This window comes from Paenibacillus sp. J22P277 (assembly GCF_059383675.1).
Map to the genome: position 1 here is coordinate 634,038 of NZ_JBXENS010000005.1, position 204,331 is coordinate 838,368.

Here is a 204,331-nt window from a genome sequence, read left to right on the forward strand (position 1 = left end):
CAGGAGTGGCGCGCCCACTACTGGCTCTACAATGAATCGGTCTTCCAGCGCCTGTGCATGCAGACCGTGGAGGCCAAGGTTTCTTTTCGCCGTCTCGAAGGGCTGTTCATGCGCGTGCTGTCGCAATTGGAGAACGTGATCGCGCTGGATTCCGAGCTCCGCTCGGATGCGCACGATGTCCGGTCGGCGGTGGAATGGATCCGCGATTACCGAAAACGCGTGTACGCGCAGGTGGCGGCAACCTCCGATTTCACGAATACGACGACCAGCATCCTGAAGGCGGCGCTGTTCATTCGCGAGCAGGCCGCGAACACGCTCCATGCCGAGGACGTCGCCGATCACGTGCACATGAGCCGCAGTTATTTCAGCCAATGCTTCAAGAAGCTGTCGGGGTCGACGTTCAACGATTACTTGCGGCAAGAGCGGATGAGCGCCGCCGAGCGGCTGTTGTGCGAGACCAACCAATCGATCGCGTGGGTCGCCCAAGCGGTAGGCTACAACGATTCCAAGTACTTCTCGCAGTTGTTCCACGAACAAACGCGTCTATTGCCATCGGAATACCGCGCGCAATACCATAGGGGGACGAATGACTACAATTTATCGCACAAATAACTACCTCGGCCCGTTATCCGCCGCAAAACGCGTTACATCCGTCTTACTTTTTTTTCCTTGGATCGCATGTACAATGAGGAGGCAAGCAAAAAGGGGAGGGATTAGATGAAAAGGAATATGGCTACGCTGCTTTCCGTTGCTTTACTCGGTCTCAGTCTGACGGCATGTTCATCCAATGATTCGCCGAATAATGTGAAAGCGTCTTCAAACTCGGGCGGCAACTCCGAAACCCCGGCACTGACGGGCGATGACCTGGCGTTCTCGAAATTTCCGAAGCCGGTCGACGTTCACATCGGCATGGTGGTGGACCCGACGGACAAAACGCTGCCCGAAGGCGACAGCGTGGGAAACAACCCGTACACGCGTTACCTCAAGGACAAGTACAACATCAACGTCATCGTCGATTGGACGGCAGCAACCGGCAACGACTTCAAGCAGAAGGTCAGCTTGACGATCGCTTCGGGCAAACTGCCTGACGGCATGGTCGTCGACGACCGTTCCTTCATGACCAAAGCGGCCAGCTCGGGGCTGCTGTACGACATCACGGATATATTCCAGCAGTATCAATCCCAGCAGGTGAAGGACATCATGGCGAGCACCGACGGCCGCGCATTGGAGAACGCCAGCTACAAAGGTAAAATGGTAGCGCTTCCGAACATTACGGTGGATACCGACGGCGTTCACGTTCTCTGGATTCGCAAGGACTGGCTCGACAAGCTGTCGCTGCCGGTGCCGAAGACGGTGTCCGACATCGAGAAAACGGCGAAAGCGTTCATCGATAACAAGCTCGGCGGGGACAACACGATCGGCATCGCCGGTCCTTCCAAAAACTCGTCGCCGTATTCGACCTTCCTCGTGTCCTCCAACAATATGGGCGGCTTCGATCCGATCTTCGGCGCGAATGACGCATACCCGGGCTACTGGCTCGACAACGGGGACGGCACGGTATCGTACGGCACGACGTCGGACAATACGAAGAAAACGTTGGCTTTGCTGGCCGACTGGTATCAGAAAGGCCTGATCGATCCGGAGGTCGGCACGCGCGACAACGTAGGCGATCCGATCAACGCCAACCAAACGGGGATCTTCTTCGGTCCATGGTGGAACGGCGGTTACGGCAACGGGGATTCGTTCAAAAACGATCCGACGGCGAACTGGCAGGCTTATCCGGTCTACTCCGACGATAACAAATGGAACGCGCACATGAAGACGACGGGCAGCACCTACACCGTGATCAGCAAGAACGCCAAGCCGGATGTCGTCAAAGCGATCATGATCATGAACAACGCGCTCGTACGCGACGAATCGACGTTCGATTTGTCGGTGAGCGTAGGCTGGTACCCGCTTCGCAACGTCATGGCGGCGGCCAACGAGACGGAGTACGAGTACGCCGAATTGATGAAGGTATTGAAAGGCGAGACTCAACCCGAGGATTACAATAAACCGAACAGCTTGTACAAGCTGATGTACGCGGACGCGAAAAAAGTGAAAGACGTCATCAAGCCGCCGTACGACGATTTGGGCGTCAGCAACTTCAGCACGGCTAACTTCGGCGACTTCCAGCGCTTGTATTCCATCATGATCGGCGATCGCCCGTTCACGACGGTTCCGATCGACAAGAAGGTCTACAGCGTCACCTACAATCAGACCCCGACCATGGAAACGAAATGGGCGAACCTGAAGAAAATGGAAGATGAAACCGTCATGAAAATCATCCTCGGCCAAGCGTCCATCGACTCCTTCGACCAATTCGTGAAGGACTGGAAATCGCAAGGCGGCGACGAGATCACGAAAGAAGTCGCAGAGCTCTTGAAGAAATAATCGCGCAAGAGCTTGCGGAAGGCACTGGCGGCATCGGTGCTCTTCGCAGGCTCTTGCTATCCTGCCAAGGAGAGGGAGGTTAGCCGGAATGCGAAAATTGGGCCATCAGAAACACTATTACTTGATGCTGATGCCGGGCATGATCTGGCTTGTGATGTTCAGCATCGTACCGATGTTCGGGATCCTGATGGCATTTCAGAATTATAATCCGGGATCGGGGCTGTTCAAATCCGAGTGGGTCGGGCTGGACAACTTCAAGTATATGTTCCAGCTGAACGACAGCAAAACGGTTATCGTCAATACGTTTATCATCGCGATCGGCAAAATCGTGTTCAATTTGTTCGTGCCGCTCGTATTCGCCATTCTGCTCAACGAGCTCCGTAACTTGCGTTACAAGAAGCTGGTGCAAACCGTCGTTTACCTGCCGCATTTTCTGTCCTGGGTCATCATGTCCACGATCGTAATCGGGATCTTCGGCTATTATGGCGTCGTAAATACGGTAATCGGCATGTTCGGTCATGATCCGAAGCTGTTCATGGCGGACGCGGGCATCTTCAGGCAGCTGATCATCGGCACCGACGTTTGGAAGGAATTCGGCTATAACGCAATCATTTTTCTCGCGGCCCTGACGGGCATCAATCTCAATCTGTACGAAGCAGCGGCGATCGACGGCGCCAATCGCTGGCAGCTGATCCGGCACGTTACGCTGCCCGCACTGACGACGACGGTCGTGTTGCTCGGCGTCTTGAGTCTGGGCAACGTGCTGAACGCCGGATTCGATCAAGTATATAACCTGTACAACCCGCTCGTGTATTCGACAGGCGATATCTTGGATACCTGGGTGTACCGGCTGGGCTTGCAAAATCTTCAGTTCTCGCTGGCGACGGCTGCCGGATTGTTCAAGTCGGTCATTAGCTTCGTGCTGATTTTCATATCCTATCGGCTCGCCTACCGCTACGCCGATTACACGGTATTCTAAAGGAGGGCCTTGCATTGGTCAGAAATACGACGTTAGGCTCGCGGACATTCGAGATCGCCAATATCATCGTCCTAGGCCTCCTGGTTGTCAGCTGCATCTATCCGTTATGGTACACGTTCTGCGTATCGATCTCCGACAAGGCCGCCGCCAACTCAGGCTTGGTGACGATATATCCTATCGGCTTCTCGCTGACGCCGTATAAGGAGATCATCAACGATGGGCGATTCTTCAACGCGTTCTGGATTTCCATCCAGCGTACCGTGCTCGGCACGTCGTTCTCGCTTCTGATGACGGTATTGATGGCTTACCCGCTGGCCAGGCCGAAGAAGGATTTCAAAACGCGGAACACGTTCATGTGGATCCTGGTCTTCTGCATGCTGTTCAACGGCGGACTCATCCCGTGGTACCTCACGATACAAAACTATCACCTGATCAATACGATCTGGGCGTTGGTGCTTGGCGGAGGCGTACCGGTATTCGACGTGATCCTGATCATGAACTTCTTCCGCAATCTGCCGAAGGAGCTGAACGAGGCGGCCGTCGTCGACGGGGCCGGTCCTTGGTCGATCTTGTTCCGGGTGTATATCCCGTGCTCCATCCCCGTGCTGGCCGCGGTGGCGTTGTTTCTCAGCGTGTATCATTGGAACGAGTTCTTCAACGGCTTGGTGCTGATGAATACCGCCGATAAATACCCGCTCCAAACCTATATCCAGCAGCTGGTCGTCAATATCCCGGTCGGCACCAGCCTGACCCCCGAGCAGTACAAGAAGCTCTCGGAGCTGTCGAACCGGACGCTGAATTCGGCCAAGGTATTTATTGCGATGGTGCCGATGCTGGTGGTCTATCCGTTCCTGCAGCGTTACTTCGTCTCCGGTATCATGCTTGGCGCCGTGAAGGAGTAACGCGGACAGGCGGGAGACAGCGTGACTGCGACATCATTATCCGTGAGAGCCTGATGAGAATCAGGCTTTTTTTGTTGGGGGCGTTCGACCCCGGCCCGGCGAATCGGGTATAATGGAATTCAATCCCCGAGGCAGAAAGGATAGACCGTTACGTTGATGAAGGTTGAATATGGACAGCGCGAGATCGCCTTTCACGTAGCCTACGGACCCTGGAGCAAGCTTTCGATTCAGGTCGAGCCAACGGGCTTCGTTACCGTGAAAGCGCCGAACGGCGCAAGCGAACAATCCATCCTGCGCGCGGTGGAGAAGCAGGGCGCTTGGCTTGCGGGACGGCTCAACGCGATCGAGAAGGGCCGCGCGGACGCGCAGCTGAGGGAATATCAGGATCAGGGGAAATTCCTTCACTTGGGCCGCTATTGCTTGCTGCACGAGTTGATCGGCACCGAGGGTCTGAACGAGGACGAGCTCAGGCTGAAGCTGAAAAAGTTTTATTTCGCCAGCTGCAAGCAGGTCGTTCTTGAACGGATCGAGAAATATCAGCAGATGTTGAAGGTGAAGCCCAAATCGATCGATATCGTCGAATCCCGCACGAAATGGGGCAGCTGCAGCTCGAATAAGGCGCTGACCTTCAATTACCTGTTGGCCATGGCTCCGGTCGAGGTGATCGATTATGTCATCATTCATGAATTGTGTCATCTGACGCATATGAACCATGACCGGTCATTCTGGAGACGCGTCGGAAGCGTCATGCCGGACTACAAGGAGAAAGAAGCGTATTTGGACCGATACGGCCACGCGATGACGATGTAATCGCCGAGCGGACGGCCGCGGTTGCTTGTTGATCATCCCGTTCGTAACCATTGAATAGCAGGAGGGCGATGAAGTGGCTCCGAAGCATATCGTTTCCGCGGCAACCATTGTTGTCAATGACCGTAACGAACTCTTATTGATAAAAGGACCAAAACGAGGTTGGGAGATGCCGGGCGGGCAGGTCGAAGAGGGGGAGTCTTTGAAGGATGCCGCGATTCGAGAGACGAAGGAAGAGAGCGGCATCGACATCGAAGTGACCAAGTTTTGCGGCATTTTTCAAAATGTAGGCAGCAGCATTTGCAACACGTTATTTCTGGGCCGACCGGTCGGAGGAGAATTAACGACGACGCCGGAATCGTTGGAAGTCGGATTTTTCCCGATCGACGCTGCGCTGGAGATGGTCACTTGGGGAAATTTCAAAGATCGCATCGCGCTTTGCTTGAATGAATCGGCTCATCCGTTTTACGTTGAATTTTCGATTCCATTGAAGGATTGCTAGCGTTCCGGCGTTCCGGAGGAGAATGCTATGTTTCGCCCAGGGACCGGCCCTTCGGTACGCTTATCGTTTATTTTCGGCAGAATAAGAGTTATAATAGATGATCTTGTTGATAATTAGTTTTGACGAATCGAGGAGAGTACGCGATGGAAAAAGCAACATTCGCCGGCGGCTGCTTTTGGTGCATGGTGAGCCCTTTCGAAGAACAACCGGGCATACATGGGATTATCTCCGGTTATATGGGCGGAACAATTGCCGCCCCCACTTATGAACAAGTGAAGACCGGAACAACCGGTCATATGGAAGTGGTCCAGATCACGTTCGACCCGGCTGTGTTTCCTTACGAGAAATTGCTTGAACTCTACTGGCCGCAGATTGATCCTACCGATGACGAAGGACAGTATATCGACCGCGGCAGCCAATATCGCACTGCTATTTTTTATCACAACGAAGAGCAGCTTCGCCTTGCTCTACGGTCCAAAGAAGCGCTTGAGAAGAGCGGACGGTTCGACAAACCGATCGTAACGGAAATAAAGCCCGCGGTCGATTTCTTCCCGGCGGAGGAATATCACCAGAATTTTCACCGCAAGAACCCCGAAGCGTATAAAGAAGAACGGATTACGTCCGGACGCGACGCTTTCGGCGCGCGATATTGGAAGTAACAACCGTTAATCAAACCTTGATTGGCATCGTGCCGATCAAGGTTTTTTCTTTTTAGGGATACGGTATAAAGGGCAGAAATTCAGGGAATTATTTATTATTATCAACTACCTTGACAGTCAAGGTAATATATCGTATTATTCGGTTATGGGGGTAATGAAATGAGCGAGAACAAAATCACATCGGACCTGCTGCGCGGACATACGGATACGATGATTTTACGGCTCTTGTCCGAAGCGGACCGCTACGGATACGAGATCGTCAAGCTGATCGCGGAGCGATCGGGCGGCGAGTACGAGTTAAAGGAAGCCACGATGTACTCCAGCGTCAGGCGGCTTGAGACGGACGGCGATATCGAGTGGTATTGGGGCGACGAATCGCAGGGCGGACGGCGCAAGTATTTCCGGATCACCGAGAAGGGCAAGGATACATATGCCCGCAACAAGAGCAATTGGGCGTACGCACAGCGCGTGTTGGATAATTTATTATAAGGGGATGCGTTGAGAGATGAATCCGAAATTGACGAACTATTTGAACGGTGTCTTCACGCCTTACGACGGCGTGAAAAGCGTCACCGAATTGAAAGCCGACTTGCTCTCCGATCTGCAGGAGCGTTACCGTGAATTGAAAGCCGAGGGCAAGGACGACGAGACCGCGTTTACGATGACCATCGCGAGCATCGGCGACATCGAACAAACGATCATGGAGGTCGCCAATCTCTCCCGTTCGCTGGAGCGCCAGGTGCTGACCAACTTCAGCGCGAGCAACCTGACGCAGAGCGACTTTGCGGGCGTGACCGCGCATAAAGGACAATTCAATGCCAGCGCGCTGCACGGCTCGGATTTCTCGGGAGCGGACTTGACCGGAAGCTCGTTCAAGAGCAGCGACATGCGCGAAGCGAACTTCGACGGCGCCAATCTGACCGACTGCATCCTGTCGGCCGTCGACCTCGCCAATGCGAGCTTCAATCAATCGCTGCTTGTCCGCACGAACTTCAGCATAACGGGACTGGACGGCGCGACATTCAAAGGCGTCAAACTGACCGACGTTACGTATAATAAGATGGACCTCAGAAAAACGATCTTCGAAGAATGTTTCTTTACCGGCGTGAACTTCGAAAGCTCCGACCTGAGCGGGCAGCGTTTCGACGGGCAGTTCTTTAATGGCGTTAAATTCGACAAATCGGCGTTGAGCGAAGCTTCGTTCAGGGGCGCAACGCTCAAAAACGTATCGTTCATTCCGTTCTTTTCCTTGACGAATAAATATTACCGCACCATCAAGACGATCGCGTTCGACGGCGCCGCGATGGATAAGCTGACCTATGCCGCGCTCAAAGGCATCGGAGCCAATTTGTCGAACGTTACGATTATCTAAGAGCTTTGTGATCGGCGCGCATCGGACGCGATCATGTAGAAGAGACGATCACGAAAATACCAAAACAGAGGCGGAGCGTTCCGCCTCTGTTTTTTATTAGGGATGCGATATCCGTTTCGCCCTCCGGCCGCCGGCCAAAGGATTTTGGGTCTTGCACGGTTGTTCTTGACAAAATAAACGGAACTACTCTATATTTTACTTATGAACCGATTGGTCCATAAATAAAAAATAGGAGTTGTTTAACATGACAACTGTATCAAAGCCGCTATTCGGCAAAACTGCAATCGTAACGGGCGGAGCCCGCAGTATCGGCGCGGCAATCGTAAAACGGCTGGCAAACGAAGGCGCATCCGTTGCTTTCACATATGTGAGTTCGCAAACCCAAGCGGAGGAACTGGTAAACGAAATCGAAGCCTCCGGCGGCCGTGCGCTGGCGTTACGCGCCGACAGCGCGGATGCGGAAGCAGTGAAAAGGGCCGTGGCGGAGACTGTCAACGTATTTGGCGGCGTAGATATATTGGTGAATAATGCGGGCATCGCGAATCTCAAGCCGTATGATGAATTTACGATCGAAGAATTCGATCGGATGATCGCGGTAAATTTCAGAGCCGTATTCGCGGCGATTCAAGCAGCCGGCCCGCAAATGAAAGAAGGGGGCCGCATCATCAACATTGGAAGCAACGCCGCCGATAACAACCCCTTTGCGGGAGCCAGTTTATATGTCTCGACTAAAGCTGCCGTGGCAGGATTGACACGGGCGCTTGCCCGGGACTTGGCTCCTAAAGGCATCACGATCAATAACGTACAGCCAGGTCCGACCGATACGGACATGAATCCGGCGGACGGACCGTACGCGCCTATCGTGAGCGGATCGATCGCCCTTGGCCGCTACGGTAAAGCTTCCGAAATCGCGAGCATGGTCGCGTATCTGGCTTCGCCGGAGGCAAGTTTCATTACCGGGGCATCCATTAACGTTGACGGCGGGGTAAATATTTAACGACCGCTGCAACATCGGGCTAACATAAACTTGACTTCATCTCGTGCGCGGGTAGTATAAAGACCATACACTACTCTTGAGCGAAGGGGATTTTGATATGGCACTTGGACGTCCTCGCGCCTTTGACATCGAGCTTGCACTCCATAGTGCCTTGGAACTATTCTGGCGCAAAGGATACGAAGGGACTTCGTTGTCCGATTTGACCGAAGCGATGAAGATTAACAAATCGAGCTTCTACGCGACGTTCGAAAGCAAGGAGCGCTTGTTTTTCAAGGTGCTTGATTTCTATTTCGATGGTCCCTCCCGGGAAACAGGGGCTGCCTTGACGCAACCGACAGCCAGAAAAGTCATCGAAAAATACCTCGGGGCCGTTGCGGATCTGACGACGAATCCGATAAACCCGCCGGGATGCCTAACGATTCGAGGCGCGATCGCATGCGCAGAGGAATCGGAGCCGGTCAGACAAGAGTTGACCGCCAGGCGCATCAACGCCGAGCAAGCCCTGAAGCTTCGCCTGGAACAAGCCAGAAGCAGCGGAGAATTGCCTGAGCGCGTCGATCTGGCCAAGCTCACGCGATTCATCATGACCGTGGCGGCGGGGATGTCGATACAAGCCGCAAACGGGGCGAGCCGCGATGAATTGGAAGCCGTCATTACGACCACGATGCAGGTGTTGGAAATAAATTATCGGTAGTCGGGCATCGTACCACGGCCTGAACCGCGATCATACCGATGCCTATGCCGATCAAGAATCGGCTGGGTATCGGTTTATTTTTTTTTGAGCATTATGGCGGTTGACAGGGTATGCATGCCGTACGTTAACATGAATGTGCATGGCTCGCAGGAAACAAGCATGGTTACTCGGATCGCTGGAGAGAGAATCGTCGGCGCAACAATCGGAAAAGGAGAATGGGAGAATATGAAGTGTCTCATCTTTGATTTGGACGGAACGCTGGGGAATACGTTGCCGCTTTGCATCGCAGCATTCAAGAAAGCCATTGAACCGTTGGCAGGCCGCTCGCTCGGCGATGCGGAAATCATCGCGACATTCGGTCCCTCGGAAGAGGGAACGGTGCAGGCGTTGATTCCGGAACACTATGAACAAGGAATCGCGGATTACCTCCGTCATTACCTCGAGATGCATGCCATGTGCGAAACGCCGTTCGAAGGAATGACGGAATTGTTGGCTTTCGCCCGTAGCAAGGGCGTGCCGATGGCGCTGGTGACCGGAAAAGGGGAACGAAGCACGGTCATTACGTTAGCCCGCTTCGGGATCGAATCCTATTTTCGGGTCATCGAAACCGGCTCGCCGCAAGGACCGAGAAAAGTGCAGGGAATCAAGGAAGTGATCAAGCAATTGGAAGTGGCGCCTCGGGATTGCGTGTACATCGGCGATGCGCCAAGCGACATTCAAGCAGCCAGGGAAGCCGGAGTGGCCATCGTTGCCGCCGCATGGGCCGAAACCGCCGATCCGGCATTGCTGAAGTCGCTTCAACCCGATCGCTTATTTACTTCCGTAGCCGATTTTGGAACTTATCTGAGAGAAGCAATCGTATAATGAAACTTAGACGGCAGCCGGATGGGTTGCCGTTTTTACAATCGCTGAATATGCGTATCCTTGAAATCGGTGGCATACTTCAGCCCGTAGCCCATCATCCGGTCCATCCCGATATGAGCGGTCCATATCAAGCCGATCATCATGAGAAAGTCAGCCTTGAAGATAAACCCCGCCAGCAGCACCACCAAAGGCACGGAAAGCGTATGGGCGAAATTGTAAAGGTAAGCGCCGACCTTGACGCTTACGGCATATCCGATCATGAACGCGTCCGGAAGCAGCAGGAGCAGCAGGAAAGCAACCCATCCGAAGCCGCTGGAAAAATACAAATAAGTACCAAGCGACAGAACGACCAAACCTTCGAGTCTAATCAGCTTTTTGTTCATCGTTTTATTCTCCTTTTTCCCGGTCTGCGGTTCGAATTCCAGCCAGCATCCAGCCGATTCCGCGCGACACCTGTTCATATGAGAGGGGTTGATCGGACAGCAGGGCAGGGGCCTGCAGCGTTAATCCGTCGAATACGGCCTGTATTAGCGCCGCGAGCATTTCCTTCCCGCTCGTGTCCAGCTGAAGCCCCAGTCGGTCGACGACAATCATGATGCCCGCCTTCATTTCCTTGTAAATGGCCAGCAGCTCCGCCGCGAGCTTCTCGTTGTTCACGCTTTCCGTCCAGAGGCTGATCAGCAGCGTGAACCACTCCGGATTTTCCTTGCGGAATTCGACCACGTGGAGCAAGACCTGACGAAGGATTTCATCGGGCGAGACCTGAAGGTCCAGCCTGGCAAAAGCCGCCTTCATCCCCCGGTTGATCATCCATTCCCGGACCACTTCGACCAGCAGCGTTTCCTTCGTGCCGAAATGATAGCCGATCAGCCCTTGCGCGACGCCGGCTCTGGCGGCGATTTCTTTCATGGTCGCTTTGGGGTAGCCGACTTGGCCGAATAGGTTAAAGGCTGCAAGCATGATGGCGCTCTTCCGTTCGTCTTGGTTAACCGATTGCTCTTTATCCATGTTATGCACTCCTTTGACTGTTTGGTTGAACAGTCAGTTGTTTATAGGACTATAATAATACTGTTTGGTCGAACAGTCAAGAGATATTGTTATTGATATTTCGCCAAGCAACTCACGACCTACTTGGCCGTGTTAGATGTATCATCGTCCCCGACCGCTACAGATTCCGGTCTAATAAAAGCCCCACTTGTCCCGCCACAATATGAAGGGGGTCCGATAATTTCCGTGTAAACCACGATTCGACGATCCCCACGATGGCGGTACCAAAAAAATGCAAAATGACATCCTCGCTCAAACCATCGTTTACTCCCGTCGTTACGTCAACGTAATGCTTTAATCGTTCGACCACGTAGTCAAAGAAGCGGACACGAAAGGACGTGGCTTCTTTACTTTGCAGCATCGCCGAAAAAAAGGCTTCATTTCGCTTAAAATAGTCGAACCAAACGAGGCTGCCTTCGGCGAAGCTCAGCTCGGATGCGGATTCGCAAATGCCCCTTAATTCGTCCATATGTTCCTTGACGAGTTGATCCAGGAGATCGTATTTATCCTGATAATGAAGGTAAACCGTTCTTCGACCCACATTCGCCCTGTCGGAAAGATCTTGAATGGTGATCCGATCGAAATTTTTCGTAGACATCAATTCGATAAGCGCGGCTTTTATGGCATCTTGCGATTTGAGTATCCTTCGGTCGACCTTGGTCATATTATCCTCCAACCTTCTCAATAACTCGCGCAATGTCGCGCGATTTGAGCATTAATGCATGAAGCGTCATCAGTCGGCCATTGAAGAATCGGTAGTTTTCTCTATAATAATACACAGATGTGCAACAATACATCAACATGCATATTGCGGCGCGAACTGCCGAGAAGAAAGGGAAGATGCCGGATGAATCTGGGACTTCAGGGAAAAACTGCAATCGTTACGGGAGCCAGCGCGGGGATTGGACTTGCTTGCGCAAAGGCCTTATATGAAGAAGGCGTCTCGCTGGTTATGGTGGGACGGGATCAGGAGCGCTTGGATCGGGCGGCAGCTACGATTCGAGCAGAGGGCTCCGGAGGAGAATCGGCACGAATCACGCTCGTATCGGGCGACATGCATAAGCCGGAAACCGCGCGGCATGCGGTCGACGCGGCGATCGAGCACCACGGCCGTATCGATATTTTGATCAATAACGCGGGGAACGCGCAATTCGGTCCGTTTTTCGAGTTACCCGAAGAAGCGTTTTTGGAGACGTGGCAGGTAAAGCTTCTCGGTTACATGAGGATGGTGAAGGAAGCGGCGCCTCATATGATCAAGCAACGAGACGGCCGCATCGTGAACATCGTCGGCATTGCCGGACGAACGCCATCCCCCGGTTACCTCCCCGGCAGTACCTCGAATGCGGCTTTGTTGAATTTTACGAAAGGCATTTCCGGCGAGTTGGCGGCATCGAATGTCAGAATCAACGCGATTTCGCCCGGAGCCACGGGAACCGAACGGGCCGTAAGGTTCGCCCGGCGGCAAGCGGACGAGAAAGGGATCGACGTTCATGCCCAAACGTCGAGCATGAGCGCGGACATCCCGCTCGGACGTATGGTGGATCCGGCTGAAATTGCTGCCATGGCACTGCTGCTCGTATCGGACCGCGTACCTTCGATCACGGGCACGGAGATCGTCATCGACGGCGGTCAAACGCCCGGCGTTTAATGGAAAAGCTCGAAAATGCCGTCGACGGGTGAATCCTGCGATAAGAATAACGAAGCAAAAAAGTCGCCTTGTTGCGGCTTTTTTCTTGTAGCGGAATGTTTGCGGGCATAGGTTCGATATCGATTGCGGTCAAAGCGGTTGCGGAGTTCTTGCAGATCGAATGAATTGGCATTCAAGAACGCAAACTAGACAGAAGTATTAAAAGTTTCGAATGAGGCGAAAATCCTATGACATTCATGTATATTGCATCCGCGGTCGCCTGCTTATTCGTCGCATGCATGCCGAAGCGGTTGAACCGTCTGGAAATTTACGTGACCTGGATAGCGGTGGCGTTCGTTACGCGCCTTTGCGATCAATTCCTTGACCTGTACTTGAATCTGTACGATCAAGGCGGCCCCGGCATTCAATGGCAGGTCGTGGTCATCCAATGCCTCTACCCGAGCGCGATCGGGGTCATCATCCTGAACTTCATGCCGCAACGAAGGGGGGCGTTCGCCGTCTATTGTCTGGTCTGGACCGCGTTCGCCATGGTCTTCGAATGGGTTACCATACATGAGCATTACTTGGCGCTTAGGGAGTGGTCCCGCTACTATTCGCTTCCCGTCTATTTCTTCGGGATCCTGTTCCTCCGGTGGAATCTGCGCTTCATCCGGAATCGGCGAGGGGCTGTATAAGTCGATGCGATTGACGGTTCCATGTTCCGCTTAAGTAATGACCGCAAGGATCAGAATCAATAGCGAAAAGCTATGATGATGATAGAAAAAGGGCCATTGATCGATGAGGCACTAATTCGTTATAGTTGCCTTGTACGATTCGACATTCCACTCACTCATTGAGGAGCTACGAAATTCAATGCATGGAGGGTGAATCGTCACAATGAAGACCAAACCTGCGGCAAGCAAAATGATCGCCATCGGGCTGTGCGCCTCAATCGGCTTCAAGGCAGCCGGAATCAGCCAAGCTCCGAAAGCGAATGCCCTTTCGTCGACGACCGCTGCCAAGCTGATCGACTATGGCGACAACTACCCTCGGCACGCCTTATAAACTCGGTGCGAGCAAGTCGACGACAAGATACTTTGACTGCTCGTCATTCACGAGACACGAATTCGATACATTCGGCTATACGCTGCCGCGCGCCGTCTGGGCTCATAATCACGGGGAATAGGCTCAAGCGAGTTCGGGATTGTCAATCGTTTGGAAGGAGACTGCGGCTCATAATGTGAAGTTTTTCACATAAGGGCTTTTCGTGCGTGGGTTAGACTCCCCAAAACGGGGGGAGACGAGGTTTGAGAGGAGCATTGAAATGGTAGAGACTACCCATCGAAAGGAAGCGGAACCGGGGACAGAAGACGCGGCGGACGTGCTGGAGCAGCTGTTGAAGCCGGACGTGCAAGAGGCATTGACCGCCATGGCGGCGAACCTGCCAAAACTCGCGGAGATGACGGCCATGCTCACGAAAACCTATGACTTGGCGAAGAAAGCGTCAGGCGACCGCGTGCTGGTTCAAGATACGCTTGGCGGCCTCATGGAAGTCGTAAAGCCGTTGGAGGAAAAGGCCAAGCATTACGCGTCGGCCGCTATCGAAGCCCGCCAACTTGCGGAACAGGAGCGGACCTCGATGGGATTGTTCGGCATGCTGCGGCTGCTCAAGCATCCGGAGCTTCAACGGATGCTTCGCTTCGGTCGGGCGTATCTGGCTATTCTAGGGGAAAGACGAAAATAAAAATCAGGGGATGGGAACATGAGCAAGCAGATCTTAATTCTAGGCGCCGGTTACGGCGGTCTTCTCGGCGCGCTATCCGCTCGCGAGCACTTTACGGAGGAGGAAGCCGCGATTACGGTCATCAACCGCTACGAATCGCACCAAATCGTGACCGAGCTTCATCGACTGGCAGTAGGCAACATCGCCGAGAAAGCGGTTTGTCTGCCGCTGGAAACGTTGTTCAAAGGGAAAAACATCAATCTGCAAATCGGTACCGTATCCGCGATCGATCCGGAAGCCCGCAAAGTCGTTCTGGACGACGGAACGTCCTACGTTTACGACGCGCTCGTGCTTGCGCTCGGCAACGAAACGAACTTTCACGACATCCCGGGACTGCGGGAAAATAGCTATGCGCTGAAATCCGCCGCGGACGCGAAGCGGATATTCGCGCATGTCCACGAAAAAATCGCCGCCTATTCGAAATCGAAAAACAAAGCCGACGCGACCTTCGTCATCGGCGGAGGCGGCTTGACGGGCGTCGAACTTATCGGCGAATTGGCGGACGAGCTCCCGGATATCTGCCGCAGGCACGGAGTAGACTTCGCGGATGTGTCCTTGTACCTCGTCGAATCGAAACCGTCCATTCTCTCGACCTTCTCCGCGGACCTGATCGGACGCGCGGTCGCGAGTCTCGAAGCCCGCGGCGTTCAATTCCTGACGGGACGCAGGATCACGGAAGCGAACGGTTCGACGGTCAGTCTGAACGACGGCCGGACGATCCAATCGGGCACCGTCCTCTGGGCGGGCGGCGTGCAGGGCAACGCGCTTGTAGCGAGCTGCGGCATCGAAGTCGATCACGGCTTCGCAACGATCAACGAGTTCCTGCAATCCGTCTCGCATCCGGACATCTTCGTCGCCGGCGACAGCGCCGTCGTCATCGGACCGGATGGCCGTCCGTACCCGCCGACCGCGCAGTTGGCTTGGCAAATGGGCGAGCTCGTCGGAGCCAATCTGTTCGCTTACTTCAAAGGCGCCAGAATGATGGCGTTCGAGCCTGTCAACTCCGGGTCGCTCGCGAGCCTTGGCCGCAAGGACGGCGTCGGCTGGATCGGCGAAAGCGGACTGAAATTGAAGGGCATGCCGGCGTCCTTGATGAAAAAAGCCAGCGACGTGCGCTATTTGGCGCATATCGACGGCTTGTTTTCGCTGGCTTATTAAGACGCACTCATATTAAGCGGACGACTTTTCTGCTTGCGCACCAAGGAGACGACGCGATAACAGCAGGGCATAAGCCAGAAAAGCGATTGCGATAAAGCCGTACAACAGGATATACCCGCCCAAATGGAACAATAGACTGCCCACGATCGGGCTGCAAGCCATTCCCATATAGCGGAAGAAGTTATAAGCCCCGACGGCGGTCGCGCGATTTGTCGTGAATGCGCCCGTCAGCAGCGTCGTCTGCACGGGGAGCGAGAGCCCGAGGAATAGTCCGAAGCAGATAATGCCGGCCAACAGCCAAGCCAACGAGATCGAGTAGAAGACGAGGAAAAACAACACCGACGCGACGTTTAGAAATGTCGTCAGCACGATGACCTTTTTCCCGTCCATCCGTGCTTGAATTCTGCCGCCCAAGAAGCTGCCGATCACGATGCAAAGAGACATCGGCAGGAATGCCAATCCCTTTTGCTCGGCGGACAAGCCGTAACGATCGCTCAAGATGTCCGGCAGAAACACCAGGAAATTATAAAAGACGTAATACTGGATAAACCCGAGAAAAATGACCGACGAACCCGTGCGGTTCCGCAAGATAGCCGCGAAATCCCGCAGTTGAAAACGGGCAGGCTTACTGTCGTCGGGCTTTGTTTCCCGCAGGAAAGCGTAGTTGCAGCTCAGCACGAGCAGACCTGTAGCCGCAAGCGCGAGGAACACGGAATGAAAATTAAACCATCCGCTCAGAAAACCCCCGATTACCGGTCCCAGTACGGGGCCGAGCGATACCATCATCTGGAATGTTCCCATCGCCTGGCCGCGTTCTTTTCCTTCGAACAAGTCGCTGATCACCGTGACGGCCACTACGGATCCGGCGGCGATGCCGATCGCCTGCAGCGCCCGGAAGACGAGCAGCAGCTCGATATTGGCAGATAAGAAACAACCAAGAGACGCGATCACATACAGCGTAATTCCGAACAGGATGACTTTACGCCGTCCTTTCGAATCGGTAAGGGGGCCGTAGACGATCTGCATGATGGCCAGAAAAAAGGTGAACACGGAAATCGTCAGATTGACGACGAACGAAGTGGTGCGAAATTGACTGGCCACCTCGGGCAACACCGGCGTGTAGATGGTTTGCGTGAACGGACCGAGAAATGCGGCGAACGCCACGATATAAACGATGAATTTACGGTTCATGATGGCGAGATCCTCTCTATGAAATGACATTCACATGGATGACATGCAGTATTGTCATCGTACTCGAATTCGATTATTTATTCCAACGCATTTCATGTTATAATCTCATTGATTTGAGGGAATGAATGCCTGTCGGCAGTACGATTAGTTCAACGAAGAAGGAGCAGCAGAATGAGAACCGAGGATCAGATCAAAGCCAAATTATTTCAACTCCAAACCGTGCAGAAACAATTCGACACGGAGGAAATCAGAATTCAAATCGAAATTCTGGAATGGGTGTTAAACCAACCTGCCGGAAAATACCATGAATGAATAAAGGGCTGTGGGGAGCCGAACCGCAGCGAACGGCCGCCTTGACAGCATGTTTAAGCAATCCTTATAATGATGTTAGTTAGCGCTAACGCACATGTAGAGGAGAGTGCTGAAAATGAATCTGCAAGGTAAAGTGGCTATCGTAACCGGAGGCGCACGCGGTATCGGGAGCGCGACATCGCAATTATTGGCACGCCGCGGAGCAAAGGTCGTCGTGAATTACGTAAACAATCAGGATGCGGCCCAAGCAACGGTCAATGCGATCCGAGCAGACGGCGGCGAGGCCATCCCCGTGCGGGCGGATATTCGGGACGCGAACCAGGTTGCGGAGCTTATCCGGCAAGCGAAAGAAGCTTTCGGCGGACGTATCGATATCGTCGTGAATAACGCGAATATTCCTTTTGTAACAAAGCCGTTCGTTGAAACGACATGGGATGAGTTTGCCCAAAAATTAAACGATGAATTGCAGGCGGCGTTCGCCATGACGCAGGCCGTTATTCCCTTCATGATCGAACAACGATACGGGCGCATCATATACGTTTCCTCCGGCGCCGGCAAGCACATCGCCCCTAACATGATTGCTCATGGTACTGCGAAGGGCGGCCTTGATACGTTCGCGAACTATATCGCAAGTGAATTCGGTCCCTTCGGGATCACTTCCAACGTAGTCGCTCCGGGAGTGGTGGAAACCGATGCGACCGCATTTATGCCCGAAGAAATGAAGCAATCGATAAGCAATTTTACGCCGCTTCGCCGCATGGCTCGACCCGAGGACATAGCAGGGGTCATTTCGTTCTTGGCAAGCGACGACAGTCAATTCACGACAGGCACGTACACGCCGGTAAACGGTGGAAGTTACATGGAATAGGAGCGGCGGGTCGTTTTTCAAGAACGGGGGCATTTGATATGGATGATAAAGAGACAGGTACTTCGGATCGGATTCTTGATGCCGCGCTCCGATTAATGCAGGCGAAGGGATTCAAATCCGTCACGATCAAGGATATCGCCGTCGCTTCGGAAGTAAGCGAGATGACGGTATTTCGCCATTATAAGACCAAGAAAGGGGTGCTCGAAGCTGCCGTTCAAAAGTATTCGTACACCCCTAGTTTGAAAATAATCGTTGAACAAAACGTCGTATACGAGTTGAAACAAGATCTTCAGCTTATTGCCAAGTCGTATCTGGACTTGATGGAGATTAATCGGGGGATCTTCTTGATCGCCGTTCAAGAACGAACGACGATGCCCGAATTAATCGGCCTGATCGCCGGCAATACGAAGCAATTGCAAGGCTTGTTAACCGAATACTTCTTGACCATGCAGGAACGCGGCAAAATGGCGGTTACGGATGCTTCCAAGCAAGCCATGGTGTTTTTGACGATGTATTACGGTTATTTTTCCTCCCATGCCTTATGGAATACGCAATTTATCGGCGATACGCAAGAGGAATTCATCGCAACCAGCGTGAGTACGTTTTGCGAGGGTTTAGCTACGTAATCGTAACGGAGGGATATCGATGCACAAAACGGGCTTATCGGAGACGCGTCTTCGTCGGTTAAGCCATATCTTGCAGGGTTATGTGGATCGCGGAGAGATCGCCGGGGCGGTTGCCGCCGTTCATCGCAAAGGCGAGGAAGCCTATGCCGACGCGATCGGCTGGCAGGACAAAGAGGCGCGCATTCCCGCGCGACGGGATACGATCTTCCGCATCATGTCGATGACAAAGCCGATCACGGCCGCGGCCGCATTGCTGCTGGTCGAAGAAGGAAAGATTCGTCTCTTCGATCCCGTGGATGCCTGGCTCCCGGAGCTTGCCGACCGGGTTGTGCTGCGCGATCCGAACGGAAGGCTGGACGATGTCTTGCCGGCGTCCCGCCCGATTACGCTTCACGACTTGCTTACCTCGCGCATCGGCATCGGCTGGGAGGATCACCCGCTGCAGTCCGAGGTGATGAAGCTGCTTCCCGCACCATTGGCCAAGCCGCTGGGAGAACAGCATGCGGAGGAGCATCTCGATCCCGATTCCTGGATGAAACGCCTCGCCGAACTGCCTCTCCTGTATCAGCCGGGCACGCGCTTCCTATACCACCTTGCGCACGAAATTCTTGGCGTCTTGATTGCCCGGGTATCGGGTCAGACGCTGGATGCCTATTACCGCGAACGAATCTTCGAACCCCTCGGGATGATGGACACAAGCTTCAAGATGCCGCCGGAAAAACGAGACCGGCTGTCGGTCGCATACGCGCCGAAGGCGGGGGGAGGCCATCTCGTGCTGGACCGTCCGGAATCGACGGCTTGGGCGGAAGCGCCGATCTTCCCATCCGGGGGAGCAGGCCTTCTCTCCACGGCGGATGATTACCAGCGTTTCGGACGGATGCTGCTTGGCTTCGGGGAGCTGGACGGGGTGCGCATTCTGTCGCGCAAATCCGTGGAAGCGATGATCACCGACCATCTCGCGCCCGAACAGCGTACGCAGCCGTTCTTCGACGAGACCGATTACGACGGATCGATGATGTGGACGAACAAAGGTTACGGCTACGGCGTCTCGGTCAGGACCAAGCAGATCGGCATCGGTCCCAGCGCGGGCTCGTTTTTCTGGCCGGGGGCTCTGGGAACGACTTGGATCGCAGATCCGCGCGAGGAGCTGATGGCGACGCTGATGATCCAGCTCAGAGGGGCGCAGCTTCCCAAGAGCAGCCGAATCGCTTATGATTTCTGGACCATGATCTATCAGGCCATCATCGACTGAAGCGCATGTAATTCGTCATAAATGCAAAGCAATAGCCGTTTCCCGTGCTTCATCGGGGGACGGTTATTTCGTTTTTCCTGCTGTCCAGTGACGGTTGCGATCGGGACTTCCGAAACGACAGGACACTCGAATGGTGACACTTGTCATGCCGTTTCCATGATAACTGCTACTAATCCGCAGACAAGCAATGCGTTATCCTATGCGCATATCTCATGGATTACGGGCAAGAGCGGATTAATCCATTGGCAAAGTAATAAAATCGAAATAGTACATTGACAGACACAGTAATATATCGTATTATGCATGTGTAGGGTTAATCGATTGAGCGAGAACGCACGCTAGACAATTTCTAATAAGGAGAGTTGATGGCATGAACGAGAAATTAGCGAACTATCTGAATGGGGTATTTGCGCCATACGACGGGGTAAAGAGCGCCGCTGAATTAAAGGCGGACCTGTTCTCCGATTTGCAGGAGCGGTACAAGGAACTGAAGGCCGAAGGCAAGGACGACGATACGGCTTTCGAGGCGACGATCGACAGCATCGGCGACATCGAGCAGACCGTGCAGGAGGTCGCGCGCCTTGCCCGTTCGCTGGAGCGGCAGGTGCTGACAAACCTCAGCGCGAGCAACCTGGTCAAGAGCGATTTTGCGGGCGTCATCGCCCATAAAGGAAAATTCACGGCGAGCGCGCTGCGGGGATCCGACTTTTCGCGGGCTGACTTGACAGGCAGCACGTTTGCGAGCAGCGATGTCCGCGAAGTCAATTTCGACCATGCGAATCTGACTGATTGCACCTTGGCTGCGACCGACCTCTCGGAATCGAGCTTCAACCATTCCGTGCTCGTGCGTACCGACTTCAGCAAGTCGGGGATGGCCGGCGTAAAATTCAATGGCGTGAAACTCGCCGATGTCAAGTTGAGCATGACCGATCTTAGACAAACGAGCTTTGAAAACTGCCTGTTCGACGGCGTCGACTTCGACTCTTCCGATCTGCGAGGCCTTCGATTAGACGGGCTAACATTTAATGGCGTTAAGTTCAACAAAGCAGCCTTGAACGATGTTTCATTCAAAGGCGCGACGCTCAACAATGTCTCGTTCCAGGCCGGATTCGCGTTGACCAATAAGTATTACCGGGCTATCAAAACCATCAACTTCGACGGCGCGATGATCGATAAACTGACTTTTGCCGTCCTTAAAGGAATTGGTGCCGATTTGTCGAAGGTTACGGTAATCTAATGGACGTATCTCGATTCCGATGACTCCGAACCGGAGGTGATGCTTCCTTTAATCGCCGCTATGCAGTTGCTTCGACGGATTGAACGCGCTTTCCAGCATGGATAACAAAAGAGAATTTGTTACTATAATAGGCTGATAATAAAGAAAAGCGAGGGATACTTCATGCAAAAGACGATGGAACAAAGCAACGGCGGCTTCTCCGAAACAGGGCTTCGCAGCATGCGCGACATGCTGGAACGACATGTCGAGTCCGGGAAGATTCCTGGACTCGTCGCTCTGGTCAGCCGGGGCGATGAGACACACGTCGAAGCGATCGGCACGATGCGCCATGACGGCGGCGAGCCGATGCGCCGGGACACGATCTTCCGGATGGCCTCGACGTCCAAGCCGGTCGCGATCGCGGCGGCGATGATCCTGCTCGACGAGTGCAAGCTGCGTCTGGATGATCTGGTCGAGACGTGGCTGCCGGAACTCGCCGATCGGCAGGTGCTCAAGCGAATCGACGGACCGCTGGACGACACCGTGCCGGCGCGGCGGCCCATCACCGTACGGGATCTGTTGACATCCACGTTCGGGCTCGGCATGGATATGACATCGCTGGGCACGCCGATCATGGGCGCGGTCTTCGAGCGGGGCCTCACGCCCGATCTGCCGGAGCCGATGCCCGAGCCGGATGAGTGGATGCGCCGCCTCGGCACGCTTCCGCTGATGTACCAGCCCGGAGAGCGCTGGCAGTATCACATCAGCAACGATCTTCTCGGCGTGCTCGTCGCCAGGGTCACGGGCCAGTCGTTCGAGACGTTCCTGCGCGACCGCATCTTCGGGCCCCTGGGCATGAAGGACACCGGGTTCCATGTGACCGCCGACAAGCTCGACCGGTTGCCGCCGCTCTATGCCCCCAACCCGCAGAACGGAGAATTCATCGTGTGGGACGAGGCCGCGGGGGGACGCCACAGCCAACCTCCGGCGTTCCAGGGCGGCGGCGGCGGACTGGTCTCCACGGTCGATGACTACCTGGCCTATTTCCGGATGCTGCTGAATCATGGGATGCACGGGAACGAACGGATCTTGTCCCGGCCCGCCGTCGAGCTGATGACCACCAACCGCCTCACGCCCGAGCAGCAAGCCGCCCGGCACGCCATGGCCGTCAACAACGTCCATGTATCATTCGGCCAAGGGCAGCACGGCGGCTGGGGCATGGGGATGGCGGTGCGCATCTATCGCGGCGACTACGCGCCGATCGGCCAATTCGGTTGGGATGGCGGAAGCGGCACCTCGACCTACGCCGACCCGAAGAATCAGCTCACCGGAATCCTGCTCACACAGGTCGGAATGTCCACCCCGGATTCGGCGCGGCTTATCCACGATTTCTGGACCACGGTCTACCAGGCAATCGAGGACTGACAACGGGTTTGCGCAGGGAAAAAACTTCTCCATTGACTTGAAAAAGGAAACGGCATAATAATGACTATCATCTTGATCCTGCAGAAGAAATACTAGCGGCCATGCGCAGAAATCGGCGCATGGCTTTATTATGATAAGCGTCATACGGCAACCGATCTGCCGGGCAGTTGAATGCCGCGCCGGTTGCCTGAGTCGCATGGACGAGGAGCGTTGGATCGCGATGAATATGGCTGAGCTGAAACGATTTATCATTTCAATCGAGATCAAAGCATTGGAGAAAACATTGGTTGACGGCGAAGGCGAGAGTCCGTTCGCTACATTGGTACGAGAAAGGATCGGTATCCTCCAACGAGAAGCAGCCCGGATACGGCAGTTTGACGATGAGATGCCGCCGGAGTCCCGATCCATTTTGTCTGAACTCGTGATAAGGAGCGCAGTCGCAGACGACTTCGACAGGTTGTGCGACATCAAACGCCTAGCCTCGCTGTCCAACAAAGGCGACCTCGAGCTCATTGCCGCCCATCCCGAGTGGCTCGTGTGGGATGACGCGTTGCTGCCGTTCGCGCAGGTAGCGGATGTGAAAGGGAGAGTCGTCGGCTTTGCAACGGCGCTCCCGGTTGATGACTTTCTCGAACTCGAGGATTTATTCACCGATCCTGACTGGATGCGTCAAGGCGTTGCCAGTGCGTTAATCGCCGACATCGCGCGCAGAGGTTTGCGTATCGAGGTATCCGCTAATCACCATGCGAAGGCGTTTTACGAATCGGCAGGGTTCGTAGTCGTCGGCGTCTTAAGCGATGCGGGCGGAGAGCAGCTGCGGATGCACCTTGATGGCACGCGCAATCAATCTTGACGGGAAGCAGGCTCGTCCCCCTAGAAGAATAATTTCCTCTCGACCGGGAAACGTTTACCGAAGAGGACTTAGAGCGAAAGCAATGAACATGGCAAAAGGAATTTTTCCTAGATAGCTCGAATATCTAATGCAGCCGGATCGCTAAAAACATGATAGATAGGAGCTAGCTACGATGATAAAAGGGTTCGGGGGCATATTTTGGAGAACGAAGAATCTGGAAGCGACAAAAAAATGGTACGGTGACGTCCTGCAGATCGAAATCGCAAATTGGAACGGGACGATAATAAAACCCGAATCAGGAAATGAGACGATCTTTTCTTTCTTTACCGAGGATGACGGTTATTTTCCAACCGAACAGCAGGTGATGTTGAATTTCCAAGTCCATAATTTGGACGAGACGATGAAGCATCTTGAACATATCGGCGTGCCGCTTGCCAAGAAGAAAGAAAGCAGCGAATACGGAAGCTTCGTATGGATCGAAGATCCTGAAGGTCGGCTTATCGAGCTTTGGGAGAAATATTGAATCGTCATGCAATCGCATGATGAAAAGAACAGCCTGTCGATGGATGAATAATCCGTTTCGACAGGCTGTTTATTTATTCCGATCACAGGATAAGGGTGTTCGTCGTTATATATTCGGGTGGAGAGCGACCGCGATTCCAATGACGCGAATGCAAGACATGCGTTAGCTGCAAGGCAATTGGGCCACATGGTCAACCATACTTAAGGTCACGGAGGAACGCGACATGATTAGAGAGTTAACGGAAGAAAAGGAATGGCTCGAAGGATACCCGGTCATGAACGAATTACGAACCCATCTGAGCCAGCGTACGTATCTCGATTTTCTTCGTAAAATGAGGGAAGAAGGCTACAAAATGTTTGCGTTATACGATAATAACCAAATTGTTGCTGTAACCGGTCTAAGCATACTCACGAATTTTTACTTCGGGAAGCATGTTTTCATTTATGATCTCGTCACCAAATCCACGGCGCGATCGAAGGGACACGGCAACGAACTGCTTGCGCATATCCATCATTACGCCAGGGAAAATAGCTGCGGAATCATAGCCTTGGGCTCGGGCTTACCAAATATCGATGCCCACAGGTTCTATGAAACGAAGATGGGTTATGAAAAGGCGGCCTACACGCTTATCAAGGTGCTTTAACTAGAAGCACCAAACGGCTGTCTTCATTCGCTGCCGCTCTTACAGCGCTTCGCCGAAGTAGATCGTATGTCCCTGGTCGTCCTCGATCACGAACTCCCTCGTGCTCCACGGCGTCTCTTGCACGTCCGCGGTCAAATGGACTCCGCGCGCCTTCAGCACCTCCGCCAAGGCAGCGGCATCTTCCGTTTGCAGGTATAGATGGAAATGCTCGTTTAGCCGGGCATAGGCGATCGAGGGATCCGGATGGCAATCGTACTTGAGGTGGAAGACCTGGTTGCCCGCGCGAATGCCGGCATAGAACTCTTCATAGCGGAACGCGAGCTCCAATCCTAGCTGCTCGGTGTAGAAGCGGATGGAGCTTTCCAGATTCATCGTTCGCAGTTGCGGTATAATGCCGTGAATGCCCATTTTACTCCTCCTGCTAAATGGAATTTGAATGTAGAGAATAACAAATCATGCCAATTATACCATCCAATCGGCGTCGGCATCATCAGAATGGAAGAACAGTCGCCAATCCTTTTTATTGCGAGCATCGACGACTTGCGGCAGCACGCGATAAAGCATGAATAGTCTGGCCAGCGGTCGGTGCCGCGGGCCAGACTTTTTTTGGAAACATTTGCAAATGTCCATTGACATAGTCATTGAATGAATAGTAATATTATAACTATGAAGAACAAAACCAATAAACCCCAACGATCGCCGCTTGCGTTAGCCGTTCTCGCCCATCTGGCCGAGGAACCCATGCACCCTTACAGAATGCAGCAGTTGATCAAAGAACGAGGAAAGGACGAGGTCATTAACGTCCGTCAGCGAACCAGTATTTATCAGACTATCGAGCGCTTGCTGAGAGAGGGACTCATTGCCGTTCAAAGTACCTCAAGCGAAGGCGGGCGCCCCGACCGTACCGTTTACGAATTGACCGAGGAAGGAAGCGAAGTATCGAAGGATTGGCTGAGGGAGATGCTTTCGGTCCGCTCTCAGGAGTACCCGGATTTTCCCGCGGCCGTCTCTTTTCTCACCCTGCTGACGCCGGATGACGTTCAGCGCCAATTCGAGCGAAGGGAAGCAGCTCTGCAGGAAGCCATCCAGCGCACGGATGCGCAGCTGCTCCAATACAAGGAGACCGTTCCCCGATTGTTCATGCTGGAGGTTGAGCATAGCCGAGCCGTATTGCGTGCCGAACTGGATTGGCTGCGCGCCGTCATCGAGGATTTCCGCACCGGCGAACTCTTCTGGACTGAGGAATGGATGCGCCAAATCGCGGAGCGTCTCGGCAGTCCGCAATAGCATCGCAGGGATTGCATACGAATCAATGCGCTTCAAATGAAAAGCTACTTTCGAGGAGGAGTTTTGAATGATGAAGGCAACCGCTTTTCAATCCGGCGCTTCGACGGTGGAGCCGCTCCGTACAGTCGGCTCCGTAATATCCAGGGACGGCACATCGATCGGCTATCGGCGATTTGGCCAAGGGCCGGGCATGCTCGTGGTACATGGCGCTAATCTATCTTCGCAAAACTTCATGCAGCTCGCGGAGCGGCTGGCCGATGCGTTCACGGTCTACGTGCCTGACCGCCGCGGCCGCGGTCTGAGCGGACCGTTCGGCGATGATCACGGCATCCGTAAGGAAGTCGAAGACGTGGAGGCACTCCTGAATCATACTGGCGCCCGCCATGTCTTCGGGATCAGCTCGGGCGGGCTCATTGCGATCGAAGCAGCGCTTGCCCTGCCCGCTATTCACAAGCTCGCGCTCTACGAACCCGCACTGTTAATGAACGCCGAGCGGACGGAATGGCTGGCTCGTTACGACCGGGAGATCGCCCAAGGCAAGACGGCCGCCGCCCTCGTCACGTGCTTGAAAGGATTGCAGCTGGGCGGACCGGTGCTGAACGCCATCCCGCGGTGGCTGCTCGAGTCCATGACGAACAAGATGATGGAAACCGAGAACAAGAAGGCGAAGCAAGGCGACGTAACGATGAGCATGCTGGCTCCGACGTTGCATTACGACGGACGGTTGCTCGTCGAGATGACCGGTAAGCTGGAGCGCTATAAGACTTTGCGCGCCGAAGCGTTGTTACTGGGCGGCAGCAAGGGCTTGCCCTACTTGAAGCCTGCGCTCGACGCATTGGAGAAAGCGCTGCCGCAGGCCAAACGAATGGAACTGCCCGGACTCGATCACGGCGGAGCATGCGATGTCAGCTCGACCAATCGAGGCGGCAAGCCGGAATTGGTGGCGCAGGAACTGCGGCGTTTTTTTGCCTAGACGCATAGGTGGATGATAGTGCCGCATCGTTCGTTCATATCCATTTTGTAAGCCAATTTTAAAGAAACTGAAATCCAATCTTTAACTCGTCTTAAGGCAACCTGGCTATACTTGAACTTAACCCCCTTTTGTATATATGCCTTAGACCCGCAGCCCGTTGCTGCGGGTCTCTTTTTATGCAGCGGACTGATAGCGGTTTTCATAAATATTTAAGAATTTCAGCCGCTTTATTTTCATTTGTTTTCTTTAACCTAGCGAAAGAGAGCTCGAGGAGGAAACAAAACATGCGAAAGTGGCTTATCTTGTTTGCGGCGCTGCTGGTAATGGGATTATTGTACAATCGGTTCAAGGCGCCGGCGAATACCGCGCTTCCGATGGAAGCTACCCTGATCGGGGACCCGTCTACAACGTCAACGTCGGAGCGCCCCCCGCCGAACGACGAACTCGCGATCCGCGTCGATCGCGATCGGGTGCACGAGGGAAACTTGCTTCTCGTGAACGAGAAAATTGCCGTACCGCCCAATGATGCGGACGCCGAAGCGGTTAATTTGTATACGCATAAGGAATTGCTGAACGGCTTTGGTTTGCTGAACAGCAAGATAAAACTGTCGCCCGATTTGACGAATAAATTCGCGGCGATGATCGCGGATGCCGCCAAAGACGGAGTCGACCATTTTATCATCAACAGCGGTTACCGGGATGACAAGGAGCAACAAACGCTATACGACCAACTGGGGCCGGAGATCGCCGCGCTTCCGGGATACAGCGAGCATAACTTGGGGCTGGCGCTGGATATCGGTTCGACGTTGACGCAGATGAAGGATGCCCCGGAGGGGGCATGGCTGAAAGAGAACGCCTGGAAGTACGGCTTCATCGCCCGGTATCCGGAGGACAAGACGGACGTTACCGGCGTCATCGACGAACCGTGGCACTTCCGTTACGTCGGGCTTCCGCACAGCGCCATCATGCAAGAAAACCATTGGGCGTTCGAGGAATACTTGGATGCCTTGAAAACGCGCAAATCGATCACGGCGGTCGTCTTGAACAACACGTACGTCGTCTATTATTTCCCGGTAGCTTCGAGCTTGACGCTGCGCGTGCCCACGCTTGGCAGTTACGAAGTATCGGGCAACAATACGGACGGCGTGATCGTGACCGTACTGCAATCCTGAACGAGACCCGGTAAATCACGCGCAATTCATAAGATTCCCGTTACCCGAATAACGCCCCTGTTCGCTAAATCAGCGGAGGGGGTTATTTTTTTACCGTACTTTTACCGATTGTTTGGTATATTTAATTATTATTCCGAATGTAGCGGCGGTGAGGGTAACCATGAACATTTTGCTGGCGGAAGACGATAAGAAGCTCGGCAAGCTCGTGAAATACATGCTGGAAAAGAAAGGCGGCTACCACGTCGATTGGGTGGAGAACGGCGAGGACGCGCTCGATTATGCCCGCGGTTCGGCATATGACGTGCTCATCCTGGATTGGATGATGCCGCTCATGGACGGGGTAGACGTCTGCAAACGCCTGCGGGGCGATCGTTACGGACAAGCCATCGTCCTCTTGACGGCGAAGGATTCGCTGCAGGATAAAATTTTCGGCCTCGATGCGGGAGCCGACGACTATCTGACGAAGCCGTTCGAGATGGACGAGCTGCTCGCTCGTCTTCGCGTGCTGGCACGGCGGAATTTCGCCCCGAGGCAGTCGGATACGGTGACATTCGGGGCATTCACGCTCAATCGCGCCTCGCGCCAGCTATCGCGGGACGGCGCGGAAATTCCGCTTAGCCCGAGGGAGTATCAGCTGCTCGATTTCTTCCTGCAGAACGCAGGCAACGTGCTGACGAGAGAGGCGATTCTCGATCGCATCTGGGGGCTGGGCAGCGACGTCTCCTACAAAAACGTCGACGTTACCGTGAAGATGCTCCGGGACAAGCTGGACGATTCCGTGGGAGAACCGGTCATTTACAGCATCAGGGGGGTAGGCTACCGGTTTGAAATGGACGCTTAAAAAAGGGAAGAAGCGCGACTTGTTCCAATACACGCAGCGAAAGCTGACGGTCACCTACACCTGGCTCATCATCCTGCTTCTGGCGTTATTCGCGATCATCGTATCGCTCTTCTTCCTCTTCATGGCGTACCAGGAACAGAGCAATTCGCTTCGTTCGACCATGAATGCGACCGAGGACGGCCGCGTCGTCGTACCGGACCTGGAGAACGGCCGCGGCGACGCGTTGTACTTCTTCTACGTGCTGGATAATCGCGGTCAAGTGCTTGCGCAGAGCGATGCCATCCCGCAGTCGAGCGACCGCAATAAGGCGGCGATCGAGAAGTGGCAGCCGGACGGCGATTCGTTCCGCTTGCGTTGGCAGCCCGAGCAGCAGCAGCGTTACGGCGATCTGATGATCCGAACGGATGACCGGCTGCTCTTCGTCGGCGCGCATCCGATATTGACGACGAACGGGCCGGCTACGGTCTATGCGGCGAAGGACGTTACCTTTTACTGGGATATTCTCCGCAATCTGCTCATCGTGTTCATCGTGATTCTGATCGTTTTCATTCTTGCGGCCGTCAAGCTCAGCTCCTCGATGTCCAAGAAAGCGATGATTCCGATTCAGCTGACGTTCAAGCAGCAGCAGCAATTTCTGGCGGATGCCTCTCACGAGCTGAGGACGCCGCTCAGCATCATGAACACGTCCCTCGACGTGATCGAGCTGGAGAACGGGGATACGATGACGCCGTATGCGAAGGAAGTCGCGACGGATATGAAAGAAGAGATCGGCCGGATGAGCCGCATGGTGCAGGATCTGCTGATGCTGGCCCGGTCCGACGCAGGCTCGGTCGAGTTCGAGATGGGCGTATTCGACATGGTGCCGAAGCTCCGCCAGTGGGTGCTTGCCTTCGAAGGGGTTGCGCAGAAGAAGGCGATCGCGCTGCGGACGATGCTGCCTGCGACGCTGATCGTGAAGGGCGATCCCGAGCGGCTGAAGCAGCTGGTCTATATTCTGCTGGATAATGCGATCAAGTACACGCCCCAGGCAGGCAGGATCGATGTCGGACTTGACCCGAACCCGAGGCAATGGCGAATCATCGTCCGGGACAGCGGCATCGGGATTGCCGAAGCGGATCAGCCGCGCATCTTCGAGCGGTTTTACCGGGTCGAGAAGCATCGCTCCCGCGATGAAGGCAGCGCCGGACTTGGACTCGCGATCGCGAAGCAGATCGTGATCGCCCACCGGGGCTCGGTCGTTCTCGAGAGTGCGCCCGGAAAAGGAAGCACGTTTTCGGTCGAGTTCCCCGTCTAGCTTACGTAGATGGCGCATCCCTTTCTCTGCGGAAGACAAAGAGGAAGGGAATTTTTTTTGCCTTTACCGTACTTTTACCAAGGATCCATATAGTTGGTCGTGTAGAGACAAGAATAAGGTGAAGAAGGGATGATTCAAGCGTGGGACGCATTAGACCATGGGTGAAAAAAACGCTGCTCGTATCCGTCGTCATCGTAGCTGTCGGAGCCGGATTCAGCGTGATGGCCGGCGAGCGCGGGCGTGACGTGTCAAAAGTGGTGAAGGTTAGTCAGGCGTTTCACGGCAGCCCTGCGGGCGGCGTGAAGATCGAGGTGAGAAACGGCGGAAATGCAGGCGTGCCAGCGCCGAGCATGGAACTCCGCGACGGAGACGGGCCGATGCGCAAGCAATTCGGCGGAGAAACAACCTTGCCGGCACCGCCTCTTGCGCCGATGATCCGCGAAGGCGGCATTCGCTTCGAGCGGGGGCATGAGCATGGCATCGGCGCGGGCGTGGCGATTGGCGGGGCGATTCTGATCGCCGGACTATTGCTGTTCTGGATGGGCAAGCGAGGCAGAAGGTCGAGCGGCGCGGACGGGGCGAATGCGCTTGCCGGCATTCCGACGGCATCGGATTTCCTGGACCAATGGGAAATGCAGCAAAATCAAACGAAGGAGTCGAAGTAAGATGGGTATCTTCAGACGCGTCAAGGATGTATTTCTGGCCGAAACGAACGGGCTGATCGATAAGTGCGAGAAGCCGCTCCATATGGTGAATCAATACATGCGGGAATTCAGCATCGAGCTGGAGAAAGGGCAGCATGCCCTGGCGCGCCAGCTGTTTATCGAGAAGCGGCAAGCGGCGCTGATCGCGAATGCCGAGGCGGCAGTCGAGAAGCGTGAACGCCAAGCGAGGCTTGCGGTGGACCAGGGCGAGGATGGGATCGCGAAGCTGGCGCTGCAGGAGAAGCTGCTGCAGGAGAAGAAGCTGGCCGTCTACCGCGAGCAGTACGCCGCGATCCAGGAACAGACGAAGGTGCTTGAGGAGCGCATCGCCCAGCTGCAGGTGCAATCGGAGGAGTACAATCACCGCCGGCTGCTGCTCGAATCCCGGGTGAACGTGGCCAGCTCCCTGAAGGAGCTGAACCAGCGCGTCGTCTCGTTTCAGACGGACGGCATGGTCAGAGGCTTCGCCCGCGCGGAGGAGAGAGTGCTGATGATCGAGGCGGAGCTGGAGGCGATGCACCGTTTCAACTCTCCGGCTATGCGGTCCGCGCCGCAGTACCTCGATCCGATGCTGACGGCCGAGATCGAAACGTCGCTGGCGGAATTAAAGCAGCAGCCGGCAGCGGAAGCGTGAAACGAATGCAGGCGGGATAAGCCTGAGCAAGCGTATAAGATGCCATAGCATGAATTAAACCGGCAGATTCTGCCGGTTTTGTTATGTCCGCTATCGGCGAGACCATGCGAATCTCTTGCCGATACGCGTTGCGAAGAAGTCCTATGATGCTCGTAAGGCCGGTGATCCCCGAAGCCTGAGTGTTACCGGCTTTTTCTTAAGCGCACCGCCAAACGCGGCTGTCCAATCACTTTCAGCGAAACCGCATAGTTACCGGCACGACGTCCTCGACCGATTTCCCCGTCACGGCCGATGCCCTTCAGCCCGCGTTCGCCGGCGAGACGGACGGATTCGTGACCGTGATGAACGCGACCGGGACGGGACTCGTCTTCTCCACCTATCTCGGAGGGGAGGAATTGATAACGATGCAGGCACCGGGATCGTCGCGGATGCGCTCGGGAACCTATTCTTGACGGGCGTCACCGAGTCTCCCGAATTTCCCGTGACAGCTGGGGCGTTTCAAACGATGTTCGGAGGAGCAGCCGATGCATTCATCGCGAAGATCCAATTCGTCGGCTTATTCACCACCGGCGTCCTGCTGAATCGGGATGCGGCCGGACCGATCGCTTCCGTCGTTCAAGTGCTTATCAGCAACGACAGCATCGGCGGTTTTGCCGCGATCGAGATCGTCGCTTTCCATGTCAGCGGACCCGCCCGGATTCCGTTCGCGCATGAATTGCTGTCCGTCGCGCCGAACGCCGTGATGACCCGAAGCTATGGCGCGGCGTCGTTCGAAGCCTTTGAAATCCAGTACGTCGTCCGAGGATCGGCGTCGCAAGACGTATTGGTATCGGTTTTCCCGGCAGACGCGCACGGAAACGCAATATCCGCTTTGCGGGTGGTGCAAGCCGAAGCCACGCCGATTTTCAGAATCACGCCGATCATATAGCGAGGGAAGGAAGTGACGAGCATGCCTACATTGAGCAGCGGACCGATTATTAATAGCGGGGTTAATCCCGCGACGAATTTGAAACTATTGATCAGCAACGCGGATTTGGTTGCCGCGGCGACGATCGAGCTGGAGCTGTTCCTAATCACCCTCAGTTCGACCGGAAGCCCCAAAATCGCTACCGTTCATCAATTGTTTTCCTTGCCTCCTCAAACTGCCGCTACAAGGGAAGTCAGCGTTGCCGGGTTCCCCGCCTTTGAAGCGCAGCTTAACGTCATAGGCCCGAACGTCATCGCCGATGCGTTCGCCACGGACGCGGGCGGCAACCTGATCGCCGCGCAGCGCGTGCTTCAGTCGGAACTGTCGCCGATTGCCGCGATCACGCCCGTACCGTAACATCAAGCACCGCGTTCGAATAAATGCCGTCATCGTCATCAGGCTTTCATCTCATCAAGTTGCCGGAATCCGAGCGATAACCGACCTGAATCAGGTTAGTTGTCGCCTTCGATTCTCGGCCGGGTGGAATTGATGGCCTGATTTTGCGTTTAGGATGGAACCCTTTACTCCCCCCGCAAACGCTTGATATCGCTGATCGGAGGCAGGCCGAACAGGCGGGCGTACTCGCGGCTGAACTGCGTGGGGCTTTCGTAGCCGACTTGAAAGGCGACGTCCGCGGCGTTCCCGGATTCGGACAGTAACATGCGGCGTGCTGCCTGCAGCTGGAGCTGCTTCTGGTATTGGAGCGGGCTCATGGCAGTGATTTTTTTGAAATGCCGATGCAAGGTGGAGGGCGCCATGTTGGCGATCGAGGCGAGCTCTTCGATAGGCAAGGGAACGGTGTAATGCTGCTTTATCCGCTGCACCACGGCGGCTATTCGGTTAGCGCTGCTGCCGGTCATAGCGATCTGTTTAAGCCCGTTCCCCTGTCCTCCGCTTAGGACGCGATATAAAATTTCCCGAATGATCAGCGGGGAGAGCACCGGCACATCCTCCGGTTCATCAACGAGCCGCACCAGCCGGATAACGGCATCCAAGAGGGATGCGTTGGGCTTGCCTACGAACAAAGCTCGCCGAGAATCTCCCAGGTCATCGACTTGCATGGCAGAATCATTCAGCACATCCAGGATATCTTTGGGGTCGAATTTGAGCTGCACGCATAAATAGGGCGCATCCGGCGTCGCCTCCACGACTCGGGCGGATACAGGCAACGCTAAAGACACGACCAAATAGCTGGAGGGCGCGTACGTATAGCACTCTTCCCCCAGTACGACCGCCTTGGTGCCTTGGGCGACGATGCAGATGGCCGGCTCATGGATCGAAAACGACGGCGATGTCGCAATCGAGTTGCGGATCATGGATAGCGCCGGAATTACGGTCGGGTGCACCCCGTCCCCGTCCGCGTGATAATCGATCAGCTGCGCCAACTCTGCCTGATAGGCGACCAGAGAACCTTCGCGAGCAGGCGAATTCGGCATGACATTCCCTCCGTATTTTTTACGGTCATTATACCGCTATCGGGAGGCGGAACAAAGCCGAGGGAGAGGATTAGGCAATGATTTGCGATCATTCGGCTACCTTCCGGCTTATCAACCGACGCATAATCAAGTCGAGGGGAAGGTGAAAACTCGAACCCGGCGATTCCAAACTATCTATTATAGGAGGCAAACCAATGAAATACAGAACTCTCGGGGCAACCGGCATGACGGTCAGCGAGCTCGCGCTTGGTACGATGATGTTCGGCGCCATGGGCAACGGCAACCATGATGAATCGGTCCGGATTATCCACGCGGCGATGGATGCGGGTATCAACTTTATCGATACGGCCGACGTCTACTCGGCGGGCGAGTCCGAGGAGATTGTCGGCAAGGCGCTTAAGGGAAAGCGCGATCAGGTGGTGTTGGGAACCAAATTCGGCTTGCCGATGGGGAACGATGCCAACCGGCGAGGAGGGACGAGGCGTTGGATCATCCGCGCGGTCGAGGATAGCTTACGGCGGCTCGGCACCGACTACATCGATCTCTACCAGATGCATCGTCCGGACCCGAATACGGAGATCGGCGAGACGCTGTCGGCGCTCTCCGATCTCATTCGTTCGGGGAAGGTGCGCGCGATCGGTTCTTCCACTTTTCCGGCAGAGCAGATCGTCGAGGCCCAGTGGGTCGCGGAAAAGCACGGACATCACCGCTTCCTCACGGAGCAGCCGAGGTACTCCATCCTCAATCGAATGAACGAATCGGCCGTGCTCCCTTCGGCGCAGCGCCATCGAATGGGTGTCCTGTCCTACGGCCCGCTAAGCAGCGGCTGGTTGTCCGGACGGGCGGACCCGACGACGGGCAACCGCGCATCGCTGCAATCGCGCGCATTCGACCTCGCGGTACCGGATAATCAGTTGAAAATGGAAGCTGTTCAGCAGCTCGCTCAACTTGCCGCAGAGTCGGACATGCCGTTGGCACGCCTGGCGATCGCGTTTGTGCTGTCGCATCCGGCCATTACATCCGTCCTGATCGGTCCGCGTAAGCCGGAGCAGCTCGAGCATCTATTGGCTGGGGCAGACGCGGTACTGAACGAGGATATCCTTGATCGAATCGACGAGATCGTTCCTCCCGGCACGGATCTCAACGCAGCGGACAACACCTTCTTGACGAATCCGGCTCTGGAAGATATGCGTCTGCGCCGCAGATAACGAGGCGTGATTCCTTTCATCCGGAATCAATGAAGATGTACCGGTGGCAGGAGCCGGGAAAATGAATGCGATTTCCGTAAAACGTTAAATAACGGCCCGGTACCGCTTCGGTACCGGGTCGTTTTTATGATAAGAAGCCAGCGCGATCGTTAATCGCTCATGATGCTGACGCTGCCCCTCGAGCTTGCCGGATTCCATGAGCGAGACGGAAGCGGGGCGGTTCCGGGGGATGTTCAAGAACGGCTTATTCGAGCTGATGGGGAGCGACGCTTCGTTCGAGTTCGGTTTGAAGCTGATTCTGCTCGGGATTGAACAAGTGATCATGGAGCGGGAGAAGCAGTTGCATCGGGGATGCAGATCCTGAATTGAATGGATGCCGGATAATTGGAAAAAATAACAAGTAATTACTCATATAGAGACGAGGGGCAAAGCTTTGGATAACTTTAGGAACGAATATCGTAATCGATATTATCAAGCCAATCTTACTCCCTTCGGTACGATCCAGCTTCACCAGCGAAATCCCCATATCGTGGCATTATGGTCGGTTGCGTTTCCCGGGTTCGGCCATTTTTTGGTCCACAAATTCATCACGGGCTTCGCTTTGTTTTTTTGGGAATTTTATATCAACCAAGTCACGCATCTGAATACGGCCATGATGTATTCGTTCAACGGCGATATCGCCAAAGCAAAGGAGATTTTGGACGAAAGGTACATTTACCTCTATATTCCGGTTTATTTATTCGCCATCTGGGACAGCTACCGCACCGCAGTCGATGAAAATATGATTCATTTGTTGGCGAAAAGAGAAAATGCCAAATACACGACATTCTCGATAAACCCGTTCGGATTTAACTTCATCAGCAAGAAGGAGCCATGGATCGCATTCGCTTGGTCGATGGCCTTCCCGAGTCTCGGACAACTCTACATTCATCGGATCGTCGGCGCCTTTCTGCTTCTGATCGTGACCATCGTCGTAATCCTTAATTCGGACCTGGTTGAAGGCGTGCACTATTTTTTGCTGGGGGATTTCGCGAGAGCAAGAGAAATCGTAGACGAACAATGGTCCCTTTATTTCCCGTCGATTTATTTCTACGGCATATACGATGCTTACTCCAATACGGTGGAATTAGGAAAACTGTTTAGTTGGGAACAAGCGGATTTTTTGAAAAAGCATCATCAACCGGAAAATTTCGTCCTGCACAAAGGAGATAAAATATAATGGGCGTTCAGATATTCTCTACCTTTCAGCATTCGCATTATCTCGAGCTTGCGATCAGCGAGCTGAAAGAAAATAAGATCGAGGATATCTACGCGGTTCCACTCGATAATCGAAAAGTCGATAGCAGGCTGATTGATACGATGCACGGCGTGGACGGGACTTCCTTGGTCGACACGGCGCTCATAATGGCTATGATGTGCGGAACGATCGGGGTGGCGAGAGGGTTTGTCCTGGACTGGGGACCGGTGTTTTGGGGTTTGATCGGCTCGGCCGGCGGGTTTGCCGCCGGTTTTGCATTCGATGTCGTCAAGACGTCCTTAAGACGAAAGAAGATCAAAACCGGCAAGACCAGACTTGGTGAAATCATAATCATCGTACAGTGTAAGAGTGAGCAGTCCGAGTTGGTAGAGCAGACCTTATGGCGCAACATGGCACTTGGGGTTGCCGTTACGCGCATGCAAGGACTTGAACGAAACCAGGAGGTCTGAGCCGACAAGAACTTATGCATACGAGTTTCGATATCGGATGGTGGCGACACCTATAGAAACCTTCAGGCCCGCATAAAATGCGTCTTTTTTGATGTGATCGGGTTCTTATCGGCGCGCAATGGCCGGCATGATCGCGTTGTTGGCGGGCAAAATTGACTACAAAAACCTTCGCATGCTATATTGTGAATATACGATATACACAATTTATTGAGGAGGCATGTCATGCTGGCCTTAGACATTCGAAACTTAAACAAGAATTATCCCCATTTTCAATTAAAGGACGTAACGTTTAGGCTCGAGCAAGGCTATATCATGGGCTTTATCGGCGCCAACGGCGCGGGGAAAACCACCACCATCAAATCGATCATGAACATGATTCGTACCGATGGCGGGGAGGTCCGAATTCTGGGCAAGAACATGGCCGAACAAGAAATCGAGCTTAAACAAGAGATCGGATGCGCATTTGGCGGCATCGATTTCTACACGCGCAGCAAGATCAAAACGTTGACCGACGTGATCAAGAGGTTCTATAAGCATTGGGACGATGTCGCCTATACCGGCTACCTGAAACGATTCAAATTGGATGAGAATAAAAACGTCTCCGAACTGTCGACGGGGATGAAAGTCAAGTACGGCTTGGCCATTGCCTTGTCCCATGGCGCGAAGCTTCTCATCCTCGACGAACCGACGAGCGGGCTCGATCCGGTAGCCAGAGACGATTTGCTGGATCTTTTTCAGGAGCTTGTCGCAGGCGGCGAGATCAGCATTCTTTTCTCGACCCATATTACCTCCGACTTGGAGAAGTGCGCGGATTTCATTACCTTTATCGCGGACGGACGAATCGTTCAGAGCGCCGAGAAAGAAGAATTCAAAGCGTCCTATCGCTTGCTGAACGGCGACGAAAGCCGACTCGGCCAGTTGATCGAACGGATGATAGCCTACAAAGTGAACTCGTTCGGCTTTACGGGATTGATCCGCTCCGAAGATTTCGTTCCCTCTCCCGGCATTAAAGCGACCACCCCGAGTCTTGAGGAAATCATGATCTACATCGCGAAGAAGGAGGATGCGCATGTATAACTTGGTGATCAAAGATTTGAAATTGGCCATTCAGCCGATCTTTTTCCTCATGCCCGTATTGTTGGGCTTGTTGATGCTCATTCCCGGCTGGGCCTATTTTATTGTCCCGATGTATTTTTTCTGGATATCGGTCCCGGCCATTTTCGGCAATTTCAAAGCGCAAAACGACCTGATGTTTACGACGATGATGCCCGTAACCAAGCAGGATATCGTGAAAGCGAGGGTATTCGTTATTGTCGTCCTGGAGATCCTGCACGTCGGATTCGCGGCGATCTTCGGCCTGCTCAATGATTTCCTGTACGCGAACCTGGACATCGCCTACTATTTCTTCGCGCCGACCATGGGTTTCTGGGGTCTCTGCATGGCCATGCTGGCGCTCTTCAACGTCATCTTTATCCCCATGTACTACAAGACGGCGTACAAATACGGCTGGGCGCTGGCCATATCCACTGCGGCTGCCTTGCTTTTTGCCGCAATCGTGCAATGGCTGGGCATCCAAATCTCATCCTTGTCCGACATCTTCAACGTAACAATCGCGGATCATTGGGCGATTCACGCTTCCATCCTGATCGCGGGAATCGTGATCTTTGCGGCATTCACCTTGATTGCCGGCCGGATTGCGGTGAAACGATTGCTCAGCGTGGAGCTGCTATGAACGTATCGATCTCGAACTCATCGGAGAAACCGATCTACCAGCAGCTGTTCGAACAGATTAGCGCACAAATTCTGAGGGGCGAGCTTCCGAGCGGCTATGTCTTGCCGCCCATTCGGCAGGCTGCCCAAGAGCTTCGCGTGAGCGTCATTACCGTCAAGAAAGCCTGGGAAGAACTCGAGCGTTGCGGGCTGATCAACACCGTCACCGGCAAGGGATGCTTCGTCGCCGAATTTTCATCCGGGAAGATGCTGCAAATGCGCGATGAAATGATCTTAAAGCAAATGGAAAGCGACACGTCCTATTACAAGACCTTCGGCCTTGCCTTGGACGAGGTGATCGCGCTGTTGAAGAAGATTTATTAACCGGGTGGCGAAGCCATGCAATCATCCGGCGAATATTCGCGCCAGAGAAAGGGGATTCTGGAGATAGAGCAAGGATCATTCAATTGGCGGATCATTATTATAGAAAACCCCTCATTGATCTATGATTGCCGAACGCCTAGTATGAGGTTGAGCACAAAATAGGAGGCGATAAACGATGTCGACGTCAATCGCGGATATCAAGATTCCCGACAGCAAGCTGGCCGTCGAAGCGGCGGAACTGTTGCGGGAACATGGCGACGATCTGCTGTGGAACCATTCGAACCGGGTATTTCTTTTCGCGTCGATCCGAGGCAAGCTGCGGCAAACGAAGCATGATCCGGAATTGCTCTATATCAGTTCGCTTTTCCACGATCTAGGCCTGACTCCTGCATTCAGCAGTCCGGACAAGCGCTTCGAAGTCGACGGGGCGAATGCCGCGCGCGATTTCCTGCGAAGCCGCGGCGTGCCGGAAGAATCAATCAGGTTGGTGTGGGATGCCGTGGCCCTGCATACGACGATCGGAATCGTCGAGTATAAAGAAAGCGAAGCGGCGTTGATGAACTTTGGCGTCAGCTACGACGTCGTAGGGAAAAACTTCGACCTCATCCCGGATGAAACCCGCCGGCAAATCGTCGATGCGTTCCCGCGCAACCAATTCAAGCAAAATATCCTGCATGCCTTCTTGGAAGGCTTCAAGCATAAGCCGGAAACGACCTACGGCACGATTAACGCCGATATCTGCGAGGTGTTTCTGCCGGGCTATAAACGTCCTAATTTTTGTCATCATGTGCTTCATTCCAGATGGGAAGAGTAATCGCGCGCGGGTTCAATGCGTTAGGCGCCACGTTTTGAAAAATTTCAAGCATTTCCGCTCCTGCCGGTAATCTCCCGAACCCGAAGCTCGAAGAAGCCATGTCGAAGTACAATGAGGAACTGGTTAAAGCAGGCGTACGGATTATGGCTAAAGGGCTTCATCCCAGCTCGAAAGGGATCCGGCTCTCGTTTCCGAATCCGGGGGGAAAGCCGGTGGTTACGGACGGCCCGTTCACCGAATCGAAAGAATTGATTGCCGGGTTCATTCTGATTGACGTGAATTCGAGGGAAGAAGCGATCGGGTGGGCCATGCGGATGCCGGACCCGCAAGGACATGGGGAGGGCCAGATTGAATTGCGTCAAGTCTTCGAATGAAATGCGCCAAGAGCATAATCATCACTTGAGCCGCGTAAATACGCGGCTTTTTTGCGTGATAATAGTGTCATTAATGTCGACGATCCACCTAAACTTCCTCTGGCGGCATGCGGATATTTCTTCTTTCGATATGCGCTTATACCTTGCTTCGGTACAGGCTGGTGCATAAATTATATGAATTCATCGAATAAAGGATGTGTTAAATTGCCAGCGATACTGCTTGATTATAAAGTCAGCCAACCTAGCAATGGAGCGCCCGGCGGCGTTCTGCCCGGAGACATTCCTTTGCCGTTTGATCTCTCCCCCATGAATGAGGTGCTATTAGCGGATATCGGCTTATTTCTAAGCAGCGGCGCTCCGAATCGCGTAGAGTTGAGCATTACCGTCGGCCTTGGCCATCCGCAAGACGACGTATTGACGATGGCGATCGCATTTTTACGGGATGGCGGCGTGATCTGGACCGGAGTGCATGATTTGGGACCCGTGAACACGTTGGAATCGCCGGAATTACACCTGATCACCACCGTAGGCGCCGATTTCGACGTTCCGGAAGGGTTCCATGTGTATCAATGCGTGCTATCGAAAGTCACATCGGGCATTATTCGCGTCGATGGGCCTGTCACGTTTAGCGGTGCGGCTTATGCGATGACGTAACAAAAGATAGCAATAGGAACCAGGAAAGCCCAACGATATGACAGTATCGTTGGGCTTTCCGTTCGAACGCGCAAAGAACTCCGGATACCGATACCGCCGATCCGGGTGGGAAGGCCAGTTCACCGGTCAGACGATCGCAAAATCGGTCCCGTAGCATGCAAGCCCCAGCTTCTGCGCCACTCGCCGGGAGGTGAGGTTGTCCCAGAAGGTGCTGTATAAAGGGATCCGATCTGCGTGTCGAACCGCCTCCGCCCAACCGGTGACGACGGCAGCGGCATGACCTTGTCCGCGAAACGGCGGCAGCGTCTCGAGCCCCGCTTCATGGGCGCGCGAGGTGATGCGGACGCTGCGGCAGACCGATACGGCACGTCCGTCGGAGACCGCCGCGATGCAGGGCTGCGCATCGTCCACTTCCGAAATCAGCCAATCGAATCCGCCTGCCAGCAGTTCCGCATTTTGCCTTGTGACGAGCACCGAACGCGACTCGGACGAGGATTCGGCTGCGGTCTTGGCGGGAACCAGATAAGCGGGGCCCATCGTGTAGACCTCCGCGTCCAGCAAGTTCATATACGATTCGAGATGGCGGGGGACTGACCGCGAATCTCCGCGGCCGTCCTCTTCGGCGCATAGGGCCTCGAGCCTTCGGACGAGATCGTCCGGCACGTCGTGCCTGAACCTGCAGACCGACGTTCCTTGGATCGTCCGCCCGAGGAACATCCGGGGCGCCGGACCGCCGCCCGGTTCGTTCACCGTCAGCAATCTCCCCCTGCGATCATGGGTATAGAGCGCCTCGGCCTGCAGTTCCATCAGCCCATGGGCTCCGATATCGCGGGATGAATATGTATTCACAAGCAGGTCACGCTCCTTCGCCTTGGGCTGATTTTGACATTCGCCGGATATTCGCAGCAATTCGTCTCGCTGCGGTCCGTACTTACGATTTCACTATATCATCATCCCCAATGACCGTTTCGGTAAAGTTTGCTTATAGCGGTATGTTGGGGGAGTAGAATCGATCTACTCTTCAACGACAAGGTAAACGTTGACGCGGTTCAGGCTGTCGTGGACAAAGAGCACTATTCCATTCTCATTTCAATCGGCCTCCCACAGGCAGGCGGGCATGGAGTCGAGGCTGCCGATCGCAGAAGAGATGGAACGCATCGTAATTTGATTCGTTTATATAGGGAACGGGATTGCTAGACGGCCTAGTTGACGATGTTGTATACGAACCGTTTCGTTTCCGACGGCTGGGCATGACTTCAACGCAGAACGAAAGGGGAGAATAAACGATGTCGGGTCCGTCGCCTTTGATGGATGCAATCGGAATAGCGGGATTTTTCGTAATCGTAATCGCTTTATTGGGGCTTAGCTGGTTTTTTGTGTTTCGCAAAGAAAAATAAAGCCTGCCTCGTGCAGATCCGACTCCATTGAACCAAGGTTCGGAATCTCGCGCATACCGTAAAAGCCGCTTACCGGCATCGAACCGGCAGGCGGCTTTTGTATTGTGCCTACCATGTCCCCATATCTACTGCCTGCTTTCAATAGAGCCATTCGGATTATTTTTTCGCTGTAATTATGTTTTTATTTAGGAAAATCGACTTAATATCTTCCTTAAAATTATAGATATTAAAATCGATAATACGATTATTCATAAATATATTGATAACTTGTTCGATATTTCATGATTTGTATTAAATGGTTCCGGAACCTACAATAGCCTTACCATAAGCGGTTTTGCAGAATGAACTGCTTATGCGAAAAGGCATCGTGCGAAGATGCAACGCATTCATATCATTATTTAGGAGGTTTTCAAATGTTATCCGTCATTAAATCCGCATTCAACAACAACTATGTCTCGGCTGAAGATCAAGGAGCCAGTCCGCTGATTGCCAATCGGACGGCGGCAAAGGGATGGGAAACCTTTAATGTGATTAACAACTCGGATGGAACGATCTCTTTCCAATCGTCTGCCAATAACAAATACGTTACGGCCGATTTGAATGGAAATACGAAACTGATCGCAAGAGCGACGACGATACAAGCATGGGAGAAATTCAAACGCGTCGATCGCGGCAACGGCAAGGTCGCCTTGCAAGCCGTGGCCAACAATCAATACGTATGCGCGGACATGAACCTGGAAGGCGTGCTGTATGCGAATCGACCGACTGCTTCGGGCTGGGAAGAATTCGTGATCGCCGCTCAGCCGAATCAGAATCCGGAAGCTCCCGCCCAGCAGCCTTCCGGCGGATTCGTCGTAACCGAGCAGCAGTTCAACCAAATCTTCCCGGGTCGCAACCATTTCTATACCTATGCCGGATTAGTCGCCGCTACGAGCGCGTACCCCGCATTCGCCAAGACGGGCGGCAGTACGATCGAACGCCAAGAAGCCGCAGCATTCCTGGCCAACATCCATCACGAGACAGGCGGACTGTATCACATCGTCGAGGCGAACAAGGCCAACTATAACCATTATTTCGACTATAACAGCAAATATAAAGTCGTTCCCGGCAAGCAATATTACGGTCGCGGTCCGCTGCAGATCAGCTGGAACTACAATTACGGCGCCGCCGGCGAGGCGCTCGGCCTGCCGCTGCTTTCGAATCCGGATTTGGTCGCGCAGGATCCTTCCGTTGCGATGAAAACGGCGCTGTGGTTCTGGAACACGCAAACGGGTGCCGGTAAGATGACGTGCCACAATGCGATAATTCAATCCAAAGGATTCGGCGAAACCATCCGCACCATCAACGGCGCCTTGGAGTGCAACCGCGGCGGCGGCGGCGCAGTGCCCAACCGGGTCGAGCAATACAAGAAAATTTGCGCCATTCTCGGCGTTGCTCCGGGCGACCATCTTTCTTGCTAGACTTGTCGCATAGCTGATTCAGCTCCACGGATACGATTAAATGCTGCCGAACAGGCAAGAGAAAGAGGGACGACAATGGCACAAGCATGGCGCAGCTCTTTATATCCGGACAATTGGACGCCGGGGTATGCGGATACGCATGGCAACTTTCTCCACGACTTTTCTTACGCGGGTTATTGGAGAGGCGAAAAGCCGCTTCCGACCGCGCCGCCCGGATCCGTCTATAACATCGTGACGCAATACGGAGCAGACGCCAGCGGACAAGCGGATTCGACGGCGGCCATCCAGAATGCGATCAATGCGGCCGGAGCCGCAGGCGGCGGTGTCGTTTACTTGCCCGCAGGGACATACCGCGTTCACCCGCAAGGCTCGAGTTCCAGCGCGCTGTGGATCAAGCATAGCAATGTCGTCCTGCGGGGATCCGGAAAAACCGCAACGTTCCTATACAACGATACGCCGAACATGCGGGAGAAATCGGTCATTCGCGTAGCGCCGGACCATTCAGCCGATTGGCATAAGCCGACGAACGCGCCGACGTCCATCCGAAGCGACGTCAACCCTTTGGCCACCGTGATTCCCGTCAGCAGCGTCGGCGAGTACGCGGCGAATGATTTTATCGTCCTGCATGCCGACGCCACGGATGCCTTTTTGGCCGAACACGGGATGTCGGGCAAGTGGAACGCGGCTACCGTAAAAGGACCGACCTTTTATCGAAAAATTACGGCAATCGACAAGGCGGCCAATACGCTGACGGTCGATATTCCGATCCGCTATGCGCTCAAGACGAGAGACAAGGCAAGGATCTATAAAGTGGGCGAAACGCTGTCGGAGATCGGGATCGAGCAATTGTCCGTCGGCATGAAGCAGCATACGGGCTCTACCTGGGGAGATCTGGACTACAAGAAGGCTGGAACCGCGGCCTATGACGTGCATGCCGCGAAAGCGATCGGATTCTCAAACGTCAAAAACAGCTGGATCGATCAGGTGGACAGCTTCAAGCCTTCGTCCAACGCGAGCGACTTGCATCTGCTATCGCATGGGATCGTCTTGTATCAGTCTCGAACGGTGACGGTTCAGAACACGCATATGCAAAAACCGCAATATAGGGGAGAGGGCGGGAACGGGTATCTCTACCTGATGCAAGGCCAGGATAATTTGGTGCAGCATGCCGCGGCTACCCTGGGAAGGCATAGCTTTACGTTCCAATACATGTGGACCAGCGGCAATGTCATCTATGACAGTACGTCGAACAAACCGCGCCTGGCCACGGATTTTCATATGTATCTGAGCATGGCGAATCTACTGGACTATATGACCATGAACGGCGATTATATCGAAGCGGTCTACCGGCCTTACGGAACCGTGGAGCATGGCTGGACCACGTCGCAGTCGGTCATCTGGAATACGAACGGGGTCGCGTATGCACCCGGGCAGTCGGCGATCGTGAAATCCAGGCAATTCGGCCGCGGCTACGTGATCGGTACGCGCGGCGCGGCCGCCGGGGTAGAGTACACGGTGCCGTCCAGCGAGCGTTCGGCGCCGCAGGACTTTGTCGAAGGCGTCGGAACAGGAGGGGACCTGACTCCGCGGTCGTTGTACGCGGATCAGAAGCTGAAGCGCAGCGGCGAAGCGCCGGCCGTTCTCTACGCGCCGATTCCCGGAAGGATTGAAGCCGAACAATACAGCGCGATGAGCGGCGTGCAGACGGAGATTACGAAGGATGCCGGCGGCGGGCTGAATGTCGGCTGGATCGAAGCCGGCGATTGGATGGACTACGCCGTGAACGTAACCGCTGCAGGGACGTATAAGGTCGAACTAAGCGTGGCGAGTCAAGTCGACACCGGATCTATCCAGCTGAAAGTAGGCGATACCGTGTTAAGCACGATTGCCGTGCCGAATACCGGCGGCTGGCAAGCATGGAAGACGGCGAGCGGCGAAGCGAAGCTAAGCGCGGGCCAGCAGACGCTGCGCGTCTACGCGGCAGGGCCGGGATTTAACTTGAATTGGCTGCAATTTACGAATCCGTTGCCCGCTAATCAACAACCGGCAACCGGGCAGCCGGCAGCCCAGCCGCCCGTGAATGCAATCAAGAATCCCGGATTCGAAACGGGGAATCTGGAAGGTTGGACGGAGTGGCATAACGGCGCTGAATCGGCGTCCAAAGCGGATACCGACAAACCGCGCACCGGCACTTACAAGTTGACGCATTGGCTGGCCGGCGCTTATCAACAGCTTACGTCCCAATCGCTGGCCGTGTCGAACGGCGTGTATGCCGTCAGCGTATGGGCCAGATCGGGCGGCGGTCAAAAAGCGCTTCATCTGTTCGCGAAAAACTACGGCGCGGCGGAGGTGCAAGCGGTGATCGGAAGCAATCCCGTCGCCGACTATACGAAATTCACCATCGATAACGTCCGCGTAACGAACGGCCGAATCGAGATCGGCGTCTGGAGCGACGCGAAAGCGGGCAACTGGGCGGCATTCGATGATTTCGAGCTGTTGAAGAAATAAGTCGCAAAGCAGTAATATAGAGCCGCGTGCCGGCTCTTTTTTTATTTCACGGCAGTAGGCGAGATTACAAGAATAGATGAAAGCTATGAGGATGATAGAAAAAGAGACATTGATCCTTATGCCGCCATTCGATACACTTACCTTGTCGATTCGACATCCTGCTCACTCATTGAGGATCACAACAGATCATTGCTCCAGTCCCCCGACAAAGGGAATACGGCAAACGATGGTACGAAATTCAATGCATGGAGGGTGATTACCATGACAGTCAAACAAACCGCAATTAAAACTTCCGTCGTCGCGCTATGCGCTTCGGCAGGCTTAACGGGGTTTGGCTTCGGTGTTCCCGCGAAAGTGAATGCGCTTTCGCATGAAACCGCTGCCAAAATAATCGACTACAGCGATCATTATCTGGGAACGCCCTATAAATTCGGGGCGAGTACGTCGACTACGCGTTACTTCGATTGCTCGTCATTTACGAAGCACGTATTTCAAAAATTCGGCTATAACTTGCCGCGAAGCGCGGCCCAACAAGCCAAATTAGGGCATTTTGTATCGAAATCGAAATTGAAGACGGGCGATCTCGTCTTCTTCAAAGTTCCGAGCCGGGGCAACTTCATCGGTCATGTCGGCATCTATGCCGGCAAAGGCAAAATGTTGAACACCTTCGGGTCCGGCGGCGTCAAGCTGGCAGACATGGACAAGACCTATTGGACGGAGAATTACGTTACCGCGCGCCGTTTAGATTAGCCCGAGGAGAGTTAGGCGAATCAAATCGGCTCGGGAAAATGCGGGCAGCCAATTCAATCGGCTCGTTATGGCTGCACGCATTTAGATTGCCTGACGAAGGGTACCGTTATCCCTCGATAAAGATGATCGGCAAGCCCGTCGGCGTTACGGACGGCTTGTTGTATCGTTAATCCGATCAATCCGAACGGAGTCATCTCCGTATTAGGATCGCCTTCACCGTATCGCAACGGGGAAGGCGATTCTTTTTTATCTAAATGTTCATTGAACATAGCGCGAGTAAATTCGATTACGCATCCGGCTGCACGGTCTTTAACGCCGTCCGCGAAAATTTGCTGCGAATCACGTAAAGGACAAACAGCAGCGGGATATACGCATACATGAAATAAAATCCGATCTCGACCGCCTGTACACCTAACCCGTGAATCTTGATGCGATCGTCGAGCGGAAGAGCGGCCAAGAAGATTGCGAGCAGAATCACGAGCAGCGACCAGGTCGGTTTAAGATTCGTCGTTCGTTTGATGATTCGCGTGCAGCTCCAAATCGAAAGACAGAGCACGGGGATAATGATCACCAGCCACATGCAGATAAAAATAAACTCGATCCGTTCAATAAAGGATAACTCGATGACTTTCAGCATCACAAAGGTCGGCCAGAAAGTATGCTGCAAAAGCCCCTCGCTAAAATACATGAAGGTGATGAACATGAGGGCGGCATATTTGAACGTGACGAATAATAATCCGAAATGGGCCCATTTCGCATTGTTCTCCGGGGCCTTGATAAACGGAAAATAAAGCAGGATGCTTTCGAATCCCATAAAGAAGATGCCCGAATATTTGGAAGACGCGAGCAGCTCCCGTACCGGATGATAAAAGATCGGCATTAGATTGTTCACATGTCCGTATTTGAGGTTGAAGTACAAAAAGAAGGGCAGCAGACTGGAGAACAGGAAGCCGAAAAAACAATAGCCGACGATTACCCGGAATCCGCCCGAAACGGCGTAATACAGGATACAAACGAGCAGGAAGGCCAGCACCCACGTTCGAAAGTGAGGGAACATCCAAATTTGGATAATCTCGATATAGCCGCGAAAGACCGTTAACGCGAGCAAAAAAAAGTACCCCACCAACGCCAGGGAAACGATGCGGCCCACGGATTTGCCGAAAAGGAAGCCATGCAGGTCGATGACATCCTTGGCCGGATTGCCAAGCATCTTGAAGATCATCCATAGGATGACATGAAGGCTTAATCCCGTTAGCAGAACCACGATCCAAGTATCGTAGCCGGATAGATCCAGCATGAAATGTTGAAAACTTAAGGCACCTGCCCCGATTACAGACGCATGGATGAGGAAAAACACGAAAAAGCCGGAGACCCTGTAGCTTTCCTTGACCATGTTCTGCACTAATGCCCCACTCCCAACAATTGGATCTTCACTTCCGTCCGCATCTCGAATTTGAGCTTTGGATATTGGCGAGCGTAGAAGGCTTGCTCGTTCCAGCCCCGGCGGTGAGCGCGATAAAGATTGCCGATCCCGATCGGATCGACTTCATTTTTTTGGAAATCTTCCAGGATGGCTTTCATGTCGGCCGCCAAGCGGCGTTCGATTTGTTCCTTGACTTGTCGCATATCGCGGTCGATTAAGATAACGTTCAAGTTTGCCGGATAATCGCCAAGGTCGATATCAAGCTTCAAGGAAATAATGGCCGATTCGTTTTGCACGGTCACTTTGTGGGCCGAATGAATAATTCTAAAGGAAATCAATTTGTTCTGTTCGTTTTTGAAGCTGTATCTGCTGGAGCGAACCTCGACATCCTTTTCTTTCAGGAGCTTGATGAACAGCGCTTGCTCATTATTCAGCATCAGCTTTAATCGGTCGCCATGAAATACGCCTACGCCGTCCACGCGCAAAGCGCCTTTGCCGTCTTTGGTCAAAACGGGCAAGAAAACATCTTGCCCCGCCCCGAAATATTGGTCTAGAAATAGATGGCCGTTAGTGATCGGCGTATTCTCATACTTCATATTTTGTTCGATCAAGCGGGATAAATAGGCCGGCGGATATTTTAACGACTCGGCTAAAATATCGCTCGCTTGATCGGGCGTGAGCACGATCTTAGCGCGGTTGCTGATCAGGGGGTCCCGAACAATGCCGGTGGCTACCGGCGATATTCCTCGCCTTGCCAATTTTTCGTTAATGACCAACGTTTTTAATTGACCGCTTGCAATGGGATGGTCCGTTTGCGAAGCGAAAGGCGTGTACACCTCGCCATACGATTTCACGTCGCCCTCGAGCAATAACATTCTCGCTTTCTTCTCGTAGGCCAGATAAGTCGCGGTCACCTTGATTGCATCTCCGTGCGGGTCGTTGCCGATGCTTTGGATAAGTTTAATCCGATCGACGATCTGTTGTTCCGCGCATCCGGATAATAAGAAGCAGCAGAAGAGAAGCGGGAGAGATCTATTCATGGACGCGATTTCCCTTGCTTGAATTTTATTATTCGTGATTGTAGTCATCGCTGCGATCTTTCGGCTTTGAAACCTTGTAGCGCTCAAGCTTGAGCGGGCGCAGATATCGCTGTCGGTTATACGTCATGCTGAATGGAGAGCGAATAAAGCTGTCCGCATAATCGCGGATCCGGAACGGGAACAGCGGTAGGAGGTAAGGCGCACCCAATGATTTTAACCGCAGCAAATGCCCGATCAGTATCAGAAACCCGATCGTAATGCCTAACCCGCCCCAGGCTGCCGCCAATGCAATGAACGGAAACCGCAAAAAACGAATCGTGTTCGCCATTTTGAAAATGGGGGTGGCAAAGGAAGACAGGGCGGATAACGAGACAACGATGATCAAGATGCTGCTGGTGAGACCGGCTTGCACGGCTGCCGTCCCGAGGACGACGCCTCCCACGATCCCGAGCGTTTGTCCGACCTTGGTCGGCAGCCTGGCCCCGGCTTCGCGCAGCATATCGACCGTAATCTCCAGCAGCAGCACTTCAATGAGCGGCGGAAAAGGCACGTTCGCCCTGGATTCGATAATCGGGCCCAGCAGCTCCTGCGGGATGACGGAATAATGAAAGGTTAACACGGCAACATAGAAGGGAGAGGCCAGAATCGAGAAAGCGACGCCCAAAAACCGGATAGCCCGGAAGAAAGAAGCCAGCACCCAGGGCAGATAATAATCTTCGGGCGAAGCGAAAAAATCAAACACGGTGCTAGGGCCGGAAATAACATACGGCGACCCGCTGCTCAAGACGGCCACTTGGCCGCTAAGAAGACAATATTTTGCCCGATCCACGCGTTCGGTCGATATAAATAAAGGGAAAGGCGAATTGGCATTATCCGTGATGACTTGATCGATAAGGGAACTATCGAACACCACGTCGAAATCGGCGTCTACGATTCGTTGCCGGAGGGTATCGACATAGTGGGGATTGCAAATCCCTTCTACATATACAATGACGACGCGCGTTTGCGAAAGCGAGCCTTTGATGTACTCCTCGAATCGCAAATGCTCGGAAACCAGCTCTTTTCGCAGTAAATTCAAGTTCGTATCGAGATCCTCGACGAAGCCGGCTTTCGGGCCGATGACGCTGTATTCGTTGTCCGCTTCGTTGTTGCTTCGGTACCCGCGCTTGGGATCCGCGACATCGATTAACAGTCCTTCATGAAAATCGGGTTCCAGCTGAACGAGAACGAACCCTCGAATCAATCGTTGCACGATGTCGTCGATATTTGAAGATACCTTACTATTTTCCAGCGGTATCAACCGTTTTAAAGCAAGCAAATCGTCGAGCTTCGCGTGCGAAATTTGAATCCGGTGCAAGATTTCATGATCGAGCAGCTTCTGGTCCACGATGTTTTTGCAATAGGTAAAATGAATTCGTTTCTCGCCGATCGCATGCACCGATTGCTCGAGATCGTTCGATTTGATGGCATCCTTCAAAACCGCGTAGATATTTTCGGGCATGAGCTACGCACCTCTCCGTGCTATCTTCGCCATATTATGAGCCTGCGAGTGGAATATTATACCGTTCCGGTCAGCGGCCTTCGATCGATGCGTATTCGCGGCCGTGCGCGATTCATCGAATGAATAGCAGGGAAAATCGGGGATCCGGCGCACCGTGATTCTGCGGCGCGGTGACGCAAGATCTCCGAAGGCGCGGATCTATTCAATTTTCGTTTCCAGGGACTTCCAAAAGTGATATCATAATAGTATCAAAATTATATCGAGGTGCATTGGACATGAAAGATATTCGCGCATGGCACGTGAACGGCTTCTTCGCCTTGCTCGTATGCCTGGCTTCCTTGGCGGGCGGCATCGCCCTGCTGATTGTCGGAGGCAATCGGGCGGAGCCTTCCGGCTGGCTGATCACGCTCGGCATCCTGCTCATTCTGCTGTTCTTCGTGGCCATCACGTCGATGACGATCGTTCAGCCGAACCAGGCGAAGGTCATTACGTTCTTCGGCCGCTACATCGGTACGGTCGCCAAGGCCGGACTTTGGATGGTACTCCCCTTCACTGCCAAGAAGAAGGTATCGCTGAAGGTGCGCAACTTCAACAGCAAGACGCTGAAGGTCAACGACCTGGAGGGCAATCCGATCGAGATCGGAGCGGTCGTCGTCTTCAAGGTGACGGATTCGGCGAAGGCGGTGTTCGACGTCGACAATTACGAGCGGTTCGTGGAAATCACGAGCGAAACGTCGATCCGCCATACCGCGGCGAAATACTCGTATGACACGTTTACCGACGAACCGGGTTTGTCCCTCAGGGGAAATGCCGACGAGGTGGCCGCCGAGCTGTCGGCCGAGCTGCAGAAACGGCTGTTGGTCGCCGGGGTGGAAGTGGTCGAGACGCGCTTGACCCATCTCGCGTATGCGCCCGAGATCGCCAGCGCCATGCTGCAGCGTCAACAGGCGATCGCCATCATCGCCGCGCGGGGGAAAATCGTCGAAGGCGCCGTCTACATGGTCGACGCCGCGCTGCGCCAACTCATCGATAACGGGATCGAACTCGATGCGGAGCGGCGCGCCGCCATGATCAACAATCTGATGGTCGCGGTCGTATCCGACCGGGCGGTAACCCCGGTCATCAATACGGGCACGCTGTACGGCTAAGGATGGCTCGCAAATGCCATCCAAGGACAAAAAGGCTTTCCCGCTGCGACTTGATCCCGACGTGCACCGGGCTTTAGAGAAATGGGCCGCGGACGAATTCCGAAGCGTCAACGCCCATATCGAGTTTTTGCTTCGCGAGGCGCTCCGCAAGGCCGGCCGGTTGAAGACGGATAGGCCGCCCGCAGCCGGCGAAGCGGAAGAACGCGAACAGCCTTGACGGTTAACGACCGGTCAAGGCTTTTTCGTTTATCGGGATTCGCGTTTGCCTAGTCGGATGTACCGGCATGCCAATTCTTAAGCATCTCTTGCGCCTTTTGCGGATCGTCCATGAGCAGCATCCGATGCTCCAGCATCTTGTTCAAGGTGTCAATCCCATCATGTCCGCCAGTCCCTGAATTTTCATCGTCGTTTCTCCTTTGGACCGCTTGCCCTAGAGTTCACTTCATAGTTTATGCTTAAGAAGTTCAAGCAGTCAACTCGAGAAGGAGGATGTCAATATGCATGTTTTTGTTACTGGCGCAACAGGGTACATCGGTTCCGCGGTCGTCCGGGAACTGATCGGCGCGGGACATACCGTGACGGGTCTTTGCCGTTCCGAAGAGAAAGCCGCGGGATTATTGGCGGCGGGAGCCGCAGCGGCGTACGGCACGCTGGAAGATCTCGATACGCTGCGAAGCGCCGCCGCGGCCGCGGACGGCGTGGTTCATCTGGCGTTCACCAACGATTTTTCCGATTTTGAAGGTGCGCTGGCGCTGGATCTGCGAGCCGTTGAAGCCATGGGAACGGCACTCGAAGGCTCCGGGAAACCGTTCATTACCACGGCTCATGCAAATGGACATGCCGTGGACCGCGCTGTGCTCGCAATGGCAGCGCGGGGGACTCGGTCATCCATCGTCTCGCTCGCGCCGTCCGTGCACGGCGAAGGCGATAAGGGCTTCGTGCCGATGATGATCGACATCGCCCGGGCGAAGGGCTTCGCCGCCTACATCGGCGACGGGACGAACCGCTGGCCGGCAATTCACCGCCTGGATGCGGCTGTTCTGTACCGTCTGGCGCTCGAATCCGCCCCGGCGGGTTCACGGCTGCTTGGCGCCGGCGATGAAGGCGTTCCGCTCCGCGAGATCGCCGCGGTTATCGGGCGGCAATTGAACGTGCCGGCGCTCGGCATCATCCTTGAAGAAGCTGCCGCCCATTTCGGCTTTCTTGGTCCCATCGCGGCATTGGACATTACAAGCATGTACGATACCGCGCAAGCGAGTCAGGCGACACGGGAGCTTCTGGGCTGGAAAGCGATGCAGCCCGGACTGCTCGCCGATCTCGAAGAAGGACATTATTTTGCGATAAATTAGAAGCAGCAAGAGAGGTCCTCGTTGTTGAGCAGGAGAAAACTAGCGATATCGATCGCGCATCGAATCAAAACAACCATTATGAAACGCCAGTTGAGCCCTTCCGGTTCAGCCGGCGTTTTTTTTGTAATCTATCAGAAGCAATGTATTTCGGCACAACCGTATCGCGAAGCGACTGTCCGATCGTTCGAAACCGCATTCAAATCTATCGAAAATGTATAAATCTATCAAAATCGGTCCAAACAGATTGCGATAGTTACGACTATATATGAATGGTTATTGCAATAGAATGCGCCGGTTGGCCAGACCTATAATGAATGCAGGCATAGAGAAACAGCAGAACGATGAAAGGAAGATGCCCATTCGACAAGGAACGCAACCTTCTTTCGAAGCCAAGGTTCAGAAGGAGTTTATACGTGCGCACGCAAGGAATGCAGAAGAATGGAGGCCATATGTGATGTTGAAATTGAAACGTTATGCGTTGATGGTTTTATCGTTGGTATTAATGACCGGCCTGGCCGATTTTTCCTTTTTGCCGCAAGCAAACGCGTCGGAACAGCCGTTAAAGGAACGCGCGCCGATTCCTTACGTCGCCCAGACGTCGCAAGCCTATGCGGTGGATTCGGAATGGGTGCAGATCGAGCTGATCGACCAGAAGTATAACAATGCCACCGTTGCGAATACGGCGAATTATACGATAACGAGCAGCGATGACCCGGATTATGCCGGGGGCGTCCAGCCGATCCTCGTCAACTATCGCAGCTTGCCGGAGTCGGCGCCGTACAATCCCAGCCTCAGCCAAGACATCGGCAACATTCAGAATACGTATAACCTGTTTCTGAAGATGCCCTCCGGCGCCAAACTCAAGGCGAATAAAACCTATACCGTGACGCTTAGCGGCTCCGTCGCCGCTGCGGGTCCTTTTACGTTCGCGTTCGATCTCGCCAAACCCAATCTTGTCATCCATTCGAACCAGGTCGGTTATCTCTCGGAAGGCTCCAAAGTCGCTTATTTGTCGCTGTGGACCGGGCAGGGAACCGTAGACTTCAGCGGAATTCCGAAATTCTACGTCCAGGATACGACGGGTCGAACCGTGTATACCGGGAACATCGTGCTATCCACGGATAACGACAGATGGTCGCAAAGCGATATCTACGCGCTCGACTTTTCTTCGTTTGCCGCGGAAGGCACGTATTCGATCTATGTTCCGACGGTGGGACGCTCCTATCCGTTCAAAATCGACAGCTCGCTCTACAAGGATGAAATCGCCTATACCACGATCAGGGGCATGACCATGCTGCGCGACGGGGACCATGGATTGGACGACCCGAACGTTACGCATTGGAACCGTCCCGAAGCCCATATGGACGATGCGATCGATCAAGCCCTGTTCAAATCCAACGGAGGCGATCTGGACGCTTCGCGCGTGGATTTGACCGGCGGCCACATGGATGCGGGGGACAGAGGCAAGTATCCTTATAACTCTGCCTGGACGTCCGCCATTTTGCTATCCGCCGCAACGTATTATCCCGATCAAATCAAAGCTTTGGGGGAGACGCTCAACCTGCCGGAATCCGGCAACGGCAAACCGGACTTCCTCGACGAATTGGTGTACGAGCTTGATTGGCTGTACAAGGCGGTCATGAATACGTCCACGGACGGCACGCTGCCGAACTATCTGAGACCGGGTGACCCGAACGCCGCTTCGGGGGGCTACGAGCAAGGTCAGCCGCCAGCCGGGGCTGCCAACCGGGTGTTCTATAACGTCACGGCGGGGCCGAACAAGGCGGAGACGCTGCTGGCATCGGGCGCCTTGGCCATGGCTTACAACACGCCGATCATGCAGGAGTATTATCCCGGGAAAGCGGCGGAATATTTGACTGCGGCGAAAAAGGCGTATAACGGATTCAAAGCCCATTACGAGGATCCGGCATACTTGCATGAAGCAACGGCTTACGACAAAACGTTGGACGGATTTCCGCATACGTGGTCGGATGAGATGCTGTTTGCGGCCAGCGGCTTGCTGCAGGCAACGGGCGATTCCGCGGAATATATGCCTTGGATGACCAGCGAGCTTCCGACCAATATGAACGATTATACCTCGATCATGCATTGGAATTGGGAAACGGACAGCCCGATGGTGCCGACGTTCGTTTCGATCAACCGCAACGATTATTTATCCGCTGCGCTCAAGGACTGGGCACACAACGGAATCGTCGCCTACGCCGATGTCGAGATGAATCATGAGCATCCGTTCGGCGGCAATATGCAGGACGAAGGCTTCCCCAATGCGATCGGCTGGCGGTTCGCTTCTTCCAACTTGTTCCCCATCGTGATCGGATACGGCGTAACGCATGATGCGGACTATCTGAATCGCATACAGACCACCTGGAATTACGAATTGGGAACCAATGCGGTCAGCAGGACCTTCATTACCGGGTTGGGGGATCCGCAGCGCGAGCCGCGATGGTTCGTAAGCGAATTGAACCAGTATCAGTACATCCAATACGCAAACGGCAACGGCGGTTGGCCGGAACCTCCGCCGGGCTATCCCGCTTCCGATTTGCAAAGCGACGCTTATCCGTCCTGGTATGACGATGCGCACAATGCGGCGGCAAAGAATGATGTTTCGCCTGCCTACGCCAGCTATCCGCCCGCTTACCGTTATACCGATTCGTGGAGCGTGCAAAACGAATTCGTCATTAAAACGATGGCGAATAATGCCGCTTCGATGCTGCCGCTCATTCCGACCCAGCTCTATGAGCTGAGCGTGCAGGCCGAGAACGGGAGCGTCCTCCCGGCAGCGGGATCGTACGCCGCGGGTACGGAGGTTTCATTGCAAGCCTCCGGCGATCTGGGGTATACGTTCGATCATTGGGAAGGCGACGTGACGGGAACCGCCAATCCCGTCGCGGTCACCATGGACGCTTCCAAAAACGTGACGGCCGTATTTGCCGAGACGGCTACGCATACGCTCGCGACAACCGCCGAACACGGCAAGATCGACGTCGACGTTCCGGGCGGCACCTATAACGAAGGTACCGAAGTGACGTTATCGGCTATCCCCGATTACGGATATGCCTTCGTCGGATGGAGCGGCAATCTGAGCGGGACGACGAGTCCGGCAACGATCGTCATGGATGCCGACAAAGCCGTGACGGCGATTTTCGATCCGCTGGCCAGCTATACGCTGACCGTGACGGCCGATGGCGGCACCGTATCCGCAAGCCCTGACAAAGCAACCTATCTGCAGGGGGAAGAGGTCATTCTAACCGCTGCTCCGAGCCTGGGATACGTGTTCGATTCGTGGAGCGGAGATGCGACGGGCACGAATCCGATCCAATCCGTCACGATGGACAAGAATATGCGAATCACGGCTAATTTCAAAGCTGTCCCCGTGTATGCCTTGACGGCCCATGCAACGGGCGGAGGCAGCGTAACGCCGACAAGCGGATCGTTCACGGCGGGAGCTTCAACGACGCTGACCGCAACTCCGGCCGACGGCTACTTGTTCACGGGTTGGAGCGGCGATCTGTCGGGGAATGCGAATCCCGCCACGGTTACCATGAACGCGAATAAAGCCATCACGGCCAATTTTGCCTTCAAAGGCGGAATCGCCGGCATGGATATCGGGACCGCGACGCCTGGAACGACAGCCATGAACGGCGGCAGCTACGCGATCACCGGTTCCGGCATCGGCCTCGGCAACGCGCCCGATAGCTACCGCTACGTCTTCGAATCCGGCGTGGCAGGCAATTTCTCCATCTCGGCGAAGCTTGACAACGTCACCGGGACAAATGGCGCCATGGCCGGTCTGCTCATACGCAAGACGCTGGATGACGCCGCGTCCGGCGCCAATCCGCAGTTCATCGACGTCTACGTCAAGGACGGGACGCTCAATGTCAGATCCCGTGGCGGCGGCACTTCGTTCGACAATCGGACAACAATCATCGATAATCATGTTGCCGGATCCGTCTGGGTCAAGCTGACCCGAACGTCGAACGCGTTGTTCAACGTGTACAAATCGAATGACGGCACGACCTGGGAGAAGCTAGTCGATGAAGTGACGTTATGGGGCTTCGACACGCCGGATGCTTACGCGGGCATGTTCGTAAGCTCCGGATCGTTGGGGCAAACGGCTTCGGCATCGTTCAGCGACGTGAAATGGCCCGTGCCGCCGACGATCACGCCGCCGGCCGATGCGCCTTATACGAGCCAGGATATCGGAGCCGGCATCACGGAAGGCATCACGACCGTGAGCGACCAGGATCCGGGGACAATCACCCTCAGCGCCAAAACCGGCGAATTATGGGCCGACAAGGACAGCTTTAGATATGCGTACGTGGGCGACCTGAGCGGCGATACCGAATTCGTCGCCAAACTGGAAGGTTTGACGGGGGGCGCCGCGGATGCGGTCGCCGGCATCATGGTGCGGCAAACGCTGGGCATTTCCTCGAAATATGCCGGGATCGCAGTGATGAAGAACAACAATGTCTACCATCAATACCGGGACAACGTCTGGACTTCCCGCGGCACCGCGACTACGGGCGGATTGCCGATATGGCTCAAAGCAACGAAGTCCAAAACGGGCACCGTCACCGCGGTGAAAACCTACGCGTCGACGGACGGAACGAATTGGACGCTGCAGGGCACGACGAATTTCCAGGATGCAAACGGCGGCTTTCCGGATCACTATTCGGTCGGGTTGTTCGTCAGCGGGAAAAGCACCTCCTCGCTGACTTCGGCGGTGTTCAGCCATATCGGCTGGCCCGGGTCCCCGCCGGCGCCAACGACGATGACCGGCAGTTTGACCGGGGCTTCCGGCGTTGAAGCCGGCAGTCCGTTCCAATTGAACTATGGCATGACGAACGTCGCATCCGACATATACGCGCTGGATCTGACCGTGAATTTCGACCCCGCCAAAGTCAGTTTCACCGGAGCGGATTCGCTGCAGGAAGGGCTGACCGTCCTGGACAGCGATGAACGATCGCCCGGCCATGTTCGGATACTTGCCTTCACGGATGCGGATCGTCCGATTCAGTCGGACGGCGATCTGCTGCAGTTGAATTTCAGTGCCGCCGCGCTCTCGGCAGCATCGACCGCCGCCATCGCTTTGAGCGATATCGCGGTGTCGGACAACGAAGGCCGCACGCAGCAAGCGGATTCTGGAGCGGGCGTAACGATGGGCATTACGGTCGTCGTCCCGGCGGATAAATCAGCCTTGAACGACGCCATCTCCAACACTAGCGCAGCGTTGAACGACGCGATGGAAGGGACGCTGTGGGGGCAATTCCCTGCAGGTTCGAAAGCCGCGCTGCAAGCGGCGGTCGAAGACGGACAAGCAACGTCGAACGCGGCCGGCGTCACCCAAGAGGAAGTGGATGCAGCCAAGCTTCAGTTGGAATCCGCGCTGTCGGCATTCTCCGGAACGGTCAATACGATTGCCACCGTAGCGGATCTCGGCGTGCTGGCCGGCGCGTACGATCTTACTTCGGCGGCGGCCGATTGGGGGCGCGTCAAGCGTTACGATTACAACGTTGACCAATTGATCGATATCGTCGACTTGGCGGCGATTTCGCAATTGATATTCGAATCTTAATTTACATTCGAAACGAGCGGATGAGGGAGGCATGGCCTTCCTCTTCGTCGTCGTTTCGGGAGGAGACCCGCCATGACAGTCAAGATCCGTCTGACCAGCCTGATTACGCTGCTGCTTGTTGCTTGGATGCTCCCTTTGCAGGCCGATGCTTCCGCAGCTCCCGTTTTTTCCCTGAGCACGACCAATCCAAAACCCGTTCAAGGCAATGAATTTCAGGTGGCCATAATGGGGAACCAGCTGGATGATTTATACGCGTATGAGCTTAATCTGACCTATGATCCTGCGCTGCTCCAGTTCAAAGGGGCCGTACCCGGTCGAGAAGACGGATTCGCGATGTCGCCTTACGTCAATGGCAACGGCATTCGGCTCGTCTACACGCAAGTGAACGGCGGTTCGGGGCAAAACGGCAGCGCAGCCTTGTATACGCTGACGTTTATCGCCGTTGGCCAAGGGGAAGCCGCGGTCAAGCTGGCCGGACTGAAGTTGGTGAACGCCCAGTTGCAATCGCAGGAGCTGAAGAGCGATGCCCGTGCGACGGTGACGATTGTGGCCGGCCCGCCGAACACTAACCCGAACACAAACCCAAGCACCGGCTCGGGTACTGACCCGACGACAGATCCTGCAACTCCGCCGGCAAGCGGGGTCGTGCAGCCGGAAGTCAGCGTCGATACGGCGACGAAAACCGCTGTTGCCAAGATTGACGCCGCGGAATGGGAGCAGATATCAGACCAAGCAAGATCGGATTCAAGCGGAAAAGCGGTCATTCAAATGCCGCATGCGGACAATGTCGCCGCCTATAGGTTGGAGATGCCCCGGTCCGCGCTATCCGACTCCGTACGGTCCCGCATTCATATGGAAGTCGCGACTCCGCTCGCGACGATCGTGCTGTCCAGCAACATGCTGCAGCCCGGCGGATCGCCAACCGATGTTGCGGCGCTGCAGATCAGTCAAGCGGATCCAACACGGTTGGATGAAGCCGTCAGAAACCAGATCGGCGTGCGTCCCGTAATCGAGTTATCCCTCTTGGTCAATGGCCGGGACATTGCATGGAGCAATCCGGAAGCGCCGGTGACGATCAGCATCCCGTATACGCCTTCAGCCGAGGAACGGCTTCATCCCGAGCATCTCGTGATCTGGTACATGGACAGCCAAGGCCAGGCGAGATCCGTGCCGAACGGAAACTATAATCCGGCCACGGGCAGCGTAACGTTCACCGCGAGGCAGCTTGGCACGTACGCCGTAACTTACGTCATGAAGTCATTCGACGATATCGGCTGGCTGCAATGGGCGAAAAACCCGATCGAGGTGCTTGCAGCAAAAGGCATCATTGATGGGACATCGGAACGGGAATTCCAGCCGTTAGGAAAGATTACCCGCGCCGATTTCGTCCTGCTGCTGGTTCGGACGCTGGAATTGCAGGGACAGCCTGGTGAACGCTTCGCGGACGTGCCGGAAAATGCCTATTACGATGACGCGCTGCGGATTGCAAGGGCGAACGGCATCGCGGACGGCGTCGGCGATAACCGCTTCAATCCCGGGGCATTCCTCACCCGGCAGGACATGATGGTGATGACGCAACGCGCCCTTCAAGCAGCTGATAAACTGACCGACGAGGCGTCCGCTAACGAATTATCCCGTTTTAAAGACAAAGCCGACATTTCGGATTATGCGCTCGGCAGCATAGCGGCGTTAGTAAAAGCCGGACTGGTTCACGGCGACAGCGGGGCCATTCACCCGGACAATACGACTTCGCGGGCGGAGTCGGCCGTGCTGATGTACAACCTATACAACTTTATCCATCCGTAAGGATTAGGTTAAGCCTGTGCATGCAAAGTCGAATAACCTCCGAGATCCATTATGGGTCTTGGAGGTTTTTTTGCAGGTTGCTGATTCTGTTGTTCGGGTACTGTCCCATATGCTTAACTCTTTGGATTCGTTCGTTCGGCCAACTTGTTAATCGACTCGATGTCTTGATCCGTTAGATGATCGAGGAAATGTTTGCGTATGGCCTGCGCGGCTATGGGCCGGGCATCGTCCAACGACGATTTGCCGGCGGGAGTGATCATGACCCGAACGCCGCGATCCGTATCCAATGGTTTCCTCGTCACGAGTCCGCGTTTTTCCATCCGCGTCAAATGGTGCGACAACCGACTCTTATCCCAGTCCATCGAATCCGCCAATTCCTGTTGGCGAAGGCTGCCGTTCCCCAAGAGGATTAACCGATCCAATACGCCATAGTCACCCTCGGACAATCCCGTATGCTCGGACATCTCTTTGATAACGCGGCCGAAAATGCCTTGGAAGGAGCCTTTCCACGTATGCCATAATTGCATTTCTTTTTCGCTCAGTTCGTTATTATCCATGCAGGCATTATAACATGATTGACACGTCAACCTCAACATGCTAAAGTAAGCACAGGTTGACGCATCAACCTAGATGCAATGCAGTTAACGATTGCAAGAAAGAAGGGACGCTATGCAGGGTAAACCCGTCGCCATGGTCATCGTGGCTAACGAAGGAATCGGTCTTGCGCTCCTCATTTCATTCAAAGAAAGGAACATGATAAATGGAAATTCATGACAAGGTCGTTCTTATTACCGGCGCATCCGCCGGAATCGGCTTGGCCGCGGCGCGCCGCTTTGCAGCCTCTGGCGCCAAATTAGCACTCGTGGCTCGATCTGCAGATGTACTTAATCGTCTCGCCGAAGAAATAAAGGCTCAAGGAAGTGACGCCATAGCTCTGCCCGCCGACCTGAGCGATCCGAAGCAAGTTCAACGCGTCGTCGAGGAGACGGCCCGGTACTTTGGTCGCCTCGACGTAGTCATCAATAACGCAGGACAAGCCGCAGTCGGCGTGGTCGCCGATATCAATCCACTTGACTTGCGGAAGATTTTTGACCTTAATGTGATCGGACCTTTAGCCGCCATGCAAGCTGCGATCCCAATCATGCGGCAGCAAGGAGGAGGATTGATCATCAATGTAAGCTCGGTGGTCGCCAAGATGAATATTCCTGGAATCGGAGCCTATGCAGCCACCAAATCCGCATTGAATATGCTTTCCGATACAGCGCGAGGAGAATTGGCCTCGGAGCATATCCGGGTGATTACCGTTCATCCTCGCGCAACCGCCACGGACTTTGGCAAAAACGCGCTGGGCGTTCTGCAACAGCCGCCGCAAGGATCTTCCAACCCATCCGATACGCCCGAATTCGTTGCGGACAAAATCTTGGCAGCCGCTTTGAACGAGCCGGATGAGCAATACATGGATCATTAATATTCGTCGCCGACTATGGTCGTAAGAGGACATAGCTGCAGCTGCAGCTGCCGCGCTTTGCGCGGTTTTTTTTATGGCTAGCGCTTCTTGTCTTTATCTTAAAAGGGAATCGCTGGATGACGGTGAATGTTATTAGTGGAACGACTTGAACAAGGAGGAGCCGATACGATGCTGGCAAGAATCAGTGAGCATATGTTTCTCTACGAAGATACGTGCAATGTATTCGTGATCAGAAACGAGGACGAAGCGGTTCTGATCGATTTCGGATCCGGATCCGTGCTGGAGGAGCTCCGATCCATCGGGGTGGCGCGCGTGACGGATATTTTGATCACCCATCATCATCGGGATCAGGCGCAGGGACTGGATAAGGCCATCGCGACCGCGGCGAGGATATGGGTGCCGCATCACGAGCAGGATCTGTTTACGAACGTGGATCTCCACTGGCAAGGACGCGAGATGTATAACAATTATAATGTCCGCCAGGATAAATTCTCCCTCTTGGAGCCGATCGCGATCACGGGTACGCTGAAAGATCATTCCCTGCATACGTTCGGCGGACGAACCTACTCGATCGTCCCGACGCCGGGTCATACGATCGGGTCGATTTCGATCGTATCCGAGGTGGATGGCCGGCAGGTCGCGTTTACGGGCGATTTGATCGCCGCACCCGGCAAGGTGTGGTCGATGTCGGCGACGCAGTGGTCCTATAATGGATGCGAAGGCGCAGTCAGCACTATTTTGTCCGCAATGGATTTGCTTGAGATGAAGCTGCACCTGCTTCTTCCTTCCCACGGGGAAATCCTGCATGACCCAGCGCCGGCTCTCGAGCTGCTTGTCGATCATTTGAAGCGACTCCTGCAATTGCGCGGGCAGTATGCGAGCTTGGAGGAAATATTAAATCCCGCTTATGTGGAAATTACGCCTCATCTAATCTGGAATACCCGTTCCTTCGCCAATTCGTATGCACTCTTATCCAAGAGCGGCAAGGCGCTGCTGATCGATCTCGGCTATCCGAACATCCATCAAACCTTTTACGCCGGCACCGATCGCGCGTCGCGCCGTCCGGGTCTGAGGCAAATCCAGCAGCTGAAGCAGCGATATCGGCTAGACCGGATCGATGTCGTGATCCCGACGCATTACCATGACGACCATGTGGCCGGCCTGAATCTGTTACGTGAAGCGGAAGGCGCGCAAACCTGGGTCGCCGACAATTTTGCCGATCTTCTCGAGTATCCGTCGCGTTACGACGTTCCGTGCTTGTGGTACGATCCCATCGCGGTCGACCGCCGGCTGCCGCTCGAACAGCCGATCGTGTGGGAGGAGTACGTGCTGCGGCTTTATGAACAGCCTGGCCATACGCTGTATGCGGTCGCGATTGCATTCGAGGTAGACGGGAAAAAGATCGCAGCCATCGGCGATCAGCAGGGCACGGACGGGAAGCTGAATAATTATGTCTATAAGAACAAGTTCCGTTCCCATGATTACAGGTTGAGCGCCGACCTGTACCGCAGGCTGAATCCCGACGTAATCCTATCCGGACATTGGGATCCGCTTGAAGTGACGCCCGAGTATTTGAATCAGCTTGCGCGCGACGGCGAAGAGTTGAAGGCGCTGCACGATCTTCTTCTGCCGCTGGAGAAGATCGATATGGGGGCCGAAGGGTTCAGTGCTTGGATCAAGCCGTATCAACTGGAGCTTCAGCACGGGGAAGCAGCCGAAATCACGGTGGAGGTATTGAATCCGCTGTCTACGCGGGAGAATATCACCGTGAAGTTAATTGTCCCGGAAAGCTGGGTCGTCGAACAAAGCGAACAGCAATCGGAGATGGAACCGCAAGCTGTCGCTCGGTTTCAGTTTCGCTTAACCGCTCCGGTCGGACAGCCCGTGAAACGGGCGAGGATCGCCGCCGACATCACGGCGGGCGCGCGCAGACTGGGACAGCAAGCCGAGGCGCTGATAACGGTGATTGGCCATGCAATCCGATAAGGCGCAAAACAAGCCTCCGAGAAATATCGGCGATATGTCATCAGTTAATGACATTAAACAAATAATAGGCATGAAGCAGCCTGTCGTCGGAAATCAACCGGCGACCGGCTTTTTTAGTTTCGCTTGATGCCGGTCGTTTTCTGCGAGCCGTCAGATCGCCTCGACTGACGCCGGTATGAAACAACACCAATGGGGAAGAAACCGAAGGATGAGGGAGAACCGGAGATTGGTTAAACGGTACGATTCTGACAGGAAAGCTTAAAAGCATTTAGGAGTTACCCTTGTAATTTCTGTGACCCTATCCCCATTTTCTTCAATAAAACAATGAGCTGCTCTTTCTCTTCGTTGTTCAAAAAGGAGAAGTTTTGAGAGATCGTTTCCACGTGTTTCGGAAAAAAATCATCAAATAAAGCCATTCCTTGCGCGGTCAGTACGGCATCGTTCGCTCTGCCGTCTTGGGGGTTCGGCTGCCGCCCGACGAGTCCTTGCTTGACTAATTTGTTCACGACGAAGGTGATGCTTCCGCTCGGGATGGAAAATTTTTCGCTGATTTTTTGAAGGGGAAGAGGACCTTTGCTATAAAGCAATTCCAGTATCCGAAAGGTTTCAGGACTAAGATTGTGCTTTGCGACATCTTTCTCGAGGTTGTTATGCACAGCCTGGAAAGCATTCGCGAAAACCCGTAACAATCGCAAGTCCAATTTATTTTGTTCCTCTTTGAAATTCAAAAAATCACCCCCTCTTAATCAGACTGAATGCTTCGAGATTGTGGATATTTGTATACTAACAATAGGATGATGGAGTGTCAATTTGGGGATCGATTGACAAACAACTATTGTAATTATATTATATTTATATCCTATTTATATTGTTTATTAGGATTGCATTTTCGGGAGAGGAGTGAATGGCACGTCTTTTTTTAAACGGTTGTTAAGTAAACGTCCAAATAGTCAAGAAGCTTCGCAAGGAAGCGTGAATGCACCGCTTAAATCGAACTCAAATGGAGGAAATAACATGTTGAACATTGGAATTATTCTTGGAAGTACCCGCCCGGGACGCAACGGCGAAGCAGTAGCGCGTTGGGTGACCGACATAGCGATGAAACGCAACGATGCGAATTACGAGCTTGTGGATCTTGCCGATTTCAATCTGCCGTTGTTGGACGAACCGATGCCCGCGGCAATGGGCCAGTACAGCAAGCCGCATACGATTGCTTGGTCGCAGAAAATCAATTCCTTCGACGGCTTCGTATTCGTTACGCCGGAGTACAATCATGCAACTTCCGGAGCATTGAAAAATGCCGTTGATTTTCTTTTTCATGAATGGAAGGATAAAGCGGCAGGCTTTGTCGGCTATGGGGGTACCGGCGGAGCGCGTGCGATCGAAAATCTCAGACTCATCGTCGGAGAACTTCAAATGGCCGACGTACGCGCGCAAGTGGGGCTATCGCTTATGACGGATTTCGAAAACTTCAGCGTCTTCAAGCCTGCCCCTCATCAGGAGGCTGCCGTTAATGCGATGCTCGACCAAGTTGCCGCTTGGAGCGGAGCATTGAAAACGCTGCGTTAAATCGCAAACGGGATTTTTTCATGAAAAATAGCAACGTAATCTATCGATTCCTAATAACGCCATGCAGTTTACGCTGTCCTATCGGATGCCAGCGCGTTGTTATACGGCAATTCGATTCTCATCTTCAGTTTCATCGTTGCGGCCAGCGCGATGTTATATCTCAACACCTTCGGCAGTACTTCGCAATTAATAACAGTAACTAAGGGAGAAATACAATGCACGCACAAAAATTATTAAATCAACTTGAAGTGATTCGCGAGATGACGATTAAATCCATCGCATCCATTACGGACGAGATCGCGGATGAAATGCCGGCAGGGTACAGAAACACCGTCCGTTGGCATCTTGGACATATCGTTGCTTTTACCGACCTTTTTCTGAATAATTTCGTGGGTTTGACCCCTTATTTGTCCGAAGCGCATATCGCCATGTTCAAATCCGGGTCCAAACCTGCCGATTGGCAAACGCAACCTCCGACTCTGGAGGAGCTGGCTTCCTTGCTAAAAGGACAAATGGATCATATCAAGTCGCAGCTCGGCACTCGGAACCTCGAAGAAAAAGCAAACAAGCCATTGCGCTTGTTCGGCACGGAAATGGATTCGATCGGCGAGGTATTGAATTTCAGCTTTTATCATGAAGGGCAGCATCTCGGGCATATCAAATGCCGGACGAATGCAAGCCCATTGAAACAAGCGTGAATAGCACTCGCATACAACAGCAAGGGCCGTCCCGCAGAGGACGGCCCTTTTTGTCGGCTTTGCTTTTGCCATAAAAAAAGCCCAAAGCGCAACTTCAGTTGTGATTGAGAGGATAAAATAAAAAAGGCGATATGTAGAATTACCATATCGCAAAGTGAATCGTGACACCTTTAATCATACAGCTAAAACAAAATATGTATACTCGCATTCTATTCATCGAAATTATGTTGACAAAATGCGCAGGCAAAAAACAATGAAGCGAACGAACAAATCGCACTAAACGATTGACTTGAACGTAGCATGCTTATAAAGTTAAAGTAAGTCAATTTCAGGAAATGCGCTTACTTCAAAGTAAGGAGATGATGTTCGATGATTCATCAGCGTGAATGCCCGGTGGAGACGCTCATTCATGTTTTAGGCGGCAAATGGAAACCTATGATTGTATGGCATTTGACGGAATCCAAGAAGCGGTACAACGACCTGGAAAAGCTGATCCCGGATGTCTCGCAAAAGATGCTTTCGCAACATCTCCGAGATTTGGAACAGGAAGGGATCGTCGATAGAACGGTTTTCCCGTCCATCCCGCCAAAGGTTGAATATTCGCTTAGCGAATACGGCCGAACGTTGATTCCCGTAGCGGAAGTCATGTGTGCTTGGGGAGAGAACCATAATAAACGGAAATACGAAGAGTCCGCGTCCTAAAGCGGGTTCAATGCGCGTGCACGCGCATGCGTAATTCAATCTACGTCAAACAAAAGCTGCCACGGAAATTCCGGGCGGCTTTTGTTTATCTATACTAACTTTTAAGTAAGTACCCTACTTTAAAGTGGGTTCTTAACAAGATTCCGAAGCGATGCTAAGCTTGAGTCAAGAAAATATTGGAAGCCATTACGAGGAGGAAAATACAATGAAAATGATTGTTTTTGGAGCGACGGGGAATACCGGGAAAAGAGTGCTGGCGCAAGGGATGAAAATGGATCATGAAATGACCGCGTTCGTGCGAAATGCCGGGAAGCTTGCCGAACAACTTGGCGAGCATGCCGCAAAGCAAGTGAAGGTGATCGCGGGCGATATGATGAACCCGGCGATCGTCGGCGAGGCGCTCGCGCAGCAAGACGTCGCGATTATCGCAGCCGGCCATGCGGGCCAGGGAGACGAGTTCGTCGGTCTCGTCGATAACATTATTAGCCAATGCGAAGGCCAACCTAGCTTCTCCGGTCGGGTATGGATCATGGGAGGAGCCGGACTGCTGGATATTCCCCATACCGGCCTGATCGGCAACAATTTACCCGGCTTCCCGCCCGAGTATAAAAACCATAACCGGAATTTAGAAAGGCTGCAACGGACTCGGCTCGATTGGTCCATGATGTGTCCGGGAACCATGTTGGATTCGACGGAGTCTCCGGAGCCGGTTCAGCTGCTTGTAACGACGGACGCGTTGCCCGTTCCGATGCCGGAGACGATCAAGGCATATTCCGAGGCCGAAATAGCCGGTCACTTGTTCAGCCGGTTTCAAGAGCTGAATGTCGCTTACGACGATGTCGCGAAATGCATGCTGGACCATATCGAGCTCGGAGGGCCGTTCAAGGGGAAAAGGGTCGGTCTCGCCTATCAAAGCACGATTGCGGTTCGCTAGTGAGGAGTAAGGGAGATGGTGAGTTTGTTTGGATGGCTCCTCGTATTTCACGTCCTGGCTGCAATCGCGATCGTCGGTCCCGCTTTCGTGGTACCCGTCATTCGAAGATCCGCCAGAACCGCCGGCCAGCTGCGCTTTGCGATCGATGTAACGAACAAAATCGCCATCCTGCCTAAACTCGGCGGAACCGTACTTATTATTACCGGGGTATGGCTGATGATCATAGCGAAGACGGGGCTGTCCCAAGCGTGGTTGAATCTATCGATCCTTCTGTCGCTGCTCATGATCGCCACGATCGAAGGCTTGGTCGGGCCGCGCATGAAGAAGGTCATGGAAATGGCAGCTATCAATCAAGGCAATGGGGACGAGGTTCCCTCCGAGCTCGGTCGATTGATGAAAAAGGTCGTACCTGTCGAGACGGCGGCACAGCTGCTGATGATTGCCGTATTGGTGCTGATGGTTTTGAAGCCATTTTAATCGTATCTTGATGTACCGCAAGATTCGATGGTACGAAAACATAGTAACGCGGCACCGGGACGCGAGACTCGGCAGCGAACTAACGAGCAGGTTATCGGAAGATAACCTGCTTTTATAATGGCGGAAATAAAAAAGAAGGCTGGATGCGCCTCCTTTAACGGACTTAATTTGAATTGTAGGCTGCCCTGTCTTCCTCGCTCAACGTATAAAACTTACTCGAATTACGGAAGATCGTCGTTCCATCGGAGATCCGCACGGAATGATCGTTGTAAGATCTAATCGTGGTGATGGGTCTAAGCCGCATGCGGTCTTGGAAGGTCTCGATGGGTTCTTTATGCATAATCGCTAACTCAAAATCCTGGTCTGTTTTCAATTCTTGTTTTGCGCTGAAAATCGGCTTTTCTTTTGTCACGATTTAGTCGTCCTCCAAAAGTAGCATTTAGATGCTTAATATTACAGCAGTGCAGGGAACAAAGCAAATGCCAAGCAGCGATGAAAGAAGATGTTGCGCGGCAAAATTCAAACCGTGGCGATCGATAATGTTATTCGCAAAGAAGTCAGCCATCGCTGGATTAACGATTTTGCCGGTCGTTTTGAATTGATTCTCAACACCGTGTCGGCTACGATTGACGTGGATGCTTATTTGCAGCCGCTTTCTCATCCGGAAGAGAGCGCCAGGAAACAAAGGCCGCGACATGGCTGCAACAAAAATCGCAACGCTTATGGAGGAATATGGAAAATGGAAATCAGAAGAATCGGATCCCAACCTTCCGGTAAAGGATCGCCAGACTATTTTACCGGCACGGTTCGCATCGATCCATTGTTCGAAGCAGCCGACCCGGCACGCGCAGCCGGAGCCAGCGTCACGTTCGAGCCTGGCGCACGGACCGCTTGGCATACGCATCCACTGGGGCAGACGCTGATCGTAACGGCGGGCCAAGGGAGGGTTCAACGCTGGGGAGGTCAGATCGAGCACATCAGTCCCGGAGACGTGATCTGGTTCCCGCCAGGCGAGAAGCATTGGCACGGAGCATCCCCGACTACGGCTATGACCCATACCGCCATTCAAGAACGTCTCGACGGCCGGTCGGTCGATTGGATGGAGAAAGTCACCGACGATCAATACCGGTCCTAACCGAGAAGCGTATCGATCGGGATTAATTTCTTCGATCGCAAACGGCGCCTTTGCCTAAAGGCGTCTTTTTCGTAATCATTCGTTCGCTGCTCGATGGCCGAATGTTCAGGTCTAGCTCCCGAACGCGTTTGTGTATTTTTTACATTCCGTCACGGTTAATTTACGCCTTATTTACGAAGGTTTATATTAGAATTTTATTGTTACGGAGAGGAGAGAGAGGCAATGCATACGGTTAGGCATGCAGAGGTTCATTTCGCGTGTGCCCCAGGGTACTTGGACATGTATTCTTTATCGTACCGGTGGTTCGGAGCGGTTTGGACGTATAATGAACGCCATCAACGCATGGTGAGAGGATATTGGTTCGGCGACGGACAGCATGATTTGATTGAAATCGCGAAGCATTCGGGCTGGGATTCCTTCGTGGTGGTGAGGGATGCGACTATCATTAAACAAATCTATAAAACAATTCGCAACATACAGCAAGAGCAAGATTGGGACAAGCGCTCCCGCATTCCGCTCCGCAGCATGATGACCGAGCAATGGAGATCGATTAAAACGGGCTATTATATTTTCCAATCCCGCGATCGGTATCCTTTCTACCTCTCCTGCATAGAAAAGAAGGGCTGGCTCGCGTATATCAAGCATGCGACGGTGTGCGAGAACGATAGCGACAAAATGGCGTTCATGAACAAGGTCAATCGCGAGCATAACATTCGATTAAAAGAGTGCAAGACGATCAGGGGGCTGTATTAATTAATGACCGTCATTGGAACGGAGTTCGATTCGAACGGCTGCAAGCTCCCCTAGGCAGCTGTTCATTTTTTTGCGAATTTTCCATTAAGGTACCGGCTTGAAGGCGGTGCTTTTGATTCGTTTGCGAACCAAGACGATTGTCCTACTTACGCCATCCAAACCGTATGATACTATTGGTGGTAAGCGCTTTCCGAAAGGGGATATAGGGATGAATCGGATACAACAACGTTTGACCCCGCTTCTTAACAGCATCGTGGAGAAGGGACCGCCGGGCTGTGCTTTAACCGTTGTTCGGCGCGGAGAGGTATTATTCCAGGACAACTTCGGCTATGCGGATCTGAACACGAAGAAGAAAATCAGCACGGATACCATTTACCGTATTTATTCGATGACGAAGGTGATTACCTGCACGGCCGCGCTGATGCTTTACGAGCAAGGGCGCTATCTGTTGAACGATCCGTTGGAGGAGTATTTGCCCGAGTTCAAAAATCCGATGGTATACCGCAGCAACGAAAATGGCGACATGACGGTGTCTCCGGCGTCTGCATCAATCAGAGTCAAGGATCTGTTCACCATGTCATCCGGACTTACATATGGCGGTAACGATACGGAAACCGAGCGTCAAACCCTCGCAATGATGAAAAACGCAGTCGCCACGATGAACATGCGAGAGCTGTCCAAACAGCTGGCGGCCATCCCGCTTGCGTTCGATCCAGGCACGCATTGGAAATACGGCACAAGCCACGACGTTCTGGCCGCTTTGATCGAGGTGTTGTCCGGCACGACCTTCGAAGCGTTTCTGCAGAAGGAGATTTTCGAACCGCTCGGGATGAACGACACCTCGTTCCGAATCTCGGACGACAAGCGGGATCGGTTATGCGCGATGTACGACATCGCGGAAGACGGCACGTTGACCGTCAACGATCGAATGGACGCCCCCTACCAACCGGGATGCAAATACGAAAGCGGCGGAGGCGGCCTGCTGTCGACCATCGGTGACTACAGCCGGTTTGCGCAGGCGCTGTCGAGGGGCGGCGAATGGAATGGCGTCCGGCTTCTCGGTCCGAAGACGGTACAACTGATGCGGACCAATCATTTAAACCCGCAGCAGCTCAAGGATTTCGACTGGTCGCAAATGAGCGGCTACGGCTACGGCCTTGGGGTTCGCGTGTTGATGGATCCCGCAACGGGAGGAAACAACGGCACGATCGGCGAATTCGGCTGGGCTGGCTTGGCCGGATCGTGGACGCTGATCGACCCGCACGAGGAATTGTCCGTCGTCTATATGCAGCAAATGCTTCCAAGCCACGAGCCTTATATTCATCCTAGGCTGCGGACAGTTATTTACGGTGCTCTGGAATGAATCGATAGCGAAAAGACGCCCTGCGCGGACCTTTGTTCCTCGAATCAGAGATGATGTTCTATAACCAAAGGGCTGCCGCGCGGCAGCCTTTAACATGTAATCCAAAGCCAGTTCGATCCATTCATGGATCGGATTGGCTTTTTCGTTACTCCGAAATAACGACAAACCGGCGACAATTTTCGCATTGCGCAACATCGTATATTTTTACTTGAAATCGTACTTTTGTATATATGAACCAGTCCCGATTCCCTCTAGAATAGAGTATGTAAGCCTTTTCAAAATAGTTCGGGCCGCATGCGCAACGCATGAGCGCGAATGAAAATACCTAGCTATGGAGGCTGAAGATGGAGAGGACGAAGATCATCATCGATACGGATATCGGCGACGATATCGACGACGCGCTGGCGATCGCCTTTGCGCTGGAGTCGCCCGAACTGGATGTGCTCGGCATTACGACGGTCTTCAAAAATGTGACAGCGAGGGCGAAAATAACGGTTCGACTGCTTGAACGGGCAGGACGCGGGGATATTCCCGTCCACGCAGGCATCGGAAGACCGATCCTGAACAAGGCGGACGTGAATGAGATTCCGAACCAATACGACGAAGCAAGGGATGGAGAAGCGACAGGGTTCGGCGCGAACGGCGTCGATTTCATCATCGATACGGTTATGGCATCGGACGGAGAGATTACCTTGGTGCCGATCGGTCCGCTGACGAATATCGCGATCGCCATTCTCCGAGAGCCGGCGCTCCGGAGCAAGGTGAAAGAAATCGTCATGATGGGCGGCTGTTTCTACAGCCATCTGAGCGAATGGAATATCCGATGCGACCCGGAAGCCGCGAGAGTCGTGTTCGAATCCGGCATCCCGATCAGGGCGGTCGGCCTGGACGTTACCGTGCAATGCATCCTGAGCAAGGAAGACGTGGGCCGGCTGATGACCAGACCGAAACGATCGGCATCGTACCTCCCGGATCTGCTTGCCAGGTGGCAGAAGGTGTCGGATCACGAGCCGATGCTCCACGATCCGCTGGCCGTCTGCGCCGTATTCGACGATCGCCTGCTGGCATTCCAGCAGGATGACATCGTCGTGGAGACGCAAGGCGAGTTTACGCGCGGGCAGACGTATAACCGAAGCGCGCTCTACTGGCGCGGCAACGCCGACCAGTCCGTCATCCGGGCGGCCAAGCACGTCGATTCGAAAGCGTTCCTCAAGCTGTATACGGACAGGGTGTGCAACTGAATCCTCTGAAGCAATGACGCAACGACTCGCGGACGAAGGAAGGGATAGCGGTTGAACAAGCACGGCATTCTCTATGAACTCCGTAAAAATCGTACCTTATTTCTAATGGCGCTGCCTGCCGTTTTATTGGTCTTCTTAATCTCCTACATCCCGATGACGGGGATTATCCTGGCGTTCAAGGATTACCGGTTCGATCTTGGCGTGTTCGGCAGTCATTGGAACGGGTTCGAGAACTTCAAGTACTTCTTTAATTCAGGGACCGGTCTGCGCGTAACGCGCAATACGATTCTGTACAACTTGCTCAATCTGATCACCTCCCAGCTGTTTGCCGTCATGATCGCGATCTTCATTCATGAGATGAGAGGGAAGTATTTCAAGAAGGTATCGCAATCGATTATTTTCCTTCCGTTCTTCATCTCATGGACGATCGTCGGCGTCTTCGTGTACAACATCTTCAACTATGAGACCGGGACGTTGAACTCGGTGTTGAAATCCTTGCACATGGCCCCCGTAAACCTTTATGAAACGCCTACGGTCTGGATATTCATCATTTGTTTCTTCAACTCCTGGAAGTGGGTCGGCTATACGTCGGTCATCTATATCGCGTCGATCCTCAGCATCGACTCGGAATGCTTCGAAGCGGCGGAGATCGACGGCGCGAACGTGTTTCAGAAAGTCTTCTATATTACGATTCCGTCGATCAGCCCGACGATATTCATCATGTTCCTGTTGAATATCGGCCGGATCTTACGCGGCGACTTCCAGATGTTCTATCAGATCGTCGGCAATAACGGCCAGCTATTCGATTCGACCGACGTCATCGATACGTTCGTCTTTCGATCGCTGCTGACGAGCGGCGATATCGCGATGCCCGCCGCGGCGACCTTCTATCAATCCGTGCTCTGCTTCGTCATCATCATGGCGGTGAACGGCTTCATACGAAGGACCAGACCGGACAACGCGTTGTTCTAGGACGCATAACCGAACAGTAGGAGGCATACCCGAGCAGCGAACGAAGTTCGCGACCAGGGTGAGCGGAGCTCACGACCAGGGTTAATGGATGGCTCGATTACGTTTTCGCCAGGAGAGGGGATCTATGGAGAATAAGCTTGACCCGAAGGGAAGGATTCCGAAGACGGAAGGCGCGAATCTGTTATTCAACGTGATCAGCTATACGGTCGTTACCGTGGCGGCGATCCTATGCCTGCTGCCGTTCGAGATCCTCCTATCCGGATCGTTCACGGACGAGAAGGCGATCGCGCTGCACGGTTACGGCATCCTGCCAAGCAAATTCTCGCTGGAAGCCTACCGCGTATTGTTCAAGTTCCCGGAAGCGATCATACGGGCATACGGCGTATCCATCTTCATTACGGTGGTCGGGACGATCATCGGGCTATTCGTGACGTCGATGACGGCGTACGTGATGAACCGCAAGGATTTCAAGTACAGGAACAAGCTTGCGTTCTTCTTCTACTTCACGACGTTGTTCAACGGCGGCATTCTTTCGACTTATATCTTCTTCGTGAAATACCTGCAATTGAAAAACGACATGCTCTCTTTGATTCTTCCGCTCCTTGTCAACGTGTTCTATCTCATCGTGATGCGAACGTTCATCAGTTCGATTCCGGATTCGATCAGCGAATCGGCCAAGATCGACGGGGCGGGGGACTTCACGATCTTCATGAAGCTCATCCTGCCGCTGACGAAGCCGGGGCTGGCGACCATCGGCTTGTTCTATGCCCTGGATTACTGGAACGACTGGTACAACGCGATGCTTTACATTACGGACGCGGATAAGTACCCGCTGCAATATTTGCTGTTTTCGACGCTGCAATCCGCCGAGGCGATCTCCCGGATCTCCAAGATGGCCAGCGTAGCCGCCATATCCGTGCCTACCTTGTCGCTCAAGCTGGCCATGGCCGTCATTGCGACGGGGCCGATCATTCTTGTCTATCCGTCCGTTCAGAAATATTTCGTCAAGGGGCTTACGGTCGGCGCAATCAAAGGATAATGCCGGATCATCCGGTTTATCGCATAAACGACTCGTTCAAGGGGGATGCGTATGAGAAGATCAAACGTAGTAACGCTGCTGCTGGCTGCCGTGCTCGTCATGGCGGTCGCGCTGACAGGCTGCGGCAATAACGCCGGAAATTCAAACGCCGATACGGGCAACGGCGGCAATTCCAACACGAGCGGCAATTCGAAGACCAACGGCAATTCAAGCACCGGCGACAATGCGAGCGGCAAGACGGATAATGCCGGTACCGGCAACGCTGCGGCGGCGGCGGATATTGACCTGTCCAAGCATGTGAACCTGACCATGTACCTGATCGGATCGCCTGCCAGGGATTACGACATGGTGCTTGCCGAATTGAACAAGAAGCTGGAGAAGGACTTGAACGCCACCTTGAAAGTGAACTGGGTCGGCTGGGCCGATTATGGCACGCAATATCCGCTGCTGCTGGCTTCGGGCGAACCGATCGACCTGATCTACGCTTCGACGTGGACGAACTTTTATCAGAATGCCCGGAAAGGCGCATTCATGGATATCAAGGACCTGGCCAAGAAATACGCGCCGAAGAGCCTTGCCCAGATCACCCCGGATTTCTACAAGCAGACGGAAGTGGACGGCCATCTCTTCGCCATGCCCTCGGAGTTCTATCAGTATGGCGATATGGGCTATATCGTCAGAGGCGATCTTATGAAGAAATACGGACTGACATCGATTAACAACATCGACGATTACGGCAAATACATGGATGCGGTCGTGAAGAACGATCCGCAGCTCGATCCAAGCGGCGATATCAGCTCGTCCGGCGGTCTTGAATCGTATTATGCGAATGCTCAAGGCTATTACGGTATACTGTCGAGCCAGTTTTCCCCGTTCTATATCAACATGGATGATGCCAATCCGAAGATCTTTAACTTATATGAGACGGACGGCATCCTGGATTACTTCAAGAAAATGAAAGAGTGGGGGGACAAGGGCTACTGGTCCAAATCGATTCTCTCCAACAAAGACGATAAAATGTTAACGGAAGGGAAGGCCGCGTCCAAACTGCACAATCAAGATTCCTGGAGCGGCGTGTACATGGAGCATCCGGATTGGGATGTCCAGTTCTATTTGAACAGCAAGTACACGTATAAAACGCAAGCGATGCAGGACGGCATGGCGATACCGGCTTCGTCCAAAAATCCGGAACGCGCGCTGATGCTCCTTGAATTGCTGCGCACGGATCGAAGCTATAACAATCTCCTGACTTATGGCATCGAGGGCAAGCATTATGAAATTACGGCCGACAATAAGCTGAAACCGCTTGATTTGGACGGCTTCGCGCCGGATGGCTATTGCTCCTGGGGCTTCAAGGCGCCAGAGCTCCGCTACGATGTTGTCGGTACTCCGCCAAACAACGCAGAAGTGCGCCAGAAGCTGGCGGATCAGGCGAGAGAGAACCCGTATGCGCTCTTCACGCCGGATTTCGAGCCGGTCAAGAACGAAATGGCCGCCGTCACGAATATCGTGCAGCAGTATTCGTTCCCGCTCAACTACGGCTACGTCAAGAATCCGGAAGACGGCCTGAAAACGCTCCAATCCAAAATCAAAGCCGCAGGCTCGGAGAAGATCATGACCGAAATGCAGAAGCAGCTGGACGCGTTTCTGGCGGCCAACAAGTAAATCCATGTAAACGGACGAAAGGTTCAGGAAGGATGACATCCCTCCTGAACCTTTTGTTTACCGGACGCGATGCGGCAAGCGTATCTCGACCTCCGTGCCGTCGCCCGGCGATGAACGGTAGGCGAGGCCATATTCCTGGCCATAGCAGAGCTTGATCCGGTGGTCGATGTTGCGGATGCCGTATCCGTGGGCGTCAACGTTGGCGTTCCCGCCGGCAAGCAGACCCTCGGCTTGTTCCGAGGGCATCCCCACGCCATCGTCCCGGACGGTCAAGACGATCTCGCCGCGCTGGAGCATTCCGGTCACGGTAATGGTGCCTTCCTCGCTGTTCCTGGCTTCGAGTATGCCGTGGATAATGGCATTTTCAACCAAGGGCTGAAGGATGAGCTTCAGGATATCGCAGCCGTACAACTCGGGGGCGACCCGAACGTCCAGCTTGATTTTATTGTCGAAGCGCAAGTTCTGAATTTGCACATAGGCGCGAATATGATTGATTTCGTCTTCGACGGCGACAATGTCTTTGCCCTTGTTCAGGCTGAGCTTGTAGAACTTGGCAAGCGATTGCGAGATGACCGCGATGTCGGGCACGTCGTTGTCGATGGCTTTCCAGTTGATCATTTCGAGCGTGTTATACAGAAAATGCGGATTGATCTGCGCCTGGAGCGCCTTGAGCTCCAGGTTTTTGATTTCCTTGCCGTTCTGATACTGTTCTTGGACGAGCAGCCGGATTCGTTTGACCATGTGATTGAAGCTGTCGGTCAGCTCGCCGATCTCGTCGGGGATCGTGGAATGCACTTCTACGTTCAGCACGCCTTCCTGCACCAGGCGCATTTTTTTCTTCAGCAGCAAGATGCGTTTGACCGTTGCGCCCGTAATCAAGTAGGCCAGTCCGTAGGAGAGCAGGCCGCAGACAAGCATCAATAAGAGCATGAGGTCCCGGATGCGGATGCTTTGCGTAAAGATTTCCGTCAATGGAATCGCCGTCACCATCGTCCAATCCGTGTTCTCGATCGCCCTTGTCTTGACGACATACTCGCTGCTGCCGATTTCCGCGTTGTTCCATGACATGCCGCCGTCCTCGGAGTCCAGCGCGTCCTGGGTATCCTGGATAAGCGCCGGATCCGGGCCGATGCGATGATAATTGTCCATGTTGGAGCAGCTTACGACAGCGCCGTTCGAATTTTGAATGTAGACGACGCCATCGTTCGTGATATTCGCTTTCTGCAGGATCTCATCGATCATATCCTTGCGAATGTTCAGTTCGATAATGCCGATGATTTGCGCCGTCTGCTCGCTGTTGCGGATTTTGCGGAGCAGCGAGATGACCGCCACCGGGTCGAGATGGGTATTGTTGTTCGTGATCGCATGTTCCGGCAGCCAGCTGACCTTATCCTTGGAATCGAGCAACGACCGGTAGCTCTCGGTTGCGGAGAAGGCGTCCATGTCGAAGAAGTTGAAGTTCTGTCCGGCATACATCAGCCATCCGGGCACGTACAGGCTGGCCCGATAGACGTCTTCGGCATTCTGAAAACTGCTTAAGAAAGATTCCAGCTTCTGCCTGTCGATATTCTGCTGCACGTAATCATCCCCGAACGCATGCTTGTCCCTCGTCAGCATCGTCTGAACGTCGGCGTTGAAATAGATGACGTCGGAGGCGTTGATCAGCGTATTCAGTTTATAGCTCAAGAACGTGAAGGCCTGGTCGAACGACTGATCCGCGGAGTGAAGGATTTGTTTCTCGTAATCGCGCGATACGTTCTTGTACGAGAACGAAGTCATCAGCGCGAGCGGGAGGAAGATGAGGATGAAATAGGAGATCAGGAGCTTGCCCCGAATCTGCATGTGCGTGAATAATCCGGTTAACGTCCGCAGCGGGTTTCTCACGGCTGATGTTTTCTCCTGAATTGCGTAGGCGTCATGCCGGTTATCTTCTTGAATGCCTTCGCGAAATAGTTGGCGTCGTTGTAGCCCGACAGATCCGCGACCTCGTACAGCTTGGATTGCGGCTCCATCAACAAGTCTGCGGAACGCGCGATGCGGACTTCCGTGATATATTCGCTGATCGTCTTGCCTGTCTCTTTCCTGAACAGCGTCGACAGATAGGTCGGCGTCAGGTGAACGTGATCGGCCAGCAGATTCACGGTTATTTCCTTGTCGCCGTAGTTGCCCCGTATATACTTCTTCACGTCCTGCACGGCCCGGCAGTTGGATTCCATGTTCGCGATGCGGTCGAGGAGAAAGGAGGCCCTGCGCTGAAAATAGTCTTTCAGCTGCTTGAACGTGCCGATCTTGGACATCATCGCCCAATCGTATTCCTCTTGTTCGGATCCGGACTGGCTCAGGTGCAGGCCGCGCTGCTCGGCTTGCTCCGCGAGCATGCGCAGCATGCGGTAGAACAGGTTCTTGACATCGTCGACCGGCGTACCGGTCTGGGTGCGGATAGCCCGATACAATTGGTCCGTGAACGATAGGATCGCATCCTTGTTCAGCTCCTGCAGCAGCCTCGCGTAGGAAGGAAGGAGTTCGTTATTGATCTTGTACACGGCGTTAGGCTTGTCGATGGCATAGACGATCGTGCCGAAGTCGCAGTAGAACAGATGGCTCAGAAACCCGGTCGCCGTCTCGTAGGAATCGGGTATTCCCGGCCATCCGGGCGAGGCGGTGCCGACGATCCAGGACAGCTTCGGACATGGCGAATGCCGATCGTTCAGATGCGCCGTCAGCAGAGGGAAGACCGCGGCCAGCTCTTTCTGGCGATCCGGCCGATGCGCGGAGATGACGACGATGCGTGCGGAATCCTGCATGACCGCCAAGTGCGTAAAGCCGTTCGAGGCTTGATGCAGATAGTCGATGATCCGGTTGGCGCAGCGCAGTTTGACGTCGTGCGGCTCGTCCTCGCCATACGCGGGGACGAGGATGGAAACCGTATACGAGTTGCCGGGGTCGAAGGAGACGCCGGCAAGCTGCAAGCTGCGTCTCAGCTCGCCGTCACGGACCGGGCTGCGAATGAACCCGTTGACGATATTCTGCCTGATGAACGGCAGACTCTCGGACAACGCCATTTCCATATGGTCGACTTTCAGATTCTCCCGGCACAGCCGTACGGCCTTTGCGATCACCTCCTGGATCTCCTCGATATTGATCGGTTTCTCAACATAGCTGACTGCGTTGATGCGGATGGCGGCTTTCAAATATTCCTTGTCGGAATGCCCGCTCAAGAAAATGATTTTGCAGGCGGGAAACCGTTCCCGGACCGATGCGGTGAAGTCGATGCCGTTCATGCCCGGCATGCGGATATCCGAGACGACGATATCGGGATGCAAACGGCGGGCCGCTTCGAGTCCTTCGATGCCGTCCTTGGCCTCTTCGACGACATCGACGCCCAGTTCATGCCACTTGATATGCTTCATCAGCCCTTTTCTGGTAGCGGACTCGTCTTCGACGAGCAGAAGCTTAATCATGCGATTTCACTCCCGACTTTGAAAGCGATTACATATAAGCAAATTATACGTGATCATGCCGGATATGCACAGAGAAGAGGAGGGTTTAATCTGCAACGAAGCATAACGATCGCGCTTGGCTGCATTCTGCAGGTACAGGCAAGCGCACAATCAACGATGACAGCTGCATTTTCCGGCATCATTGCACATATCCGTTCGATTTTTCGTTGCGAACTGCGGCTTTATGCGTAAAGTAGACGATTGCCGCATAACCGACTGCGAGCAGGCCGCCACAGATCATGAGCGCGATGACGAGCCATTGCCAAGGATCGGGCAAGTAGAGAGCAAGAAACCATGCCCGTTCGCTTCCACCGAAAAGTTTGATGGCAAGCGGAACGATTCCTTGGGGAAATAGGGCCAGCATGCCCAAGATTTCGCAAACCGAAATTTGAATTATTTTGGCGCGGGACATTCGGTTCGCGACAACGAAAACCGATGGTTTGCTCAGGGTATCGGGAACGGAAGCCGATGATGAATCCTTGCCGTGATGCAGCATCCGATGGAGCAGCTCGGGACCGAAGGTTGTTAATCTCTCGACGGCCAGACGACCAAACCACCAGAAATAGAGGATGGCAAATACGATCGAGACAATCGTTCCGACCCATTGCAGCCAATCCAACCCAAGCAAGACGCCGGTAATCGTCAGCGCGGACGGCGGCGCGATGAGAATCAGCAATACGAGCATGACCGATATGAACTGCCACATCCCAAGCGGATGATCGAACATATCGTCTCCGCGCTTATGCGCATCGATCATCGGTTCGAGCCGGTAAACGGAGTTCAACGCGACGAGTCCCGCGCCTCCGCCCAAAGCAGCTATCGTTAACGTGAGCAACAGAGGCAGCGCCCATCCTTGACCGCTTATCGCGATCAGTCCGATCGCGAGGGCAAGGGCGGTCGGAGCGACGATAATCAGCCAGGCGATTTGACGTCCTCGCACGTCGAAGCGTTCGGCTTGCGGCGTGACGAGCGTCATCCAAAGGGCGCTTCCGTCTGCCCCGTACAAATTCGCGGTCGATCCCGCCACCGTGACGACGAAGATCGGCGCGACCCAGGGCAGTGCCGCCAGATGCCCGGCAATTGCCGGATACAAGCATAAGAACAAGCTATAAAACAACGCGAAATAGACAAACCCGCTCCGCGTATAATCCCGTCTCCATGCGATCCATTCTTTGAGGGCGACGGCGCCGATCGGTCCCGGGAAGAGACCTGATCGGACACCGCGTGCCGCGTTCCATCGACGAACGCCGGCTCTGGCAGAAGAGGTCGTCAATCGCTTGTTCAGCAAGCGCGCCCAGACGGATTGGAGCAGCCCTGTAAGAATAGCCAAGCCTGTCAGCGTAGCGATTGAAAGCCACCATTGCCCGTCTCCGGTTGCATTGACGGCGAGAATGCCCCAGTTAGATGGAACGGCGTACAGCAGCATGGAGAAGCCCGCGGGAAATCCGTTCGCGAAGCCGCTGGCATCCAGGTCCAGAAGGAGCCATCCCGTTATGAAAAAGGCCATGATCCCGCCGGTGATCATGGCGCTGAAAAAGGAACTGGCTTGTGAACGGACGAGCTTCCGAAGCGTGCTGGTAACGACGCGGGATAATGATGCAACGAACGCAAGCTGCAGCAGAACAGCGGGAATAGCTATGATCGCCGATGGAATGCCACCCGTTTGCAGCGCGTAGAAGATGAGGGAGGAGAAAGCAAGAAGACTGATCAGTCCAGACACGCCGAATAAAGAGGCTCCAAGCAAACCCGTCGCGAGACGGTGCGAAGTTACGGGCAGAAAGCGGAAATTTTCCGGCAGAAGCGTCTTGTCTTCTCCTGCGAAAAGGATCGGCCCGAAGATCCATCCCAATGTCCAAATTCCGTAAAGGAGTGCAAGCTTATCGTTCGCGTCAAGAGCCGGACCGTAACCAAGAAGGCCGAAATGAAAGGTGAAGTACACGGCGGCTAGTCCGAATAGGCTGCCCCAGCCAAGTCGTCCAAGGTTGTTGCCTCGCATGCTGTTGCGCAGCACCGCCATTTTCATACGGATTAGGACAGTAACCATGGCAATGCCTCCTCTTCGCCGCTTGTGCCTCCGACAAGCTCGATGAAACGTTCTTCCAGCGTTCTTCCGGCACATACGGCATCCATCGTCCCGGCAGCTTTAACCGAGCCTTTCGCAACGACGGCAAGCGAATCGCACAATTGCTCGACCGTCTCCATCACGTGGCTGGAGAATAGCACGGAGCCGCCGTTATCCACGAATTTGCGAAGGATTCTCTTGATGACCGACGCGGATACCGGATCGACGGCTTCGAACGGCTCGTCAAGCACCAGAAGCCGGGGGCGATGCAACAGCGCTACAGCCAGCGCAATCTTCTTGCGCATGCCGGTGGAATAATCGCTAACGTAACGATCCTCGGCTTCGACAAGGTCGAGTACGCCCAATAGATCTTGCGAGCGCGCGTTCACGGTATTCTCGTCCAGCCTGCGCAGGAGGCCTGCGTACTTCAATACCTCTTTGCCGGTCAGCCGTTCGGGCATCGACAATCCGTCGGGCAACACGCCGATCATTTCCTTGGCGCGTCCCGGTTCCCGCCACATGTCAACTCCGAAAATCAGGGCGGTGCCCGCGTCCGGGCGAAGCAAGCCCGTGGTCATCGATAGCGTCGTCGTCTTGCCGGCGCCATTCGGACCGATTAGACCGAAGAACGACCCTGCATGGACGACGAGGTCAATGCCGTCGACCGCCGACTTCTTGCCAAACGTTTTAACAAGCCCTTGCAGCTTCAGCGCGGGGATCCGATCGAGAATTGAATCAGTATTCATAGTCATTTTAATAACCTCATTTTCGGCTTTTCGCCTAGTTGGTTAGTTACTCATGTAACTAACTATATAAGACAAGGAAATATATGTCAACCGGAAGTTGCCCATAACTCGTCATGATGAATAGCAGGAGCAAATGTCGCCCCAAATAGGTTATTGCGTTACGGGCGGCATTTATGCTAACCGACATCGAAATAATGCGCATTGTCGAAAGCCATTTCTCTCCTTAACTAACAAAAGGAAAATAAGCCAATATAGCGAATAGTAAAACTATTCGTTCTCTGCATGAGACGGAGAGCGGAACGATATGGAGAATATAGGTGACGTCGCTATGGTAAACACCGTCCTGTATAAAATATTGCTTCCGATCATGATCGCTATTATTTCATTTTCATCGATCTATTTAGGACGGACAGATCACGCCTACATCATGATTGCGACGGGCATCGCGATGTTGATCGCATTTAACGCCAACCCGAATACCCACAAGCACACGTACTTGCAATTGATGTTGTTAATCCTATTTCATTGGTTAAGCCAGCTGAATTGGTGCTTAATGATCTATGTGATCTTGCTTATTCGGCAACTAACGCGCAGCGAAGATTTAATACGCGAGATCTTCAGCATGCTTTTTATTATGACCGTCTACAGTCTGATCCGTTTTTCTTATTCCCCGATCAACGATTATTCGCTGCTCGTTACGCTCTCCGATATTGCAAGCTCGCTCGTATTCGTTACCTTGATATGGAAAATAAAAAGCAATCAAAAAGAGAAGGAAAGCCTGGAGAAAAAGAACAATGACTTATTGAAAAGAGACGTTCTGACCGGATTGCTCAACTATCATGAATTCCGAAAAGAACTGAACAGGATGAAAGAACGCGGCGAAGTATATCTAATCATCTTGAGCTGCCAAGACTTAAGATCCATGAATTTCGAGCACGGGTACGAGCAAGCCAACCATGGTCTGAAAGATATCGCCAGCCAGCTGGAACTTCACTTCGGTTCTTCGATCGTATCCCGTTACGGCGGGAGCGAATTCGCGATCGCGATGGAAACGGTTGCCGAACCGACGCCTGAAGACAGTATTAGAGAAGTATTGGCTGCGATCATTATTGCGTATCCTCATTTGGATATTATTTATGCGTATGCGTTATCCGATGGACGCTCTGCAAGCGAAACGATCGCCGATGTTGAAAATCAGCTGTTTCTGCAAAAGAAAGAAATTTGGATGAATCGCGACGAACATATTTTCCGCGCAGACAAGTTGAAAGTAATCGGAGAGCTGGCGGCAGGAATGGCCCATGAGATTCGTAACCCGTTGACGACGATAAAAGGGTTTCTCCAATTAGCCCATCAGAACGACTATAAGGATATTGACCGCTATCACCCCATGATCATGGACGAAATTACGCGAGTCAGCGAACTCACCTCCGAGTTCCTGCAATTTTCCAAACCCAACCTGTCCCATGTCAAAACGGAATCGATCGCGTCTTGTGTCGCAAGGGCAGTCTCGATCATGGCGACGGAGATCGAGCGGAATGGCCATGAGCTCCATGTCGATTATCCCGAGCATTCTTTATTCGTGAAAGTAGAGCGGGATAAAATCGTGCAGGTGCTCGTGAATTTGTTCAAAAACGCAATCGATGCCATGGAGGACCTTGGCCATATCGGCATAAAGATTTATGGAATCGATACATCAGTCTGCATCGAGGTGTCCGACACGGGATCGGGGATGTCCGAGGTGACGAAAGAAAAGGTATTCGAACCGTTTTATACCACGAAAGGTCACGGCACGGGGCTCGGTTTGTCCATATCGCATAAGATTATTCAGGATCATGGGGGACGAATGGAAGTCGTGAAAACGGGTCCGAAGGGAACGGTATTCTCCATCGTGCTTCCGGTTGTTTCCCCAACCGCGTAACCCGGGGTTCACGCCGCGGAACGACTCAACCGGCGGTTGAATCGAAGCCGAGCCAGCCATTCAACCAATGCTTTATAGGATTGCATGCGGGAATGCGTTATGCTCTTCCCGGCAGTGCGCACTGTACATATTCAACGAAGGAGGTATTCGCGTGTCAAAAGAAAAAGCAGCGTATTCCGCATGGTCGAACATTGCCTATTCCATGCGGCTGCACGTGCAGGCAAGGCCCCTAACGCTGATCTGTTGCGCCATCTCGGCGATTGTCGGCGTCGCCTTGCCTTTCGTCAATATCCTGATGCCCAAAATCGTCATCGACAATCTTACCGCACATGTCGCGCCGGGCGAGTTTATCATGTCGGTGGGCATGATGGGGCTGCTCCTGGCCGCGCTGAGTTGCGCGAAAAGCTACGCCGACCTCATTACCAATGAATCCGTGGGCACCATCAGTATATTGAGCCATCTTCAGATCGCCATGCGCAAACTGCTGAACATGGACTTCGAGGTGCTGGAGAGCCCCGGCTACGCAAAGCTGGGCGAGAAGGCGGGTCGCGCGATGCAAAGCAATCATTCTCCCGCCTCCAACATCCCGCGCGTGATGTCGCAGCTAGTATTGAACCTCTTGGGATTTCTTACGTACGGAGCGGTCATTGTGACCGTACACCCGCTAATTATTCTTTTCCTGGCCGCGTCGGCGGGGATTAATTGGTTTGCGCTCTCGCGTGCGCGCAAGATCGAGCGGGATACGCGCGAAGAGCGGTCTAAGCTTCAAGGCAAGCTTTGGTATATGCACAAGGCTGCGAAAGAGCCTTCCGGCGGCAAGGACGTGCGGCTTTACGACCTCGGCAGTTTAATCCGCGGAGTCTTTCGAAACGTACATGCCGCCGCAAACGGCAAAGAGCAGAAGGTAGCTACGGGAGACATGAAGGCGCAGCTGTCGGATGCCTTGCTTAGCCTCATACGCGACGGCGGAGCGTACGCCTTTCTGATCTACCTGCTGCTGAACGACCAGATCACGTTAGGGAATTTCGTGCTGGTGTTTGCCGCCATTGGCGCGTTTGCGGGTTGGCTGTCGGGGATCATGACCCATTCGAGCGAGCTATTGCGCGCCCTTAGCGAGCTGTCGGACATACGCGTGTATCTGGACGTGCCGGATCGCTCGAATACCGGACCGGGCCATGCGCTGCCCGCCGGCGAGCTGCTGCCGCCGGCCATAATGCTTAAGAACGTCGGGTATGCGTATCCGGATGCGGAGGAGCCGACGCTTTCCGGCATCGACCTCGAGATCGAGCCGGGAGAACGCATTGCCATCGTCGGCGCGAACGGCGCGGGCAAGACGACGTTAATTAAGCTCATTTGCGGTCTTTATCGGCCAACAAGCGGCGAGATTACGCTCGGCGGCGTCGATATTGCGCGATATAACAGAGACGATTACTACACGCTGCTCTCTACGGTATTTCAGGATATCCATCTCTTTTGCGTGGATATCGCCGGCAACGTATCGCAGCAGACCGCCGATCGGACCGACCGCGAGAAGGTCATGAGATGCCTGGAGCTGTCCGGGCTTATCGATAAGGTAAGCGGGCTTGAGCAGGGCGAGCTGACGCATCTTGTGCGGCGCGTGCATAACGACGCCATCGAGCTTTCAGGCGGCGAGAAGCAGAAGCTCGCGTTGGCGCGGGCGCTGTATAAAGACGCGCCGGTGATCATTCTGGATGAGCCGACGGCGGCGCTCGACCCTATCGCCGAGAGCGAGATCTATCAGCGTTACGCCGAATTGACTGAAGGCAAAACATCGATTTATATCTCGCACAGGCTGGCAAGCACGCGCTTTTGCGACCGGATCCTGCTGATCGACGGCGGCGGCATCGCCGAGTGCGGCACGCATGACGAGCTTATGAGACATGGCGGAAAATACGCCGAGATGTTTATCGTTCAGTCGCACTACTATCAGGACGGGGAGGTTACCGAGCATGAAAACGCGCTCAATCTGGCATAACCTTTGGCGGGGTTACGGGATCGTACATCAATTGACGCCCGCCTATATTCCGCTTACGTTCGTCGGATCCTTCATCAAGGCCGCGCAACCGTTCGCGGTGCTCTTCCTGTCCGCCCGGATCATCAACGAACTGGCCGGCGCGCGCGACGTCGGGCGGATTATGCTGTACGCCGCGCTTGCCGTGGGACTCGCGTTCGTCCTGTCGGCATTAAACGCCGTGGTTACGCGCCGGATTACGACCTTGAACAGCACGCTGTGGGCGCGTTTCTACTTTTTCCTCGGCAATCGGTACATGCAATTGAATTATGATCAAATCGAAGATGCCGGTACGAATGAGAATCTGGCGGATATCGAGGCCAAGGCTAACGGCAACGGCCTTGGCATCTTGCGCCTGCACTGGAGCCTTCTAGCGCTGCTGCAGCCTTTATTTGAGCTGGCGGCGGCGACCGTGCTGGTGTTCGGCATGTTTTCATCGGCCTCGTCCTACGAGCGGACATTCATCACGTCGCCGTTTGCCACCGGTTTGTTGATCTTGCTCGTTCTGCTCATTCTTCCCTTTACTTATGTCGTCAAGAAACGGGAGCAGCGGATCCTGCAGCAATCGTTCGAGATCAATCCGAAGGCAAACACCTATATCCAGTTTTTCAACGAATATATGCAGGCCAAGAACGCCGCGAAGGACATTCGCTTGTATAAACAAGCCTCTGCGATCGAGGAACATTACAAGAAATCGGACGGGTTGGCATACTGGTACAAGTTCTTCGACTACCTGGGAAAAAATAACGCGTTGGCCGCGGCAGTGAATGCCCTGCTGGCAGGCTGCGTCTATCTGTTTATCGGCCTGCGGGCGTTATATGGCATGTATCCCTTAGGCAGCGTGGTGCAGTATATCGGTGCGGTCACCGGCGCGGTCGGAGCATTGGCCAATCTGATCGGGGTTCTGGGAAACTACATCACCAACAACCCGTATCTCGATCATATGTTCCATTATCTGGACCTGCCGGACAACATACGAAAGAGCGGCAGCAGCCGGCCAATCCCGCAAGACGATTTGGAGTTCGAATTTCGCGGCGTGTCGTTCAAGTACCCCGGCGCAAGCAATTACGCCATCGAGCGCCTTAGCATGAAGCTGCATGTCGGCCGGCGGCTTGCCATCGTGGGCATGAACGGCGGCGGCAAGACGACGATGATCAAGCTCCTGTGCAGGCTGTATGAGCCGACGGAGGGCGTGATTACATTGAACGGCGTGGATATAAGGGAGTACGATTACGCAGCGTATATGCGGATCTTCAGCGTCGTGTTTCAGGATTTCAAGCTGTACTCCTTTTCGCTTGGACAAAACGTAGCCGCTTCCGAGACGTATGACGCGAAATTAGCGGAAGAGTGCCTTCGAACCGCGGGCTTTGGCGACAAGCTAAAGGCCATGCCCGACGGGCTGGAAACCTGCTTGCATAAGGATTTCTCGGATGACGGCGTTGAGATCTCGGGGGGCGAAGCGCAGAAGGTGGCGTTGGCGAGGGCGCTGTACAAGAACGCGCCGTTCGTGATCCTAGACGAGCCGACGGCGGCGCTGGACCCCATCGCGGAGTTCGAGATCTACTCGCGATTTCATGAAATCATCGGCGACAAGACGGCGATCTTCGTCTCGCACCGGCTCTCGTCCTGCCGGTTCTGCCATGACATCGCGGTGTTTCATGAGGGGCGGCTCATTCAGCGAGGTTCCCACGACGAACTTGTCGCCGACAGGGGCGGGAAATACGCCGAGCTATGGAACGCGCAGGCGCAGTATTACGTAAGCGCGTGACCATGAATGAGCGGACAGGTTAAATCGACGTAACCTAGAGCTGTCATCTTATTGGAACCTGAAAGATAATCACGATTGCAAGCGCAATCGGTATCGAGATTATGTACGTTACTAAAGGCCGGTAAAAATGCAAGAGAAGCATCGGGAACATCGTCACATTGAATAGAACGGAATCAAGCATCGTCCAACCGTTAAAATGTTTCATCGCTCCGCAAAACAAATAAATGACTTCAATGCAGGAGTAAACGGCTACCCAACCTCCAATCCATGCGATCGACTTACCGATCCCGTTCGGGAAAAAACCAAGGTATATGAGCGCGGTAGACGCAAAGCATACAAAACAGCATAGTTCGACGCCGATATAGCTATGGATTGGCGGCCAGGGCTGATGCTGCCATAGCGGATGGTTTCTTGTCAGCAGCATATAAAAAACGTCCCCAAGCAAGAAATACAAAATGGTCGCATGGTATTTTCGCCAGTGTCTCCAATCTCCCCAGCGCCATGCCGCAAGCACGAATACGATGTCCAACGCAATGAAAGGCATTTTCTTATACCCCTTTAATATCTTTCGTTTACCTATCATCGTTCACAAATCGAACTGTATGTATACGATTTAGGGGGGAGGAACGGAAGCTCTCGGGTGCCGGCTCCGCTTTAGTCAAGAAAACGGCAGCCGTCATGGCTGCCGTTTTCTAATCCGTATATACCGAAGCATTGAAATTTTCCGGCCCGGATCGCAGTACGAACGGACCCGCATTGGGCGTTTCCAAAAAAAGCGTGTATACGAGTTCGCCGCTGACGGGAGCAGGAACATTGTAATCCGAGGCAGAGAACGGAATGAGCTGGTTATTGTTGACCGTATCAAAACTGCTGAAGGATTCGTACACGATGTCATCCGTCGGCAGGAAACCCCGAATGAGCGTCAAGGTTACGAAGATTCCGCCTGTTGGCGTTTCCGGCAATTGAATGCCGACGATACCGTCGAATTGAACCCGGATTATACCCGGCGTCGTGCTTGGCACGTTCAGGCCGACTTGTCCCACCAGCACGGGCGTGTCCGAAGGAAACGGATCGGGATTAAAATCCGTTGCATTGATCCCCATCGATGTACGCGCATCGATTAGTCGAGTCACATGACCAACCCCTTTCTATGATGCTATATTTATATGACTATTTTTGATTTTTTGCGTCGGCTCGTATGGACTTTAATAGAGAATTAGGTGTTTGGCAGCGCAACAGCAAGCACTTGAAGTGAAATAGTTAGCATGAATATTGGATGCCTGAAATATATTTGGGTGGAGAAAACGGTTGTCCTGCCGGCGTGCGATGCGACCTTTATATAGCGGACAAAAACAGGGAGGAAGACATGGATGGCTCGGCGAAAATCAACGCTCAAAAAAACGAGGGGAAATCGCTCCGCCGCGGCATCCCGAACAGCAGCCGCAATGAACGGAAAGTCGCCTATCGATCCGCTTGCTACTATTTCAGCTCATCATGAAAGTCACGTCCCCGTTTCGGTATCTCAGGAAGGAGCCTCCGGCTCCTACAGTAACAGTGCGATTGCAATGATGCCGCCCGGACAGCCGGTCCCTGTATCGAAGCATGAACAGATCCTTCGCATTAAGATTGCGCGGGCGATGTTGTCCGGCCCTCGGAACGTCACCAATGAGGCGACGGTCGCGGAAATGGATGGGGACGGCAATCTGGTCATCCTGCGGCGGGGCACCAATAACTGGGTCTGTTTTCCCGGCGACGAGAATCAGATCGGCAATCCGCCCATGTGTGCCGACCCCATGGGCTTGCAATGGATGATGGACTTAATCGCCAAGAGGCCACGGCCCACGAATCGGGCCCCGGGCCTCATCTATATGCTCTGCGGCGCCGCGCAGCACAGCAACACCGATCCTTTCGACCGAACAAGCCCGGCTATTCCGATCGGTCCCCATTGGATGATCATATGGCCTTTTGACGCCAAGCAAAGCGGTCTGCCGAATACGGTACGGGATGCAGGCGCCTGGGTAATGTTCGACGGCACTCCGTACGCCTATCTGCACATCTGCGGCACGCCATGGACGGGCAATGCGTATAATGACGGTCTGGATCCAATCTGGACCATGTCCTACGGCACGCGATTAGACTGATTGGAGAAAGCTCTCCGAGCTTTCTACCCCTACGGATACTATTATCCGCCGCGTTATGGACGCGGTTTTTTTATTTTGTAAATACAAGTCCCCATTCTTTTCATAAGACAAAAACCTATCCTATATTCCACATATATACAGATATTGATATTTTTCTCCGCAGTAATTCTCTGGCACCAGGCGCCTTGGGAAAGACGTTTAATCTCCTGCGCAAGCGTCCGGTGCGACATGGCTATTGCCGCCGCAGGCATCTTGCGGTCCTGATCGTTGTCGACGATAAGGCACGGTCAAAGTAGTCCCATCAGCACATTGAAACCCGAATTTCTCATGGTAAAATTTAGGTGCTCGAAAGGGCGGTTATGCTGAGCAAGCGGAAACGAAGGAGAGGCTGGCCGCGGGAATGGGCGGTTACTTCTTTCCCAACCGTTTGACCCCGGTCCAAGCTCGGGCGTTTTGATGTGGAGGCGGTTGCCAAGTCATGCTCGAAAGGTTGGTTTTAGATGCGTCTGAACAGGAGGAGAGGAGAATCAGGATGGTAAAACGAACTCTGCGATTCATGGTCATCATCTGTCTGGTTGTAGGTCTTGTATCGGTATCCAACATAGCGGCGGCTGCGGAAAAAACAGTGCAACGGGTTGATGGAGGGGCTTTTCATACGATCGCTCTCCAAAGCGACGGTACAGTATGGGCATGGGGAGAGAACTGGAATGGCCAGCTCGGCAATGGAAGTATGGACAGCGGCAGCAACACTCCCGTTCAGGTCGATGGCATCACGGATGCGGTCGACGTAGCTGCAGGCGCTGCGCATAGTTTGGCTCTCAAAAGCGATGGAACCGTTTGGGCGTGGGGACAGAATTTCGCTGGTCAACTCGGTGACGGAACAACGACAAATCGCGTGACGCCCGTTCAAGTCATGGGTCTTGATTCAGTAGTTGCCATCGACGCCGGCGCTGATCATAATATGGCCCTCAAAAGAGATGGGACGCTCTGGGCTTGGGGATCGAATAATCAAGGTCAACTCGGTGACGGAACAACGACAAACCGAAATGCTCCCGTGCAAGTGATTACGCAAGATTCGGTTGGCCATACACTCGATGTAACCGCCATCGCTGCTGGCAATTATACGAATTTGGCCCTCGACAGCGACGGAAACGTCTGGGCTTGGGGATCCAATGATAGCGGGCAGATCGGCACCGGCACGCTAGGCAAACCGTCGAATCTTGTTCAAGTACCCTACCTCGATTCGGTGGTGGCCATCGATGCAGCGATGTTTCAATGTCTGGCCCTCAAAAGCGACGGGACCGTCTGGGAATGGGGAGGACTTCAATCCGATTTGGATTGGGGCGGAGATCGAACCGATCAGCCGTTCAAGGTGCGGGATCTCAATTCGGTCGTCTCCATTGCTGCGGGCGGATACATTAATTTGGCCATCAAAGACGACGGAAACGTCTGGGCATGGGGATTCAACGATGCCGGCCTGCCGATTAAACTGGGCGACGAGTCAAGAACAGACCCTCCGGTGCAGGTGCAGGGTCTCCGTTCGGTAGACTCCATCGGCGGAGGGGATTACCACAATTTGGCGATTGAAAGTAACGGAACCCTCTGGTCATGGGGGTTGAACGGTCAAGGTCAACTCGGTGACGGAACAACGACAGACCGTAAAGATCCCGTTCGGATTGAACTGAACAAAACGGGCTCTTTCCAGTTATCCGATTCCAAGACTACTTCATACGAAGGGATCCATAACGAGTATTCGTTATATTACGGATACATATCGTCACCTGGACAAGAGCTGAGCGGATCTTGGAGTCCCCCTGAGGGTTTCCATGGCACCGTTACGGTCTCCATGATTTCCCCGGAAGGTAAAGATTATGACCTTAGTCTGGCAACGGTTGGCGGAGGTAATCGATCGCCGGCAGAAACGGGGCAGTACCCGGACGGTACCGAGGTGAATAAGGTGGAGGTTCCTGAAGGTTACGCTGCCGAGTGGAGGGTAAAGGGACACGCGGATAACGATTTTAGTCAGGATGAGAAAGTTTTCGTTTATGTGGCCATCCAATATGACAATCACTGAACATACCGGCAAGCGTACGGAGATGCAACGGCCGCGGGGTTTACCGCGGCCTCTTCGGGCGGGGATGTCCATTGCCGGATACAAACCGAGCGAACTTATTTTTTCGGTTTACGTGGCCAAAACGTATAACTGAAGCTGATCAGAAAATCGATCACGAGGACCAATGACCATACGCGGATGACCTGTAAAAGGCTGGTTGTGCGGGCTTCGTCGCCGATCCGCAAAATAATGGCATAGAGCAAGGAACAACCGATTAACCAAGCAAGAAGATGGAGAAGCCATCCCTGCCGCTCATTGCGGGCATGTTCTTTTCCAACTCTGATCTTCTCGGCCGGAGGGGGGCCGCCGGCAAAACGGTGTGCGAAACGTATGTCCGCCCAACGGATCATCGAGCTGCCGAATACGATCGAAACGCCGACATAGACGGCAGACAGAGCGTGGACGAAGCCGGCTTCGCCACCTCTATGCAGGTCGATGACCGTTGCCGCGAGCAAAACGAGATCCATCGCAGGCGTACAGGCAAGAAGAACCATTCCTATTTTTTTGTTCCGCAGCGGATAGCGGCAAACTAATCCGGCAAGCACGAGCACCCAAAACGCGACTTCGCAGCCAATGATCAGAGCGAATAACATAGCTGGCAGAACTCCTTTTTAACTACGGCGTTTTGATTACGATTATACCATCTATCCAGAATCTTCCCTTAAGGAAAGTGAGCAGCTATAAATCTATTGAAGGAGTTTCCGAACGAAATCAGAATATATAGAATATATTCAATATTCGATGTACAAGGAGGTATTCCGATGAAGATAACCAATATGACCACGTACCTGTTTCCTTGGGGCAGTCTGTTCATCAAATTGGAGACGGACGAGGGGATCAGCGGGTGGGGGGAGTGCTCGCCCATGGGCGGGCATGTTCTTCAAGCCATGGCCGTGCATGCCTTGAAGCCGCATGTGATCGGCGGCAACCCTTTCGATGTCGAAGTGCTGTGGCAGAAGTTGCTGCTTGCGCCTTATAAGCTCGGTCCGTCCGGCGCGCAGTCGGAAGCGATTTCAGGCGTTGATCTGGCCATGTGGGACATTATCGGCAAAGCGACGAACCAACCGATCTATCAGCTGCAAGGCGGACGTTTTCGGGATCGGGTGAACATTTATTACAGCTACGGATGGGATGGAAGAGCAACGGTCGAAGAGGTTGCCCGCATCATGAGCGCCCAGGTGGAAAATGGTTATACGGTACTTAAATTGCGGATGAATTACGGGCCGTTAAAGGGAGAGATCGCGAACGACCCCGCCGTTCCGATGATGAAAGCGATTCGCGCCGCGGTAGGCGACGAAGTTAAAATCGGCTTCGATGCGAACAACGGCTATACCGCCCATAAAGCCATTCAGATCGGACGCTATCTGGAAGAGCATGTCGGTCTTGCATGGTTCGAGGAGCCGACGCCTCAGTACGATTATTTGGCCATGGCGCAGGTAGCGGATGCGCTCGATACCCCGGTCAGCGCGGGGGAGCATGAATATACGCTTTGGCAATTCCGCGATCTCATCCTGCAAGGCAAAGCGGATATCATTCAACCGGACTTGGTCAAATGCGGCGGATTCACGGAAGCCAAGAAAATCGCCGCCTTGTGCGAAGCTTGGAGTAAACCCATCGTCGTCCATAACACCCAGCCGACGATCGGAACCGCCGCAAGCTTACACTTCTGCGCAAGCGTCTCCAATGCCATGTACCACCAGGAGTTTACCGGACATAACGAGAAGCTGTCGGCGTTATTTCATAATCAATTGGAATTCAGAGACGGCTATCTGTTCGTGCCCGACGGTCCGGGGCTCGGATTAGAGGTAAACGAACAGAAAGTGAGAGAAACAGCGATTTCGATCATGTAACAGAGACGAACGGAGATGCTTATCCGATTCCGATGCCGCGCGCATCTTGTAACCCAGCACCCAATCCCGATATTCGGAAACGCCATCGCGGCAACGGTCGTGTAATTGCAGAATAAAGCTGCCGGCAATCTTCTTGCCGGCAGCTTTATTGCGTTTACGATAGATAACGAGGGCTTGTTTAACATGGCGGTTATTCGTTAAACTGTTGCGGTACCCCTAAACGCTCTTCCAAAATCGCGCGCAGCTCATCGGGAATCCGTTCAAACGCGACCCCTTTCCCCAAAAACAAAAGCCAATCCGCATAATACGCCAGCGCCTCGACATCGGTCACGTCCAGTTGAGCATTGAAAATCCCGCTCGATTGGAACATTCCGGTAAAGGACAAAATAATTCCCGGGGGATGCAGACGCTTGAAGCGCAGAATTCCGGTCGCATCAAGCTTCACGATAAGATTGGACTCACGCGCACCAAACCGTTTTTTGCTTATTATTTCTTGTTCGGACCACTTCATCCCCTGATCGGAAATGGCCGAATCCCGTAGCAGCTCAACAGGCAAATAACGAAATTCATCCGTACCGAAATCATAAACCTCTGCAAGCCACCGAGCGTTCGAGTTAAAAATATGCAGCAAAAAAACGTCGATCAACTGCGGCCAGCCAGGACTCTCCTCATACGTCAAGCGCAAGTGCTTGTCCCGCACGGCAAGCGATATCAGCTGGTTCAGTTCCGTAGGCGCCGAATCATCGAGCTCCAACAGATTCGGATTAGCAGGATTCGTATTTTCAAAAAGCAAGATATTATTCAGCTCGATCAGCTCGTCTTGCTGGGTTTGCGATGCGATGCCGATGAGTTTTTCAGTGATTGAACGGCGATTTTGCAAATAAGGCAGTTGCGAATTTTTCGAAGCGATAAAGCTGATAAAAATCGCTTTCAGCTCTTCCGTCGTGAAGCGGACGGCAGGCAAATACTGATTTTGCAGGACATGGTAGCCGCCGCCGCGCCCAAGCTCCGTCGTCAGCGGAAAACCCATCGCCTGAATCTCGTTAATGTCGCGGATCGCCGTCGCGCGGGAAATCTTGAACTCCCGCTGAATCTCGGCAATCGTAAACTGCGCGCGGTTATTGATGTAGCGCATGATCAGGTTCACTCGTTCTGTTTTTTTCATGCTTTTATTGTAGCAAAAACGTAGCAAAAAAGCCTTTCAATAAAAAGTATCACTTTTTGATACATTCTCGAAATAGAATCAATCTGTAAAGACAAACCACAAAGGAGCGAAAAAAATGTCTAACTATGCAATCAAAACCATCTCGGAAAACTACAAAATGACGGCTTACGGCGTTTCGCTTGAAGACTACGACGACTGGGCAGGCAATGCGGCAAAAACCGCGGCGAAAAACGCCGAAATCACTGAAAACGGCAAGCTTGCCGAACTTCTCGCGCTCGCCGACGGGCAAGAATATCAAATCAACTACGTCGTCGACGGCAAGGCTTGGCGCGGCTTCGGCGTGATGGGCGAGTTCGAAGCGGAAGGCGCGGTCGTCCTCGGCTTCCTCGCCGGCGACTACCTCGTCGTGCCTGGCACCGGCGCTGATAAAGACCGCCTTGCCGACGAAATCACGGGCAACGTTTTCGGCGGCATGCTGCAAGAAATCACGGACTACAAATACGTCGGTCCTGGAAACTCAACATTCGTCAAAGCAGCTGAGAACGGTGAATTCTACGGCGAAATGCGGCTTCGCGTAAAAAAAATCGAAGGCTAAAAGGAGCACTCACATGGCAGATTACACATTGGAACACAAAAAATCGTTCACTCTGACCGCTTATGGTTTTTCGATCCAGTCGAATTTCCAAGACATGCCGGCCATGCAACAGGAAAAAGCCGCGTTTTGGGGAGGACTCAAGGCTGACGGGCGTTTTGATAAGCTCAAAGGTGCCGCAAAAGACGATCGCGAATGGTCGGTTAATGAGGTTTATCAAGGTAAACCGTGGAATTATTTTGCGGTGGAAGCCGGGAAATCCGTGGCTGACGCAACGCGCATGATCGAGTTTCCAGAGAGCGAATACATCGTGGTAGCTGGAAACGGCGACAAGGAAGCTTTGTTTGACCAGCTGACTTACCGAGCTTTTGGCGAGGTCTTGTCCCAAATCACCGACTATGCTTACATCGGCGGTCCAAATGCGACTTATCGCAAAGATAACGGCGACGGCACGTTTTACGGGGAATTTTGGGTGCCAGTAGTTAAAAAATAACCAACAGGTCCCATAAAAGTTAGCTATCGTTCATTACGCAACCTGTCGGGCATGAGGTCGGTATTTTACCGGAGTCATGCCTTTTTTGGCAGCAGCCCCAGATATTATAAAACAAGCTGCCTATAATCGGGCTGACGGCCATTCCCATATAACGGAAGAAGCTGAAAGCTCCGACGGCGGTCGCGCGGTTATGCGTGAAGACGCCGGTCAGCACGGTTGTCTGCACGAAGGTGCCCATCGCTTCGCCGCGTTCTTTGCCTTCGAACAAATCGCTGCTGACCGTGATCCTTGATCTCAATTATTCATTCCAACGCATTTCATGTTATAATCTCATTCACCCAAAGGAATGAATGGAGTGTGCGAATTGGAACTTCTTCAACTGCGCTATTTTCTCGAGGTAGCTCGTTCGGAGCATGTGACCGAAGCTGCCCGGAGTCTGCACGTGACGCAATCGTCTTTAAGCAAAACGATTCAACGCCTGGAGGAAGATCTGGGCGTCTCGCTATTCGATCGTATAGGCAGGAAGCTTCAATTGAATGAGCTCGGAAGAAGATTTCTTCAGCGGGCAGAAAGAGCCTTGTTCGAATTGGAGCAAGGGAGGTTGGAGCTTAGCGATTTATCCACTCTCGATCATGGCACCATTGAATTAGGGGTGACCAGCGCAAGCGTCTTACATAACATTCTTCGGGAATTCCGAAAAAAGCGGCCCAATATTCAATTTCATGTGCAAATGCTGACCACGCAGGAAATGATTATGCTTTTGGAGAGAGGCCAGGTCGACTATTGTTTGTCCTCGCCGCCTATCGAACGGAATGATATCGAATGTCAAATCGTGTTCATCGATCCCATCCTGGTCGCCGTTCCAATGGGGCATCGGCTGGCGGATCGAAGCAGCGTATCCTTGATCGAGCTGAAGGATGAATGGTTTGTCGGGGTAAAGGTCGGCTACGGTACGCGCGATTTGATGGACGCGGTATGCAAATCGATCGGATTCGTGCCTCGTTTTGTGTACGAGGGGGACGAACCGGCAAGGCTGGTCGATCTGGTGGAAGCCGAAATCGGCATCGCCTTCATACCAAGCACGGCAAGGAACGAACGAACGCAAATCAAATATCTCCAGGTAGAGACGCACGAAGTGGTGCGGGAAATCGCTTTGTTGTGGCACAAGAGTCGTTACATATCGCCGGCTGCGCTGGAATTCCGAGAGGTCGTTCTAGAATATTTCGAGACGTTATCCAAACAGAAAAAAAATCAAAATTGAAGCCGTAAAGGCATCCATGTACGCATGGAACCGGCAGGTACGAATAACGGTTAAATTAAGCTCACGCACGCGTAAGCTATGAATATTGGGGAGCGTCCGCCGCATCCAAAGAGGTAACAATAACATCAATACGGTCACAATAGATCGCAGTAAGCTGCGGACATTTCCATTATAATCGCTGTGTATTTCATCCTAAGGAAGAAAGGAGGCCAGACGCTGCCAGGCAATACAGCCGCTACAACTATCCGATTAGGAGGAATCCAAATGACAAGAAAGGCGAAACCGGCAATACAGCTCTTCCTCGCTGTCTTGATGGTGTCCGCGCTGTTGGCGACATGGGGCAGGGAGGCCAACGCCAAGTCGTTGTCCTATGGCGCATCGGACGATGCATGGATGTGGGGAACGTCGTTCATGGGAAGCGCCACGACCAGCCTGAGCGTTAACGGCGCGCAGGACAAAAAAGCTTATTTGAAGTTTACGGCCAGCGGCGCGGGGACGATTCAGGACGCCATTCTGAAAGTCACCTGCGTGACGGGCGGAACGGCGACGGTCGGCGCCTACGCGGGAACGGGCAACACGACGTGGACGGAGGCGAACCTCGCCTGGAATAACCAACCGGCCGTCGGCAGCCTGCAGGAATCCAAGAACATCGCATTCGCAGCCGGCAAAACCTATTCCTTCCATGTCAATTCGTTGGTTTCGGCCAACGGCATCTATTCGGTCATCCTGAAATCCACCGCGGGAAGCGAGGTCGCCTTCTCCTCTAAAGAAGGTGCCAACGCGCCGCAGCTCATCGTATCCGACGGAACGACGCCGGTTTCCTCCGAAGGACCGAGCCTTGCCGGATACGCCCTCTACAAAGATTATTCGTTCGGCACCTCCAGAAACGTGAACAGCTTGACGTCGCTCTCCAATTCGTTCAATGCCTACGGAATCGCGGGCACGACCGTCATCAACAACGAATGGCAGCGCTATCAGCCCATCAACGCGACCAACCATGTCCTGACCGCCAATTCGTTGGATCTGACCGCCGTAGCCAATCTCGGCGGCATCAGCGACGGCGGCCTCAGCAGCGGCCAAATCACGACGAAGGAAACGTTCTATCCATCGAACGGGAAAACGTACGTGTTCCAGTTGCGGGCCAAAATCCCGAACGGAACCGGCACATGGCCGGCCTTTTGGATGTATTCGCCAGGCGGCACGGGATCGACCTCGTCCGAAATCGATATCTTCGAATTCTTCAATACGCCGACCCAGAACGAGTACGATTGGACGGGATACGACCATGGCGCCGGCGTAGGCGATAATTATTACAACATCATGACAAACCAATGGGTATGGCATCCGGGAACGGACTTCTCCGCCGGCTACCACCTGTACTCGCTCGTCTGGAAAGAAGGAGAAATTCAGAAATGGGTGGACGGCACGCTGGTCAAAGGATCGAATTTCACCTGGCAGGGTCCGGCGCCGCAGGTTCTCATTAATCTGGCTATCGGCGGCAACACCAATTACAATCCGACTTCCAGCACTTTTCCGGCGAAATTCAGCCTCGATTATTTCCGGGTCTACGTGAAAAACTAACCGCAACGAAAAGACCGGCGGAAGCGAAAGCTTCCGCCGGTCTTTCGTTTATTCGGGAGCCCTCCGCGATCGAATTCAGATGCCCGGTGAAAGCCGGCGGGCCAGCGCGATGATTTCCCTTGTCGCGTCTTCTTTCTTGCCTTCCCAGTGATGGATAGGCATCGAGCAGCTTACCGCGGCCAGCGTCGTGCCGTCGGGACGGCGAACCGGAGCCGCCACGCAACAGAAGCCCATGACGCCTTCCTGAATATCCGTCGCATAGCCGTTCTCGTGTGCCTGGCGGATATTCTGCAGAAGCACATCCAGCGAGCCGATGGTGTGAACCGTCGATTTCGGCAGAGCCGCCTGCGGAAAGAGCTGCCGGATCTCCTCTTCGCCGAGACCGCTCATCAAGGCTTTGCCGAGACCGGTCGCATGGGCGGGGAACCGGGCGCCGGGACCCGACACCATCTGCACGGGGCTGCTGGCCGCCACTTTGGCCAAATACAGCACGTCGGCGCCTTCGAGGACCGCCAGCTGCACCGATTCCTTCAGCTTCAGCATGACGGGTTCGGCCAGCCGCTTGAAATCCTCGGTCAAATTGAACTGTCGGAAGAACGCACCGCCCAGCTGTCCCAGTGCACTGCCGATCGCATAGGTCTCGTTGCGGTCGCGGCTGATCCATTGCAGGCGTTCCAGCGTCTGCAGCAGGGAAAACAACGTGCTCTTGCTGATGTCGAGCCGCTTGGCGAGATCGGAAAGCTTCCACGCATAGGGCTGCTCCGAGAGCAGGGTCAACACGGCGTTGGCGCGTTCCAGAGCGGGAACGCTGTATTTATGTTCCATGACTCACCTTCCTCGTATTTAGGGCGATGTTCGCTATTATGAACTGATTTGATCCTATCATTGACGATAGATTCAGTCAATTTCCGCCTGTAACGGGCACAAGGAAGAAATTGACCGATCGGAGGACGGGTGATAGAATTCAATAAACAACGTTCAATATTATGAACACGAATATCGCTTCAAGGAGGAACGAACATGACTAATTACGTCAACGTGCATCGTCTTCAGGTAGATCGGCGCTTATACGAATTCGTGGAAACGGAAGCGCTTCCGGGAACCGGCGTGCAGAACGATGCATTCTGGTCCGGTCTCGATCGTCTGATCCATGACTTGGGGCCACGCAATACGGAACTGCTGTATCGTCGGGATACGATGCAGCGGTTGCTGGACGAATGGCATCTGGAGAACCGCGACCGATTTGACTTCGCAGCTTACAAATCGTTCCTGCAGGCCATCGGGTACCTGGAACCTGACGTTGAAGATTTTCAAATCTCCACGGCGAACGTGGACGACGAAGTCGCCCTGCAGGCCGGACCGCAGCTCGTCGTTCCCGTCAACAACCCGCGGTACGCCCTCAATGCGGCCAACGCACGCTGGGGCAGCCTGTACGACGCGCTGTACGGCACGGATGCGATCGGCGATGAAGACGGCGCGGAACGAACCTCCGGATACAACGCGGTGCGGGGCGGCAAAGTCATTGCGTTCGCGCGGGAGTTCCTGGACCGTACGATTCATCTCGAGAAGGGATCGCACGCAGACGCGGTGAACTACGCCGTATCGGAAGGCCGACTGGCAGTTCAACTGCGAAGCGGAGACGCGGCCCGACTTCGGGAGCACGGTAAACTGATCGGCTATCAAGGGTCGCCGGAAAGCCCGTCCGCGCTGCTCTTCCGCAATCATGGCCTGCATTTCGAAATCCAGATCGACCGCAGCCATCCCGTAGGCCGCACCGACGACGCCGGTATCAAAGACATCCTGATGGAAGCGGCGCTGACGACGATCATGGATGCGGAAGATTCCGTGACGGCCGTCGACGGGGAGGACAAGGTGCATGTCTACCGGAACTGGCTGGGCCTGATGAAGGGAGACTTGGACACGACCTTCCTTAAGGACGGGAAAGAGATCAAGCGTTCCCTCCGCCCGGAGCGGGAGTATGTCTCTCCCTCCGGCGAAGCGTTCAGCGTTCGCGGCAGATCGCTTCTGTTCGTCCGCAATGTCGGCCATTTAATGACGAACCCCGCGATACTCGTCCAGGACGGCCGGGAAGTATACGAGGGAATGATGGACGCCGTGTTCACGGCGCTCATCGCCAAACACGATGTGCTCGGAAACGGCAAGTTTGCGAATTCGTCCAAGGGCTCGATCTATATCGTCAAGCCGAAGATGCACGGCTCCGAAGAAGCCGCATTCGCCGGCGAGCTGTTCGACCGCGTAGAGGACCTTCTCGGCCTTGAACGGCACACGCTCAAGATCGGGGTCATGGACGAGGAGCGTCGAACGTCCCTCAATCTGAAAGCCTGCATCCGAAGCGTGAAGGAGCGGGTCGTCTTCATCAACACCGGGTTTCTGGACCGCACCGGCGACGAGATCCATACGTCGATGGAAGCCGGCGCAATGATTCGGAAGCACGAGATGAGAACGTCGAGATGGCTGCAAAGCTACGAACGGTCGAATGTTGCCGTGGGATTGGCCTGCGGTCTGCAGGGAATCGCTCAGATCGGCAAAGGGATGTGGGCGATGCCGGACTTGATGCAAGAAATGCTCAAGCAGAAAATCGGCCATCCCCAGGCCGGTGCCACTACCGCCTGGGTCCCGTCCCCGACCGCGGCCGTGCTGCATGCGCTTCATTACCATGAGGTGGACGTAGCGGCGGTTCAGAACCGCTTGAAGGCATCCTTCGCCGACCAGCGAGACGACATACTGAGCATCCCGCTGGCGCAGAATGCCGAGTGGAGCGAGAAGGAAATCGCGCAGGAGCTGGACAACAACGCGCAGGGGATTCTCGGCTACGTCGTCCGCTGGGTCGAACAGGGCATCGGGTGCTCGAAAGTGCCCGACATCCACAACGTCGGACTGATGGAGGACCGGGCCACGCTGCGGATTTCCAGCCAGCATATTGCCAACTGGCTCCGTCACGGGATCTGTACGCGCGAGCAGGTCATGGACACGCTGAAGCGGATGGCCGCCGTCGTAGACGCGCAGAACGCCGGTGATCCGGCCTATCGTCCGATGGCCGCGGATTTCGACGGTTCCGTCGCCTTTCAAGCCGCTTGCGAGCTTATCTTTGAAGGCACCAGCCAGCCGAACGGGTACACGGAGCCGATTCTTCATCGCAGGAGACGGGAATTCAAGGCGAAGCAATCGGATGCCATGTCGACAGCGAAACAGCGCATGAACTAACGGCTATCCCGCTGACCGGGAGGCGGGTTAATAAATTCCGACGTGTACGAACGTTCGGCGAATAGGGGGACGATCATCTGCCGATCGTCCCTCTTTGCCGTTTCCGCCGGATGATTACCGCACGTTTGTTAAGACCGTTGTGCCCGCTGTTTATTTCCGCCGTGAGCTATACTGGTTGTAGTTTGAAGGAACGAAGTTCGATTGCGGCCTTAATCGCCAAAGGAATGATCGTGGAATAAAGGCGCCGCGGAAGGAGAAGGACAATGAAAATTACGAATGTGACCGGCTTTTTGTCCACGGAAGGCGTCTTCGTCAAGCTGGAAACGGACGAGGGGATTACGGGATACGGCGAGGGCACGAACTTTACGCCGAGGGCCGTCATCGGCATGATCGAGGAGCTGAAGCCGTACCTGATCGGCGAGGATCCGTCGCGAATCGAGCATTTGTGGCAAATGTGCTTCCGCTGCCTGTTCGCGCGAGGAGGACCGGTGACGGGCTCGGCGCTTGCCGCGATCGATATCGCGCTATGGGATATTAAGGGCAAGGCGCTCGGCGTGCCGATCTACGAGCTGCTTGGCGGGCTGGCGCGCGACAAGGTGCGCGTGTACGGGCCGGTAGCGGGCAAATCGGCCGAAGAAATCGCCGGGAAGGCGAAGAAGCTGGCGGACCGGGGCGTGACGGCGATTCGCTACCGGGCGTTTCACGATTGGGATGATCTCGGGCTGCACGATCATAAGCGCGCGGTCATGCAGCAGACGGAATATACGGAAGCGATCCGCGCGGCGGTCGGCGAAGACGTGGATCTCATCCTTGAATGCCACGGCCGCTACGATCCCGAATATGCGGTGATGCTGGCGCGCAACGTGGAGCGGTTTCGCCCGCTCTATATCGAGGACCCGATTCGCCACGAGAATCCGCAGGCATACCGGCGGCTGCGGCCGTATACGAGCATCCCGCTCGCGACCGGGGAGCGCGGACATAACAAATGGGATTACCGCGAGCTGCTCGAAGGCGGCTTGGTCGATTATTTGCGCCCCGATATTTGCTGGTGCGGGGGCATCACGGAAATGCGCAAAATCGCGGCGATGGCCGAAATGTACTACGTGAATCTGGTGCCGCACAACAATTGGGGGCCGCTCGGCACGGCCGCCAGCATGCACGTCTCGCTGGCGTTCTCCAACGTGTCGCTGCTCGAGCTGCCGGCGTCGGCCGGCGACCCGCAGGATTTGAACACCGACGTGGCGTCCCCTTATCCGGTCGTGGAGCAAGGCTATGCCTTCCCGCTTACCGGACCCGGGCTCGGCGTCGCGTTCTCGGAGGAAGCCGCGCTGGCCCGTCCCGCGAAGCGGACCGGCATTACGCCGAAGCTGAAGGCGCTCGACGGCTCCGTCCGGGACTGGTAAAAAGGAGGCGCATCCATGACAACGATACAGATTGAGGACGCCAAAAGAACGGTGGCGGTCGTTGTTGCCGCACCGGATGGCATAGAGGCAAACGGCCGGCCGGTCGATTGGGCGATCGGCAGGTTCGCCGGCATCTTGCGGGAACGAGGAATCGCCGTCGCGGTGTCCGACGGCAGCGACGCCGCCCCGGATGCGGACATCGTGATCGCGCTCGGGCGGACAGCCGCCGCCGATCCCGATACGCCTCCGTCGATGGAGGAATCGTTCGCGATCGAACGAACGGCCGCGGAAGGAGGCAGGACGCGAATCGCGGTTTCTTCCCCGGGCGCCCGCGGTCTTGTATACGCGCTGCTGGAGCTTGCGGATCGGGTTCGCTATGCGCCGGACGCAGCCGACCCGCTTGCGGAGCTGCACAGGCTGGAACAGATCGCGGAGTCGCCGGCGACGAAGGTAAGAAGCCTCAGCAGAATGTTCGTCAGCGAGGAAGAAGACAAAGCCTGGTATAACGACCGGGACTTCTGGGACGACTATTTGACGGAACTGGCAGGTCATCGCTTCAACCGGTTCAATCTGGCGCTCGGCATGGGCTACGACTACGGCCATGATCCGGACATCCGCGACAACTATTTGTACTTCGCCTATCCGTTTCTGCTGTCGGTGCCAGGCTACGAGGTGCGTGCCGAAGGTCTTCCGGACGGAGAAGCGTCGCGCAACCTGGATTCGCTGCGCGATATCGGAGAACAGGTCAAGCTGCGCGGTCTCGATTTTCATGTCGGCATCTGGACCAATACGTACGATCTGCCGGACAGCCCGAATCCCCGCTATCCGATTACGGGGTTAACGAAGGACAACCATGCCGCCTACTGCCGGGATGCGCTTGCCCTGCTGCTGAAAGAATGCCCGAGCATTGACGGACTCACCCTGCGGGTTCATTACGAGAGCGGCATTCCCGAGCCCGCGCATGAATTTTGGCGGACGGCGCTCTCCGGAATCGCGGCAAGCGACCGGCCGATCGCCGTCGATATCCATTCCAAAGGCGTCGATTTTGCGATGATCCGCATGGTGCAGGAGACGACGGGCATGCGCGTGACGGTCTCTCCTAAATATTGGGCGGAGCATCTGGGGCTGCCGTATCATCAGGCGGCCAATCGGGAGCGGGAAATGCCCGACGCCGATTTCCAGGGCTCGAAATATGCCGCGGTCACCGCGGGCTCGCGCAAGGCGACCCGTTACGGCTACGCCGATTTCATGACGGAGGACCGCGACTACGATCTCGTATTCCGGGTATGGCCGGGCACGCAGCGTTTCTTGCTGTGGGGCGACCCGAAGCTTGCGGCCGGCTACAGCCGGGCGGCTTCGTTCGGCGGCGCCGCGGGGCTGGAGCTGTTCGAGCCGCTCGCCTTCAAGGGGCGCAAGACGTCCGGACACGAGGGCGGCCGCGAATTGTACGCCGCCGAAGAGCTGCGGCTCGGCGTCCGGGATTGGCGTAAATACGATTATACCTATTTGCTGTGGGGGCGGCTGTTGTACGATCCGGATACGGACCCGTCCGTCTGGCGGCGTTATTTGCGCAAGCAGTACGGAGACGCGTCGGGCGAAACGGAACGGGCGCTGGCTAGTGCCAGCCGGATCCTGCCGCTCGTCGCGACGGCGCATCATCCGTCGTCCGCGAACGTCGATTATTGGCCGGAGCTGTATACGAATTTGGCGATCATCCGCACGAGGCCGTCGCATCTCGATTACGATCTACCGGAGCCGAAAACGTTCGGCGCCGCAAGTCCGCTCGACCCCGCGATGTTTTGCTCGATCGACGAATATGCCGGGGAGGCAGCAGCAGGAAGGCAAAGCCGCAAGGTGACCCCGCCGGAAGTAAGCGCCCGCTTGGACGAATGGGCAGACGAAGCGCTGCGGAGCTTGGCGGAGGCGGAGGCGCGCGCGGCAAAGCCGCTGGATGCGCAGTTTCGCCGAATGGCTGCGGACGTGCGGATCATGGCGGAGCTGGGACGCTTCTTCGCGCATAAATTCCGAGCCGGTACCGGCTATGCGTTGTTCGAGCGCACGAACGATGCGCGGTTCGCCGCGTATGCAGCGCAGCAATACGCCGCGGCGAAGGAGGCCTGGGAGCGGATTATCGCCGCGGCCGGCGGCGTTTACCGCGGGGATATCGCCTTCGGGCATAAGGCGCACATGCGCGGCGATTGGGCGGACCGGCTTCCGGCGATCGAAGAGGATCTCGAAGCGATCAAGCGCGCGAGCGCGCGGTTCGGCACTGCAGCGCCGGGCTGTCCAAGCGCAGCTGCGGAGAAGGCGGAGGCGGACGATCCCGAGATTGCGCCTTATGTGAACACAGAGCGGCCGGCAAGCCCGAATTGGCTGCATGCCGTGCCTGCGCCGTACCTGCGCGGCCTGCCGGTCGACGTAGCCATCACGATTCCTTCGGCGGGTGAGACGGAGGAGAAGACAGAAGCATCCGAATGGAGCGTGAGGCTCTATTACCGCCATGTCAATCAGGCCGAGCGTTTCGAGAGCGCCGGGATGGAACGCGACGGCACGCATTTCTCCGCCGCGATCCCGGCTTCCTATACCGATTCCGCCTATCCGCTTATGTACTTCATCGAGCTGCGGAGCGAAGCCGGCGTCTGGACGGTTCCCGGCTTCGGCGAGGACATGACCGGCGTGCCTTACCACGTCGTGCGCCAATCCCCCGCGGCAAAGTGAAACATCGCGATGCGGAAGTGGAAAATGGTCCGCGCGTCCGGGTGACGGCAATCTTGCAGGAAGAAATTCGACCGATGTTAGGGGAACAATCCTCTCGTGCTTATGCTTGAAGCCGCGAAAAGAAAAGACTTTTTTATACGTGATGGCAAGACCGTTTGCCCTACAGGTTAAAGCGGAATTAGACTTATACTCAACTCAGCAACACACAATCGCACGATTCGATAGGGAGGTTAACGCATGAGAAAGAAGATGGTACTCGGAGCCGTGATCGCCGTAATGCTTCTTGCAAGCGCTTGCAGCGAAGCGTCCGACAACGGAGGCAATACGAACGGCGCGGCTAATTCGCCGCAGCCGGGCGCAAACGCGGATGCCGGCGCGACGAACGGCAATAACAGCACGACCGACGCGCCAGCGGCCGATCCTTACAGCAAGTCCGACACCCCGATTACGATCAAGATCGCCCAGGGGCTTCCGCCTGGAGACAAGGGTCTTCCGGCAGGCCAGACGGTCGAAGACAACGCGGTGACGCAATTTTACGAGAAAAACTTGAACATCAAGCTGAGCCGCGACTGGAGTGCCGTCAATGGCGATCCTTACGATCAAAAAGCGATGCTCGCCATCGCAAGCCGCGAGCTGCCCGACGCCATGCAAGTGAATGAAGAGCAGCTTCGCTTGATGGTCAAAGCCGGACTGCTGGAGGACCTGACCGATACGTTCGACCAATACGCTTCTCCGATGGTCAAGAAGCTGCAAGAAAGCGGAGCCGCGCTGGATTCGGCTACGTTCGACGGCAAGCTGTACGGCATTCCGAGCGTCAACATCAAAGGCGACGCCGTTACGGTGCTGTGGATCCGCAAGGACTGGCTGGACAAACTCGGCCTGCAGCCGCCGAAAACGCGCGACGACATTGCGAAAATCGCCAAAGCCTTCATCGATAACAAGATGGGCGGTCCGAACACGATCGGCCTGACCGGTCCGATTACGGATATGCTGTCCGACTCCGACGGCAACCGCTCGCACGGCTTTGACGCGATCTTCGCTTCGTTCAACTCCTACCCGAGAAACTGGGTCAAGGACGATAGCGGCAACGTGATTTACAGCTCGATCCAGCCCCAAACGAAGGACGCGCTGGCAACGCTGCGCGACTGGTACGCGCAAGGCTTGATCGACAAGCAGTTCTTCCTTCGCGAAAATCCGGACGAATCGTACATCAACGGACAAAGCGGCATGTTCTTCGGCCCGTGGTGGATGGGTTGGGGGAACATCGGCGATTCGTTCAAGCAAAATCCGGATGCGCAGTGGGTTGCTTATTCGGGCCCCGTCGACGACAACGGCAACCTGAATACCCACATGCAGCCGCCGTCGCGCGACTACATGGTCGTTCGCAAAGGCTACGAGCATCCGGAAGCCGTGATGAAGGGCATCAACCTCACGGTAGGCGCAAACCGTCACGCGACGGATCTGCCCGACGGCGTGCAAAATATGTGGGATACGACGATTCAAAATACGAACATCGACGATGCGCTCAATATTTTCCGCGTCAATATGGACGACACGAACGCCGTTTCCAACCGAAGACATGCGATCCTCGACGCGCTTAACGGCAAGGTTGACCCTTCGACGCTCGAGCCCGACGCCAAGCAAGCTTACGATTACGCCAAGACGTACGTGAAGGATCCGGCCACGGATACGTTGGTCGACAAATATTATCCGCAAGCGGACAAGGACGGCTTGAACCCGACCACCATCGGCGGCTTCCAGGCTTATATCGTCGGCGGAGCGCCGCTGGACAACAAGTTCAACGAAGTCTCCAGTCTGCTCTACTCGCCGACGGCGACGATGAAGTCCAGATGGGCCAACCTGACGAAGATGGAAAACGAAACGTTCCTGAAGATCGTCATCGGCGAAGCGCCGCTTGATTCCTTCGACACCTTCGTCAAGAACTGGAAAGCGCAAGGCGGCGACACGATTACGAAAGAAGTCGAAGAAGCCGTCAAACAATAACAAAGCAATCTTCCTCCATACGGATCGGCGTCAGGCGGCAATCGGCCTGACGCTGGTCGACATAATCGGAATCGGATAGGCGAGGGGCGAGGCTCATGAACTTTTCAAAAGTGCAAAAGCATTATCTGTTTATGCTCATACCGGGCATCATCTTGCTGCTGACCTTCGAGACGACGCCGCTGCTCGGTTCAATCGTCGCCTTCATGGATTACTCTCCGGGGGTGCCGTGGGCCGATCAGACATGGGTCGGACTGGATAATTTCAAATACATGTTCCAAATGAACGACAGCTGGACGATTTTCAAAAACACGCTTCTATTGGCGACGCTCAAGATCGTATGCAACCTGGTCATTCCGCTGATCTTCGCGATCATGCTGAACGAAGTGAAAAATATCGTCTTCAAGCGCTGGGTACAGACGATCGTCTATCTGCCGCATTTTCTGTCCTGGGTGATACTCTCCGGTATTTTGGTCGAGATTCTCGATCTGAACGGAGCGGTCAATACGGCGATCGGCTGGTTCGGCGTCGATCCGATCCTGTTCCTCGGCAGCAACAAATGGTTCCCGACCATCATTGTCGGCAGTGACGTCTGGAAGGAGCTTGGTTTCAATCTCGTCATCTATCTGGCCGCGCTGACCGGCATCAATCCATCGCTTAACGAGGCGGCAGAGGTGGATGGAGCGAGCCGAATGCAGCGCATCTGGCATGTCACCCTTCCCGGCGTCAGAACGACCATCGTCCTTCTGTCGACGCTCGCGATCGGCAACGTGCTGAATGCAGGCTTCGACCAGGTGTTCAATCTGTACAATCCGGCGGTTTACTCTTCCGGCGACATCATCGACACGTACGTGTACAGAGCGGGTCTGCTGGAGCTTCAATATTCGCTCGCTACCGCGATGGGCCTGCTCAAATCCGTGCTCAGCTTCGTGCTGATCGTCCTTGCCTATACGCTTGCCAACAAATTCAGCAACTACCGGGTTTTCTGATGGAAAGGAGGTGCCAGCCAAGATGAGCGGAAATTCGTTAAGCGCGCAAGCGTACGGCGGCGAGACGACTCGCAAACGCAAAAAGAAAGGCACGATCGGGGATACGTTCATTATCGTCGTGCTAATTATCGTCAGCGTGCTGAGCTTCGGTCCGATCTGGCACACGTTCGCGCTGTCCTTCAGCAGCAGCGTCGCGTCCAATGCGGGCAGGGTCGGCATGTGGCCGATCGACTTCAACGTCAATTCCTACAACATCGTAATCGGGGACAAGGAGTTCTTCCTCGCCTTCTGGGTTTCGATCAAGCGGGTATTTTTCGGCGGCATCGTCAACTTTATTTTGACGATACTGGTCGCTTTCCCGCTGTCCAGAACGTCCAGGGAATTCAAGCTGCGAAATATATTCATGTGGTTTCTCGTCTTCACCATGCTCTTCAAGAGCAGTCTGATTCCGTTGTACCTGACGGTACAAAGCCTTGGCATGCTGAATTCCATCTGGTCGCTGGTGCTGCCGGTAGCCGTTCCCGTATTTAACGTTATTTTGCTGATGAATTTCTTCCGGAGCATTCCGAAGGAGCTGGATCAGGCGGCTGAAATCGACGGTGCCGGACCGTGGTACCTGATGCTCAAGATCTACGTGCCGCTGGCCGTTCCCGCGCTGGCTACGGTTACGCTGTTCAGTCTCGTCACCCATTGGAACAGCTTCCTCGACGGACTTGTCTTCATGAGCAAGACGGAAAATTATCCGCTGCAAACGTATATTCAGCAGCTCGTCGTACAGGTCGACTTGTCGAAGGTTACGGGCGAAGAGGCGGCCAAGCTCTCTCAAATATCGAATAAAACGCTGAATGCCGCGAAAATCATCGTCTCGATGATTCCGATCGTGGCGGTCTATCCGTTCATACAGCGCTTCTTTATTCACGGCATCATGATCGGATCGGTAAAAGAATAGCAGCGGCCGGCTTCAGCCTTCCATAGTGGAACTAAGACAGGGAAAAGGGGGAATATGATCCTCTTCCCGCTTCGCAGTCCGGATGGCGAAGATGTTCGTATCCGTAGTTTTGCGATCGATTTCCCCCGGGTTAGGATGCCTCTTCCCTTACAATAAAGGTGTCCATGCAGACGAGGTCATGAACCATGATTCGAAAGGAGACAGGCAATGAATATTCAATTAAACGAAGAAGAGAGACAGATCGGCGCGCTTGCGCCGGCTAATCTTGACTACGCTGCCGCGCTGCTCGGCACGAAGGGGTACGTCATTCTCGAAAACGTATTTACGCCCGAACGGGCGGACGAACTGAAGGGGCTCGTCGCACGGCAGCTGCAAACCGGCGGCGGCGAAGGCGCAAGCGTCGCCCTGCCGGTCGAAGGGCCGTTCATTGCCCCCGATATCGTCGAGAACAACGCCATTCTCGGACTTGTCGATCGCATCATCGGCGCGGACTGCGTGCTGCGGGTGATTGCCGCCGACCGGGTCGCATCGGGAAACCGGGTGTCCGGCGAAGTGACGATCGACTCGAAGCCGCTCTTCCCCGAGACCGAGCATTCGCGATTCCCTGCCCATAAGCTTCAGGTGACGATCGCGCTTGACGATTGGGACGCTAACGGAGGCGCGCCGGAACTGTTCTCGGGCACGCATACGCAGCCGGAGCATTTCACGGTCCGCTACGGAGAGGACATGGTTCAGAAGCTTGCCGGCTGGATGCCATCCGAAATGATAGCGGTTCGCAAAGGCGCGGTGCTGCTTCGCGATTCCCGCCTGTGGCACCGCGAGCAGGCCAACGCGAGCGGCAAGGAAAACGTCAACTTGGCGCTAACGTACCAGCGCTGGTGGGATATTACCGGCGACCGTCAGCAGGTAGCCGGCGAGGTGTACGACAACGGCTCGAACCGTCTGAAAACGCTGCTTCGTTTCGAAGCGATTCCGCATAAAGAGGCCGAGTAGCCATCGATTGCCGCTTGCCGCCATTCACCCGAACCCCGTATACGAAAGGAGCTTTACCATGAAAATTCAGTTATCCGAAGAAGAACGCAAAAACGGCAGGATGGACCCCGACAAGCTGGAATTCGCGACCGCGCTGCTGCGGGCCAACGGGGCGATTATCGTAGAAGACGTACTCGGTGCCGAGCGGACGGACCACATCAATGAAGAATTTACCAAGGTGCTTACCGAGTTCGAGAAAAACTACGTATTCGGCGACAGCGAGTTCAACGCCGGCGGGGCGACGGGCAACGTCCGGATGGACCTGCCGTTCGCGGCTCCGTTCATCGACGATGACGTCGTGGCCAATCCGATCTTCCTGGACATCGCCGAGCAAATTCTCGGGCAGGATCTGACGCTTCGCTACCTGGCTTCCAACAATTCGATGCCGGGCGGCACGAAGAAGCAGCCGGTTCATTCCGACACCGGCCCGCTGTTCCCGGAGACGTTCAACTTCGCCACGCCGATTCACAGTCTCGTGCTGCACGTCCCGCTGTGCGATTTCACCGAGCTGAACGGCGCGACGGAATTTTATCCGGGCGGCACGCATCTTAACCCCGACCATGTGTTCAAGAACAGCAAGATGATTCAGAAGCTGGGCGAAGCGATGCACTTCCAGGCGGCGATCATGCCCAAGGGCTCGTTCCTCATCCGCGACAAGAAGACATGGCACCGCGGCTGCCCGAACCGCTCCGACAAGCCGCGCGGCCTGTTCACGTTCATCTATCAGCGCGCATGGGATGCGACCAGCGGCAGAATGCCGATTCCGCGGAACGTCTACGACGGCATGTCGGAGCGTACGAAGCAGCTGTTTCGCATGGAGGACATCTCGGGCGAGTACGAGCCGATGGACAATGTCAAAGGTCTTTATCATATCCGACGCTAACCCGATGGTCCCATGTTCCGTTATATGACGACAGCGGAGTACGTCGAAGAGCCAAAACGGATGTTATTGAAAGCCGAAAAGAAGGGCAATCGCTTGCGCTTGCCCTCTTTCGCATATAGGGTGGGAATCGTCCGATAAAAGGTGGGGTATATGTCCTGCGCAATGCCGACATTTGGGAATTTCATACAATTACCGACAAAATAGCGGACATTCTTGACCTTACGCGTGTTATAAGATGGTCTATAATAGAGAAAATCGACATTCTATCACGGAGGGCTTCCTATGATCGAGTTTCCATTGCAGCAACGGAACATAACGAATAGCCGCATTATTTACGGCACGACCGGGCTTGGCGGAAGCAACAATTTCGACCCGCTCACCGAGGCAGACCTGCTCAAGGCGGAGCGGGCCGTCGACGCCGCGCTGGAAGCCGGCATGACGATGTTCGACCACGCCGATATCTACACCGGAGGCAAAGCGGAAGAGATTTTTGGAAGCGTTCTCCAAAGCCGTCCTGGCCTGCGGGAGACGCTCGTGATCCAATCGAAATGCGGCATCCGCTTTGCCGACGGGGACGGCCCGCAGCGTTATGATTTCTCCGCGGAACACATTCTCCGCTCGGTGGACGGCAGTTTGAAGCGGCTGAAAACGGACTATCTGGACATTCTGCTGCTGCATCGTCCCGATTCGCTGGCCCGGCCGGACGAGATCGCCGAGGCATTCGACAAGCTGAGGCGCTCCGGCAAAGTCCGCCATTTTGGCGTATCCAATATGAACGCGCACCAGATCCGGCTGCTGCAGAGCGCGCTGCCCGAGCCGTTGGTGGCGAACCAAATGGAGATGAGCCTGCATCGCTGCGACTTCGTGGACCGCGGGGTCTATGTCAACCAGCCGGCAGGACTCGGCGTCATTTTCCCGGAAGGGCTGCTGGAGCACTGCATGCTGGAGAACATCCAGCTTCAGGCTTGGTCCTCTCTGGCGAACGGCATGTATACCGGCCGGAGAAAGGAGGACGCCCCGGAGGCGGTCATCCGCACGAGCGAGCTGGTCTCCTCGCTGGCCGAGCAGAAGGAAACGACCGGCGAAGCGATCGTGCTGGGCTGGCTCATGAAGCATCCGGCTAACATTCAGCCGGTAATCGGCACGGCCAATCCGGAGCGGATTCTCCGCTGCAGGGATGCGGTGCGCCAGGCGGAGCTGATGACCCGCGAGGAGTGGTACGCCCTCCATGCGGCGGCCAAGGGCAGGTCCGTTACCTAAATCGGCAAAGCGAGCGAAAGAGCGGTCCGGTATTTTGAGGCCGCTCTTCCGTATTTGCTTTTCGTCCAATTCCGGCAGGGGAAGGTGAGCGGAGATTTGAAAACGCTTTTATACATGTTGAAGGGTCCTCGCTCGCTCAAGAACAAGCTGATCGCCGTGCTGCTTTCCAGCACGCTGATTCCGCTCGCTTTGGTCGGTGCTATCTCCTACTATACGATTTACTCCATCCTGGAGCACAAAATCGAAGACGGCATCCGCAGCAATCTCAGCCAAACGGCGCAGTCGCTGGACACGTCGCTGGGCAACCTCAAGTACGTCTCGCAGCAGCTGTCGCTGGACGGCAGCGTCGGCCAGAACCTGTCCGAGTATTTGACGACCTCCGATTTATACGAGAAAAAACTGCGGCGCGCCCAGATCGTCGACGAGCTGAATTTAATCAGCTTTTCCAATCCGAATCTGAGCATGGTCTGTTACTATACGCCGAACGACCGGAGAGTGCTCTTTCCCAATTACTGTCCGGCCTCCGGGCTCGATCTGTCCGGCCTGCCGGTATTCGACGATTACGCCGACAACGGGGGATTCGCCTATTACGGGCCTTACAACTCGCTCGCTTCCACCGGCCAGAAGGTATTGTCCATCGCCCGCAAGGTCCAGATCGAGAACGACACGCTCTATATTTATATCGAGACATCCGTGGAAGATATATTCGGCGATCAGGAAGCGGCCGGAGGCAGCCTGCTCATCGTGGATCACACCGGATACATCACGTATACCGGTTCGAAGTCGTTCACGGTCGGAAGCAAGTTCTCGGCGGAAAGTCCCCAGCTTGGCGATTATCTGTTTACCGAGGAGAGCAAGCAGGGCTGGAGCGTGGGCAGCGTCATTCCGAAGGCGGAATATAATCGCGAGATCAATCAGTGGCTGCTGCGGTTCTTCGTGCTCGGAGGCTCCTCGCTCGTCGTCAGCGTGCTGTTCGCATGGATGATCTGGCGGACGGTCTACCGCCCGCTGCGAAGCCTCAACCGGGAGATCGTGCTGATCTCCCGGAGCGATTTTCTGTCGCCGGTGAAGTTCACCGACGTGAAGGAATTCGATTTTCTGCTGATGCGGTTTCAGGATATGCGGGCGCGGATTCGCGACCTGCTTCGCGAAGTGAGGGATAAGGAGAAGCGCAAGGCCGCGATGGAAGTCGAAAAATTGATGTACCAGATCAATCCGCATTTTACGCATAATACGCTGGATACGATCCGCTGGCTGGCGCGGATGGAGGGCCATGACGAGATCGACCGCCTCGTCTCCACGCTGAACCGGGTCTTGTATTATAATTTGGGCAAAGGCAAAATCGCCACGATCGAGGATGAGATCGGCGCGCTCGGCCATTACGTGTCGCTGCAGCAAATCCGCTATAACTTCCAGTTCGATGTGCGGATCGACACCGATCCGCATGTCCGGGACGCGCTCATTCCGCGCTTTATTTTGCAGCCGTTGGCGGAAAACGCGCTTTATCACGGCGGCATGGCCGACGACGGCGTCATTCGCGTGACGATCAGCCCGGATGACGACGGCCGCATCGTTATCCGCGTCACCGACAACGGCACCGGCATGGACGAAGCGACGATCGGCCGGCTGATGACGCTCGACAATCAGCCCGAAGAGGGCAACCGCGGGTCGAGATCGGGCATGGGCATCGGCATTAACTACGTGCGGCGGATGATCGATTTTCAATTCGGCGAGCGGGCCGAATTCCGGATCGAGAGCGAGATCGGCCGCGGGACGACGATACGGATTCGCATTCCTTACGAGCGAAAGGAGCCGGACAACGATGAACGTGCTGATCGTGGATGACGACCATTTGGTGCGCAAGGGAATCGTTTCGCTTATGCCGTGGGACGACTTCGGCCTGAAGGTAATGGGCGAGGCGGAGAACGGCAAGAAGGCGCTGCAATTTCTCGAGGACCATCCCGTCGATCTGATCATGACGGATATCGCCATGCCGACCATGTCCGGGATCGATCTGCTCCGCCAGCTGCGGGAGCGCTACCCCGGCATCTGGGTAGTCATGTTGACCTTCTACCAGGATTTCGAATACGTCCAGGAGGCGCTGCGCCTGGGAGCCATCGATTACATCGCCAAGGTGGAGCTGGAGAAGGACAATATGTACGACATATTGGGCCGGATCATGCGGCGGATCGCCGAGGCCGGGGAGAAGGCGGCGGCCGCCCCGTCCATCTACCGCGCGGCGGGGCAAGCGATGCCGGAAGTATCCGAACGGGCGCTGCTGTTTGCCGCGTTGACGCCGGACCGCCCGGACTTTCTCGGCGCATTGCTTCCGCCGGAGCAGCAGCATGCGGTCAGCGAGATCGATCGCGACGTCTGGCTGCTCTCGGAGATGAATCCGATGCGGGAGGACGAGATCATCGACCGGATGTTCGGCCAGATGGGCTTGGCCGGCAAGTGGGCGGTCATCCGGGCGGGCGGGATCCGCGACTACAATCGCAACCGGCTATGGAAGCTGATGGCGGACTACGCCAAGCACGACTTTTTCTATGCGTACCGGCATGGACGCAACGTGTACGACATCGAGCTCGATGCGCTCGAAAAGGAGAAGCCTCCGCTCCCGGAGAAGGAACTGTACGAGCTGCGCGAGCGCTGGTCGTCGCTGGAGCTGGTGTACGACGAATCGCGATTTGCCCGGCTGGTGGCCGATCTGGAGGAGGCGCGCCCGTCCAATGACAAGCTCGAGAGCATGTTCTACTGGATTCTCGTGCAGTGGGAGAACTACGTTCCGCTCGACCCGACGGTCCTGTTCGACAGCTCCAAGCTGCGCTTCTGGGTCGACTGGCTCGGCTGGCTGAACCATGTGCGCCAGGAGATTCGCGGCGCCTTCCTCGGCAATCATTACTCCGACGATATGATGGCGGGGATGATGAGGGCGGTCGATTATATCAACCGCAACATCAGCCTCGACCTGAAGCTGACGGAGGTGGCGGTGGACGTCCATATCAGCCGCAGTTATTTCAGCGAATGCTTCAAGAATATCACCGGCAAGACATTCAACGAATACGTCCGCGACGCGCGCATCGACTACTCGAAGACGCTGCTCAGCCAGACGAACGAGCCGATCTACCGCATTGCCGAGAAATGCGGCTATCCGGACGAAAAATATTTCAGCAAGGTGTTCCGCAAAAAGGTCGGCGTGCTGCCGAGCGAGGTCCGCAAGCGCAAGCAGGAAGCGAGTCAGCACTGATGCCGGCGAACGAATGGTCCTCCGGCTTTTGGCTTCGTTTCTCGCATGCCTAAGCTTAGAGGATGCAATTCCGCACGAAGAAAGGGGGAAATATGCCCTTTCTTTCTTTTTTGCCCGGATATGGGCCGCAAGGAAGGATGTTCTTCTCCCCAAGCGACGATGAATGCCGCATGGGGCTGCCGTCCGTTCGCTGTATAATTTGGATACGATGCGCCGCCGGCGCGCCTTGGAATTGCGCACGAATGAGGGAGGCTTTCCATGATACCGCGATTTGGAGACGACAGAGACGTCTTTTTCGAGAGACGCTTCGGCTTGTTTATTCACTGGGGGCTGTATGCGATCCCGGCCTGGCACGAACAGATCTTGTGGCGCGGCAAAGGGATGATGAAGCGCAAGGAATACGAGCAGCTGATTCATCAATTCAATCCGGTCCGCTTCGATCCCGACGCCTGGATCGACATGGCCGAGGCCGCCGGAATGCAGTATATCTGCTTCACGACCAAGCATCACGACGGCTTCTGCATGTGGGATACGAAGCATACCGACTACAACGTCATGAACAGCCCGTACGGCAAAGATATTCTCGGCCAGCTGGCCGAGGCGTGCAGCAGAAGAAATTTCCCGCTCAGTCTCTATTACTCTTGCCCGGACTGGCATCATCCGAACTACCCGAACCTCGGCAGGCACCACGAGATGTTCGGACCGCGTCCCGGCGACGACCACGATATCGACAAGTATTACGACTTCGTCCGCAATCAGGCGGAGGAGCTGTGCACCAAGTACGGCAGCATCTATCAGTTCTTCTGGGACGTCAACGTGGCCGGCCGCCTCGACCCTAGCCTGAACGAGATGTTGCGCAAGCTGCAGCCCGGCATCCTGATCAACGACCGCGGGCCGAGTCCCGGCGATTACAGCACGCCGGAGCGGGTCGTACCCGAAGGCAACGAATTCCGCAAGCCGACCGAGGCCGTGCAGTCGCTAGGACGCGAGAGCTGGGGCTACAAGTCGGACGAGGATTACTATACGCACAAGTACATCATGCAGAGCATCGACAAAATTTTGGCCATGGGCGGCAACTTCCTGCTGAACGTCGGGCCGCAGGCCGACGGCACCTTCCCTCCGCAGAGCGTGAAGAGTCTAGAGCGGATTGGCCGCTGGTACCAAGCGATCAAGGAATCGTTCTTCGGCACGTTCCCGGCATCGTCGCTGGTGTTCAAGGACGAGATCGTCACTTCGGAGGGCAGCCGGATCGAGCGCGATCATGTGCTGGCTACGAAAAACGGGCACGTCCTGTATATTCACCTGTACCGCGACACGCAGACGAACGCCGTCGTCCTGAAGCCTTGGGATGTCGCTCCGAAGAAGGCGACCGTGTTAAATAACGGACAACCCCTTGACGTCGGCGTGGCATTTACGCCATGGTATTGGAGAGACAAGCCTTATTTGCGCATTCGCAATTTGCCCGTCAACGAAATGGCCGGCGAAGTACTGGTGTTGAAGCTTGAATTTGACGAGGCACTCAGCGAATGAGAGCGCTTGCAAACGTAAACGGGAGGGATAAGGAATGAAAGTCGGATTTGTCGGTTTGGGCAACATGGGATTTCCAATGGCGATTAATTTAATGAAAGCGGGCTTCGAGGTGTACGGGAAGAACCGCAGCCAAGGCAAAGAGCGGGAGTTTGCCGCCAAGGGGGGCCGTACGGGATTGTCGCTGGCCGAACTGGCCGCGCGGATGGACGTCGTCCTGACCTGCCTCCCGCTGCCAGCGGACGTCGAGGACGTCTACTCCGGCGCCGAGGGATTGATCGCGAACGCCCGCAAAGGTCTTGTGCTGCTCGATTGCAGCACCGTATCGCCGGAACTGAGCCGCAAGCTGTACGCTCAGGCCGCCGAGGCCGGCATCGATTTCCTCGATGCGCCGGTCAGCGGCGGTACGACCGGCGCCGAAGCCGGAACGCTCAGCGTCATGGTCGGCGGCAGCGAGGACGCGTACAACCGCATTCGCGGCGTGCTCGAGGCGTTCGGCAAGTCGATCAGCTTCGTCGGCGATGCGGGGAGCGGTTCCGCGGTCAAGCTGATCAACCAGCTGATGGTCGGCATTCACACGCTCGCGGTCGGCGAAGCGTACGCGCTGGCGCAGCAGGCGGAACTGGATGCCGACAAGCTGTTCGGCATCTTGAACAATAGCTTTGCCCAAAGCAAAATCATGGAGCGTCATTATACGCAATTTATCGCCAAGGACGCCTTCCAGCCGGGCTTCGCCCTGAAACTGCTTGCCAAGGATATGAATCTGGCTGCGGATATGGGAGCTGCATCCCAGGTGCGGCTGAATGCCGGCAAGCGGGCGCAGGCGCTGATCAATCAGGCGGTGCTCGAAGGTTACGGGGACACGGATATGTCCGGCATGTACAAGTACCAGGTAACGGAGGACCGGAAGCGCAGGGAGTCTGGCGAACGCAAGCACTTCGCCGTATTCCTGCCGATGCTCGATGCGGAGAAGAGCGTCAAATACCGCGCGGAGCACCTGCAATTCCTGGCCGATAACCGCGCGGCGGGCAGGCTTCACGCCAACGGCCGCTTCGTCGACGGCGCCGGCGGCCTGGTCATCTACCGCGGCTCCTCCCTCGAAGAGGTGGAGAGCCTGGTCAAGCAGGATCCGTACGTCAAGCTCGGCGCGCGCGGCTACGACATTCACGAATGGGAGATCGTGCTGGCGGATAACTAATCGATCAGCGGCACTTTCCGCCGCGCAGTAGGCTTAGGCTGGATTTCGCCGCTCTTTCGGCGCACTCCGGCGCAGCCTGCCGCGCGGCAGTTTTTTGCCCGCGGGCGGGACGAGCGCGCAGCTGCCGGCCTCTGCCCGCGGCGGAGAACGCTTTTTCGCATGATTGTCCTTTATCGGATTGCAACCGGAACAAGTCCGAGAAGCGGTTGGGAGGCACCTCGAGATGGAAAGCGGCATGAAGCAGCCGGCTCCGACCAGCAACAGGCTGTCCAAGGACGCGTCGCTGACGCTGGTGCTGCAGGGGCTGTTCACCTTCGCTTACGCGTTGTCGAACACCTTCCTGAACCTGTACCTGTGGCGGCTGACAGAGAGTCTTTGGGTGAACGGAACGTATAACTTTATCGTATTCTTGGCGACGGCGGGAGGTTTTCTCGTCAGCGGAAGAATGACCAAGCGGCTCGGCAAAATGCCCGTATTTCGCATCGGCATCGGCCTTTTTTCCGTCTTTTACCTGCTGGTCATTACGCTGCAGTCGCAGGTTGTGGCCTATTATCCGCTGTTCGCTTTATTTCTCGGCATCGCCACGGGCTTCTACTGGATCGGGTATTGGACGCTTACCTACGAGGCTTCCGGCGAGGGCAACCGGCTTCGCTTCATCGGATTGAGTTCGGTCGTATCTACCTTCTCCAATCTGACCGCTCCGCTCGTATCGGCCGGCATCTTCCTGTTGCTCCCCGGCAATCCGGGCTATATCGTCATCTTCGCGCTGGCCTTCCTGTTCTACCTGCTCACGGGGCTGCTCAGCCGCCGGATCCAAAATGTCGTGCCGGCGCGCAAAACCTACTACCTCCGTCATATGGCGATCGTCTTCAGGCGCGATCCGAACTATCGCAAGGCGATATTCGGCAACCTGCTCTTCGGCGTCCGCCAGGGCGTTCAACTGCTGCTGCCCGTGCTGCTGCTCTATCAGGCGTTCAAGGAAGAGGACCGAATCGGCTTGCTGAATGCCATGCTGTCGTTCTTTTCGATCGTGGCCAGCTATCTGTTCTCGCATTTCGCCAAGGATACCCGGATCCGCTCCTACCTGACGTGGGGAGCCGCGCTGATGACGATAGGCGCGTGCCTGCTGCTGGGGGGCTTGTCGCCCTGGACGGCCGTCGGCTTCATGATTGCTTGCTCGATCGGCAATCCGATCGTGCAGACGGCGCTTGACGGGTACAATTACAAGCTGATCGGCAAGCTGCCGCTGCGCGGAGAGATGCGGGTGGAGGGGCTGGTTCTTCGCGAGGTATGCTGGAACATCGGCCGCGCGGTCTCGATGATGCTTCTGCTGCTGGCGTCCGGCAGCGTGACCGGGATGCGGATGGCCGTCATCGTTGTTTCCATCATGGCGTCTCAGCTGGTTTTGGCGGCATTGGTCGAGAAACCCGGGCGCAGCGTCCTGCGTTAGCGTGGGAGCGGACGGCATGAAATCGAATCAGACTACTGTTCAAGATGGGAGATGAAACGATGACCCAACTTTGGTGGAAGCAGCCGACGCGCGTTATTCAGACGAATTTGCAGGTTCGCGATACGGCCATGATCGAGCCGCGCAGGCTCGCGAGACAGATACGGGAAATGGGCGCAAACGTCCTTGTCTTTAATGTAGGCGGCATTTACGCCTGGTATCCGACGAAAGTGCCCTATCATTATCAGAACGAATTTTTGCCGCAGGACCGCGATCTGCTGGCCGAGGTGATCGAAGCCTGCCACAGCTTAGGCATCCGGTTCGTAGCGCGTTTCGACTTCAGCAAGGCGGATGACGGCATTTACCAGAGAAGGCCGCAGTGGTTCGTGAAAAACCGCAGCGGAGAGCCTCACGTTACGGGCAGTCTACGGCCGGGACCGTGGTCGCTGCTCATGTCGACCTGCATCAATGCGCCTTACCGGAACGAAGGCGTCGCCATTCCGGTGCTGGACGAAGTGCTGTTGGGCTACGACATCGACGGCATCTTCTTTAATGCGCCGCAGTACCTGGAATGTTACTGCGATTTCTGCCGCCGCAAGTACCGAACCCGCTACGGGCGCGATCTGCCCGAGTCCGCGGACCGGTTCGATCCGGACTGGGCTTCCTCCAGCCTGAAGGACAACATGCGCCTCATCTACGGCTTCGTGAAAGAAAAGGCGCCTGATCTGCCCATGATTCTGTATTACTTCTATAAAGACAATCTGCTTGCGCGCGCCGAGACAAGCGACATCATGTGCACGGAGGCGCAGAACGTGCTGTCGAAGGGCCAAAAGGAGGCGCCGGAGTTCTGGGTGCCGGCGGCCAATGTCAAGATCGGCCGCACGCTGCCGGACAAGCCTCCGGCGTTCGGGATCGTGCACTCCAGCCCGGGCATGGATTGGCGGCATACCGGTCTGCCGCCGGCGGAATATTTGTTCTGGATGAGCCAAGTGCCCGCGCACGGCGGTCAAATCTGGCATTCGTTGACCGGGATTCCGGACACGATCACGGACAATCGAATCTTGACCTCCGTGACGCGGATCAACGAAATGATCAAGAAGTACGAGCCGTATTTGCATGAATCGGTCCCGTACTCGCAGGTGGCGCTCATGTGGGAGTCGGAGACGACGAGCGAGGATTGGGCGGACGGACTGCTGAATACGCAGGTGCCGTTCGATCTGCTGCTCGCGGAGCAGGCATCGCCGGAACGGCTGAAGCCTTATTCGCTGGTCATCGTCCCGGACGGCTTCTCGCTGACGCCGCTGTTCGTGCGTGATCTGCTTGGATATGCCGCGCAAGGGGGCCGCGTCATCTTCGAAGGTCCGATCGACGAAGGTTATCCCGAGCTGTACGAGCTGCTCGGGATCGAGCGGGACACGTCCGCCTCGGGCGAAGCGCTGACCGCATCTTATCTCAGGTTCGAGGGAGCCGACAATCCGCTGCAGCGGCAGCTTGAGGAAACGGCGCTCGTACCGCATCGCGGCAAAGTCGTCTACTGCACGCCGCTGCCGAACACAAATGTGCTGGCGACGCTGGTGCCGCCGTTCTCGCCGATGGAGAGCGTAGGCTCGCCCCCGGAGCGGGCATCGCTGGCGGCTGAACGGACCGATCTGCCGCTCGTCTGCGAGTCCGCCTTCGGACAGGGCAAGGCGGTCTATCTGCCTTTTTCGCTGAGCGGGTTGATCAGCCGGTATAAGCTGCCCGACCACTACGTGCTGCTGGCCAATCTGGTCGATATGCTGTTCGGCGAGGACAGATGGATTCGCGTCAGCTCCTATCTGGGGCTGCAGGTGGCGGCGTTCCGCAAGGAAGGCCAGTATCTCGTCAACCTCGTTAACGGCACGGGACGCCGGCCGCTGGCGGTCAATGTGCCGCTGCGCGGCGTACGGGTTGAATTAAACCTGTCGGCGGACGAGGCGCGGCGAGTGAAGGGCGTCCGGCTGTTGATGTCGGACAGACCGGCCGCGTATAAGCTGGACGGCAGCAGGTTGACCGTGGAGCTGGACGAGCTGACGATCTGGGAAAGCATGCTTGTGGAGCTGGCAAGCGAAACGTGAAATTTGCTCGAACGTCAATCGAAGCGGTCTGCCAAGCAATCGCGGACTGACAACGAGCATGCGCCTGTTACGCCCGTATTTTTCATATCATCTCAAGAAAATAAGCTGTAGCTCTAATAGAGCCACAGCTTATTTTCTGTCGGAGATCCACGATAACATCGATCCCCTCGTTCTACCAATACTGCAACATCGCCATTTTTACCCTGACGACCGCGTGGAAATCTTCCTTGCGCTTTGAATGAAAGACTGCAATTGGTCGATAAATAGTTTCGCGGCTTGCCCCATGAATTTGTCCGTTCGATATAGGACGCAAATATCCTGGCTTGGCGTAGGATGGAGCAGCGTTACCGCTGCAATGGTATCGCGATTCAGGTAATCCAGCAGCAGTCGGGGAAGAATTGCCGCTCCTATCCCTTGTTCGAGCAGCGACAGCAGCGTCGATAACGTCGAGGTTACGATTGGATTGTCGATGGCAATCCCTTTTTCTTGACAGCAGGAATGGATGACTTTCGTAATCTGATGCTCCGGACCGAACATGACCATCTTAAGCTGCCGTAACTGTTCGAAGGGGATCGCCTTCGATTTTGCAACCGGGTGATCCGATCGGATGGCCAAAGCAAATTCCTCGCGGAACAAAGGAATGATGGTTATACGCTCATCCGGTTTGGCGGGTACCGTCGTAACTCCAAGGTCTCTGATGCCGTTTACGACCTGTTCATACACGGCCGTGGATTCCGTGACGCTGATTGAAAGCTTGGGATATGCCCGGTGGAAGTCGACAAGCAACGCATCGAACAGCAAATCCCCGTCGCCCGGGAGAATCCCGATATCCAGCTTGCCGCCTTCCATCGATTTGAGATCTGAAATCGCCCCGCGAATATAATCGATCCGTTCAAAGATGAGCTGGCTTTGCTCCAACAAGATCCTGCCCGCTTCTGTCGGCGCGATCCGCTTGCCGATGCGATCGAACAGAGGAAGCCCCAGCTCGTTCTCCAAAAACTTGATCTGCTGGCTAAGATTCGACTGCGTGGTACATAGATTCTCGGCAGCCCTGGAGAAATGCATCTCCCTATATACGGCGGCAAAATATTCAAGTTGTCTAAGCTCCATTCGCAGCACGGCCTCCCCTACGATTTATTGCCTACGTTTCATTATATCGGCAGCTTGCTGCAGATTCCAATTCCCCCCGAATGACGATCATTACTGAAAACGATCGTTACCATCGGAATTACGTGATTGTTGGGTTAGGCAAGCGGGGATACACTTGGTTTACGAAAGGCGAAACACATTCACCACCATACGGGAGGCGTTTCAAGTATGACACATGCGATCATTCACACGGGTAAAGTTCTGCATCAAGTCGTTATCGGGCAGCTTCAAGGAATTACGGAGGAACATCTCGACATTCAACCAAGAGGATTCAATAATACAATCCGATGGAATGCCGGTCACATGGTCTATTGGATGGATAAGTACTCCGCCCTTTGCTTCGGATCTCCGTCCGCAATTCCGGATAGCTACGAAGCGTTGTTCAACTCCGGAACAAAGCCTTCGGGTTGGACGACGGCTCCTCCATCGAAAGAAGAACTGGTACGGATGTTGGTCGCGCAGCTTTCCCGTCTATCCGAACTAACGCCGGAAATGCTGGACGAGAAGCTGCGATCGCCGTACGAATTCGGACCGTTCCAATTCCATACAGCCGGCGAGCTGTTTAACTTCGCCCTGATTCACGAAGCCATACACCTTGGCATCGTTTCGAGCCAGCTTAAATCCTCGATCTCGAAAGAAAAGGGGATCGATACGCTATGAAGCCGGATCAAGTGCTGCAATTATATTTCCTGAATATGGTCGATATAGACAAAGCCGTCAGCTATGTACACAGCGATGCTACGTTTATCGCGGCATTCGAGAAGGAGACGGACAGGCATCACTTTTATGGAACGTATTACGGGATCGAAGGCGTAAGGACGTTATTGTCCAAGTTCCGGAAAGATCTCGATCCCCAAGAATTCGAGATCCATAAAGTACTCGCTGATAAAAGCACCGTTTTTGCTTGGGGAAGATTTAAGCATCGTATCAGGCCTACCAATAAAATGTTTGAAAGCCATTGGGCGGTGGTTTGCGAAGTGGAAGACGGCAAGATCAAGTATTTCCGGGGCTTTGAAGATACGGGTGCCTTGGAGGCCTCTTTTATTGGGGTTTGATCTGGAAGGAAGGTAGAGGAGAGCCATCATTTACTTGATGGCTCTTCTTTGCGATCGCATTCCCGACGATTTCAAAAGCAATGTAAGAGGAATAGGCAATCATTCGCGACAATTTAGATATCGGGCTCCATATCGCTTGTTACATAATAAGGCTTAAGAACAATTATCGAAAGAAGGAACGACAACATGTATTTACGCATCAAAAACCTTTTTACGATCAAGGGTTATCGTTTATTCGTCTTCTGCATGCTGCTCATAGGAATCGGGATTTCGATTACTTCCCCGTACTTATCCTTATACTGCACGGAAGTGCTTGGCATGAGCACGGGCACGTTCGGCGTATTCATGGCGGTCAGCTCCTTAAGCGGCGTAGCGGTAAACTCTCTGGTCGCTAAGCGCTCGGAGAACGGAATGGATCGAAAATGGATTATTGTTACGGCCACGCTTTCATCTGCCGTCGGCTACTTGTCTTATTTGCTGTTTCGAAATTTCTATATCCTGCTGGTCGTTGTTACGCTACTCAATGGACTAGGCGCGGCTACGATTCCACAACTGTATGCCAGTGCGCACGAAGCGGCTAATGCCGGCAAATCCGATGACAAGACGTTCGCGATCTCTACGATGCGTTCGCTTGTTTCACTCGGATTTTTATTAGGACCTTTAGGCGGGGCCGTGCTTTTGGGTGCGCTCTCGTATAAAGGGTTGTTTTGGGGAACGGCCGTTATCTATCTGGTCATAGCCGTTTCTGTCATGCTGTTCCTGCAAAGCGGGTTTCATAGGAGCACAAGGAAAAACAATGCGAAGCGCGTCTCGCCGTTTCGCAATAAAGAGTTTCGGCAACCGATGATCGCTTTTATCTTATTGTTCGCCGTCAATGCCATCAACAGTATCAATACGCCTTTGTTCATCGTGAATGAGCTTGAGGGAACGCATGCCGAGGTTGGACTGGTGGTAAGCGTTTGTGCAGGTTTGGAGATTCCCATCATGATCGTGTTAGGGGCGTTGAACAGGAAAATATCCAACCATATGCTGATGATCGGCGGATGCATCATTGCCATGCTCTATTTCTTGATCTTAAGCGTATCCAACCATTCCTGGGAGTTGATCGCAGCGCAGCTTCTGCAGGCGACATTCGTCGCTATCGTCATGGGGAACGGTCTGAGTTATTTTACGGGCCTGCTGCCCAATGCTCCGGGAATCGCCACGACGTTCTATGCCAACAGCTCGACGCTTGGAAGGCTGGCGGGAAGTTTAGGGGGCGGATTTATTGCTCAATATATCGGGTTTCGCTATGTGAACGGAGTGTGTCTGGCCGTTGCTGCTCTCGCGTTCATCATCTTTTGGAGATCAAGACCCTTGATATCCCGGAACGTAATTTAATCGAATGATATCGGCTGTAGACATTATGTTCCTCCAAAAACGCCTCACTATTCGCACAAAGTCAAGCAATTTGTGCACTAATGCACCTATCGTCGTCATTTGGTCATTGAAGCGATTCCGTTTCCGATTATAATCAGTTGTGCAACCACGCATCAATATGCATTCTCAGGGCGCCATTTGATAGCGATAAACAGCTGCAGCTATTTTTCAACATTTCGGCCACAATGACTTCGAGGTGAACATCATGTTAAAACTTGGAATTTTAGACCAATCTCTTGTCGGAGAGGGCTACACCGCCATCGAGACCCTTGCAACCACTACCCGCTTGGCCATTGAAGCCGATAATATGGGGTACTCCCGATATTGGGTTTCCGAGCATCATGGCTCCAAAGGACTCGCTCACTCCAGTCCGGAGGTGCTCATCGGTTATCTCGCTTCGCATACAAACCGGATTCGCGTCGGCTCTGGCGGTATTATGATGCCCCATTACAGCGCATATAAGGTTGCCGAGAACTTTAAGCTGTTGGAAGCTCTGTACCCCGGCCGAATCGATTTAGGCATCGGTCACGCAACCGGCAGTCTTCCCTTGGCAACAAGCGTTCTTCAAGAAGGGCGCCAACCGGAAAATGACTATTCCCAACAGGTCGCTGATCTCGTTGCTTATCTGCATGATGCCGTGCCGGCAAATCATCGTTTTCCGGATCTTGTTACTTCTCCTTCGGTGCCGACCGCACCGGAGCTGTGGTTGCTTGGTTCAAGCGGCAAAACGGCCGAGCTTGCTGCCGAGGCAGGCGCTTCTTATGCGTTTGCCCACTTTATTATTTTTGCTGCGGGCGGCCCTGAAGCTACCGCGTTGTATCGCGAGCAATTTAAGCCTACTGTGATGAAGAGCAAGTCGCAATCGTTGGCTGCCGTCATCGTTATCTGCGCCGACACGGAACAGGAAGCGCGGAAACTGGATTCCAGCGTCGGTTTATATTACCAAGAACTAGCAAAGGGCAAGGAAATCCCATTCTTCCCTACGGTCGAAACGGCCGAACGCTACCCTTACACGGTTGAAGAACTCGAGAAACTTAAAAGCGGTCGCGCAAAACGAGTGGTCGGCAATCCCGAGCAAGTTAAGCAAGGACTCACGAAGCTGGCCGAGGAGTACCAGGCCCATGAATTGCTCCTGTTATCGCCTATTCATGATTTTGAAGCCAGATTACGATCTTATCAACTCATTGCAAAAGCTTTTGGAATGAAATAAACAGGCTCAATCGAAATCTGCAACGAAAAACGAACTGCATTCTCCTGCAGTTCGTTTTTCGTTTGCGAAAATTCGACAGCAATTTTAAGAATCATGCCGTCGCAGGCATCTTGCGAGCAGCCGTCTGCGCGGGTGCTTCAGCAGATCATCCAGCGCATGGGACCAGCCGCGGTAAAAGTACTTATCGCCGGGGAGACCGGCGGAAGGCCGACAGTGTAAGCGGAGATTATCTACGGGATCGAACGATTTTCTTGCCTGCGAATAGAGTATTAGAACAGCTCGGAAAGGGGAAGCGCTCATGGCAACCATTACGGTAGCGGCAGTCGGCGACCTGCTGATGCGAGGGGTCATCATCGAGTCGGCAAGGGGTACAAACCGAATCAATCAGAAGGAAAGCTACGCGTTTCGGCCGATATTCGCGAAGGTCAACTCCCGTCTCAGAAAGCCTGACGTGACGATTGGCAACCTGGAGACGACCTTTTCCGGAAAACGCTGGTTCGCGCAAGGCGCCGGGAAACCTTACAAATACGAACGGGTAAGCCGCTTTGGCAACCCCATGTTCAATTGCCCGGATGCGCTTGCCCGTGCCTTGAAGCAGATCGGCTTCGATGTCCTGACGACGGCGAACAATCACTGCATGGACGGAGGCCCGGCCGGCTTGAAGCGAACGCTGCGCGTGCTCGACCAGCATGGTCTGCGTCACACGGGCACTGCCCGTTCGCCTAAGGAATCGAGGCGTCTTCTCATTGTTCGCGCAAAGGGAATCAAGCTCGGCATTCTCGCCTACACATACGGAACGAATAAGTTTTCGGTACCGGATCCATGGCTCGTGAATCGAATCCGAAACGACCGCATTCTGGCGGATTTAAGGCGGCTGAAGAAAAAGACGGATGCCGTTCTCGTCTGCATGCACTTCGGAACGGAATACAAGCGCACTCCGAATGACCGGCAGCGACGCCTTGTCCGGCTGCTGCTCGAGCATGGCGCTAATGCCGTGATCGGCGCACATCCCCATGTTCTCCAACCCGTTACGACGAGCAAGATCAAAGACGTCGATGGCAAGGTTCGCACGCGAGTCGCCGCTTATTCGCTTGGCAACTTCGTCTCGGACCGGTTGTACGGAAACGTACACACGCTGAGCGGGATGATTTTGACGCTGTCCTTTCGGAAGGATCGCAGCGGGAAGACCGATATCACGAAGGTCCGGAAGCTCCGAACGACCTCCAAGCAGAGCAACGCGAATGGGCGGTCCGTATTCCGAATCGTTCCGCATGCATCCTCCGAATCCTAGTGACGATTTCGATGCCGTAGTCCCATCAGCACATGGAAACCCGGAGCAATTCCCATGGCCAAGGTCCGTATGGGAGCACGCCCAAGCCGGGATAGCCGGCACAAGCCCCTGACAGGCATGTGCCGGTTTTGTTTGCGCGGATAGAAATTGCGGTCCGCATGCTCGTAAGCTAAAATGCTCTTAGATCGTACAAGGGCGGTGGACTTGCTTTGGATGACAGAAACAAGAATAACGAGCACAAATCATACGCCTCGCTGGAAGGCCTGGTATTTAAGCTTCGCGATATCGCGCATATCCATAATCACATGAAGGAGTGGGAGCTTAAGCTTCAATTTATCGAGAAACATATGATGCTCGTCATGGCCAGCGGTCAAGGCCGTATTCATATCGATGGACATTTCGCGGAACTTCGGCAAGGCTGCGTGTATGTACTAAAGCCGGGCCAACTCATCGAAGCCGCCGTTCATTCGCTCGACGAACGCGGGTTTTACGAGTTGGGTTTCGATGTTTACAGCGATGACCCCGCGTCCGCGCACGCGATTCAGAGGGTTAGACGGAACAGTTCGTTTCCGGTGCAAGGGGAGGTCAGCGTATCGTCGCCGGTGTCGGTTCATATCGCGTGCCGGACAATGGACCAATGCATGAAGAGCGGAGAACCTTTAAAACGCTTCCGGAGCCAAATTCTGTTCCAAGAACTGATCGAAACCATTCTGGAAGAGGCGCTGCTCCTGCAAGAAACCGGCTTGGATGCAGCTTTGGACTATGCAAAAGGCTATATCGAGCAGCACTATCGGCAGGAACTGACGATCGAACGGTTGGCCAAATTGGTAGGCATCAGCCCGCGTCATTTTATGCGATTGTTCAAGAAGCGGTATGGCACCGGCGCGATCGATTATTTGACTCTGTTCCGAATCAAACAGGCGCAGCAGCTCATTCGGACAGGCGGGCAAGATCGGCTCCGGGATATTGCGCGGCATGTCGGCTATCCGGACGATATTTATTTCCGGCGTAAATTCAAACAGGTCTCGGGTATACCGCCCGCGGCATTCATGAAGAACAGCAGAAGGAAGATCGTCGCTTATCATCACGCGAATATCGGGCAATTGATGGCCCTTCAAATCACGCCTTGCGCCGCGCCGGCTGATCATCCATGGACCGACTACTATAGAAGAAAATACGAGACGGATGCCGTATTGCCGCTCGGCTCGGTCGAACGGGTCAAGAAAGAGGAACTTATTCTCGCGGCCCCCGACTACATCATCGGGATCGACATCCATGCTTCGGTCGAGGAACAAGCCGAGATGAGGGAAATCGCACCGGCGTATTTCGTGCCTTGGCTGGCGCATGATTGGCGCATGCATTTGCGATTCATCGCGAACTTTCTTGATCTATCCGCCGCCGCCGAGGTGTGGCTGGATAATTATGATCGTAAAGCCCGCTTCGTAAGAGAAGAAGTCCGGGACGCGGTGAAAGATGATCGTTTCCTCATCCTGCGGATTACGGGAGAGGGCTGTACCGTGTTGGGCGGACGTAGTATAGCCACGGTATTCTACGATGATCTGCATCTGAGACCCGCGCATGGCGTAGATCGCATGAAACCGGACCAGCCAGTGGATCCGGCGCAGCTGGCGGCATTTGCGGCCGACCGAATCTTGCTTGTCGTGGACGAGGATTCTCTCTCCCGGTCCACGTGGCAAACCATATCGAATTCAGAAGCATGGAATAGGCTGGAGGCGGTTAGGAGCAATCGGGTAGCGTTCATTCCCGCTTATCCTTGGATCGAATACACGGCGTTTACGCATGCGCTCATGCTGGACGAAGCGCTCAAGCTTTGGCGGAATCGTGCATAAGTTTATGTCGTTATCATCAATATTCCGGAATTGAAAATTCAATTATACTCCTAATAGATGATAATGATAATCAATTTTAATTAGCGATTATCCTATCCAAATTAGCTTTTTCAGGAGGAGCACCGGAGAAATGAAGCGAAACATAGGTTGGGTCAGAGGGTTAGTGATCATGTTGCTCATTATGGTAAGCACGGCTTGCGGAGCGGCGAATACATCGTCGAACAAGCCCGATACGGCAGCCGAGAATGCCGGCAATGCCAGCAATGCCAGCAACATAAGCAATACGACCGCGGAAGAAACAAATCAAGCGCGCGTGGTCAAAACTTTGAAAGGGGACGTCAGCATTCCCGCCGACCCTAAACGGATCATTGGCCTGTCCGTCGTTTATCCGGAATTTTTGTACGCGCTTGGCGTAACGCCGATTGCCGTTCAAAACTATCACGCGGATTTTCCTTCCTATTTGAAGGAAGCCTTTAATGATACGATTAAAATGGGCATTGCCAGAACACCCGATTTTGAAGCCGTTTTGGCTGCCAAGCCGGATTTGATTATTGCGCCCACATGGTGGTCCGATAAGGATTACGGTCAGCTTTCCAAAATCGCGCCTACCGTTCTTCTGCCGCAGCGGGATAATTGGCGCGACGAATTACGGGATATCGGTGAAGTCCTCGGTAATAAAGAGCAGGCCGAAACGGCCATTCGGAATTTGCAAGCCAAGGAAGAGGAAGCCAAGAAGAAGCTCGACACGTTAGTCGGCGATGAGACCGTGCTTTATATGGAGATTATGGAAAAGGAAATCTTCATTTACGGCGAAAACAGCGATCGCGGCAAGTTTATTCATAACGAGCTTGGTCTGAACGCGATTAAAAATTTTCCGCAGGGCGAAAACAGCCTTTCGATTTCATTGGAGAAAATTCCTGAATACAACCCGGATCATATCATTCTGCAAATGAGCGACGAGTCCAACCAAGTCATTCAGGACCGATATAAAGAAATGCTGGACAGCTCTTTATGGAAGCATATGACGGCGGTAAAAAAAGATCAGGTTTATCTAATGGGAGGCGAGGAATGGTTTAACCTTGGCATGTCCCCGCTTGCCGATAACAACGCCGTTGACGACGTCGTTCATGCAATTGAACAAAAACGACAATAAAGGGAGGGCATGCAATGGGTACGATGGATTTGGGACAACTCGAGGAAAGGTTTTTTCTGACAGCGAGCGAGGCGGAGAATCCCGTGCTCATCATGCATGCGGCAGATTTATTAAACGAAGAAAAGCTGCTGCATGTCTTGCATGCATACGGTCCGCTGATCCAAGCATTAGAACGGCCCGAAACGGCGGCGTTCTTCGTCAGCTGGTATGCGGGCGTGTGCGCCGCGTTGCATCATATGTTATTTCACTGGAAGGACGTCGTCTTGGACGTGTCGCTCTCTAATTTGACCCTTCAATTAGTTGCCGGGCCATCGTATCCTCGGTTTTCATTTCGAATCAACGATTATCGATGCAGAGAAATTCAGGCTGAAGACCGCAGCGCTTGGATCAAGACGCTGCTGGATTCCTTTTACAGGGAACAAGCAGCACCATTGATCCGATTGCTGGCACGCCTGGCTCGTATGAACCCAATCGCGTTGTGGGGGCAGATCGTGGATGCCGCTTATGATCAATTGGAAGAGGAGCTGGGCGAAGTTACGGACGAGGAACGAAAGAAGGCCATCATTTATCACTTCCAGAGACGGCTGATCGAAATCGATGCCAGTGCGTTCGGACTTCCGAAAAATCCATTTGCAACAAAGCGCAGATATATTGAAGATGCTGAGAATCCGAACAAGAAAACGGCATTGAAGACGGCTTGCTGCCTTGCGTATTGCCTACCTTATCGCCGGAATACGGCATTTATCTATTGTTATACTTGCCCCCGCCTGAAAGAGAAAGATCGTGCGATAATGAAAGCGAACGGCCAGTACTCGTAGTTGCTAAGAATAAATATCGGTTGGAAGAAAGGCTGGACCAAGGCGCATAAGACGCCTTGGTCCAGCCTTTTTTATAAGTCGGCGCCTATGAACCTCATCGAAGACCTTTGATTAGCGCATCCACGTATTTTTCGCTCTCTTTGCCGAGGTCATAGTCAGCATCGGATAGACACCACGTGATGCAGGCGCCTGTCAAAAAAGAGTAAACATAATGAACGATTTCTTCCGTGGATAAATCTTTTCTGAATACGGACTGCGATCTCCCCTCGTCGATCGTTTCAAATAACAACTCCTGTTTGATGCAGTCCGAAAAAAACGAGCCTTCGGTTGATTTAAGGGAGAGGTAGACAACGTAAGTGAGTTTGGTAAGTTCTTCGCCAACGATGACGGGAAATTCAAGCGCAACCATAATAAACGTTTTTAGTTTGTCTGCAGGAGAAGCCTCTTTATTCTCCTGCAAATAGTTCCCGAAATTCTCTTCCATATATTCGGACATGTCGTCTCGGTACAGCTTTTTGACGATGTCTTCTTTGGACTTATAGTAGATGTAAAACGTCCCTTTGGAAATCTCGCACTTCTCGCAAATTTCATCGACCGTAACGTTGCTATATCCCTTGGAGAGGATGAGTTCTTTCGCTACGGCGAAAATTTTTTTCTTTGTGGCCTTTCCTTTCAGTTGCCGACTCGTTTCTTTTTTTATCATCCCATGTTCACCCCACGCTTAAACTATAACGCATGTCCGGGGATTTGACAAAACAAATATGACCGTAGTATGATGACTTCAGTCAATGACCGCGGTCATAATTGGCTAACAGCATACAAAACCTAAGAAAGAAGGTTGTTCAATATGAAAATTGCCATTGTCGGAACGGGGAATGTCGGAGGCAGCCTTGCCCGGATTTTCACTCGAAAAGGACATGCGGTAACGATCGCCAATTCGAGCAACTCCCCGGCTTTGCACGAATTAGCCAAGGAGACAGGAGCAACGGCTGCAACGGTCCTGGACGTCGCTCAAGGAGCCAATGTCATTATTATCGCCATTCCTACAAAAGCAATTCCCGATTTGCCCGCGACATTCCTCGATCGAATCGCTCCGGGAGCGGTTGTGATCGATGCCGGCAATTATTATCCTTTGCACCGCGACGGCGCAATCGAGCCCATCGAGAACGGGTTGCCCGAGAGCCGCTGGGTCGAGCAGCAAATCAAGCATCCGGTCATCAAAACGTTCAATGCCACGAACTGGTATAACCTGACCGAAGAAATTCAATCGGGACTTACTCGCCGCTTTGCTTTGCCCGTGTCCGGCGATGATGCTGCGGCTAAGGCAATCGTATCCGAGTTGGTATCCGAGGCAGGCTTCGATCCCGTAGATGCCGGCGGTCTGGACGAATCCTGGCGCCAGCAGCCCGGATCGCCTGCTTATTGCACGGATCTTGGCGCCGAAGACCTGCGTAAAGCTCTATCCCAAGCAACCCAGGAGCGGAAACCGGATTCGTCGGGCGTCCGCGCGAGCGAAGAAGAACTGAAAGCGGCAAGGGAGATGTCAATCGCGTTTTTCAAGAGCTTCGACGACGCGATTCAAGTTCTGGCGGAATCGAACGAATGGTCAGAAGCGGTTGCAACGAAGGGAATCGTCGATCAATTTATATCGGGCAAAAACCCGGGAGAAATTCTGGCACACGTATTCGAGCATAAACGATTGGCTTAAGCAAGGGTTCAGGATCACGACATTCGCATGCACAAGAGCGCAACTGGCGAATAATGCCGTTGCGCTTCTTCTTGTCCATATGGATAGTGGGCGATGGATCCTTCGGCTAATTGACGAAGCCGTTCTGCTTATTCACCGTCTTTCAGGAATTGCCCGATACGGGCTTTAATGGCGTCGCGCACGTTCCGGAATTGAGCCATAATCTCTTCTTCCGTCCCAGTCGCTTTGGCAGGATCCTCGAAGCCCCAGTGCCATTTGACAACATTCTTGTTCAAGATTACGGGGCAATGCTCGTCGGCATGCCCACAAAGCGTAATGACGTACGTTGCGCGGTTTAACGTCTCCGTATCGATGACATTGGAACTATTGCCGCTGATATCAATACCGGCTTCATTCATGACCAGGACAGCACGAGGATTCAATCCGTGTGCTTCAAGCCCTGCGCTTTTTACTTCGTATTTGTCGCTTCCGAGGGCATTCAGGAAGCCATCGGCGATTTGGCTGCGGCAGGAATTACCCGTGCACAGAAAATAGACAAGCGGTTTGTTGCTCATTTTGAATTACCCCTTCGCGTTGAAATGTTAGTTAACGAGAAATTAGCCTACGACTTTTAACCAAAGATAAAGTCCGGATAGCGTAATGAACAACACCGGAACCGTTAGCATAATGCCGGTCTTGAAGTATGCGCCCCAAGAGATCTTCACGCCTTTGCTGGATAGCACATGCAGCCAGAGCAAGGTTGCGAGCGATCCGATCGGCGTGATCTTGGGACCCAAATCGGAACCGATCACATTCGCATAGATGAATGCTTCGCGAATGATGCCCGTCGGATTTGTACCGTGAATGGCAAGCGCGTCGATCATGACGGTCGGCATATTGTTCATGACGGAGGAGAGAATGGCCGCGATGAAACCGGAACCTATGGTTGCGACGAACAATCCTTGTTCACCGGTCCATTTGAAGAGGTTGCCCAGCTCATCCGTCAAGCCAACGTTACGAAGACCGTAAACGACGACATACATACCGATCGAGAAGACAACCACGGCCCATGGCGCGCCTTTAACAAGCTTCCAGGTGTGAATTTCCCGGCTCCTCCTGGCAAAGAACAAGAAGACGAGTGCCGCTGCGCCTGCAAAGATAGATACCGGCACCTCAATAAACTCGCTCGTTAAATACGCGATGAGCAGGACGGCAAGGATGATCCAAGAGATCTTGAATAATCTCATGTCCTTAATCGCATCGACCGGTTTCTTCAACTGAGCCATGTCGTATTGCTTCGGTATGCTTCTCCGATAGAACAGGAAGAGCACCAGCAAACTGGCGGCGACCGAGAAGAGCGTCGGAACGATCATTCTGCTGGCATACTCCGCGAATCCTACGCCGAAGAAGTCCGACGACACAATGTTCACGAGGTTGCTGACGACCAGCGGAAGCGAAGCGGTATCGGAGATGAAACCACTTGCCATGATAAAGGGAAGTATCATACGTTCATCAAACTTCAGGGCCCTTACCATTGCCAGGACGATCGGCGTCAAGATGAGCGCGGCACCGTCATTTGCGAAGAATGCGGCAACCGCGGCACCAAGCAGGATGACATAGACGAACATGAGATTGCCGTTCCCCTTGGCAAAGCGAGCCATGTGAAGCGCTGCCCACTCGAAGAAACCAATCTCGTCGAGTATAAGCGAGATTAGAATAACCGCCACGAACGCAAGCGTGGCGTTCCAAACAATTCGGGTTACGTCCCATACATCGTGAAAGTCGACGACGCCAAAGATTAGTGCGATGACGGCTCCACCGCATGCGGACCAACCGATGTTAAGGCCTTTCGGCTGCCAGATAACAACTACTAACGTGATGATAAAAATAATCGGCGCAATAGCCAGCATAGTTCCTCCTGAATCAGGTACAATCTTGTGATTTCATCGTATTGATTTGTTCCTCCAAGGAAGGAAGCTGATCGATAACCTGCTTCAAATAAGGCTTATCTTCCACATTTAAGGAATAATACACCCATTGGCTTCTCCGTTCCTCATTGATGAGACCGCCCGTTTTTAGTTTTTTCAAATGCTGGCTGACGTTCGGTTGCGAAGCTTCCAGAAAATCGACGATATCGCAGACGCACATTTCTTTATGTCGGAGCAGCGCCATGATCGTCAATCTGGTTTTATCGGAGAGAAGCTTGAGGGATTCCGACACTGCTTCGATGGATTGCATATTCATCCTCACTCCTTTCCAGTCCATTGGGTTTTCGTTGTTTATTATACACGCCTGATTATATAAGTAAATCATTATATAATTGCATACTAATATTTGAATTCGAAATAACAGTTCAATAACGTCCGTTAACAAACGTTGTTGCGCAAAAAAACCGGTGATGAAGTTGAGAAGTGCTAAATCAATTTATTTTGATTCACACTTGCGTTTCCCTTTTTTCCATGTTACACTTGCTACATCAAGATAATTTGATGAATGGCTTTGGTGCTTACAAAGGCAAACATTACTCGTTGTGAACGGAGGCGATTCGATGATAAAAGAACTTCCGGTCAATGTATCCGGAGAAATGGTCGATTTTGCATCATACGAAGCGAAGTTCAAAGCTTTATCCGATCAAAAGCGGCTGCAAATCATGTATGAATTGACCCAGAAAGGCAGCGTATGCGTTTGCGATCTGGCGGAAATCGTGGAGATGCCGCAATCCAAGTTGTCTTATCATTTGAAGATTTTGCTTGATGCCGGGCTTATTAAACGCGAGACGAAAGGCACCTGGAGCTACTACGAATTGAACCAATCCGAAGTAAACCGGCTGCTCTCGCCGGAACTGTGCTGTATATTCCGCAAGACGGAGGATCGTCAGAGTCGCTGCTGCAGGTAAGCCGACGCCGTGGGTTTCATTTACCTAATAAATCAAAATAATTTGATTTAATCTAAGGAGAGATCTAAGTGAGCCAAGTACAAAACGATCAAGTACGTGAGCATGTACGCAATCGCTACAGGGAGATAGCCGTTCAGGATATCAACGATTCGAGCTGCTGCTCGCCGACTTCAGCACATTCGAGCTGTTGCGGCAATGTTGACGTAGTATCCGCCAAACTCGGTTATTCGAGCGAAGAGCTATCAACGGTTCCTCAAGGTGCGAACCTTGGTCTCGGATGCGGTAACCCTCAAGCCATTGCTTCGCTTCAACCCGGGGAAGCGGTTCTTGATCTCGGAAGCGGGGCTGGATTCGATTGCTTCCTTGCTTCGAAACAAGTAGGGGAGACCGGTCAAGTCTTCGGGGTAGATATGACGCCGGAAATGATCAGCCGTGCCCGTGGTAATGCAGTAAAGAACGGCTATACGAATGTTGATTTTCGACTCGGCGAAATCGAGCGTTTGCCTATTTCGGATTCATCCATTGATGTCATCATCTCGAATTGCGTGATTAATTTGTCTCCTGATAAACAGCAGGTATTCAATGAGGCTTTCCGGGTATTAAAAACGGGGGGACGACTCGCGATTTCGGATGTTGTTGCAACCTCGGAGTTTCCAGCTGAGGTCAAGGGGAATCTAGACTCCTTAGCGAGCTGCATTTCCGGCGCATCGACAGTCAATGAGGTTCGAGCGATGCTGCAGGCTAGCGGGTTTAATGATATCGTTATCGAACCGAAAGACGAGTCACGGGCGTTCATTAAAGATTGGGCTCCAGGTGCGAACATTGAAAATCATCTTCAATCCGCTGTTATTAAAGCTACAAAATAAACTCAGCTATGGGATTCATCGTTTATTGTCGAGGTTACATGGATTCGCTAATTTATCCGAGCAAAAATGTTTTTTGATCAGCACTTCAAATTCAAACAGCCGCCTACCGGATATAGAAACCGGAAAGCGGCTTTCACATTTACTGAGATGAGGGCACTTATAAAAAACAACAAGCGTTAAAGCCTGCCGAACCGCTCGAGCGCTTCCTCGGTAACCGGAGCGAAGAGGTTGACGAGGTTGCCGTCGGGGTCGCGAAACAATGCAGAGCGGTTTCCCCATGGCATCATGGTCGGTTCCTGTACCCATTCGTCCACAAGCGGCTTCAAGCGCGTGTACTCGGCATCGACGTCGGGGACGCGAAACTCGATGATGACGGTGCGGTTGTCGGCCGCGCGCGCGGAACCGGCGCCGAATAGCTGCACCGTCTGGGAGTGACCGATCGCCAGGGTACACGTTGGCAGATCGAACTCGGCGAAGACAGGGGCGGGGCGCTTTGCCAAAACACCCGTAACTTTCTCATAGAACACGACGAGTCGATCCAAGTCGTCAGTAATAATGCGTACAGAAGCGAAATTCACGAGACAACATCCTCTCAATATTTTAATGATACGATACCGTATCGTATCGTATCATATTGACCTGGCGAATACAAGCAAACCGGGATCCCCTGCGCCAAGCATGCGCTCATGGTATAATGTGAAGGACTTTTATTTACGTACAACGAATCCAAGTCTAAGTACGTTTATGTTGGAGGGAAGATGGTGACTACGTCTCATAAATCTGAAAGCGTGCCGTCGGCCAATCTAAATAAACGCGTCGAACGTTCACGACATGCCGTCCTGACCACTGCGTTTGAACTGCTAAGCGAAGGCGGCGTAGCCAGCTTCTCCGTCGACGAGGTGGCGCGTCGTTCCGGGGTCGCGAAGACAACCATCTACCGCCACTGGCCGACGCGCGAAGCACTGGTCATCGATGCCTGTTCGCGGATGATTGCCGAGCAGGAAACGCCCGACACCGGTTCGCTCGAAGGTGACGTCACGGCTATCCTGTTGGAAATCGCGCATCTGCTGCCGACGGCGAATTGGTCCTTCGTCCTGCCGTCGATTATCGACACAGCCGAGCGCAATCCGGAGTTCGCGGACATCCACAGTCGGATTCAGCGCGGACATACCGCCCCGCTGCGAGAGGCCCTGCAGCGCGCGGCAGACAGAGGCGAGCTGCCGGCACACGCCGACGTGTCAACCATCGTCGCAGCCCTGATGGGACCGCTCTTCTACCGCCGCTGGTTCTCACGCGAACCGATCGACGACCCGTTCGTAAAGGCGATCATCCAACGCGTACTCGCTTCACTGTAGTACGAGACGCCTGCCACTGCTTGGCCGACGCTATTGACATATTGTTGTCAGTAGTGTTTTTATAATCGGATAAGTTTGCCGATATGGGAAAAGATACAGAATGGGGTTCCATCATTTGGAGAAAGGAATGATTTCTGATGAACAATAACGAAACAACGGATCCAATACAACATGTTAACCAAGACGAGAAGAAAAACGCGCAGGCGATGAATGAATCGGGCATCGACTATATCTGGGGCAGCGACCAAGATGAACTCGTCCAGAAGCAGGAGAACGAAGAGGAGGAGGAGAAGGAGGAGTAGTCCGTGAATTAACAAGGTACGCGTGCAAAAGCGATGGGAACAGCTCCATCGCTCTTTTGCATTGCTGCGCCGAGTAACGCTGACGAGCAGGATAGCATGGGAAGTTTTAGTTATAATAGCTGTTAGTACGCGTACTATTTGCTTGAAAGGGGACATCTGTTTTGGATGCGCAGTTTCTAGATTTATTGGCCCAGGAATACGATACGGAAGAAAAAGTCGTAACGGAAATCATCAACCTTGAGGCGATCTCCAATCTTCCCAAGGGCACGGAGCATTTCGTCAGCGATTTGCACGGGGAGTTCCAGGCTTTTCAGCATGTACTCAGAAACGGTTCGGGTACCGTAAAAGAGAAAATCAAAGCTTTGTTCCGCGAGGTTTGGACGGATCATGAAATCAATGATTTCGGTGCGTTAGTTTATTACCCGGAAGAAAAAATACAGCTGGTGCAAGCAGACCTGTGCAATAAACAAGCCTTGAACCAATGGTACAGACAAACGATCGAACACATGCTTAAGCTCATTTCATTTGCCTCTTCCAAATATACGCGCGCGAAATTGCGTAAAGCGCTGCCGGAACAGTTTGCATATATTGTAGAAGAACTTCTATACAAGACGGATTCGACCAACAATAAGGACCCCTATTATGAGGAAATCTACCGGCAAATTATCTCCTTGGGCCAGGCGGACAAGCTCATTATCGGCCTTGCATATACGACTCAGCGCCTGGTGGTCGACCATCTTCATGTGGTCGGAGATATCTATGACCGCGGGCCGGACCCCGATAAAATCATGGACACGCTGATCAACTACCATTCCGTGGACATTCAGTGGGGGAACCATGATGTCCTGTGGATCGGCGCCTATGCGGGTTCCCTGGTCTGCCTGGCGAATATTATCCGGATCTGCGCCAGATACGACAATCTGGATATCATCGAAGACGTGTACGGAATCAATCTTCGCCCGCTGCTGAACTTGGCGGAGAAGTACTATGCGGACAATCCGGCCTTTAGGCCGAAGCTGCAGACCGACCATAACGGTTCCGAGCAGGAAATCCTGCAGATAACCAAAATTCATCAAGCCATTGCCATGATCCAGTTTAAGCTTGAAATCCCGATTATCAAGAGACGCCCCTTCTTTAATATGTCCAGCAGGCTTATGCTGGAGCAGATCGATTACGACAAAACGGAAATCAAAATCGGCGGAAAAACGTACCCGCTGGAAAACACCTGCTTCGCAACCGTCAATCCGCAGCAGCCTGAACAATTGCTGGAAGAAGAAGCGCAGGTGATGGAGAAGCTGCTGTTCTCCGTTCAGCATTCCGAAAAGATGGCCAGACATATGAATTTTCTCATGAAAAAGGGGAGCCTTTATTTAAAATACAACGGGAATTTATTATTTCACGGCTGTATTCCTTTGGATGACGAAGGAAACATGGAAGTCATGCAAATTGAAGACAAGACGTATTCGGGCCGCCAGCTGCTCGATGTGTTCGAATATTATTTACGTTACGCCTTTGCGCATCCGGAAGAGACGGATGATCTGGCTACGGATATGGCATGGTACATCTGGACAGGTGAATGTTCCTCGCTCTTTGGAAAGAGAGAAATGACCACCTTTGAACGGTACTTTATCCAAGACAAAGAAACCTATAAGGAGAGAAAGAACCCCTATTACCATTTGCGCGAAAATGAGGAGATCTGCCGGAAAATCCTGCTGGAGTTCGACATGAATCCGGATCATGGACATATCATTAACGGCCATACGCCGGTAAAAGAAATTCGCGGCGAGAACCCCGTTAAAGCAAACGGGAAAATGATCGTCATCGACGGCGGTTTTTCCAAAGCTTATCAATCCACGACGGGCATCGCCGGCTATACCTTGTTGTTTAATTCCTTTGGCATGCAGCTCGTTGCCCACCAGAAATTCAATTCAAAAGAAGACGTGTTATGTAACGGAACGGACGTATTGTCCGTAAAAAGGCTGGTGGACAAAGAATTGGAACGGAAGCTGGTGAGGGAAACCAACGTCGGGGAGAAGCTGCTGCAGAAAATCTCCAATTTGAAGAATCTGCTGGAATATCGCTACATGAAATGAACCAACTGACATCCGCAATATCTAACCTTGACCACTCCCTTAAAACAACTTATTATGGTAACAAATGGTGAATGCGGAATATGTGCAGCGATGATGATGACTGTGTTCGAAAAGCCGTGAATGAACAATGTTCATCCGCGGCTTTTCTCTGTTCGCTCACTGTTTTTTGTTTTTGCTGAACTCAGACTAGTTGAATATAAGGGAGATGGGACGATGACAGCTTACGAGAAACCTGGGTTGGACATGCGAGAAATCGAAATCGTACTATTGAAACATCTCGGACCCGGTGCAGCCGAGATTACGCCATTGGCCGGCGGCAACTTGAGCAGCGTGTTTGCCTTCGTACACGAAGGCAAAGGTTATGTCGTGAAATTTAGCGATCTGGAAGGGGCATACCAGACGGAAAGCTATGTCGCTGCATTGCTCTCTGGTCAGGGCATCCCTTTTCCAAAATGTTTCGCGCTCGGGAAAACCGGCCGAATGGCGTACACGATCTTGGAGCGGATGAACGGACGCAATCTAGGCGATTACCCGGCTGAGGAACAGGTCCGTCACTTACCGGAACTGATCGGTATTTTGATCAAGTTGGCCGCTGTGGACGTCGGAGCAACGAACGGTTACGGATGGATCGGGGCTGACGGTCATGGCGTTTACGATTCTTGGCAGGAATTCGTCGTTGCCTTTAATGCTGAAGATCAGACGGGGACGTTTTGGGAGAACTGGCACGATCTGTATCGAACGTCTTGCTTGGAGAGAGACGTATTCGAAGAAATCTATAACCGCATGTTGGCCTATGCACCGTATAACGAACCTCACAGGGATTTTATTCATGGGGATTTCCACCAGTGGAATATTTTGTCCGACGGCGCACGGATCACCGGCATCATCGATGGGAATTGCCTTTATGGCGATTCTCTCGTGGATCTTGCGATTCTCGATCGACATCTGCCGTCGAGCGGCGTCATTCAAGCATATCAAGACTATCAAGCGAAAGTCGGAATCTCCATTCCTGATTTTAAGGAGAGACTGCTCGGCGCCTATTATTTCAAGGGCCTGGATGGACTGCGATTTTACGCTAAAATGGGATGGCGTGACGCCTATGAAGGCACGCGGCATTTTCTTCTACATCTGAAAGCTTGATGGACAGGTCGGCATGTTTGATTTTGCCATCGGGACAAAAAATCCCTAAGGAAGACCTTGGTCAAGTCGTCCTTAGGGATAAATGCATGTTCAATCGCAGTCTTACTCTTTATCGATTGACGTGATCGTGTTTTCTTTGTACTGATACTTGATATTCGTGCCTTTTTCCCATGTGGATACCTTGTCGGCAATCTCGGCGCTGACCTGGTAGGAAATAGGACCGACGCCGGTTTCGATCTCAACGGTCTTGTCCGCATTGACGCCGTTGAATACGCCGGATACCTCGGTAGGCGCATCTTCTTCCGAAACGGTATCGTTGGTCGACGAACCGTTATTCGCAGCAGCCGAGTCGTCGACTGCGTTGTCACCAGCTGCGTTTGTCGATGCGTTCACCGCCGCATTATCGCCGGCATTGTTGTTGCTGTTACCGCACGCCGTTCCAAGAATAGCTAATGAGAGGATGACAGCAGTGAAGGTCAGGTTTTTGACGAGTTTATTTTTCATGATTTTCACCTCCAGCGAGGTTAAACGCGATGCAATAGGAAAAGTTTCGCAGTCGGTTCGTAAATGATTTGTAAATGTAACTGTCGGATGCCGAAACGATTCATCGTACTAAATGCGCGGTCAGTAGCTTATTAATTATTACGTGAAGTCATACGCTTTGACAATGCAGAATTCGGAAGTTCCACGGGCGCGCGGGTGGCCCTTTCAAGATTGAAAAGTACACACATTCATGATAAAATATTAACTAATTTAACGATTGGAGTTGAAAAGAATTATGTAATATTTCTTGCTTATGTCGCAAAGAATAAACCAGTACGCTGTTTTATTCTTTATAAGCAAGGAAGTTACGTATTCTTTTCACTCGATCAAAATACGCATTCCAGCCCTCCTAACGGTTGGATTTGCTATATTTGTTTGAGCCACGAGAAGGTAACTTTCTTGTGGCTTTTTTATTTTTAAACGTGAGGAATGCATTAAACATGAAATAAAAAGGAGAGATAACATGAGTACAGACACGGTTGTTACACATGATTTACTCCGTATAAGTCGTTAATATCCATTAAACTTATGCGGAGCGACTAAGAAGAGATGGATATGAACCGACTTTTTATAAAAGGAAATGCGTTATAAAAAGGAGGAAACTACCATGTCAATGATTCATGTACAAAACCTGACGTTTTCATATCCCAGCAGTTTCGATAATATTTTTGAAGAGGTTAACTTTCAAATCGATACGGATTGGAAGCTTGGATTTATTGGCCGCAACGGTCGAGGCAAGACAACTTTTTTCAATTTGTTATTAGGAAAATATGAATACAACGGAACTATTGTTTCTTCCGTAGAATTTAATTATTTTCCATATCCGGTCTCGGATAAAAGCAGATTCACGCATGATATATTAGAAGAGATATGTCCTCAAGCAGAGGATTGGGAGTTGCTTCGGGAAATATCCTACTTGGATGTCGATGCCGAAGCGATGTACCGGCCATTCGAAACCTTATCGAATGGGGAACAAACGAAGGTCTTGCTGGCTGCGCTTTTTTTGAAGGAAGGACAGTTTTTATTAATTGACGAGCCTACCAATCATCTGGACAACCATGCACGAAAGATGGTTGCGAATTATTTAAAAAGGAAAAAAGGATTTATTCTCATTTCGCATGATCGAAACTTTTTGGATGGCTGCGTTGACCACATCTTGTCGATAAACAGAGCCGATATCGAAGTTCAAAGCGGCAACTATTCTTCTTGGAAACTGAATTTTGATCGACAGCAGGAACATGAGGAAAAAACAAACGAACGTTTGCAAAAGGACATCGGAAGGCTGCAGCAATCTTCAAAACGTTCCGCCAATTGGTCTAATCAAGTAGAGGCTTCCAAAAATGGCACTACGAATTCCGGTTCTAAATTGGACAAGGGTTATGTAGGACATAAAGCCGCAAAAATGATGAAACGTGCAAAGAACCTGGAATCAAGGCAAAATAAGGCGATTGAAGAAAAGTCGACGCTGCTTAAAAACGTGGAAAAAACGGAGTTATTGCAATTAGAACCTTTAGCATACAAATCAAAAGAACTGATTCAGTTAACGGACGTGGCTATTCGGTATGATGGTGAATTAGTGAATACGCCAATAAGCTTTAACGTCAAGGCAGGGGATCGGGTAGTACTTGATGGGAAGAATGGCAGTGGGAAAAGCAGTATTTTAAAACTGATTCTAGGGAAGCCGCTCGAGCATACAGGTACGTTGAACGTTAGTTCTGGCCTTGTCATTTCTTATGTACAGCAAGATACGTCTCATTTAAAGGGAAAGTTATCTGACTTTATTGAAGAAAATCAGATTGATGAACCAATATTTAAATCCATCCTGCGCAAGATGGATTTCGACCGTGTCCAGTTTGAAAAAGACATCTCTCATTATTCCGGTGGACAAAAGAAAAAGTTGCTTATCGCTAAAAGTCTATGCGAAAAAGCTCATTTATACATTTGGGATGAGCCGCTAAACTTTATTGATGTTTATTCGCGAATGCAAGTTGAAGCGCTTATTAAAAGTTTTAATCCAACCATGATTTTTGTTGAGCATGACCAAACGTTCCAAGAAGAAGTTGCAACGAAAACGGTAGCCTTATAGGTATACTTAACAAGACAGCTGCCGGCAATAATGGCAGCTGTCTTTCATTCAGAACGATCGCCATCGAAGACGTTTAGGAAGCTATCGGCGATTCGACAGCGGCACTTGCTTATCTCTTGCCTTTTTTGCCGGTTGCCGGGGGAATGCTTTGCGGATTATTAAACACGTTACCCGGATCGTATTTCGCCTTTACTCTCCGCAGCCGAGGATAGTTTGCGCCATAGTAAACCGGCCCGGAATTTTTGATCCCTTGGTCCGGAACGTTAATATAGGATCCCACGATGTAAGGCTGCAGCTTCTTGCGCAATCCGCGAGCAATCGCAATATTTTTGGCCGCGTCGGATTTCTTCACCCAAGAGCTGTTCCACTCGACATAAAACTTCGCTTTACGCCAGTAGAAGGCCGTCGCCCTAGGAGCTACGCGGCTTACGGCGCCGCCCCAGTTGAGGAAGAAGAATCCCGCGAATTCGCCCTCTACCTGCTCCAAAAACCGACGAATGTACTTGATGGCTTTATCAGGGAACGGACGCCGGCCGAAGCCGCTGGAGAATTGGTTGCTCTCCCTTTGCGTAAGGACAGGATCGGGAGGCAGCAGGAAGTCCACGACCTTCGGGTAAGGCAATAAACGAATGATCTTGCTCGTTGGCGTTCCCACGCTCAACATGGGCTGCAATAGGCGAAGCGCTTCCGTTTTAGATCCGAGGAAAAGCCCGTTCATGGTAACGTTGCCGCCTTTTTTCGGACCGATCGAAAATTCGCTGCCCAGCCTTGTATCCACGCATGGCGCCCAACGCTGCCAGGCTTTGAGCAATTCGGGGAACTGATTCCACGGCCAGGTGATGCGGTATACCGTAGCCTTCTCCGGAGCGGAGTGTACATTAAATTTGTATCTGGTGTATACGCCGAAGTTGCCGCCGCCGCCGCCTTTGGAGGCCCACAAGAGATCAGCGTTGCGTTTTTTGTTGGCGCGAATCACCCGGCCTTTTGCGTCGACCATTTCGAGCGCGATCAGATTGTCGCTGACGAGGCCGACAGTACGTTGCAGGGGCCCGATTCCGCCTCCAAGCGTGATGCCGCCGATCCCAACGGTCGGGCTGTCACCGAAAGGAGCGATATAGCCTAGCGGCGCAAGCGTTTTAGCGATTCTTCCCACGGTATTGCCCGATCCGACGATGGCGGTGCTTCTTTTTTTATTGAGCGTAATGCTCTTCATCTTGCTTACATCGATGACTAAGCCGCCGTTGACCTGCGACAGATTGACCTCCAAGGAATGCCTTCCGCCCCTCGGTCGAACAGGGACGTTATTTTCGTTGGCCCATTTGATGGCGTTGGCCACGTCCTGCGTTCTCTTGGCAAACACAAACACTTTAGGGAACCTGTCTGTATGGGGGTAGAATGAAACGATGGTTTTTGCCTTCAGTTTGCGCGCTTCTGCTGCTGACGTTGTTTCTGCCCTTACAGGCCGCCGCCGACTCCGGCTCCGCGTTGGAAGCAGGAAGTTCGAATTCGGATGTAACGTTGGTTGCATCAGGAGGAGGTCATACGCTCGCCCTTAAACGGGACGGAACCGTTTGGGCATGGGGATTCAATGGATCCGGCCAATTGGGCTATGGAGGAAGTACAAGAGAAGGAGGCGAATCTCCGGTTTGAGTATAGGGTCTCGATTCGGTTATCGCCATAACTGCGGGTTTCGAGCATAGCATGGCTCTGAAAAGCGACGGTACCGTATGGGCGTGGGGAAGCAATGGAGGCCGTGAATTGCCCGAAGGTTACACCGCAGAGTGGAGGGTTAAGGGACATACTAGCAATGATTATAGTCCGGATAAGAAAGTTTTCGTCTATATGAGTATCCAAAATGACAATCACTGAAGATTAATTCTCTGTAATCGTTAATAAAGATCGGCCGCGGGATCATCCTGCGGCCTTCTTTGCCTGGAGCGAGCTGGATAAGGGGTCTATAAATGTATTTGACTCTATTAAGGCAGAGAAATCTGCAGCTCTTGGATTTTACCGCCAGAGAGTTTAAACGTATGTTTCAACAAGAATGGATTGGGAAGATTAGTTTTATTAAAGTCGCCATCCAGTGACGCAGTGACCGCATATGCGCCGTCCTTTTCTAATACGTCGGCTATTTCAAAGCGAACACGTACCGCGAACACATCGGTCTTACTCCAATTACGGATTTCTTCAATCCCTTTGAATTCCCGGTTATCGTCAAAGACGTATGCCTTTTCGTCGAAAGCGGCGATAAATACCTCTGGCTGATCCGCATTTGCGGCATCAAAATAAGTTTTCACGGATGCTGGCAATTGAGTCATTCCTAGCTCCTCCTTTAATTGGATATCCAATGTACGGATTAAACGGTTGGCACCGTACCGCCGTCAATCACATACTCGCTGCCCGTAATGGAAGCTGCACGATCGGAAACCAAGAATGCAGCAAGCTCCGCAACTTCTTCAGGTAAGCCCGGACGTCCAATAGGAATGCCGCCGAGCGAATTCATCAGCTCCTGCAGAGCCGCTTCGCGGCTGCCGGCGACCGTCGCGATTCGGTCGATCATCCGATCCGCCGCTTCCGTTTGAATGAAACCCGGTGCGATCGTGTTGATGCGAATCCCTTTGGGCGAGAACTCCTTAGACAAGCCTTTGCTGTAGTTGGTCAACGCTGCTTTCGACGCGGCGTATGCCAGTGTTGTCTCATACAGCGGCAACGTTCTCTGAATGGAACTCACATGAATGATAACGCCCTTGCCTTGTTCCACCATCATCGGCAGCAAGCTTCTGTCCAAACGGACGGATCCAAGCAGATTCATGTTCAGCGTCTCGAGCCAGTCCTCTTCGGTCAAGGCCAGGGCGCCGCCAGGCGGAGTTGAAGCACCACCGACCGTATTGATCAAAATATCGACACCGCCCAGCTTTTCTTTCACGGCTTCGACGAGAAGCGCCGTGCCTGCCGACTTCGTGATGTCGGTTTGAACGAAGTGAACGCCGGGTACATCGTAGGCATTTGGGAGCGTTCGTGCCGTCGTGAGCACTGTTGCGCCGGCTGCGGCAAGCCGTTTTACGATTGCATAGCCCATCCCTTTTGTTCCACCCGTTATTAATGCGCGTTTACCTTGAAATTCATTCTCGTATGAAGCAAAACTCATGATGTTATATCCTCCTCAGGAATGTTTATTGTAGTTCGTGACCGTTGTGCTCGATCACATGTGCTAGCTTAACTCCAACGGATAGATAAGTCTATTTCATAATAATAATGAAATCAATTACTTCTGTTGATGAGCGATCATCTAAAAAATCATTAAATGCATGAATCTACTGTATTTTCATATAGGAATCCTTGATAGAATAAATAGGAAGATGATCAGGTAATGAATTCGTACGCATAAGGAGATGAAACTATGGTAAACAACCAATTGCTAAGAATGGACAATGTTGGCATCGTTGTAGAATCCCTTGAGGATGCCATCTCTTTCTTCGAGGAAATTGGCTTGAAGCTCGAAGGGCGAACTACTGTCGAAGGTGAATGGGCCGGTCGCGTAACCGGGCTGGGTTCACAGCGTGTAGAGATTGCTATGATGGTTACCCCGGATGGCCACAGCCGGCTTGAACTTTCGCGATTTCTAACCCCGCCTGCCATATCGGATCACCGAGCTGCTCCTGTAAATGCCCTCGGTTATCTACGCGTCATGTTCACCGTTGCAGACATTGACGAGTTGGTATCCAGACTCATTAAACATGGTGCTCAGCTCGTTGGCGAAGTGGTTCAGTACGGGGACTCTTATCGGCTCTGCTACATTCGCGGAAATGATGGACTTCTAATCGGTTTGGCGGAACAACTCGGCAATAAATAAGTTACGTTTAAAAGAACGGTTTACTTCGAATCGAACATCGCTGCATAGCCGCTCAAAAGCCTAAGGCGTTTAACGCCTTGGGCTGATTGTCGCTGCCTGATTTGCTCTGAAGCGGAGTGCGTGTATTCGGACTATAGAGGTACTGCAGTCGGATCCATACGGCAATAGAGCTATCAAAGCATGGTGAAGCCGGGGTTGGAAGCATAGGCTCAGTAATCCCATGGATTAATTAGCGAGGGAATAGGGGAATGTAATTATGAACCTCCATACGATTTAAGAAGCGGCAGATGCGAACAAACGTATAGTGTTGACATTTATCATAAATTTATGATAAAAATATGTTAACAAATTTCGTGCTCCAGAAGAAGATGCTTAATCAATCCGACACCGTAGACAATTCTTTCGGAGTAACAAACCTTCTAAGGAGACCTGTACATGTATACAGGAGATGATCAAACCGAGCTGGATTTAAGAGTTTTTCGGGTATGGGTGAAAGCCAACGAATCTTTTATTGGCAGTGCAAGAAAAAGTATCGAAAGCCACGGAATCAGCAGAGAGAATTTTATGATCCTTGAGCTCTTGTACAACAAGGGGCCTCATTCCGTCCAGCAGATAAGCGAGATCTTTTCGATTCCGGCCGGAAGCATCAGCTACGTGGTAAGCAAGTTGGAGAAAACAGGATACGTCAAACGCGAGTTGCTGGCAACTGACAGGAGGTCTGTTCAGGTCTTGCTTTCTGAAGCAGGCGAAGCATTATTGAGCGAAATATTTCCTAAACACGCGAAAGTAATCTCAGATCGATTATCGTCTATCAGCAAGGAAGAGAAGCTTCAATTAATTCAATTGCTAAAGAAAGTTGGTCTCGATTCACAGAACCTTTGAGAGGGGTGATTATCATGTAATGAAGTTAATCAGCAGTTTCCCTTAAATTGGGAGCAGAAGCGAAATGGGCATGACGCAAGATTCGAACAAGTCTATAGGATAAAAATTGGAAGGTGATCGGATTGGGAACAAGGTTCATCTCGACCGTTCTTGCCATAATCATGTTCGGTGCGATCGTTAAGGCAAAATTCTCGGCCGGTTTTTTGGGGAACGGTCAAATGGCAGGCTGGGAGCTTGAATTTTTGCTGCTTGTAATCGTCGTCTATTTTGCGATCAGTAGCGACAGGGCACTGTCGATGGATTGGATTTTCGGGAAGAGAAAACAAGCAGGGAGCGAACACTCCGCTTAATTCAACGCATGTAGTGAGCAGCAAAACTATGCCGCACCTAATGGAGCAATAAAGCGATCAAAGTTTCTTATCGTCGGAAAAAAATTGAATATTCCGTTTTTATATAAATGCTTATTCATTTTATTTTCATCCTTAACTTGACTTCATGTTCAAGCAAAGGATTTCTATATTGTCATTTGCTGATTATTTAATCACGTAATGACGCAATTTGGAGGTTAATGCTATGGACAAAACCGAATTATTTCGCCCCTTATCGCTGCGGGGCTTAAACTTGCACAACCGAGTCGTAATGGCTCCGATGACGAGAAATTTCTCACCCCACGGCGTTCCTGGTCCTGATGTTGCCGCGTATTATCGCCGTCGCGCTGAAGGCGGGGTCGGACTGATTATTACCGAAGGTACGACCATCAATCACCTCGCGTCGGCAGCAGACCATAACATCCCGCATTTCTATGGCAAAGACGCGCTGAACGGTTGGGCGCAGGTCGTAAAAGAGGTGCACGCAGCCGGCGGAAAAATCATGCCACAACTTTGGCATACGGGCATGGCCCGCAAGATGAGCGACTTTCCGGATTCGGATGCCCATCCTGTCGGCCCGTCCGGACTGGATCTGCAAGGTGACCAGGTGTCCGAGCCATTATCCGAGTCGGAAATTGCCTCCATCGTGGATGCCTATGCACAAGCTGCAGCCGACGCGAAGCGCATCGGCTTCGACGGGATCGAACTTCATGGCGCTCACGGTTACCTCATCGACCAATTTTTTTGGGAGAAGACGAACCGCCGCACGGACCGTTACGGGGGCGATTTGCCGGCACGCAACCGATTCGCCGAAGAGGTCATCCAAGCCTGCCGGGAAGCGGTGGGAGCGGATTTCCCAATCGTGCTTCGGATATCGCAGTGGAAGGCGGACAACTACGACGCGAAGCTTGCGGCTACTCCTGAGCAGCTCGCGCAATGGCTGACGCCATTGGCGAACGCGGGCGTGGATATGTTTCACTGCTCGACGCGCCGATTCTGGGTGCCGGAATTCGAAGGTTCCGAGTTGAATTTGGCGGGATGGGTCAAGAAAGTGACGGGCAAGCCGACCATTTCCGTCGGTTCGGTCGGTCTTGAAGCGGATGTCTTCGGCACCGCGCATGACGGTCATCCATATGCGCGACTAGATGCCTTAAACGAACAGATCAAACGGGAGGAGTTCGATCTGATCGCGGTAGGACGATCCTTGTTAGCGGATCCCGCTTGGGCGAACAAGGTTCGCGAAGGACGATTGGATGACGTTACCCCCGTATCGGAAGATGTTTTTGCAATGCTGACGTAACTGGGGAAACGCACCAGAAATCGAGAGTGGACGACTAAGAAACAACGGAAGGACGAAGAGAATGATGACAACAAAAAAAACCATACTATTCATCGACTGCAACCATCGACTCGCCTCTGCGGCGATTTACGGAGGCAGAGACGAATGAGTCTAGTAAAGAAAGATATGCGCGTATATCGATTGACGACACCCAGCCTGGATGGACTCCGAATGACCACGGAAGAAATACCTGAAGTTGCACCTTACGAAGTCCTCGTCAAGCTTCATGCGGCTTCGTTCAACTATAAGGACACGTTCTACATCTCAGGTGACCATGGGATTCAATTAGCCCGCCCGACTGTGCCCTTGTCGGATGGAGCAGGTGAGGTCGTGGCCGTAGGTTCTCGCGTGGATCGCTTCGTAATTGGCGACCGCGTTGCAGGAGCAACCGCTCAGGACTGGCTCTACGGTCCCATTACTCCGAATGCGTTTAACTCCGTCACATCCCTCGGTCATGGGCTGGATGGGAATTTGGCTGAATTTCGCGTGTTTAACCAAGAGGGTTTGGTTCGATTGCCGAATAACTTGTCTTATGAAGAAGCAGCAACGCTTCCTACTGCTGCCGTTACGGCTTGGAATGCCGTCCGGGACGTTCGTCCCTCCCAGACGGTTTTGATTCTTGGCACCGGAGGGGTTGCCCTCTTTGCGCTCCAGTTTGCAAAAGCGCTCGGAGCGAAGACGATCATTACCTCCTCCAGCGACGCCAAGCTCGCTCGGGCGACTGAAGCCGGGGCCGACCATGTCATCAACTATCGAAGCAACCCGGATTGGCATGAAGCGGTCCTTGATTTGACGGACAATGTCGGGGTCGACCATGTCGTGGAAACGGTAGGTTCGACTACATTGGAACAGTCGATTCTCGCCGCTCGGATCGAAGGCATGGTCCATTTGGTCGGCATCGTTCCTCCGATCGGGAAAATAGATCCGAAGCCCGTCATCTTCAGAGCGCTCACCGTCCGAGGCGTGCGCGTCGGTTCGCGCCAATTGTTCGAAGAAATGAATGCCTTCATCGAACGGAAGGACATTCATCCTATTATCAGCGAGCGTTTCGCGTTCGAGGACGTGAAATCAGCCTACATGCAGCAGCTGAATGGCCCCGAGTTCGGCAAGATCGTCGTGAATATTCACTAAGGACTTGAATAGGGGCGCATATAGTTGAAAGATTCGAAGCAGCCGGCCGAGAACCGTTTACTTCACGAGTCGGCGGTTTTTGCCTTGGATTGGTAGCGGACACGGGATCGCGCAGGCATCGGGATCCGCGGTTCTTTGGTACGCTCCCGAGCATACTTTGGCAGCGAACGCTCGACCAGATCCACGTCCGACAGCTCCAAATTGGCTTTCAATCGCGGATCGATGACATTCCGGTCGTTGTCTAGGCAGCAGGTAGCGTTATTGACCGGGACGGCAAGCAAACGCATGCGAGAGAAGCAGCGGCCGGGACCGCCCCCGAGGTCGAGATCGGATCGTGCCGAAGAACTAGAAAGCCAGACTCTTTTGAAGCCGCGCCATGCGCGGTTTTTTTGTCTTGCATGCTTGGAGGCACGCAGCGTTATGCGCTTACAGACGATGAGGGAACGCGCCCTCGAAAGCAGGATCTGCGAAGCGCTACATTTGGAGGATATAACCAATCCAAATACCTTGCGGGGTTTGGAGTTTCGGGACAGAACGGTTGGATTAATCGCTTTGGAACATAGGTATACTTTGATCCTGGAAATGTTTTTGTGGACGACTTCCCGCGCGATGAAAGCCTTCGGCATGAAGACGAAGGAGGAGGCGGCGGCTACCAAGGCGCGTGCCGCGAACCAAGGGCTGTACAATGGATTTCTTGCGGCGGGACTGATTTGGGGACTGTTTTATCCCGATGAGCAAACGGAAGAGTCGATCCAATGGTTCTTCTTGATTTACGTACTCGTCGCAGCCCTTTACGGAGGCGCGACAGCGAAGCGGTCGATCTGGTTCGCGAGGGCTAGCCAGCCTTGATCGCGCTCATGTTTGTGATCGTGCTGTAACGCGCAGGCATCATTCAGGATATATAATATAATATTTACTAAAAATTAATATTTATAAATGTAATTTTTTAGCATTAACACTTGGGTAAATAGCCTTATTGCTAAAAAAAATAATAGTATTCATAATCATTTCTTGTATCTCAAACTATTACTAGGAGGTTTTTATCTTGTCATCTACTCTGAAATCAGCATTCAGCAATCATTACGTATCCGCGGAGGATCAAGGGGCAAGTCCGCTCGTCGCCAACCGAACGGTTGTTGCCGGATGGGAAACCTTCACTGTCATCGCGAATTCGGACGGTACCGTATCGTTTTTATCCGCGGCCAACAACAAGTACGTGACAGCCGACCTGAATCAAGGCACGAAGTTGATCGCAAGAGCGACGTCCATCCAAGCGTGGGAAAAATTCAAGAAAATAGATCGCGGCAACGGTAAATTCGCGCTGCAAGCGCTGGCCAATAATCTGTACGTATCCGCGGATATGAACGAGGGGTCGGTTCTGTACGCGAATAGAACGGCTCCGTCGGGCTGGGAAGAGTTCGTCCTATCGGGCGCGGAATCCTCGCCGCAGCCGCCGCAGTCGACGCAGCCGGGCGGATTTCTCGTGACCGAACAACAGTTCAACCAGATCTTCCCCGGGCGCAATCCGTTCTACACCTACTCGGGCTTGGTCACGGCCGCCGGCGCTTATCCCCGATTCGCGAATACGGGCGACGCGACGATCAAGAAACAAGAGGCTGCCGCATTCCTCGCCAACGTCTATCACGAAACCGGCGGACTGTATTACATCGTCGAGCAGAATACCGCGAACTACGGGCACTACGCCGACTATAACAGCCACTACCAAGTGGCGCCGGGCAAGCAATATTACGGTCGGGGTCCGCTGCAGATCAGCTGGAACTTCAACTACGGCGCGGCTGGCGAAGCGCTTGGGCTTCCGCTCCTGAGCAATCCGGATCTGGTCGCGCAGGACGCTTCCGTAGCTTGGAAGACGGCGCTTTGGTTCTGGAACACGCAGACCGGCGCTGGCTCGATGACCGGTCATGACGCGATGGTCCAATCCAGAGGATTCGGCGAAACGATCCGAACGATCAACGGCGCATTGGAATGCAACCGCGGCGGCGGCGGGCCGGTTCAAAGCCGGGTGGAGCAATATAAACGGATTACCGGGATTCTCGGCGTGAACCCGGGCAACAATCTTTCTTGCTAATAGATCCGGCATTCCAACATGAAAAGGAGACTACACGATGAGCGGTGACAATTGGCGCCTGGTATGGAGCGACGAATTCGACGGAGCGAACGGTTCGCCTCCCGACCCGGGCAAATGGGGATACGACATCGGCGGAAGCGGATGGGGGAACAACGAGAAGCAGTATTACACCGACAGCACGAAGAACGCTTATCTGGACGGCACGGGGCACTTGGTCATTAAAGCGATTCATGAAAACAGCAACGGCATGGCGTACACCTCCGCCCGCTTGGTATCGACGAACAAAGGAGACTGGACGTACGGCAAATTCGAGGCGCGCGCCAAGCTCCCTCGCGGAAAGGGCATGTGGCCGGCCATCTGGATGCTTCCCACCGATTGGAAATACGGCGCCTGGCCGATCAGCGGCGAGATCGACATCATGGAACAGCGGGGCTCGGATCCGCTCAAGGTCATGGGCACCATCCATTTCGGAAATCCGTGGAAGTATATCGGTTCGAGCTATACCCTTCCTGACGAGGGCTATCACGTGTACGCCGTGGAATGGGAACCGAACGAGATTAGGTGGTATGTCGACGGCAATCTGTACCAGACGCGCCGAGCATCGGAATGGTACAGTTCGGGCGGCGCAAGCCCGGCGCCGTTCAATCAACGCTTCCACTTCCTGTTGAACCTGGCGGTCGGCGGCAACTTCGACGGTGACCCGGACGGCTCCACGGCGTTCCCGCAAACGATGACGATCGATTACGTCCGCGCGTATGCACGCGACGGAAGCGCCGGCACGCCGGAGAGCGTGACGCTTCCGGCCAAGATAGAAGCGGAGAAGTTCAGCGCGATGAACGGCGTTCAGCTGGAAACGACGACCGATGCGGGCGGCGGGCAAAACGTCGGTTGGATCGACGCCGGCGACTGGATGGAGTACAAAGTGAACGTCCCTGCGGCAGGCGTCTATACGGTACAGTACCGGGTCGCAAGCCAGGGAACGACCGGCCAGATTCAACTGAAATCCGGCTCCGACGTGCTCGCGACTACCTCCGTGCCGAACACGGGAGGCTGGCAGAACTGGCAGACGATCTCGGCGACGGCGAATCTAAGCGCAGGCCAGTCCACCTTGCGCGTCCACGCAAGCGGAGCAGGATTCAATCTCAACTGGCTCAGCTTCGCAAGACCGCAAGGCCAGAACCTGTTGGCGAATCCGGACTTCGAGACGGGAGATTTGACCGGCTGGTTCGAGTGGCACAACCTTGTGCTGGCGCACAAAGTCGATAAAGATCAACCCTATACGGGAAGCTACAAGCTGACGCATTGGGCATCGTCCGGATACCAGCAAATCACGGCGCAAAAGGTTAATGTGCCTAACGGTCTGTACAAGGCCAGCGTATGGGCGCGCTCCGGCGGGGGGCAGAATGCGCTGAAGCTTTATGCGAAAGATTACGGCGGTGCCGAGCTGTCGGCGAATATCGGGACAAGCCCGGTTACGAATTACACGCCATACACGATAAACAACATCCAAGTCACAAATGGGCAAATCGAGGTTGGAATTTGGCATGACGCCAATGCGAATAACTGGGCTGCCTTCGATCATTTCGAGTTGGCACTCCAGTAACGCGCGAAGAATAGCGCGAAAGGGCCGATAACCAATGGCCCTTTCGCTTTTTTTATGAAATACGGCAGGAAACGCGACTGCAAACTCAAGCAAAGGGGCCGATGCCAATGCAAGCCAAATCAGCAACGAATCTAAAGATCATCGACGTGTCGCACCATCAGAATGATCGCGGAAAGATCGATTGGGCGAAGGTGAAGACGGATGCGGTGGCCGGCGTCTTCGTCAAGGCGACGGAGGGCGGATCGGGCCATGACAAGCAATTCTCGTCGAATGCCCAAGGCGCATCGTCGGCAGGATTGAAGGTCGGTTTTTACCATTACGCCCATCCGGAGCTGAACGATGCCGGCAAGGAGGCGGCCAACTTCGCGAACGCGATATCGGGATACGCGGCCGACTTCCCGCATGTTTTGGATGTAGAAGGAACGGCGGCCGACGTTCCCGATGAGCAGTTGACGGCATGGTGCGTCGAATGGCTGGAAACGGTCGAGAAGCTTACGGGCCATCCGGCGATGCTCTACACGGGCGCGAGTTTCGCGAAATCGAATCTACGGAAGCCGCTCGGAAAATGGCCGCTGTGGATTGCGCATTACGATACGGAACGGCCCATGGCCAACGACACCTGGTCGGAATGGGCCGTGTTCCAGTACACGAGCGAGGGGACCGTCGCCGGCATCGCCGGCAACGTCGACGTCAACGCGATGGAGAAAGCGTTCTTCGACAAGTATGCCGGCACGCCGGCCGAGTCCGAATCGACGGCCGAAGACGCCGTCAAGATCGTCGTCAACGATAAGCTTGCCGCTCACGGGCGGCTGATCGGCGGCCATGCCTATCTTCCGCTGCGCGAACTGGCCGAGGCGCTTGACGTGTCCGTGGAATGGAACGCGTCGGAGGCCATGCCCTATGTGGCCGGAAAATCGGTCACCGCGTTCACGTTGATCGACGGCAGCGCCTATATCGGTGTCCGGGCGGCCGCCGAACTGCTTGGCGGTCAAGCGTCGTTCGACGGTGAAACCGAAAAAGTCTATTTCTATCATTAGTGATTCGCCCCGCACGAAGCAAGTGATCGGGGCATGGATGCAGGGCTTTTATCGTTTTATATGTGAATGCTAGACGGTTTTCTATTTTTCAGAGGACGAATTGATGGGGGTACCTATGGCGAAGCGGCCGATTGTCTTGATTCATGGCTATTCCGATAAAGGAGAGTCCTTTCGCGCGTGGGTGGATAAGTTAACCGAGCGGGGCTATGATCGTCAGAACATCCATGTCTGTTCCTATGAAACGCTAACCAACGAGGTGACCATTCCCGACATTGCCGAAGGGTTCGATCGCGCGCTCCGGGAAAGAATCGGATTGAAAGACGATGAGCAGTTCGACGCGATCGTGCATTCGACCGGAATGCTGGTCCTTCGTTCCTGGCTCGCCGTCTATTCGAAGAGGCGGGACCGGTTGAAACATCTGATCGGACTCGCGCCAGCTACGTTCGGCTCGCCGCTGGCGCACAAGGGCAGAAGCTGGTTTGGCGGCGTCTTTAAAGGCAGAAAGGAACTGGGACCGGATTTCCTCGAAGCGGGCGACCGCGTGCTGGACGCGCTGGAATTGGGAAGCCGGTTTACGTGGGACCTTGCGGAGAAGGATTTGTTCGGTACGCTGCCTTATTACGGTTCTCACGGCGATACGCCGTACGTGTATATTTTCTGCGGTACGGAGGGGTATGGCGGCATCAAGAAGCTGATCAGCGAGCCCGGCACGGACGGGACGGTGAGAATGGCCGGCTGCGGGCTTAATGTCCGGAAGATCAAGGTCGATCTGACGAATGCCAAGGTCGATAACAGGATCTCGTTTTCGAATTGGAGCAATGTGGACATTCCGATGTTTCCGGTCCAAGGCGCGGACCATGGTTCGATCATTGGACAACCTTCCGAAGGATTGGCCGATATGGTTTATGCCGCATTAGGCGTTGAAGATTCGCAGGCGCATGAGCTGTGGCTGAATGACGCCGCCAGCCGCACGCGCGACGTGATCGCGGAATTGACCCAATGGCAGCAGTTTTTGATCCGGGCTACGGACGAGCGAGGGGACCCGATTCGCGACTATTACATCCGGCTGGAAGGCAAACGAAACGACGGGCAGCACGAGGAGCTTGAATGCTTCGATGTCGACGTCCACACGTATAGCGGGGATTCCAGCCTGCGAAATTTCCACGTGAACCTCGATGAGCTGGATCCCGAATCCCTGGAGAGTCTGACATTGACCGTGATCGCGTCCTCCGGGTCGTCGCTGGTCACTTATCACGGATTCACCAGCGTGCCGATGGAGGATTTAGAGGTTTACAGCGACAAAGGAACGTGGCATGCCAAACTCGATCTGTCCAGCCTGCTTGGCGAAGGCGAAGTCAAGTTCTTTTACCCCTTCACGACAACGCTGATCGAGCTTCGGCTTAACCGGGAACCGCTTCCGTTGACGGGCATCAACTATGTCTGTAGATTTATTGAATAGGAATACTGAATCTGCCATGAAATCACCGAAAGCCCGCTTCTTAATCGAAGCGGGCTTTTCGGATAACGGAATGTTATTGTTGCGGGCGTAATCTCGGGCCATGCAGCTGATGGCTGCGCAATCTATCCGTAATAACGTAATTTAAACCTAAAAAGATGGGCTGTCTCAAAGAGAGCTGGCGAGGTGCTTACACTTTTTTCCGATTCTCATTCGATCTGAGAACGGGAGCATTACTTTGGTCATTGCGCATGAAAATCGTCATGCGCAATGACCAAAAGCGATGCTTTTTTTTCGCGAAATTCATGACCTTTAACAGATTTGGCACTCCATCCACCTTGGTAAGATAAAGGTGCAAGAACGAGTGAACCCTTCGGCCCGTGCACTAAGCCTTGAATGTCAGACAACGTGGTCTACACATTTTGTTCAGAGAGGATTTGGGCATATGCTGCGCATTCTATTGATGAATAGTTTAACGAGTTCCTGCTCGCGACTGAAAGAAATTCTGCGGACTTATGGGAAATGGGTGGAGGAAAATGAATATTACATGGATTGCTACTGGTAATCCCGGTGCTCATCCGCACTGAATCCGATTAGATGTCCCCAATGCGAGTAGAGAAGATGAAGAGGAGAGCATGCGAAAATGGATAAAATTGAAAAGAAACTGTACACGGCCACTGTTAACGTTCAAGGCGGAAGAGAGGGCAAAGCGGTGTCCAACGATGACAAGTTGAACGTGGATTTGCGTTACCCAAAGGAATTAGGCGGTAACGGCGAGGGAACAAATCCGGAGCAATTGTTCGCGGCAGGCTTCGCGGCTTGTTTTGAAGGCGCGATGGGAACTGTCATGCGAATGAAAAAGATCAATTCGGAAGGGGTTTCCATTGTTTCAAACGTAACGCTCGGCAAGGATGCAAACGACGGCTATGCGTTGGCTGTGACGTTGGATATTACGATAAAAGGCATTGATCGCAGCATCGCTCAAGAAGTCGTCGATGAAGCACATAAGGTGTGTCCTTACGCGAAAGCGACTCGCGGTAATATCGAGGTTATCTCCAACGCCGTTGACTAAGACTTTCAATCTATGCACGTTCGGGCGACAAGAATATTATCTAATTAAGGGCCGCGAGAATCGCGGCTCTTTTGTTGTTTTCATTCGTTCAGACTGAGCGTATGAACCGCTGCGAGTCCCATATTTCGTTAGGTTTATCGAGAAGCCAAAAAAGACATTGACGTTCAAGGGCTGGATAATTCGCTTAGCCACAACTTCCTCAGCTCGAATTCCAACCCCAATCATTCCTTCTAATCAATAAGAATATAACATGAAATGCGTTGGATTAAATAAAAGGGTTCCAGTATGATGGCTTTATTATGCATCGTTTGCGGTCACGCCGGTTTCACCGCAACGGATCTGAATGGCAAATCCAAAGGCGGCAAGTCTAAAGCAGAAGCCGCTGCCATTATCGTAAATTACGCAACGGACAACGAGTTAGTTTCCATTAATTAACATGGTTACGCAGATTAATTTATCTCGCTCATGGTAACGATAGGATTAAAATTTGCGTTCGGCCTGCACTTTAACATAAAGGAGAAATAAGGATGATCCTTATAACTGGAGCAAACGGAAAAACTGGACGTGCGGTAATTAAAGCTTTGCTATCTAAAGGAGAGCGGATAAGGGCTTTTGTTCGTAGAACCGAACAAATCGAGGACATTAAATCATTAGGCGAGATGGAAGTCGTTACAGGAGATATGCTGGATCAAAAGGCTGTAAATGAGGCATTCGTCGGAATTAAGGCTGTATACCACATTTGTTCAGCTATGAATCCCGATGAAGTTCAAATCGGACGAATAATCATACAAGCAGCTCGCTTGGCCGAAGTTGAACATTTCGTATTCCATTCCGTCATACATCCCGTCATTCAAGAAATGCCGCATCATCAGAAAAAACTCATGGTCGAGGAGCTCCTGGTGAATTCAGGTATCCCCTATACGATTATTCAGCCAGGCGTATTGATGCAGAATATACGCGAGTCTTGGAAGCTGCTTAGCGAGAAAGGTATCTTTCAACAAAAGTATTTTACGACTCAAGAAACTCGCATTTGAATGATTGACTTAGAAGACTTAGCCGAGGCAGCTGCAATCATTCTTACTCGTCCGGGACATACATGGGCTTCCTATGAACTTTCCGGGCCTGAAAATTTATCATTGTCGGATATGATAGCAGCGATGGAACAGCATTTTGGCCATGAGATCAAAGTCGAAACGCCTCAAGACGAAATGTTCGCAGCACAATTAAAAAAGCGCGGATCAGGAGACTATCAAGTAAATACAACATTAAAGATGTTTCAACATTACAATGAACATGGATCGATCGGTAATGCTAATGTTTTAACGTGGATATTAGGTCGCAAGCCAAATGATTTTTCATCCTTCATTCTTAGAACATTGAAAAGCAAGAATTAATACTGGAAGAGGGCTCGCAGCGTGAAGGCATGATCGTGGGTGACAAGAACGACTGGAAGCATTACTTTTGGCATTTGCGACTTAAAATAGTCATGCGCAATGACCGAAAGCGATGCTTTTTTTTTGGCATATTCATGACCTTTAACAGATTTGGCACTCCGTCATCCTTGGTAAGATCAAGGTGCAAGAACGAGCGAAACCCTTCGCCCGAGCAACTTTTGCGATTAGAGAGCAGAAGTGCCGGCGGAGAAAAAACAAGAGGACGTTGCTGGTTGCAACGGTGTCGCTCCTCTTTTTAGACGAAAGGGGGTTCGCTGACGAAGCTGCAGTTCGCTTTAATGCAGCAGAATGAGGTCGAGCGGCTGTTCCTTGTGGGAAGCCGTTACGCGTGGATTCCTTCCTCGGCCACGTTAGGCTTCGCATACATTGCCCGATAAGGGAAATGATAGCCGTTGTAAGTCAAGCATATGAGCATGAAAAATGATGAATGTATGTATATAGGAGGGATTACGATGTTCGGGAAACAATCGAGATGGCCGGCCAAATGCACGGCAATACTGCTGATTGCGTCATTTATGCTGCTTTCGGCCTGCGCGCGAAACAGCAATCAGCAAGACGGCGAGCGCGCCGCCGATATCAATCCAAAGCAAGTGGCGCTAACCGCAGCAGCCAAACCGGCGCCCGATAAGTCGTTGTCCGACGAAGAGCTCGTCAAAGAGCTTCCGGGCTTCAAGAACGGCTACATGGAAGCGCACGGCGTCAAGCTTCATTATGTCGAGGGCGGGAAGGGCGAGCCGTTGTTTCTGCTGCCGGGCTGGCCCGTAACCTGGTATTCGTTCCGCAATATGATGCCGGAGCTGGCCAAGCACTATCATGTCTATGTCGTGGAATACCGGGGCATGGGCGGTTCGGACAAGCCCCAGTCGGGCTATGACAAGAAGACGATGGCCACGGATATTCATGAATTGGCCAAAGCGCTCGGATACAAGAGCATCTACATCGCCGGACATGATATCGGGGCGACGATCGCGTACGCCTATGCAGCCAATTACCCGCAAGCCACGAAGAAAGTCGTGCTGATGGATGCTTCGCATCCGAATGATAACTTCCTGAAAATCCCGATCTTGCCGCCGCCGGGCGTGTACGACGAGAGCAATCCCGAACGTGCGAAGTTCTACTGGTGGTTTGCCACCAATACCATCCCGGGCTTGTCGGAGCAGATGCTGCAGGGCAAACAGCTGGATCTCGTCTATAATTGGATTTACGATTATATGGGCTACACCAAGGATGCGCTCAGCAAGAAGGAACGCGAGGTTTACCTTGCGGCCTATTCCCAGCCCGATGCGCTTCGCGCCGGCAATGAATGGTACAAGACGTTCAGGGAAGATATCGAAACGTTGAAAACGTACAAGCCGTTGTCCGTGCCCGCGCTCGGCATCGCCGGCGTGTCCGGTTACGCTATGCTGGAGCAGTTCTTAAACGAGCATGCGCCGAATTCAAAGACGGTGAAGCTGGAGAAAACCGGACATTGGATCATGGAGGAGAACCCGGAAGCGGCCATTAAGCTGTTCAAAGAGTTTTTCCGTTAGACCTTTGCGGCATGACGCCGCTAACGATTCGGGAGGTCGACGTCCTGAATGTGGGACGACAACTCTATGCAACGAAGTCGGGACTGATCCCGTAACGTGGGACAACTAAAACACCTTCAAGCGAAATGACCATGTCCGTAAGATATGGTGGATAACTTGAAGGTGTTTTTGCGTTGTCGGATGGCAAGAACATTTATCCATAGCCGTATCGGGACAAGAACATCCAATCTTACCGAGTCGCTTTCGGATACGGACAAACCTTCCAAACCATCATCTTTTGTCATTCCTGCAGGCAGAATCCGCCGTTACCTGATTGTAGCCGTTTCGTTACCGTTCTGTCATTCCTGTCGAGGCTGGACTAGGTAATATGAGGTTGTAATTGAACCGTCGCTTGTCTCGAATGAAAATAAGCGGTAAGCTCCATGACGGCATCGCGACATACGCTCACGGCAGTGAATGAAGGTCAAAATAAAACGAAAAGCTCTTGAGGAGGAAATGAACATGAAAAAGAAAAACAAGGGAGCCGCAGCGCTGCTGCTGCTGCTGGCTGTTGTCGCCGTATCCGTACCGGCCGTAGTGTCCGCAAACAAAGCGAATCATGCTGAACAGGCAGTACCCGTCGTTGCACAAGCGAATCAAGCTGACCAAACCGTCTATGAGAATACCCAATATGGCTTCCGTTTCACGCTGCCGGACAGTTGGAAAGGGTACACGATCGTAACGGACAAATGGAATGGGCAGGATGCGACTGACGGTAAGGTCGTAGAAAGCGGCGCGTCCATCGGCATCCGCCATCCCGAATGGACAGCCGACAAGCCTAGGCAGGATATCCCTATATATGTCTTTACGATCGATCAATGGAACGCGCTTCAGCAGGAGAAGTTTTTCATCGGCGCAGCGCCTATGGGACCAAGCGAACTAACACGCAATGACAAATACGTGTTCGCGCTTCCGGCGCGTTATAACTTTGCCTACCTTGATGGCTACCAAGAAGTGGAAGACATCTTGAAGGGCAATCCCATTCAACCGATGTAATCGAATCTATAAGAAAGAAGAATCCGCTGAACAGCGGATTCTTTTTTTAGGATGGGATATCCCCCAGAAAAGTACGATCGGCAAGAAGCCGATGACGTCGCTTATGTCCAAGGACACAAAACAGGGGGACAAGGAGGCACTGTCTACTGGACGGGGAGCAGTTCATAATCCGTCCAAAACTGACGTTTTTCAATCGGAAGTACGAATGGGATAACTTGGAAAAGCAAAAATACCACACCAAATCCAAAAACAACATCGTTATGCAATGCTTCCCGCTTCGGTAAGATGAAAGGTACAGCACATCGTGCAAGTCTTGGTGCAATGGGAAGGGAGCGAAGGAAATGCTGAAACTCATCATCGTTGACGACGAGCTTTGGATTCGGGAGGGCTTGAAGCAGACCATCGATTGGCCGACGCACGGGATTCGGTTGGTCGGCGAAGCCGAGAACGGACAGCAGGCGCTGGAGCTGCTCGAATCGGAGGTTCCCGACATCGTGATCTCGGATATTCGGATGCCTGCCATGGACGGGATGGAGCTGATGGAAGAAGCAAAACGCCGCGGTATTGACGTGCGAATCATCCTGATCAGCGGGTTCAGCGATTTCTGCTATGCGCAGAAAGCCGTCAAGCTGGGAGCATTCGATTATATTTTGAAGCCGATTGAAGAGCAGGTGCTGCTGAGTATCGTCGACCGGTGCGCCGCCGATATCATGCAGAGGCGCAAGTTGTCCTCGCGGCTCGAGGAACTGACGGATCTTGCACGGGAAAGCGTCCCGCTCGCCAAGCAGAAACATCTGGAGCTGTGCGTGTCGCGACCGATGGCCGATCACGAGCTGCAGCCGATCTGGAAGGCACTCGATATCGACCTGGACCCGGCTCGGGTTGTCGTCTTGTCCGCCGTCGTTCATGATTGGGGCGAGAGGGGCTTGAACGAAAACGGATGCTCGTTACTGCGCTATGCACTGGGCAAGCTCATGGAGGAAATACTTGCCGAAGAAGGCGTGCGCGCGCTTGCTTGTCCGCTGCATGGACATGAATTCGCGGATGCGGCTATCATGGCATCGTTCGGGTCGGCAACGGGGCAAGCATCTCCGACCGCGGACGCCGGAGCGATACTTCGCGGGGCGGAGCGGGCAATCATTAGGACGCGGCAGCTATTGGGCATTCGAATCAGCGTTGGCGTCAGCAGGACGGCGGAGCGGGAAAAACTTTTTTTCGCATTCAGGGAAGCGCTTACATATAATCTGGATTATTTCGTTCACGGCGAAGGACGCGTATACCGTTCCTCCGAGGAAAACCGGCAGCCGGTGAATTTCGGCATGGCCGCAGTCGGCACGAGAGCCCATGATCGGCCATCGGCCGATACGGGAAACGAGAAGCAGTCGTCTTCCGACGAGACCGTGCATAGCGCGAATAAAACGGAGCTGCTGGATACCTCCTTGACCAATCGGATGGTCCGCGCCATGCTCCTGTCCGACGAGAGCAGGCTGGCGGCTTTGCTGGACGATCAATTGGCGTTGCTCTTCGAATGCGTCAAACGCCGGCCGGCCATGGCGATCCGCTGCGAATTGAACCTCTTCATCGACCTGTTTCTATCAAGATGGCGGGAGCACTTCAAATCCACCGCGACCGTAAACCGCATCAAGTCCCGGCTCTACCGGTGCCCGCTGAACGATTGGAAGCAAACTGTCATGGCGATTTTTCTGATCAAGCATCCGGCCGCCAACGGCTCCGGTCAGAGTCAGAAGCGAATCATCGATAAAGCGCTATGCTTCATTCATGACAATTTTCACCTTGGCATCAGTCTGGGTGACGTCGCCGAGAGCATTTACCTGAATCCTTCGTACTTCAGCAGAGTATTCCATGCGGAAGTCGGCGAGCCGCTCAGCAAATACCTCATTCGCATGCGGATATCCAAAGCCAAGGAGCTGCTCGAGGGGACGCCCTTGAAGATTTACGAGATCGCGGACCTCGTCGGCTATAAGGATTTTCGCCATTTCGTGAAGACCTTCAAGGAATGGGAAGGGATGACCCCGGCCCAGTTCCGCAATTACGGCGCTTAGGAAAAGAGGAGTCCAGATGCCGAAGATCTTCCGTAAATCCAATCTGGCTTCGGTCAGAGCCAAGGTGTTCGTATTCTATGTGGCGAGCATGCTCGTTATCATCGCCGTAATGGGCTACTTCTCTTACGATAAATCCACGGAAATCATCGAATCCAAGGTGGGCGGGATGGCGCTTCAAAACGTGCTGCAGATGAGCAAGCGGATCGATGCCATTTTGACGGGCTATGAGGAACGTTCCATGCTGGTGTTCGGCAACAAAGACATCCAGAAACAGCTTGCCGGCAACTTCTACAGCGAGTTGGAGCGAATCGACAACAACCGTGCCAATACGGCTTTTCTGGCAAACCTGGTCAATGCCAGGAACGATATCGTGAATATCTATTTGCTTGGCGAGCTGGGCGAGTCCTTTCGTTATTCCCCTCGGGATTCCTCGCCGGTCTATAATTCGTACGCCTCCGATTTCTCCAATACCTCCTGGTACGGGAGAATCCGCGACGCGGGCGGAGGCGTGGTGTACTTCGGCATCGGGCCTTCCATGATCAGAGGCGAAAATCCGGGCGCCGAGCCCGTGTTTTCCTTCGGCCGGGCGGAGCGGGACGTGGGCAACCGCAGCGAGATCATCGGCGTGCTGCTGTACGAGGTGAATGCGGCGGAGATTACGGAGCTGCTGTCGGAGATCGACTATGACGGCTCGGGCATGAACATCCTCATCGACAAGGACGGCGGTATCGTCGGCGACAAGGACGGCATGCTGAGCGCGACCCAGTTCGATCTGCCCGCATCGCGGGCGCAACAGGGCATGTTCAGCCGCGCGATCGGCGGAGAGAAGAAGCTGGTCGTCTACGACCGGTTGGAATCCGCGGATTGGACGCTCGTCGGCATGCTGCCGGGAGCGGACTTGAAGCGGGAAGCCCGCGATATCAGGTGGTACATGCTGACGCTTGGCGTGTTCTGCTCCGCGATCGGCATCTTGCTTGCCGCCCTGATCGCTTCTTCGGTACACCGGCCGCTTCATAAAATGATTTGCGCCATGCGCAGAGCCAAGAACGGCGATTTCGATGTACGCATCGCGGATAAGCGGGAAGACGAATTCGGTTATCTCTTCATTCATTTCAACGCCATGGTGTCCAGGATCAAAGCGTTGATCAACGAGCTGTACGTGCAGAAGCTGCTGGAACAGGAGCTGCAGCTGAAAATGCTGGGTTCCCAAATCAACGCTCATTTCCTGTACAACACGCTCGATTCCGTGCATTGGATCGCTCGCATCCATAAAGTGGACGACATCAGCACGATGGTGTTCGGCTTGTCCAAATATTTGCGTCTCAGCTTAAGCGAAGGCAAGGACGAGGTGGATATCGGTCAGATCGTCCAATTGATCGACAGCTATATTCTGATCCAGAAGATCCGTTACCGGGATAAATTCGAACTGTATCTGCATGTGGACGAGACGCTAGGGGAGTACAAGGTGCTGAAATCCATTTTTCAGCCGCTTGTCGAAAACGCCATCTATCACGGGCTGGAGAAGAAGCCCGGGAAGGGACGGCTCGATGTGTCGTTTCTTCGCAAGGACAGCTGCCTGAAGTTCATCGTCGTCGACGACGGCAAGGGGATGCCGGCCGAAAAACTGGCCGAGCTGCGGCGCTTGCTGCGCGGCGAAGCGGATATCGCAGGGAGCCATTTCGCGCTCCGCAATATCAACGCCCAGATCCGGATCGCCTACGGGCCGCAATACGGCATCGAGATCGAGAGCAGCTGCGGGCAGGGAACCCGCGTCGTGTTGACGATTCCGCTCTTGCGGAAAATTCCGTCAAGACTCATCGGCTGACCGCTCGCGGAAAGGGTAACGGCGGGAAGCCGGAGCGCGAGGCTTAACGAAGGAGGCATTCGATGGTGAAGAAGCTGTTGCTGCGCAAGAAAACGGCTCTCTCGTTGCTGCTCGTTCTATTCGCAGTCGGGCTGCTGCTCGAGGCTTGCGACCAGGGGCTGTACCTGGGGTCGAGCGCGGACCGGAACGAGAGCAGTCCGTCTTCGGCCTACGAAGAGGGTTCAAATCCCGATGCGGTGACGATCAGCTTTTGGTTTCCGTGGGGCGGAGGCTTCGAGAAGGAATTTTACGATACGGTGGTCAAGCCCTTCGAGGAGGAGAACCCCGACATTAAAGTTCGCATGACCTTCGTGGAGAATTCGGATAATTCGCAAGCCTCCGACAAGCTGCTGAACGCCATCGCGGGCGGCGCGGCGCCGGACGTCGCGATGATCGACAGGTTCATCGTGAGCGAATGGGCGGCGAAAGACGCGCTCGAAGACATTACCGAGGAAGCGAAAGCGGGCGGCATGCCGGGCATCTACTATCCCAGCGTCTGGTCGGAGACGCAGTACGGCGGGAAGACCTACGCGCTTCCGTGGAATACGGACAACCGCGCGATGTTCTACAATAAAACGTTGATGGAGGAAGCCGGGCTCGATCCCGATAAACCGCCGAGAACCATCGGCGAGCTTGACGATATGGCCGCGCGCATGTTCAAGCGGGACGGCAAAGGGCCCTACGAGCAAGTCGGCTTAATTCCTTGGCAGGCGCAGGGCTTCCTCTATACCTATGGCTGGGCGTTCGGGGGAGAATGGGAGCGGAACGGGAAACTGACGCCCAATGATCCCGGCATCGTGCACGCGCTGCAATGGATGCAGGGGTATGCCAAGAAGTACGATGCCGGGAAGCTGGCCGCCTTCTCGGACGCGCTCAGGCAATCCGGCACGAATCCGTTCATGTCCGGTAAAGTCGGTTTCGCGATCGAAGGGAACTGGCTGCTGAACGATATCGATTCGGCGCCGTTCGAATGGGGCGTTGTCCCGATGCCGACGGTTGACGGCAACGCCGACGTTTCCTGGTCGGGCGGCTGGTCGTTCGCGATGCCGAAGGGCGCGAAGCATCGGGAGCAGGCGTGGCGGTTCATGCGTTTCATCGCCGGCAAGGAAGGCTCGCTTCTGTGGGCCGGCCGGGCGGCAAGCAAGAACGACCTGACCTCCATACCGGAAGTCAACGCCAGGCTTGGCTTGAACGAGAAGGAGAATTTAAAGGTGTTCGTGAAGCTGCTGGCGCATGCCCGCATCCGTCCGGTTTCTCCCGTCGGCGGTTATATGTGGAACGAGATGTACCGCGTTCAGAACCTGGCCGTCCAGCTGCAGGGCGAACCGAAGGCGCTGCTCGACAAGATGAAACGAAACGTGGAGGCGAAACTCGCCGGCGTGAAGGAAGGTACGAATAGCACGACGCGGCAATCCGGCGGAAAAGCGCGCCGGTAGCGTTGTACGAGGCGGCTGCCCCTGGTCATGGTCATGGCCGCGGGGCGGCTTTTTGTCGTTTTCGCCGAAATTCCCCGCATACCAGTCAAAATACTACACCAAACCTAAAGCCGCTCCCGTTACCCCGCAAACCGAATGCCGCTACACTTGAATCAGGCAACCGGTTCCTAGTTGCCATATCGAAGGAGGCTTGCAAGTGGAGAAAAGCAGGAGCGTCTTGCATGTAAAGCCGGCAAGGATCAAGATTTTCGCGGCCGCGTTATCGGTATGTCTGGCATTGACGGGCTGCGCGGGAACAAGCGGGACCGGGGAGACGAATACGGACGATACGGGCAACGGAGCGACCGGGGATAATGCCGCGGGAAATAGCGACGAGGCGTCAACCGACGCGGACCCGGCAAACAACGATGCCGGCAAAGGCAGCGGGGAGCAGATCACGCTGAACCTCTGGTCGTGGAGCGGCAAGTTCCAGACGGATTTCACGAAGATCGTGCTCGGCGAGTTCGAGAAGCTGCATCCCAACATCAAGATCAAATACGTACCCGACCAGGGAGGCACGGATAAGCTGACGACGCTGATCGCCGGCGGAACGCCGCCCGACGTCGCCATTTTGGACCGTTTCATGGCCGGCGCCTGGGCGGCCAAAGGTTCTCTCGAGAGTCTGACGCCTTTCCTGGAAATGGACGGCGAGATCAGCTCGAACGATTATTACCCCAGCGTATGGGCGGAAGGGACGTACAACGGCGAAGCGTACGCCATGCCGTTCGGAACGGACAACCGCGGATTGTACTACAACAAGACGCTGATGCAGGAAGCCGGGCTCGATCCGGAAGCGCCGCCGAAAACGATCGACGAGTTGGATAAGATGGCAGAGAAAATCTTCAAAAAATCGACCGGCGGCGGATACGAGCAAGTAGGCTTCATCCCGTGGATGGGCCAAAGCTACCTGTACACGCAGAGCTGGAATTTCGGCGGCGAATGGACGAAGGACGGGGAATTGACCCCGAACGACCCGCAGATCGTGAAAGCGCTTGAATGGATGACGGGCTACGCCAAGAAGTACGACATGACCAAAATCAACACGTTCAACGACGTCATGGGCAAGACCGGCATCAACCCGTTCTGGACCGGCAAGGTCGGCTTCATGGTCGACGGCAACTGGATCCTGAACGATCTGCTGAGCAACGCGAAGGTCAAGCCGACCTTCGAATGGGGCGTCGCGCCGATGCCTTCCGAGGACGGCTATCCGCAGACGACGTGGGCCGGCGGCCACTCCTTCACCATGCCGAAGGGCGGCAAGCACCCGCAGGAAGCGTGGGAGCTGCTGAAATTCATCACCGGCTACAAGGGCACGCTGCTCTGGGCCAAACGCCCCGATGCCGGCAACGATATTACGGCCATGCCGAAAGTAAACGAGGAGATCAAGATCGCGGAGAATCCGAATCTCAAGGTGTTCCTGGATATGATGCCGACGGCGCACTACCGTCCCGTTACGCCGGCCGGTCAGAAGATGTGGGACGAAACGTTCCGCGTGCAGGATCTGGCGCTGAACGGAAAAGGCGAACCGAAGAAGCTGCTGGACGAAGCCAAGAAGAACGTGGACGCAGAGCTCAAGAAGCTGCAAGCCCGCTAGCGGACCATGGGAAAGGCGCGGGAGACTGCCGCCCCTTTCCTTGTCCTGCGCATGGATGAATTGAACGACAAAGAGGTGAAGGGCTTGAACCGGCACTGGAAAGAAGCGTTGAAGTGGAAAAGAATCATGCTGTTCGCGCTCGTTTGCCTCCTCTTCTCGGCAGTATTCGGCGATCATCTTCGCTCTTACGCCAGCGAGCGCCTGCGGGATCGCAACCAGAACCAGGGGATGTCGCTGGCGGATGAGGAAACGTTGTCCATAAACGATATTTTGGAGCCCGCCTATGGCAAGACGCTGGCGGAAGACCTCGGCCGGGGCTTGCAGCCGGCCGTGCAGCCGGATATCGTACTCCCCGCAAGCGGCTATACGGCGTTCGGAGGCATGAAGCCGAGTTTGGAGACGGTGGACGGCCAGGCCTCCGCGCTGGCATGGGATAAACAGACGGAATGGCTCGAATGGACGGCGGAGGTTCCGGCGGACGGCCTGTACAATTTGAACGTCCGGTATTATCCCCTGGCGGGGAAGCGGCTGCCCATCCAGCGCGAGCTGTCGATCGACGGTAAAAGTCCTTTCCGCGAGGCGCAGCGCGTCTATTTCTATCGCAATTGGGTCGACCGGGGAGAGCCCCTTCAGAATAATCAGGGCGACGACGTAAGACCGAAACAGATCGAGAAGCCCGTGTGGACGGAGCAGCCCCTCGCCGATGGGAACGGGCTGTATTCGGAGCCGTTCCAATTTCGTTTTACGGCGGGCAAGCACGTCATCCGCCTGCGTTTTTTGACGGAGGCCATGGCGGTCGACCGCATCTCGCTCACGGCACCTTCGCTTCCGCCAAGTTACGCCGAAGCGAAGCAAGCCTTCGAGACGCAGGGCTACGCGCCTGTGACGGACGTCAGCGTGAAGGTGCAGGCGGAGGATAATCCGAATAAATCCGATCCTACGATCCGCAGGGAATCAAACGGCGATCCGCTCATGGAGCCGGCAGGCGACGGGAGGATCCGGCTGAACGCTTTCGGCGATTGGCGCTGGCGGAAGGGGGGGCAGAAGGCGACATGGACGTTCGCGGTTCCGAAGGACGGCTTGTACAAGATCGGGCTCAAATTCGGGCAATGGTGGGGAGATGGCCTGCCTTCCTATCGCCAGATAATGATTGACGGCAAGGTGCCGTACAAGGAAATGGCGTTGTACCCGTTCAGCTATTCCCGCAGCTGGCGGATCGAGACGCTGCAAGCGCTCGACGCCGGGACGGGGAAGCCGGAGCCGATGCTCCTGCCGCTGAAAGCGGGCGAGCATACGATTACGCTGGTTGCCGAAGTCGGGCCGTACCAAGCGGTCATCGAAGCGCTGACGGCGGATACGCAGAAGCTGTCGGACCTCTATAGGCGGATCATCATGGTGACGGGGCCGACTCCGGACCCAAACTTCGAGTACGAATTGGGGAAAAAGGTGCCCGAATTGGTCGGGGATTTGAAGGCCATCGCCGACGATCTGCTGTCGCAGATGAACGCGTTGCGAACGATCGCGGAGAATGAGCCGAGCACGGTAAGCAGCCTGCGGATGATGAACCATACCTTCCAGCGGATGGTCGACAATCCCGACTCCATCCCGAGGCAGCTCTCCGAGCTCAGCAACAGCCAGACCTCGCTGAGCACGCTGCTGACGGGATTGCAGAACGTGCCGCTCGTATTGGATTACCTGCTGATCAGCGCGCCGGATACGCATTATCCGAAGGTCAAGTCCAACATCTGGCAGAAGTCCGTCAGTACGCTGAAGAACTTCGCGGCGTCCTTCACGAAGGATTACACGGGCGTGGGCAGCGTCTACGGCGAGGACGGCAAGCCGGCTTCCGGGGATGGACCCGTCCTCGAGGTATGGGTGTCGCGGGGCAAGGAGTGGGCGGAGATCATGAAGGAGATGGCGGAAGAGGACTTCACGCCGAAGACGGGCATCCGGATCAACGTCAACACGCTGCCCGCCGGCCAATTGAACTCGGGCTCGGTCAATACGCTGCTGCTCGCGGCGAGCTCCGGCAAAGCGCCGGACGTGGCCACGGGCGTCGATGCGCATCTGCCCGTCGAATTCGCCATCCGCGATGCCACCATCGACTTATCGCAGTTCCCGGATTACAAGGCTGTAAGCAACAGATTTCTGCCTGGCGCGCTCATTCCCTTTCAATACAACGGGGGCAATTACGCGCTGCCCGAGACGCAGGATTTCAACGTCCTCGTCTATCGCAAGGATATCCTGAAGGAGCTTGGCGCCTCGGTGCCGCAAACGTGGGAGGATGCGTACGCGCTGCTGCCGATCCTGCAGCAGAACGGGATGCAGATGTATTACCCCATTACGTCCCTTGGTTTCATGCCGTTTCTCTATCAGAACGGCGGCGAATTCTATCAAGCGAACGGGAGAAGATCGGGCTTGGATTCGCCGGAAGCCTTCCGGGCGTTCACGGAATGGACGGAATTGTACACGAACTATAAATTTCCCGTCACGGCGAACTTTTTCAACCGATTCCGCACCGGAGAGATGCCGATCGGGATCGCGGATTACCAGACCTACGTGCTGCTGTCTACCGCCGCGCCCGAATTGTTGGGCCGCTGGGGCGTGGCGCCGTCGCCGGGCCATCAGAAAGCGGACGGTTCCATCGACCGGACCAGCGGAGGAAACGTGCAGTCCGTCGCGATCTTCAAACAGTCGGAGCATCCGAAGGAAGCCTGGTCGTTTCTGAAGTGGTGGACGAGTACGGAGAGCCAGGTTCAGTTCGGCCAAGAGCTGGAGGCGCTCCTTGGCGTGGAAGCGCGATGGAACACGGCCAATGTCGAAGCGTTCACGCAGCTGCCGTGGCCGGAGGACGACCTGAAGGCGCTGACCGACCAATGGCAGTACTATAAAGAGCAGCCGTACGTGCTCGGCGGATATTTCACGGCGCGCAATATCGATAACGCCTGGAACCGCGTCGTTCTGGGCGGGATGAACGTCCGCGAGTCGCTGGAGCAGGGCATCAAGGATATCAACAAGGAGCTTGCGGCGAAGCAAAAAGAATTCGGGTTCGCCCCGGATTAGATTCCACTGAAGGAGGAGCGGCATGAATAGCAGCGCGGAAGTCGCGAACAACCCGCTTCAGCTGACGGCCGAGAAGACGAGGCGGTTCAAATTGACGCAGGCGGGGAGGAAAGCGGCACTCGGGTATTTGTTTCTTAGCCCCTTCCTCATTCTGTTCATCGTCTTCACCGTCGTTCCGGTCATACAGTCCATCTACTTGAGCTTCACCTACTACAATATGCTGCAGCCGGCCAAGTGGGTCGGCTTGGCCAACTACAGCGTGCTGTTCTTGGAGGACGACACGTTCATCAAATCGATCAAAAATACGTTCGTGTTTGCCGTGATCGGCGGGCCCTTGAGCTATTGCCTGTCGTTCCTGCTCGCGTGGGTGATCAATTCGCTGCGGGCGAAAATGCTCTTCTCGCTGGCGTTCTACGTGCCTTCCATCACGAGCGGCATCGCGCTGTCCATCGTGTGGCTGTACATCTTTTCCGGGGACCGCTACGGCCTGCTGAACAACTGGATGCTGAGCTGGGGGATGATCAGCGAACCGATTTTGTGGACGACCGACCCGGACACGATCATGCCGGTGATCATCATCGTGTCGTTATGGATGAGCATGGGAACGGGCTTCCTCGTCTTCCTTGCGGGATTGCAGAACGTCTCGCCCGAGCTGTACGAGGCCGGCGCGATCGACGGCATCTCGAGCCGATTCCAGGAGCTGTGGTACATCACCCTGCCCTTGATGAAGCCGCAGTTGCTGTTCGGTGCGGTCAATTCCATCGTGGCAGCCTTCGGGGTGTTCGACATTGCCGTGGCGATCGCGGGGATGCCGAGTCCCAACTATGCGGGACATACGATTATTTCGCATTTGTTCGACTATGCCTTCATTCGATTCGAGCTCGGTTACGCGTCGGCGATCGCGGTCTTCCTGTTCTTCCTGACCTTTGGGTTGGGGCGCATCGTAATGAAGCTGCTGTCGTCCAAGGAACAATAAGGGGGACCAAAGGACGTGACGATGAATTATGCGAAATTTGTTGCCCGCTTCAACAGGGGATTGCTCTACGCGTTCATGATCGCGCTGGTGGGGTTCACGGCCCTGCCCATCATCTATATGATTTCGACGGCGTTCAAGCCGCTCGACGAACTGTTTTTGTACCCGCCGACGTTCTTCGTCCAGAAGCCGACGCTTCGCAGCTTCTTCGACTTGCTGACGGCCACCGACAGCTCGGTCGTGCCGTTCACGCGGTATATCTTCAACAGCGTGTTCGTCTCGGGCGCCATCGTGGCTGCCAGCCTGATCGTATGCAGCCTTGGCGCCTACGTGCTGTCGAAGTTCAGGCCGCCGGGAGCGGGCTTCATCTTCACCGTCATCCTGTCCGCGCTGATGTTCGCGCCGCAGGTCACGCAAATCCCGACCTACATGATCGTCTCCAGCCTTGGCCTCGTCAACACCTATTGGGCGCTGATTCTGCCGAAGATCGCGGTTGCGTTCAATATCTTCCTAATGAAGCAGTTTTTCGACCAGATTCCGGACGCGCTGATCGAAGCGGCTTACATCGACGGCGCCTCGGAGTGGAAGATATTCTGGCGGGTCGTCATGGCGGTGAGCAAACCGGCCTGGGCGACGCTGATTATCTTCTCCTTCATCGGAAACTGGAACGATTACTTCTCGGCGCTCGTGTTCACGACGAGCGAGACGATGAAGACGCTCCCGCTGGCCATCCAGACGCTTGCGGGCGGACCGGGCGTCATCGCGCGGTCGGGCGCGCTCGCCGCCGGCACGTTTCTCGTCACGCTGCCGCCGATCCTGATCTTCATGCTGTTTCAGCGGCTCGTCATGAATACGATGGTTCATTCCGGGATCAAATCATAGGGGGCGGAGAGGATGCGCAAACGAATAACGGCGGCCGTCATCGGCTGTCTGCTTCTGCTGGCCGGCGGGCTGCCCGCCTACGCCCTTCCGCAAATGTCGTATACGATCGATCCCATGTACGGCTATCGGATTCCGATTCCGCTTACCTATACGGTCGACACGATTATCCTGGACGTCGGCAATCCGGGCTTGAACAAGCCGAGCGACCTGTTCATCGACGACAAGGGGCTGCTTTACGTCGCCGACACGGACAATAACCGGATCGTGAAGTTAAGCGCGGACGGCAAGGTGCTCGGCATCTACGGCAAGGAACAGGGCGTCGAATTGGATCAGCCAAGCGGCATTTTCGTCGATCAATCGGGGGATATGTTCGTCGCGGATACGGGAAGCGGAAAGGTCATCCATCTCTCGCCGGAAGGGAAGGCGGTCGAGGAATTCGTCAAGCCGGAATCGAGCCTGCTCAGCCCGGATATGGAGTTTGCCCCCGACAAAGTCATTCTGGACCGCCGCGGCTACTTATACGTGCTGAACAAGAACGACTACAGCGGTTTTATGATGATCGACGCGATGAATCGGTTCCGCGGCTATATCGGCGCGAACCGCGTCCCGTTCGACTGGAAGAAGCTGCTCATTCGAGTGCTGGCGACGCCGGAGCAGCGGGAGCAGCTGAACAACGCGGTGCCGCCCCAGAACGCCAACTTGACGCTGGACGGCAAAGGTTTCATCTATACGCCTACCGTGCTGATCGATACGGACCAGATCAAGAAGTTTAACGCGATGGGCGAGAACATCTACAAGAAAGCTTCCTTCGGCCAATCCTCCATCGAGAGCGGCACGCTGGAGCAGCCGTATTTCGTCGATCTGGCCGTCGATCAGTACGGCGTCATCAACGCGCTCGACGCGATGTCCCGCAAGATCTACCAATACGACCAAGAGGGGAACCTGCTTGCCGTATTCGGAGGCCAAGGCGACGTGAAGAGCCGGTTCGAGTATCCCGTCAGCATCGTCACCGATAAGGCCGGCAAGGTTTACGTGCTGGACCGAGACCGAAACAACATCCAGATCTTTCAGCCGACGCGCTTCGCGGATCTCATCCATCAGGCGAGCCAGCTGCACTACAACGGCCGATACCAGGAAGCGCTCGGGCCGTGGAAGCAAGTGCTCGCGATCGACGAGAACTATCCGCTCGCTCACCGCGGCGTGGCGAAGGCGCTGATGAAGGAAGAGCAGTGGAAAGCAGCTATGAAGGAGTTCAAGCTGGGCGAAGATCAGGACGGCTATTCGAAAGCGTTCTCCGAGTATCGGCATGATCTGATGCGCCAATATTTGGGATGGCTGCTCGTCGCCGCGGCGCTGCTCGCGTACGCGCTATACCTGGTAGTAAGAGGCTTGATTCGCATCACGAACACCGTCATAAGGAGGTACGGCTATTGAACGCGAACAAATCGGCGGCCGCTCAACGTCCCGGGCTGCGTTCGGTTCGGCTCGGCATCGCCATTCTCTTTCATCCCGTCGACGGCTTCGAGGAGCTGCAGCGAACGAAGAATCTACTCGCGGCTTTCGTGCTGATTGTGCTGACCCTGGTCGTCCGGATCGTGACGATCTATATGACGAGCTTTCACATGACGTCCTTGCAGCCCGAGAACGCGGACCTGAACCTGGAAATGATCCGCTTCGTGGTGCCGCTCCTCTCCGGCGTCCTCGCTTGCTATCTGATAACGGCGATCATGGACGGCGAAGCATACTTCAGCCAGATCCTGACGGCCATGACGTACGCCTTGATTCCCTATATCGTCTTCGCCATTCCGCTCGCCGCGCTCTCGACGATCTTGTCCAGGGGCGAGCTCGGGCTGTACAACGGCATCAATACGATCATCTGGCTGTGGGTGGCCTTGCTCATATTCATTCAATTGAAGGTCCTGAACGACTACACGTTCAAGAAGTCGGTCGGCGTCATGCTGCTGTCCATCTTCGCCTTTCTGATCTTCTGGGGTACGGTGGGGCTTGTTTTCGCTCTGACGAACCATGTACTGCAATTCGTGCGCGAGGTCATCGCAGAGGCGCGCTTTTTGATGGAGAACTGAGGAGGGGATCACGATGACGACGAAAACAAAACGTTGGCTCTACTACGCGGTCGTCACCTGCATTGCCGCCGCGCTCGTTCTCCTGGCGCTGCCCTCGCTGCAGCGGGCCGTTGCCCGCGCGCAGCAGGAAATGTCCGGAGAGGCCGCGGAGACGGGAGAGGAGACGGTTGCGCCTGAAGGAGATGCGCCGGCCGTCGGAGATCCATCCTCGGAGACGGGGGCGTACGAGAAAGTTGCGGAGACGGATCGCCTGGAATTGTGGTTCCGGGCTTCGGATTCCGCGATTGCGGTGAAAGACAAGCGCAGCGGCCACCGCTGGGAATCGGCCGTGCCGATCAAGGAGGTCAGCACCGAAGGAAACGAACTGTGGACGGCGAGCAGCCAGTCGGTTTTTCACTTGACCATCACGGATCCAAGCCTGCCGACGCTCGAAACGCAGGAGACGAACTCCGTGCTGGAGCAGCCCAACATGAAGGCGACGGCCCTGGAGGACGGCATCTCCGTGCACTATGAGCTGCAGCGCCTCGGCATCAGCTTCGATATGGGCTTTCGATTGAAGGAGGACGCGCTCGAAGTGACGGTGCCGGGGAGTTCCGTCCGGGAATCCGACGCCAGCTGGCTGATGGCGATCGCCCCCTTGCCTTTCTTCGGCGCGGCGACGGATCATGACCAAGGGTATTCCGTATACCCCGACGGCTCCGGTGCATTGTCGACGTTCAAGCCGATCCATCCCCAATATTTGAATCCGTACCGTGCCAGCGTCTACGGACCGGATACGATCAATTTCAACGGCAACACCCGCCAACAGAACGCCATGCTGCCGATCTTCGGTCAGAAGGTAGGCGACAACGCGTTTATCGGGATGATTACGGAAGGCGAATACGACTCGCGCATCCTTTACTCGCCGAGCGGCTATCTCATTAATTTGAACCGCGTCTCCTCCGAGCTGGTATACCGGCGCGACTACGAAGCGATCAAGAAGGACGGCAATTTGACTCGCAAGCCCGAGAAAAACCTGATCCGCGAAGATCATACGATCCGCTACGTCTTCCTGAGCGGGGAAGAAGCGGACTATAGCCATATGGCTTCCGCTTATCGGGCGTATTTGCTAGATACGCAGAGCATCCAGCCAAGAATCAAAGAAGGCGATCCCGTTCCGTTCGGACTGGATCTGCTGATGGGCATCAAGGAAAACCGGATCCTGTTCGATCGCTTTATCGCAACGACGACCTATGAGCAAGCCCGGGAGATCATCGACGACATGGGCGAGCACGGCGTAAGCGCGATTTCCGCAAACCTGCTTGGGTGGACGGGCAGAGGCTACCTGGCGTATCCCTCCGGGCACGAGCCGTCCACGAAGCTAGGCGGCATGAGCGAACTGAAGGCGCTAAGCGCGTACGCGAAGTCGCGCGGGATACAGCTGTTTCTACAGGACAATTACGTGGACGCTTGGAAAGGGTTCGATGGTTTTTCCACCCGCAGCGACGTTGTCGTCGGCGCCAATCATTTTGCCGTGACCGACCGGTACAGCGAGAGCTTCTTCCTGAGCGCGGGCAAACAGAACAAGCAGTTCCAGTCCAAAATCCTGGATCCGCTTCGCGATCTGCCGATCGCCGGGATCAACTTCGACGGTATCGGGTACCAGGATTACTACGATTACAACGAGGATTATCCGTCGACGCGGGAAGGAACGGCCCGGCATTGGACGGAAATGATGGCCAAGTCCGAGAAACAGTTCGGCAGCGCAGCCTCGATCGGCGGGAACGGCTACAGCCTGAAGTATTCGTCGCGCCTGTTCGGCATCCCGATGGAGGACAGCGGCTACTTCTTCACGGACGAAGCCATCCCGCTCTATCAAATGGTCGTGCACGGGCTCATTCCGTACTCGGGCGATCCGCAGAACCTGTTCTACGATCCGCAGCTGCAGTATCTCAAGATGGTAGAGTACGGATACATGCCGTACTACCAATTCACGATGAATTACGCCGATGATCTGAAGGACACCTATTACAGCGATCTCTTCAGCTCCGATTACACGACTTGGTCGGCACAGGCCTTCTCCCAGTACAAGGAGATGAACGAGAAGCTGAAGGCGGTATGGTCGCAGCCGATGAAGACGCATCGGAAGCTGAAGAAGGACCTGTACGAGGTCGGCTACGCAGACGGCACCCGCGTAGTCGTCAATTATTCCGCCGACGCCATCCACCTGAGCGACGGTCAAGTCGTACCGGGCAAAAACTTCATCGTCGTGCCGAAGGGAGGCTAAGCCGTGCGAGGGAAAAGAATCAGTCTCGAACGAAAGAAAATGCTGGCGGGCTACGCCTACATCGCGCCATGGGCGATCGGTTTCGCGTTGTTCATGCTTTATCCATTGGCGTACTCCCTGTATCTCAGCTTTCACGAGGTTGAAGGCGTCGGCCATCTCGAGCTGAAATCCGTCGGCTGGGGCAATTTCAACAAGGCGTTCATGCTGGATACGAAGTTCATTCCGCTGTTCATCTCGGTCATCCAGGATGCCTTGATCAACACGCCGCTCATTCTGGTGTTCTCGCTCTTTATCTCCATTCTGCTGAATCACAACATTAGAGGGCGGGCGTTCTTCCGCGCGGCGTTCTTCCTGCCGGTACTGATCGGATCGGGCTTGGCCATGCAGCAGCTGCTGTACGCCGGGGTCGGGAAGGATACGCTGGTCAACGGCATCGGCGTCCCGGACGAGGTGTTCCTCTACATGGGACCGACGTTCTCGCAGATCGTCTTCGACATGCTGAGCCGTCTGACCGTCATCTTCTGGAAGACGGGCGTGCAGATATTGCTCTTTCTGGCCGGGCTGCAGGGCATATCCTCTTCGCTGTACGAATCCGCGAGATGCGACGGGGCGACGGAATGGGAGATGTTCTGGAAAATCACCTTGCCGCTCATGACGCCGATCATTCTGCTCAATCTTGTCTATACATGCGTGGATTCCTTTACGGACATTAACAACCGGATGATGGTCTATATCAAAGATACCGCCTTTACCAATATCGAGATGGGATATGCCTCGAGCATGGGCTGGATCTATTTCCTGTTTATATTCCTGCTGCTCGTGCTCGTATTCGTGTCGACCCGGCGCATGATCGTCTACACGGGTGAAAAATAAGCCGCAAGGAGGCGTCGCACCATGAAGTCGATCCTCTTATCGAAGACCAAAACGGACGCGGCCATGCCCGCGCTGGCAAAAACCGGCGGTAAAGCCGCGGCGATCCGAAATCACGCGATCGTCAGCCGATTCGGCAGCAAAAGCCGCTGGATCGGGTTCGTCTATCGTCTGTTCGTCTACCTCATCCTGATCGACCTGGCGTTCGTTTTTCTATATCCGTTTCTTTACATGGTCACGACCTCGCTCAAGCAGCCTGCGGATTTGCTGGATTTTACGGTCAAATGGATTCCGACGAGCCTCGCTTGGGAGAATTTCTATTACGGCATGAAGGGGCTTCAGTTTTGGATGCACTTCAACAATTCGGCGCTGATCGCGGTTCTCAGCGTCATCGGACAGGTGTTGTCCTGCTCTTTTATCGCCTATGGGTTCGCCCGGATCAGGTTCCCGGGACGCGAGGTGCTTTTTGTCCTCTGCATGTTCACGATGATCATCCCGCCGCAGACGATCATCGTGCCGCTGTTCATGCAGTATAAGACGATGGGCTGGATCGACAGCGTGTTGCCGCTCGTCATTCCGTCTTTCTTCGGCAATGGACTGCGCGGAGCGCTCTTCATCTTCATTTTCCGGCAATTGTTCCGCGGATTGCCCTGGGAGCTGGAGGATGCCGCGCGCGTGGACGGTTGCGGCAGTTTCCGCGTGTATTGGCGGATTATCATGCCGCTGACGCCGCCGGCGATCGTCGTCACGACGCTGCTGTCGCTCGTGTGGCATTGGAACGATTTCTTCGAACCGTCCATCTATCTGACAAGCGAAGAGAAATTCACGCTGCCGATGATGCTGCCGCGGCTTTATCAGTCGCTGGACACGCTGACGGGGAGCACGTTCGAGGTATTCAGCCTGCCCGTGGTCATGGCCGCCACGTTCATCGCGCTCGTCCCGATGCTGCTCGTGTACTTTTTCCTGCAGCGCTACTTCATTCAAGGCGTGGAGCGCTCCGGCTTGGTTGAATAAAGGGGTTCGCGACACCCGGAACCGAACATGAATTCGGACACGCGCTCGTTGTTTCCTTCCGATTAACCGCATAGGAAGAAAGGATAAATGCCCATTCGCGCAAGGAGCGCGGATGGGCATTTATCCATAATTAAGGAGCAGTTTGCCAACGGCATACTACTCCTTTGTTAATGGCGAAGGATAATTAGAGCGAATGGTTTGTAATCGAGCTGACACGACCGGCTGCCGTTGTCCATTGAAGTAACGGGCAGGATTGCATAATCACTTCACGAATAATGTATAGGAAAACCAGCACGAATTTCAGCTCTCTGTTCGCTGACGGAAGCCATCGAGGGGAACGAGATAAGTTTTATTATGAACACAGGAGAGGTGAGCTATGAAGATCAGGGGAGAGCTCGTCACAGAGACGCTTGAGTATGACGGCGGTCGGCAGGTTACGGCGTACATCCCTCCGGATCCGCCCCGGGCAGTCGTGTTCGCCGGCGACGGTCAGTTGATCTCGCAGTGGGGCGGGTACCTCGAGGCCGCCGACGTACCGCCCACGATGATCGTTGGTTCCTACCGGACGTCCGATGAGGATGAGATGGTGCGCATTCATGAATACTCGCCGTCGTTCGACCAAGAACGGTTCGCGGCACACGAGAAGTTCTTCGTCGAGGACGTCCGCCGATGGGTTCGATCGCGCTTCGGCGTCTCGCTGCCCGCCAATCGGACCGCGGTGTGCGGCGTGTCGGCGAGCGGAGAGCTCTCACTCGCCATAGGGCTTCGGCATCCGGACATTTACGGTATCGTTTTCTCCGCGTCGCCTGGCGGGGGCTACCGACCGCCTGCCGCGATGCCAAGCCCGCTGCCACGTATCTACCTCGTAGCCGGCACGCTGGAGCCGTTCTTCCTCGAAAACGCGACCCGGTGGGCGGCTGCACTGCGCGATGCAGGCGCGGACGTTGAAATGAGAGAGCGGGTCGCGTCGCACGACGATGTGATGTGGCGAGAAGAATTCCCGCTGATGGTGGCATGGGCGTTTGGACGATAAACATCCGCCGAGCCCGGCTCAAGTGGGTTTGACTCGCATCCTACCCCGAATCATCGTTACGCTAACAGGTACGAACATCGAGAGGGCTGCCAATCCGGCGGTCCTCTCTTTACGTTAACTTCCGGATCCTCTTAGGAAGGCCTTTAACAACCAAATCGTAAGAGTGGTCAATCCATTCAAGGATAAACGCCTCTGGCACAGAGCCCTCGAGAATAATCGTATTCCAGTGCTGTTTGTTCATATGATACCCCGGTCGAACGTCCTCATGCTGTTCTCTCAAATTTTCTGCAATCATTGGGTCGCATTTAAGGATTAAGTACCCTTTTTCCTCATAAAAAAGAGCGAATATTTTACCCGAGATTTTTATTGCGAGCGGATCGGTTCCCGAGGGATAATCCTTCATCGCTCCTTTTTTGTTTAGACAGTATGCGATTAAATTAGGTTTCAAATCGCTTCATCTCCTTCGTAAATGATAGCCCGATTCATGCACATTATCATGCCGCTCGATTCGATCTCTGTAATCTACCTCACAGAACTCCGTTTTTTTTGGATTCATAATCAAGCTATCACTTGATATTGGAGGTATTACAACGATGAGCAACCAAAATTTAACCGAACAGCTGGAAGCGGCCACGCAGCAGTTTAAGGCCAATTCACCCATCGAAGCACAGATCAGGATCGGTCAAATGATCGAGGAACTTCAGAAATCCGGAATCGCTTCCGGGAAGCAACCAGGCGAGAAGGCGATGGACTTTAAATTAACAAACGCGCTAGACCGGGATGTCATTTTATTTGAAGAGCTCGCGAAAGGGCCGGTCGTGCTGGTTTTCTATCGCGGCGGATGGTGTCCTTTTTGCAATATGCAATTAAAAGCTTACCAGCGGATATTGCCGGAAATCCAGGCAATGGGAGCGCAGCTTATAACGATTAGCCCGCAAAAGCCGGATCATTCGTTATCCCTTCAGGAAAAAGAAGGATTGGAATTTCAAGTCCTTAGCGATCCGAGCGGGTTGGTAACGGCCAAGTACAATCTGCTCTTCGATGTTCCGCCGGGAGTAAGGGAACTCATGGAAGGGACCGGACTCGATCTTGCGGAGTACAACAATGCCTCGCAATGGGTTTTGCCGGTTCCGGCTACTTTCATGATTGATGAGAACGCCATTATTCGTTCGTCCTATGTCAATCCGAATTTCATGCAGCGTCAAAGTCCGGAGGAAATTTTGCGAGAGGTAAAAAAGCTGTAACGATTTTTGCATGATTATCTGTGGGCAGAAAAATCGATTACGGTAAGCACTTATGCATCTCTATTAAATTGATAGGCAAGAAGGAGAATATATCATGACAATGACTAAGGAAGATATTTTAGAAGCTTTTCGTTTTCGGCATGCAACCAAAGCATTCGATCCAAGCAAAACCATCTCCGACGACGACTTTGAATTTATTCTGGAAACGGCCCGGCTCTCGCCCAGCTCGTTTAGCACTGAACCTTGGCGGTTTGTCGTTGTTCAAAACGAACAGCTTCTGAACAAAATAAAAACCATTTCGTATGGAGCGGCAAGCAAACTGCCGGAGGCCAGTCATTTCGTCATTATTCTGGCCCGGACCCCGCTGGATATGAGATATGACTCCGCCTACCTGAAGGAGCAGCAGGTCAGGGACGTTCCTAAGGAACACCTGACAAGGCATCTTGAAATCCTTGAAGAGTTCCAGAGGAATGATTTCAAGCTCCTGGATCATGAGCGCTTTCTTACCGATTGGGCCATCAAGCAGACGTATATACCGCTTGCGAACATGATGACGGCTGCGGCGCAAATCGGCATTGACTCCTGTCCGATCGAAGGCTTCGATATGGAGAAAATGAATCGGCTGTTGGACGAGGAAGGGCTGCTGGCGGACGGACACTTCACCATCTCGGTCATGATTGCCTTCGGTTATCGCAAAAAAGAGCCGAGACCCAAAACGCGCAGACCGTTTGAAGATGTCGTGAAGTGGTTCAAATAATTAATGATGATGGCGCGTGAATGGTGCGAAAGCAATGGAGGTGTCCAAATGAAAGCGATTCTGGTGACAGATGAGGCCGCAGGAACGGCCGGGATGACGCTGGCGGAGAGGCCGGAACCGAAGGCAGCGCCGAACGATGTCGTCGTTCAGGTTCATGCGTCTGGATTCACCCCAGGCGAGCTGACGTGGCCCGGAACCTGGACCGACCGCCTCGGCCGTGACCGTTCGCCGTCGATCCCCGGCCACGAAGTGGCAGGAGTGGTCAGCGCCCTCGGTTATGGCACGAGGGGACTATCGGTAGGACAACGGGTGTTCGGGCTCGCTGACTGGACGCGCGACGGTACCCTGGCGGAGTACGTGGCCGTCGAGGCACGCAACCTCGCGCCGTTGCCGGTCGATATCGACTTCGCGGTGGGCGCGAGCCTGCCGATCTCGGGTCTAACCGCGTGGCAGGGGCTGTTCGTACACGGCCGCTTCCATGCGGGGCAAAGCGTCCTCGTGCACGGCTCGGCCGGCGGAGTCGGCTCGATGGTGACGCAGCTCGCCCGCGAGGCGGGAGCCTACGTCATCGGAACCGGACGTGCCGCGGACCGTCTGATGGCGCTCGACTTCGGCGCGCAGGAATTCGTCGACCTCGACAACGACTCGTTGGAAGACGTCGGCGGCGTCGATCTGGTTTTCGACGTGATCGGCGGCGACATCGGGAAGAGGTCCGTAGGTCTGGTTCGCGCCGGCGGAATGCTGGTGACCATCGCCGGCCCGCCCGAGGTACAGCCGGCCGAGGGGCTGGCGGTTGATTTCGTCGTCGAGGCCGATCGCGCGCAACTGGGGGAGGTAATCCAGCGGGTTCGGGATGGTCGGCTTCGGACGAACATTGGCCAAATCGTACCCCTCGACGATGCCGTCGCTGCTTTCAATTCGACCGAGCGGATCATTGGAAAGACGATCATCCGCGTTCGTCCGTAAGGACTCAACCTAGGAGGCAGCAACATGACGCAATTATTGTATATTACCGCTTCCCCCAAGTCTCCGGACCACTCGGTCGGCCAGCAGGTCGGTGGGGCGTTTCTTCAAGCCTATCGGGAAGCTCATCCGGACGACGACGTACGGATATTCGATGTCTATCAAGAAGCGTTCCAGACGGTCGACGGCGATGTCGTGCGGGCATGGGAGAAATTGAGAAAAGAACGCCTGGACTTCTCCGAGCTGAGTCCCGTGGAACGACAGAAAGTTAATGCCCTTAACGATATTACCGAAATGGCGATGCGCGCCGATAAATACGTGTTCGTCTCCCCGATGTGGAATTGGAGCATTCCCCCGCGGCTCAAGGCTTTCATCGACGCCTTCCTCATCGTCGGCAAGACGTTCCATTACACGGAACGGAGGCCGGTCGGCCTGCTGCGCGACAAAAAAGCGCTGCACATCCAATCGAGCGGCGGGATTTACTCCACTGGGCCGGCAGCGGCCATGGATCACAGCCATCCCTATCTGCGCCTGGTGCTCGGCATCGCCGGGATTCACGACGTACAAGCGCTGTACGTGGAAGGCCATGATTTTCAACCGGAGCGCGCGAAAGAGATCGTCCGGGCAGCCATGGAACAGGCCGTTAAGCTTGCCGCGGCTTGGTAATGCGCCGGACGCAAAAAATCCCCCTCGCGGGGATTTTTTGTTGACCGCTTCAATATTGTCACATCGAGCCTGAATTCGAAAACCCAACCCCTCATTACGTACATAATAACAATTTACGACATATGTCTTAAGACACTCGCAATCGCCTTGATTCCCTCTAAAATGTTGATTTCTTCCACATTGCCAAATCCCATAATGAGTCGATCTTCGTACCTTCCTTTAACGATGGTGTATTTTTCTGCTGGATATACTTTAATATGATGCTCCTCAAGTCGAGCGGCTGCTTGGGCGTCGCATAGGCTCCCGGAGAGTTCCGCAACCAAATGCAGGCCTGCGGCATCCCCGGATATTTTCACTCTGCTGCCGAAAACGTTGGACAAACCGGCGATGAGACATTTTCGCCTTTTGCTGTAAATGCGCTTCATACGGGCGATGTGGTGTTCCAGGTGGCGTTCGGTGATAAAGCTCGCCAAAGTGATTTGGGGCAAGATCGGACAGTGCATGTCTGAAAGCTTCTTTAAACGAAGAAGCGGAGTTAGCAGCTCATGCGGAACGACCATATAACCGATACGCAACGCAGGAAACAAGTTTTTACTGAACGTCCCGACATAGACGATACGTTCCGAGTCGAGTTCTCGGAGGGCATGTACCGGCATTCCTGTATAACGGAATTCGCTGTCGTAATCATCTTCGATAATATAACATCCGGTTTGTCGGGCGTAATCGATAAGCTGAATGCGCCGCCCGATGGAAAGAATGCTGCCTAAAGGAAATTGATGCGATGGAGTGACGAACACGCATTTGGGGTGCCGTTGAGTCGGCATGTCGTCAACGCGCAGGCCATGCTCATCCACGGGAACCGGTATAAGATCAGCGCCTGTCGATGCAAAAATATCTTGAATGAAGGTGGCGCTAGGATCTTCTATGGCCGCTGCGTCCCCCGGTTTCAATAAAAGCCGGGAAAGCATGGCTATGGCTTGAGTCGCTCCGGCGGTTATGATCACCTGTGAAGGCAGGCACCGAATCCCCTTGGTATGCAGCAGAAGCCGAGAAATATTCGTGCGAAGCTGCCAATCGCCGGCAGGATCATCGTCATAGCCGAATTCTCCCGAATGCGTATTTGCATATGCGGCAATGGCGGTTTCTTTCCATCTCTTGAGAGGAATGTGCTCCAAAGCCGGAAAACTCGGACGAAAATCAATGCCTTGGAAGCGAGTAGGGGGTTCCGCAACAGCCGCTTCACCGGAAGAATCGAATTCTTGGAGCCGAGAAGAAAATTGTCGTTTACTTCCGCCCAAATCAACGACATAGCTGCCGGAACCTTGACGGCCCTCCAAGTACCCTTCGGCGATTAGCTGTTCAAACACGTCCACGATGAGCGCCCGCGACACTCCGAATTCGTTTGCCAAATCCCGTGTCGATGGGAGCTTAACGCCGGCAGCGTAGACACCTTGAAAGATCTGTTCGCGCAGTAACGAATAGATTTGTTTGGTTTTCGATTCCATTGTGGCAGACAACGTGCGTTGGGGCATAAAGCAAGCCTCCTTCACTCCGAATAAGTGGTATGCTCATTTTCAAATAAAAGTGGGTCTGATGGAATCCAATTTTACATGCTAGGATGGATAATGCCAATGCAAAGTTTCAGGAAACTCGCAGCTTTAGGGAATACCGCCGAACGCGGCCGACCGGCTTCCGATCGCGCCCTCTTTATGGCATCTCTGAATCTATGGCCTATCCCGTTGGCTTACATCATTTGGAGGCTCGATATTCAATGAACAAGCTCTGGTATTTATCGCAGATCAGCATTTTTGAAGAAATGTCGGGAGAAGAGTTAAGAGAGATCGATCAATTAGATACCATCCATCATTTCAATCGGGTCACAAAAAACACATTGATCCAAACCCCGGAGTCCACCCGCAAGGGACTCTATTTCGTCAAGGAGGGCAAGCTTAGACTCTATAAACTGAACGACAGCGGAAAACAGTTTACGCTTGGCATTCTCACAAGAGGAAATATATTCGGAGAGTTAAATTCATTCTCGTTCGGAACCAGGCGGGTTTATATTGAAACGCTGGAATCGTCGCTTCTTTGCACCATGTTCGAGCCTCAGTTCGAACGGCTGATGATCAATCGGCCTCAGCTCGCGCTCAAATTTCTTAAAACACTCGGTGACCGGTTAAATGAGCGGGAAGATCAATTGGAACAGCTTGCGCTTCATGGTCTTAGAAACCGCGTGCTCCATCTCCTTTCCACGCTAAGCGAAAAATTCGGCGTTATTCAAGACGGATACGCGCTGATCGATCTGCCTCTTTCCCATCAAGAGATCGCGAATATGCTCGGTGCTAGCCGAGAAGCGGTCAGTGGCGTAATGAGCGAGCTTGCCAAAGAGGGCGTCGTTAAGACATCGCGCCTGTCTGTTCAACTTGCTGTTACAATACTTGAAGAAAACTTTCCTCGAAGCTCTACGCATGGATAGGCAAAGGCACTGGGATCATGCTCGACGACCGGTGATTTGCCGACGACGGTTGCTCTATTTTATTGTTACGGATAGTTTTATGGTTGTGACACAAGACAATAATTATATTCAAGGACAGCACCTTGCTGTCTTTTTCGTCGTTTTAAGGATAAATAGTGTTCATGGGGAAGGGGGATATTGCCAATATGTTATTGTCCACATTTCCATTTTATACACTTTACAAACTTTGTCCACTTGTATAGTATGTACACGTAGATAATTTATGATAATTGTCTAATAAAAACAAGGAGGACAAGACTTTGAAACAACTATAGGTTTCTGGTTACCGCTTACCCTCATGTAGAACCACCATGTCCTGAGGCCATGCAATGAGAAAATGGTTTTTAAGTTTTAAGATTACTATCATGCAGCAGAATGCTATTGTACGAAACAGGCATCAATGCGAAGACACTTGGAGGATAACAAGATGAAAACAGGACTTAAAAAGACGGCAGCAACATTAATGGCGGCCGCGGTTATCACAATCTCTCTTCCTGCGGTTGTATCCGCAAGCGAAGGGGAACTCACGATTTCCATTAACGGGACGAAATTGGTTTCGTCCGCCAATCATATTGCAGACGGCAGGGTCTACGTCGATCTGAAGAATTTCTCTGCATTCACTGGATTCACTTTCTCCTACGACAACAAAAAACATTCCGCTATCATAAATGGAAAAGAAGTCAAGGCCGTGGAAACGAAAGGCACGCCGACGGTGGCCATTAAAGACCTTGCGGACGCAGTAGACGTGAACAATCTCTCCTGGAACGGAAAAACCAAAACGGCGCAGCTTTCCTTCGCGTCTAAATTGGTCGTTTACGGGGATGTCGTTTCCGAGCTCGCAGGTTGCATGCTGCAGAATCGCTTCACCGTCGGTGACGACATCGTCTTCCGTATGAAAGCCTTAAACCCGGTTACCGGCAAATTGGTTGAAGATGCGAAGCTGCAAGTTCATCTCGCCACGGGCGAAGTGCTTGACATGCAGTTGGGGCTGCATCCGCCGGACATGCCGGGCGGCGAGAAGTTTTGGACCGCGAAATACAAAGTAACGGATAAAACGCCGAAGGGGACGCTCGGCTACTCCATTACCGCGCAATCGGCTTCCATGAAAGGCGAATACAAGCCGTTCCAAGTCATGCCTTCGCTCATTACGATCGTTGACGCCGCGCCCGCGGCAACGGGAGCCTCGACCCAATAACGCACAGCTACGAACAACAGACGAAAGAGGTTAATTCAATTGCGCCCGATAATACGAATGGTCAAGCCTTATACGATTCTAAGTTCGCTGCTTTTGCTTGCTTCCGTCTTTTTGGCGTCAGCTGCTTCGGCAGAAAAAAAGGCAGCGTCCGTTACGCCGACCGTAATGATCGAGGAAAACAACAGCACCGTAGGGGCTGTCGTTCATTTCTCGTCCAAAGGCCTGGAACCGAACGCGCCGGTCAAGCTGCAGTGGGAAACCGAGCAGGGCAGTTACGACATACAAGGTATTTATAGCTTCATCGGCCCGTCCTACAAGCTGGAAGAGCATACGATGACGATGGGCACGACCGACAGTACGGGCAGCTGGAACGGAAGCTTTGCCGTGCCGAAAGGCTTCGGAGGCGACCATACGATTTACGTGAGACAGAACAACAAAAAAGTTGCCCAAACGAACGTGTTCGTTGCTCCGACCTTCCGTTTGTTCCCGGAGTCCGGACCTGTCGGCTCGGAAATCACGGTACAGGCTGAAGGCATCAGCTACGCGACCATGGAGAGCAACTGGCAGTTGTCCTACGACAACAAAATGACGGGACTCATCTCGGCCGTCTCCACGAACGGGAGTGCAACCGCGAAGATACGAGCCGCTGGTCCCGCAGGCAAGCATTCGATTACCATCTGGCATGGTTACTTAGGTATGCCTTATATCAACTATACGGAAGCCCCGAATTCCTATCTGCCGGTGCCCAGCTTTACGTATACCGTTACGGATGATGCGCCAATCATGCGTGATGAAGTAGAAGCGCAGCCGATAGCTGCCGGGGGCGGCGTGCATATGCCGCCACTCGCGAACAAGGCAGGCGTCAACGCGACCTTGAGCCAAGCCAGTGGTCAAGTTGGGGATTCGGTGACGTTGAAGGCGAGCGGATTGCCTGCAGGCAAACAAGCCGATGTGGTCTGGCACACCATGGAGGGCAGCCGGGTTACGGGTATAGGCTTCGCGGAGAAGACGAGGTCGCTCGGAACGGCTCGTACGGACGGCAGCGGCAGTTTGAGCTATGACTTTCCGATCCCGGACGATCTAGGAGGCGTGCCGCATCGGATCGAACTGAAGGTCGGAGGCCTCGCGTATGCGGAGGTATACCTGGCGATTTCGCCATCGATCGCCAAAATCACGCCATCTTCCGGACCGGCAGGAACCGAGATCACCATCCAAATCAAAGGCGTCGGCTGGACGGAATACGACAACGCGTATTATTTGGATTACGATAATGCCTATCTGGGGTACATGTGCGGGTTCAACAGCCAGGGAACCGTAACGTTTACGGTTACGGCTACCGGCGAGCCCGGTTACCATATCCTCGATCTCTATCCGGGCATTTACCGGGGCAAGCAGGCCGATCCGGACGTATACCTCGCGCCGCAGTTGACCTACGGCGCAGATCATCCGGGTTCGGCGATACCCGCTATTCGAATGGGCTTCACGCTTACGGAGTAAAAGTTCGTTTATGGGAATACGAATACTCGTTTTTTGAGCGAAGCTAAAGCCGCGTACTAGGATCAAGTTCCGGCCGTTCGCAGATCATAACGGCCAGAATGAATTTTTACATTTATCTTTGCACACGTAACGGGACAGGATAACAACAATAAACTTGAAGTCAGCCGAATGAATGATTCGGCTGACTATTGTTTTGAATAGCAAACAACGAATGTTCAGCGAGTCGGTACCATGCGCCAAACCGGTATGGGGTCGTTCCCGGACCGCTGAAGACATGCTCCCGGTATTGAAACGATCCCGGTTCGCTGGAGACATGCAGGAGTTTCCCCGCTTGGGTGGAATAAAGGTACTTATCGTTGTTAAACGTGTACGCAACCGTGCCGTCCGGCCCCAATTGGTTGATGTAGAGGGGCACGGAAATGGGGGACCACCAGGAGATATCAAAAACCTGTTTTTCCACGCCTTCCGGCGAGCGGACATACAAAATCCAACTGTCTTTGTCCTGTTCATACTTGGTATAGGCAATCCAGCCATTGTTGATCTCATAAGATCCTGTTGCGGGATAGGGGTTTTCGGCTAACGTGGTAAACCTGCCATCGGCGCTGCGTAAATGAATCACCCACTTCAATTCACGGTTTTGATCCATCAGGAGTTCCCGTAAAATGATACTTTTTCCGTCTGTCAAAGGTCCGTAAAAACCTAGATTCGGCTGAGATAGGTAGGCGCGAGGCGACGCAAGCTTAATAACCGAACTGTCGGGCAGCGATTTGTAGAGTGCGTCTCTAGTCGTGTAAACTGCCGTGCCGTCTGCTAACAGGTCTGCATTTAACGTATCATAATTATCAAAGCCGGCCGCCGTGGACCCTCCCGTAGTTAAATCCCAAACAGATCCGCCCAATAACGCATAATTCCCTGCTCCTTTAAATAGATCCACTTTATTTTCTTCTCCACCTGCGCCCCCCAAATTCAGAATAACCTCACCGTCCTTCCAATACTCGTACTCATGCAGCAAATCTTGACGGGGCAATACGGCTCGCTCTTGAATGTAGGAATAAACAACGCCTTCCGCGGTTAACTTCCCATCACGCAGGAGCCAATTCAACCGGGTGGCATCGAAAACCTTTGCTTCGCTTTTATCAGTGCGGTTGTACAGCCAGAGCACTTTGTTGCCGGTTTCTTTCCACAGAATACGGGTTTGGTCAAAATCGAGAATGGTTCCGTTAAACTGGTTAAGCAGCAGCTCGCTCCCCCGAGCTGCGGATGCCTGGAAGGGCAGAAGCAATAACAGCAGCATAAATCCCCAAAATAACAGCATAAACCGTCGGTTCACCACGTTTCCCCTCCCTTGGTGATATATCTAAAATCTAACATAATATGGAGTTTCGTGATTCCGCTTATTGTACCATTACTAATCTACCAGAGCGCTGCATGTAAACTAGGAATGCGGACACGCAGTAGCAGCGACTTGTTACAATAAACCATGGGCAGTTTAACGCAAAACAGGAGGTTGTTGTAGCTTAGCAACCATTCTGTAAGGGGAGTTGAAATAGTTTACGGGAGGCAGGAGAACGTGCCGAACATGCTAAGAAATGAAGCAACAAACATGTCGTATGAAGAAATTTTTTAAAAGGGGGGCATTTATATGAACGTACAAGAACAAATCAAAGCGTATATTACTAGCCAACCTGAACCAAAACGCAGTGATATGCAAGCGTTGCACCGCATCATTCTGCAAGTGGTATCGCGTACGGCGTTTGCGGCGGAAGGTGGAGGCACGGCCCAGGAACAGGAGAGCATGGACAGTCAGCTGGTCAGCCGAAGTCCGGCCAATTGGAATCGCAGTGTCACGGAAGCAGTCTACGCGGCCGGGGGCTGTTTGCAGAGCTTGGCACTCAGAGGCGACGGCACCGTCTGGACGTGGGGGGATAATTACTGGGGCGAGCTCAGGGACGGCACAACGATAAACCGTACCACTCCCGTTCAGGTCGCGGGCCTCACGAATGTGGTAGGCGCAGCCGCAGGCCGGTATCATTGAGCGTCTAAATCATAGCTGTATTGTTCCGGCATGAAATCGTTTTCGCATTTCAAAATATGATGGCGTACAGTAATCTACCTTACAGAACTCCGTTTTATCTTGAAATTATAATCAAGCTATCACTTGATATTGAACCGAACAGTTGAAAGCGGCTACAGAGCAGTTTAAGGCCAATTCACCGACTGTAGCCTGTCAAATGAAGGATGATACGGGGAATACGTTAAGATGAAGAAAAACAACAAAATGAAGGAGCGATTAGTCGTGAAACCAACATTGAAGTCGGAATTGGAAGTTCAGGCGAACATTCACTCAAGCAATTCGCGCGCAGCGACTTTGTTTGAAAAATATTTACAAGACCTTCGTAACAAAGGTGCAGGTAAGGGACTAACCATCGGGGATATGTCGCCAGATTTCACTTTGGAAGATGCGACCGGGAAATGGATCACGTTATCGGAGGAATTGAAGAAAGGTCCTATCATTCTCATTTTCTACAGAGGAGAATGGTGTCCGTTTTGTAATTTGCAATTAAAAGCTTATGAACGCATCATGAGTGATATTAAGTCTGCGGGTGCTCAACTTATAGCTGTCAGTCCTCAGACGCCAGATCATTCATTATCGCAAAAAGAAAAGCAAGGACTGAGTTTTATTGTAGTAAGTGATCGCCAAAATAAAGTGGCTGAATTGTATAACTTGAAATATACACTGCCCGATTTCATGCTCGGCACTTTAAGTATGTTACCGACAATAAATGGAGACGATTTGTTTGAACTGCCCGTCCCTGCTACTTATGTCATCAATCAGAACGGCCGAATCATTGCCGGCGGTTCTGATATTAATCACAGAACGAGGATGGAACCGGCAGAAGCTTTGAAAATTGTCAAGTCTCTATAATTGAGAAGCCAAGGATACATTGACATCGGCTCAGCGTATGCAATCAAAGCATGCTTTTGCAGTTCTCTCTTAAAGGGGTCAGCATCATTTATCCGTTCATCGCATCGAACGATCTTCCCTTGGCCATATTGGAATCAATACAATGGACAACGCTACAACGATCGCATGTACCGGATTGGCAATATCCCCGATCTGCGGTTCGGGCGGATAAGCCCAGTCCATCCACGACAATAACAAGGCAACGCCTACTGCAATCAAGGCGTAGGCCAACCGCGGCCGGGACATTGTCTTGCGAAGTTTGTTATAAATATATGCGCCGACACAATTGACGACAACCGATACAACCATAATCGACACCGGATTCAATTGACTGAAATGCAGTCCTGTAAGCAGCGTCAGCAAGTAAAACAACACGACCCCCGCAACGCCGGAAATAAGCCCTGCCCTCATGCCGACCATCCAAGTTTTCTTCATTTTGAACACTCCCTCGTTTTTTATACATTGATCTTACCAGAACAGATTTTCGAAGATCAGTAGCATTCTTCACGAAAATGAGATGACAAACCTCACATTATTCGTGCCGGACTGTGAGGATTGTCATCTTTCCAAGTTTGTATAGTTTCTCCAGGTCATTATATTTCTGACTCCAAATATTTTTGGAGGGCAGTTACCACAAATCAATTCATTCGTTCTGATCTTAATAGCTATCGAAAAGACCGGCTCACGCGAGGGATGGCGTGGGCCTTCTGTGCTGTTCGGTTTAGTGCCTTAAGCAGATTCACAGATTCCCATTATATAGTAGATTGAAGGCAGATCGAAGATAGGGGCGAGGATGGATGAAACCAAGGTTGATGCTTTTGATAAGCGGACTTTTGCTGCTACTGCTACTGCCGCTGTTGCCAGTTCAGGCAGCCGCTGCTGAAGCAGGCTCTGCGATGGCAACAGAGCGGTCAAAATCGGCTGTAACCATGATTGCAGCAGGATTCCGTCATAACCTAGCTCTAAAACAGGACGGAACCGTTTGGGCGTGGGGATTGAATAATAGAGGACAACTCGGAGACCAAACTGCGATAGATCGGCATACTCCGGTGGAAGTGCGGGGTCTCAGTTCGGTGGTAGGGTTAGCTGTGGGTCATGAAACTAGTTTGGTGCTTAAAAACAACGGAACCGTATGGGCATGGGGAGACAATTCGCTAGGCCAGCTGGGTAATGGAAACAACTCGGACAGTTCATTCCCCGTACAGGTAACCAACCTAAGCAACGTGGTCGCCATTGCTTCAGAATGGGTGCATACTTTGGCGCTCAAAAGCGACGGAACCGTCTGGGCGTGGGGAAGCAATGGTTATGGACAACTTGGCGATGGAACTACGACAACCCGGTATACGCCGGTTCGAGTGAAGGGGCTCGATTCGGTTGTCGCCATCTCGGTAGATTTCTTTCATAGTTTGGCGCTCAAAAGCGACGGAACCGTCTGGGCGTGGGGAGATAATACTTCTGGCCAACTCGGTGATGAAACATATAACAACCGTAGTATTCCGGCTCAAGTACAGGGTCTCAGTTCGATAGTCTCCATCTCTACGGGCGGAGGTAATAGTTGGGCGGTACAAAGCGATGGAACCGTGTGGGCATGGGGCAACAATAGTACCTTTCAACTGACCAATGAAATTTCGACCGGTCCGCTTACTCCTTTCCATTTGAAGTGTCTCAGTTCGGTGAGCACAATATCAGCGAGTGATGAAGCACATACTTTGGCGCTTAAAAGTGATGGATACGTATGGGCGTGGGGAGATAATTATTATGGGCAACTCGGCGATGGAACAACGGAAGACCGGTATTCTCCCGTGAAAGTAACGAAACTTAATTCCGTGTCCGCCATCAGTGCGGGGACCTTACATAATTTGGCACTGAAAAGCGATGGAACCGTTTGGGCGTGGGGAGATAACGATTATGGGCAACTCGGCGACGGAACAACGAGAGCCCGAAATGCTCCCATACAAGTTCAAGGACTTGGTGAATCTAGCTCCGACAATCCTGAAGTGCCAGCGTGGTCAACGGGTGATGTGCTGACAGTAAGCGATTTAACATATGACAGTGCTGTGCTGCAGTGGCAACCGGCAACGGATGACCAAGGTGTAGATAGGTACTTGGTGTACCAAGATGATACGTTAGTGGAGACCTTGAACGGGAATATGAATAGCTACCAAGTGAAGGCGCTATCTCCGAAGACGACCTACCTCTTTTCACTGTTGGCCGTCGATGCCGATGGCAACAAAAGCTTGAAAAAGGAATTGATTGTCACTACGGCCGAATTTCCTCCCAGCTCTTTTCTTCTTTCTGATTCCAAAACGTATTCGGACGGCTTGTACAAGTATGAGGTCGCATTATATTACGGGTATATTTCGACTTCTGGCGAAGTCTTGTCCGGATCTTGGACCTTCCCTAAAGGTGATCATGGGAAAGTGAATGTATCCATGATTTCTCCGAAAGGGGATGATTATGACCTTAGTCTCGAAACCAAGGCCGACGGTTATCAATTTCCGGTAACGACGGAGAAACTCTCGGATGGTACCGAGCACGGTGCTGCCAGCATGCCCGATGGTTACTCGGCAGAGTGGAGAGTTAAGGGGCATACGAACCGTGATTATAGTTCGAATGAGAAGGTTTTCGTATATGTGAGTATCCAATATGACAATTACTACTGAAGATATTTAATTAGGTTAACGGAATTCTTAGCATAGTGGTCGTTTTGAAGAAGCAGATCTCAGCAGCTGCTGCGCTGAGCGTGATAATTTTCGCATCACTGATGGGGACGACCCCGAGACTTTAATTTATGAAGCGAATGAAAAGCAATGGTTCAACCATATAAATTATCGAAATAAGGAGGCCATAAACGTTTCAACGACGTCGGTAAAAACCCGAGAATCCGCCAAAATGCTGCTCACCGGATGGTGTCATGTTGGAATAGCGTTAATAAACGCAAAAGAGTCGAGTTAGAAGGCCAAGCAACTTCTAACCGACTCTTTTTTTCGTTCGAACGCCATCTAAACTATGGGATGATGATGTCGGAGTATCCGGCAAATATAGTTTGCGATCCTGGGGCCGTACTCATCCATGTTGCAATATAGCCGCCGGGAGGAACGCTCGTGATCGTGATATAATCGCCAATCGTGGGGACCGGAGTAGGGCCGATTTGTCCCGCGTTCGGGTTAAAGGAGACGTTCGTAATCCGCGTATTCGTAAAGGTTTGCCCCCCGTTAATAGACCGCGCCACAAACACGTCGAGATCGAAGCCGTTCACCTGATTGCTGTAATACACGATATTGACGACCCCTGTTAACGGGTCCACGTCGATAAAGGGAAAGAAGTTCTGCGAACCGGCCGGCGCTCCCGTTATGCTGACCGGTGCCGACCATATCAATCCTTCACCGATCGATTTCGACATGAAGATATCGGCGTAGCCTTGACGGTTATCCTGCCAGACGGCATAGACCGCGCCGGTATTGGGACCGATGGACCGGTCGCAGGATATACTCGGGTAAGTCAGTACCCTGAAGCCATAGCCGGGCACCGGGAGCACCAATGGAACCGGGTCGACGGCCGAGACGATAACCGGCGGACCGAATGTCGTCCCGCCGTCTAGCGAACGCCGAACGAAATAGCGGTCATTCGGCGCATTCACCGTAATCCAAGACGCATAGACGATCCCCATCAAATCCACGGTTACGGCCGGTCTTCTGACTTTATCCGTGATATTGGAAAGCAGTATGGGCGTATCCCAGGTCAAGCCTCCATCTCTCGAACGGTCTAAGAAAGCCGTAATATTGCCTCCGTTAGCGACATTGAATTGATCGGCCCTGACGACATAAACGTTGCCCAAGTAGGGGCTCGATTGTCCGTTATCGGCGATAAGAAAGGTCTCGTCATTATTTATGTACGTCCCGTAGCCTGGAGCGACAAGTATCGGATCGCTGAACGTAGCGCCATTGTCGTTTGATACATAGACAAACGTCGATCCGAATTGATGTCCGGGGAAGACATGAGCACTGACGATAAAGGTGCTTGGAAATTTATAGGCCACGGACGCGCATTCCGCTCCGGTAAATATTCCGGGAGGAAGCGGAAGCAGGGCGGTTGTCCAGGTGCTACCGCCGTTCAACGAGCGATATAGGCCTACTTTAGGCGACTCCCCGTCCGTATGGTCGGTCGCCGTAGCCACCATGATGCCCGGAATGAGCAGATTGACCGCGATGCTTGGCTCAAATTTCGGCAGGATGCCGGTTGTAACTTGAAAATTAAAATTCGTCACTTGACCTCCGCCTCCTAATGAATGCTGTTTTTATTCTATTTCGTTCGAGCTCGTCCCATGCCATTCGGAGGGGGCTGCGTCTCATCGATGAATGACCGTAAATATTCATTGTCGTACTTATGCCTGCATGACAGATTCAATTCACAATGTGCGCTCTGACTATCTCGGCCTTGGTGATTCCTTGGGCTTTAGAGTCTCCGGACTACATGGCTATATTCTCCTTCTATCCGGGTATGGTAATCTCTTGGTTAAATCATTAGATCGAAGGGCATATCGTTCAATGAAACAGCGCAGCGAATCTCCCAATACGGCGAACCAATAGAAGCTAGCATGCGCAGACACATATTATTTACAAGTCGGAGACAAGACGGCGATTTCCATTCTTTATAGTAGACAGGTAGAAATGAAAACGAACATGGAAGGTGTGCGTGATGAGAAAACCAGGATTAGGAAGCGCAAAGAACGGTATCGGAATCGCGGTCGGACTCTGCTTGATGCTTCTGTCCGCCTGCAGCGGCAATACGGGTGAGAGTACGTCTACGGAGAACATTGATGTATCGCAGAAGAAAACGGGGACGGCAGGCAATTCTTCGTCAAGCGCCGACCACACGACCATTGTGTTCTCGTCCTTCTTTCCGGATAAGCAGTTTGAAGAAGCGAAAACCAAGTATGAATCGCTGCATCCGAATGTCGAAATCAAGCTCGAGAGCGTACAGACCGATGATGAGCATGTGGAAGCCGATCTGGAGAAATGGGTGACCGCCACGAATACGGCCATGCTTGCAGGCAAAGGGCCCGATATTCTCATTACGGATCAACTATCGCTCGAAGATTACGTCAAGCATGGATTGCTGGCAAATCTCGATGAGTCGATGACGCAGGATACGTCCTTCGACAAGGCGGATTATTTTACCAACGTTCTGGATAATTCGAAGACCGGGGAAGGACTATACGGACTGCCGCTCAACTTCTGGCTCTGGGGCATGCTGGGTGACGAGGACGCGATCAAGAAGGCAGGGGTGACGGCGATCGATGACCGGTCCTGGACATGGGACGACTTCACCGGGATTGCCCGGCAGCTGTCGCAGAAGGGCGATTATCCCGTCGTCCTGAATGGCACACCGGAATCGATGCTGGCGCAATTGGTCTCTGATAATTACACCCGGTTCGTCGACGCAGAGAGCCGCAAGGCGAATTTTGAGTCGGCTTCGTTTAACGGGCTTCTGCAGCAGGTCAAATCGATGGCTGCCGATGGCATCATCGGCGATGGACGTCCTTATTTCTTTCAGACATCGATACATTCTCCCTCGAGTTACTTCGTCTCGCTTCACTCGCTTCTGGCGAAGAACGTGAAGCTGTACGTGATGCCGCATGCAGCGGATTCGACAGTCGGGGGTTACTTCCTGAAGTATCATACGGTCGGCTTGAATGCGCGCTCCGGTGCGAAGCAGCAGGCATGGGACTTCATCAAGTTCCTGATGTCCGACAAGCTCGAGACCCCGACAAGCGGTTTTCCGATTAACAAGAATGTCTATGCCCGGCAGATTCAACAATTGAAGGACCAGGGAACGATACCGACCAGCAAGGAAGGGCCGACACAAGGCGCGTCTCTTCAAGTCGAAGAAGCGCTGCTTGATCAACTGGAGGGCTATGTGACGGGGGCGAATCACGCCGCCAAGAGTTTCAAAGAACCGACCACGCTCAATGCGCTCATCATGGATGAGTCCAAGGCTTATTTTAGCGGACAAAAATCGGCGGAGGACGTTGCGAAGCTGATTCAGAACAAGATGACGACTTATCTCAACGAATGAAGCCACTTGCGTTTGCCAATTGGAATGGCGAAGCTTAAGCGGGATCTATTGAGCGAGCATGCAATCGGCGAGTACGAAAGATTGGCAGCCTATCAGGATCATAGAAATTTCGATATTGATCCGAAAGTTCAAATTTTATACAATGAGGCAACACCATTCGTCAGTAATCAACAAGACCGTTAAAGCAGAGCGTCTTGGGAAGGAAAAAATGAACGTTACCGAAAAGCGATACACGAAGCAAGTATGACTTGACAATTAGATCGAAAGCCTTTCTCAGGATTCAATAAATCGGAAGAAAGAACTGGTTATTCGCTAACAAGCCTCGCGGTGCGAAGGCAACGAAAAGACTAAAATGAAAGTGGAGATTATAGAAATATGATGGATTTAAATGAAAAGGTTGCAATTATTACTGGCGGAGCAAGCGGGATTGGATTGGCGACCGTAAGCGCTTTTATCGAAAAAGGAGCAAAAGTTGTTATAGCTGATTTCAATGAGCCTTCGGGTAAAGAGATTGAAAAACAACTTTATGATCGTGGTGCCGATGTGTATTTTGTTCGCGTAAATGCAGCTGACGAAAAGTCGGTGGAAAATATGGTTACGCAAACGATTAAAAAATATGGCAGATTAGATATTATTTTTAATAATGCGGGCATTGGAAGTCAGGGGGCTACCCATGAACTGTCCTATTCAGATTACCATAAGGTAATTGCAGTCAATCAAGATGGTGTATTTTTTGGCGCTAAATATGCCATTCGCGAAATGCTGAAAACCGGCGGCGGAGTCATTGTGAATACGGCATCGGTTTTAGGGCTTGTAGGACAACCGGGGGCATTTGCATATAATGCAAGCAAAGGGGCAGTTAATATTTTGACCAAGAGCTTAGCGCTTGAATATGCAAAACATAACATTCGCGTCAATTCGGTCTGTCCAGGATACGTAGAAACGGGAATGGTTAATCGAGATACGCTTGGCGATTATTATAATGGACTTGTTGCCCGGCATCCGATTGGTCGCCTAGGTAATCCATCTGAAATTGCGCATGCAGTCGTGTTCTTGTGTGAAAATGAATTTATAACGGGATGCAACTTGGTGGTCGATGGGGGTTACACCGCTCACTAATGTCTTATAACAGGAGTACCCGTTTACCAAAAACGGCAGCCAACATCGTGGCTGCCGTTTACTGTGGCAGCCGCAGCCACAACTGCTTCGCAAGGAACATATGTATAAAATACGATATAATAAGATAAGGAGAATTCTCGTTGAAGGATGTTCTCCTTCATTACGCTAACGGGTACGATAGCACAATACAAACATGAGGCAGCTGATCAATGATATGCTCCCCATACGATGGACAGGTAAAATAATAAAACCTGTTTTGCCGAGGGGAGCTTTTCTATGTCGAGAGGAAAATTTAACGCGTATGAGAAATTAACGATTCTC

187 protein-coding genes and 2 pseudogenes (1 of these 189 running past the window's edge) are annotated in these 204,331 nt (G+C 53.6%); 151 read left to right on the forward strand and 38 right to left on the reverse strand.

What is annotated here, in order from left to right; genetic code table 11:
- The 12 genes from AC50YL_RS19975 to AC50YL_RS20030 all read left to right on the forward strand — a co-directional run.
- Nucleotides 1–612 carry the 3' portion of a helix-turn-helix domain-containing protein gene (locus tag AC50YL_RS19975; protein ID WP_494834183.1) on the forward strand. 483 nt of this gene lie to the left of the window's left edge, so the window shows 612 of its 1,095 coding nt (coding positions 484–1,095); its start codon lies off the left edge, out of view; it ends in the stop codon at nt 610–612.
- A 105-nt stretch (nt 613–717) separates the two neighbouring features.
- Nucleotides 718–2,433 carry an extracellular solute-binding protein gene (locus AC50YL_RS19980; protein ID WP_494834185.1) on the forward strand — a complete coding sequence of 572 codons (1,716 nt, stop codon included), beginning with the start codon at nt 718–720 and terminating at the stop codon, nt 2,431–2,433.
- An 88-nt stretch (nt 2,434–2,521) separates the two neighbouring features.
- On the forward strand, nt 2,522–3,412 hold the full coding sequence (locus tag AC50YL_RS19985) for an ABC transporter permease (protein ID WP_494834187.1): 891 nt from the start codon (nt 2,522–2,524) through the stop codon (nt 3,410–3,412).
- Nucleotides 3,413–3,426: 14 nt separating this feature from the next.
- The gene (locus AC50YL_RS19990; protein WP_494834189.1) at nt 3,427–4,314 is read left to right on the forward strand and encodes a carbohydrate ABC transporter permease; all 888 of its coding nucleotides are present in this window, start codon (nt 3,427–3,429) and stop codon (nt 4,312–4,314) included.
- A gap of 156 nt (nt 4,315–4,470) precedes the next feature.
- Nucleotides 4,471–5,124 carry a M48 family metallopeptidase gene (locus AC50YL_RS19995; protein ID WP_494834461.1) on the forward strand — a complete coding sequence of 218 codons (654 nt, stop codon included), beginning with the start codon at nt 4,471–4,473 and terminating at the stop codon, nt 5,122–5,124.
- A 73-nt stretch (nt 5,125–5,197) separates the two neighbouring features.
- The gene (locus AC50YL_RS20000; RefSeq protein ID WP_494834191.1) at nt 5,198–5,623 is read left to right on the forward strand and encodes an NUDIX hydrolase; all 426 of its coding nucleotides are present in this window, start codon (nt 5,198–5,200) and stop codon (nt 5,621–5,623) included.
- A gap of 143 nt (nt 5,624–5,766) precedes the next feature.
- Nucleotides 5,767–6,282 carry a peptide-methionine (S)-S-oxide reductase MsrA gene (msrA, locus tag AC50YL_RS20005; RefSeq protein WP_494834193.1) on the forward strand — a complete coding sequence of 172 codons (516 nt, stop codon included), beginning with the start codon at nt 5,767–5,769 and terminating at the stop codon, nt 6,280–6,282.
- A 159-nt stretch (nt 6,283–6,441) separates the two neighbouring features.
- The gene (locus tag AC50YL_RS20010; RefSeq protein WP_494834195.1) at nt 6,442–6,771 is read left to right on the forward strand and encodes a PadR family transcriptional regulator; all 330 of its coding nucleotides are present in this window, start codon (nt 6,442–6,444) and stop codon (nt 6,769–6,771) included.
- 16 nt (nt 6,772–6,787) lie between these two features.
- Nucleotides 6,788–7,654, forward strand: a complete 867-nt coding sequence (locus AC50YL_RS20015) for a pentapeptide repeat-containing protein (protein ID WP_494834196.1) — start codon at nt 6,788–6,790, stop codon at nt 7,652–7,654.
- Between the two features lie 244 nt (nt 7,655–7,898).
- A complete protein-coding gene (locus tag AC50YL_RS20020) occupies nt 7,899–8,651 on the forward strand; it encodes a 3-oxoacyl-ACP reductase family protein (protein WP_494834197.1) in 753 nt (250 codons plus the stop codon).
- Between the two features lie 97 nt (nt 8,652–8,748).
- Complete coding sequence (locus AC50YL_RS20025) at nt 8,749–9,345, forward strand: TetR/AcrR family transcriptional regulator (RefSeq protein WP_494834198.1); 597 nt, start codon at nt 8,749–8,751, stop codon at nt 9,343–9,345.
- 225 nt (nt 9,346–9,570) lie between these two features.
- On the forward strand, nt 9,571–10,209 hold the full coding sequence (locus tag AC50YL_RS20030) for an HAD family hydrolase (RefSeq protein WP_494834199.1): 639 nt from the start codon (nt 9,571–9,573) through the stop codon (nt 10,207–10,209).
- A gap of 35 nt (nt 10,210–10,244) precedes the next feature.
- On the opposite strand, the gene AC50YL_RS20035 is transcribed toward AC50YL_RS20030, so the two are convergent.
- The 3 genes from AC50YL_RS20035 to AC50YL_RS20045 all read right to left on the reverse strand — a co-directional run bounded on the left by AC50YL_RS20035 (nt 10,245) and on the right by AC50YL_RS20045 (nt 11,920).
- The gene (locus tag AC50YL_RS20035) at nt 10,245–10,592 is read right to left on the reverse strand and encodes a DUF4260 domain-containing protein (RefSeq protein ID WP_494834200.1); all 348 of its coding nucleotides are present in this window, start codon (nt 10,590–10,592) and stop codon (nt 10,245–10,247) included.
- A gap of 4 nt (nt 10,593–10,596) precedes the next feature.
- The gene (locus AC50YL_RS20040) at nt 10,597–11,217 is read right to left on the reverse strand and encodes a TetR/AcrR family transcriptional regulator (protein WP_494834201.1); all 621 of its coding nucleotides are present in this window, start codon (nt 11,215–11,217) and stop codon (nt 10,597–10,599) included.
- 157 nt (nt 11,218–11,374) lie between these two features.
- Entirely contained in the window at nt 11,375–11,920 is a 546-nt protein-coding gene (locus tag AC50YL_RS20045; RefSeq protein WP_494834203.1) for a TetR/AcrR family transcriptional regulator, read from the reverse strand.
- A gap of 183 nt (nt 11,921–12,103) precedes the next feature.
- Between AC50YL_RS20045 and AC50YL_RS20050 the strand changes: the two genes are divergently transcribed.
- From AC50YL_RS20050 to AC50YL_RS20075, 6 genes are all read left to right on the forward strand, one after another.
- Entirely contained in the window at nt 12,104–12,904 is an 801-nt protein-coding gene (locus AC50YL_RS20050; protein WP_494834205.1) for an SDR family oxidoreductase, read from the forward strand.
- A gap of 227 nt (nt 12,905–13,131) precedes the next feature.
- The gene (locus tag AC50YL_RS20055) at nt 13,132–13,578 is read left to right on the forward strand and encodes a hypothetical protein (RefSeq protein WP_494834207.1); all 447 of its coding nucleotides are present in this window, start codon (nt 13,132–13,134) and stop codon (nt 13,576–13,578) included.
- A gap of 202 nt (nt 13,579–13,780) precedes the next feature.
- Nucleotides 13,781–13,948: a hypothetical protein gene (locus AC50YL_RS20060; RefSeq protein WP_494834209.1), complete on the forward strand. Its 168-nt coding sequence runs from the start codon at nt 13,781–13,783 to the stop codon at nt 13,946–13,948.
- Nucleotides 13,917–14,069, forward strand: a complete 153-nt coding sequence (locus tag AC50YL_RS20065) for an NlpC/P60 family protein (RefSeq protein ID WP_494834210.1) — start codon at nt 13,917–13,919, stop codon at nt 14,067–14,069. The genes AC50YL_RS20060 and AC50YL_RS20065 overlap by 32 nt, the downstream gene beginning before the upstream one ends.
- A gap of 138 nt (nt 14,070–14,207) precedes the next feature.
- Nucleotides 14,208–14,627, forward strand: a complete 420-nt coding sequence (locus AC50YL_RS20070) for a helical membrane plugin domain-containing protein (RefSeq protein ID WP_494834212.1) — start codon at nt 14,208–14,210, stop codon at nt 14,625–14,627.
- 18 nt (nt 14,628–14,645) lie between these two features.
- Entirely contained in the window at nt 14,646–15,824 is a 1,179-nt protein-coding gene (locus tag AC50YL_RS20075) for an NAD(P)/FAD-dependent oxidoreductase (protein ID WP_494834214.1), read from the forward strand.
- Nucleotides 15,825–15,836: 12 nt separating this feature from the next.
- Here the strand turns inward: AC50YL_RS20075 and AC50YL_RS20080 are convergent, their stop codons facing one another.
- Nucleotides 15,837–17,015, reverse strand: coding sequence for an MFS transporter (locus AC50YL_RS20080; RefSeq protein WP_494834215.1), 1,179 nt, complete (start codon nt 17,013–17,015; stop codon nt 15,837–15,839).
- A gap of 171 nt (nt 17,016–17,186) precedes the next feature.
- Between AC50YL_RS20080 and AC50YL_RS20085 the strand changes: the two genes are divergently transcribed.
- From AC50YL_RS20085 to AC50YL_RS20125, 9 genes are all read left to right on the forward strand, one after another.
- The gene (locus AC50YL_RS20085) at nt 17,187–17,327 is read left to right on the forward strand and encodes a hypothetical protein (protein WP_494834216.1); all 141 of its coding nucleotides are present in this window, start codon (nt 17,187–17,189) and stop codon (nt 17,325–17,327) included.
- 115 nt (nt 17,328–17,442) lie between these two features.
- The gene (locus tag AC50YL_RS20090) at nt 17,443–18,195 is read left to right on the forward strand and encodes an SDR family NAD(P)-dependent oxidoreductase (protein WP_494834217.1); all 753 of its coding nucleotides are present in this window, start codon (nt 17,443–17,445) and stop codon (nt 18,193–18,195) included.
- 38 nt (nt 18,196–18,233) lie between these two features.
- Nucleotides 18,234–18,821 (forward strand): TetR/AcrR family transcriptional regulator, encoded by a 588-nt coding sequence (locus AC50YL_RS20095; protein WP_494834219.1) that lies wholly within the window; start codon nt 18,234–18,236, stop codon nt 18,819–18,821.
- A gap of 19 nt (nt 18,822–18,840) precedes the next feature.
- Nucleotides 18,841–20,073 carry a serine hydrolase domain-containing protein gene (locus AC50YL_RS20100; protein ID WP_494834220.1) on the forward strand — a complete coding sequence of 411 codons (1,233 nt, stop codon included), beginning with the start codon at nt 18,841–18,843 and terminating at the stop codon, nt 20,071–20,073.
- A gap of 370 nt (nt 20,074–20,443) precedes the next feature.
- The gene (locus AC50YL_RS20105) at nt 20,444–21,310 is read left to right on the forward strand and encodes a pentapeptide repeat-containing protein (RefSeq protein WP_494834221.1); all 867 of its coding nucleotides are present in this window, start codon (nt 20,444–20,446) and stop codon (nt 21,308–21,310) included.
- Nucleotides 21,311–21,484: 174 nt separating this feature from the next.
- Nucleotides 21,485–22,714 (forward strand): serine hydrolase domain-containing protein, encoded by a 1,230-nt coding sequence (locus tag AC50YL_RS20110; RefSeq protein WP_494834463.1) that lies wholly within the window; start codon nt 21,485–21,487, stop codon nt 22,712–22,714.
- Nucleotides 22,715–22,934: 220 nt separating this feature from the next.
- Nucleotides 22,935–23,567 (forward strand): GNAT family N-acetyltransferase, encoded by a 633-nt coding sequence (locus AC50YL_RS20115; protein WP_494834223.1) that lies wholly within the window; start codon nt 22,935–22,937, stop codon nt 23,565–23,567.
- 172 nt (nt 23,568–23,739) lie between these two features.
- Entirely contained in the window at nt 23,740–24,090 is a 351-nt protein-coding gene (locus tag AC50YL_RS20120; RefSeq protein ID WP_494834224.1) for a VOC family protein, read from the forward strand.
- Between the two features lie 223 nt (nt 24,091–24,313).
- Nucleotides 24,314–24,733 carry a GNAT family N-acetyltransferase gene (locus AC50YL_RS20125; RefSeq protein ID WP_494834225.1) on the forward strand — a complete coding sequence of 140 codons (420 nt, stop codon included), beginning with the start codon at nt 24,314–24,316 and terminating at the stop codon, nt 24,731–24,733.
- 39 nt (nt 24,734–24,772) lie between these two features.
- On the opposite strand, the gene AC50YL_RS20130 is transcribed toward AC50YL_RS20125, so the two are convergent.
- Nucleotides 24,773–25,141 (reverse strand): VOC family protein, encoded by a 369-nt coding sequence (locus AC50YL_RS20130; protein WP_494834227.1) that lies wholly within the window; start codon nt 25,139–25,141, stop codon nt 24,773–24,775.
- Nucleotides 25,142–25,399: 258 nt separating this feature from the next.
- Between AC50YL_RS20130 and AC50YL_RS20135 the strand changes: the two genes are divergently transcribed.
- From AC50YL_RS20135 to AC50YL_RS20175, 9 genes are all read left to right on the forward strand, one after another.
- Nucleotides 25,400–26,020: a PadR family transcriptional regulator gene (locus AC50YL_RS20135; protein WP_494834228.1), complete on the forward strand. Its 621-nt coding sequence runs from the start codon at nt 25,400–25,402 to the stop codon at nt 26,018–26,020.
- Nucleotides 26,021–26,087: 67 nt separating this feature from the next.
- Nucleotides 26,088–26,993 (forward strand): alpha/beta fold hydrolase, encoded by a 906-nt coding sequence (locus tag AC50YL_RS20140; protein ID WP_494834229.1) that lies wholly within the window; start codon nt 26,088–26,090, stop codon nt 26,991–26,993.
- Between the two features lie 284 nt (nt 26,994–27,277).
- Nucleotides 27,278–28,165, forward strand: coding sequence for a M15 family metallopeptidase (locus AC50YL_RS20145; protein WP_494834230.1), 888 nt, complete (start codon nt 27,278–27,280; stop codon nt 28,163–28,165).
- Nucleotides 28,166–28,325: 160 nt separating this feature from the next.
- Nucleotides 28,326–29,006, forward strand: a complete 681-nt coding sequence (locus tag AC50YL_RS20150; RefSeq protein ID WP_494834231.1) for a response regulator transcription factor — start codon at nt 28,326–28,328, stop codon at nt 29,004–29,006.
- The gene (locus AC50YL_RS20155) at nt 28,990–30,300 is read left to right on the forward strand and encodes a sensor histidine kinase (RefSeq protein ID WP_494834232.1); all 1,311 of its coding nucleotides are present in this window, start codon (nt 28,990–28,992) and stop codon (nt 30,298–30,300) included. The genes AC50YL_RS20150 and AC50YL_RS20155 overlap by 17 nt, the downstream gene beginning before the upstream one ends.
- Before the next feature lie 140 nt (nt 30,301–30,440).
- A complete protein-coding gene (locus AC50YL_RS20160; RefSeq protein WP_494834233.1) occupies nt 30,441–30,965 on the forward strand; it encodes a hypothetical protein in 525 nt (174 codons plus the stop codon).
- Nucleotide 30,966: 1 nt separating this feature from the next.
- Entirely contained in the window at nt 30,967–31,638 is a 672-nt protein-coding gene (locus AC50YL_RS20165) for a PspA/IM30 family protein (protein WP_494834234.1), read from the forward strand.
- Between the two features lie 505 nt (nt 31,639–32,143).
- A complete protein-coding gene (locus AC50YL_RS20170) occupies nt 32,144–32,566 on the forward strand; it encodes a hypothetical protein (protein WP_494834235.1) in 423 nt (140 codons plus the stop codon).
- A gap of 21 nt (nt 32,567–32,587) precedes the next feature.
- A complete protein-coding gene (locus AC50YL_RS20175) occupies nt 32,588–32,962 on the forward strand; it encodes a hypothetical protein (RefSeq protein ID WP_494834237.1) in 375 nt (124 codons plus the stop codon).
- A gap of 164 nt (nt 32,963–33,126) precedes the next feature.
- On the opposite strand, the gene AC50YL_RS20180 is transcribed toward AC50YL_RS20175, so the two are convergent.
- On the reverse strand, nt 33,127–34,041 hold the full coding sequence (locus AC50YL_RS20180) for an AraC family transcriptional regulator (protein WP_494834239.1): 915 nt from the start codon (nt 34,039–34,041) through the stop codon (nt 33,127–33,129).
- A 194-nt stretch (nt 34,042–34,235) separates the two neighbouring features.
- Here AC50YL_RS20180 and AC50YL_RS20185 point away from each other — a divergent pair, with 194 nt between their 5' ends.
- From AC50YL_RS20185 to AC50YL_RS20230, 10 genes and pseudogenes are all read left to right on the forward strand, one after another.
- Nucleotides 34,236–35,249 (forward strand): aldo/keto reductase, encoded by a 1,014-nt coding sequence (locus AC50YL_RS20185; RefSeq protein ID WP_494834240.1) that lies wholly within the window; start codon nt 34,236–34,238, stop codon nt 35,247–35,249.
- Nucleotides 35,250–35,433: 184 nt separating this feature from the next.
- A pseudogene (locus AC50YL_RS20190) lies at nt 35,434–35,613 on the forward strand (hypothetical protein); the annotation flags it as partial.
- Between the two features lie 165 nt (nt 35,614–35,778).
- Nucleotides 35,779–36,468, forward strand: coding sequence for a hypothetical protein (locus tag AC50YL_RS20195; RefSeq protein WP_494834242.1), 690 nt, complete (start codon nt 35,779–35,781; stop codon nt 36,466–36,468).
- Nucleotides 36,468–36,956: a hypothetical protein gene (locus tag AC50YL_RS20200; RefSeq protein ID WP_494834244.1), complete on the forward strand. Its 489-nt coding sequence runs from the start codon at nt 36,468–36,470 to the stop codon at nt 36,954–36,956. Before AC50YL_RS20195 ends, AC50YL_RS20200 begins: the two co-directional genes overlap by 1 nt.
- Nucleotides 36,957–37,178: 222 nt before the next feature.
- Complete coding sequence (locus AC50YL_RS20205; protein ID WP_494834245.1) at nt 37,179–38,033, forward strand: ABC transporter ATP-binding protein; 855 nt, start codon at nt 37,179–37,181, stop codon at nt 38,031–38,033.
- Nucleotides 38,026–38,688, forward strand: a complete 663-nt coding sequence (locus AC50YL_RS20210; RefSeq protein ID WP_494834246.1) for an ABC-2 transporter permease — start codon at nt 38,026–38,028, stop codon at nt 38,686–38,688. Before AC50YL_RS20205 ends, AC50YL_RS20210 begins: the two co-directional genes overlap by 8 nt.
- The gene (locus tag AC50YL_RS20215; protein WP_494834247.1) at nt 38,685–39,050 is read left to right on the forward strand and encodes a GntR family transcriptional regulator; all 366 of its coding nucleotides are present in this window, start codon (nt 38,685–38,687) and stop codon (nt 39,048–39,050) included. The genes AC50YL_RS20210 and AC50YL_RS20215 overlap by 4 nt, the downstream gene beginning before the upstream one ends.
- Nucleotides 39,051–39,225: 175 nt before the next feature.
- Nucleotides 39,226–39,864, forward strand: coding sequence for an HD domain-containing protein (locus AC50YL_RS20220; protein WP_494834249.1), 639 nt, complete (start codon nt 39,226–39,228; stop codon nt 39,862–39,864).
- A 41-nt stretch (nt 39,865–39,905) separates the two neighbouring features.
- Nucleotides 39,906–40,238, forward strand: coding sequence for a YciI family protein (locus AC50YL_RS20225; protein ID WP_494834465.1), 333 nt, complete (start codon nt 39,906–39,908; stop codon nt 40,236–40,238).
- A gap of 204 nt (nt 40,239–40,442) precedes the next feature.
- Entirely contained in the window at nt 40,443–40,892 is a 450-nt protein-coding gene (locus AC50YL_RS20230; protein WP_494834250.1) for a hypothetical protein, read from the forward strand.
- A gap of 126 nt (nt 40,893–41,018) precedes the next feature.
- On the opposite strand, the gene AC50YL_RS20235 is transcribed toward AC50YL_RS20230, so the two are convergent.
- On the reverse strand, nt 41,019–41,741 hold the full coding sequence (locus AC50YL_RS20235; protein ID WP_494834251.1) for a GNAT family N-acetyltransferase: 723 nt from the start codon (nt 41,739–41,741) through the stop codon (nt 41,019–41,021).
- Between the two features lie 961 nt (nt 41,742–42,702).
- Between AC50YL_RS20235 and AC50YL_RS20240 the strand changes: the two genes are divergently transcribed.
- The 3 genes from AC50YL_RS20240 to AC50YL_RS20250 all read left to right on the forward strand — a co-directional run bounded on the left by AC50YL_RS20240 (nt 42,703) and on the right by AC50YL_RS20250 (nt 47,007).
- Complete coding sequence (locus AC50YL_RS20240; protein ID WP_494834253.1) at nt 42,703–43,749, forward strand: glycoside hydrolase family 19 protein; 1,047 nt, start codon at nt 42,703–42,705, stop codon at nt 43,747–43,749.
- Nucleotides 43,750–43,824: 75 nt separating this feature from the next.
- Entirely contained in the window at nt 43,825–46,257 is a 2,433-nt protein-coding gene (locus tag AC50YL_RS20245; protein ID WP_494834255.1) for a carbohydrate-binding protein, read from the forward strand.
- A 261-nt stretch (nt 46,258–46,518) separates the two neighbouring features.
- Complete coding sequence (locus AC50YL_RS20250) at nt 46,519–47,007, forward strand: C40 family peptidase (protein ID WP_494834256.1); 489 nt, start codon at nt 46,519–46,521, stop codon at nt 47,005–47,007.
- Nucleotides 47,008–47,293: 286 nt separating this feature from the next.
- On the opposite strand, the gene AC50YL_RS20255 is transcribed toward AC50YL_RS20250, so the two are convergent.
- The 3 genes from AC50YL_RS20255 to AC50YL_RS20265 are packed head-to-tail and all read right to left on the reverse strand — an operon-like array spanning nt 47,294 to nt 50,971.
- Nucleotides 47,294–48,400, reverse strand: a complete 1,107-nt coding sequence (locus tag AC50YL_RS20255; RefSeq protein ID WP_494834466.1) for a GerAB/ArcD/ProY family transporter — start codon at nt 48,398–48,400, stop codon at nt 47,294–47,296.
- A gap of 8 nt (nt 48,401–48,408) precedes the next feature.
- A complete protein-coding gene (locus tag AC50YL_RS20260; RefSeq protein WP_494834258.1) occupies nt 48,409–49,518 on the reverse strand; it encodes a Ger(x)C family spore germination protein in 1,110 nt (369 codons plus the stop codon).
- The gene (locus AC50YL_RS20265; RefSeq protein ID WP_494834260.1) at nt 49,499–50,971 is read right to left on the reverse strand and encodes a spore germination protein; all 1,473 of its coding nucleotides are present in this window, start codon (nt 50,969–50,971) and stop codon (nt 49,499–49,501) included. Before AC50YL_RS20265 ends, AC50YL_RS20260 begins: the two co-directional genes overlap by 20 nt.
- Before the next feature lie 275 nt (nt 50,972–51,246).
- Between AC50YL_RS20265 and AC50YL_RS20270 the strand changes: the two genes are divergently transcribed.
- From AC50YL_RS20270 to AC50YL_RS20290, 5 genes are all read left to right on the forward strand, one after another.
- Complete coding sequence (locus AC50YL_RS20270; protein WP_494834261.1) at nt 51,247–52,119, forward strand: SPFH domain-containing protein; 873 nt, start codon at nt 51,247–51,249, stop codon at nt 52,117–52,119.
- A 13-nt stretch (nt 52,120–52,132) separates the two neighbouring features.
- The gene (locus AC50YL_RS20275) at nt 52,133–52,336 is read left to right on the forward strand and encodes a type II toxin-antitoxin system antitoxin (RefSeq protein WP_494834262.1); all 204 of its coding nucleotides are present in this window, start codon (nt 52,133–52,135) and stop codon (nt 52,334–52,336) included.
- Between the two features lie 280 nt (nt 52,337–52,616).
- On the forward strand, nt 52,617–53,468 hold the full coding sequence (locus tag AC50YL_RS20280; RefSeq protein WP_494834263.1) for an SDR family oxidoreductase: 852 nt from the start codon (nt 52,617–52,619) through the stop codon (nt 53,466–53,468).
- A 454-nt stretch (nt 53,469–53,922) separates the two neighbouring features.
- Nucleotides 53,923–59,064 (forward strand): InlB B-repeat-containing protein, encoded by a 5,142-nt coding sequence (locus tag AC50YL_RS20285; protein WP_494834265.1) that lies wholly within the window; start codon nt 53,923–53,925, stop codon nt 59,062–59,064.
- A gap of 72 nt (nt 59,065–59,136) precedes the next feature.
- On the forward strand, nt 59,137–60,870 hold the full coding sequence (locus tag AC50YL_RS20290) for an S-layer homology domain-containing protein (RefSeq protein ID WP_494834266.1): 1,734 nt from the start codon (nt 59,137–59,139) through the stop codon (nt 60,868–60,870).
- A gap of 113 nt (nt 60,871–60,983) precedes the next feature.
- Here AC50YL_RS20290 and AC50YL_RS20295 read toward each other — a convergent pair whose 3' ends face one another.
- Nucleotides 60,984–61,397 carry a MarR family winged helix-turn-helix transcriptional regulator gene (locus AC50YL_RS20295; RefSeq protein WP_494834267.1) on the reverse strand — a complete coding sequence of 138 codons (414 nt, stop codon included), beginning with the start codon at nt 61,395–61,397 and terminating at the stop codon, nt 60,984–60,986.
- A gap of 233 nt (nt 61,398–61,630) precedes the next feature.
- Between AC50YL_RS20295 and AC50YL_RS20300 the strand changes: the two genes are divergently transcribed.
- Both AC50YL_RS20300 and AC50YL_RS20305 read left to right on the forward strand, forming a co-directional pair.
- Nucleotides 61,631–62,338, forward strand: coding sequence for an SDR family NAD(P)-dependent oxidoreductase (locus AC50YL_RS20300; protein WP_494834269.1), 708 nt, complete (start codon nt 61,631–61,633; stop codon nt 62,336–62,338).
- Between the two features lie 168 nt (nt 62,339–62,506).
- Entirely contained in the window at nt 62,507–64,324 is a 1,818-nt protein-coding gene (locus AC50YL_RS20305; RefSeq protein WP_494834271.1) for an MBL fold metallo-hydrolase, read from the forward strand.
- A gap of 275 nt (nt 64,325–64,599) precedes the next feature.
- Here AC50YL_RS20305 and AC50YL_RS20310 read toward each other — a convergent pair whose 3' ends face one another.
- A complete protein-coding gene (locus tag AC50YL_RS20310) occupies nt 64,600–65,052 on the reverse strand; it encodes a MarR family winged helix-turn-helix transcriptional regulator (protein ID WP_494834272.1) in 453 nt (150 codons plus the stop codon).
- A 286-nt stretch (nt 65,053–65,338) separates the two neighbouring features.
- On the opposite strand from AC50YL_RS20310, the gene AC50YL_RS20315 reads away from it, so the two are divergent.
- From AC50YL_RS20315 to AC50YL_RS20335, 5 genes are all read left to right on the forward strand, one after another.
- Nucleotides 65,339–65,893, forward strand: a complete 555-nt coding sequence (locus AC50YL_RS20315) for an NADPH-dependent FMN reductase (protein WP_494834273.1) — start codon at nt 65,339–65,341, stop codon at nt 65,891–65,893.
- A gap of 215 nt (nt 65,894–66,108) precedes the next feature.
- Nucleotides 66,109–66,591, forward strand: coding sequence for a DinB family protein (locus tag AC50YL_RS20320; protein WP_494834275.1), 483 nt, complete (start codon nt 66,109–66,111; stop codon nt 66,589–66,591).
- A gap of 369 nt (nt 66,592–66,960) precedes the next feature.
- Nucleotides 66,961–67,293 (forward strand): winged helix-turn-helix transcriptional regulator, encoded by a 333-nt coding sequence (locus AC50YL_RS20325; protein WP_494834276.1) that lies wholly within the window; start codon nt 66,961–66,963, stop codon nt 67,291–67,293.
- Between the two features lie 205 nt (nt 67,294–67,498).
- A complete protein-coding gene (locus tag AC50YL_RS20330; RefSeq protein WP_494834278.1) occupies nt 67,499–68,227 on the forward strand; it encodes an NAD(P)-dependent oxidoreductase in 729 nt (242 codons plus the stop codon).
- Between the two features lie 15 nt (nt 68,228–68,242).
- Nucleotides 68,243–68,704, forward strand: coding sequence for a DUF2269 family protein (locus AC50YL_RS20335; RefSeq protein ID WP_494834280.1), 462 nt, complete (start codon nt 68,243–68,245; stop codon nt 68,702–68,704).
- A gap of 163 nt (nt 68,705–68,867) precedes the next feature.
- Here the strand turns inward: AC50YL_RS20335 and AC50YL_RS20340 are convergent, their stop codons facing one another.
- Complete coding sequence (locus tag AC50YL_RS20340; protein WP_494834281.1) at nt 68,868–69,116, reverse strand: hypothetical protein; 249 nt, start codon at nt 69,114–69,116, stop codon at nt 68,868–68,870.
- 327 nt (nt 69,117–69,443) lie between these two features.
- Between AC50YL_RS20340 and AC50YL_RS20345 the strand changes: the two genes are divergently transcribed.
- From AC50YL_RS20345 to AC50YL_RS20375, 7 genes are all read left to right on the forward strand, one after another.
- On the forward strand, nt 69,444–69,839 hold the full coding sequence (locus AC50YL_RS20345; protein ID WP_494834467.1) for a (R)-mandelonitrile lyase: 396 nt from the start codon (nt 69,444–69,446) through the stop codon (nt 69,837–69,839).
- A 279-nt stretch (nt 69,840–70,118) separates the two neighbouring features.
- The gene (locus tag AC50YL_RS20350) at nt 70,119–70,592 is read left to right on the forward strand and encodes a hypothetical protein (RefSeq protein ID WP_494834283.1); all 474 of its coding nucleotides are present in this window, start codon (nt 70,119–70,121) and stop codon (nt 70,590–70,592) included.
- A 208-nt stretch (nt 70,593–70,800) separates the two neighbouring features.
- On the forward strand, nt 70,801–71,955 hold the full coding sequence (locus AC50YL_RS20355; protein WP_494834284.1) for a serine hydrolase domain-containing protein: 1,155 nt from the start codon (nt 70,801–70,803) through the stop codon (nt 71,953–71,955).
- Nucleotides 71,956–72,299: 344 nt separating this feature from the next.
- A complete protein-coding gene (locus AC50YL_RS20360; protein WP_494834286.1) occupies nt 72,300–73,196 on the forward strand; it encodes a nucleoside hydrolase in 897 nt (298 codons plus the stop codon).
- Between the two features lie 51 nt (nt 73,197–73,247).
- Nucleotides 73,248–74,168, forward strand: coding sequence for an ABC transporter permease (locus AC50YL_RS20365; protein ID WP_494834288.1), 921 nt, complete (start codon nt 73,248–73,250; stop codon nt 74,166–74,168).
- A gap of 124 nt (nt 74,169–74,292) precedes the next feature.
- A complete protein-coding gene (locus AC50YL_RS20370) occupies nt 74,293–75,207 on the forward strand; it encodes a carbohydrate ABC transporter permease (protein WP_494834289.1) in 915 nt (304 codons plus the stop codon).
- Nucleotides 75,208–75,258: 51 nt separating this feature from the next.
- A complete protein-coding gene (locus tag AC50YL_RS20375; RefSeq protein WP_494834291.1) occupies nt 75,259–76,872 on the forward strand; it encodes an ABC transporter substrate-binding protein in 1,614 nt (537 codons plus the stop codon).
- Nucleotides 76,873–76,929: 57 nt separating this feature from the next.
- Here the strand turns inward: AC50YL_RS20375 and AC50YL_RS20380 are convergent, their stop codons facing one another.
- The 4 genes from AC50YL_RS20380 to AC50YL_RS20395 form a co-directional block, all read right to left on the reverse strand.
- Entirely contained in the window at nt 76,930–78,756 is a 1,827-nt protein-coding gene (locus AC50YL_RS20380) for a cache domain-containing sensor histidine kinase (protein ID WP_494834293.1), read from the reverse strand.
- Entirely contained in the window at nt 78,753–80,333 is a 1,581-nt protein-coding gene (locus AC50YL_RS20385; RefSeq protein ID WP_494834294.1) for a response regulator transcription factor, read from the reverse strand. Before AC50YL_RS20385 ends, AC50YL_RS20380 begins: the two co-directional genes overlap by 4 nt.
- 178 nt (nt 80,334–80,511) lie before the next feature.
- On the reverse strand, nt 80,512–82,416 hold the full coding sequence (locus tag AC50YL_RS20390; RefSeq protein ID WP_494834295.1) for a hypothetical protein: 1,905 nt from the start codon (nt 82,414–82,416) through the stop codon (nt 80,512–80,514).
- The gene (locus tag AC50YL_RS20395; protein WP_494834296.1) at nt 82,401–83,186 is read right to left on the reverse strand and encodes an ABC transporter ATP-binding protein; all 786 of its coding nucleotides are present in this window, start codon (nt 83,184–83,186) and stop codon (nt 82,401–82,403) included. Before AC50YL_RS20395 ends, AC50YL_RS20390 begins: the two co-directional genes overlap by 16 nt.
- 322 nt (nt 83,187–83,508) lie before the next feature.
- On the opposite strand from AC50YL_RS20395, the gene AC50YL_RS20400 reads away from it, so the two are divergent.
- The 3 genes from AC50YL_RS20400 (at nt 83,509) to AC50YL_RS20410 (ending at nt 88,898) form a co-directional block, all read left to right on the forward strand.
- The gene (locus AC50YL_RS20400) at nt 83,509–85,098 is read left to right on the forward strand and encodes an ATP-binding protein (RefSeq protein WP_494834297.1); all 1,590 of its coding nucleotides are present in this window, start codon (nt 83,509–83,511) and stop codon (nt 85,096–85,098) included.
- Between the two features lie 151 nt (nt 85,099–85,249).
- On the forward strand, nt 85,250–87,094 hold the full coding sequence (locus AC50YL_RS20405) for an ABC transporter ATP-binding protein (protein ID WP_494834298.1): 1,845 nt from the start codon (nt 85,250–85,252) through the stop codon (nt 87,092–87,094).
- On the forward strand, nt 87,069–88,898 hold the full coding sequence (locus AC50YL_RS20410; protein ID WP_494834299.1) for an ABC transporter ATP-binding protein: 1,830 nt from the start codon (nt 87,069–87,071) through the stop codon (nt 88,896–88,898). The genes AC50YL_RS20405 and AC50YL_RS20410 overlap by 26 nt, the downstream gene beginning before the upstream one ends.
- A gap of 43 nt (nt 88,899–88,941) precedes the next feature.
- Here the strand turns inward: AC50YL_RS20410 and AC50YL_RS20415 are convergent, their stop codons facing one another.
- Entirely contained in the window at nt 88,942–89,442 is a 501-nt protein-coding gene (locus AC50YL_RS20415) for a CBO0543 family protein (RefSeq protein WP_494834300.1), read from the reverse strand.
- A gap of 148 nt (nt 89,443–89,590) precedes the next feature.
- Nucleotides 89,591–90,031, reverse strand: a complete 441-nt coding sequence (locus tag AC50YL_RS20420) for a hypothetical protein (RefSeq protein ID WP_494834301.1) — start codon at nt 90,029–90,031, stop codon at nt 89,591–89,593.
- A 237-nt stretch (nt 90,032–90,268) separates the two neighbouring features.
- Here AC50YL_RS20420 and AC50YL_RS20425 point away from each other — a divergent pair, with 237 nt between their 5' ends.
- Entirely contained in the window at nt 90,269–91,039 is a 771-nt protein-coding gene (locus tag AC50YL_RS20425) for a hypothetical protein (protein ID WP_494834303.1), read from the forward strand.
- A gap of 532 nt (nt 91,040–91,571) precedes the next feature.
- Nucleotides 91,572–93,113: an RCC1 domain-containing protein gene (locus AC50YL_RS20430; protein WP_494834305.1), complete on the forward strand. Its 1,542-nt coding sequence runs from the start codon at nt 91,572–91,574 to the stop codon at nt 93,111–93,113.
- 95 nt (nt 93,114–93,208) lie between these two features.
- Here AC50YL_RS20430 and AC50YL_RS20435 read toward each other — a convergent pair whose 3' ends face one another.
- Nucleotides 93,209–93,745, reverse strand: a complete 537-nt coding sequence (locus AC50YL_RS20435; RefSeq protein WP_494834306.1) for a hypothetical protein — start codon at nt 93,743–93,745, stop codon at nt 93,209–93,211.
- 168 nt (nt 93,746–93,913) lie between these two features.
- On the opposite strand from AC50YL_RS20435, the gene AC50YL_RS20440 reads away from it, so the two are divergent.
- Entirely contained in the window at nt 93,914–95,002 is a 1,089-nt protein-coding gene (locus tag AC50YL_RS20440; RefSeq protein WP_494834307.1) for a mandelate racemase/muconate lactonizing enzyme family protein, read from the forward strand.
- A 190-nt stretch (nt 95,003–95,192) separates the two neighbouring features.
- Here the strand turns inward: AC50YL_RS20440 and AC50YL_RS20445 are convergent, their stop codons facing one another.
- Nucleotides 95,193–96,167 (reverse strand): helix-turn-helix transcriptional regulator, encoded by a 975-nt coding sequence (locus AC50YL_RS20445; RefSeq protein ID WP_494834308.1) that lies wholly within the window; start codon nt 96,165–96,167, stop codon nt 95,193–95,195.
- Between the two features lie 157 nt (nt 96,168–96,324).
- Between AC50YL_RS20445 and AC50YL_RS20450 the strand changes: the two genes are divergently transcribed.
- Together AC50YL_RS20450 and AC50YL_RS20455 are read left to right on the forward strand one after the other, a co-directional pair.
- Entirely contained in the window at nt 96,325–96,762 is a 438-nt protein-coding gene (locus tag AC50YL_RS20450) for a hypothetical protein (RefSeq protein WP_494834309.1), read from the forward strand.
- 13 nt (nt 96,763–96,775) lie between these two features.
- Nucleotides 96,776–97,252 (forward strand): GyrI-like domain-containing protein, encoded by a 477-nt coding sequence (locus tag AC50YL_RS20455; RefSeq protein ID WP_494834310.1) that lies wholly within the window; start codon nt 96,776–96,778, stop codon nt 97,250–97,252.
- Nucleotides 97,253–97,271: 19 nt separating this feature from the next.
- On the opposite strand, the gene AC50YL_RS20460 is transcribed toward AC50YL_RS20455, so the two are convergent.
- Nucleotides 97,272–97,550: a hypothetical protein gene (locus AC50YL_RS20460; protein WP_494834311.1), complete on the reverse strand. Its 279-nt coding sequence runs from the start codon at nt 97,548–97,550 to the stop codon at nt 97,272–97,274.
- 66 nt (nt 97,551–97,616) lie between these two features.
- Here AC50YL_RS20460 and AC50YL_RS20465 point away from each other — a divergent pair, with 66 nt between their 5' ends.
- Together AC50YL_RS20465 and AC50YL_RS20470 are read left to right on the forward strand one after the other, a co-directional pair.
- The gene (locus AC50YL_RS20465) at nt 97,617–98,513 is read left to right on the forward strand and encodes a LysR family transcriptional regulator (RefSeq protein WP_494834312.1); all 897 of its coding nucleotides are present in this window, start codon (nt 97,617–97,619) and stop codon (nt 98,511–98,513) included.
- A 264-nt stretch (nt 98,514–98,777) separates the two neighbouring features.
- Complete coding sequence (locus tag AC50YL_RS20470) at nt 98,778–100,094, forward strand: CBM96 family carbohydrate-binding protein (RefSeq protein ID WP_494834314.1); 1,317 nt, start codon at nt 98,778–98,780, stop codon at nt 100,092–100,094.
- A gap of 75 nt (nt 100,095–100,169) precedes the next feature.
- Here AC50YL_RS20470 and AC50YL_RS20475 read toward each other — a convergent pair whose 3' ends face one another.
- Nucleotides 100,170–100,919 carry an IclR family transcriptional regulator gene (locus AC50YL_RS20475; protein ID WP_494834316.1) on the reverse strand — a complete coding sequence of 250 codons (750 nt, stop codon included), beginning with the start codon at nt 100,917–100,919 and terminating at the stop codon, nt 100,170–100,172.
- Between the two features lie 195 nt (nt 100,920–101,114).
- On the opposite strand from AC50YL_RS20475, the gene AC50YL_RS20480 reads away from it, so the two are divergent.
- The 15 genes from AC50YL_RS20480 to AC50YL_RS20550 all read left to right on the forward strand — a co-directional run bounded on the left by AC50YL_RS20480 (nt 101,115) and on the right by AC50YL_RS20550 (nt 124,069).
- Nucleotides 101,115–103,319 carry a malate synthase G gene (locus AC50YL_RS20480; protein ID WP_494834317.1) on the forward strand — a complete coding sequence of 735 codons (2,205 nt, stop codon included), beginning with the start codon at nt 101,115–101,117 and terminating at the stop codon, nt 103,317–103,319.
- 263 nt (nt 103,320–103,582) lie between these two features.
- Entirely contained in the window at nt 103,583–104,722 is a 1,140-nt protein-coding gene (dgoD, locus tag AC50YL_RS20485) for a galactonate dehydratase (RefSeq protein ID WP_494834319.1), read from the forward strand.
- Between the two features lie 15 nt (nt 104,723–104,737).
- Nucleotides 104,738–107,440 carry a hypothetical protein gene (locus tag AC50YL_RS20490; RefSeq protein ID WP_494834321.1) on the forward strand — a complete coding sequence of 901 codons (2,703 nt, stop codon included), beginning with the start codon at nt 104,738–104,740 and terminating at the stop codon, nt 107,438–107,440.
- Between the two features lie 237 nt (nt 107,441–107,677).
- On the forward strand, nt 107,678–109,444 hold the full coding sequence (locus AC50YL_RS20495) for an extracellular solute-binding protein (protein WP_494834322.1): 1,767 nt from the start codon (nt 107,678–107,680) through the stop codon (nt 109,442–109,444).
- A gap of 95 nt (nt 109,445–109,539) precedes the next feature.
- Nucleotides 109,540–110,430: an ABC transporter permease gene (locus tag AC50YL_RS20500; protein ID WP_494834323.1), complete on the forward strand. Its 891-nt coding sequence runs from the start codon at nt 109,540–109,542 to the stop codon at nt 110,428–110,430.
- 22 nt (nt 110,431–110,452) lie between these two features.
- Complete coding sequence (locus AC50YL_RS20505; RefSeq protein WP_494834324.1) at nt 110,453–111,379, forward strand: carbohydrate ABC transporter permease; 927 nt, start codon at nt 110,453–110,455, stop codon at nt 111,377–111,379.
- Nucleotides 111,380–111,586: 207 nt separating this feature from the next.
- Nucleotides 111,587–112,372, forward strand: coding sequence for a phytanoyl-CoA dioxygenase family protein (locus tag AC50YL_RS20510; RefSeq protein WP_494834326.1), 786 nt, complete (start codon nt 111,587–111,589; stop codon nt 112,370–112,372).
- 58 nt (nt 112,373–112,430) lie between these two features.
- Nucleotides 112,431–113,294: a phytanoyl-CoA dioxygenase family protein gene (locus tag AC50YL_RS20515; RefSeq protein WP_494834327.1), complete on the forward strand. Its 864-nt coding sequence runs from the start codon at nt 112,431–112,433 to the stop codon at nt 113,292–113,294.
- Between the two features lie 282 nt (nt 113,295–113,576).
- Complete coding sequence (locus AC50YL_RS20520; RefSeq protein ID WP_494834328.1) at nt 113,577–114,554, forward strand: aldo/keto reductase; 978 nt, start codon at nt 113,577–113,579, stop codon at nt 114,552–114,554.
- A 96-nt stretch (nt 114,555–114,650) separates the two neighbouring features.
- Complete coding sequence (locus tag AC50YL_RS20525; protein WP_494834330.1) at nt 114,651–116,399, forward strand: cache domain-containing sensor histidine kinase; 1,749 nt, start codon at nt 114,651–114,653, stop codon at nt 116,397–116,399.
- Nucleotides 116,377–117,801, forward strand: a complete 1,425-nt coding sequence (locus AC50YL_RS20530) for a response regulator transcription factor (RefSeq protein ID WP_494834331.1) — start codon at nt 116,377–116,379, stop codon at nt 117,799–117,801. Before AC50YL_RS20525 ends, AC50YL_RS20530 begins: the two co-directional genes overlap by 23 nt.
- Nucleotides 117,802–118,059: 258 nt before the next feature.
- Entirely contained in the window at nt 118,060–119,331 is a 1,272-nt protein-coding gene (locus AC50YL_RS20535; protein ID WP_494834332.1) for an alpha-L-fucosidase, read from the forward strand.
- A 34-nt stretch (nt 119,332–119,365) separates the two neighbouring features.
- Nucleotides 119,366–120,526: an NAD(P)-binding domain-containing protein gene (locus tag AC50YL_RS20540; RefSeq protein ID WP_494834333.1), complete on the forward strand. Its 1,161-nt coding sequence runs from the start codon at nt 119,366–119,368 to the stop codon at nt 120,524–120,526.
- Between the two features lie 223 nt (nt 120,527–120,749).
- A complete protein-coding gene (locus AC50YL_RS20545) occupies nt 120,750–121,976 on the forward strand; it encodes an MFS transporter (protein WP_494834335.1) in 1,227 nt (408 codons plus the stop codon).
- A gap of 59 nt (nt 121,977–122,035) precedes the next feature.
- Complete coding sequence (locus AC50YL_RS20550; RefSeq protein WP_494834336.1) at nt 122,036–124,069, forward strand: alpha-amylase family protein; 2,034 nt, start codon at nt 122,036–122,038, stop codon at nt 124,067–124,069.
- A 198-nt stretch (nt 124,070–124,267) separates the two neighbouring features.
- Here AC50YL_RS20550 and AC50YL_RS20555 read toward each other — a convergent pair whose 3' ends face one another.
- A complete protein-coding gene (locus tag AC50YL_RS20555) occupies nt 124,268–125,179 on the reverse strand; it encodes a LysR family transcriptional regulator (protein WP_494834337.1) in 912 nt (303 codons plus the stop codon).
- Nucleotides 125,180–125,386: 207 nt separating this feature from the next.
- Here AC50YL_RS20555 and AC50YL_RS20560 point away from each other — a divergent pair, with 207 nt between their 5' ends.
- The 8 genes from AC50YL_RS20560 to AC50YL_RS20595 all read left to right on the forward strand — a co-directional run bounded on the left by AC50YL_RS20560 (nt 125,387) and on the right by AC50YL_RS20595 (nt 134,014).
- Nucleotides 125,387–125,878, forward strand: coding sequence for a DinB family protein (locus AC50YL_RS20560; protein WP_494834338.1), 492 nt, complete (start codon nt 125,387–125,389; stop codon nt 125,876–125,878).
- Nucleotides 125,875–126,273 carry a nuclear transport factor 2 family protein gene (locus AC50YL_RS20565; RefSeq protein ID WP_494834339.1) on the forward strand — a complete coding sequence of 133 codons (399 nt, stop codon included), beginning with the start codon at nt 125,875–125,877 and terminating at the stop codon, nt 126,271–126,273. The genes AC50YL_RS20560 and AC50YL_RS20565 overlap by 4 nt, the downstream gene beginning before the upstream one ends.
- A gap of 186 nt (nt 126,274–126,459) precedes the next feature.
- On the forward strand, nt 126,460–127,653 hold the full coding sequence (locus tag AC50YL_RS20570; RefSeq protein WP_494834340.1) for a sugar efflux transporter: 1,194 nt from the start codon (nt 126,460–126,462) through the stop codon (nt 127,651–127,653).
- 244 nt (nt 127,654–127,897) lie between these two features.
- Complete coding sequence (locus AC50YL_RS20575; RefSeq protein ID WP_494834341.1) at nt 127,898–128,902, forward strand: LLM class flavin-dependent oxidoreductase; 1,005 nt, start codon at nt 127,898–127,900, stop codon at nt 128,900–128,902.
- Nucleotides 128,903–129,200: 298 nt separating this feature from the next.
- Entirely contained in the window at nt 129,201–130,193 is a 993-nt protein-coding gene (locus tag AC50YL_RS20580; RefSeq protein ID WP_494834342.1) for a CapA family protein, read from the forward strand.
- Between the two features lie 209 nt (nt 130,194–130,402).
- Entirely contained in the window at nt 130,403–132,043 is a 1,641-nt protein-coding gene (locus tag AC50YL_RS20585; RefSeq protein ID WP_494834343.1) for a helix-turn-helix domain-containing protein, read from the forward strand.
- 130 nt (nt 132,044–132,173) lie between these two features.
- Nucleotides 132,174–133,196, forward strand: a complete 1,023-nt coding sequence (locus AC50YL_RS20590; protein WP_494834344.1) for an ABC transporter substrate-binding protein — start codon at nt 132,174–132,176, stop codon at nt 133,194–133,196.
- Between the two features lie 14 nt (nt 133,197–133,210).
- Nucleotides 133,211–134,014, forward strand: coding sequence for a hypothetical protein (locus tag AC50YL_RS20595; protein ID WP_494834346.1), 804 nt, complete (start codon nt 133,211–133,213; stop codon nt 134,012–134,014).
- A gap of 94 nt (nt 134,015–134,108) precedes the next feature.
- Here AC50YL_RS20595 and AC50YL_RS20600 read toward each other — a convergent pair whose 3' ends face one another.
- Nucleotides 134,109–134,717, reverse strand: a complete 609-nt coding sequence (locus AC50YL_RS20600) for a TetR/AcrR family transcriptional regulator (RefSeq protein WP_494834347.1) — start codon at nt 134,715–134,717, stop codon at nt 134,109–134,111.
- Between the two features lie 144 nt (nt 134,718–134,861).
- Here AC50YL_RS20600 and AC50YL_RS20605 point away from each other — a divergent pair, with 144 nt between their 5' ends.
- Nucleotides 134,862–135,722 carry an NADPH-dependent F420 reductase gene (locus tag AC50YL_RS20605; RefSeq protein WP_494834348.1) on the forward strand — a complete coding sequence of 287 codons (861 nt, stop codon included), beginning with the start codon at nt 134,862–134,864 and terminating at the stop codon, nt 135,720–135,722.
- A gap of 128 nt (nt 135,723–135,850) precedes the next feature.
- Here the strand turns inward: AC50YL_RS20605 and arsC are convergent, their stop codons facing one another.
- From arsC to AC50YL_RS20620, 3 genes are read right to left on the reverse strand one after another with little or no spacing between them, the layout of a single operon-like run.
- Nucleotides 135,851–136,276: an arsenate reductase (thioredoxin) gene (arsC, locus tag AC50YL_RS20610; protein ID WP_494834350.1), complete on the reverse strand. Its 426-nt coding sequence runs from the start codon at nt 136,274–136,276 to the stop codon at nt 135,851–135,853.
- Nucleotides 136,277–136,318: 42 nt separating this feature from the next.
- Nucleotides 136,319–137,611, reverse strand: coding sequence for an arsenic transporter (locus AC50YL_RS20615; RefSeq protein ID WP_494834351.1), 1,293 nt, complete (start codon nt 137,609–137,611; stop codon nt 136,319–136,321).
- A 13-nt stretch (nt 137,612–137,624) separates the two neighbouring features.
- Entirely contained in the window at nt 137,625–137,939 is a 315-nt protein-coding gene (locus AC50YL_RS20620; protein WP_494834352.1) for an ArsR/SmtB family transcription factor, read from the reverse strand.
- 310 nt (nt 137,940–138,249) lie between these two features.
- Here AC50YL_RS20620 and AC50YL_RS20625 point away from each other — a divergent pair, with 310 nt between their 5' ends.
- Entirely contained in the window at nt 138,250–138,597 is a 348-nt protein-coding gene (locus tag AC50YL_RS20625) for an ArsR/SmtB family transcription factor (RefSeq protein ID WP_494834354.1), read from the forward strand.
- Between the two features lie 68 nt (nt 138,598–138,665).
- Nucleotides 138,666–139,463 (forward strand): arsenite methyltransferase, encoded by a 798-nt coding sequence (locus AC50YL_RS20630; RefSeq protein ID WP_494834355.1) that lies wholly within the window; start codon nt 138,666–138,668, stop codon nt 139,461–139,463.
- A gap of 176 nt (nt 139,464–139,639) precedes the next feature.
- Here the strand turns inward: AC50YL_RS20630 and AC50YL_RS20635 are convergent, their stop codons facing one another.
- Nucleotides 139,640–140,041, reverse strand: coding sequence for a VOC family protein (locus tag AC50YL_RS20635; protein WP_494834357.1), 402 nt, complete (start codon nt 140,039–140,041; stop codon nt 139,640–139,642).
- Between the two features lie 180 nt (nt 140,042–140,221).
- On the opposite strand from AC50YL_RS20635, the gene AC50YL_RS20640 reads away from it, so the two are divergent.
- The 4 genes from AC50YL_RS20640 to AC50YL_RS20655 all read left to right on the forward strand — a co-directional run bounded on the left by AC50YL_RS20640 (nt 140,222) and on the right by AC50YL_RS20655 (nt 144,353).
- Complete coding sequence (locus AC50YL_RS20640; RefSeq protein WP_494834358.1) at nt 140,222–140,818, forward strand: TetR/AcrR family transcriptional regulator; 597 nt, start codon at nt 140,222–140,224, stop codon at nt 140,816–140,818.
- A 137-nt stretch (nt 140,819–140,955) separates the two neighbouring features.
- Nucleotides 140,956–141,120: a hypothetical protein gene (locus tag AC50YL_RS20645; protein ID WP_494834360.1), complete on the forward strand. Its 165-nt coding sequence runs from the start codon at nt 140,956–140,958 to the stop codon at nt 141,118–141,120.
- A gap of 161 nt (nt 141,121–141,281) precedes the next feature.
- Nucleotides 141,282–143,213: a fructose-1,6-bisphosphatase gene (locus tag AC50YL_RS20650; protein WP_494834361.1), complete on the forward strand. Its 1,932-nt coding sequence runs from the start codon at nt 141,282–141,284 to the stop codon at nt 143,211–143,213.
- Between the two features lie 213 nt (nt 143,214–143,426).
- Nucleotides 143,427–144,353 carry an aminoglycoside phosphotransferase family protein gene (locus tag AC50YL_RS20655; protein WP_494834363.1) on the forward strand — a complete coding sequence of 309 codons (927 nt, stop codon included), beginning with the start codon at nt 143,427–143,429 and terminating at the stop codon, nt 144,351–144,353.
- A 102-nt stretch (nt 144,354–144,455) separates the two neighbouring features.
- Here the strand turns inward: AC50YL_RS20655 and AC50YL_RS20660 are convergent, their stop codons facing one another.
- Complete coding sequence (locus tag AC50YL_RS20660) at nt 144,456–144,857, reverse strand: hypothetical protein (RefSeq protein ID WP_494834364.1); 402 nt, start codon at nt 144,855–144,857, stop codon at nt 144,456–144,458.
- Nucleotides 144,858–145,503: 646 nt separating this feature from the next.
- On the opposite strand from AC50YL_RS20660, the gene AC50YL_RS20665 reads away from it, so the two are divergent.
- The gene (locus tag AC50YL_RS20665; protein WP_494834365.1) at nt 145,504–146,982 is read left to right on the forward strand and encodes an Lsa family ABC-F type ribosomal protection protein; all 1,479 of its coding nucleotides are present in this window, start codon (nt 145,504–145,506) and stop codon (nt 146,980–146,982) included.
- Between the two features lie 109 nt (nt 146,983–147,091).
- Here AC50YL_RS20665 and AC50YL_RS20670 read toward each other — a convergent pair whose 3' ends face one another.
- Nucleotides 147,092–148,477, reverse strand: coding sequence for an FAD-binding oxidoreductase (locus tag AC50YL_RS20670; RefSeq protein ID WP_494834468.1), 1,386 nt, complete (start codon nt 148,475–148,477; stop codon nt 147,092–147,094).
- Here AC50YL_RS20670 and AC50YL_RS20675 point away from each other — a divergent pair.
- Together AC50YL_RS20675 and AC50YL_RS20680 are read left to right on the forward strand one after the other, a co-directional pair.
- Complete coding sequence (locus tag AC50YL_RS20675) at nt 148,378–148,632, forward strand: hypothetical protein (protein ID WP_494834366.1); 255 nt, start codon at nt 148,378–148,380, stop codon at nt 148,630–148,632. The two genes, AC50YL_RS20670 and AC50YL_RS20675, sit on opposite strands and share 100 nt — an antisense overlap.
- Before the next feature lie 27 nt (nt 148,633–148,659).
- Nucleotides 148,660–148,851, forward strand: a complete 192-nt coding sequence (locus tag AC50YL_RS20680) for a hypothetical protein (RefSeq protein WP_494834469.1) — start codon at nt 148,660–148,662, stop codon at nt 148,849–148,851.
- A 107-nt stretch (nt 148,852–148,958) separates the two neighbouring features.
- Here AC50YL_RS20680 and AC50YL_RS20685 read toward each other — a convergent pair whose 3' ends face one another.
- Both AC50YL_RS20685 and AC50YL_RS20690 read right to left on the reverse strand, forming a co-directional pair.
- Entirely contained in the window at nt 148,959–149,300 is a 342-nt protein-coding gene (locus tag AC50YL_RS20685; RefSeq protein ID WP_494834367.1) for a nuclear transport factor 2 family protein, read from the reverse strand.
- A 38-nt stretch (nt 149,301–149,338) separates the two neighbouring features.
- The gene (locus AC50YL_RS20690) at nt 149,339–150,130 is read right to left on the reverse strand and encodes an SDR family oxidoreductase (protein WP_494834368.1); all 792 of its coding nucleotides are present in this window, start codon (nt 150,128–150,130) and stop codon (nt 149,339–149,341) included.
- Between the two features lie 252 nt (nt 150,131–150,382).
- On the opposite strand from AC50YL_RS20690, the gene AC50YL_RS20695 reads away from it, so the two are divergent.
- From AC50YL_RS20695 to AC50YL_RS20830, 28 genes and pseudogenes are all read left to right on the forward strand, one after another.
- Nucleotides 150,383–150,835 carry a VOC family protein gene (locus AC50YL_RS20695; protein WP_494834369.1) on the forward strand — a complete coding sequence of 151 codons (453 nt, stop codon included), beginning with the start codon at nt 150,383–150,385 and terminating at the stop codon, nt 150,833–150,835.
- Nucleotides 150,836–151,270: 435 nt separating this feature from the next.
- Nucleotides 151,271–151,717 carry a MarR family winged helix-turn-helix transcriptional regulator gene (locus AC50YL_RS20700; RefSeq protein WP_494834371.1) on the forward strand — a complete coding sequence of 149 codons (447 nt, stop codon included), beginning with the start codon at nt 151,271–151,273 and terminating at the stop codon, nt 151,715–151,717.
- A gap of 113 nt (nt 151,718–151,830) precedes the next feature.
- A complete protein-coding gene (locus tag AC50YL_RS20705) occupies nt 151,831–152,067 on the forward strand; it encodes a DoxX family protein (protein WP_494834372.1) in 237 nt (78 codons plus the stop codon).
- Nucleotides 152,068–152,290: 223 nt separating this feature from the next.
- Nucleotides 152,291–153,385, forward strand: a complete 1,095-nt coding sequence (locus AC50YL_RS20710; protein WP_494834373.1) for an NADH:flavin oxidoreductase — start codon at nt 152,291–152,293, stop codon at nt 153,383–153,385.
- A 210-nt stretch (nt 153,386–153,595) separates the two neighbouring features.
- The gene (locus AC50YL_RS20715; RefSeq protein ID WP_494834375.1) at nt 153,596–154,555 is read left to right on the forward strand and encodes a zinc-dependent alcohol dehydrogenase family protein; all 960 of its coding nucleotides are present in this window, start codon (nt 153,596–153,598) and stop codon (nt 154,553–154,555) included.
- A gap of 582 nt (nt 154,556–155,137) precedes the next feature.
- Nucleotides 155,138–155,433, forward strand: a pseudogene (locus AC50YL_RS20720) (DUF1304 domain-containing protein).
- Between the two features lie 167 nt (nt 155,434–155,600).
- Nucleotides 155,601–156,644, forward strand: a complete 1,044-nt coding sequence (locus tag AC50YL_RS20725) for a glycoside hydrolase family 19 protein (RefSeq protein ID WP_494834376.1) — start codon at nt 155,601–155,603, stop codon at nt 156,642–156,644.
- Nucleotides 156,645–156,681: 37 nt separating this feature from the next.
- Nucleotides 156,682–158,247 carry a carbohydrate-binding protein gene (locus AC50YL_RS20730; RefSeq protein ID WP_494834377.1) on the forward strand — a complete coding sequence of 522 codons (1,566 nt, stop codon included), beginning with the start codon at nt 156,682–156,684 and terminating at the stop codon, nt 158,245–158,247.
- 107 nt (nt 158,248–158,354) lie between these two features.
- Entirely contained in the window at nt 158,355–159,284 is a 930-nt protein-coding gene (locus AC50YL_RS20735; protein ID WP_494834379.1) for a GH25 family lysozyme, read from the forward strand.
- Between the two features lie 103 nt (nt 159,285–159,387).
- Entirely contained in the window at nt 159,388–160,743 is a 1,356-nt protein-coding gene (locus tag AC50YL_RS20740) for an esterase/lipase family protein (protein WP_494834381.1), read from the forward strand.
- A 640-nt stretch (nt 160,744–161,383) separates the two neighbouring features.
- Nucleotides 161,384–161,812, forward strand: coding sequence for an organic hydroperoxide resistance protein (locus AC50YL_RS20745; protein WP_494834382.1), 429 nt, complete (start codon nt 161,384–161,386; stop codon nt 161,810–161,812).
- A 527-nt stretch (nt 161,813–162,339) separates the two neighbouring features.
- Complete coding sequence (locus tag AC50YL_RS20750; RefSeq protein ID WP_494834383.1) at nt 162,340–162,846, forward strand: SDR family oxidoreductase; 507 nt, start codon at nt 162,340–162,342, stop codon at nt 162,844–162,846.
- Nucleotides 162,847–163,206 carry a Rossmann-fold NAD(P)-binding domain-containing protein gene (locus AC50YL_RS20755; protein ID WP_494834385.1) on the forward strand — a complete coding sequence of 120 codons (360 nt, stop codon included), beginning with the start codon at nt 162,847–162,849 and terminating at the stop codon, nt 163,204–163,206.
- Nucleotides 163,207–163,718: 512 nt separating this feature from the next.
- Complete coding sequence (locus AC50YL_RS20760; protein ID WP_494834387.1) at nt 163,719–164,795, forward strand: alpha/beta fold hydrolase; 1,077 nt, start codon at nt 163,719–163,721, stop codon at nt 164,793–164,795.
- Nucleotides 164,796–165,296: 501 nt separating this feature from the next.
- Nucleotides 165,297–165,830 carry a hypothetical protein gene (locus tag AC50YL_RS20765; protein ID WP_494834389.1) on the forward strand — a complete coding sequence of 178 codons (534 nt, stop codon included), beginning with the start codon at nt 165,297–165,299 and terminating at the stop codon, nt 165,828–165,830.
- Nucleotides 165,831–166,171: 341 nt separating this feature from the next.
- The gene (locus AC50YL_RS20770; protein WP_494834390.1) at nt 166,172–167,893 is read left to right on the forward strand and encodes a response regulator; all 1,722 of its coding nucleotides are present in this window, start codon (nt 166,172–166,174) and stop codon (nt 167,891–167,893) included.
- Between the two features lie 16 nt (nt 167,894–167,909).
- On the forward strand, nt 167,910–169,718 hold the full coding sequence (locus AC50YL_RS20775) for a cache domain-containing sensor histidine kinase (RefSeq protein WP_494834392.1): 1,809 nt from the start codon (nt 167,910–167,912) through the stop codon (nt 169,716–169,718).
- Between the two features lie 62 nt (nt 169,719–169,780).
- Nucleotides 169,781–171,193, forward strand: coding sequence for an ABC transporter substrate-binding protein (locus tag AC50YL_RS20780; protein ID WP_494834394.1), 1,413 nt, complete (start codon nt 169,781–169,783; stop codon nt 171,191–171,193).
- Between the two features lie 196 nt (nt 171,194–171,389).
- Nucleotides 171,390–172,826: an ABC transporter substrate-binding protein gene (locus AC50YL_RS20785; RefSeq protein WP_494834396.1), complete on the forward strand. Its 1,437-nt coding sequence runs from the start codon at nt 171,390–171,392 to the stop codon at nt 172,824–172,826.
- 60 nt (nt 172,827–172,886) lie between these two features.
- The gene (locus tag AC50YL_RS20790) at nt 172,887–175,889 is read left to right on the forward strand and encodes an extracellular solute-binding protein (RefSeq protein WP_494834397.1); all 3,003 of its coding nucleotides are present in this window, start codon (nt 172,887–172,889) and stop codon (nt 175,887–175,889) included.
- A 22-nt stretch (nt 175,890–175,911) separates the two neighbouring features.
- Entirely contained in the window at nt 175,912–176,865 is a 954-nt protein-coding gene (locus AC50YL_RS20795) for a carbohydrate ABC transporter permease (RefSeq protein WP_494834399.1), read from the forward strand.
- Between the two features lie 21 nt (nt 176,866–176,886).
- On the forward strand, nt 176,887–177,744 hold the full coding sequence (locus tag AC50YL_RS20800) for a carbohydrate ABC transporter permease (RefSeq protein ID WP_494834470.1): 858 nt from the start codon (nt 176,887–176,889) through the stop codon (nt 177,742–177,744).
- Nucleotides 177,745–177,756: 12 nt separating this feature from the next.
- Complete coding sequence (locus AC50YL_RS20805; RefSeq protein ID WP_494834401.1) at nt 177,757–179,178, forward strand: SMP-30/gluconolactonase/LRE family protein; 1,422 nt, start codon at nt 177,757–177,759, stop codon at nt 179,176–179,178.
- Nucleotides 179,175–179,828: a Yip1 family protein gene (locus tag AC50YL_RS20810; protein WP_494834403.1), complete on the forward strand. Its 654-nt coding sequence runs from the start codon at nt 179,175–179,177 to the stop codon at nt 179,826–179,828. The genes AC50YL_RS20805 and AC50YL_RS20810 overlap by 4 nt, the downstream gene beginning before the upstream one ends.
- Before the next feature lie 13 nt (nt 179,829–179,841).
- The gene (locus tag AC50YL_RS20815; protein ID WP_494834405.1) at nt 179,842–182,094 is read left to right on the forward strand and encodes a DUF5696 domain-containing protein; all 2,253 of its coding nucleotides are present in this window, start codon (nt 179,842–179,844) and stop codon (nt 182,092–182,094) included.
- A gap of 3 nt (nt 182,095–182,097) precedes the next feature.
- Complete coding sequence (locus AC50YL_RS20820) at nt 182,098–182,967, forward strand: carbohydrate ABC transporter permease (protein WP_494834406.1); 870 nt, start codon at nt 182,098–182,100, stop codon at nt 182,965–182,967.
- Nucleotides 182,968–182,988: 21 nt separating this feature from the next.
- Nucleotides 182,989–183,978, forward strand: a complete 990-nt coding sequence (locus AC50YL_RS20825; RefSeq protein WP_494834407.1) for a carbohydrate ABC transporter permease — start codon at nt 182,989–182,991, stop codon at nt 183,976–183,978.
- A 376-nt stretch (nt 183,979–184,354) separates the two neighbouring features.
- Nucleotides 184,355–185,011 (forward strand): alpha/beta hydrolase, encoded by a 657-nt coding sequence (locus AC50YL_RS20830; protein WP_494834409.1) that lies wholly within the window; start codon nt 184,355–184,357, stop codon nt 185,009–185,011.
- A gap of 109 nt (nt 185,012–185,120) precedes the next feature.
- On the opposite strand, the gene AC50YL_RS20835 is transcribed toward AC50YL_RS20830, so the two are convergent.
- The gene (locus AC50YL_RS20835) at nt 185,121–185,459 is read right to left on the reverse strand and encodes an MmcQ/YjbR family DNA-binding protein (protein ID WP_494834410.1); all 339 of its coding nucleotides are present in this window, start codon (nt 185,457–185,459) and stop codon (nt 185,121–185,123) included.
- A 145-nt stretch (nt 185,460–185,604) separates the two neighbouring features.
- On the opposite strand from AC50YL_RS20835, the gene AC50YL_RS20840 reads away from it, so the two are divergent.
- The 4 genes from AC50YL_RS20840 to AC50YL_RS20855 all read left to right on the forward strand — a co-directional run bounded on the left by AC50YL_RS20840 (nt 185,605) and on the right by AC50YL_RS20855 (nt 188,641).
- A complete protein-coding gene (locus AC50YL_RS20840; RefSeq protein WP_494834411.1) occupies nt 185,605–186,255 on the forward strand; it encodes a peroxiredoxin-like family protein in 651 nt (216 codons plus the stop codon).
- A 94-nt stretch (nt 186,256–186,349) separates the two neighbouring features.
- On the forward strand, nt 186,350–187,012 hold the full coding sequence (locus tag AC50YL_RS20845) for an NAD(P)H-dependent oxidoreductase (protein WP_494834412.1): 663 nt from the start codon (nt 186,350–186,352) through the stop codon (nt 187,010–187,012).
- A gap of 48 nt (nt 187,013–187,060) precedes the next feature.
- Nucleotides 187,061–187,978, forward strand: a complete 918-nt coding sequence (locus AC50YL_RS20850; RefSeq protein WP_494834413.1) for an NADP-dependent oxidoreductase — start codon at nt 187,061–187,063, stop codon at nt 187,976–187,978.
- Nucleotides 187,979–188,002: 24 nt separating this feature from the next.
- A complete protein-coding gene (locus AC50YL_RS20855; protein WP_494834414.1) occupies nt 188,003–188,641 on the forward strand; it encodes an FMN-dependent NADH-azoreductase in 639 nt (212 codons plus the stop codon).
- 113 nt (nt 188,642–188,754) lie between these two features.
- On the opposite strand, the gene pdxR is transcribed toward AC50YL_RS20855, so the two are convergent.
- Nucleotides 188,755–190,173 carry a MocR-like pyridoxine biosynthesis transcription factor PdxR gene (pdxR, locus tag AC50YL_RS20860; protein WP_494834416.1) on the reverse strand — a complete coding sequence of 473 codons (1,419 nt, stop codon included), beginning with the start codon at nt 190,171–190,173 and terminating at the stop codon, nt 188,755–188,757.
- Between the two features lie 239 nt (nt 190,174–190,412).
- On the opposite strand from pdxR, the gene AC50YL_RS20865 reads away from it, so the two are divergent.
- The 3 genes from AC50YL_RS20865 (at nt 190,413) to AC50YL_RS20875 (ending at nt 193,848) form a co-directional block, all read left to right on the forward strand.
- Nucleotides 190,413–191,117 (forward strand): Crp/Fnr family transcriptional regulator, encoded by a 705-nt coding sequence (locus AC50YL_RS20865; protein WP_494834418.1) that lies wholly within the window; start codon nt 190,413–190,415, stop codon nt 191,115–191,117.
- A 466-nt stretch (nt 191,118–191,583) separates the two neighbouring features.
- Entirely contained in the window at nt 191,584–192,351 is a 768-nt protein-coding gene (locus AC50YL_RS20870) for a TAXI family TRAP transporter solute-binding subunit (RefSeq protein WP_494834420.1), read from the forward strand.
- Nucleotides 192,352–192,390: 39 nt separating this feature from the next.
- A complete protein-coding gene (locus AC50YL_RS20875; RefSeq protein ID WP_494834422.1) occupies nt 192,391–193,848 on the forward strand; it encodes a hypothetical protein in 1,458 nt (485 codons plus the stop codon).
- Nucleotides 193,849–194,008: 160 nt separating this feature from the next.
- Here AC50YL_RS20875 and AC50YL_RS20880 read toward each other — a convergent pair whose 3' ends face one another.
- Nucleotides 194,009–195,181 carry a hypothetical protein gene (locus tag AC50YL_RS20880; protein WP_494834423.1) on the reverse strand — a complete coding sequence of 391 codons (1,173 nt, stop codon included), beginning with the start codon at nt 195,179–195,181 and terminating at the stop codon, nt 194,009–194,011.
- A gap of 309 nt (nt 195,182–195,490) precedes the next feature.
- On the opposite strand from AC50YL_RS20880, the gene AC50YL_RS20885 reads away from it, so the two are divergent.
- Nucleotides 195,491–195,883 carry a hypothetical protein gene (locus AC50YL_RS20885; RefSeq protein WP_494834424.1) on the forward strand — a complete coding sequence of 131 codons (393 nt, stop codon included), beginning with the start codon at nt 195,491–195,493 and terminating at the stop codon, nt 195,881–195,883.
- A 261-nt stretch (nt 195,884–196,144) separates the two neighbouring features.
- Nucleotides 196,145–196,774, forward strand: coding sequence for a peroxiredoxin-like family protein (locus tag AC50YL_RS20890; protein WP_494834426.1), 630 nt, complete (start codon nt 196,145–196,147; stop codon nt 196,772–196,774).
- 96 nt (nt 196,775–196,870) lie between these two features.
- Here AC50YL_RS20890 and AC50YL_RS20895 read toward each other — a convergent pair whose 3' ends face one another.
- Complete coding sequence (locus AC50YL_RS20895) at nt 196,871–197,248, reverse strand: hypothetical protein (RefSeq protein ID WP_494834428.1); 378 nt, start codon at nt 197,246–197,248, stop codon at nt 196,871–196,873.
- Between the two features lie 362 nt (nt 197,249–197,610).
- Between AC50YL_RS20895 and AC50YL_RS20900 the strand changes: the two genes are divergently transcribed.
- A complete protein-coding gene (locus AC50YL_RS20900) occupies nt 197,611–199,476 on the forward strand; it encodes an RCC1 domain-containing protein (RefSeq protein WP_494834430.1) in 1,866 nt (621 codons plus the stop codon).
- 344 nt (nt 199,477–199,820) lie between these two features.
- On the opposite strand, the gene AC50YL_RS20905 is transcribed toward AC50YL_RS20900, so the two are convergent.
- Complete coding sequence (locus tag AC50YL_RS20905; protein WP_494834431.1) at nt 199,821–201,080, reverse strand: beta propeller repeat protein; 1,260 nt, start codon at nt 201,078–201,080, stop codon at nt 199,821–199,823.
- 431 nt (nt 201,081–201,511) lie between these two features.
- Here AC50YL_RS20905 and AC50YL_RS20910 point away from each other — a divergent pair, with 431 nt between their 5' ends.
- Both AC50YL_RS20910 and AC50YL_RS20915 read left to right on the forward strand, forming a co-directional pair.
- Nucleotides 201,512–202,891, forward strand: coding sequence for an ABC transporter substrate-binding protein (locus AC50YL_RS20910; protein ID WP_494834432.1), 1,380 nt, complete (start codon nt 201,512–201,514; stop codon nt 202,889–202,891).
- Nucleotides 202,892–203,266: 375 nt separating this feature from the next.
- Nucleotides 203,267–204,010: an SDR family NAD(P)-dependent oxidoreductase gene (locus tag AC50YL_RS20915; RefSeq protein WP_494834433.1), complete on the forward strand. Its 744-nt coding sequence runs from the start codon at nt 203,267–203,269 to the stop codon at nt 204,008–204,010.
- Nucleotides 204,011–204,331 lie beyond the last annotated feature (321 nt).

What these genes read in the sequence shown, in the direction of transcription:
- AC50YL_RS19980 (WP_494834185.1), top strand. Translation starts at nt 718, where the DNA reads ATGAAAAGGAATATGGCTACGCTGCTTTCCGTTGCTTTACTCGGTCTC.
- AC50YL_RS19985 (WP_494834187.1), top strand. Translation starts at nt 2,522, where the DNA reads ATGCGAAAATTGGGCCATCAGAAACACTATTACTTGATGCTGATGCCG.
- AC50YL_RS19995 (WP_494834461.1), top strand. Translation starts at nt 4,471, where the DNA reads ATGAAGGTTGAATATGGACAGCGCGAGATCGCCTTTCACGTAGCCTAC.
- msrA (WP_494834193.1), top strand. Translation starts at nt 5,767, where the DNA reads ATGGAAAAAGCAACATTCGCCGGCGGCTGCTTTTGGTGCATGGTGAGC.
- AC50YL_RS20010 (WP_494834195.1), top strand. Translation starts at nt 6,442, where the DNA reads ATGAGCGAGAACAAAATCACATCGGACCTGCTGCGCGGACATACGGAT.
- AC50YL_RS20015 (WP_494834196.1), top strand. Translation starts at nt 6,788, where the DNA reads ATGAATCCGAAATTGACGAACTATTTGAACGGTGTCTTCACGCCTTAC.
- AC50YL_RS20020 (WP_494834197.1), top strand. Translation starts at nt 7,899, where the DNA reads ATGACAACTGTATCAAAGCCGCTATTCGGCAAAACTGCAATCGTAACG.
- AC50YL_RS20025 (WP_494834198.1), top strand. Translation starts at nt 8,749, where the DNA reads ATGGCACTTGGACGTCCTCGCGCCTTTGACATCGAGCTTGCACTCCAT.
- AC50YL_RS20030 (WP_494834199.1), top strand. Translation starts at nt 9,571, where the DNA reads ATGAAGTGTCTCATCTTTGATTTGGACGGAACGCTGGGGAATACGTTG.
- AC50YL_RS20035 (WP_494834200.1), bottom strand. Translation starts at nt 10,592, where the DNA reads ATGAACAAAAAGCTGATTAGACTCGAAGGTTTGGTCGTTCTGTCGCTT.
- AC50YL_RS20040 (WP_494834201.1), bottom strand. Translation starts at nt 11,217, where the DNA reads ATGGATAAAGAGCAATCGGTTAACCAAGACGAACGGAAGAGCGCCATC.
- AC50YL_RS20045 (WP_494834203.1), bottom strand. Translation starts at nt 11,920, where the DNA reads ATGACCAAGGTCGACCGAAGGATACTCAAATCGCAAGATGCCATAAAA.
- AC50YL_RS20050 (WP_494834205.1), top strand. Translation starts at nt 12,104, where the DNA reads ATGAATCTGGGACTTCAGGGAAAAACTGCAATCGTTACGGGAGCCAGC.
- AC50YL_RS20055 (WP_494834207.1), top strand. Translation starts at nt 13,132, where the DNA reads ATGACATTCATGTATATTGCATCCGCGGTCGCCTGCTTATTCGTCGCA.
- AC50YL_RS20060 (WP_494834209.1), top strand. Translation starts at nt 13,781, where the DNA reads ATGAAGACCAAACCTGCGGCAAGCAAAATGATCGCCATCGGGCTGTGC.
- AC50YL_RS20065 (WP_494834210.1), top strand. Translation starts at nt 13,917, where the DNA reads ATGGCGACAACTACCCTCGGCACGCCTTATAAACTCGGTGCGAGCAAG.
- AC50YL_RS20070 (WP_494834212.1), top strand. Translation starts at nt 14,208, where the DNA reads ATGGTAGAGACTACCCATCGAAAGGAAGCGGAACCGGGGACAGAAGAC.
- AC50YL_RS20075 (WP_494834214.1), top strand. Translation starts at nt 14,646, where the DNA reads ATGAGCAAGCAGATCTTAATTCTAGGCGCCGGTTACGGCGGTCTTCTC.
- AC50YL_RS20080 (WP_494834215.1), bottom strand. Translation starts at nt 17,015, where the DNA reads ATGAACCGTAAATTCATCGTTTATATCGTGGCGTTCGCCGCATTTCTC.
- AC50YL_RS20085 (WP_494834216.1), top strand. Translation starts at nt 17,187, where the DNA reads ATGAGAACCGAGGATCAGATCAAAGCCAAATTATTTCAACTCCAAACC.
- AC50YL_RS20090 (WP_494834217.1), top strand. Translation starts at nt 17,443, where the DNA reads ATGAATCTGCAAGGTAAAGTGGCTATCGTAACCGGAGGCGCACGCGGT.
- AC50YL_RS20095 (WP_494834219.1), top strand. Translation starts at nt 18,234, where the DNA reads ATGGATGATAAAGAGACAGGTACTTCGGATCGGATTCTTGATGCCGCG.
- AC50YL_RS20100 (WP_494834220.1), top strand. Translation starts at nt 18,841, where the DNA reads ATGCACAAAACGGGCTTATCGGAGACGCGTCTTCGTCGGTTAAGCCAT.
- AC50YL_RS20105 (WP_494834221.1), top strand. Translation starts at nt 20,444, where the DNA reads ATGAACGAGAAATTAGCGAACTATCTGAATGGGGTATTTGCGCCATAC.
- AC50YL_RS20110 (WP_494834463.1), top strand. Translation starts at nt 21,485, where the DNA reads ATGGAACAAAGCAACGGCGGCTTCTCCGAAACAGGGCTTCGCAGCATG.
- AC50YL_RS20115 (WP_494834223.1), top strand. Translation starts at nt 22,935, where the DNA reads ATGAATATGGCTGAGCTGAAACGATTTATCATTTCAATCGAGATCAAA.
- AC50YL_RS20120 (WP_494834224.1), top strand. Translation starts at nt 23,740, where the DNA reads ATGATAAAAGGGTTCGGGGGCATATTTTGGAGAACGAAGAATCTGGAA.
- AC50YL_RS20125 (WP_494834225.1), top strand. Translation starts at nt 24,314, where the DNA reads ATGATTAGAGAGTTAACGGAAGAAAAGGAATGGCTCGAAGGATACCCG.
- AC50YL_RS20130 (WP_494834227.1), bottom strand. Translation starts at nt 25,141, where the DNA reads ATGGGCATTCACGGCATTATACCGCAACTGCGAACGATGAATCTGGAA.
- AC50YL_RS20135 (WP_494834228.1), top strand. Translation starts at nt 25,400, where the DNA reads ATGAAGAACAAAACCAATAAACCCCAACGATCGCCGCTTGCGTTAGCC.
- AC50YL_RS20140 (WP_494834229.1), top strand. Translation starts at nt 26,088, where the DNA reads ATGATGAAGGCAACCGCTTTTCAATCCGGCGCTTCGACGGTGGAGCCG.
- AC50YL_RS20145 (WP_494834230.1), top strand. Translation starts at nt 27,278, where the DNA reads ATGCGAAAGTGGCTTATCTTGTTTGCGGCGCTGCTGGTAATGGGATTA.
- AC50YL_RS20150 (WP_494834231.1), top strand. Translation starts at nt 28,326, where the DNA reads ATGAACATTTTGCTGGCGGAAGACGATAAGAAGCTCGGCAAGCTCGTG.
- AC50YL_RS20165 (WP_494834234.1), top strand. Translation starts at nt 30,967, where the DNA reads ATGGGTATCTTCAGACGCGTCAAGGATGTATTTCTGGCCGAAACGAAC.
- AC50YL_RS20170 (WP_494834235.1), top strand. Translation starts at nt 32,144, where the DNA reads ATGTTCGGAGGAGCAGCCGATGCATTCATCGCGAAGATCCAATTCGTC.
- AC50YL_RS20175 (WP_494834237.1), top strand. Translation starts at nt 32,588, where the DNA reads ATGCCTACATTGAGCAGCGGACCGATTATTAATAGCGGGGTTAATCCC.
- AC50YL_RS20180 (WP_494834239.1), bottom strand. Translation starts at nt 34,041, where the DNA reads ATGCCGAATTCGCCTGCTCGCGAAGGTTCTCTGGTCGCCTATCAGGCA.
- AC50YL_RS20185 (WP_494834240.1), top strand. Translation starts at nt 34,236, where the DNA reads ATGAAATACAGAACTCTCGGGGCAACCGGCATGACGGTCAGCGAGCTC.
- AC50YL_RS20200 (WP_494834244.1), top strand. Translation starts at nt 36,468, where the DNA reads ATGGGCGTTCAGATATTCTCTACCTTTCAGCATTCGCATTATCTCGAG.
- AC50YL_RS20205 (WP_494834245.1), top strand. Translation starts at nt 37,179, where the DNA reads ATGCTGGCCTTAGACATTCGAAACTTAAACAAGAATTATCCCCATTTT.
- AC50YL_RS20210 (WP_494834246.1), top strand. Translation starts at nt 38,026, where the DNA reads ATGTATAACTTGGTGATCAAAGATTTGAAATTGGCCATTCAGCCGATC.
- AC50YL_RS20215 (WP_494834247.1), top strand. Translation starts at nt 38,685, where the DNA reads ATGAACGTATCGATCTCGAACTCATCGGAGAAACCGATCTACCAGCAG.
- AC50YL_RS20220 (WP_494834249.1), top strand. Translation starts at nt 39,226, where the DNA reads ATGTCGACGTCAATCGCGGATATCAAGATTCCCGACAGCAAGCTGGCC.
- AC50YL_RS20240 (WP_494834253.1), top strand. Translation starts at nt 42,703, where the DNA reads ATGTTATCCGTCATTAAATCCGCATTCAACAACAACTATGTCTCGGCT.
- AC50YL_RS20245 (WP_494834255.1), top strand. Translation starts at nt 43,825, where the DNA reads ATGGCACAAGCATGGCGCAGCTCTTTATATCCGGACAATTGGACGCCG.
- AC50YL_RS20250 (WP_494834256.1), top strand. Translation starts at nt 46,519, where the DNA reads ATGACAGTCAAACAAACCGCAATTAAAACTTCCGTCGTCGCGCTATGC.
- AC50YL_RS20255 (WP_494834466.1), bottom strand. Translation starts at nt 48,400, where the DNA reads ATGGTCAAGGAAAGCTACAGGGTCTCCGGCTTTTTCGTGTTTTTCCTC.
- AC50YL_RS20260 (WP_494834258.1), bottom strand. Translation starts at nt 49,518, where the DNA reads ATGACTACAATCACGAATAATAAAATTCAAGCAAGGGAAATCGCGTCC.
- AC50YL_RS20265 (WP_494834260.1), bottom strand. Translation starts at nt 50,971, where the DNA reads ATGCCCGAAAATATCTACGCGGTTTTGAAGGATGCCATCAAATCGAAC.
- AC50YL_RS20270 (WP_494834261.1), top strand. Translation starts at nt 51,247, where the DNA reads ATGAAAGATATTCGCGCATGGCACGTGAACGGCTTCTTCGCCTTGCTC.
- AC50YL_RS20275 (WP_494834262.1), top strand. Translation starts at nt 52,133, where the DNA reads ATGCCATCCAAGGACAAAAAGGCTTTCCCGCTGCGACTTGATCCCGAC.
- AC50YL_RS20280 (WP_494834263.1), top strand. Translation starts at nt 52,617, where the DNA reads ATGCATGTTTTTGTTACTGGCGCAACAGGGTACATCGGTTCCGCGGTC.
- AC50YL_RS20285 (WP_494834265.1), top strand. Translation starts at nt 53,923, where the DNA reads ATGTTGAAATTGAAACGTTATGCGTTGATGGTTTTATCGTTGGTATTA.
- AC50YL_RS20290 (WP_494834266.1), top strand. Translation starts at nt 59,137, where the DNA reads ATGACAGTCAAGATCCGTCTGACCAGCCTGATTACGCTGCTGCTTGTT.
- AC50YL_RS20295 (WP_494834267.1), bottom strand. Translation starts at nt 61,397, where the DNA reads ATGCAATTATGGCATACGTGGAAAGGCTCCTTCCAAGGCATTTTCGGC.
- AC50YL_RS20300 (WP_494834269.1), top strand. Translation starts at nt 61,631, where the DNA reads ATGGAAATTCATGACAAGGTCGTTCTTATTACCGGCGCATCCGCCGGA.
- AC50YL_RS20305 (WP_494834271.1), top strand. Translation starts at nt 62,507, where the DNA reads ATGCTGGCAAGAATCAGTGAGCATATGTTTCTCTACGAAGATACGTGC.
- AC50YL_RS20315 (WP_494834273.1), top strand. Translation starts at nt 65,339, where the DNA reads ATGTTGAACATTGGAATTATTCTTGGAAGTACCCGCCCGGGACGCAAC.
- AC50YL_RS20320 (WP_494834275.1), top strand. Translation starts at nt 66,109, where the DNA reads ATGCACGCACAAAAATTATTAAATCAACTTGAAGTGATTCGCGAGATG.
- AC50YL_RS20325 (WP_494834276.1), top strand. Translation starts at nt 66,961, where the DNA reads ATGATTCATCAGCGTGAATGCCCGGTGGAGACGCTCATTCATGTTTTA.
- AC50YL_RS20330 (WP_494834278.1), top strand. Translation starts at nt 67,499, where the DNA reads ATGAAAATGATTGTTTTTGGAGCGACGGGGAATACCGGGAAAAGAGTG.
- AC50YL_RS20335 (WP_494834280.1), top strand. Translation starts at nt 68,243, where the DNA reads ATGGTGAGTTTGTTTGGATGGCTCCTCGTATTTCACGTCCTGGCTGCA.
- AC50YL_RS20345 (WP_494834467.1), top strand. Translation starts at nt 69,444, where the DNA reads ATGGAAATCAGAAGAATCGGATCCCAACCTTCCGGTAAAGGATCGCCA.
- AC50YL_RS20350 (WP_494834283.1), top strand. Translation starts at nt 70,119, where the DNA reads ATGTATTCTTTATCGTACCGGTGGTTCGGAGCGGTTTGGACGTATAAT.
- AC50YL_RS20355 (WP_494834284.1), top strand. Translation starts at nt 70,801, where the DNA reads ATGAATCGGATACAACAACGTTTGACCCCGCTTCTTAACAGCATCGTG.
- AC50YL_RS20360 (WP_494834286.1), top strand. Translation starts at nt 72,300, where the DNA reads ATGGAGAGGACGAAGATCATCATCGATACGGATATCGGCGACGATATC.
- AC50YL_RS20370 (WP_494834289.1), top strand. Translation starts at nt 74,293, where the DNA reads ATGGAGAATAAGCTTGACCCGAAGGGAAGGATTCCGAAGACGGAAGGC.
- AC50YL_RS20375 (WP_494834291.1), top strand. Translation starts at nt 75,259, where the DNA reads ATGAGAAGATCAAACGTAGTAACGCTGCTGCTGGCTGCCGTGCTCGTC.
- AC50YL_RS20385 (WP_494834294.1), bottom strand. Translation starts at nt 80,333, where the DNA reads ATGATTAAGCTTCTGCTCGTCGAAGACGAGTCCGCTACCAGAAAAGGG.
- AC50YL_RS20390 (WP_494834295.1), bottom strand. Translation starts at nt 82,416, where the DNA reads ATGGTTACTGTCCTAATCCGTATGAAAATGGCGGTGCTGCGCAACAGC.
- AC50YL_RS20395 (WP_494834296.1), bottom strand. Translation starts at nt 83,186, where the DNA reads ATGACTATGAATACTGATTCAATTCTCGATCGGATCCCCGCGCTGAAG.
- AC50YL_RS20400 (WP_494834297.1), top strand. Translation starts at nt 83,509, where the DNA reads ATGGTAAACACCGTCCTGTATAAAATATTGCTTCCGATCATGATCGCT.
- AC50YL_RS20410 (WP_494834299.1), top strand. Translation starts at nt 87,069, where the DNA reads ATGAAAACGCGCTCAATCTGGCATAACCTTTGGCGGGGTTACGGGATC.
- AC50YL_RS20415 (WP_494834300.1), bottom strand. Translation starts at nt 89,442, where the DNA reads ATGCCTTTCATTGCGTTGGACATCGTATTCGTGCTTGCGGCATGGCGC.
- AC50YL_RS20425 (WP_494834303.1), top strand. Translation starts at nt 90,269, where the DNA reads ATGGCTCGGCGAAAATCAACGCTCAAAAAAACGAGGGGAAATCGCTCC.
- AC50YL_RS20430 (WP_494834305.1), top strand. Translation starts at nt 91,572, where the DNA reads ATGGTAAAACGAACTCTGCGATTCATGGTCATCATCTGTCTGGTTGTA.
- AC50YL_RS20435 (WP_494834306.1), bottom strand. Translation starts at nt 93,745, where the DNA reads ATGTTATTCGCTCTGATCATTGGCTGCGAAGTCGCGTTTTGGGTGCTC.
- AC50YL_RS20440 (WP_494834307.1), top strand. Translation starts at nt 93,914, where the DNA reads ATGAAGATAACCAATATGACCACGTACCTGTTTCCTTGGGGCAGTCTG.
- AC50YL_RS20445 (WP_494834308.1), bottom strand. Translation starts at nt 96,167, where the DNA reads ATGAAAAAAACAGAACGAGTGAACCTGATCATGCGCTACATCAATAAC.
- AC50YL_RS20450 (WP_494834309.1), top strand. Translation starts at nt 96,325, where the DNA reads ATGACGGCTTACGGCGTTTCGCTTGAAGACTACGACGACTGGGCAGGC.
- AC50YL_RS20455 (WP_494834310.1), top strand. Translation starts at nt 96,776, where the DNA reads ATGGCAGATTACACATTGGAACACAAAAAATCGTTCACTCTGACCGCT.
- AC50YL_RS20470 (WP_494834314.1), top strand. Translation starts at nt 98,778, where the DNA reads ATGACAAGAAAGGCGAAACCGGCAATACAGCTCTTCCTCGCTGTCTTG.
- AC50YL_RS20475 (WP_494834316.1), bottom strand. Translation starts at nt 100,919, where the DNA reads ATGGAACATAAATACAGCGTTCCCGCTCTGGAACGCGCCAACGCCGTG.
- AC50YL_RS20480 (WP_494834317.1), top strand. Translation starts at nt 101,115, where the DNA reads ATGACTAATTACGTCAACGTGCATCGTCTTCAGGTAGATCGGCGCTTA.
- dgoD (WP_494834319.1), top strand. Translation starts at nt 103,583, where the DNA reads ATGAAAATTACGAATGTGACCGGCTTTTTGTCCACGGAAGGCGTCTTC.
- AC50YL_RS20490 (WP_494834321.1), top strand. Translation starts at nt 104,738, where the DNA reads ATGACAACGATACAGATTGAGGACGCCAAAAGAACGGTGGCGGTCGTT.
- AC50YL_RS20495 (WP_494834322.1), top strand. Translation starts at nt 107,678, where the DNA reads ATGAGAAAGAAGATGGTACTCGGAGCCGTGATCGCCGTAATGCTTCTT.
- AC50YL_RS20500 (WP_494834323.1), top strand. Translation starts at nt 109,540, where the DNA reads ATGAACTTTTCAAAAGTGCAAAAGCATTATCTGTTTATGCTCATACCG.
- AC50YL_RS20505 (WP_494834324.1), top strand. Translation starts at nt 110,453, where the DNA reads ATGAGCGGAAATTCGTTAAGCGCGCAAGCGTACGGCGGCGAGACGACT.
- AC50YL_RS20510 (WP_494834326.1), top strand. Translation starts at nt 111,587, where the DNA reads ATGAATATTCAATTAAACGAAGAAGAGAGACAGATCGGCGCGCTTGCG.
- AC50YL_RS20515 (WP_494834327.1), top strand. Translation starts at nt 112,431, where the DNA reads ATGAAAATTCAGTTATCCGAAGAAGAACGCAAAAACGGCAGGATGGAC.
- AC50YL_RS20520 (WP_494834328.1), top strand. Translation starts at nt 113,577, where the DNA reads ATGATCGAGTTTCCATTGCAGCAACGGAACATAACGAATAGCCGCATT.
- AC50YL_RS20530 (WP_494834331.1), top strand. Translation starts at nt 116,377, where the DNA reads ATGAACGTGCTGATCGTGGATGACGACCATTTGGTGCGCAAGGGAATC.
- AC50YL_RS20535 (WP_494834332.1), top strand. Translation starts at nt 118,060, where the DNA reads ATGATACCGCGATTTGGAGACGACAGAGACGTCTTTTTCGAGAGACGC.
- AC50YL_RS20540 (WP_494834333.1), top strand. Translation starts at nt 119,366, where the DNA reads ATGAAAGTCGGATTTGTCGGTTTGGGCAACATGGGATTTCCAATGGCG.
- AC50YL_RS20545 (WP_494834335.1), top strand. Translation starts at nt 120,750, where the DNA reads ATGGAAAGCGGCATGAAGCAGCCGGCTCCGACCAGCAACAGGCTGTCC.
- AC50YL_RS20550 (WP_494834336.1), top strand. Translation starts at nt 122,036, where the DNA reads ATGACCCAACTTTGGTGGAAGCAGCCGACGCGCGTTATTCAGACGAAT.
- AC50YL_RS20555 (WP_494834337.1), bottom strand. Translation starts at nt 125,179, where the DNA reads ATGGAGCTTAGACAACTTGAATATTTTGCCGCCGTATATAGGGAGATG.
- AC50YL_RS20560 (WP_494834338.1), top strand. Translation starts at nt 125,387, where the DNA reads ATGACACATGCGATCATTCACACGGGTAAAGTTCTGCATCAAGTCGTT.
- AC50YL_RS20565 (WP_494834339.1), top strand. Translation starts at nt 125,875, where the DNA reads ATGAAGCCGGATCAAGTGCTGCAATTATATTTCCTGAATATGGTCGAT.
- AC50YL_RS20570 (WP_494834340.1), top strand. Translation starts at nt 126,460, where the DNA reads ATGTATTTACGCATCAAAAACCTTTTTACGATCAAGGGTTATCGTTTA.
- AC50YL_RS20575 (WP_494834341.1), top strand. Translation starts at nt 127,898, where the DNA reads ATGTTAAAACTTGGAATTTTAGACCAATCTCTTGTCGGAGAGGGCTAC.
- AC50YL_RS20580 (WP_494834342.1), top strand. Translation starts at nt 129,201, where the DNA reads ATGGCAACCATTACGGTAGCGGCAGTCGGCGACCTGCTGATGCGAGGG.
- AC50YL_RS20590 (WP_494834344.1), top strand. Translation starts at nt 132,174, where the DNA reads ATGAAGCGAAACATAGGTTGGGTCAGAGGGTTAGTGATCATGTTGCTC.
- AC50YL_RS20595 (WP_494834346.1), top strand. Translation starts at nt 133,211, where the DNA reads ATGGGTACGATGGATTTGGGACAACTCGAGGAAAGGTTTTTTCTGACA.
- AC50YL_RS20600 (WP_494834347.1), bottom strand. Translation starts at nt 134,717, where the DNA reads ATGATAAAAAAAGAAACGAGTCGGCAACTGAAAGGAAAGGCCACAAAG.
- AC50YL_RS20605 (WP_494834348.1), top strand. Translation starts at nt 134,862, where the DNA reads ATGAAAATTGCCATTGTCGGAACGGGGAATGTCGGAGGCAGCCTTGCC.
- arsC (WP_494834350.1), bottom strand. Translation starts at nt 136,276, where the DNA reads ATGAGCAACAAACCGCTTGTCTATTTTCTGTGCACGGGTAATTCCTGC.
- AC50YL_RS20615 (WP_494834351.1), bottom strand. Translation starts at nt 137,611, where the DNA reads ATGCTGGCTATTGCGCCGATTATTTTTATCATCACGTTAGTAGTTGTT.
- AC50YL_RS20620 (WP_494834352.1), bottom strand. Translation starts at nt 137,939, where the DNA reads ATGCAATCCATCGAAGCAGTGTCGGAATCCCTCAAGCTTCTCTCCGAT.
- AC50YL_RS20625 (WP_494834354.1), top strand. Translation starts at nt 138,250, where the DNA reads ATGATAAAAGAACTTCCGGTCAATGTATCCGGAGAAATGGTCGATTTT.
- AC50YL_RS20640 (WP_494834358.1), top strand. Translation starts at nt 140,222, where the DNA reads ATGGTGACTACGTCTCATAAATCTGAAAGCGTGCCGTCGGCCAATCTA.
- AC50YL_RS20645 (WP_494834360.1), top strand. Translation starts at nt 140,956, where the DNA reads ATGAACAATAACGAAACAACGGATCCAATACAACATGTTAACCAAGAC.
- AC50YL_RS20655 (WP_494834363.1), top strand. Translation starts at nt 143,427, where the DNA reads ATGACAGCTTACGAGAAACCTGGGTTGGACATGCGAGAAATCGAAATC.
- AC50YL_RS20660 (WP_494834364.1), bottom strand. Translation starts at nt 144,857, where the DNA reads ATGAAAAATAAACTCGTCAAAAACCTGACCTTCACTGCTGTCATCCTC.
- AC50YL_RS20665 (WP_494834365.1), top strand. Translation starts at nt 145,504, where the DNA reads ATGTCAATGATTCATGTACAAAACCTGACGTTTTCATATCCCAGCAGT.
- AC50YL_RS20675 (WP_494834366.1), top strand. Translation starts at nt 148,378, where the DNA reads ATGAAACGATGGTTTTTGCCTTCAGTTTGCGCGCTTCTGCTGCTGACG.
- AC50YL_RS20685 (WP_494834367.1), bottom strand. Translation starts at nt 149,300, where the DNA reads ATGACTCAATTGCCAGCATCCGTGAAAACTTATTTTGATGCCGCAAAT.
- AC50YL_RS20690 (WP_494834368.1), bottom strand. Translation starts at nt 150,130, where the DNA reads ATGAGTTTTGCTTCATACGAGAATGAATTTCAAGGTAAACGCGCATTA.
- AC50YL_RS20695 (WP_494834369.1), top strand. Translation starts at nt 150,383, where the DNA reads ATGGTAAACAACCAATTGCTAAGAATGGACAATGTTGGCATCGTTGTA.
- AC50YL_RS20700 (WP_494834371.1), top strand. Translation starts at nt 151,271, where the DNA reads ATGTATACAGGAGATGATCAAACCGAGCTGGATTTAAGAGTTTTTCGG.
- AC50YL_RS20710 (WP_494834373.1), top strand. Translation starts at nt 152,291, where the DNA reads ATGGACAAAACCGAATTATTTCGCCCCTTATCGCTGCGGGGCTTAAAC.
- AC50YL_RS20715 (WP_494834375.1), top strand. Translation starts at nt 153,596, where the DNA reads ATGACCACGGAAGAAATACCTGAAGTTGCACCTTACGAAGTCCTCGTC.
- AC50YL_RS20730 (WP_494834377.1), top strand. Translation starts at nt 156,682, where the DNA reads ATGAGCGGTGACAATTGGCGCCTGGTATGGAGCGACGAATTCGACGGA.
- AC50YL_RS20735 (WP_494834379.1), top strand. Translation starts at nt 158,355, where the DNA reads ATGCAAGCCAAATCAGCAACGAATCTAAAGATCATCGACGTGTCGCAC.
- AC50YL_RS20740 (WP_494834381.1), top strand. Translation starts at nt 159,388, where the DNA reads ATGGGGGTACCTATGGCGAAGCGGCCGATTGTCTTGATTCATGGCTAT.
- AC50YL_RS20745 (WP_494834382.1), top strand. Translation starts at nt 161,384, where the DNA reads ATGGATAAAATTGAAAAGAAACTGTACACGGCCACTGTTAACGTTCAA.
- AC50YL_RS20750 (WP_494834383.1), top strand. Translation starts at nt 162,340, where the DNA reads ATGATCCTTATAACTGGAGCAAACGGAAAAACTGGACGTGCGGTAATT.
- AC50YL_RS20755 (WP_494834385.1), top strand. Translation starts at nt 162,847, where the DNA reads ATGATTGACTTAGAAGACTTAGCCGAGGCAGCTGCAATCATTCTTACT.
- AC50YL_RS20760 (WP_494834387.1), top strand. Translation starts at nt 163,719, where the DNA reads ATGTTCGGGAAACAATCGAGATGGCCGGCCAAATGCACGGCAATACTG.
- AC50YL_RS20765 (WP_494834389.1), top strand. Translation starts at nt 165,297, where the DNA reads ATGAAAAAGAAAAACAAGGGAGCCGCAGCGCTGCTGCTGCTGCTGGCT.
- AC50YL_RS20770 (WP_494834390.1), top strand. Translation starts at nt 166,172, where the DNA reads ATGCTGAAACTCATCATCGTTGACGACGAGCTTTGGATTCGGGAGGGC.
- AC50YL_RS20775 (WP_494834392.1), top strand. Translation starts at nt 167,910, where the DNA reads ATGCCGAAGATCTTCCGTAAATCCAATCTGGCTTCGGTCAGAGCCAAG.
- AC50YL_RS20780 (WP_494834394.1), top strand. Translation starts at nt 169,781, where the DNA reads ATGGTGAAGAAGCTGTTGCTGCGCAAGAAAACGGCTCTCTCGTTGCTG.
- AC50YL_RS20795 (WP_494834399.1), top strand. Translation starts at nt 175,912, where the DNA reads ATGAATAGCAGCGCGGAAGTCGCGAACAACCCGCTTCAGCTGACGGCC.
- AC50YL_RS20800 (WP_494834470.1), top strand. Translation starts at nt 176,887, where the DNA reads ATGAATTATGCGAAATTTGTTGCCCGCTTCAACAGGGGATTGCTCTAC.
- AC50YL_RS20805 (WP_494834401.1), top strand. Translation starts at nt 177,757, where the DNA reads ATGCGCAAACGAATAACGGCGGCCGTCATCGGCTGTCTGCTTCTGCTG.
- AC50YL_RS20815 (WP_494834405.1), top strand. Translation starts at nt 179,842, where the DNA reads ATGACGACGAAAACAAAACGTTGGCTCTACTACGCGGTCGTCACCTGC.
- AC50YL_RS20825 (WP_494834407.1), top strand. Translation starts at nt 182,989, where the DNA reads ATGAAGTCGATCCTCTTATCGAAGACCAAAACGGACGCGGCCATGCCC.
- AC50YL_RS20830 (WP_494834409.1), top strand. Translation starts at nt 184,355, where the DNA reads ATGAAGATCAGGGGAGAGCTCGTCACAGAGACGCTTGAGTATGACGGC.
- AC50YL_RS20840 (WP_494834411.1), top strand. Translation starts at nt 185,605, where the DNA reads ATGAGCAACCAAAATTTAACCGAACAGCTGGAAGCGGCCACGCAGCAG.
- AC50YL_RS20845 (WP_494834412.1), top strand. Translation starts at nt 186,350, where the DNA reads ATGACAATGACTAAGGAAGATATTTTAGAAGCTTTTCGTTTTCGGCAT.
- AC50YL_RS20850 (WP_494834413.1), top strand. Translation starts at nt 187,061, where the DNA reads ATGAAAGCGATTCTGGTGACAGATGAGGCCGCAGGAACGGCCGGGATG.
- AC50YL_RS20855 (WP_494834414.1), top strand. Translation starts at nt 188,003, where the DNA reads ATGACGCAATTATTGTATATTACCGCTTCCCCCAAGTCTCCGGACCAC.
- pdxR (WP_494834416.1), bottom strand. Translation starts at nt 190,173, where the DNA reads ATGCCCCAACGCACGTTGTCTGCCACAATGGAATCGAAAACCAAACAA.
- AC50YL_RS20865 (WP_494834418.1), top strand. Translation starts at nt 190,413, where the DNA reads ATGAACAAGCTCTGGTATTTATCGCAGATCAGCATTTTTGAAGAAATG.
- AC50YL_RS20870 (WP_494834420.1), top strand. Translation starts at nt 191,584, where the DNA reads ATGAAAACAGGACTTAAAAAGACGGCAGCAACATTAATGGCGGCCGCG.
- AC50YL_RS20885 (WP_494834424.1), top strand. Translation starts at nt 195,491, where the DNA reads ATGAACGTACAAGAACAAATCAAAGCGTATATTACTAGCCAACCTGAA.
- AC50YL_RS20895 (WP_494834428.1), bottom strand. Translation starts at nt 197,248, where the DNA reads ATGAAGAAAACTTGGATGGTCGGCATGAGGGCAGGGCTTATTTCCGGC.
- AC50YL_RS20900 (WP_494834430.1), top strand. Translation starts at nt 197,611, where the DNA reads ATGAAACCAAGGTTGATGCTTTTGATAAGCGGACTTTTGCTGCTACTG.
- AC50YL_RS20910 (WP_494834432.1), top strand. Translation starts at nt 201,512, where the DNA reads ATGAGAAAACCAGGATTAGGAAGCGCAAAGAACGGTATCGGAATCGCG.
- AC50YL_RS20915 (WP_494834433.1), top strand. Translation starts at nt 203,267, where the DNA reads ATGATGGATTTAAATGAAAAGGTTGCAATTATTACTGGCGGAGCAAGC.